This is a genomic window from Luteimonas sp. Soil_N_1 (assembly GCF_057656255.1).
Map to the genome: position 1 here is coordinate 2,604,971 of NZ_JBDGKS010000001.1, position 226,504 is coordinate 2,831,474.

The window sequence follows — 226,504 nt, forward strand, 5'->3', positions numbered from 1 at the left end:
CTCGCGTCGTTGCCGGTGATGGTCGACAGCGCGCGCAACCGCCTCGGCTATCCGCTGGCGGTGACCTCGCTGGTGCTGCCGATGGCGGTGTCGCTGTTCCGCATCGCCAGCCCCACGCAGTATCTGAGCGTCGTGGTGTTCATCGCCTGGATGTACGGCGCCGCCCTGGGGCCAGCGCAGCTGGCGGTCGCGGTCGGCCTGAGCATCGTCATCAGCATGGGCTCGGTCGGCCTGCCGGGCCAGGTGAGCTTCATGACCAACAACCTGCCGGTGACGCAGGCGATGGGCCTGCCGGTCGAGCCACTGGGTGTGCTGCTCGCCGTCGACACCCTGCCCGACGCCTTCGCCACCGTCGCCAATACCACCGCTGACGTCACCGCGACGGCCGTCGTCGCCCGCCACGGCAGCGCGTCGTCCCTTCCGAATCTTCCACCGACATGACCGACACCTGGACCCTGCTGCACAACCCGCGCTGCTCGAAGTCGCGCGCCGCGCTCGATCTGCTGCAGACACGCGGCATCGAGCCTGATGTCGTGCGCTATCTCGACACGCCGCTGGATGCCGATGCACTGCGCACGCTGCTGGGTCGGCTCGACATCGCGCCGCGCGCCCTGCTGCGCACCGGCGAAGACGCTTACCGCACGCTCGGCCTCGATGATGCGGCCACCGATGACGACGCAATCGTGGCCGCCATGGCCGCGCACCCGGCGCTGATCGAACGCCCGATCCTGATCCGCGGGGAACGCGCGGTCATCGGTCGTCCGACTGAGCGCCTGCTCGCGCTGCTCGACTGAGCCGCACGCGCCGCCGACGCGTCAGTGGGTCTGCTTGGCGACGTGCATCGCCGATGCGCGTGCAGGCGGCGCAAAGCTGTCGGCGCGCGCGCTCGGCCAGAAGGTCTTGAACACCGCGTGCTCGGGCACGCCGGTGAGCAGCTCGCCCGGCTCGAGGAAGCGGTACAGCGCCGCGAGCGAACGCACCTCCGTCGGCGAGACGCGGCGCAGGATGTGTTCGGGTCCGATCTGCATCGGATGTTCCAGCCCCGCCGCGCCGATCATGTCGCGCAGCGCCTTGAGCGTGTTCTGGTGGAAGTGGAACACGCGGTTGGCCTTGTCCGGCACGTCGAGCAGGCGCCAGCGCGCCGGATCCTGCGTGGCGACGCCGGTCGGGCAATGATCGGTGTGGCACGTGCGTGACTGGATGCAGCCCAACGAGAACATGAAGCCGCGGCCTGCATTGCACCAGTCCGCGCCCATCGCCAGCGTGCGCGCGATGTCGAAACCACTGGTGATCTTGCCGGCGGCACCCACGCGGATGCGGTCGCGCAGACCGATGCCCACCAGCGTGTTGTGCACCAGCATCAACGCTTCCTGCAGCGGCAGGCCGACGTGGTTGATGAACTCCGACGGCGCTGCGCCCGTGCCGCCTTCCGCGCCGTCGACGACGATAAAGTCGGGCAGGATGCCGCTGTCGAGCATGGCGCGCGCAATGCCGAACCATTCCCAGGGATGTCCGATCGCCAGCTTGAAGCCCGCCGGCTTTCCGCCCGACAGCGTACGCATGCGGTCGACGAATTCCAGCAGGCCGAGCGGCGTGGAGAACGTCGTGTGCGCGGCGGGTGACTCGCAATCCTGCCCGACCGGAATGCCGCGCGTGCGGGCGATCTCCGGGGTGACCTTGGCACCGGGCAGCATGCCGCCATGGCCGGGCTTGGCACCCTGCGAGAGCTTCAGTTCGACCATGCGCACCTGCGGCTCGGCCGCATGCCGCGCGAACAGGTCTTCGTCAAAGCGCCCCTTGGCATCCCGGCAGCCGAAGTAGCCAGAGCCGATCTCCCAGACCAGATCGCCACCATGCTCGCGGTGGTAATCCGAGATCGCGCCCTCACCGGTGTCATGGAAGAAATTGCCGCGCTTCGCGCCGAGGTTCAGCGCGCGCACCGCGTTGGCCGACAGTGAACCGAAACTCATTGCCGAAATGTTGAACACGCTGGCGGTGTACGGCTGCGCCCGCTCGTCGCCGATCGGGACACGGAAGTCGTGCGACGCGGCATGCGCAGGCACCAGCGAATGGTTGATCCACTCGTATTGCGTGCCGTACATCGGCAGCTCGCTGCCGAACGGCACCACATCGCTGACGTTCTTCGCACGCTGGTAGACCAGCGCACGCTGCTGCCGCGAGAACGGGACCTCGTCCTGGTCATCCTCGATGAAGTACTGGCGGATCTCGGGACGGAACGCTTCGAGCCCGTAGCGGAAGTGCGCGGTCAGCGGATAGCTGCGGCGCAGCGTCGCGCGCGTCTGGAACAGATCGACGGTCCCCAGCACCGACAGCGCCAGCAACGGCACCGCGGCGATCGCCCAGCCCATCGACTGGTGCAGCAAGGCCATGACGATCGAGAGCAGCGCCATGACGACGACGACTGCGAATGTGAGATAGCGGAGCATCGGGTTCCTTTGCGAGACCGCCCGCACTCGTGCCGGGCACGCCATCCTCCCCGGACGGCGGTGAAATCCAGCTGCAGACCGGTCGGGCCTGCGCTGTGCGTTGTACGCATGGTAGGTAGCGAACTGTCACGGGGCCACCCGAAACTGAATGTTCCGTTGCGCACCCGTCCGCTTCACGGGGGTTTGGCGGGGTGCTGCCTACTGTCGAACCGAACCCCACCCGTGCCCCGAACGTCCATGTCGCAACCTCCCTACAACCCGGTGGTCCTTGCCGAGATGACACGGGCCGTCCATGCCGACCAGCCGGACGCGGACTGGCATGAGCTCGAACCGGTGCTGCGCGCGCAGTGGGAACAGGTGCCACGTGCGATCGACTGGGACGTCGCGCGGACGACGGCCGCCTCGCACTTCCGGACGATGCGCGGCCAGCCCGATGCGGCGCCGGTCGTCGGGCCGGCGCCGGTCGACACGGGACCTGCAGCCTCATGATCTCGCCGCGGACGATCTGGCGTGCCCTCGTCGCGCCGACCTACATCCTGATCACGGGCGTCGTGTTCGCGCTCGCGCTGCGCAACACCGACGGCTCGATCCTGTCGCCACTCGCGGCACTGGCACCGTGGGTCGTGGGTGTCGCCGCCGCCTTGGCGATGCTGTCGATCGTCGGTGCCCTGCTGCGGTGGCGGCGCAGGCTGGTCGCCGTGCGCCGCGTCCGCGCGGCACGCACCCGCCCTTTGGCGCCAGGCTGGGACAGCGACGCCACCGGCGTTGCACAGCACGCCGGACCCGGCTGATCCGGACGCCTCAGAGCGGTTCGGCAATGTGGATCCGGTTGCCGCCCGCACGCTTGGCCTGATACAGCGACGCGTCTGCGCGTGCGAACCAGTCCTGCCAGTCGCTCTCGGCCGACAGCATCGCGCCGCCCACCGCCACCGTGATCGCGCCACCGGGACCGACCAGCCTGGACGCCACCACATCGCGAACGCGTTCGGCCGCACGCGCCAGCGCCTGCTCCGAGCGCACCTGCAGCAGCATGACGAACTCCTCGCCGCCGAAGCGATAGACGGCATCGCCCTGCCGCAGTTCCTCGCGCAGCAATGCCGCAAGATCGATCAGCACCGCATCGCCGGCCGCGTGGCCGAAGGTGTCGTTGACGGCCTTGAAGCGGTCGATGTCGAGCACCAGCAATCCCGCGCGCGCATCCTGGCCGGTCGCGATCGCATGGCGCAGATCGGCTTCGAGCATGCCGCGGTTGGGAATGCGCGTCAGCGGGTCGACACTCGCCAGCAGCTCCAGCGAGTCGCTGTGCGCGCGCAGGCGCCGTGCGAACACCAGCGAGAACCCGTACACCAGCGACCAGGTCACCAGGGTGCCGAGGTGATCCGGTCCGACATCCCGCCACAGCAGGGTTGCCGAGGCGGCCAACAGCAGGATCGCCCCGCTCCAGCCCGCCACGCGCAGTGGCGCGAGATAGAAGCTGGTCATCAGCGCGACGTAGACCCAACCGCTCGCAGCGGAACCGAGGGTCAGGCACGCGAGAATCGCGAAGCCGGAATTGAAGACCACCATCCACGCGCCTGCGCGTTCGGTGCGCCCCTCCCGCCATGCCAGCCGCACGATCGCGACCATCGTGACGACCACCGCCGCGTCCAGCGCCGCGACGCCCCAGTCGCCGCGTGCAAGTCGCCACGCCAGAAAACCGCCGAGCACGACCGCAGTCACCGACCCCAGCATGGTGATGATGGCCAGTTGGAAATTGTTCCGGAGTCTCGAAATCATCGTGCCGGCGCCCGCCTCTCCCACCGCCCAGCCTGTCGTCTACCGTGCGCGCACCCTGGACCGGCCACGCGCACACGCCCGTGAACACAAACACCGAGCCCTGGGGGAATGAAGAGAACTGCGACGTCGATCCGCGAACGCAGCGGCCGACGATGGTGCCCGGAGCCGGAATCGAACCGGCACGACCTTGCGGCCAACGGATTTTAAGTCCGGTGCGTCTACCAGTTTCGCCATCCGGGCAGGCGGTCGACAGCGTGCCCCAGCGCGCGGTCGATTGGAACCGTCGCGCGTCCTGCGTGACGCCAGATACGAAAAAGCCCCGCGTCTGCAGGGCTTTTCGAACTGGAGCGGGAAAAGGGGCTCGAACCCTCGACCTCAACCTTGGCAAGGTTGCGCTCTACCAACTGAGCTATTCCCGCTTGGAACCGTATTGTAACCCGCCTGCGACCCGAGTGGTGCGCCGGCTGGAGGCCTGGGTCGGAATCGAACCGGCGTACACGGATTTGCAATCCGCTGCATAACCACTCTGCCACCAGGCCGGTGACGCCGTGCAGGACTTTGGGTCCTGTCGACAAAACGAAACCCCGCGTACAACCCGGGGCCTCGTCTTCGAAACTGGAGCGGGAAAAGGGGCTCGAACCCTCGACCTCAACCTTGGCAAGGTTGCGCTCTACCAACTGAGCTATTCCCGCTTGGGAGGCGAAATTCTACCCATCGCCGCCGGGGTGTCAATACTTGTTCTTTTCCGCAGCACGCATGATCGGCCATGCGGCACGCAGATACAGCAGGCCCGACCACAACGTCAGGATCGCCGCGATCGCCAGCAGCCAGTCGCCGATGATGAAGATCTCGCGGCCCAGCCACGGCAGCGGACGCGGCGGCTGGTCGGGCGTCACCGAGTACAGCAGGCACAGCAGCGCGACCATCTGCGCGATCGTCTTGATCTTGCCGATCGCCGCGACGCGCACCGTCGCACGCTGACCGAGTTCGGCCATCCATTCGCGCAGCGCGGACACCGCGATCTCGCGACCCACGATCACCGCCGCCCAGAACGCCATCCACGGCGTCGGGTGGCCCTGCACGATCAGGAACAGCGCGACGGCGACCATCAGCTTGTCGGCCACCGGATCGAGGAATGCGCCGAATGCGGAGTACTGGTGGTACTTGCGCGCGATCCAGCCATCGAGCCAGTCGGTGATCGACGCGAACGCGAACACGATCGCGGTGGCGAAGTTGGTCCACTGGAACGGCAAATAGAACACCAGCACCAGCACCGGGATCAGCATGATCCGCATCAGCGTGATCCAGGTGGGAATCGTGAATTTCATCGGACGCCTGTGGGGGATTCAGTCGTGTCCGGCGCCTGGGCCGGGGTCGAGCCCGTGTAGGGTCGCATAGATGCGTTGCGCGAGCGCCGCGTTGACACCTTCGACCTGGGCGATCTGCTCGGCGCCGGCCGCCTTGAGCCCGCCCAGACCGCCGAAATGCTTCAGCAGGCTGGCGCGGCGGCGGGGGCCGATGCCGGGAATGTCCTCGAGCCGGCTGGTGGTGCGCGCCTTCTGGCGGCGTCCACGATGACCGGTGATCGCAAAACGATGCGCTTCGTCGCGCACCTGCTGGACAAGCTGCAGCCCGGGCGACGCCGCGCCGGGCTTCAGCGCGCGCCCGTCCGGCAGCAGCAGGGTCTCGTCGCCGGGCTTGCGCGCCTCGCCCTTGGCCACGCCGACCAGACAGATGCCGGTGATGCCGAGCGTGTCGAGCACCGCGCGCGCCTGCGCGACCTGGCCGGTGCCGCCGTCGATCAGCAGCACATCGGGCAGGATGCCGGCGCTCTCCGCCGCAGCCGGCACATCAGTGCCCGCCTCCACCGCAGCGACCTCGGCAGCCCGCGCATCGGCGGCCTTGCGGAAGCGTCGGGTCAGCGCCTGGTGCATCGCCGCGTAATCGTCGCCCGGCTCGATGCCGGCGATGTTGTAGCGCCGGTATTGACCACGCACCGGCCCGGCAGCGTCGAACACGACGCACGAGGCGACCGTCGCCTCACCCATGGTGTGGCTGATGTCGAAACACTCGATGCGCTGCGCGAGCGATGCGAGACCGAGCATCTCGCGCAGCGATTCGGCGCGCGCGTTCTGCGCAGCCTGGCTGCTCATTTCGGTCGCCAGCGAGATCTCGGCGTTGCGGCGCGCGAGATCCACGTAGCGCGCGCGATCACCGCGCACGCTGGTCTTGATCTGCACGCGGCGGCCAGTGGATTCGCTGAAGGCCTGCTCCAGAAGCGGCACGTCCTCGATCGCACGGTCGAGCACGATCTCGCGCGGCGGCGTCTGCTCGGCGTAATGCTGGGAGACGAACGCGGCCAGCACTTCGGCCGGATCGTCGCTGCCGTTGGTACGCGGATGGAACGCCCGCGTGCCCAGATTGCGGCCGTCGCGGAACGCCAGCAGCAGCACGCAGGCCTGGCTGCCCTGCATCGCGCAAGCGAGCACGTCGAGTTCGGCGACCTTGCCGTCGACGTACTGGCGCGCCTGCATGCTGCGCATGTTGCCGAGCAGATCGCGCAGGCGCGCAGCGTCTTCGAAGTCGAGCTTCTCGGCCGCCGCTTCCATGTCGCGCGTGACTTCCTGCGTGAGCTCGTCGCTACGTCCGTCGAGGAACAGCGACGCGCGGCGCACGGCATCGCCGTAGTCCTGCGCCGAGATCATGCCGACACAGGGCGCGGTGCAGCGGCCGATCTGGTGCTGCAGGCACGGCCGCGAGCGGTTGCGGAACACGCTGTCCTCGCAGTTGCGCAGCTTGAACAGCTTCTGCATCAGGTTCAGCGTCTCGCGCACCGCGGTCACGCCCGGATACGGACCGAAGTAACGGCCGGGCACGTTGCGTGGCCCGCGATGCACGGCGATGCGCGGCCAGTCGTCGCTGGTCACGAGCACATACGGATAACTCTTGTCGTCGCGCAGGGAGACGTTGTAGCGCGGCTTGAGCGATTTGATGAGCTGGTTTTCGAGCAGCAGCGCTTCGGCCTCGCTGCGCGTGACCGTGGTTTCCATGCGCGCGATCTGCGCGATCATCGCCATCGTCCGCGTGACCTTGGGCGAGGCGTTGAAGTAGCTCGCCACGCGCTTGCGCAGGTCCGCGGCCTTGCCCACGTACAGCACGGTGTCGTCCGCCGCATACATGCGGTAGACGCCCGGTGCGGTGCTGAGTCCAGCGACGAACGCCTTGCCGTCGAACACCACCCCGCCGCCGCTTCTGTTGCGCGGCCCGGTCATTCGCCTATCGGCACGTGGCGCAGGGCGCCGGTGACCGGATCCAGGCGCAACACCGCATGCGCGTCGGTGTCCGCGATCCAGACCGCATCGTTGCCCACCACCATGCCGCCCGGGCCATGCAGGCGCTGCGGCAGGTCGTAGGTCGTCAGTTCGCCACCACCCAGACGCAGCCGGCGCAGGCTGTCGTTGCCGGCATCGGCAATCCACAGCACGGGCGCGTCGGCCTCGAGTGCGATCGCCTGCGGATGCTGCAGACGTGCGTCGGTGCGCGGGCCGTCGACCCGACCGAACTGCCACGGGTCCTGGCCCACCAGCGTCGACACCGCACCGGTCCGTGTGTGCACGCTGCGGATGGCGGAACCTGCCGCGTCGCAGACGTAGAGCGTCTGCTGCACGCAGGCCAGCGACACCGGCTCGGCGAACGAGGCGATCGCCCCGTTGCCGTCCATCACGGCCAGCTTGCCGTTCCCCGCCAGCGGTTCGATCAGCGAGCGCCCCAGATCCAGACGCCACACGCGGTTGTCGCCCGCACAGGCGATGAACAGCTTGTCACCGGCCAGCACGACGTCGCGCGGCTGGTCGAGTGCGATGGCACGCGGATCGCCCAGCCCGCCCTCCACGGTGATCCCGGGGCGCCCGGCGCCGCAGAGCGTGGAGATGTCACCGCTGCGCAGTTCGACGCGGCGCACGGCATGGTTGCCGGTATCGGCGATGTACAGCACGTCGCGCTCGACGTGGATGCCCTGCGGGCGCGTCAGTGCGGCCAGTTCCATCGGCCCGTCGATGAAGCCGGGACTGCCGCTGCCGAACTGCCGCAGGATGCGACCGCTGGTATCGCATTCGAGCACGCGGTGGTGGCCGCTGTCGGCGACGTAGAGAAAGTTGCCCGACAACGCCAGGCCGACCGGAAACCGCAGCGGCAACGGCGGCTCGCCGCTCCGCCGCATGCGGATGGGGTCGCCATTGGTGGCCTGCGGCGTGAGTTCGCCTGCCAGTGCGCTGACCCGCGCATCCAGCTCGCGGATACCGCCCTCGCCGATGATGCGTTCGCGTACCCGGCCCTCGCCATCTATCAGCACCACCGTAGGCCAGGCCTCGATCCCGTAGTGCTGCCACAAGGTCCAGTCCGGATCGTGCGCCACCGGAAACTCGACGTGCTGACGGTGCATGCGACGCGTAGCGCGCCGCGCTTCGCGTTCGGCATCGAACCGCGGCACGTGCACGGCCACCACATTGAGCCGTTCGCGGTGGCGCGCACGCAGGTGGCCCAGATCGGCCAGCCGCTGCTGCGACCACGCGGACGCGAGATTGACGAACGCCAGCGCGCACACCTTGCCCCGCAACTGCGACATCCGCAGCGGGTCGGACAGGTTCAGCCACTCCAGGCTGTCCGGAAACTCGGGCGCGGTCACGGCGTCGGTCATGGCCGGATTATGCGCGAACGCCCGGCGCCCGGCGTCGTTGCCGCGCGACGATGGCCCGGGCAGCCCCGTCGACCAGTTGCCAGACCGGCTCGAAGCCGGCGGCGTCTCCGGTGTAGGGGTCCGGCACATCACCGTCGCCCTGCCCCGCCCAGTCGAGCAGCAGCACCACTTCGGCGCGGGCATCGTCCGGACGACGCCCGCGCACGATGCCCAGGGTGCTGGCATCGGCGCACAGCAGGACGTCGAAATCCCGGTAGTCGGCGGGTGCCAGCATGCGGGCGCGCAGTCCGGAGATGTCGACGCCATGATGCGCGGCGCTGCGGATCGCACGCGGGTCCGGCGGATCGCCGGCATGCCAGTCGCCTGTTCCGCAGGAGTCGACGTCGATGGCGTGGGCCAGACCGGCCTCGTCGATCCGGGCGCGGAGCGCGCCCTCGGCCATTGGCGAGCGGCAGATGTTGCCCAGGCAGACCACCAGCAGGCGGATCATGGAGACGCGGCCAGTCGCGCCTCGGCACGTGCCAGGTCTTCAGGTGTGTCGACTCCGGGTGGAAACGGATCCGGGGTGATGCCGACGGCGACCCGATGTCCCGCTTCCAGTACGCGCAACTGCTCGAGCATCTCGATCTGTTCCAGGCCGCCCGGCGGCATCGCCGCGAACCGCTTCAGGAATCCGACGCTGTAACCGTAGATCCCGATGTGCCGCCACCATGCGCCGTCCGGCATGACCTCGCGACTGCGCGCGAATGCGTCGCGCGGCCACGGCACCGGTGCGCGACTGAAGTACAGCGCATCGCCATCCGCGCCACGCACGACCTTGACCGCGTTGGGATCGAGCAGGGTTTCGACGTCATCGACCGGTGCGCAGAGCGTTGCGAGATCGACACCGCGACCCGCCGCAAGATCGGCGACCGCCCGGATGCCGGACACCGGCGCGAACGGTTCGTCGCCCTGCAGATTCACCACGATGCGCGCGTCGTTCCAGCCTGCGATCGTGGCGCATTCGGCAAGGCGGTCGGTACCGGACGGATGGTCCGGCGACGTCATCGCGACCTGCACCGGCGTGCCTGCGAGTGCGTCGCGGACCCGCGCGTCATCGGTCGCCACCCAGACCTCGTCCGCCCCGGCCGCCAGCGCGCGACGCGCGACGTGCAGCACCAGCGGCTCGCCGCCAAGTGGCTGCAGCGGCTTGCCCGGCAGACGGGTGGAGGCATAGCGGGCGGGAATGGCGACGACGAAACCGGAGGATGTGCGCATCCGGGAATTGTCACAGATCGGAGCGGATCAGGCCGTGCCCCGACCTTCCAGGCCCCCGGAACGGCGCTGCGCGCTTACTGCAGCTTCGCCAACCGGTCCAGCAATGCGATCCAGAACGCCTCCGGCAACTGCCCGGACACCGGCACGCTGTAATGCCGCTCTCCCGCGAAACGCATGCACTTCACCGCGTCCTTCTCGGTCATCAGCACCGGCAGATCGCTGCCGAAGCGCAGGTCCTCGGCGGTGTAACGGTGATGGTCGGCGAAGGCGTGCGGGACGATTGCGATGCCATGGCTACGCAACGTCGCGAAGAAACGTTCGGGATCGCCGATGCCGGCGACCGCATGCACGCGCTGGCCCGAGAAGCGCGACAGCGGCAGCGCACGACCGCCGACCAGGGGCAACGCCTGCCCGGTGTCCAGCCGCATCGGCCATTCACCGAATCCGGCTTCGACATCGGTCGCGCTGCCGGTATTGAGCACGCGGAAATCGACATCGGCGCTGCGCGTCGCCAGTTCCCGCATCGGACCGGCCGGAATCAGCAGGCCGTTGCCGTAGCGACGCAGCCCGTCGATCACTTCGATCTCGACATCGCGGCGCAACCGGTAATGCTGCAGGCCGTCGTCACAGACCACGATGTCGCAGCCGGCGGCGATCAAGGCCTTGGCAGCCGCGACGCGATCGGCGTCCACGCGCACCTTCGCGCCGGTGCGCGCGGCGATCAGTACGGGCTCGTCGCCGGCCAGCTTCGGATCGGTGACCTTCTCCACCCAGCGCGGCGTGCCGGCGTCGTCGCGGCCATACCCGCGGCTCGCCACGCCCGGCGTCCAGCCCGCGGCCTGCAGACGCGCGACGATCGCGATCGTCAGCGGGGTCTTGCCGCTGCCGCCGGCGATCAGGTTGCCGATCACCAGCACGGGCTTGGACACCTTGCGCGGCCGCACGAACTTCAGCCGCAGTTGCGACGCCGCGCCGTAGACCCGGGCGAGCGCGCGCGCATGCAGCGGCGGACGGCTGCCGTCGAACCAGTACCGCGGCGCTTTCATCCAGCGTCGCCCTCGCGGAACTGCATGCGATGCAGGCGCGCGTACAGACCGTCGCGTTCGAGCAGCTGCTGGTGCGTGCCGTGCTCGACGAGCCGGCCGTGGTCGAGCACCAGCACCTGGTCGGCGTGTTCGATCGTCGACAAACGATGCGCGATGACCAGCGTCGTGCGGTCCGGCATCAGATGTTCGAGTGCGTCCTGCACCAGACGTTCGGATTCGGTATCGAGTGCGGCAGTGGCTTCGTCGAGGATCAGGATCGGCGCGTCCTTGAGCATGGCGCGGGCGATCGCCAGACGCTGGCGCTGACCGCCCGACAGGCGACCACCGCGACTGCCGATGCCGCTTTCGAGTTGCTTGGGCAGCTTCTCGATGAACTCCATCGCATTCGCGCCGCGGATCGCCGCATCCAGCGCTTCGGGCGACACGCCGGCCATCTCGCCATAGGCGATGTTCGCGGCCACGGTGTCGTCGAACAGCATCACCTGCTGGCCGACCAGCGCGATCTGCCGGCGCACGTCGGACAGCTTGTAGTCGTCGATCGGATGGCCGTCGAGCAGGATTTCGCCTTCGGCCTGCGCGTAGAAACGCGGAATCAATTTGATCAGCGTCGATTTGCCGCTGCCCGAGCGACCGACGATCGCGGTCACCGTGCCCGGCTTCGCGGTGAAACTGACGCCCTCCAGCGCCGGCGCATTCTGGCCCGGATAGCGCGCGCCGACGTTGCGGAACTCGAGCTCGCCGCGCGCACGCGCCAGCGGTCGCGAACCGGTGTCGCGCTCGTCGTCGGCATCCAGAATCTCGAACAGGCGCTCGGCCGAGGCCACACCCCGCTGCAGCATGTTCTGCACGTTGGTCAGCTGCTTGAGCGCGGGAATGATCGCCATCATCGCGATCATCAACGCGACGAAACCGCCGGCGGTCAGACGTCCCTGCGAGGCTTCGTAACCGGCGATGACGATCAGCAGCGCCAGACCTACCGAGCCCATCAGCTGCACGACCGCCGAGGAGATCGCACGCGTGGCCTCGACCTTGAGGTTCAGGCGCATGTGCACATCGGCGACTGCGCGATAGCGCGCGTTCTCGGCCGCCTGCGCGCCGTAGATCTTCACTTCCTGCTGGTTGCTCAGCGACTGGTCGGCCGCCTGCAGCAGCAGCGCCGAACTGTCCTGGATGTTGTGGCTGACGCGGCGATAGCGCCGCGCGACCTTGCCCATGATCCACGACAGCGGCGGCGCGATGACCAGGATCGTCAGCGTCACCTGCCAGCTGGTCCACAGCATCACGATCAGCGAAGCGATGATCTGCAGCGATTGCTGGATCATCACCTTGGCCGCGTCGACCGCCGCCTGCGAGACCTGGTCGGAATCCGAGCCCAGACGCACCAGCATCGACGGCACCGGTTCGGCATCGAAACGCATGCCCGGCAGCCGCAGATACTTGCCCAGCACCAGCACGCGCAGATCGCGGGCGATGCCGCGGCCGGCCTTGGCCATGTTGTAGTCGGCCAGATAACCGGCGATGCCGCGCATCACGAACAGGCCGATGATCGCGGCCGGCAACCACAGGTTCACGCCGGAGTTTTCGCCGACGAAGGTCTCGTCGATGATCGGTTCCATCATCTTGGTGAAGGCACCGCCCGCGGCCGCCTCGATCAGCATGCCGATCAGCGCGACCGACAACAGGCCGCGATAGTCGGTGGCGAACTTCAGCAGCCTGCGGTAGACCGGCCACGCGCGATCGGCGCGCGCGGGTCCCGGCGTCGGCGCGTCATCCTGCGCCTGGTCCACAGCAGTACTCATGTCATTCCTCTTGCGTGGCGGCAGATGGCACTGCGGCCGTCTGCGGCGCGGTCGCATTCGCGATGCGCTTGAAACCGAGCTGGCCCAGCGCGTCGTAGGCGGTCACGACGGCCTGCCACGGGGTGCGCGCGTCGGCGCGCAGCAGCACGGTGCGTTCGCGGTCGTCGCCCGCGACTTCGGCGATCGTGCGTTTGAGCGATTCGACATCGGTGCGCAGCGCTTCGCGGTCGTCGACGAAATAACGGCCATCGGCGTTGATCAGCAGGCTCAACGTGCCGTCCTGCGCATCGTTGCGCTCGCCGGTCGCCTGCGGCAGTTCGAGTTTCAGCACCGAGCGCGCGTCGAAGGTGGTGGTGATCACGAAGAAGATGATCAGCACCAGGATCACGTCGATGAGCGGCACGAGGTTGAGTTCGGGATTGTCCTCGGCGCGGCGGTCGCGGATGCGCATGCGTCAGCCCTGCACCGGTGCCTGCACCTGCGCGCCGCGGCGGTTGCGCGGGTCGATGACATCCATCAGCGCGATCGCCTCGTGTTCCATCTGCACGATGTAGCCATCGATGCGCGCGCGGAAATGGCGATGGAACATCAGCGCCGGCACCGCGACGATCATGCCCGCCGCCGCACACACGAGCGCCTTGCCGATGCCGCCAGCGAGCTGGTTCACATCGCCCACGCCGTGGTCCATGACACCCATGAACATCTGGATCATGCCGACCACGGTGCCGAACAGGCCCAGCAGCGGACCGGCGGCGGCGATCGTGCCGAGCGCATTGAGGTAGCGCTCCATACGGAACGCAACGTGGCGGCCGACATCCTCGACCCGCTCACGGATTTCCTCGCGAGGCCGGTTGCGCACGTCCAGCGCGGCAGCCAGCAACGCGCCCAAAGGCGCGGTGCCGCGCAGCGATTCGATATGCGCGGGATCGAGCGTGCCGCGTGCAGCCCAGGCGCGGACTTCCTCGCCCAGACCCGGTGGCAGCACCGCCTTGCGGCGCAGCGCCCAGAACCGCTCGACGATGATCGCCAGCGCGAACGCCGACAGCAGCAGCAGCGGCAGCATCGGCCAGCCGCCAGCCTTCACCAGTTCGAGCACGCCAACCCCTTCGGCCAACCGGCCGCTTCAGTCCGGCGAATAGGATAGCCCAGCCCGCTCCGGCGCCCCGGACACGGGCGTTCGTGCCGACGCGTCCCACAGCCGCGGCCGGCGCGTGCGCATCTGGTGCACGGACAGGCCGCCTGCCTGCAGCTGGACGCGCATCGCCCCACCGCCCGCCGTCGTGCCGACCGCTGCGCCGCTCTGCGTCCAGCGCGCGACCACCTCAGGATGCGGGTGTCCGAACCGGCTGCCATGTGCGGCGGACATCACCGCCACCTCGGCCGCGACGGCCCGCACGAAGGCCGGATCGGACGAACTGCGGCTGCCGTGATGCGCGGCGAGCACCAGTCTGGCCTCCAGCGCGGCGGCATCGGCCCGCACCAGCAGGCGCTCGACGACCGCGTCGATATCGCCGGGCAGCAGCGCCGCGCCATGCGCGGTTTCGACCCGCAGGACACAGCTCGAAGGATTGCGGAACGCCGGGAAGTAGAGGTCCGGATGCAGGAACCGGAACGTCACCCCATCCATCCGCCACGCGCTGCCCTGCAGACACGGGGACGCCCCCGGCACCCGGTCCCACTGGGGCGCGAACACGACCGGCGCCGCGAAACGTCGCTGGACCGCGGCGAAGCCTCCCGCGTGATCCGCATCCCCATGACTGACGACGATCGCATCCAGCCGTCGCACGCCGAGCGCCTGCAGGGCCGGCACGACGACCCGCTCGCCCGCGTCGTAGCCGTCGGGCACGGCCGGCCCGGTGTCGTACAGCACGGCATGGCGCGCGGTCCGCACCAGCACCGACAGGCCCTGCCCCACGTCCAGCACGACCACCTCGGCCTCGCCCGGCCGTGGCAGGTGCCGGTCGGGCCACAACAGCGGCAGCCACAGCAGCGCGGCCAGCCCTTTCCCGGGCACGCCGCGAGGCAGCAACATCCAGAACGCGGCCAGCAAGGCGAACGGCAGCGCCAATGCATGCGGCTCGGGCAACCACCACAGGGAGACCGGGCTCGCGGCCAGCCAGTCGAACAGCGGCCAGCTCAGGTCGAACGCCCACGCCGCGCTGCGCCATGCCCAGTCGCCCGCTCCGCTGTGGATGGCCTCCAGGCCCGTGCCGATCAGGGCCAGGGGCACCACCACCAGACTCCACCATGGAATCGCCACGAGATTGGCGACCGGCCCGGCCAACGAGGCCTGCCCGAACAGGATCACCGTCAGCGGCAGCAGACCGATCGTCGCCACCCACTGCGAGGCCAGTAGGCCGCGCACTTTCGACCACTCGCGCGCGTCCGGCAGGCACCAGACCAGCCAGGCGACGCCCGCGAAGCTGAGCCAGAACCCCGCAGACACCACCGCCATGGGATCGACCAGTACGACCGCAATCGCCGCGTAGGCGAGTGCATCGACGATGCGCACGTGCCGCCGCGTCAACCGCGCCACCACCACCACGCCGATCATCAGCACGGTCCGCACCGTCGGCAGCTCCCAGCCCGCGACCGCGGCATACACAGTGCTGGCCAGCAGCGCCACGATGGCGGCTGCCTGCGGGCGCGGCAGCCAGCGACCCAGCCATGGCAGGCACCACCACACACCGGTGGCGACCAGCGCAAAGAATCCGCCGACCATGCCCACGTGGAAACCCGAAATCGCGACCAGATGGGTCAACCCGGTCGCACGCAACGCCTCCCAGTCCAGATCGCCGAGACCGCGCGTATCACCGATCGCCAGCGCCCGCACGTAACGGGCGCTGGGACTGGTGACCTGGTCGTCGATACGCGTCGCCACCCGTTCGCGCCAGTGATCGACACCGCGACCGGGCAGCTTCAGTTCGAGCGGCCCGGCCGTGCGTACGTAGCCCACCGCGGCCACACGCTGGGCCATCGCCCGCTTTTCTCCATCGAACCAGCCGGGATTGCGCAGGCCGCGCGGTGCCCGCAGACGCGCAGTGAACGTCCAGCTGCTGCCGGCCTGCAGCGTCATGCGTCGCAAATCTGTGCCGTCCCTGCGATCGTCGTACCAGGACATCCGCAACAGCCTGCCTCGCAACGCCTCCGGCACCGGCTCCGTCCCGGCGACACGGAACAGGAATGTGCTGCGTTGCGTCTCGTGGTCCGGCAATCCCACGACACGCCCGGACACTTCGAAATCACCCCGCTCCATCGACGCCGGCAGCTGGATCGACAGGGCATGCGCCGCATGCAGACCGCACAGCGCCGCGCCGAGGACACCCGCCGCTGCCAGTCGAGCCACGCCGGCCTGCGTGGCCCAGACGACCACCGCGATCGCGAATCCTCCGGCCATCCACCACCACGGTGGTAGTGCCGGCACCTGCAGGCAGAGCGTCGCGCCCAGCACCAGCATCGCGGCGACCCCGGCGCCGAGCCCGGGCACCGTTCGGCAGCTCATCCCAGGGACAACCGGTCCAGAGGGCTTCGCACGCCCAGACCGCCCCGGTTGAGCACGTGCGTATAGATCTGTGTCGTCGACACATCCTTGTGGCCCAGCAACGCCTGGATGGTGCGGATGTCCTGACCGGCTTCCAACAGATGCGTCGCAAACGAATGACGCAGCGTGTGACATCCCGCGGGCTTGAGCAGACCCGATCGCATACGGGCGCCGCGTACTGCGCGCTGCAGCACCGACTCATCAAGATGGTGGCGCCGCAACACGCCGCCACGTGGATCCCGCGACAGCCGCAGTGCGGGAAACACGTACTGCCAACCGGGCTCCCGGGCAGCATTGGGATACTTGCGCGAAAGCGCATCCGGCAACCACACCGCACCGTGACCCGCCGCGAGATCAGCGGCGTGCAGGTGCAAGGCGCGCGCGACCTCGTCACGCAGGCCTGCGATCACACGATCCGGCAGCGGCACGTGGCGATCCTTGCCACCTTTGCCTTCGCGCACCACGATCTGGCGTTGCGCGAAGTCGACGTCCTTGATCCGAAGGCGCATGGCCTCCATCAACCGCATCCCCGTGCCGTACAGCAGCGCCGCGAGCAGAGCCGGTCGCCCCTCCATTGCCAACAACAGGCGCTGGACCTCGTCGGCGCTCAACACCACCGGCACCCGCCGCGGCTGTTTCGCGCGGATTACCGCATCCATCCAGGGCAGTTCGATCCCGAGCACGTCCCGATAGAGAAACAGCAACGCCGCCAACGCCTGGTTTTGCGTTCCAGCTGCGACCTGATGCCGCGTTGCCAGCACCGTCAGAAACGCCGCGACTTCGGGCCCGCCCATCTCGCGGGGATGCCGCTTGCCATTGGCCAGAATGAAGCGCCGTATCCAGCCGATGTAGGCCTGCTCGGTCCGGATGCTCAGATGCCGCACCCGGCACCGCGCCCGCACCTGATCGAGCAAACGCGGCGCCGCTGCTGGATCTGTTACCACCCCACTATCGTCCGATAACACCGCTCGCCTCCATGCGTCGGATAACGCTTGCAGGCTAAGTCGAATGTGCACTCCAATGCTTGCGACAACGTGTTGATTCCACGTCGGAAATTCCCCCTTGGCGACCGCCGGAGTTCAGACGCATAATCGGCGCAACACCCCGCTTCCGGGGTCGAATACTAGTTAGGCCGCACATGACACACATCGGCAACTTGATCGATGCCTATACGGCAAGCGGCTTGGACTCGGCTACCGTCAAGGCTTGGCACGTAGAAAACTCACCGTCAGGAGAAGCGCTCTCAGCCTTGGCGGAGAGCATAGGTGAGGCGTTCCTAGCAGGCCGTATTGACTTCAACGCCGGCAGCGGCCTCCTCAATCAACTCATGGCCCTTGCTGGCTTTGAGTCCGCGCCCACTCGGTTCTGGCAGTACTACACTGCATTCGAGGACTCTGAGACCTCGGATGACCCAGCCACGCACGCCAAGGCGGCTGTCTCTGCCCTCGCAAGCGCAGGTGTGGCCTAACAATTCATTCAAGCCGACGCCGCTTCCCGGCGCGGCTTAATTCAGACGTTAGAGCGCACACATGGTGTTTCGCAAACGGATCCTATACATCCAAGTTTTCCCGGATCATTTCATGGGTCGCGTAGTCGGCCAGGACAAAAGATCGCGACGTGACTGCCACGCCCTCGACAATTCGCGCGGGGATCCGGACTTCACTCGGGTCCGCGAGACGTTGACAGGTTTGGTCAAAGAGCTGGCGCCGGGCTTCTCGCTCCGCAAGCCAGTCGCGCTAATGCATTTCATCCCAGAGTACTATCAGCCAACTCAGTATCAGCTTGAGCAGTTCAAGCGCATTGCGGAGCGTTCCGGAGTGTCATTCTGCTGGCTCTCCAAGTGGGAGACAGCTAACACTGACAGGGAGATTGCTAATGTGTTTCGTGCGCTCTAACAATTCATTCAAGCCGACCCCGCTTCGCGGGTCGGCTCAATTCAGGCGTTAGGCTCATGACAAGCAGAATCGCAAATTTCACAAGAACAGCACTCTATCTAGTTGCTGTTGTTCTTATGGTCCATTCCGCAGGCGTGATTATGGACAGCTACTCACAGCTGCATGAGCTGGCCTCGACCGGATCTTCGGCATATGGGAAATCCATTTCAGACCTACCAAGGTCGCTGAGCCCTTACGTTTGGTGCTTTGTAGGCGCCCTAGCCATCGGCGCTCTTGGTGAGTCGATTCATCGTCGGTATGGTGTGCCCAAGGGGCCTAGGCATGTGGCCTAACAATTCATTCAAGCCGACCCCGCTTCGCGGGTCCGCTTAATTGAGGCGTTAGGCGGCCATGAAACCCTTCCAGCTGCTCGTCTTTTCCCTAGTGCTGCTCCCGGGGGGATTGTCGGTTGCCCACGGATCCGGACAGCCCGACCTATCGGTTAAGCCTTGGGCGAAACACTGTCACACGAAGGGCATAGAGACGCGCAGCGCGACTGACGCAAGGTACGTGGCCAACTTGGCAAGACTCTGCGAAGCACTCGATGCCTGCATGCTGGCGTGCATTCGTAGCGGTTGCGCAGAGAGGGTCGGTGGGGGCTGTGCTCACATGTGCTCAGGTCCAAACGGCGACCTCAACCTGATGCGCGCCGCAGCGGAGTACGAGGCCGGCACTGCCTACCTATGCCGTAGGCCGCCTAACCATTCGTTCAAGCCGACGCCACGTCGTGGCGCGGATTAACTCAAGTGTTAGGCCCCATGGAAACTATCCGATTTCTTCAGCGGCAAAGAAAGCTAATTTTAACCTTAGAAATCATTTGCCTTGTCCTCTTTGCGGCGGAACTCTTGTATCTACGTCAGGTCGAAACATTTCAGCCAAACCCCGCAACCTGTCTCGCAATCCTAGTGCCGCCGCTAGGAGCCACGCTTTTTTTCTTCCCGCTCTTCTATCTTTCTTGGTTCCGCGCAGGGTCTAACACAATGCTTCATTGGCCAAAGCTAATATTCTTTTGGCTATCCGCACTTATCTTCGCTCTCATCTGGGGTAACCTCATCTGGGCTTCGCTGGGGCAAGCGCTCAGATGAGGCCTAACAATTCGTTCAAGCCGACGCCGCTTCGCGGCGCGGCTTACCTCAGGCGTTAGGCCGCACATGACACACATCGACAACCTGATCGATGCCTATACGGCAAGCGGCCTGGACTCGGCTACCGTCAAGGCTTGGCACGTAGAAAACTCACCGTCAGGAGAAACGCTCTCAGCCTTGGCGGAGAGCGTAGGTGAGGCGTTCCTAGCAGACCGTATTGACTTCAACGCCGGCAGCGGCCTCCTCAATCAGCTCATGCCCCTTGCTGGCTTTGAGTCCGCGCCCACACGGTTCTGGCAGTACTACACTGCATTCGAGGACTCTGAGACCTCGAATGACCCAGCCACACACGCCAAGGCGGCTGTCTCTGCCCTCGCAAGCGCAGGTGTGGCCTAACAATTCATTCAAGCCGACGCCGCTTCGCGGCGCGGCTTAATTCAGGCGTTGGGCCGCGGAATTGGCATTCTCTTTGTGCGGTTTCCCGCGACTGAGAGTTCACAGGCAATGCCCGCTCCACCAGCAAGTGCGCCGTCGCTTCACTCTGGTGCCATCGCTGGGCAAGCCGGCTACTCACCGAGGCATGGATGCACCGGATTTCCAGCACCGCTATCGGCACAGCCCCGCGCTTGGCGGCACTGTCGTACAGTCGGGTCAGCCGGCTTCGGGCTGACAGCCCGCGCCCCAACAAGTCATTCAAGCCGATGCCGCTTCGCGGCACGGCTTAATTCAAGCGTTAGGCCGCATGAAGCAGATCATCGACAAGTTGATCCAGCACTACGCCAGAGTCACCAACGGTGAGAGCGCCCTATTCCGGGAGACGCTTCTACAGGTCTCCGAGATCCACGAAATTAGCGTGTCGGAATTCTGCGATGGATTTGCGAGAAGCTTGGGCGCGGCTTTCGCTGCCGGTGAGATAGACGCAGCCGGCGCTGCCTTCGCAGCAGATGATCTCCATTTAGCGTCCGATTTCACGCTTGATGGCGTCGCCCTCGATGTGTTCCATGCATTGGAGTACAGGGAGAGCTCGCCCGAGGAGATTCGAGAGTTGCTCAAGACGGCCGCACCCTGGCATGCGGCCTAACAATTCATTCAAGCCGACGCCGCTTCGCGGCGCGGCTTAACTCAGACGTTAGGCCTACTTATTAAACATCTACTGCTCGCCTTCCTATCCCTGCTTCTCCCGGCAAGTGCTGCGGCTCAAGCGCATGCATGGGAGACAGATCCTGTTGAGTCAAACGTCGGAATTCATGTCATCCCAAACTTCGGAGACGACCCAACCAGCTACTCTCCGACAATCAGCGAGGATGCTGTGCGTTCAGCACTGCGAAGCGTTGACTGGGTCAGTGGCTTTCACCAAGTCGTAGTTGTTCTATCACCTGGAATCTCGATGGAGGTAGGAGGCAGCCTCAATCCGGACCATGGACTGTCTGCCGTGTATCGGAATCGCAATGAGCAAACTGAGGCTGTATCAAAGTACGTGCCTGAAACGGTGGATGATATGGAGGCTATTCTTATCGCCTTCCTCAAACCCAGAGATGATTCGACACGGGCTAAAGAGTTTGAGCTTTGGGATGGCCAGCGGTAGGCCTAACAATTCATTCAAGCCGACGCCGCTTCGCGGCGCGGCTTAGTTCAGGCGTTAGGCGACAAAAGGGGATCTTCGTGACTGGAACCGTGGTTAGTATCACTGCTATTGGCACGCGCGGTGACGCAGCTGGGAAGGCATTCATCGCAAAGCCGGACTCCTCTGGCCGCTACGTGCTCAATCGCAAGCGTCCTTCTACGTCTGACTCTCCAACCAACAAAGCAGTGAACAAGGTCTTTGCAACATCGCTTGACCAAGCCGCTGACCTACTGGCTACCAACGACTATCTGATCAATCTGGTATCAGCTGACGGCAAGCGTGCGCTTCGCCAGCACAGCAAGGTGCGGATCAAACGTGTTGGCCCCTAACAATTAGTTCAAGCCAAAGCCGCTTTTCGGCTCGGCTTAACTCTGGCGTTAGGGCGCGGAACCAGCACTCTCTTCTGAGTGGCTTACCGCGACCGAAACTTCGCTTGCAAAGCCCGCTCCACCAGCACGCGCCCCGCCACTTCAGTCTGGCGCCATTGCTGGGCAAGCCGGCCACTTACGGAGGCATGGATGCACCGGAATTCTGGCACCACCCTCGGCACAGCCCTTCGCTCGGGAGGACTGTCGTACAGGTCAAAGTCCGGGCTTCGGGCAGTTCATCGTCGCCCTAACAAATCATTCAAGCCGATGCCGCTTCGCGGCACGGCTTAATTCAAGCGTTAGAGCGTACGTGAAGCTATTCCGTCGACGTTTAATCTACATCCAAGTCTTCCCTGACCACTTCACGGGGCGGGTGCTCGGTGAAAAGCGTACGATCCGGCGAGACTGCCACTCTCTTGATAACCGTCGTAATGAACTCAAAGATTTCTCCCGCATCAGAGTGACTTTGAACGCTATGTTCAAGGAGCTTTCGCCCGGCTTCTCGTTGCGGAGGCCTGCTGCTCTTATGCACTTTGTGCCAGAGCATTACGTCCCGACTCAGACGGAGCTTGAGCTGTTCAAGAAGACTGCGGAGCGCGCGGGCGTGTCCTTCTGCTGGTTGTCAAAGTGGGAGACGCCACACACGGATCGAGAGCTGAGTTGGTCTGGAGTGCACTCTAACAATTCATTCAAGCCGATGCCGCTTCGCGGCGCGGCTTAACTCAGACGTTAGGCATTGCATGTTTAAGATCACGGTCTCTTGCCGGGGAATATCAGAGCAATCTGCATTAGCGGGCCTCTCAGACATTGCAGACGAGTTCGCCAGTCGTCCATGGCACGAGAACGTGTCTTGTCGCTGGGAAAGCGATTGCATCGTGCTTGAAGCTCAGAACGACTTTGACCCAGAGGGGAAAGCCCTCTTAGACGAGTTCTCGGACGCGATCTGCGCTTGCTTGCCCATTGAGTCAGCACCAATATTGTTTGGTGTAGAGTCAGTCCGTGAGGTTCCGGGCAGCAATGCCTAACAATTCATTCAAGCCGATGCCGCTTCGCGGCACGGCTTAACTCAGGCGTTAGGCGGCTATGGAGCAACTCGCTTACCACGCATCAATCCGCGAACACCTTGACGATCTCGCTAATCTCAATGAGGTCGTTGGGCCGGATGAACTCATCTGCGGGTGGTTCAATGACCTTTACTTCCCCGCGGAGAAGATCTGTCCGCCCAGATATCCGCAGGAGACATGGGATCGCGGGCAACGTGAGTGGCGAGAGTGCTTCTCCGCTGAAGAATTGGAAATTCTCGCTGAGTTCCACGGAGTGTTCGAGCAGCACCTTCCAGATTTGTCACAAGAATGGCCAGATTGGCGGCAAGATCCAGGGTGGCTGGTTGTAAGCGATGCGGCAAGAACAGCTGTCGAACGACTTGACTCAGTCGCCTAACAATTCATTCAAGCCGACGCCGCGCCGCGCGCGGCTTAATTCAGGCGTTAGGCGGCTAATGGAACAGCGTGGAGTCCGATGCAAGTTAGTAGCCGCAGTGAGTTGGTGGCGGATCACAATTACTGCGCTGGCGCTCATCGCACTGCTCGCTGTGTTTGGTGGGCTACAGCTGAGGGGGCACAGCGCACGTCCGGATCCGGCACCTGCATTCCAAGAACCTACTGCCCCGCCGGTCGCAGCTATGAGCTACTTGCCCACAGAAGTTCAGGCTTTCATCGTGTCGTTGTGCAACGACTGCTCCTTTGCAGACTCAGACGCAGCTTGGAATGCCACCGATGCGATCATGGACGACCGTTTGCCGAGACGGCGCCTTACGCGTACAGAGAGGCAAGGACTAGAATGGATCATCGAGTACGAGCACGGTGGCTTAGCAACGTTCGAGTACAGATTAGTCATTTCAGCTACGCCGCCACCTGAAGTTTTACAGGGCAGCTCATGCATTCCAGACCAAGCGCGCAACTGCAGTTGGTAGCGGTGCCACCCAACAATTCATTCAAGCCGGTGCCGCTTCGCGGCACGGCTTAATTCAAGCGTTAGGCGGTGCAAGCATGGTTTCTCGCGAGCAGGCTCAGGCCATAGTTACATCACATATCGCCGCACATGCAGGAGATTGCGGTCTTTTTGAGATCATGGAGGCACAGACACTCGAGCGTTCTTTCGGCTGGGTGTTCTTCTATCAATCTCACCGTTACTTGGAGACCCAGGATATAAGAGATGTGCTCGCCGGCAACGCCCCTCTAATAGTTGACCGCCTGACTGGTCAAGTCACTGAGGCTGGAACGGCTCATCCGCTGGAGTACTATCTGGCACGGTACGAGGCGACGCGCGGTGCGGGTGCCGCCTAACAATTCATTCAAACCGACGCCGCTTCGCGGCGCGGCTTAACTCAGGCGTCAGGCCGCTCGTGCACCCTTACACGATGCTCAAAGAATTGCTCAGGGAGGCTGGGCCTGAATTGACATCTGAGGACCTGCGTCCGGAAGTGTTCGGTAGCTACATCGCCACCTACTCCGATCGAGGCCATTCCATTCGCCTAGTCTGGGACGGAAAAGACGGCTAGGGTTTTGTGCAAACACACGTGCCGAGTAGCGGCTGGACTGATGCCACGGATTTCCTGACGGAGGGAGACCTAGAAGGCGTACCACAAAACCGTGCAAAGATTGAGGAATTCATAAAGGTCATCGCCACGCTTCTGCGGTGAGCGGCCTAACAATTCATTCAAGTCGATGCCGCTTCGCGGCACGGCTTAACTCAGGCGTTAGGCCCATGATCATTCCCCTTCAAGGTCCAACATTTTTTATCCCTGAGGATGAAGATCATTTTTTCGGGTGGCTCTACTCGCTACCTGAGTACAAGGATATTCGCGGCAGGCTTACCACTTTAGATTTGGAGCTTTCCTATCCAGTAAGCGCTGGCACTATTCGGCAACTATTGGTCATTTTCCGCCGCTGGTGCATTGACCCAGCCCCCCTGCTCTCCCTGCGATCGCCTGAGACGGATGACTTTGTACTTTGGGATACTTGCCTTCGAGAGGCCTCGCCCGGGGCCTAACAATCCATTCAAGCCGACGCCGCTTGACGGCGCGGATTAATCCAGGCTTTAGGCGCTTCAATGACCTTATCGGCAGCCCTTGCAGTCATCGTCCTAGCCAGCTCTTCGGCAAGCCCGGAGCTGTGCCGCGGCGTCGAGAACAGGATCGAGCCGGATATGCGCATTGTGGAAGCTGATCTGAGTCGGTCAGCTGCAATCGATTCTGCTGAGAAGCTCAAGGACATGGTTGCGCGCGGCGAGTTGACCGGTGACTTCCAGTTCGGAGCACTCAATCATTCGAAGGTCATCCACGGCCACATCCTGCTTCAGCACGCAATGGCCGACCGAGACGAGTTCGGCCCTGATTCGGCAGAGTCTAAAGATTCAGCAAGATCGCTATGCGCTTGGCTCAGCAGGGAGGGCTTCTGGTATGACTAGTGCGCAACCCGCGCCTAACAATTCATTCAAGCCGGTGCCGCCTTGCGGCGTGGCTTAATTCAGGCGTCAGGTAGCCGCGATGACTTCATCACGAATTTCCGTTCTTCTTCTCTCACTCGCAATCGTCGGATGTAGCCTCGGCCGCCCGCCGACCGATGCCAACTCTCCACAGGAAGCGCAGGGCGAGACGCGCGTTCGTTATGTTATTTGCGTTGAGGACGACCGCAATTGCTTTGTCGCCGCTCGCTTCATCGATACCAAGTCCTGCGAAATGCACCGAAAATTCTGGAGCATGGAATGCCAAGGCGTTGAGGGAGCGGACGGCTTCACATGCAGGCCGAGCCCTGGAACTGACGCGTCAGGTGCGTACTGCGTTCTGTGACACCGCCACCTGACAGTTTATTCAAGCCGACTTCGCCTCTCCGCGCGGCTTCACTCAGGCGTCGGGTCTCGTGAGGAGCACTGCTCGGGCTTTTATGGCTCTCACCGTCTACGTCGGCGGCTCCTCGTTTCCGTACGCCCTGTTGGACAAGTCCTGGTCTGTCCCCGAAAAGAACGAGTCCGCCCAGAGGCTCGTGGATGCGATGTCCCAAAGCGGCGTCGTGGTTCATTGATCGCAGGGACCTGCCTGGTCGGCGGCGTGCTTCTTTCTCTAGAGCGCACTGCCCGACTTGGCATCGCGATTCTTGCGCCCTTGGTCTCCAGAATATTCGTCTTCCACGCATTCCTCACGGGCGACTGGATCTGGGGCAGCATCCATTTCGGTCTGCTGGCCCTGCTGGCGTGGCTGCACCGCAGCGCGTCCAGTCCGCTGTGGTCTTACGACGCAGTGCGTGTCGCCTGACCGGGCGTTCGATCGGGCACAATTTCGAGGATCAGATCAGACGTGATGGAACACATGAAAGTCGCTGACACGCCGACGCTCCGATCATGAGCTGCAGGTCACCCTGGCAACACCCGATCCCGCCTCAGGAGTGGGATCGCCCGGTGCGCATCATCCCCACGGCCTATGCGCCATCCAGCCCGGTGCAGGCTTGCCGCACCGTGCAGCGAGCGCAACAGCTTCGATGACGGATCGCCGGGATCAGCTGGAAGGTCTTGCCGTCGATCTCGGCACGCTGATCGGGATCCTGCGGCTCGATCCCCGGTGCCCGTGGACGCGGCACTTCGCGTCGTGCCTCGCGATGACAGATGCGTTGCTTGCAGGACATGCGGGGCGGAAGGAGGTGGATGCCCTGTCGCGATTGGTCCGCCATGTCTTTGGCGGCATGGGCAGCTTCAACGACTACGCGCCTTGGCAGAACGGTCAGCTGATCGCCGGTATGGAGGCGCTCGATGAGGCTTCCAGCCGCGTGTATGCGTCGGCGCTCGCGCTGCGTACGATCCAGCCCGGAACATCCGCCGGGCCAACGTCTGACGGCACCCACTGATCGAGGCCCGACACCCGATGCACGTCTCCCGTGCCCCAGCATGGCCTTTCGTGATCGCGTCGGTGCTCGCAGCAGTGGCCGCTGCAGCTTTCCGGGTCGTATCGATCTCGACCGCCTCGCTTCGTTTCGTTTCGGCGACTGTGGTCCCGCGATCGCTGACGCGGCTCACGCGTACTGCCGTGTCGCTACCGGGTTGTTGCATCGTAGCGGCTGGTGCGTGCTGGCTTCCGCCGCTTCCGGACTCGTTGCAATGTTGATCAGGGTCAGCCATCACAGGCGTTTCAAAGCCTGACAGGCAACGAGGTCACGTTGCCTCGCGACACGACCCCAAGGACAGCCGCTCACATGACCGACCCCCTTGGAATCACCGCAGTTGAAGCATTCCATCTTGCGTATGACGTCTTCATCTTCACTGTAGAGACGCTGGCGCTTGCACCGGACGCGCAATGCGAAGCGATGGGCGACTACAACACCGCTTGGGAGCTTCGGGACGATGCGTTGGCAGGTCGGGCCCTGAGCGGCTCCGGTCTCCTGACGGCGTCACAGGCGTCGGCGGTTGTCGCATTCGTGGAGGCGGTCCGCTCTGTTCCCGTCGACGACATGCCCGCTGGCGCTGGACGTGCGCCGAATCTCGCGGCCATGCAGCACCCTGCGTGGAGTCCGATCCGCGAATCATCCAGGGCGCTTCTGGAAACACTGTCGCCTGTCACGAAGGCACATCGGGCGCGCACTGCGGCGCAAGCCAACGCTTGCTGAAGACGTCACCGGTTGTCGGCTCCAGCCCGTCCCCGGGATCAATGTGGCGCGAGGACAGCCGCCCAACCTCGCTACGCACCATGGAGGTCACGACGCGTTCTCCACGCCCCGCACCCCGGATCGCGCCCTGCCCTCGCCATCGCATGGGTCACGCCACTGCTTCCCGGGCTGCATCGAACGCCTCCGGCAGTGTCTGCACCTTCCCGCAATAGCTCGGGTCGTACCCGGGGAGCAGCCCCAGCGCATGGCGGAACCCGTCGCTGCGCAACAGGGTGAGCAGTGCCGCAAGGCGACCGGAGTCCAGCACGTCGTTGTGGCACAGGAAGAAATAGTGCTCGGTGATCAGCGGGTAGAAGTCCAGCCCGTACTTGCGCGCCGGCGGCTCCAGCGCGAATCCCACGTCGGCGAGGCCGCTGGCCACGTAGGCAGACACGGCGGCGTGCGTGAGCTCTTCGACGTCGCAGGCGCGGATGTGATCGAAGGCGATGCCATGCCGGGCAAGCATGGCTTCGAGCAGCAGCCGCGTGCCCGAGCCCGGCTGGCGATGGATCATGCGGATGTCGGGGCGTTCGAGATCCTGCAGCGTCTCGATCCGGCGCGGATTGCCCGGCGCAAGCACCAGGCCCTGACGGCGCATGGCCAGATGGATGACGCGGTCGGCATCGAGATCCAGGCGGTCGCGGTAGTGCGCGAACAACGAAGGTTCCAGATCGCCGATCGGCAGATGCAGGCCGGCGATGTCGCAGGCCCCGCTGCGCAGGGCCATCAGGGCGTCGTCCGGACTCCGGTACTTGAGGTCGAGCGGCTGGTCCGCTTCCGCCATCGCGCGCCGCAGGGTTTCCACGCCGAAGCCGTGCGAGGCGTGGATGCGCAGTGGCGTGGCGTGTGCGCTGACCGTGCGTTCGAGCTCGGCCTCCAGTTCGGTCGCCAGGCTGTCGAGCATCGGCGACAGCCGTGCGGCGATGCGATTGTCCGCCCACACCAGACGTTCGCCGATGGGCGTGAGCTTCGCGCCGCGCCCCCGGGTCATGCGCAGCAGGGGCTGTCCGAACACGTCGCGCGCATCCTGCAGCTGGCCCCAGGCATAGCGGTATGACAGGCCGACCTTGCGCGCCGCAGCCGCCAGCGAGCCGGTGCCGCGGACCGCGATCAGCAGTTCGATCAGGTGCGACGGCAGCGTGGCGCCCGCCGCGCTTTCGAGTTCCCAGCGCGGCTGGATACGGACCTTGTACATGTCTGATGCCCCCTGCGTGCTGCAGCGCAACGCCGGCGCGCCGCAGATTGAATATGCTCTGCAAAGCCGGATATTCGACCATCGGAACTGGCGATACAAGGGATGCGGGGGTACCGTTGCGGCGAATTGTCGCACCCAATATGTAATCAAGAACATAACTGGGCGGCAAAGATCCGATATCGGCACATCGTCCCGGGGAGGATTCCATGGCCACAGGTTCCGCAACGTCACCATCCACCAGCAGCGCCCGCGAAGGCAGCCTGCTCTCGAAAGAACGCATCGTCGCCAAGCCCGGCTTCAACCGCTGGCTGGTCCCGCCCGCCGCGCTGGCGATCCATCTGTGCATCGGCATGGCCTACGGCTTCAGCGTGTTCTGGCTGCCGCTGTCGAAGGCGGTCGGCATCGATGCCGCCATTGCCTGCGGCGCCGACATGGGCTTCTTCGCCCGCATCACCTCGGCCAGCTGCGACTGGCAGATCAGCGAACTGCAGTGGATGTACACGCTGTTCTTCGTGCTGCTGGGGTGCTCGGCCGCGATCTGGGGCGGCTGGCTGGAACGCGTCGGTCCGCGCAAGGCCGGCTTCGTCGCCGCGCTGTGCTGGTGCGGCGGCCTGCTGATCTCCGCGCTGGGCGTGCATCTGCACCAGATCTGGATGCTGTGGCTGGGGTCGGGCGTGATCGGCGGTATCGGTCTGGGCCTGGGCTACATCTCGCCGGTGTCGACGCTGATCAAGTGGTTCCCGGACCGCCGCGGCATGGCGACCGGCATGGCGATCATGGGCTTCGGCGGCGGCGCGCTGATCGGCAGCCCGCTGGCCGACATGCTGATGCGCCACTTCGCGACGCCGACCTCGGTGGGTGTGAAGGAAACCTTCCTGGTGATGGCCGCGGCCTATTTCGTCTTCATGATGGCCGGCGCATTCGGTTATCGCGTGCCGCCGACCGGCTGGAAGCCGAAGGGCTGGACGCCGCCGCCGGCGAAGGACAACGCGATGATCACCCAGGGCCACGTGCATGTGAAGCGCGTCTGGGGCATCCCGCAGTTCTGGCTGGTCTGGGGCGTGCTCTGCCTCAACGTGTCGGCGGGTATCGGCGTGCTGGGTCTGGCTTCGCCGATGCTGCAGGAGATGTTCGGGGGTCGTCTGATCGGGCTGGATGTCGGCTTCGGTGACCTGAGCACCGAACAGCTGTCGGCCATCGCCGCGATCGCCGCGGGCTTCGTCGGCATGCTGAGTCTGGCCAACATCATCGGCCGGTTCTTCTGGGCCTCGATGTCGGACAAGTTCGGCCGCAAGGTCACGTACTCGATCTTCTTCGTACTCGGCATCGCGCTGTACGCCTCGGCGCCGACGCTCGGCAACGCCGGTTCGATCGCGCTGTTCGTCGCGGCCTTCTGCGTGATCCTGTCGATGTACGGCGGCGGCTTCGCCACCGTGCCTGCATATCTCGCCGATCTGTTCGGCACCCAGCACGTGGGCGCGATCCACGGCCGCCTGCTGACGGCATGGGCGACTGCCGGCATCCTCGGCCCGCTGGTGATCGGCTACATGCGCGAGCATCAGCTGAGCCTCGGCATGCCGCCGTCGCAGGTCTACAACACCACGATGTACATCCTCGCCGGCATGCTGGTACTGGGCCTGATCTGCAACCTGCTGGTGCGCCCGGTCAATCCGAAGTACTTCATGTCGCCCGAAGAGCTGGCGCACGAGAAGCAGCTGGCGCACGAGAAGGTCGATTCCAGCGGCAAGTCGCTGATCTCGCAGGACGAGATGGACCGCATCGGCGCGGGTGGCAACCCGGCACTGGTCGCGTTCTGCTGGGCCGCGGTCGGTATTCCGCTCGCCTTCGGCATCTGGAAAACGCTGGAAAAAGCCCTGGTGCTGTTCGCCTGAGGCATGAGCCAGGACCGGCGGCCGCTCACGCGGTCGCCGGTACCCTCCCGACATGACACGTTCCCCCAACACAGATCTTCTTCAGAGCGACACGACGGCCGGCGCGGTGCGTCGTCCAGTCGAACGCTGGCGCGACGGCGTGGTGCGTCAGGTCGACGACCACGTGGCCGAGGAGGTGCCGGTGGCCTTCGTCTACAACGACGTGCCGTTCGCGGTGATGATGGCGACGCCGGCCGACCTCGAGGATTTCGCGCGGGGTTTCGCGATCAGCGAGGGCATCGTCGATGCACCGGGCGATGTGGCGATCGAAGGCGTCCAACATTTCATCGAAGGCATCGAGATCCGCCTGCGGATTCCCGAGGCGCGCGCAGAGGCTTTGGCCCTGCGTCGCCGCAGCATGAGCGGACGCAGTGGCTGCGGCGTCTGCGGCAGCGAGTTGCTCGAAGCCGCATTGCGGTATCCGGCGCCGGTCACGACCGATGTCCGCGTGTCACCCGAATCACTGTCACGCGCATTGCGCGCACTGCGCGATGCGCAATCCATCGCCGCGCTCACCGGCGCCACGCATGCGGCAGGCTGGGCGTCGCTCGACGGCACGCTGCAACTCGCACGCGAAGACGTCGGCCGCCACAACGCGCTCGACAAACTGATCGGCGCGATGCACGCCAATGATTTCGATCCCGCCGACGGTTTTCTCGTCGTCACCAGTCGCGCCAGCTACGAAATGGCGATGAAGGCCGCGAGCGTCGGCATCGCATTGATGGCGGCGATTTCCGCGCCGACCGCGCTGGCGATTTCGCTGGCGCAGCGCGCCCATCTCACCTTGATCGGTTTCGCCCGCGACGACGGGCATGCCGTGTACACCCACGCGCAGCGGCTGCTGCCCCCGCCGGCGACATCGCCGGTCGCCGCGCGCACAGGCAGGAGTTTTGCCCCATGAGCAACGACACGATCCGCAAGTACGACGGTCCCGCCGGCGGCTGGGGCGCGCTCAAGAGCGTGGCCAAGCATCTGACTGAACAGAAGATCGCGGTCAGCGGCGCGAAGACTCTGCTCAAGGCCAACCAGCCCGACGGCTTCGATTGCCCCGGCTGCGCGTGGCCCGATCGCGACCACACCTCGACTTTCGAGTTCTGCGAGAACGGGGCCAAGGCCGTCGCCGCCGAAGCGACCAAGTTCCGTGCCGGCCCCGAACTGTTCGCCAAATACACGGTGACGCAGCTCGCCGAGTACAGCGATTACTGGCTGGAACAGCAGGGCCGCCTGACCACGCCGATGCGCTACGACGCGGCGACGGATCATTACGTGCCGGTGACCTGGGACGAAGCGCTCGGTCTGGTCGCGACGCATCTCAACGCCTTGCCCTCGCCCGACAACGCGATCTTCTACACCTCGGGCCGCACCTCGAATGAGGCCGCGTTCCTGTACCAGCTGTTCGTGCGCGAGTACGGCACCAACAACTTCCCCGATTGCTCGAACATGTGTCACGAGTCGTCCGGCACGGCGCTCAAAAAACAGATCGGCGTCGGCAAAGGCACGGTGTCGCTGCACGATTTCGAACTCGCCGACGGCATCTTCATCTTCGGCCAGAATCCCGGCACCAACCATCCGCGCATGCTCGGCGAACTGCGCGAAGCGGCGAAGCGCGGCGCGAAGATCGTCTCGTTCAATCCGCTGCGCGAGCGCGGCCTGGAACGCTTCGCCGATCCGCAGGACAAGCTGGAGATGGCGACCTACAGTTCGACGAAGATCTCGTCGGACTATTTCCAGCTCAAGATCGGCGGCGACCTCGCGGCTGTGAAGGGCATGATCAAGCACGTGCTCGAACGCGACGTGGAAGAGACCGGGCTCGGTCGGCCGTCACTGCTCGATCATGCGTTCATCGCCGAGCACACGACCGGCTTCGATGACTTCGTCGTCGATGTGCTGGCCGAATCCTGGGACGTGATCATCGAGGAATCCGGACTCGACGAGGCGCAGCTCCGTCGCGCCGGCGAGCTGTATCTCTCGTGCGAACGCGTCATCGCGTGCTGGGGCATGGGCATCACCCAGCACAAGCATTCGGTCGCGACGATCAACGTGCTGATGAATCTGCTGCTGCTGCGCGGCAACCTCGGTCGACCCGGCGCCGGCGCGTGCCCCGTGCGCGGCCACAGCAACGTGCAGGGCGACCGCACGATGATGATCTACGAGAAGCCGCCGGTCGCGTTTCTCGATCGCATCCGCGACGTGTTCGGTTTCGAGCCGCCGCGCGAGGATGGTTTCGATACCGTCGGCGCGATCGAGGCGATGATCGACGGCCGCGGCCAGGTGTTCTTCGGCATGGGCGGCAACTTCGCCATCGCCACCCCGGATTCCGACGCGACCGCGCGGGGTCTGCGCAGCTGCGCGCTCACCGCGCACGTCACCACCAAGCTCAATCGCAGCCATCTGATCCACGGCAAGGACGCGTTGATCCTGCCGTGCCTGGGCCGCACCGAGATCGACATCCAGGCCGCCGGTCCGCAGGGCGTGACCGTCGAGGATTCGATGAGCATGGTGCACCTGTCTTCGGGCATCAATCCGCCGGCGTCGGACACGCTGCTGTCGGAGCCGGCGATCGTCGCGCGCCTCGCGCACGCCACGCTGGGCGCGCGTTCGAAGATCGACTGGCTGGGCGTGGTCGAGGATTACGACCGCATCCGCGACCTGATCGCGATGACCTTCGACGATTTCCACGACTTCAACACCCGCGTGCGCGTGCCCGGCGGTTTCCGCCTGTCGAACACGGCGCGCGACCGCAAGTGGGTGAATCCGGCCGGCAAGGCGGTGTTCTTCGCCTGCCCGGTGCCGACCGACAATCCGATCCATCGCGCGCGCCGCATGCACGGCACGCAGCCGGTGTTCACGCTCGCCACCACGCGCTCGCACGACCAGTACAACACCACGATCTACGGCCTCGACGACCGCTATCGCGGCGTGTTCGGGGAGCGTCGCGTGCTGTTCGCGAACGCGGATGACATTGCCGCGCTCGGCATGAAGGCCGGCGACTGGGTGGATCTGGAAAGCCTGTGCGACGACGGCGTGCGTCGTCAGGCCCTGCGCTTCCTGCTGGTCGAATACAACATCCCGCGCGGCTGCCTCGCGGCGTACTACCCGGAGACCAATCCGCTGGTGCCGCTGTCGAGCTTCGCCGACGAATCGCGCACGCCGACCTCGAAGTCGGTGCCGGTCATCGTGACGCCGCACGTCGCCGACGTCGGCGCGCACATGCCGCGCCAGCGCGACATCACGGCCACCATTGTCCGCTGACGAGGCCCTGCTTCAGGCGCTGCTGACCGAACTGGCGGCAGCGCCGGATGGCATGTCGCTGCCGCGACTGTGCAAGCGGCTCGGCATCCGCATGAGCGTGTTGATGCGCACCCTCGCCTACCTCGGCGAAGAACGCATCGGCGATGCGCAAGGACCGGGCTGGGTGCGCACCGTCGAGGATGGCGAGCGGACGCTCGCGCAACTCACCGACAGCGGCCGCGCAGTCGCGGCGTCGCTGATGCAGCCGGACGACAGCGCACCGGCTTGACCGGCGCTTCAGCGCCGCGCTTGACCGCACCGCGGCGACCACTCCGGCCCGCGTTGTCCACACGGGATGTGGATGGTCTGATGACAAAGGTGTGGATAAGCATCGCGAGGCCGCCTCGCAGGCGGCCCGGTTTCACGCGGTCAAATTTTCACCACCCTGCCGATACCGGTGGATCTTGCCGCTTGATCCGCGCATCGGGATGTGCAGCGCGCTGCTGCTGCGCTCAGGCGACCGGATCCGACCACACCGCGAACTCGTTGCCGCTCGGCTCGGCGAAGTGGAACCGGCGACCGCCCGGAAACTCGAAGACGGGTTTCAGGATCGTGCCGCCCGCGGCCTCGACCTTCGCCAGCGTCTCTTCGATGCGGGCGCTGTAGAACACCAGCAGCGCACTGCCCGCCTCACTGCGCGCCTGCAGATCCGCGCGATAGAAGCCGCCGTCGAGTCCTTCGTTCGAAAACGCGACGTAGTCGGGACCGTAGTCCTCGAAGGTCCAGCCGAATGCCTGCGCGAAGAACCGCTTCGTCGCATCGAGATCGCGGGCGGGAAGTTCGACGTAGTTGAGTTTTTCGTGGGCTGGCATGGCGGGGTTCCGGTGCGGTTTCGCGGATGATGCCCGATGACTCGCGTCGCAGTGTCGAGTCACGACCCAGCGCGCCTACAAAAAGGGTTGGGACAGCGCGTAAAAAGGCTAGACGGGTCGCGCGCGGGCCTTCATCGCGCACGCTCGCAATCGCAAGGCGAAATAGGAGGCAGCGACCAAGGGCCAGGCGGCGAGCCATTGCCCAGGCATGGTTATGAGGAGATAGAGGGAGGCCCCGACGCCTGCGCCCAGTCCGATCCAGTAATTCGTCTGACGCTCGCAAAATTGCGCCGCGCCTATCTTCCGGTAAAGGCGCCAGAGCGTCACAAGCCCGAACCATCCCGCAACAAGCGCCAGGCTCAAGCCGACGGATGCGCCGGCAGCGCCGTGATTGTCGAAGGCATCGAACAGGGCCGGGACGCCCAGCAGTGTCCAGAACATCGCCACAAGCGTCGTCGGCAGCAGAACGAACACGCCGATCGCCTTGTGGACGAGCCGGAGCGACATCAGAGAGATCTTCGACACCCCTGAGGGACTGGTCATCTAGATCCCGCTGGTGGGCACGAAACCGGAATCGCGCAAAGTCTGCAATGGCGCGAACAGGGGCTTTGGCAGCTGCTCCCAGTGAAACCATTGCCAGCCCAGGCATTTCGCGGGTTCAAGCACCATTGGCTCACCAGTCGTCTGCGTGGTGACGAACAGGGTGACGTAATGTCGGCCTTCGACGGCGAAGACATTGCTGGTGTACGGCGCGGGCGCGATATCGTGGATCGCGAGCCCGGTTTCTTCCAGCACCTCGCGCCGCGCGCAGTCCGCGACCGTTTCGCCGAATTCCAGATGGCCGCCAGGCAAGGCCCAGGTGCCGGCGCCATGCGAGCCGACACGTTCGCCGAGCAGCACCTTGCCGTCGCGGAGGATGATCACGCCGACACCCACCAGGACTGCGCCGGACTGCACTTGCGTTGTCATTCCCGTGTCCTGTCGTGTGTAGAAGCCAGTGATCCTGCGATGCGCCGATGCGAGTCCATCAGGCGCGTAGCGTGGCGCCGCCATCGACGTAGAGATCGCTCATCGCGATGTGGCCGGCCTGGTCGGACAGCAGGAACATCACGGCGTTCGCGATGTCCTCGGGTTCGGCGAGCTTGGCCAATGGAATGCCGCTCTTGAACGTCTCCAGTGTGCCGGCGATGGTGCGCGCCTCGCCGCCGGCGTCGGTCCACATGCCGGTCTGCATCGGCGTACGCGTCGAACCCGGCGCGACGATATTGCAGCGGATGCCGAGCGGCGCGAGCTCAAGGCCGAGGCAGCGCACGAACATCGTGGTCGCGGCCTTGGACGCCGCGTAGGCGGCCATGTTCTGGCGCGGAATGCCGGCGGCGTTGGAACTGACCGTCACCATCGCGCCGCGGCGACGTGGCGCCATGACGCGGGCAACGGCCTGGGAGACGTGGAAGACACCGTCGGTGTTGACCGCGAAGGTGCGGCGCCACTCGTCGGCAGTGAGGTCGAGAATCGAGGCGGTCGAGAGGATGCCGGCGACGTTGATGGCGAGATCGATGGGTCCGATGTCGGCTTCGATCTGTTTGATCAGGGTGTCGACGGCGGTCGCGTCGGTGACGTCGAGGGCGCGGGAATGGAGGGTCGCGAGACCTGCCCTCACCCCAACCCCTCTCCCGGAGGGAGAGGGGCTTAGAGCGCGCGAGCTTTCCGTTTCTATGAGCCCCTCTCCCTCCGGGAGAGGGGTTGGGGTGAGGGCCCCATCAGTCAAGGCAATGCCGTCGGAAGCCACCTCTACAACCGGCGCTGTCCGATCCGTCGCCACCACCGTCGCGCCACTCTCCCGCATCAACCGCACCACCGCAGCGCCGATACCGCCCGCCGCGCCGGTGACGAGGGCGATCTTTCCGTCGAAGCCTGTGAGTTGCATGTGGTCGATTCCGGGACTGTCGTGTGGTGCGGCGAGGAGATGATGGGTTTCGCTGCGCTCTACCCATCCTACGATCCGGCAAATGGATAGAGCCGCGCGGTTCTTCGCTAACGCGGGTCGAAAGCCGCAAGTCGCGCATCGAGCCACGGTGCGATGCGTGCGGTGGCGTCGCGGCCGGTCAGTTCGGCGTGCAGAAACGGCAACTCGATCGATTCGATATGCGCCGCATGCGCGACCCACAGCGAGGATTGCAGGTTCGGGCGGTCGGCGTGGTCGTTGCCGGCGCGCACGTACAGCAGCGTGCCATCGAAATGATGGTGGTGATGCAGGCGCACCAGGCGATTGGTGTCGGTCACCGCGCGCACGACGCCGTCGAGCACCGCGCCCGGCAGATTGCCCAGCGCGCTGTCGCCGCGACGCAGGAAGTCGACGATCGCGTCGCGCGTACGCAGCGCGGGATACGCATCCGGGTCGTAGCCGGCAATTGCCAGCAGCGCGCGCAGTGCGGCGATGGCATCGGGCTCGGGCTCGGCGCGCCAGACCTCGGCGGGATACGCGTCGAGCAGTGCCAGCACACCGACCTCGCGACCCAACGCGCGCAGGCGCACGGCCATCGCCTGGGCAAGGATGCCGCCGACCGACCAGCCGAGCAGATGCACGGGACCGTCCGGCTGCAAGGCGACCACGCGATCGGCGTACTCGGCCGCCAGCGCGTCAATGCTGCCGGGCAGCGCCTGCGCGAGGTCGAGCGCGGGCGACTGCAAGCCGTACACGCTGCGGGCGGGCGCAAGTGCGCGCGCGAGGTCGCGATAACACCAGGCGATGCCGCCGGCCGGGTGCACGACGAACAGTGGCGCACGAGCAGGTTCGCCCTGCGCGAGCGCGATCACCGGCGCCAGACCGTGGTCGGGATCATCGCCCTCGCCCGCGTCGAGTGCGGCGGCGAGTCCTTCGACTGTCGGCGTGGCGAACAAGGCACCGAGTCCCGGATCGCGGCCGAACGTCTGCTGGATCGCAAGCAGCAGATGCACCGCGAGCAGCGAGTCGCCACCGAGCACGAAGAAGTCGGCGTCCGCACCGACGCGCTCGACGCCGAGGGCGTCCGCGAACAACGCGGCGAGCGTGGATTCGGTCGGCGTGCGCGGCGCGACGAACGCGCCCGCCTCGAACGCGGGTGCCGGCAAGGCGTCGCGGTCGAGCTTGCCGTTCGCGGTGACCGGCCAGTCGGCGAGCGCGACGAAGGCAGACGGCACCATGTAATCCGGCAACTGCGCGGCGACGAACGAGCGCAGCGACGCAGCGTCGAATTCGGCCGTGGGTTGCAGATAGCCGACCAGACGCCGGTCGCCGGCGCGGTCCTCGCGCACGATGACGGCCGCCTGCGACGCGAGTCCGCTGGCAACGATGGCGGCTTCGATCTCGCCAAGCTCGATGCGCAGACCGCGCAACTTGACCTGGTGATCGCTGCGACCGAGGAATTCCACTGCGCCGTCGTCACGCCAGCGCGCGAGATCGCCGGTGCGGTAGATGCGTTCGCCCGGGAGATGCGGATCGGCGAGAAAGCGTTCGGCGGTCAGATCGTCGCGCCCCAGATAGCCGCGCGCGAGCTGCACGCCGCCGAGATACAGATCGCCGACGACGCCGGGCGGCAGCGCGCGCATGCGCGCATCGAGCACGTACAGCCGTGTGTTCCAGACCGGGAAGCCGATCGGCACCGGGCGCGACGTGTCGTCCGCGCTGGCCGGCCAGAAACTGACGTCGACCGCAGCTTCGGTCGGGCCGTAGAGGTTGTGCAGTTCCGCATCGACCGTCGCGTGGAAGCGGTCGCGCAGGTCGGCATCCAGCGCCTCGCCGCTGACGAAGACGCGACGCGTCGTCAGGCCGCGCGCTTCGGGTGCGGCCAGGAACGCGGCGAGCATCGACGGCACGAAATGCAGGGTGGTGATACCGGCCGCGCGGACCAGCCGCGCGATCGCGACCGGGTCACGATGCGCATCCGGGGGTGCGACCACCAGCGTGGCCCCGGCCAGCAGCGGCAGGAAGAATTCCCAGACCGACACGTCGAACGTGGCGGGCGTCTTCTGCAGGATGCGATCACTGGCATCGATGCCGTAATGCGTGCGCATCCATTCGAGGCGGTTGACGATTGCACGATGTTCGACGACGACGCCCTTGGGCTCACCGGTCGAGCCGGAGGTGTAGATGACGTAGGCCGCATGCTGCGGATCGACGGACGGCAGCACGCCGTCGTACGCGCTCTGCGGCCAGTCGTGCGGCGAGAAGCGCGGCGCATCATCCGGCCAGTCGATCCCGTCGTCTGCGTTCGCGAGCAGTGAGACCGACTGCGCCGACCGCAGGATGCGCGCGCGTCGCTCGATCGGATGCGCGAGGTCCATCGGCAGATAGGCCGCGCCGGCGCGCAACACGGCGACCAGTGCGACGACGAGTTCGATCGAGCGCGGCAATGCGACCGCGACGACCGTGTCGGCACCGGCGCCACGCGCGTGCAGCGCCTGCCCGAGTGCGCGGCTGCGTGTGTCTAGTGCGCGGTAGGTCAGCGTCTCGCCGTGGAACACCAGTGCCGGCGCGTCGGGCGTGGCCGCCATCGACGTTTCGATCAACGCGACCAGCGTGGTGTCCGGCACCAGATGCGCGGTGGCATTGAAATCGAACAGCGTGCGCGCCGCTTCGGCGGGTGTCGCCAGCGGCACGTCGCCGAGCCGCGTATCCGGCTGCGCCGCAATTTCGAACGCGGCAGCGAGGAAGGTGCGCAGACGCGTCGCGTGCGACGCGACGTCGGACGGCGCGTACAGATCGGGATTGGCCTCGATCTCGAGATCGAGCGCCTGCACGCCATCGCCGCGGAAGCCCAAGGTAATGTCGTCGACCGGTCCGGTGCCGAGGATTTCCATCGACGCGCGCGTGCCGGCGAGCAATGTCGGCCGGTAAAACGGCTGCACATTGATCAGCGGACCATGCAGGCGGCGCTGACCGCCGATCAGGCCGAGATCACGCCGCAGCTGCTCGCCGCGGTAGCGACCATACCGGCGGCCACGCAGCAGCGCACGGATCATCGTCTGCATGAAGTCCGCAACGCTCGCATCCGGCAGCGCGGGCACCCGCAGCGGCAACACGTTCATGACCATCGCCGGCACGCGCGCGGACGCACTGCCGAGCCGGCCCATGAAGGGCACACCGACGACCGCTTCGCCCTGCCCGCCGAAGCGCTGGCAGTAGGCGGCGGTGAGTGCGGTCAGCACGTCCGGCCAGGGCTGGCCGAGCGCAGTGGCCGCGCGGGCGAGGCCGTCGCGGAAGTCCGCGTCGAGCGCTTCGACGTGACGCAGGCAATCGGACGCGGCATGGGCAAATCCGCCGCCGAGCCCCGACACGGCCGGCATGCCGGCCAGCGTCTCGTGCCAGTACGCCGCATCGGTCGCGCGCTTCTGCGAAACGCGATAGCTCGCGTCCTCGGCCAGCACGCCATCGAGCGGTGCGAAGGTCGTACCGGCAGATGCATCGGCATACAGCGCACAGGCGCGCTCGGTCAGCAGCGCCATGCCGTAGCCGTCGGTCGCGAGGTGATGCACGCGCAGGTACCAGACATAGCGATCGCCGCCCAGCAGGTACAGCCGCTGCAGCGCGAGACGATCGCGCGCGGGATCGACCGGCGACAGCCGATCGCGCGCCATCGCCGCACGCGCGACGGCATCCGGCGCAGACTCGGCGGACAGGTCGACGACGTCCAGATGCGGCACGTGACCCGCGTCGATCCACTGGATCGGACCGTCGCCCGCCTCGCGCATACGCAAGGCCAGCGCCGGCGCCTCGTCGGCGGCCTGGTCCGCCGCGCGCACGAAGGCATCGACATCCAGCGGGCCGTCGATCCACAAGGCGTGCGCGGTGTTGAATGCCGGGTTGTCCGGCGCCAGCCTCTGCGCATACCAGAGGCCGGCCTGCGCTTCGGTCAGCGGCCAGCCCGTGCCTGACGCGGCGGCATCGGCTTCGACGCGGGACGCTGTCGCGGTCATCCGGCGGCGGGCGTGTCGCGCTGCAGGTCCTGCACGACCTGCCACCAGCCGGCGAGCGTGGTGTGCTCGGCGAGATGCGAGAACTCCAGCGCGATGCCGTGCTCGCCCCAGGCCATGACCAGGCCCAGCACGCGCATCGAATCGAGACCGAGGTCCATCAGGTTGTCGTCGTCGCGCACGTCCTCGGGCGCTTCACTGATCAGCTTGGCGACATCGGCGCGCATGCGCTCGAGGGTCAAGGGGCCGGTACGGTCCACAGTCACTGCAGCATCTCCAGAAGTCGGTCGGTGGTCAGCGGCACGCCGCAGGTGCGCGCGATCCAGTGCAGCGCGAGGTCGTGATCGGCGCGCGAGAAATCGGCGACCGCATCGGCGACGACGAAGGTCTCGATGTCGCGCTGGAAGGCGTCGGTCGCCGTCGACAGCACGCCGATGTGCGCGTAGACGCCGGTGATCAGCAGCTGGTCGCGTCCGCGCGCGCGCATCAGCGTGTCGAGGTTGCTGCGCTGGAAGGCGCTGTAGCGGTGCTTGACCAGCACATGGTCGCCGTCGACGGGCGCCAGCGCCGCGATGATGGTCTCGTGCTCGGCGCTCGCCTGCATGCCCGGGCCCCAGAGATCGGCCTGCAGGCCGCGATCGCGGCGGTCCTGGTGGCCGCGCTGCGCGGTGTAGAACACCGGGATGCCGGCGCTGCGGCAATGCGCGAGCAGGCGCGCGAGGTTCTGTACCGCAGGTGCCAGCGGCGCGTCGTCCTGCGCGAATGCGGCGAGGAAGTAGCGCTGCATGTCGTGGACGAGCAACGCGGCGCGCTGCGGTTCGGGCACCCACTGGCCGCGCGCGGCCGGGAGTTCGGCGGCGGTGGGCAGCGGATACGGTGCGATTTTCGGCAGGCCCATCAGCCGGCGTCCTTCTGGTCGTCGAGGAAACGCGCGCGCAGCTGCGCACGCAATTCGCGGCGGCTGATCTTGCCGACCGCCGTGGTCCCGAACGCATCCACGAACACGATCTGGTCCGGCACCTTGAACGCCGCGAGACCGCGACCGCGCACCCAAGCCTTGAGCTCGGCCGGGCGCGGCTTCTCGTCACCGGGAATCACGAACGCGCAGCTGCGTTCGCCGAGGAATTCGTCGGGAATCGACACCACCGCCGCATCGAACACCTGCGGATGCGCGAGCAGATGGTCTTCGATCTCCTCGGCCGAGATCTTCTCGCCGGCGCGGTTGATGTGGTCGGTCGCCCGGCCCTGCACGATCAGATGGCCGCTCGGCAGGCGCTGCACCATGTCACCGGTGCGGTAGAAACCGTCGTCGGTGAACGACCGCGCATTCGCCGCGTCGTCGTTGTGGTAACTGCGGATCGTGTACGGGCCACGCGTCAGCAGATGGCCCACTTCGCCCTCGGCAACCTGTGCACCGTGATCGTCGACCACCAGGACTTCATCGTCGGCGCTGATCGGTCGGCCCTGGGTGGTCAGCACGAGCTTGTCGGCATCGTCGAGACGCGTGTAGTTCACAAGGCCTTCGGCCATGCCGAATACCTGCTGCAGCGTGCAGCCCAGGCCCGCCACCACGCGGCGCGCGGCTTCCGGCACCAGCTTGGCGCCGCCGACCTGCAGCACCTGCAGGCTCGACAGATCAAACGCGGTCTTGCCCGCGGCATCGGCCCACAACAGCGCGAGCGGCGGCACGAGGCCGACGCAGGTCACGCGCTCGCGGGCGATCAGCGGGAACGCGGCATCGGGCCCCGGGCCGGAACTCAGCACCACGCGCGCGCCGGCGTACAGCGCGCCGAAGAAACCGGGCGAGCTCATCGGAAAATTGTGCGCGGCCGGCAGCGCGACCATGTAGACGCTATCCGCATCGATGCCGCACAGATCGTTGCTGGCGCGGAAGCTGTAGATGTAGTCGTCGTGCGTGCGCGGAATCAGCTTCGACAGGCCGGTACTGCCGCCGGAGATCTGCAGGAACGCGACGGACTGCGGATCTGGATCGCCCGGCAACGCGTCGCGCGCGCCGTCGAGTGATTCGATGGACACGAACTCGGCCGCGTCGCCGACGACGAAGACCTGCCGCACTGCCGGCACCTCGGCCTGCAGTTCGCGCGCGAGCGTGCGGTAATCGAAGGTCTCATAGCGTGCCGCGCAGACGTAGGCGCTGGCTTCCGACTTGCGCGCGAAGTGCGCGACCTCGGTCAGGCGATGCGCGGGCAACGCATACACCGGCACCAGCTGCGCGCGGAACAGTGCGCAGACCACGGCGATGAACTCGGGAATGTTGCCCAGCTGCACGACGACACGGTCGCCGGGTGCGAGGCCCTGCGCGAGAAGACCCGCGGCGATGCGTTCGGCCTCGGCCCACAGCTGCGCATAGGTCCAGCGCGTGTCGCCGCCGACGACCGCGATCGCATCGGCGAACCGCGTCGCGCGCTCGCGCAGGAAGCCGGGGAAGGTCTCACCGCGCCAGTGGCCGGCGGCGCGGTAGCGCGCGACGAACTCGTCGGGCCACGTCTGCCGCAGCGGCACGGTGTGTCGGGATGCATCGGTCATGCGGAACAGGGGTCCTGGTGTGTCTTCAGGCCGCGCGGGCGTCGTCGATGCCGAGCGCGTTTCGCAGGGCCATGAACTTCGCCGCGGTCTCGTCGACCTCGAGCGCGGGCTGCGAATCGGCCACGATACCGGCCCCGGCGAACAGATGCATCGCGTGGCCCTGCACGCGCGCGCAGCGGATCGCCACGTACCAGTCGCCGTCGCCCGACGCATCGGTCCAGCCGACCGCACCGGCGTAGAAGCCGCGGTCGAAGGGTTCGAGATCGCGGATCGCCTGCAGCGCCGGCAGACGCGGCGTGCCGCAGACCGCGGGCGTGGGATGCAGCACGCCGGCGAGCGTCGCCGACGAGATGTCGTCGGTCTTCAGCGTGCCGGTGATGCGCGTCGCCAGATGCCACATCGTCGCGGTCGCATGCAGCGACGGTCGCGGCGGCGCCTGCAACTGGCTGCACAACGGCGCGAGGCCATCGAGGATCGCTTCGACGACGAAGCGGTGCTCGTGCAGATCCTTGCCCGAGGCCAGCAGCGCATCGGTGCGGCGGCGGTCTTCGGCCTCGTTGCCGACGCGACGCGCCGAACCGGCCAGCGGATGCGAGACGACCGCGCGGCCACGACGCGAGACCAGCAGCTCCGGCGTCGCGCCGACCAGCCACGCAGGCGCTTCGCCTGGGGCAACCGGCAGCGGCACGACATAGGTGGTTACGCTGGCATCGCTGCCGAGCTTGACCGCGAGCACGTGCGGATCGATCGGCGCAGCACCTTCCACGCGCAGTCCGCGCGCGAGCACGACCTTGCGCAGCGCGTCGTCGCCCGCGGGCGCATCACGCAGCACAGCGACACAACGCGCGACCGCGTCGGCGTAATCGGCCGCAGGCGGCAGTTCCGCCGCAGCGAACAGCGGGCCCAGCGTGGACGGCAGATTGCCGGTGCCGGGCGTGGAGAAGCGCTCGGGCTGATACAGCGCGTCGTCCTGGTGCGGATCGAACGGCAGCGCGCCGACCAGAAGAGCCGGTCCACTGCGCGGCGTGGCGAAAAATGTGGCGACGCGTTCGCCGAGCGTCGCTGCGGGGCCAGCCGGCAGACGGCTGCGGATGCCGTCGGTCGCCAGACGCCGGTCCGGCGCGTGCAGGCGGAACAGGCTGGCGACATCGCCGGTCAGATCGCGCGCTTCAAGGGCGCGGGTCGCGCTCATGCGGGGCGCCTCGCGTGCAGCGTGGCGACCAGCGACAGCACCGCGAGCACCACGCCGACGAACAGATACGGCGCCGACGGCGACCAGCGATACAACAGCGTGCCGAGCAGCGGGCCGGCGACCATGCCCATGCCCTGCACCGCCGCGACCGTGCCCGCCGCCGCGCCCTGCTCGTGCGACTCGACCGAATCGGCCGCCAGCGCCTGGAACGACGGAAACACGAAGCCCATGCCGAACGCGGCGAATCCATAGGCCGCCAGCAGCTGCCATTGCACGGCCACCAGCGCCGAAGACGCGAAACCGATGCCCGAGACGAGCGCGCCGAACGCGATCCAGCGCGCCGGCGGCACCGACTTGAAACGCATCACCAGCGACTGGGCGAAGATCAGACCGATGCCGACCGCGGTCAGCGCGAGACCGGCGACGCGCGCGCCATCGGCCGGCGACAGCTGCAGTCGGTCGATCGCGAAAAAGCCGACGACGACCTGGGCGATCGTCACCGAGACCATCGCCGCGAACACGGTGAACACCGGCAGGCGCAGACGTGGATCGGCCAGCGCCATGCCCGTCTTCGGCTTCTGGTGCAGGCTGTCGGAAGGCGGCGTGTCGGGCAATCGCCACCACAGCACGACCAGCGCCAGCAGCGGCAGCGCCGCGGCGATGTACAGCGCCAGTGCGATGCCGTGGAAGGCAATCCAGCCGGCCGCAGCCGGGCCCAGCACCATGCCCAGCGCATTCGCGGTGCCGAGCTTGGCCATCGCACTGCCGCGCAGACCGGGCGCCACCTCATCGGCAACCAGCGCGCCGGCGGTCGGCGGAATCGCCGCATAGAACAGGCCGATCAGCGCGCGCGTGCCCACCAGCATCGCCACCGACACCAGTACCGCCGGCGGCGACCGCAGCGCCACATCCACGAACACCGCCATCGCGATGTAGACCACGGCGTAGCCGGTCAGACCGATCAGCAGCACGCGTCGACGACCGATGCGATCGCTCAACCGGCCCCAGCGTCGCGCCGACAGCATCCACAGCACACCCGCGGCGGTGACCGACAGACCGGCATGCCACTCGGCCAGACCCAGCAGGCGCACGACCGGGCCGACCACCGCGACGAAGGCCATCATCGCCATCGTGCCCACGAGGGCAGTGAACACCAGCGCCGGCAGGGCGGACGCGGTGGGGCGCGCAGGGGTCGCTACAGACATCAGGGTCTCGATTTTCCAGAGCCGCCGGGCCCGGCCGGCGACCGGCGCGTCGGCAAGCGATGCGACGGGCCATCAGCAGGCGCATCTAATGCGCTGGCGGTGCACGAATGATAACAGGTCGCATTTGGAGGCGGCGCGGAAGGCCTGCCGGAACGAACCGTTCCGGCAATGTCTTCTATTTGAGAATAATTCTTATTACAATCCCGCCGCCGTCGACGCCTGCCGTCCGACGCGCCCCGTCCCAGCCGTCGCCAGAGGACTTTCCCCACATCTCTGGATTCCGACATGCACGCCCGTTCCCTGCCCCGCCCGCGCGGCCCCGTCCTGCTGCCGCTCACCCTCGCTCTCGGTCTGGTCCTGTCGTCCACGGCGAATGCCGACGACGCCGACGCAGCGCCGCGCAGCCTCGATACCGTCGTGGTCACGGCCACGGGCGTGCAGCAGTGGATCAAGGACGCGCCGGCCAGCATCAGCGTGATCACGCGCGAGGAAATCGAGCGCAAGCCGGTCAGCAGCATCGGCCAGTTGCTGAGCACCATCCCGGGCGTCACCGGTGGCTACGCGCTCTCCGGGGCACAGGCGAAGATCCGCCTGCGCGGGCTGCCCGAGCAGTACACGCTGATCCTCATCGACGGTCGCCGCCAGGGCAATTCGTCCGGCGTGAACTACCGCGACAACCTCGGTTCGCAGGATCTCGACTGGCTGTCGCCGGACATGATCGAACGCATCGAGGTCGTGCGCGGCCCGATGTCGTCGCTGTACGGCTCGGATGCGATGGGCGGTGTGATCAACATCATCACCCGCAAGATCGCCTCCGAATGGGGCGGCAACGTGACCCTCAATCACAGCACGCCCGATTCCAGCACGCGTGGCGACACCACCCAGCTCGGCGCGCAGTTCAGCGGCCCGCTGACCGACCGCCTCGGTCTGCGCGTCGGCGCCAACCTGACCGATCGCGAATCCGACACCGGGCGTGGCCAGACCCCGGGTAACCGCGCGGAAACCGCGAACGCCCTGCTCGCCTGGCGCATCAACGACGATCACTCGGTCGCGGTCGAGGCGTCGCGCGGCGTGCAGCGCAATACAGGTGCCGGCCTGGTCTCCGCATTCGGCCTGTCCAGGCTGGTCCACACCGGCTACGTGCTCAGCCACGACGGCCGCTACGGCAACGCGTCGACCTCCAAGACCACCCTGGTCACCAACGAATACGAAGACAGGGGCAGCGCGGTCGGCAACCAGTCCAAGGAAACCGTGTTCGATGCGGTGTTCAACACCGGCTTCGATTGGGGCTTCGCGCATGCGCTCAATGTGGGCGGCCAGTGGAAGCGCGAGGAACTGCAGAACGTCGACACCATCGGCACGGTGCCGGTGACCTGGACCGGCAGCGGCCGGATCAGCCCGAAGAACGCGGCCGATGCCTGGGCGCTGTTCGCCGAAGATCACGTCTCGCTGCGCGAGAACCTGATCCTCACCCTCGGCCTGCGCTGGGACAACACCGAGAACTACGACGACAACCTGAGCCCGCGCATCTATGGCGTCTGGCATCCGTCCGAGGCGTGGACCGTCCGCGGCGGCGTCTCCCGCGGCTTCCGCGCACCCAACCTCAAGCAGGGCACGGCCGGCGCGGCGACCCAGTCCGGCGGCAACGGCTGCGGCAGCCTGACCGCCGAAGGCTGGTCCAACAACACCAGCGCGCCGGGCTACCGCCCCAATGCCGACGGCACGCGCGGCTGCTACATGGCAGGCAACCCGAACCTCGAACCGGAGACCAGCACCAACTACGAGATCGGCGCCGGTTTCGACCGCGACGGCTGGTCGCTGGCGGCCACCTACTTCCATACCGACTTCGAAGACAAGATCGAGCAGGTCCCGCTGCGCGACCTGCCGGGCTTCGATTCGAGCTACGTCAACGGGTTCTGGTGGACGGTCGCGCAGAACATCCAGGAAGCGCGCACCCGCGGTGTCGAGGCCAGCGTCCGTGTACCGCTGCATGCGCGTCTGGGCTGGAGCGTCAACGCCACCCGGATGCTGGAGTCCAGCAACCGCACCACCGGTGCGAACCTGCTGGTCGTGCCGAAGATCACCGCCAACACCTCGCTGGACTGGCAGGTCACCGATGCCTGGTCGCTGTATCTGACCGGCCAGCACGTGGGCGAACAGCTGGTCGCCACCAGCACCGCCACGTTCGCCAAGGCCTACACCACGTGGGACGTGGGCACCGGCTTCCAGGTCAACCGACACCTCACCCTGCGCGCCGGTGTCCGCAACCTGACCGACGCCTCGACGCTGGAAGAGGGCCTCAACTATGACGGCGGTGCACGCACCTTCTTTGCCGGCGTGACCGCGCGCTTCTGATTGCGTCACCCGTGGGCGCGGCGCCGCAGGTCGGCGTCGCGCCCGACGGTGAGTCAGAAGTGCCCGGCGCGACCACCTGGAAGGCGCCGGTGCACGCCCGACGGCTGAACACAGATCTGTAATTAAGAATTATTCGTATTACAATTCTTCACGCCTGCTGAACGTCTCCGCGCCCCGCCGCCCCGTGCGACACGCGCCGTGACGCCTGCTCGCAGGCATTCCCATGTCCAATCGCGGTCCCCCATGCGCACGTCCTCCCTCCCGTTCCGCCCCCACCGTTCGATGCTCGCCTGCGCGATCGCAGTGCTGCTCGCCCAGCCTGTCTGGGCGCAGGACGACGATGCCCGCACGCTGGACACGGTGCGCGTGACGGCCGAACAGATCGCGCGCCAGGCACTGGGCGCATCGACGATCCTGGCCGACGACATCGAACGGCAGCCGCCGCGCAACGACATCTCCGAGTTCCTGCGCACCCTGCCCGGCGTGAACCTCACCGGCAATTCCACCAGTGGCCAGCGCGGCAACAACCGCCAGATCGACATCCGCGGCATGGGCCCGGAGAACACGCTGATCCTGGTCGATGGCATCCCGGTCTCGAGCCGCAACTCGGTGCGCTACGGCTGGCGCGGCGAGCGTGACTCGCGCGGCGACACCAGCTGGGTGGCGCCCGAGCAGATCGAACGCATCGAGGTACTGCGCGGCCCGGCCGCGGCGCGCTACGGCAACGGCGCCGCCGGCGGTGTGGTCAACATCGTCACCCGTGCGCCCTCCGACGCCTTCGGTGGCTCACTCAACCTCTACGGCTCGGTGCCGACGCACGGCGTCGACGGCGGCAGCCAGCGCGCGGGCCTGCAGATGAGTGGTCCGCTGTCGGACCGCCTGTCGTTCCGCCTCTCGGGCAGCGACGGCAAGGCGGACTCGGACGATTTCGACATCAACCGCGGCCACGCGTCCAGGCGCACAGGCAGCAACGCCGGCACATTCCCGGCCGGTCGTGAAGGCGTGCGCAACCGCAACGTGTCGGCCAAGCTGCTGTGGGACATCGCCCCCGACCACCGCATCGACTTCGGCGCAGGCTTCAGCCGCCAGGGCAACCTCTACACCGGTGACACCCAGAACACCAACCGCAACCCGGAAGTGCTCAAGTGGCTCGGCGCGGAGACAAACCGCGTCTACCGCCAGACCTTCGATCTCAGCCATCGCGGTGCCTACGGCGACGCCACGCGCTCGCTGGTCTACGCGGCGCTCGAGCAGACCCGCAACACGCGTCTGCTCGAAGGCCTGGCCGGTGGCACCGAAGGCATCTTCATCGTCGACGGCGGTTTCGGCGACATCGACCTGCGCACGGCCACCCTGCACGGCGAGATCAACCACACCATCGACGGCGCGACCGTCGACCACGTGCTGACCTTCGGCGCCGAATGGGTCGACAGCCGGCTCGAGGACACCGCGTCCGGTCTCAAGAACCGCAACCCGCAGCCGAACGTGCCGGTGCCGCCGACCACGTGGGACGGCCGCACCGATGCGCGCATCGCCTCGGTGTTCGTCGAGGACAACCTCTACATCGGCGACCGCCTGACGGTGACGCCGACCCTGCGCTACGACCATCACGACCGCCACGGCGGCAACCTCAGCCCGGCGCTCAACACCGCGTTCGAGTTCCTGCCCGACTGGACCCTGCGGGCCGGCATCGCCCGCGCCTACAAGGCGCCCAACCTCTACCAGAGCAACGCCGGCTATTCGCTCTACAGCAACGGCATCGGCTGCTGGGGCGGCGGCGGTGCCTGCTTCCTGGTCGGCAACGATGCGCTGGACGTCGAGACCAGCATCAACAAGGAACTGGGGGTGCAGTTCGCCGACGGTCGCATCCAGGCCGGGCTGACCTGGTTCCACAACGACTATCGCGACAAGGTCGAAGCCGGCCACGTGATCGTCGACCGCGTCGGCACCGTCAACGTGTTCCGCTGGGACAACATCCCCAAGGCCGTGATCGAAGGCCTGGAGGGCAGCCTGGAGCTGCCGCTGGGCGATGCCCTGCGCTGGAACACCAACGTGACCTGGATGCTCGAGTCGGAGAACCGCAGCACCGGCGACGCGCTGTCGACGATTCCCGAATACACGGTCAACACCGCGCTCGACTGGCAGGCCACGGCGCGTCTGGCGCTGCTGGCCCGCGCCACGTTCTACGGCGAACAGACCCCGCAGCGTCTCGACTACCAGGGCCGACCGGTCACCGGCAGCGCCGCCGACCGCATGCCGCCCTACAGCCTGGTCGGCCTCAGCGGCCGCTACCGCATCACCGACCGCGTCAGTGTCGTGCTGGGCGTCGACAATCTGCTCGACAAGCGCATCTTCCGGCGCGGCAACGCCTCGGGCGTCAACCTCGGCACGCCGAACGAGATCCAGGGCGCGGGCGCGTGGACCTACAACGAAGCTGGACGGGCATGGTTCGTCAGCACGAACATCGGGTTCTGATGCCCACGATGTCCCGTATGCGCACCCATCGCCCGAAGTCCCACCGCCTGTCACGCGTCGCCACGCTGGCCGCGGCCGCTGGCCTGCTGCTCGCGCTGCAGGCCGTGCCGTCCACCGCGCAGGCCCAGCAGCGTGATCCGACCCGCTCGATCGGCGACACCGTCGCCAGTCATGCGTCGCAGCACTACGCGTTCGAACGCTTCGACATCCGCAGTGCCGACGGCCAGCGCACCTGGCGTGTGCATGTCGCGGTGCCGAAGACGGCGCAGGCACCCGCCGAGGGCTGGCCGGCGTTCTGGATGCTCGACGGCAACGCGGCGCTGATCGAATTCGACGACGCGCTGCTGGCCGAACTGGCGGCGCAGCCTGTGCCGCATGCCCTGGTGTTCGTCGGCTATGCCAACGACCTGCGCATCGATTCCGAGGCCCGGACCCGCGACTACACGCCGTTCACCGGCGAACGGCCGGTGCGCGACGGCACCACGATCACCGGTGGCGGCGGCGCCGACGCTCTGCTCGAAGTCATCGAACGCGCGATCCGCCCCGAGGTGGAACGCCGCGTCACCACCGATCCCGCGCGCCAGACCCTGTGGGGCCATTCGCTTGCCGGACTGTTCACGCTGCACACGCTGTACACGCGCACCGGCGCCTTCGACACCTATGCCGCGGGCAGTCCTTCGCTGTGGTGGGGCGATGGCGCCCTGCTCGGCGCACCGGAGCAGCGCTTCGTCGCCAACAACGCGGGGCGTCCGGCACGCGTGCTGATCGGCCTTGGCGAAGGCGAGCGCACCCGCCAGATCGCGCACCGCGATCTCGACGACCCGCGCGTGCAGGTGCATCTGCGCCGCATCGAAGCCGCACCGCCGGACTCGGCCGAGAAGCTCGCCGCGCGCCTGTCGGACGTCGATGGCCTGCAGGTCGAATACCGCGAGTTCCCTGCCCTCACCCACGGCCCGATGTTCCGCGCCTCGCTGATGTGGGCGCTGCACGCGATCACCGGTGTCGCCGACCACAGCGACACGCCCAGCCACGCCGACGGGGTGGACCCGAACCGCTGACCGCAGCACCGGATCCGCCATCGCGTCGCATCCGTCCGTCTGCGTTCCGGGCCACGCCGGCCCGTGTCACCCGATTCAACTGCACGTCCCGCTTTCACCTCCGGCGATACGGAATGCCGGTCCAACCAACGCTCCAGGAGTTCGTCATGCAAACGCTGTTCCCGCGTCGCCTGCGGCTTGCCGCCCTGTCCCTCGCCCTTTGCGCCGCCGTCGGCGCCGCGGGTGCCCAGAGCTTCGGCCAGCCCGATACCAACTTCACGGGTGCGGTCCGCGCCGGCAGCCCGGTGGTCAAGGCCGGCGATACGGTCGAACTCAATGGCACCGGCTTCAAGCCGGGCCAGTCGGTCACGCTGCTGCGCGGCGAAACCGTGCTCAACGCCCAGCCCTGGACCGCCGATGCCGAAGGCCGCTTCAAGGGCAATGTGCAGATCCCGGCCGACGCCGTGACCGGCCGTCATCCGGTCGTCGTGCGCGCCGCCAATCCGGATGCCGCCACCGTGTTCGACCTGAAGATCTCGAAGGAACTGCCGCTGTCGGGCGCCGACCGCTTCGACGTCGCCAGCAACAAGCTGGTACAGGGCCTGTACCAGTCGGCCTACAGCGCGAAGAGCGATGCGCTGTTCGTCACCGCCGCCGTCGGCCGTCCGCCGGTCACCCAGTCCGAGCTGGTCAAGGTCGACCCACAGACGCTCGAGATCGTCGCGCGCGTCACCCCGGCCAAGGTCGAAGGCCAGACCAACGATCGCGTCTACGCGGTCTATGGCGTGGGCGTCGACGACGTCAACGGCCACGTCTGGGTCACCAATACCCGTGACAACACCGTCGCCGTCTACAACCAGTCCGACCTGTCGCTGGTGAAGCAGTTCGAGTCGGGCCTGGTGCCGCATGCGCGCGACATCATCGTCGACACCAGGGACGGTCGCGTCTACGCCTCGGCGGCGTTCGAGCCGACGCTGGCCGTGTTCGATGCGAAGACCCTCGAGCCGCTGGCGCCGGTCGAGATCCAGTCCTCGATCCGCGGCGAGAAGTTCGGCCCGATGAGCCTGGCGGTCGACGAGACCACCGGCCGCGTCTACACCGTCAGCATGACAGGCGAAGCGGCCGTCATCGACGGTTCCAACGGCACTGTCGAGAAGGTGTTCGCGCTGCCCAACGCCAACGGCGCATCGGGCGTGGCCTTCGATGCGGCGAACAAGCGTCTGTACGTCGCCTCGCAGGGCAGCGACAACGTGCTGATCGTCGATGCCGAAGCCGGCACCGTGCTGCACGATGTCTACGTCGGCGCAGGCGCGCTGAACGTCGCCTTCGACGCGCAGTCGGGTCTGGCTTTCGTGCCGAACCGCGGCGCCGGCACCGTGACCGTGGTCAGCGGCGACGGCCAGGTCGTGGGCAATCTGGAGGGCGGCACGTTCCCGAACCACATCGCCACCGACGGTCGCGGCCATGTGTTCTCGATCAACAAGTCGCGCGGCGCCGAAGACCCGGCCGGCGACCACGTCCGCCGGATCACGCCGAAAACCAACTAAAATCGGTGTATCGCAGCGGCCAGACCCGGTCCGGCCGCTGTTTTTTTTTGCTGCGATGGAAACCCAGATGTCCGAACGCCGCCTGCGCGCCCCGTTGATCCTCGCCCTCGCCTGCGCACTGGCCGCCTGTGCGCCGTCGTCCACACCGCCCGGCGCCACGTCGGCAACCGACGCACGGGCCACGCCGGACGCCCTGTCCGATGGCTGGCTGCGGATCGCCGGCACCGACATCCCGCGCGTCGCACGCTCGCAGCAGGACCTGCCGGTCACGGTGCGGTCCGATGACGGCGTCGACGTCACCATCGCCGATACCAGCCGCACGATCGTCGGCAACGACGACATCGTGATGGTCATGGATTCACTCGGCCTGTCCGACCAGGTGTTCGCCGCACCGACCAATGCCGTCACCGAGACCGGCCGCGATGCGCAGCACCACTTCCTGTTCAACCGCACCACGGGCGTCGAAGGCATCCTGAGCCTCGACGGCACCCTGTTCGTCGGCAACAGCCTGCGCCGCCATGGCAAGCTCGCCCAGCCGCTGCGCGATGCCGGCCAGGCGCTGGTGATCGTCGACGAACTGCAGCCGATTCCCGACAAGGTGCGCAAGCTCGCCACCGTGTTCGGCCACGCCGACGAAGGCGAACAGCTCGCCACGCAGGTGCAGCAGCAGCTCGACGAAGCCGCGCGCATCGCCGCAACCCACACGCGCAAGCCGCGCGTGATCCACATTTCCGCCACCGGGGGCGGCGGTTCGCCGACCGTCGGCGGCGCCGATACCGCAGCCGCGGTGCTGATCCGCCTCGCCGGCGGCATCAATGTCGGCGACGAAGCCAAGGTCGCCAACTATTCGCAGCTCAGCAACGAAGGCATCGTCGCGGTCGAACCGGAGGTGATCCTCGTCAGCGAGGACGACCTGCGCGTATTCGGCGGCGAAGCCGGTCTGTGGAAGGCGTATCCGACGCTGCAGCAGACGCCGGCCGGACTCGCCAACCGCGTCTGGGTGATGCCCGACACGCAGCTCAAGGTCAGCAGCATCGCCGGCGGCACCGGCGCCATCGCACTGGCGGAGGCGCTGACCACGCTGGCCGCCGGACTCGACGCCCCGCCCGGCGCATGACCGGGGCGGCACGACGCACGGGACTGGTCCGGCGACCGCCTGGCGGGCTGCTGTTCGTCGGCATGCTGGCGTTGCTGGTGGTCGTGATCGTGCTGTCGTTCGGCATTGGTCCGCTGCGCATTCCACCCGGCGACGTGGTGCACGTGATCGCGCACAAGCTGGGTCTCGTCGATGCAGGTGCACTCACGCAACGCGACATTTCGGTGGTCTGGAATCTGCGCGTGCCGCGTGCGCTGCTGGCGGTGATCGTCGGCGCGTCGCTGGCGATGGCCGGCGCGGGGCTGCAGGGCCTGTTCGGCAATCCGCTGGCCGATCCCGGCATCGTCGGCGTGACCCATGGCGCCGCGCTCGGCGCAGTGTCGGCGATCGTGCTCGGGCTGACCGCATTCGGCGCGTGGACGATTCCGGTGGCGGCCTTCCTCGGCGGCGCGGCGACGACGACGCTGATCTACGTGCTGGCACGTCCCGATCGCGGCACCGGCACCGCGACGCTGCTGCTGGTTGGCATCGCGATCGCGGCGGCGTGTTCCGCGGCGATCGGGTTCTTCACCTACATCGCCGATGCCGACGAACTGCAGTCGCTGGTGTTCTGGCAGATGGGCTCGCTGGCGATGGCGAACTGGAATTCGATGCTGGCCGCCCTGCCGGCATTCGCGCTCGGCGCGGTCGCATTGCGCGCGCTGGCGACGCCGCTGGACATGCTGGCGCTCGGCGAACGTCAGGCGCAGCACATCGGTCTGGACGTCAAGCGCGCGCGGCTGATGCTGATCGCGGTTTGCGCGTTGCTGGTCGGCTCGGCGGTCGCGTTCGCCGGCGTGGTCGGTTTCGTCGGCCTGGTGGTGCCGCATTTCGTACGTCTGCTCGCCGGCCCCGGCCATCGCTGGCTGGTGCCGCTGTCGGCGGTCGCCGGCGGCCTGCTGATCGTCGTCGCCGACACCGCCGCGCGCAGCCTCGATCCGCCGTCGGAGATTCCGCTCGGCCTGTTCTCGGCCGCGCTCGGCGCGCCGTTCTTCCTGTGGCTGGTCCTGCGCCGCAAGGGCGCCGCATGAGTCACGACGTACCCGACGCCGCGCACGACGTGCTCGCGCTCGACGGCGTGACCGTGCGCATCGACGGCCGCGCGATTCTCGACGCGATCGACCTGCGCTTCGCGCGCGGCACGCTCACCGCACTGGTCGGCCCCAACGGCGCCGGCAAGTCGACCCTGCTCGCGGTCGCCAGTGGTGATCTCGTGCCGGCCGCCGGCCGCGTGCGCTTGTCGGGCGCCGAACTGCGCGATTGGAAGGCCCGCCCGCTCGCCCGCGAGCGCAGCGTGCTGCCGCAGGATCACGCGGTGCGCTTCGGCTTCAGCGTGCGCGAAGTCGTCGCGATGGGCCGCCTGCCGCATGCGCCGGATCCCGAAACCGACGGCCGCATTGTCGATGCCGCGCTGGCCTCCGCCGACGTCCTGCACTTTGAAGGCCGCGACGTACAGACGCTCTCCGGCGGCGAGGCCTCGCGCACCGCGTTCGCCCGCGTGCTGGCGCAAACCACACCGGTCGTGTTCCTCGACGAACCCACCGCCGCGCTCGACCTGCAGCACCAGGAAGCCGTGCTGCGCATCGCCCGCGGCCTCGCCGACGATGGCGCCTGCGTGATCGTCGTCCTGCACGACCTCAACCTCGCCGCCGGCTACGCCGACCGCATCGCGATGCTGCACCAGGGCCGCATCGCCGCCGACGGCACCCCGCGCGAAGTGCTGACGCAGGCGACGATCGAACGCGTCTACGCGCAGCCGGTCCTCGTGCTGGAGCACCCGACCCGCGGCGTGCCGCTGGTCGTCAGCGACGACCCGCGCAGCGACGGCTGAGCCCCGCGCGGGCGATGCCCGCATCGTGTGCAGACCGGCCGGTGCGGCGCATTGATCCTGATCAATGCCGGGCGGTCAGCGGCGGCGCAGCATTGCGCGCATGACCCGTTCCGGCCCCCTCCCATGATCGACATGACCGTCGTCGAACTGTCGCGCCTGCAGTTCGCCCTGACCGCGATGTACCACTTCCTGTTCGTCCCGCTGACGCTCGGGCTCTCCTTCCTGATGGCGATCATGGAGAGCGTCTACGTGATGACCGGCCGCGACATCTGGCGCCGGATGACCCTGTTCTGGGGCGTGCTGTTCGGCATCAACTTCGCGATGGGCGTGGCGACCGGCATCGTCATGGAGTTCCAGTTCGGCATGAACTGGGCCTACTACAGCCACTACGTCGGCGACATCTTCGGCGCGCCGCTGGCGATCGAAGGCCTGATGGCGTTCTTCCTGGAAGCCACCTTCATCGGCCTGTTCTTCTTCGGCTGGAACCGCCTGTCGAAGGTGCAGCACCTGGTGGTGACCTGGCTCGTCGCGCTGGGCGCGAACTTCTCCGCGCTGTGGATTCTGGTCGCCAACGGCTGGATGCAGAACCCGGTCGGCGCGGTGTTCAACCCCGACACGATGCGCATGGAGATCACGGACTTCATGGCGGTGATCTTCAACCCGGTCGCGCAGGCGAAGTTCGTGCACACGGTCTCGGCCGGCTACGTGACCGGCGCGATCTTCGTGATGTCGGTCAGCGCGTTCTATCTGTTGCGCGGCAAGCACAAGGACATCGCGCGCCGCTCGATCGCGGTGGCCGCGAGTTTCGGCCTGGCCTCGGCACTGAGCGTCGTGGTGCTCGGGGACGAGAGCGGCTACGCGGCGACCGAACACCAGAAGATGAAGCTCGCCGCGATCGAGGCGATGTGGCACACCGAGCCCGCACCGGCCGGCTTTACCGTGATCGGCCTGCCCAGCCAGGCCGACCAGCACAACCGCTTCGAGATCAAGATTCCCTACCTCATGGGCCTGATGGCGACGCGCTCGCTGGACGGCGAGATCCCCGGCATCCTGGAACTGGTCGAACGCGCCGAGGTACGCATCCGCGGCGGCCAGCTCGCCTATGCGGCGCTGGAGGCCCTGCGCGAGGACCGGACCGACGCCGCAGCGCGCGCCGCGTTCGACCGGCACTGGTCGGACCTGGGGCACGGCCTGCTGCTCAAGCGCTATCGCGACGACATTCTCGATGCGACCGAGCAGGACATCTCGCAGGCCGCGATGGACACCGTGCCGCGCGTGGCACCGCTGTTCTGGACGTTCCGCATCATGGCCGGCATCGGGTTCTACCTGATCGCCTTCTTCGCCTTCGCGTTCTGGCTGGTGACGCGCAACCGCATCGAGGACAGCCGGCGCTTCCTGTGGATCGCACTGTGGAGCCTGCCACTGCCGTGGATCGCGATCGAATGCGGCTGGTTCGTCGCCGAGTACGGCCGCCAGCCCTGGGCGGTGGAAGGCGTGCTGCCGACGTTCTACGCCGCGTCCGGCATCGCCCTCAAGGACATCCTGATCTCGCTGGCCGGCTTCGTGATCATCTACACGGGACTGGCGATCGTCGCGGCGAAGCTGATGCTCCGCGCCATCGGCAAGGGCCCGGACATCCTCGCGCCGCCCATCGGCGACGGCGCGCCCGCCGCGGTCGACGACGTCGCCCCGGATATCGACCGGCTGGCGCTCGACGCGCTCGACCCGCCGCCTGCCACGCGCGCCTGACGCGCTCCACGAGGATTTCCCATGGACTTCATCCCCCTCGATTACGCCACGCTGCGCCTGATCTGGTGGCTGCTGCTGGGCGTGCTGCTGATCGGCTTCGCGGTCATGGACGGCTTCGACCTCGGTGTCGGCGCGTTGCTGCCGTTCGTCGCGAAGACCGATGCCGAACGACGCATCGTCGTCAACACCATCGGTCCGGTCTGGGAGGGCAACCAGGTCTGGTTGATCCTCGGCGGCGGTGCGATCTTCGCCGCGTTTCCGCCGCTGTACGCGGTGAGTTTCTCGGGCTTCTACCTGGCGATGTTCCTGATCCTGTTCGCGCTCATCCTGCGGCCGGTCGGCTTCAAGTTCCGCGGCAAGGTGGAAGACCCGCGCTGGCGCGAGACCTGGGACTGGGCGCTGTTCGTCGGCGGCGCGGTGCCGGCGCTGATCTTCGGTGTGGCGGTGGGCAACGTGCTGCTGGGTGTGCCGTTCCATTTCACCCCCGAGCTGCGCGCGGTCTACACCGGCGGCTTCTTCGACCTGCTCACCCCGTTCGCGCTGCTGGCGGGCCTGGTCAGCGTGAGCCTGCTGGTCGCGCACGGCGCGGCGATGCTGGTGATCAAGACCGATGGCCCCATCGCCAACCGGGCATCGCGCTACGGCAGCATCGCCGCACTGGTCGCGGCCGCATTGTTCGTCGCCGCAGGGGTGTGGATCGCCACCGGCATCACCGGGTTCCGCATCGACTCGGCGATCGATGGCGCGATGGCGTCCAACCCGCTGCACAAGAGCGTGCGCACCGCGTCGGGCCTGTGGATGGAGAACTACCGCACGCTGCCGTGGACGATGCTCGCACCGTTGCTGGGCGTGGCGGGTGCGCTGGCCTCCGCCGCGCTGCTGCGCGCGCGCCGCGGCGGTCTGGCCTTCATCGCGTCAGGCCTGTCGATCGCCAGCGTGATCCTCACTGTGGGCTTTGCGCTGTTTCCGTTCCTGCTGCCCTCCTCGACCATGCCCGACGCCGGACTGACCCTGTGGGATGCATCCAGCAGCCGTCTGACGCTGTGGATCATGCTGCTGGCGACCGTCGTGTTCCTGCCGCTGATCCTGGTCTACACGAGCTGGGTCTACCGCGTGCTGCGCGGCAAGGTCACCGACGCCAGCGTTGCCGACACCCCGAACGCCTACTGACACTCGAAGGAGCTCCGCCATGTGGTATTTCGCCTGGATCCTCGGCATCGGCCTCGCCGCCACGTTCGCGATCCTCAACGGGATGTGGTTCGAGGTACGCGAGCAACGCCGTGAGGCACGCGACGACGCGTGATGCCGCTCGACGCACGTCATGGAAGGCCCGCGCAGCAGTGCGCGGGCCTTTCCGTATGCCGGCGCACGTGGAGGCCGTCATCCCCGCGTCGCAGGGGCAATCCGGAAATGCATCGGGCACAAAAAAACCCGCGATTGCGGGTTTGATGTTCACGGCTGGTAAGGCTGTGATGACCTTGGTGCCCGGGAGAGGACTCGAACCTCCACGGAGTTGCCCCCGCTAGCACCTGAAGCTAGTGCGTCTACCAATTCCGCCACCCGGGCAGGTCAGGCCGACAATTCTGGGGGGCGGCCCGTCGGCTGTCAATGCAATGCATGCCGATATCGATGTAGTGTCGCGCGCATCGCGGAACGCAGCCGCGATGCCGGCGCCGCACAGACCGGTCAGGCACACGGCAGCCGCCATGATGCCGCGCATCCTGCGTGAGAGATCCTCCGTGCAGCGCACCGGACAGCTGGACCGGTCGCGGCGGCTGGTGACGGACGGAACGCGCAAGGTGCGTGCCCGCGCTGACTGCATCCTCAGCAGAATCTGCGTAAAACGCAGGCACAAAAAAACCCGCGATTGCGGGTTTGATGTTCACGGCTGGTAAGGCCGTGATGACCTTGGTGCCCGGGAGAGGACTCGAACCTCCACGGAGTTGCCCCCGCTAGCACCTGAAGCTAGTGCGTCTACCAATTCCGCCACCCGGGCAGGTCAGGGCGCGTATGTTGTCGATGCCTCCCCCGCTTGTCAACGGAATTCTTGCGCGCTGTGCTGGCATCGCCGGCGACGCATCGACGCCAGCCTCGCGGGCGAGCCTGTACCATCGCGGCAATGGCTAAACCTCCAAGCAAGCGCGGCAGCAGCCGCGGTACGCCCGGACCCGCATCGCAGGGGGCCGGCAAGCGCGGCACCTCCGGTCCGGCCCGCCCGAAAACACACAGCGACCGCAAGGACGCACTGCCGCCCTGGATGCCCGATCCCGGCCTGCAGCGCGCGTTGCGTTCCGGTGCGCCGAAGTCGGCGCCGCAGGACCGCCCGCCCCCGCCTCCGTCGCGCGGCGGCCGCTTCGAAGACCCGCATGCCAACCGCGAAGCGGCGCGCTACGCGAATCCGATCGCGAGCCGCGAGGCGATCCTGCAGGTGCTCGTCGATGCCGACGGTCCGATGACGCTCGACGAGCTCGCGGTCAAGCTCGCGCTCACCGAACCCGATCGCGCCGACGCACTCGGCAAGCGTGTCGGCGCGATGCTGCGCGAAGGCCAGTTGCTGCAGAACCGCCGCGGCGGTCTGGTGCCGGCCAAGCGCATGGACCTGATCCCCGGCACGGTGATCGCCAATCCGGAAGGCTTCGGCTTCCTGCGGCCGGATTCCGGCGCGGGCGAAGACCTCTTCCTGCCGCCGACCGAGATGCGCAAGGTCATGCACGGCGATCGCGTGCTGGCCAGCCTGACCAATGTCGATGCACGCGGCCGCCGCGCCGGTGTCGTCGTCGAAGTGCTCGAACGCCGCACGACGCGCCTCATGGGCCGCTTCTCGGTCGAACATGGCATCAGCTATGTCGTGCCCGACGATCGCCGCATCCAGCGCAACATCCAGATTCCGGTGGATGCCCGCCAGGACGCGCAGCACGGCCAACTGGTCGTCTGCGAGATCACCGCGCCGGGCGATTCGCACCGTCCGCCGATCGGCCGCGTGCTGACCGTGCTCGGCGATGTGCTCAAGCCGTCGCTGGTGGTCGAGGCCGCGATCCACGGCCACAACCTGCCGCACGAGTTCTCGCAGGACGTGCTCGACGAAGCCGCCGCGGTGCCGGTGGACGTGGAAGAACGCATGGTCGGCGGCCGCGTCGATCTGCGCACGCTCCCCCTTGTGACGATCGACGGCGAGGACGCCAAGGATTTCGACGACGCCGTCTTCTGCGAACCCAACCGCGACGGCTTCCGTCTCGTGGTCGCGATCGCCGACGTGTCGAACTACGTGCGTCCCGGCACGCCGCTCGACGACGAAGCCCAGCTGCGCGCGACCAGCGTGTACTTCCCGGGCTTCGTCGTGCCGATGCTGCCCGAGACGCTGTCCAACGGCATCTGCTCGCTGAAGCCGAAGGTCGACCGCATGTGCTTCGTCTGCGACATGCAGGTGCTGCGCGACGGCACGGTGTCGGAATCGAAGTTCTACGAAGCGGTGATGCATTCGCACGCACGCCTGACCTACACCCAGGTGTGGAAGGCGGTCGGCGAACTCGACGAAGACACGCGCGCCGCGATCAAGCCGGTACTGCCGCAGGTCGAACGTCTGCACCAGCTGTATGCAGTGCTGTCGAAGGCACGTGCCAAGCGAGGCGCGATCGAGTTCGAATCGTCCGAAGTGCGGTTCGTGCTCGACAACACCGGCGAAGTCACCCAGGCCGGCATGCTCCAGCGCAACGATGCGCACAAGCTGATCGAGGAATGCATGATCGCGGCGAACGTGGAGGCCGCGCGCTTCCTGCTCGAGGCCGCCATCCCCGCGCCGTACCGCGTGCACGACAAGCCGCCGGAAGCGAAGTACGCCGACCTGCTGGAATTCCTCAAGGAATTCTCGCTGCGTCTGCCGCCGTGGCCGAAGGTGCAGCCGAAGGATTTCACCGTCCTGCTGAAGAAGATCCGGGAGCGTCCCGACGCGACTCTGCTCGAGTCGGTGCTGCTGCGCAGCCAGAGCCAGGCGGTCTACACGCCCGAGAACATCGGTCACTTCGGTCTGGCGCTGGCGGCGTACGCGCATTTCACCTCGCCGATCCGGCGCTACCCCGATCTGCTGGTGCACCGGGCGATCAAGCACGTGCTGTCGGGCCAGCCGCTGGCGAAGTTCATGTACACGCCGCGCCTGATGGAAAGCCTGTCGCTGCAGTGTTCGGAGCGTTCGCGACGCGCCGACGAAGCCGAGCGCGAAGTCGACGAGCGCTACCGCGCCGCGTGGATGGAGCAGCATGTCGGCGGCCAGTTCGACGGTGTGATCAGTGGCGTGACCAGCTTCGGCCTGTTCGTCGAACTGGACCAGTCGAAGGTCAACGGCCTGGTCCACGTGACCCAGTTGCCGAACGACTTCTACAGCTTCGATCCGATCCGCCGGATGCTCAACGGCCAGCGTGCCGGGCGCCAGTACCGTCTGGGCGACCGTGTGCGGATCATCGTGCTCAAGGCCAGCCTGGAAGACCGCAAGATCGACTTCCGTCTCGTCGACCCGGACTCGACCGTCCAGGGTGGCCCGAAGCCGCCGCCGCCGCGCGGCAAGCCGGCCAAGCGCGAGAAGAAGCCTTACTGATCAGGCCGTTTCGCTAGAATGGCCCTCGTTCGCGGGGCCGGCGCGCAGGTGCCGGCCCCGTCGATGTTTCAAGACACCCGCATTCCTTTCTTCGAATTCCCAGCACCATGACCAACAAGCAGAACCAGTGGATCGTCGGCATCAACGCCGTGGCCGCGGCCGTCGAACACGACGCCGAGAACGTGCGCGAGGTGCTGCTGGAAGCGGGCGCGAAGAATCCGCGCATCGTCGAGATCGAATCGTCCGCGCGCCGCCGCGACATCGACGTGCGCCGGGTCAACCAGCAGGCGCTCGACGGCGTCGCCGGTGGCCTGCGGCATCAGGGTGCGGTCGCGCGCTACGCCGCGGCGAAGACCTGGGACGAGAACGAACTCGAAGGTCTGGTCGAGGCCGCAGAGGGCAAGGCGCTGCTGCTGGTGCTCGACGGCGTGCAGGATCCGCACAACCTCGGCGCCTGCCTGCGCAGCGCTGCGGCTGCGGGCGTTACCGCGGTCGTCATTCCCAAGGACAAGGCCGTGCAGGTCAACGCGACCGTGCGCAAGACGTCGGCTGGCGCGGCGGACAGCATTCCGGTGGTGCGCGTCACCAACCTGTCGCGCACGCTGCGCGATCTGCAGAAGCTGGGCGTGTGGATCTACGGCCTGGCCGGCGAAGCCACCGCGTCGCTGTACGCGACCGACCTGCGCGGCAATGTCGCGCTGGTGCTGGGCGGTGAGGCCGACGGCCTGCGCCGCCTGACCCGCGAGCACTGCGACGGTCTGGTGACGATTCCGATGCCGGGCGGCGATGCACTGGGCGGTGTCGAGAGCCTCAACGTCTCGGTCGCCGCCGGCGTGACGCTGTTCGAGGCCGTGCGCCAGCGACAGGTGTAAGTCCGGCAGTTGCCGTCAGCGGCGCCGCGGCGGAAGATGCGGCGATCCCCGCTTCCCGGACTCGATCATGGATCTGCAATGGCACCAGTGGTGCGGCATCGTCGGCGCGATGCTGGTCGTCCTCGCCTACCTGCTGCTGCAGGTCACGCGCCTCTCCGGCGCGGGCCTGCCCTATCTGCTGCTGAACCTGATCGGCGCGATCGGCATGGCCGTGTCGTTGTACGGCACCTTCAGCATGCCGGTGCTGATCATGCAGCTTGCGTGGATCGCGATCAGCCTGTTCGGCATCGTGCGCGCACTCGGCGCGCGCCAGCGGATGGGCACACCCGGCGTCTGAAGGCGACGGGCGTCGGCGAGGACGCCGCGCCGCCGTTCGACATCCGGCTCAGCCTTCGCGCAGGTGAGTCACCACCGGCGACACCTGCGCCTGCAGGCCGAGGGCCTCGCCGAGCGCCGCGAGGCGTTCGGCCAGCGCTTCCGATTCGTCGGCGCGCAGGGTCGCGTGACCGACCTTGCGCCCGTCGCGTGCCTGCTTGCCGTAGTCGTGCCAGTGCGCGCCGGGTGTCGACAGCACCGGGGCCGCATCGGGCAGCGTACCGATCCAGTTGAGCATGCAGGCCAGACCGCGTACGGCGGTATCGCCGAGCGGCAGGCCCAGTACGGCGCGCAGGTGGTTCTGGAATTGCGAGGTCTCGGCGCCTTCGATCGTCCAGTGCCCGGAGTTGTGCACGCGGGGCGCCAGCTCGTTGGCGAGGAGCTCCCCGTCGCGGCAGAACAGTTCCAGCGCGAACACGCCAACGTAGCCGAGGCGTTCGGCGATCGCACGTGCATGCGAGAGCGCGGTCGCGTACAGCGACGCGTCGACGCGGGCTGGCGCGAGACTGGCCGACAGGACGCCGTCGACGTGCCAGTTCTCGGTCAGCGGCCAGGCGCGGAACTCGCCATCGCGGCCGCGCACGGCGACCACGCTGAGTTCGCGCTGGAACGCGACGAAACCTTCGAGGATCAACCCGACGCTCGAAGCCTGCGCGCCGAGCGCATCCCATGCCGCATCGACGTCGGCCGGCGACTTGATCCGGAACTGGCCCTTGCCGTCGTACCCCAGCCGCCGCGTCTTGAGAATGCACGGCGTGCCGATGCGGGCAACCGCATCGTCGAGCTGCGCGCGGGTCGCGACGTCGGCGAAATCAGGTACCGGAATGTCGAGCTCGCGGAACAGTGTCTTCTCGGCCAGCCGGTCCTGGGTCAGCGCGAGCGCACCGGGATTCGGGAACACGGGGACACGCTCGGCCAGCCACTGCGCACTCTCGGCCGGCACGTTCTCGAAATCGAACGTCGCCACGTCCACCTTGCGGGCGAACTCGGCCAGCGCAGCTTCGTCGCGATAGTCGCCGACCAGCAGCGGTGCGAACTGGCCGGCGCAGGCGTCATCGGACGCGTCCATCACGAGGAAGCGCAGGCCGAGCGGCGCGCCCGACAGCGCCAGCATGCGCGCGAGCTGGCCACCGCCGAGGATGCCGACCGTCGTCGCGCTCATCGACGCGGATCGTCGTTGCCGGCGACGTCGTCGGTCTGCCGCTGGCGGAACTCGGCGAGTGCAGCCGCGACCGCTGCATCGTCGGACGCCAGCATCGCCGCGGCGAACAGCGCCGCATTGGCGGCGCCTGCATTGCCGATCGCGAACGTCGCCACCGGAATGCCGGCCGGCATCTGCACGATCGACAGCAGCGAATCCATGCCGTTGAGCGCCTTGGACTGCACCGGCACGCCGAGCACGGGCACCGCGGTCTTGGAGGCCAGCATGCCCGGCAGGTGGGCAGCGCCACCGGCGCCGGCGATGATCGCGCGCAGGCCGCGCGACTGCGCACTGGACGCGTATTCGAACAGCACGTCGGGCGTGCGGTGCGCGGACACCACGCGGACTTCATGCGGAACGCCGAGCTGCTCGAGCTTCTGCGCGGCGTGCTGCATCGTGTCCCAGTCGGATCGCGATCCCATCACGATGCCGACCTTCGGCGGAACGGAACTGGCGGTCATTGGGGGTCCCCCGGCCACAAAGACGCATTTTATCCGGCCCGGCGTCATCGTGCTTGCATGCCACGGCCGCGCATCGCCGAATGCTAACCTTCCGGTCCGCTCCCGTTGCCCGCACAAGACCGCCCATGGACCGCAAGCTGCTCGATATTCTCGTCTGCCCCGCCAGCCGCCAGCCGCTCGCGCTGCTCGATGCAGCGGGCCTCGACGCGCTCAACGCGGCGATTGCCGCGGGCTCGGCGCGACGCGAAGACGGCGCCGCGCAGGCCGGTCCGGTGCGCGAAGCGCTGATCACCCACGATCGCAAGCGCGTCTACCGCGTCGACGACGGCATTCCGGTGCTGCTGGTCGAGGAAGCCATCGCAACCGCACAGATCCCCGACTTCCCGAAGGCATGAGCGGAACCGACCGCTTCGACATCCCGCACGCGGCGGTCGCGGCCAACGTCGCCGCTGCGCTTGCCGAAGACATCGGCAGCGGCGACGTCACCGCGGCGCTGCTGCCCGATCACGACGACGTCGCCTACCTGCTGTGCAAGGAAGACGCCGTGGTCTGCGGACGCCCCTGGTTCGACGCCTGCCATCGCGCGCTCGATCCCGATGTGCGCATCGACTGGCGCGTGGCCGAGGGCGACCGCGTCACCGCCGGCACCGTGCTCGCGACGCTGCAGGGACGCGCCCGCACGCTGGTCAGCGCGGAACGTACCTCGCTCAATTTCATGCAGACGCTGAGCGCGACGGCGACCGTCACCGCGCGCCACGTTGCCGCGGTGGCCGGCACCGGCACGCGCATCCTCGATACCCGCAAGACCCTGCCTGGCCTGCGGCTGGCGCAGAAATACGCGGTACGCGTCGGCGGTGGCCACAACCACCGCATCGGGCTCTACGACACGGTGATGCTCAAGGAAAACCACGTGCGCGCAGCGGGCGGCATCGCCGCGGCAGTGGGCACCGCGCGTGCGCAATCGCCCGGTCTGCCGCTGGTGATCGAAGTGGAAACGCTCGACGAACTGCGCGCTGCGCTCGATGCCGACTGCACGCGCGTGCTGATCGACGACTTCGATGCACAGACGCGTCGCGAAGCCGTGCGCATCGCACGCGGGGCGCCGTATGACGGACGCATCCCGCTGGAAGTCTCGGGCAGCGTCGACCTCGATGGCCTGCGCGCGATCGCCGAGGACGGCGTGGACTGCGTGTCGATCGGGGGTCTGACCAAGCATGTCCGCGCGATCGACCTGTCGCTCAAGCTCGGCCCGCCGCCGCGCTGATCCCGTCGCGCGTCGCAGCCCGCTCTAACGATTTCGCTTGTACTGACGCCCTCACGTCACTGACGTTCTCACGCGCAAGCGAAACATCGATCCGCAAGCCGCAACACGGCATTGCCACATCCACACTTGTATCCGGCATCCGCCGCCGCCACAGTTCGCGCATGCCCGACTTTCCGACGATGATCTTCGTGATGCTGGCCGCGTTCGCCGCATTCCTGTGGTGGAGCGGCGCGCGTGCAGCTGCCGAGCGCGCCGGTCAGCTCGGGCGCGATGCCTGCGAGCGTGCCGGGGTGCAATGGCTCGACCAGGCCGTACATGCGCACTCGATGCGCCTGCGCCGCGGCGACGACGGACGTCTGCGTGTCGAACGCAGCTTTCGTTTCGAGTATTCGGAGGATGGCGTGCAGCGCCACATCGGGCACCTGGTATTGCGGGGCGAGCAGCTCGTCGCCTTCAGCGGCCCGACCCGCCCGCAACCGGTACCGATCCACTGGACCAACTGAGATCCAGCAGCGCGCGTCGTCGTTCTGACGCTCTCACCCTGACGCTTTCACGTCCTGACGCACTCGGTGCGTAGCGGCTTCCGCCGCCTACTTCACGACCCGCAGATGCCCGCGGCGCGGTTCCGGCGGCGTATCGCCATCCGGCGGATCATCGGAGCCTCCACCACTGTCGTTGCTGTTGCCGTTGCCGTCATCCTCGACCGCATGCAGCGACGGCGCGCTGTCCTCGGCCTCGTCACGCGGCTCGCCGGACCCGTCGATGTCGTCCGGCAGCGCCATGCCCTGCCCGGTCTCACGCGCGTAGACCGCAAGCACGGCGGCGATCGGCACCAGGACCGACTGGCTGACGCCGCCGAAGCGTGCCGAGAACCGGACGCTGTCGTTGTCCATCTCCAGCCGCCCGACCGCACGATCGGCGATGTTGAGCACGATGCGGCCGTCTTTCACCGCGTGCGCGGGCACACGCACGCCCTGCAGCCGCGCGTCGACGAGGATGTGCGGTGTCATGCCGTTGTCGGCAATCCATTCGTAGAGCGCCCGCAGCAGATACGGGCGATGGCTGGTCATGGGAGGCATGCTGTCGGTCATGCGCGACAGTCTAACGGGTCGGTCCGGGTCCCCGGAATGGAGACCTGAACACCGGACGCCCGATCACTCCGGGAGTGCGCGCAGCTGTCGCTCCTGCGGCGTCAGGCTGCGGACGAAACCGGGACTGCGGAAGATGCGGTTGCCGTAGTCCTCGATCGCCTTGGCGCCGTCCTTGGGCAACGGAATGTCGAATGCCTGCAGTCGCCAGACGATCGGCGCGACCGTGCAGTCCGCCAGGCTCATCTCGGGATTCAGGAAGAACTTGCTCGCCTTGAACAGCGGTACTGCGGCGGTGATCAGTTCCTTCAACCGCTTGCGTCCCGCCTCGGCCTGGGTCTTGTTGCCCATCTGGATGGCCTGCACCTGCGGCACCCAGTCGTGTTCGATGCGCAGCATCGCCAGACGCAGCCGCGCGCGCGACAGCGGATCGACGGGCATCAGCGGCGGATGCGGGTAGCGCTCGTCGAGGTACTCGCTGACGACGCTTGCCCCGTAGAGCACCAGTTCGCGCTCGACCAGGGTCGGGACCGAATGGTAGGGATTGAGGTCGATCAGATCTTCGGGCGGATTCTGCGCATCCACCGGCACCATGTCGTAGTTCACGCCCTTGGCGGCCAGCACAAGACGCGCGCGATGACACAGCACGTCGTCGACAGAAGAGAACAGCGTCAGCACGTTTCGCATGGATGCACCCACGGCCGTCACCCGGCCTGTCCGGAGGCTGGAATCCGCCAGCCCGGTGACGCCGAATGCCTCTCGCAGACGGTCGTCGCGGTGTCCCGAGTCTCGCATTTCACCGCGCCGGACGGCAATGGGCCGACCGGCGTTGCAACCCTGCGCCTGCTCAGTGCACGTCGCGCCAGTATTCCTGCTTCAGCAGCCACGCCAGGAAGGTCAGCAGGATCAGGAACAGCAGCACCCACACGCCGAGCTGCTGGCGCTTGAGCGCGGCCGGCTCGCCGGCGTACTCCAGGAAGGCGGTGATGTCGCGGACGGTCTGCTCGAACTGGCGGGCGTCCTGGCTGCCGGGCGTGCCGAGCTCCAGATGCGCCACGACCGGCTCGCCCGTCTCGTCGACCTCACCGTGCACCGGCCGCTGCAGACCCTGCATCTCCCACAGCGGGTTGGGCATCGAGGCGTTCGGGAACAGCGTGTTGTTCCAGCCCAGCGGGCGGGTCTCGTCGAGATAGAACGACTTGAGGTAGGTGTAGACCCAGTCGCTGCCGCGCACGCGGGTGATCAGGGTCAGGTCCGGTGGTGCCTGTCCGAACCACTGCGCGCCCTGCTCGGCCGGCATCGACGAAATGATGTGCTCGCCGTAGGCCGCGCCCGTGAGGTTGAGGTTGTTCATCACCTCGTCCTCGGTCAGGCCCAGATCCTCGGCCATCCGCGAGTAGCGCAGGAACTTCAGCGAATGGCAGCCCGCGCAGTAGTTCATGTACAGCTGCGCGCCACGCTGCAGGGAGGCCCGGTCGCCGATGTCGGTGCCGGCCTGCTCGACCGGCCCGCCGGCGGCGGCGAACGCGCCGAACGACAGCAGCAGGCCCGCGACGGCAGTGGCGATGCGCGCAAAGAGTCGGTCAGTCATGCATCGTCACCCGGTCCGGGACTGCCTTGGTCCGGTCGAGCTTGGTCCAGACCGGCATCGTGATGAAGAACGCGAAGTAGAGGAACGTCAGCACGCGGCCGATGATCGTCTCCACCGGGTCGGTACCCGGGCCGGCGCCGATCTTGCCCAGCCACACGAAGCACACCACCAGCAGCGCGAGCATGACCTTGGTGATCGGACCGCGATAGCGGTGCGAGCGCACCTTGCAGCGGTCCAGCCACGGCACCAGGAACAGGATCGCAATCGCGCCGAACATCACCAGCACACCGCTGAGCTTGTGCGGCACCACGCGCAACATCGCGTAGTACGGCGTGTAGTACCAGACCGGCTTGATGTGCTCGGGCGTCACCAGGCGGTTGGCCTCGGTGAAGTTGTCGTGCTCGAGGAACCAGCCGCCGAACGCGGGCGCGAAGAAGATGATGAAGGCCGCGATGATCAGGAAGAAGCAGACGTAGAAGCCGTCCTTCACCGAGTAGTACGGATGGAACGGGATGCCGTCGGAAGGCGCGGTCGGCGACCAGCGATTGCCCTTCGGGCCGTACTTGATCTCGACGCCGTCGGGATTGTTCGAGCCCACTTCATGCAGCGCGCCCAGATGCAGCACGACCAGCAGCAGCAGCACCAGCGGCAGCGCGATCACGTGCAGGGCGAAGAAGCGGTTGAGCGTGGCGTCGCTGGGCAGGTAGTCGCCCATGATCCATTCGGTCAGGCCGTTGCCGATCACCGGAATCGCGCCGAACAGCGAGATGATGACCTTCGCGCCCCAGAACGACATCTGGCCCCACGGCAGCACGTAGCCGAGGAAGGCTTCGGCCATCAGCACCAGATAGATCAGCATGCCGAGAATCCACACCAGCTCGCGCGGCTTCTTGTAACTGCCGTACATCAGGCCGCGGAACATGTGGATGTAGACCACGATGAAGAACAGCGACGCACCCGTAGAGTGCATGTAGCGGATCAGCCAGCCCCACTCCACGTCGCGCATGATGTATTCGACCGAGGCGAAGGCTTCCGTCGCGCTCGGCTTGTAGTGCATCGTCAGGAAGATGCCGGTCAGGATCTGGTTGACCAGCACCACCAGTGACAGCACGCCGAAGATGTACCAGATGTTGAAGTTCTTCGGCGCGTAGTACTCGGTCATGTGCTTGCGGTACATCGGCATCAAAGCCGGTGCCCGCTCGGTGACCCAGTTGAAGACGCCGTTGGCGCCGCGGACGAGGACGTTGGCCATCAGGCGGCTCCTTCCGGATCGACACCAATGACGAGCGTGTTGTCGTCGGCGTAGTAATGCGGCGGCACGAGCAGGTTCGTCGGGGCGGGCACGCCGTCATAGACGCGGCCGGCCATGTCGAACTTCGACTTGTGGCAGGGGCAGAAGTAGCCGCCCTTCCAGTTGGCGTCGAACGGCGCCGGCCGGATCTCGGCGACCATCTCCGGCGAGCAGCCCAGATGCGTGCACAGACCGACCAGCACCGAGATGTCGGCCTTGATCGAGCGCAGCTCGGGATTCGCCGCCAGCACGTACGCCGGCTGCTGGTCGGGATTCCCGGATTCGGGATCCTTGAGCATGCCGTCGAGCGTCGGCAGCGCCTCGAGGATCGCCTTGGAGCGCTTGACGATCCAGATCGGCTGCCCGCGCCACTCGGCGACCAGGCGTTGGCCTTCCTGGAGCGCACTGATGTCCACGGTCACCGGTGCACCGGCGAGCTTGGCCCGGGCGCTGGGATTCCATGACTTGATGAACGGAATCGCGGTCACACCCGCGCCCACCGCTCCCACGACGAGGGTACTGGCGGTCAGGAACCGACGCCGCCCCTCATTGACTGGACCATCCCCACCAGGTCCGCTCACCGCTTCATCGACCATCCGGTACCCCGCCCTCTTTCGGTAGCTGTTGCGTACTGGCTGCCGCGGACCGTTTCGCCCACGTAGGACGGATGGCCGCATATAGAGAGGCCCGAGTGTAGCGGAAGCCTGAATCGACCGACAATCGATTTGCAGATGCCGGATGCAGATACCGGCTCAGCGGCTGGCGAGCTGGCCGCGATAGCGGTCGGCCAGCGTGCCGACGCGGACCACGTAGCGCTGGGTTTCGGCATACGGCGGCACCCCGCCGTGGCGCTGCACCGCGCCTTCGCCGGCGTTGTAGCCGGCCGCGGCCAGGGTCAGGTCGCCGTTGAAGCGCTTCAGCAGCCACGCGAGGTACTCGACGCCGCCGCGGATGTTCTGCTCCGGGTCGAAGGCGTTGACCACGCCGAAACGCGCGGCGGTGGCCGGCATCAGCTGCATCAGGCCCTGGGCGCCGGCGCGCGAGAGCGCATTGGGATTGAACGCGGACTCGGCATGCATGATCGCGCGGACGATCGCCACGTCGACGCCGAAATCACTGGCCGCCCGGGCCACCTCGTCGCGATAGGCATCGTTGTTGAGCCTGACGTTGCCGAAATTGACCCCCGGTGCCGCGCCGCAGGCGTAGCAGGTCTCGAAGAAGCTGTAGTTGATGGTCCGCACGGCGGCCACGTCCGCGCCACCGGCCGGTCGGCGGCTGCTGTAGTGGCGGACGCCATCCTTGACGTAGGAATAGACCTGCCCCTGCTGCAGGCGACGCTGTCCGCTTGCCGGCTGCGTGCGTGAGGCGGCGGCAGGCGGGGCTGCAGCGGTCGCTGCGGTCGCCGCCGCTGCCGGCGTGGCGGCAGTGGACGCCGGTACCGGCGCGCCGCCCATGAAGGTCGCCGGCGCGCCGCTGTCGACGTTCGCAGGCGCGGTGCCGGGCGTCGCGGCTGGACGTGCGGCCGGCGTGACGCTGCTGCGCCGCGGCGCAGGCGGCGCGTTGCCCACCGCGCGGCACGTCGCACCGCTCACACGCTTGCTCACGTACTGGGGCACGCCGTCGCCGGAAACGCAGCGATACAGCGTGCTGCCGACCGCCGGAAAGGCCGTCAGCAGCGCAAGTGTCGCGATGAGTCCCCATCCCCGTTTCACCGGCGAAGTGTCCGATGTTCGGGAGGCGTTGCCAAGTGCTTGATTGTGAACGCCGGTGACTCCGGGGATGTGGCTGCCGGCGCGCGTCTGCCGCCGTTGCCGGTAGACTTTCGCCCCCATCCAGCCATCCGGCCCGGACTCAGCGCCGCGCCCCGGACACGCCATGACCCAGACCGCTTCCACGGCGCCGAGTGCGCCCGCTTCCGATCCGTCCTCCGCGCCCGTGCCTGCTCCCGGCGACCGTCCGCGCGTGCGCGGCAAGCTCTTCATCCAGACCCACGGGTGCCAGATGAACGAGTACGACTCGGCCAAGATGGCCGACGTGCTCGCCGCCAGCGACGGGCTGGAGCTGACCGACAACGTCGAGGAAGCGGACGTCGTGCTGGTCAACACCTGCTCGATCCGCGAGAAGGCGCAGGAGAAGGTCTTCAGCCAGCTCGGCCGCTGGAAGGCGCTCAAGAAGGACGGCAGGCCGGTGCTGATCGGCGTCGGCGGCTGCGTCGCGTCGCAGGAAGGCGACGCGATCATCAAGCGTGCGCCCTATGTTGACCTGGTGTTCGGCCCGCAGACATTGCACCGCCTGCCCGAACTGATCCGCGCCAAGCGCGAGACCGGCGTGCCGCAGGTCGACATCAGCTTTCCCGAGATCGAGAAGTTCGACCGCCTGCCCGAGCCGCGCGCCGAGGGGCCGACTGCGTTCGTGTCGATCATGGAAGGCTGCTCGAAGTACTGCTCGTTCTGCGTCGTGCCCTACACGCGCGGCACCGAGATCAGCCGCCCGTTCGAGGACGTGCTGATCGAGGTGGTGCGCCTGGCCGGCCAGGGCGTGCGCGAGATCAACCTGCTCGGCCAGAACGTCAACGCCTACCGCGGCGACATGGGCGACGGCACCATCGCCGACCTCGGCCTGCTGATCCGCACGATCGCCGAGATCGACGGCGTCGACCGCATCCGCTTTACCACCTCGCATCCGCTGGAGTTCTCGGACTCGCTGGTCGAGGCCTACCGCGACGTGCCGCAGCTGGCGAACTACCTGCATCTGCCGGTGCAGGCCGGCAGCGACCGCATCCTGTCGGCGATGAAGCGCGGCTACACCGCGCTCGAGTTCAAGCAGAAGATCCGCAAACTGCGTGCGGTGCGGCCGGACATCTCCATCAGCTCGGATTTCATCGTCGGTTTCCCCGGCGAGACCGATGCGGATTTCGAGAAGACGATGAAGCTGATCGAGGACGTCGGCTTCGACCAGTCGTTCTCCTTCATCTATTCGCGCCGTCCCGGCACGCCGGCCTCGGATCTCGAGGATTCGGTGACGCAGGAGGAGAAGCACGCGCGGCTGTCGCGCCTGCAGGCGCACATCAATGCGTACGCGGCCGGCATTTCCGAACGCATGGTCGGCAGCGTGCAGACGGTGCTGGTCGAAGGCCCGTCGCGCAAGGATCCGGCCGAGCTCACCGGCAAGACCGAGAACATGCGCTCGGTGAACTTCCCGGCCCCGGCGCGGCTGATCGGCCAGTTCGTCGATGTCGAGATCACCGCGGCGCTGAGCAATTCGCTGCGTGGTCGCCTGGTGCTGCGCGACACAGACTGATCCGCGCCGCGGGGCGGATTTACACGTCCGCCTGTCGCGACCCTCGCTAGAATCCGCGCCATGACCAACGCCCTTCCCGAACGCACCTTCCTGCTCGAGCCCTCGGACTCCGAGCGCCTGTCCAATCTCGCCGGCCCCTTCGACGGCCATCTGCGCCAGATCGAGCTGCGACTGGGCGTGGAGATCGCCAACCGCGGCAACATCTTCCGCGTCACTGGGCGCGATGAGACGATGCTCGACCGCACCGAGAAGCTGCTCAAGGCCCTCTACGCCGAAAGTGAAGGCGAGGTGCTCGACAGCCACGCGATCAACCTGCGCCTGAGCCCGGCGAACGTCGAAGAGGACTACACACCGCAGGAAGTCTCGGTGCGCGTCAAGCGCGGCACGATCCGCGGGCGCGGCGCGAACCAGGCCAAATACCTGCACAAGATCACCGGCCACGACATCAACTTCGGCGTCGGCCCGGCCGGTACCGGCAAGACCTTCCTCGCGGTCGCGATGGCGGTCGAAGCGCTCAACGAGGCCAAGGTCCAGCGCCTGATCCTGGTGCGGCCCGCGGTCGAGGCCGGCGAGAAGCTCGGCTTCCTGCCCGGCGATCTGACCCAGAAGGTCGATCCCTATCTGCGCCCGCTCTACGACGCGCTGTACGAAATGCTCGGCGTGGAAAAGGTGGCCAAGCTGCTGGAACGCAACGTCATCGAGATCGCGCCGCTGGCCTACATGCGCGGCCGCACGCTCAACGATGCGTTCGTGATCCTCGACGAAGCGCAGAACACCACGATCGAACAGATGAAGATGTTCCTGACCCGTCTCGGCTTCGGCTCGACCGCGGTCGTGACCGGAGACCTCACCCAGATCGATCTGCCCAAGCACGTGAAGTCCGGCCTGCGCGATGCGATCGAGGTGCTGCACGAGGTCGAGGGCGTCAGCTTCACGTTCTTCGAAGCGCGTGACGTGGTGCGCCATCCGCTGGTCGCGCGCATCGTCACCGCCTACGAGCGCCGCGATGCCAGTGACGCGGCCACCGGCCCGGCGGCGCAGGGATGACGCAAGGCCCCACCCGACTCGATGTCGCGATCGGCTATGCGCTGCCGCGCAAGGGCCTGCCGGCCGCGGCGAGTTTCCGGAAGTGGTCGGCCGCCGCGCTGGCCGGACGCATCCGCGAGGCGGATCTGGCGATCCGGATCGTCGACGAAGACGAAGGCCGCGCGCTCAACCGCCATTACCGCGGCAAGGACTACGCGACCAACGTGCTGAGCTTCCCGGCCGAGCTGCCGGAAGGTCTGCCCGAGGGCGTGCATCTGCCGCTGCTCGGTGACCTCGTCATCTGCGCGCCTGTGGTCGCGCGCGAGGCGGCCGAGCAGGCCAAGTCCTTGAATGCGCACTACGCGCACCTCACGGTGCACGGCGTGCTGCACCTGCTCGGCTGGGACCATGAGGACGACAAGGACGCCGAGGCGATGGAGCAGCTGGAGCGCGAGGTCCTCGCCGGCCTCGGCATCGACGATCCCTACGCCGGCGAGCTGCGCTGACGGGCGCCTCCACGGCGGCCTGATAGACTGCTACCAAGGCCCATCCGGGCGATTCGCGAACACGCACCACGCCATGTCCGAGGACGACAGTCGACCTTCCCCCGCCTCCGAACCCCAGGAGCGCCGCCGCGGCTGGCTCGAGCGCCTGAGCTCGGCCATTTCCGGCGAGCCGAGCAACCGCGAGGACCTCGTGGAACTGCTCCGCGATACCCACGCAGACGGTCTGATCGATGCCGATACGCTGCGCATGTTCGAAGGCGCACTGGGCATTTCCAGCAAGACGGTCGGTGACGTGATGGTGCCGCGCGCGCAGATGGTCGCCCTCCCCGCCGAGGCGCCGTTCCTTGAGCTGATGCGGCAGGTCGTCGAGTCCGGCCACTCGCGCTTCCCGGTGCATGGCGACGACAAGGACGAGATCCTCGGCATCCTGCTGGCGAAGGATCTGCTGCGCGGCGTGGTGGCCGACAACGGTCCCGGTTCGATCCACGAGCTGCTGCGTCCGGCGGTGCTGATTCCCGAATCCAAGAAGCTCAACGTGCTGCTGCGCGAGTTCCGCCTGTCACGCAACCACATGGCGATCGTCATCGACGAGTACGGCGGCGTCGCCGGCCTGGTGACGATCGAGGACGTGCTCGAGGAAATCGTCGGCGAGATCGACGACGAACACGACGATGCCGAGGATCCGAACGCCCTGATCGCGGCCCAGGCTGACGGCCAGTTCGCAGTCAGCGCGCTGACGCCGATCTCCGACTTCAACGAGCGCTTCGGTTCCGATTTCGACGACGCCGAGTACGACACCATCGGTGGCGTGATCACCGGCGCGATCGGGCACCTGCCAGAGGTCGGCGAGGAACTCACCCTCGGCCGTTTCGCGTTCCGGGTGACCGATGCCGACTCGCGACGCCTGCACGCGCTGCACGTCAGCGTGCATGCCGAAGCCTGATCTGTCACGCGGGCCGATGCGCTTGCTCGTGCGCACGTTGGTCCTGTTGCTGTGCCTGGCACTGTGGCCGCTGCTCGCGGTCGCACAGGACGCGGGCGTGCCGCGCATCGGCGTGGCCACGATGCAGCCCGGCGATGTGTTCTTCGAACGTTTCGGCCACAACGCGCTGGTCGTCGACGATCCGGCGCAGCCGGAACCGCTGTCGTACAACTTCGGCTTCTTCGATCCGAACGAGCCCGACTTCGTGCCGCGCTTCATCCGCGGCGACATGCGCTACATGCTGGCGGCATTGCCGCTCGCCGACGATCTCGCCTACTACCGCGATGTCGGCCGTGGCGTGTCGATCCAGTGGCTGGATCTCGATCCGGCGCAGGCGCGCGAGCTCGCCGGCGCGCTGGCCGAGAACGCGAAGCCCGAGAACGCGCACTACCGCTACGACTACTTCACCGACAACTGCTCCACGCGCGTGCGCGACGCGATCGACACCGCGCTCGGCGGCGCGCTGCGTGGTCAGTTGCAGGGCCGCTCGCGCGGCAACACCTACCGCGGCGACGCGGTGCGCCTGGCCTCGCCGGCGCTGTGGATGTGGCTGGGCTTCGACATCGGCCTGGGGCCGTCCGCGGATCGACCCAACGCCTTGTGGGAAGACGCCTTCGTGCCGATGCGACTGGCAGATGCGCTGCGCAGCGCGCGCAACGTCGATGGCCGTCCGCTGGTGTCGGGCGAACAAATCATCGTGCCGCACACGCAAGCGCCGGAGCCCGCCGAGCGCGCACGTCTGCTGTGGCCGTGGCTGGTGGCCGGCCTCGCGCTGGGCGCGGCGATCCTGGTCGCGGGCCGGTCCGCACCGCGCACGCTGGCCGCGATCGCTTTGCCGTTCTGGGCACTGAGCGCCCTGCTTGGCGGCCTGATGCTGTTCCTGTGGCTGGGCAGCGAACACGTGTTCGCCTGGCGCAATCACAACCTGCTGCTGTTCAACCCGCTGTGCCTGCTGCTGCTGCCCGGCGGCTGGCGCATCGCACGTGGACGCGCACCCGGTGCACTGTTCGGATGGGTGCTTCCCACGGTGCTCGTATGCGGCATCGTCGCGCTGTTCCTGCACTGGCTGCCGGTGCTGCCGCAGCGCAATGCGGCGTGGCTGGCGCTGCTGATGCCGGTGCACGTGGCGCTGTTCTGGATGTTGCGGCGGCAGGCCGCGACGCTGACACGCCGTCGCGCCTGATCGTCATCCCGGCGGAGAGCCGGAGTGACGACACGATCGGACCGCTGCCTCGCAAGCAGATCCGGCCATCAGGCCGGCAGCAGGGGTAGTCCGGATGGATGCGGCATCGCACGCCGGGAACGCCGCGCAACTGCTTCAGACCGCACGCGCATCCGTCCCGACCGTTTCCGCGCTTGTCGCGCCCGCGCAGGTGGCGGACGATGGCGCGATGCAGACCCCATCCGAACCACTCCCCGCCGCGGCGCCTGCGGCCGCCAATCCTGCCTGCGTCGTCAATTGCGCGGTGTACGGATCGGATGGCCGCAAGCAGAACATCCTGCTCGACGACATCAGTGACGTGCTGGCGATCGACGACGGCAGCTTCGTGTGGATCGGTCTGTACGAACCGGGCGCCGACGTGCTGGCGCAACTGCAGCAGGAATTCTGTCTGCACGATCTCGCGATCGAGGACGCAGGCAAGGCGCACCAGCGACCGAAGATCGAGGCCTACGGCGATTCGCTGTTCATCGTCGCCAACACCGCGCAGGCCATCGACGAGCGCATCGCCTATGGCGAGACGCACATCTTCCTCGGCGCGCGCTATCTGGTGACCGTGCGCCACGGCGCATCGCTGTCGTATGCACCAGCGCGGCAGCGCATCGAACGCGAACCAGAACTGATGGCGATGGGCGCGCCGGCCGCGCTGTACGCGGTGCTCGATGCGATCGTCGACAACTACCTGCCGATCGTCGATGACTTCAAGACGACGCTCAACGCACTCGAGCAGGACATCATCAGCGAGCAGTTCCATCGCGGCATCGTGATCCGGCTCTACCAGCTCAAGCGCGAGCTGACCTACATGCGCGTCGCGGTGACGCCGCTGCAGGACGTGCTCTCGCAGCTGGTGCGCAGCAGCAGCCCGCTGATTCCCAGCGAAGCCAAGCTCTACATCCGCGACGTGCTCGACCACTCGGTGCGCATCAACGAGACCATCGACGCGATCCGCGACATCCTCGGTACCGCGTTGGGCGTCAACCAGGCGCTGGTGACGCTGACCCAGGGCGAGATCGTCAAGAAGCTCGGTGCCTGGGCCGCCCTGCTCGCCGCGCCGACGCTGATCACCAGCTGGTACGGCATGAACTTCCACGACATGCCCGAGCTCGACGAACGCTACGCGTATCCTCTGCTGATCGGCGGCGTGGGCGTGGTGATGGTCGTGCTCTACCGGATGTTCAAGAAGGCGCGCTGGCTGTAACCGCGCGGCCGCGCACTCACGCGGGCCAGAAGCGTACGAACAGTTCGCGGATCGCCAGGCCGCCGCCGATCAGGATCGCGAAGTAGACCATCGTCAGCACGTTGGCGACGTGGCCAAGCAACACCATCAGGCCGTCGCGCTGCAGCAGGCCGATCGCCAGGCACATCAGGGCGACGCCGGGAATCGTGTTGCTGAAGGGAATGAAGCCGAACGGCGCCATCAGCAGCACCGCGCCGAGGACCAGCGCGCTGTCGTTGACCAGCCCCATCGCGCGACCATCGGTCAGACGCGACAGGCGCCCGGGCCTGGTGATGCGCTCCAGACGACGGACCCACGTCAGCCCGGTATCGAGCGCGCCGCGCAGCCGGCCCGCGGGCACCGTGCGCCGACGCACCGCATCGGGAAGCCACAGCGCACGATTGGCCATGCGGGCGACGCCGATCAGCACGATCACCGCGCCGAACACGGTGCTGACGCCGGGGATCGACACCGGAATCAGGAACACGAGGGTCAGCAGGATGACCAGCAGCAACATGCCCTGCGTACCGAGCTCGTCGACCAGCGGACCGACCTGCACATCGCCATCCGGCAGCCGCGCGATCAACGACTGCAGTTGACCGCGCAGGGTCAGGGTGTCGTCTGCGTCAGTCATCGTGTCGCGTGCTCGATCGAGTTGGAAACCAGGGCGGACCTGCGGTGCAGGCCGTTCGCGACAGCCTGCATGGGCGCTCGACACGGGATCCGGAAGCGCGATGCTAGCAGGCGGTTCGCGGCTCTACGACGAAAGTCTTAAGACCCTGACGCCGCATTCGACCGATTGCGCATTGACCGCACGCGTTCCCGGGGTGACCCTGTGCGCGTCTTCCCCTGGATTAACCGAAAATGAAGGGTGCCATCAATCACGTAGTCTGGGGCGCGGTCGCGCTGCTGGGCGCGTCCTGTATGGGCGTCGTGGCCCTGCGACAAGGCGAACAGATCAGCGCGCTCTGGATCGTCGTGGCCGCAGTCTCGATCTATCTGGTCGCATACCGCTACTACAGCCTGTACATCGCCGATAAGGTGTTGGGGCTCAATTCGCGTCGGGCAACCCCCGCGCACGTCAACAACGACGGTCTCGATTACGTCCCGACCAACAAGCACGTGCTGTTCGGTCACCACTTCGCCGCAATCGCCGGCGCCGGTCCGCTGGTCGGCCCCGTGCTCGCTGCGCAGATGGGTTATCTGCCCGGCATGCTGTGGCTGATCGTCGGTGTGGTGCTCGCGGGCGCCGTGCAGGACTTCATGGTCCTCTTCATTTCCACCCGCCGGAACGGCCGTTCGCTCGGTGATCTGGTGCGCGAGGAGATGGGCCAGGTCGCCGGCACCATCGCGCTGTTCGGCGCCTTCATGATCATGATCATCATCCTCGCGGTGCTGGCGATGATCGTCGTCAAGGCACTGGCCGAGAGCCCGTGGGGCATGTTCACGGTGATCGCGACGATGCCCATCGCGATCTTCATGGGCATCTACATGCGCTACATCCGCCCGGGCAAGATCGGCGAGATCTCGATCTTCGGCATCATCGCCCTGCTCGCGGCGATCTGGTTCGGCGGCAAGGTCGGCGCGGATCCCTACTGGGGCCCGGCCTTCACCTTCACCGGCACCCAGATCACCTGGATGCTGATCGGGTACGGCTTCGTCGCCGCGACCCTGCCGGTGTGGCTGCTGCTCGCCCCGCGCGACTACCTCTCCACGTTCCTCAAGATCGGCGTGATCGTCGCGCTGGCCATCGGTATCGTCATCGCCAGCCCGGAAGTCACCACGCTGAAGATGCCGGCGCTGACCGAGTTCGCCTCCACCGGCGACGGTCCGGTCTGGAAGGGCGGTCTGTTCCCGTTCCTCTTCATCACGATCGCGTGCGGCGCCGTCTCCGGCTTCCATGCGCTGATTTCCTCGGGCACCACGCCCAAGCTGCTCGCCAACGAAACCCACGCCCGCTACATCGGCTACGGCGGCATGCTGATGGAATCGTTCGTGGCGATCATGGCGCTGGTCGCGGCCTCGATCCTCGATCCGGGCATCTACTTCGCGATGAACAGCCCGGCCGCGGTACTCGGCACGGATGTGCAGAGCGCAGCGGCCGCGGTCAGCCAGATGGGCTTCGTCATCACGCCCGAGGCGCTGGAACTCAAGGCCCAGCAGATCGGCGAAAGCACGATCATCTCGCGCGCCGGTGGCGCACCGACGCTCGCTGTCGGCATCGCGGTGATCCTGCACGACGCCCTGCCCGGCACCGGCGACGGCGCCATGGCGTTCTGGTACCACTTCGCGATCCTGTTCGAGGCGCTCTTCATCCTGACCGCCGTCGACGCAGGTACCCGCGCCGGTCGCTTCATGCTGCAGGACCTGCTGGGCAACTTCGTGCCGGTGCTGCGCAAGACCGACAACTGGGGTGCGAACGCACTCGGCACCGCGGGCTGCGTCGCGCTGTGGGGGTACTTCCTCTATCAGGGCGTCGTGGATCCGCTGGGTGGCATCAACACCCTGTGGCCGCTGTTCGGTATCGCCAACCAGATGCTCGCGGGCATCGCACTGATGCTGTGCACGGTGGTGCTCTTCAAGATGAAGAAGGACCGCTACGCATGGGTCACCGTCCTGCCGGCGGCATGGCTGCTGATCTGCACCACGTCCGCAGGCCTGATCAAGCTGTTCGACCCGAAGCCGGCCATGGGCTTCCTCGCCCAGGCCCGCCACTACCAGGCGGCGCTGGCCAACGGCGAACTGCTGGGCGCGGCCAAGACCGCAGGCCAGATGCGTCAGGTCATCGTCAACGGCTACGTCAATGCCGGCTTGACGGCACTGTTCCTGTTCGTGGTCTTCAGCGTGCTGTTCTTCGCCGTCCGCGCCATCCTCAAGGCCCGCCGCGCACCCGCGCCGACGGCCAAGGAATCGGCGTTCGTCGAACTGACGCCCGAACAGCAGCAGGCCTGGCTGTGACGGCGCGGCTCGTGACCGGAGTGCCGAACTGATGGCCGGCGCGCTGGTTCCCGTCGAGTACTTCGCCACGCACAAGCGTGTGTGGCGAAGGGTCGTCCAGACGGCGCGGCTGTGCTGCGGCGTCCCCGACTACGACAACTACGTGCGCCACATCCTCGAGAAGCATCCCGACCTCGAGCCGATGGACTACAAGACGTTCTTCCGCGAACGGCAGGAAGCCCGCTTCGGCGGACGCAACGGATTCCGTTGCTGCTGATCCAGGACGACACGTGACACGACGACGGGCGGAACCTCAGGATTCCGCCCGTTTTCGTTTTGGCGATGCCGTTGTGTCACGACAGATGACTTGGTTCGCTGCTGCGAGGGGAACCTGCGCAAGCGCCGGCTCTTGGCAGGGCAACGCTGATCAAGTCGAGCTGTGCTCGTCATTCCCGCGAAGGCGGGAATCCAGCGCCCTTCCGTCCGGTGGTCCGAGATCAATGGAATGCCGCTTTACCAGACATGCGTCTGTTGAAAGCCGCGGTCATGACGGATTCTTCAACGTTGTCCAGTTCGCTGTCGTCGCTTCGGCTTCGGCTTTGGCTTCGGCTTTGGCTTTGGCTTTGGCTTTGGCTTCGGCTTTGGCTTTGGCTTCGGCTTTGGCTTTTGCTTTGGCTTTGGCTTTGGCTTTGGCTTTGGCTTTGGTTTCCAGCCTTTGACTTGATCGAGCCGTAAAGAGAGCCGAGCACCGGAGCCTGGCGTGGCCGAAGAGCAGCCCATGTCTGAGCGCAGCGAGTTTGGGCTGCGTGCCGCGTCAGGCGAGGAGCACAGGGCACCGATGCGGCTGTATCGCATCGGCTCGCGTCCGGCGAAGACGGTTTTGCTTACTTTTGCCAAGACAAAAGTAAGCCGCGCGACAGTGCGGAAGCCCTGTACTTGATCTTCGCTTTGCAAGCACTTCGTCTGGGGCCCATCAAAATACGAAGCCAAGGCTGAGAAGCGAACAGCAAGTGCAGAGCTTTCGCCCGCTACGCGTGCGAGTTCCTTTTTGACGGGCCAAAAAGGGAACCAAAAACCCCCTTCGCCGGACGCGATCCGACCCGGCTGCGCCGTGCCGGTCCCCTGCGCTTCTCGGACGTCGGGGCACGCAGCCCAAACTCGCTGCGCTCAGACATGGGCTGCTCTTCGACCCCGCCGCCCTGCGATGCTCGGCTCGCTCTACGGCTCGATTCAGATCAAAGGCATAAAGCCAAAGCAGAGCAAAACAGGAGCCGAGCAAAAGCAAAAACAAAAGCAACACTCAAAGTCAGATCACTGCCCCGCCATCGCCCGCAAGCCGATGCCAACCAGATACGCCAGCACCGTCCCGGTCGCATAGCCCAACGCGCCGAGCAACGCGCCAACCGGCGCGAGCGACGGATGGAATACCGAGGCGACGACCGGCGCCGACGCAGGCCCGCCGATGTTGCTCTGCGAGCCCATCGCGAAATAGAAGAACGGCACGCGCAACGCCTTGCCGAGTGCCCACAACAACGCGATGTGGATACTGATCCAGATCAGGCCGAGCAGGAACAGCCACGGCCGATCGGCGAGCGCGAAGATGTCCATCTGCATGCCGATGCAGGCGATCAGGATGTACAGCAGCAACGTGCCGATCTTCGATGCGCCGGCGCCATCGAGCGTGCGCACGCGGGTGAAGCTCAGGCCCAGGCCGATCAACGTCGACAGCACGACGACCCAGACGAAGGGCTCGTGCAGGCTCACCTGTCGCGCCCAGCCCACGTTCGCGCCGAACCATGCCGACGCAGGACCGGCGATCGCATGCGAGAGGCCGACCGCGCCGAAGGCGATACCGACGATCAGCATCAGATCCGTCAGTGTGGTCACCCGCTCGTGCTCGGCCTGGTAACTGGCAAGGCGCGTCTTCAGTTCCTCGATCGCGCGCGTGTCGGCGCCGCTGCGCGCATCGATCTTCGCGGCACGACCGGCAAGGAAGATCAACACAGCCATCCACACGTACCCGACGCCGACATCGACGACGACGAACTGGCCGAACGTGGTTTCGTCGACGGCAAAGACTTCCTTCATCGCCACCATGTTCGCGCCGCCGCCGATCCAGCTGCCGGCCAGCGTCGCCATGCCCGCCCAGGTGTCACCAGCGACGGTCTCGGGATGGAGCAGCTCCATGATCCAGAACGCCGCGAAGGCGCCGATCATCACCGTGATCGATGCGCCGATGTACATCAGCAGCAGCTTGGGGCCCAGCCGCAGCACGCCGCGCAGATCGATGGTCAGCGTCAGAAGTACCAACGCGGCCGGCAGCAGCACGCGGCTGGCGACCGGGTTGTAGAGCGCGCTCGCACTGCCATCGATCAGGCCGACCGTGTTGTAGATGCCGGGAATGAAGTAGCACAGCAGCAGCGCCGGCACGTAGGTGTAGAAGCGCTTCCACGGACCGGACGGTCGGGATGCGGTCCAGAACACGGCGGCGAGTGTCGCGGCGATCAGGCCGAACAGTACGATGTCGTTGGTAATCAGCGCCGTGGACGGCGTGGCGGGGTCTGCGGCCATGAAAGGCGTCTTCTGTCGCCCGCCCGCTGCGCGCAGGCCGCGACGGCGGTGGCCGCGGCTGGGGCGCCGTCTTCGGCGACGGCGTGGCGGCATCGTGCCACAGCGGTTGCCGCGCGCAAGCCCCGCTCACGTCGTCCCGGAACGCGTGTCCCGCCAACCCACCGAAGGCACGCTGGCGGGTCCCGGCGAAGGCCGGTTCGGCGAGGCGAACCGCTGTTACTGCCCCGCCATCACCCGCAGGATCTGCCCGACCAGATACGCGATCAATGTGCCCGTCGCGTAGCCCACCGTACCGAGCAACACGCCGACCGGCGCCAGCGTCGGATGGAACGCGGCCGCCACGACCGGTGCCGAGGCCGCGGCACCGACGTTGCCCATTGAGCCGACGCCGATATAGAACATCGGCGCCTTGACCAGCCGCGCCGCGCCCCAGATCACCAGCACATGCACCAGCATCCAGATCGCGCCGATGGCGATCAGTTCCAGGCGGTCGAACAACCGCATGAAATCCATCTGCATACCGATGCACGCGATCAGGAAGTACAGGAACACGGTGCCGATCCGCGATGCGCCGGCGTCTTCGAGCCTGCGGGCCCGGGTGAAGCTCAACACCAGACCGGCCAGCGTGGAAATCAGCACGACCCAGACGAATGAGGAGTCCAGGCTGAAGCGCGACGCCCACTCGAACCGGCCGAACCATGCCGACAGCGGATTGGCGATCGCGTGCGCCAGTCCGACGAAACCGAATGCCACCGCGACGATGATCATCAGATCGTTCAACGTCGGAATCCGCGCGTTCGCGGCTTCGTGCGCGGCGATGCGCGACTTCATCTCGTCGATCGCCGCGGTATCGGCGCCACTGCGCGCATCGATCTGCGCCGAGCGGTTGGCGAGGAACAGCAGCGTCGCCATCAGCAGGCTGGCCATCGCCACATCGACGACCGCGAACTGCCCGAACAGCGTGGCATCGACCTCGTAGACCTCGCGCATGGCGACCATGTTCGCGCCGCCGCCGATCCAGCTGCCGGCCAGTGCCGCCATGCCCTTCCAGGTGTCGCCCGCGACCGCCGGCGGATGTACCCATTCCATGATCTGGAAGGACACGATCGCGCCGAGCACGATGCCGACGGTACCCGCGACGAACACGAACAGCAGCTTCGGTCCGAGTCTGAGGATGCCCTTGAGATCGATCGACAGCGTCAGCAGCACCAGCGCAGCGGGCAGCAGCACGCGACTGGCGATCGGGTTGTAGAGACTGTTCTGCTCGCCATCGATCAGGCCGACAGTGTTGTAGAACGCCGGCACGAAGTAGCACAGCAACAGCGCCGGTACCCAGGCGAAGAACTTCTTCCAGAACGGCGTGGGCCCGCTGGCGAGCCAGAAGATGAGACCGAGCGTGGCGGCGATCAGGCCGAAGAGCACGATGTCGCTGGTGATCAGCGCGGTGGACGGTGTGACGGTTTCTATCGCCATCTTGGCGGAACTCCCATTCCTGGCATTTCAGTAACGCACGCATGCGAACGGCCGGCTCGCGCCGGCCGCCTGCTCGGAACCGCTTACTCGCCGATGTGCTGCTTCAGCCAGGCGTTGACCGTGTCGTGCCAGAGCACGCTGTTGTGCGGCTGCAGGACCCAGTGGTTCTCGTCCGGGAAGTACAGCAGCTTCGATTCGATGCCCTTGCGCTGCAGCGCGGTGAACGTCGACAGGCCCTGGTCCACCGGCACGCGGTAGTCCTTCTCGCCCTGGACGACCAGCATCGGCACCTTCCAGTTGGCGACGTGATTCACCGGGTTCCAGCGCTCGTAGTTCTTCGGCTGGTCGAACGGCGTGCCCTTGTTCTCCCACTCGGTGAACCAGAGTTCTTCGGTCACGTAACCCATCGAGCGCGTGTCGAAGACACCGTCATGGTTGACCAGGCACTTGAACGGCGCGTTGCCGCGACGGTCGAACCAGTTGCCGGCGATCCAGTTGATCATGTAGCCGCCGTAGCTCGCGCCGAGCGCGCAGGCGCGGTCGCCGTCGAGGAATGCGTACTGCTGCTGCGCCGCGGCCCAGCCCTTCTGCAGGTCCTCGAGCGGTTTGCCGCCCCAGTCGCCGCTGATCGCATCGGTGAATGCCTGGCCATACCCGGTCGAGCCGTGAAAATCGATCATCACCACCGCGTAGCCCTGCCCCGCATACGTCTGCGGATTCCAGCGGTAGCTCCAGCCGTTGCCGAAGCTGCCCTGTGGGCCGCCGTGGATCAGGAACGCGACCGGATAGGTCTGGCCTTCCTGGTAGTTCCACGGCTTGACCACGTAGCCGTACACGGTCTCGTTGCCGGCACCCTTGAACGAGAACTGCTCGTAGTCACCGAACGCGACATCGGGCAGACGCTCGGCCGCGGTCGGCGTGATCTGGCGCAGCTGCGTATCGGCGCCCAGCGACTGCAGCGAACCGGTATAGAGCGTGTCGCCGCTCTGGATCGAGTTCCGAGTCAGCGCGACGGTGTCGCCGGCGATCGCGAACGACGAGATGGAGCCGTCGGCAATGAGCTTCGTGACTTCGCCGCTGGCGACATCGACGCGGAACAGCGGGTACTCGCCCGTGTCCTGCGCGGCGACGTAGAGCGCGCTGCCGTCGGCGGACGGGGTCACGCTGCTCGGCGAACGGTCCCACTGCGGCGCGATCTCGCGCGCCTGGCCGCTGGCGACATCCAGTGCCATCAGCGCATAGCGGTCAGCCTCGAACCCCGGGCGCTGCATCGCGCGGTAGAACAACGTGGCGCCGTCTTCGCTGAAGACCGGACCGGTATCCCAGGCGGGATTGGCGCTGGTGAGATTCACCGGCGCCGCCTCGCCCACCGCATCGATGCGGTAGAGATCGAAGTTGGTCGACCACGGCGCTTCGCGTCCGGCCACCTTGACGCTGGCGACGACCGAGCGGCCATCCGGCGCCCAGGTGTAGTCCTCGGCGCCGCCGAAGGGCTTGGACGGAATGTCGCCGTCGAGCGCATGGCCCAGCGCGCGCACCGTCGTGACCGCGCGGGCACGGGCGGCCGGCAGGTCGGCAACGAACAGGCGGCTCATCGTGCCGTCCTTCCAGGTGTCCCAGTGGCGCACGAACAGCTGGTCGTAGACCACGCCGCTGGCCTTGGCGTCCTTGGTTTCGGCAAGCTTCTGCTTCGTGCACGCGAGATCCGCGGCGCACTCGCCGAAGGTGTCGGCGCTGAACGCCACGCGCGCGCCGTCGGGCGAGAGCTGGTAGCTGCCGATGTCGACCGCGACGTCGGTCAGCTGGCGTGGCGTGCCGCCGGCCAGCGGCATCGAGAACAGCTGCGAGCTGCCGTTCTTGCTGCTGAGGAAGTAGACGGTCTGACCGTCGGCCGACAGCGATGGCGAGTTCACATTCCAACCCGCCGGGGTCAGCCGCTTCGGCGGCGCCATGTCGCGCGTCAGCAGGTTGCGCGTGTACAACGCGGTTTCCGCTTTGCCCGAATCGAAGTCCAGCGTGCGCTGGGCGAACACCAGCTGGCGACCGTCGGCGGTCAGCAGCGGCGCGGACACGCGGTCCAGCTGGACCAGATCACGAACGTCGAGCCCGCGCGCGGCCTCACGTTCCTGGGCAACGGCCGGCAACGCGGCGAGCAGGCACAACGGCAACAGCGCGAGGCGCAAGGACATGGCAGGGCTCCGTACAAAGAGCCCGAATGGTAGGCCGGCGCCGCGATGCTGGCAAAGCGGCGCCGGCAGAGGTCACTGGGCGGCGCGCTGTCCGCCCAGATGCGTGGCGAAGAAGTCGAGCAGCTTCGTGTAGTAGGTCCGACGGTTGTCGGGCGTATAGAAGCCGTGCCCCTCACTGGCGACATACAACGTTTCAACAGGGACATTCGCGCTCTTGAGCGCCCGCTCCATGCGCCGCGTGTGCTCGACGGGTGCGACTTCGTCTCGACCGCCTGCTGCGAGGAACACAGGTACCTGGATGCTCTCAGCAAGCCGGGTCGGCGATGCCTGGGCCAGTTGCTGGGAATCGCTGCCCACCCATCGGTCCATCCAGGTCCCGACCCATCGTCCCGAATGGTTGTTGGCAACACGCATCAACGGCAGATCGTAGACACCGACATATCCCACAGCGCATTGATAGAGCGTCGGCTCACGCGCCACTCCCATCAACGCCGCGTACGCCCCGTAACTGCCTCCATAGATACAGATGCGACCTGCATCCGCATGCCCCTGCTCGATCGCCCAGCGCGTCGCGTCGGTCAGGTCATCCTGCATCGCCAGTCCCCACTGGCGTGCGCCGGCCTCCTGGAACGCGCTTCCATAGTGACCCGAGCCACGGAAATTGATCTGCAGCACCGCGTAACCGGCAGCAGCGAGGAGCTGGACCTCGGGATCAAAGACCCAGTCGTCGTGGATCCCGAAAGGCCCGCCATGGGGCAGGACGATCATGGGGAGCGGCGTGCCGCTTACAGCCGTACGCGGGCGGGTCAGGAATCCGTGCAGAGCCAGGCCATCGCGCGCCTGCAACGACACGGGAAACATCGGTGCCATCTCCCGCGGGTCGATCCGTTCCTGTCTGGCGAACGTAAAGTCAGCATTCTTGGTCGCCGCGTCGAACGTGTAGAAGCTACCCGGGTCGACGTCGCTGGAAAGCTGCACCATCTTCGTGGTCGCATCCCAGGTCGAGGATGCGATCCGCAACGTCTGTCCCGGGAATGCCGCTTCGAGCATCCGGAACGCACGTGCGTCGGCAGACGATTCATCGAAGAACGCCAGTCTCGGCCTGGCACCCGTAAATCGGGCCCCGATCGGTATCGAGGTTCCAGGTCTGTAGACCACTTCCGGGTCGACGGTTTCATCGCGCAGCAGATCCCGTCGCTCGCCCGTGCCGACGTCGTAGGCGACGATCACATCCGGCCCCCGGCTCCGGCCCGTCAGCAGATAAGCCGTGGCGCCGTCGTCCGAAAAACCGATGGGGTACTCCGCACGACCCGACTCGGCCTCGTGATTGATGCGCGTCCACTCGCTGCCGCGCGCCTCGCGGTAGAACAGCTGACTGAGGTTGTCGGTACCGGCACCCACCGCCATGCGCACTTCACCCTGCGAATCGGTCCGGAAGCGCGCGCGCCGGACCGGCACCATCGCGATCGTGGAGCGGCGTCCCGAGTACACATCCATCCGGTCGACGCGGGTCATGGGGTCACCGGTGAACGGCGAGACCGCCACCAGCATAGATCTGGGATCAGCGCGCAACAGGTCCACCACGCTCGCATATACGAATTCTTCCTTGGCGCCGGACCCCAGACGCGAGCCGGTCCGCGCGCCGCGTACGCGGTAGCCCACCAGCAACTGTTGCCGGCTGCCGTCCAGATTCATGCCGTAGATCTCGCCGGTCAGCGAGGGCGTATCACGGGAGCCGAAGCGCTCGGCGATCGAGAACACCAGACGTTCCTCGTTGACCCACCAGAAGTCCGCGATGTGATTGTCGCGCGGCAAGCGCATGCTGCCGATGACAGTTTTGTCCTCCCGCCGCATCACCACCATTGCAGACGCATCGCCATAAGGAATCACCGCAGCGAAGTGCGTTCCCGTCGGCGAAATCTTGATATTGCGGATGGCATCTTCTTCGACGAACGGATCCAGCACGACCTGCGCATGCGCACCTGTCGTAAAACACCACAGCCCCAGCAGCCACACACACAGCAGTCCCTTGCGAAACATCGACTTTCCTCCTGATGGTTCCTGTACGAGCGCCGGACCGACAATCCGACGCGGGGCATGCTAGCCCGGCTTTCCAATCGGGGCCAAACGCAGGCCTATACTCCGCGCTTCGCACCACCGGACTGCCGCCTTGGGCGCCACCACCGTTTCTCCTGCTGTCCCGCATGCGGATTTCCTCGGCCACCCCAAAGGCGTCTTCGTCTGCTTCTTCACCGAGATGTGGGAGCGTTTCTCGTTCTACGGGATGAAGGCGCTGCTGCTGCTCTACATCCTCAAGTACCACCTGTTCGGCGACGACGCCGGCTTCGATCTGCTCGGCGCCTACGGCGGCCTGGTCTACGCGGTGCCGGTGATCGGCGGGTTGCTGGCCGACCGGTACTTGGGCATGCGCAAGGCAGTCGTGCTCGGCGGCGTGCTGCTGGTGCTCGGGCATCTGGGCATGGCCTACGAGGGTGAGCAGGCGCGCATCGTCGATGGCGTCGTCGTTCGCGACGAGGCTGCGCTGCAGGTGTTCTACCTGTCGCTGGCGCTGATCATCATGGGCGTCGGTTTCCTGAAGCCGAACATCTCGACGATCGTCGGCAAGCTCTACGCGCCCGAGGATCCGCGGCGCGATTCCGGGTTCACGCTGTTCTATGCGGGCATCAACGTCGGCGCGCTGTTCGCGAGTCTGGTCTGCGCATTCCTGGGCGAGACCTACGGCTGGAAGTACGGTTTCGGCGCGGCCGGCATCGGCATGATCGCCGGGCTGATCGTCTTCATCTGGGGCCAGAAGTATCTCTACGGCCTCGCTGAACCCAACGACCCGGCGAAGCTGCGCGAACGCGTCGGCCCGTTGTCGCGCGAGTGGTGGATCTATGCGGGCAGCGTCGCCGGCGCGCTGCTGGTCTGGCAGCTGATCCAGCGCACCTGGACCGTGCACGGGGCGATGCACCTGATCGCCGTCGCGCTCGCGGCGTGGTTCGTCTGGTTCCTCGTGCGCCACTGCACGAAAGTCGAGCGCCAGCAGATGCTGGCGCTGGTGCTGCTGATCATCGGCGTGCTGATCTTCTTTACGCTCTATGAGCAGACCTACGGCTCTTGGGTCACGTTCACCGACCGCATGTTAACCAAGGACCTGTTCGGCCTGACGCCCGGCGATTACCAGCCGGGCATTCCGTGGGCGATCTTCGCGCTCGCCAGCAGCCCGGTCCTGATGGTCACCGCGCTGCGCGCCAGTGATCGCGGCAACGGCGGGCTGGCTAAAACGGCGGTCATCGCGATGGTCGCCGCGCTGGCGATCGCGCTGGTCCACGACGTCGTGCTGGTGCCGCAGACCGCGGGCTCGCTGACCTTCCTCGGCGCGTTCTTCATCGTCGTACTGGCGCCGATCTTTTCGTGGTTGTGGCCGTGGCTGGACCGCCGCGGGCTCAACCCGAGCAAGCCGGCGAAAATGGCGATCGGCCTGGTGTTCGCCGGCCTCGCCTTCGTGCCGCTGATGCTGGCGGCGCAGTCCGCCGGCAGCGGTGTGCTCGCCAGCGTGTGGTGGCTGGTGCTGGCGTACTTCCTGCTGGAACTGGGCGAAATGTGCCTGTCGCCGATCGGCCTGTCGGCGGTGACCCAGCTGTCGGTCGCACGCGTGGTCGGCCTGATGATGGGTGCATTCTGGCTCGCGACCGCGTATTCGGAAGTGCTGGCCGCGCAGTTCGGCAAGCTGACCTCGATGGAGATGCTCGAAGGCGAGACCTTCGACATGGCGGTCGCGGCCACGCGCTATGGCGATCTGTTCCAGCTGATGCTGTGGATCGGCGTCGGCTCCGGGATCGCCTATTTCGTGCTGGCGCCGCTGGTGCGGCGCTGGATGCACGGCGTGCGCTGAGGCGGAACGCAGATCCCTGAAACGCAGAACCCCCGATCGCTCGGGGGTTCGTGCAGTACAACGGGTGACGCGATATCCGATCAGAACGGGATGTCGTCGTCCGAGAAGTCATCCATCGGTGCCGGACGCTGCTGCTGCGGGGCCGACTGGCGCGAAGGCGCGGGGCCGCGCTGCTGCGGGGCATCGCCGCCACCGCCGCCGGCCGGACGCTGCGGACGATTGCCGCGCTCGTAATTGCCACCGCCTCCACCACCGCCGCCGCCGTCACCACGACCGCCGAGCATCTGCATCTCGTTGGCGACGATGTCGGTCGTGTACTTCTCCACGCCGTCCTGGCCGGTGTACTTGTCGTAGCGGATCTCGCCTTCGACATAGCACTGGCTGCCCTTGCGCAGGTATTCGCCGGCGATCTCGCCGAGCTTGCCGAAGAACACCACGCGGTGCCATTCGGTGCGCTCCTGCTTGTTGCCGTCCTTGTCGTTGCGCACGCTGGTCGTGGCCAGGCTGATGCGGGTCACGGCCATGCCGCCCTGGGTGTACTTGGTGTCGGGGTCGTTGCCGAGATTGCCGACCAGGATGACTTTGTTGACGCCGCGGGCCATGGGAATTCCTTGGATTGCACCGGCTTCGAGACCGGCGTGATGGACCTCCACAGTATAGCCGCCAGCCGGTCGGCGTCCGACCCCCGCCCTCGTCCGCACGCCACTGTCGGGCGTCTCCTATAATTCCGGGCCTGCCTGTCCCGGATCCTGCATGAACAACGTCGCCCAACCGGCCGCCCGCCTCGACCTGCCGGCGATCCAGGCCCTCGCCGCCAGCGACATGGCCGCCATCGACGCGCTGATCCGCGACCGGCTGGCTTCCGACGTGGTGCTGATCAACCAGGTCGCCGAACACATCGTCTCGGCCGGCGGCAAGCGCCTGCGGCCGATGCTGGTGATGCTGGCCGGCCGCGCGACCGGCACTGTCGGCGCCGAGCACCACCAGCTGGCGGCGATCGTCGAGTTCATCCACACCTCGACCCTGCTGCACGACGACGTGGTCGATGAATCCGACCTGCGCCGCGGCCGCAGCACCGCCAACGCGATCTGGGGTAACGCCGCCAGCGTGCTGGTCGGCGACTTCCTGTATTCGCGCAGCTTCCAGCTGATGGTCGAACTCGACCGCATGCCGGTGATGCGCATCCTCGCCGACACCACCAACCGCATCGCCGAGGGCGAAGTGCTGCAGCTGCTGCACGTGCGCAACCCGGACACCGACGAGGCCGCCTACCTCAACGTCATCGAGCGCAAGACCGCGGTGCTGTTCGCCGCCGGCACGAAGCTCGGCGCGCTGGCCTCCGGCGCGGATGAAGCGACCCAGCAGGCGCTGTACGACTACGGCATGCAGCTGGGCTACGCATTCCAGATCGCCGACGACGTGCTCGATTACTCGGGCGACGCCGACGCACTGGGCAAGAACCTCGGCGACGACCTCGCCGAAGGCAAGGCCACGCTGCCGCTGATCCACGCGATGGCGCAGGCCACGCCCGAGCTGCGCGCGCGTCTGCGGACCATCGTCGAAACCGGTGATACCGATGCGCTGCCCGAAGTGCTGGCTGCGATCGAAGCCGCCGGCAGCCTCGACTACAGCCGCGCCCGCGCACTCGAATACGCCGAGGCGGCCGAACGTGCACTCGCCGGGCTCGGCGACAACGATGCCGTCGCCGCGCTGCGCGGCCTGGCGCGTTACGCGGTCGAACGCGGTCACTAGTCTTCTGGCGTCTCCGCCTCGCGACTCGACGCGGCGTCTGCCGCGCTCGCGGCGGCGGGCGGCGATCCGTTGATCAGGCGATGCCGATCCCCGGAATCGCCGTGATCGCATCGGGATCGAAGCCGCCCAGCGCGGCGAAATGGCGCCCGCGCGCGGTGTAGTCGCGGTAGGCGCCGAAGCTCGGCGCGCCGGGCGACAGCAACAGCACGCCCTCGCCGTCCAATGCCGCGCGTGCCTGCGCGATGGCCGATTCAAGATCGCCGGCTGCCAAGAGGTCGAACCCGGCGCCGCGCGCGAGCGGTGCCAGCAGATCGAAGATGCGCGGGCCGTTCTGGCCCATGGTCACGATCGCGTGCGGCGCGCCCGAGCGCATCGCGTCGGCGAACGCCTGCCAGTCGAGGCCACGGTCGTGGCCGCCGACCAGCAAGGCGACGCGCCGGTCGCGGTAGACATCGAGCGCTGCAAGACTCGCGTGCGGCGTCGTGCTGATCGAATCGTTGACCCACAACACGCCACCGCGCGTGCCCAGCGGCTGCAAACGGTGCGGCAGCGGCACGAAATCCGCGGCGGCCGCGGCCAGCGGCGCGGCATCGATGCCCAGCGCTTCGATCGCGGTCAGCACGGCGCAGAGATTGCCGCGGTTGTGCCGGCCCGGCAGTGGCAGGCCCACGGTGTCCATCACCGCGATGTCGCGGCGATACAGGACATCGCCGCGCAGATGCCAGCCCTCGGGCGTGCCGAACCAGTGGATTTCGCTGTCCGGCAACACCAGCGCAGCGAGCCGCGGATCATTGGCATTGAGCACGGCAATGCGCGGCCGCGCGCGGGTCAGCAACGCGAGCTTGTCCTCGACGTACTGCGCCTCGCTGCCGTGCCAGTCGAGATGCTCGGGAAAGATGTTCGTGACGACCGCGATATCAGGCCGCACGCCGCCGGTGGCGACATCGCCGGTCTGGTAGCTCGACAGTTCGATCGCCCAGGCATCGGCGTCGGCATCGAGCAGTTCCAGCAGCGGCAGGCCGATGTTGCCGGCCAGCGCGGTGCGCAGACCGTGCGCGCGCAGCAGATGCGCGAGCAGCGCGGTGGTCGTGCTCTTGCCCTTGGTGCCGGTGACGCAGACCGTGCCGGCCGCGACCTCGCCCGGCGCAGCGCGCGTGGCGAACCACAGCGCGGTGCCGCCGACGAATTGCGTGCCCTGCGCGGAAGCGGCCATTGCATCGCGCGAGTACGGGCTGATGCCCGGTGACTTCACGATTATCGCGCACGCCGACAGCCGCGCGGCGTCGATGCCGGTGTCGCAGGTCAACAGCGGATCGCCGAGCGTCGCCGCATCGGCGGCTTCGTCGGCGTTGCAGAGCAGCGTCAGCGGCAGTGTCGGCGCGCGACCGCGGATCGCGCGCCAGGCCGCGCGGCCTTCGCGGCCCCAGCCCCACAGCGCGATGCGGCCGCCGTTGGCGGCGATCGCCTCAAGCTGCGAGATGCGCACGCAGGCGGTCCCACAGCACGTCGGGAATGCGGTGTGCGTCGCCTTCGACCGCCAGCAGGCCGGCGACATCCAGCTCGCCCGCGTCGAGCTGCGGCGCGATCTCGCGGGCGAAGCGCGCGACGATCGCGTCCTCGCGCCACTCCGGGCGCTTCGCCAGCGCCGCCATTGCTGCGCGCGATTCGCGGCCTTCGCCGACACATTCGAAAGGCTTGTGGTCCTGGTACTCGAGCAGGGCGTCGTAGCCCGGCACCTGAGACGCATCGTCGAGCAGGTTGCGGCCGAAGATCGACACCAGACGCGGTTTGGGCATGAACGGCGCGAGTGCCAGGAACACGAAATGGCACTTCGGGCAGATACCGCACCAGCGGTTCACCGGCCGCTCGCCGAGCAGATGGAAGTTGCGGTTGCAGCTGGAGAAATGCGCGTCGTAGCGATCGGTCTTCGCGAACTGGCGCGCGACAGCGAGTTCCGACAGCGGGCGCAGCAACGAGTAGTAATGCAGGTCCGCGGCCACGCGCGCCTGCACGTGATCGCCGAACGCGCGCTCGAACGCCCAGCCCTTCGACCACTGGTGGTTCACTTCGCGCGTTTCGCCACCCGACGCGTCCTTGATCAGGCTGCCGTAGCTGGCCGAACGTTCGTTGGAGAACACCACCTGGTCAACGCCGTGCAGCACCGCGGCCAGCACGAGGATCGCCGAGTTGATCGCGGTGACCGGGATGTGCCCGTTCCACGCGCCCTGGCGGTTGTACTCGAACAGTTCCGGCGCGATCTGGCGACCGATGTTGAGCGTGGGCAGGCCGGTACGCTCGGCGCAGACGCGGATCAGCTGCGAGCCGCCGATCCAGCTGACGGTCTGTTCGATGCCCAGCGCGCGCAGCGCCTCGATCGACACCAGCGAATCCTTGCCCCCCCCGATCGCGACCAGCGCATGCGTGCGCAGGCCAAGTGCAGGTGCTCCGGCGGTCGCAGTTGCGTCGTGCGGAAAGCGGATCTTCCCGTGCAGGTCCAGGCCGTTGCGATACGCGAACTCGCCGAGCCCGTGCACGTACACCTCCTCGAGCAGCACCGCGGTTTCCGCATCGATCGCGTAGCCCTCGATGCGGATGTCCGTCGGCACCGCGGCCTTGTAGTAACTGACACCGGCGATCAGGTGCAGCAGGCGCAGTGCCTGCGTCGCGGCCTGCGCACGCGCCGCGTCCAGCGCGAACGGGGCGCCCGGCACGGTCACGGTTTCGATCAGCTCGGGGCCGTCGTCGAAGGCGTAGCGCAGGCGCGCGACACCGGTCGCGGCGTCGAGGTCGCAATCGATGAAGCGGAAACTGCGGACCGCATTGCGGTCGAAGACAACACTCATTCCAGAACATCCTGCTGCGGCAGCTGCCGCAGGTTGTAGGTATTGGCCATGACGAAGCCGTAGGCACCGGCGTCGGCGATCAGCACCGTGTCGCCTTCGCGGGTCGCGGCGGGCAGGCGGCGGCGGGTGCCGAACACATCGCTGGATTCGCAGATCGGGCCGACGATCTCGACCGTGGCTTCGACCGCGTCATCGAGCCGCGTCAGGTTGTGGATGCCGTGCCAGGCGTCGTACAGCGCGGGCCGCATCAGGCTGTGCATGCCGGCATCGACACCGACGCGGCGCGTGCCCAGCTTGTCCACGACCTGGGTCACGGTCGTCAGCAGCACGCCGGCCTCGGCGACGAGGTAGCGGCCCGGTTCGATCGCCAGGCGATAGTGCGGGTACTCGGCCTTGATGGCCGCCAGGCCTGCAGCCCAGGCCGGGATGTCGAACGGCACGTCATCGGGGCGATACGGAATCGGCAGACCGCCGCCGATGTCGATCGTGTCGACGGTGCCGACCGCATCGGCGAAGCCGGCCAGCTCGGCATAGACCTCGCGCCAGTGCGCGACGGTCTCGATGCCGCTCCCCAGATGCGCGTGGATGCCGGTGATGCGCGCGTCGACTTCTTTGGCTGCGATCAGGAACGCATCGAACGCGCCCAATGGCAGGCCGAACTTCGACGCTGCGCCGCCGGTGACGACCTTGGCGTGGTGGCCGTCGCCGCGTCCCAGATCGAGACGCAACCACAGGTCGCGGCCGCGGAAGACCTCGGGCCAGTTGCGCAACGCTTCGACGTTGTCGACCGTCACCGTGACGCCGCGTGCGTAGGCGTCCGCGTACTCGGCGCGCGGCGCGAAACTCGGCGTGAACAGCACACGCGCCGGATCGAGATCCGGCAGCACCTCGAACACGTGTTCGAGTTCACCCTGCGACACGCACTCCAGCCCGAAGCCGGCATCGACCAGCGTGCGCAGGATCGCCGGATGCGGATTGGCCTTGATCGCGAAGAAGCGACGGTCGATCACATCGGCGCTCGACAGCGCGGCAGCGCGTTCGCGCACGGTCGGCAGGTGATAGACGTAATGCGGCCGGCCGGGTTCGGCCAGCGCCAGCAGCGAGTCGCGCGCGCTCTGCCACCACTGCGGCGCGCGTTCGCGGCGACCATGCGCGATCTCGCGCCAGCTGGGGCCGAACACGGTCTCGTCGTGCACCGGCATCGCGCCGCTGTCGATCAGCTCGGCATGCAGCACCGGCAGCAGACCGTCGGCGTCGGCCTCGTCGATGACGAAGGTCAGGTTGAGATCGTTCGACGACTGCGAGATCAGGTGCACGCGTTCCTTGCCGAACCTGGCCCAGACATCCGACAGCTTGTGCAGCAGCGAGCGCATGCCGCGACCCACGAGCGTGATCGCCGCGCAGGGCGCGATGACCTTGACCCGGCACACCTCGGCCAGATCGTCGCTCAGCCGCGCCAGCACATCGGTGCTGACGAGGTTCTCGCTGGGATCCAGCGACACGGTGACGTTGGTCTCCGACGAGCCGATCAGGTCGACCGACAGGCCGTGGCGCTTGAAGCGTTCGAACACGTCGGCGAGGAAGCCGACCTGCTGCCACATGCCGATGCCTTCCATCGACACCAGCACGATGCCGTTGCGGCGGCTGATCGCCTTGACCCCCGGCACCGGCTCGGCGCTCGCATCGATCGCGGTGCCCGGCAGATCGGGGCGTTCGGTATCGAGGATCGCCATCGGCACGCCGCCATCGCGGCAGGGCTTGATCGAACGCGGATGCAGCACCTTGGCGCCGGTGGTCGCGATTTCCTGCGCTTCGGCGTAATCCAGCCGCGCGAGCAGGCGCGCGTCGGGCACGTCACGCGGATTGGCGCTGAACATGCCCGGCACGTCGGTCCAGATTTCGACGCGGCGTGCGCCGAGCAGCGCACCGAAGTACGCCGCCGAGGTGTCCGAGCCACCCCGGCCGAGGATCGCGGTACCGCCGTCGCCATGACGGGCGATGAAACCCTGGGTCAGCAGCATCCGCGGCGCCTGCGCGGCGAACCGCGCCCGCCAGTCGCCATCGGGTTCGCGCTTGCAGTTCACCGACAGCCGCAGCGCCCAGTCGCTCTGGTTCGGCAGCGCCACCGCGTCCAGCCAGTCGCGCGCATCGCACCAGCCGAAATCTAGACCCTGCGCCGCGAGGTAGGCCGCGCCGATCGTCGACGACAGCAGCTCGCCCTGCCCCAGCACCTCGGCCTGCCAGTCGAGCGTGCGCGTCGTGGCGCGTGCATCGGTGACCAGCGCCTGCAAGGCGGCGAGACGCGTTCCGAGCACCGCATCGACATTGAGCTCCAGTTCGGTGACGAATGCGCGGTGCCGCTCGACCAGCGCAGCGACGCGCGCAGAAGAATCCGCCGCGCCATCGGCGATCGCCGTGAGTTCGTTGGTGACGCCCGACAGCGCCGACACCACCACCAGCACGCGCGCGTCCTGCTCCAGCGCCCGGCGTTTCGCCAGTCGGCCGATGGTGTCCCAGCGGTGGCGACGCGACACCGAAGTGCCGCCGAACTTGAGCACGATCCAGCGATCGACAGGGGGTGAGGACATCGAGGTGGGGTCTCGGATGGGGGCGAAAAACAGCGCGAAGACCGGCATGCGGTGACAACGCGCGCGATGACAGGCGATTCTAAAGCAACCCCCCGCCCCACGAGAGACCCCGATGGATCGCCGTTACCTGCAGTTGGATGTGTTCGCCGACCGGCCCGGCGCGGGCAATCCGCTCGGCGTGGTGGTCGATGCCGACGGGCTCGATACCGCGGCGATGCAGGCCATCGCGAACTGGACGAATCTGTCGGAAACCATCTTCCTGCTGCCGCCCGACGCCGACGCGGACTATCGCGTGCGCATCTTCACTCCGCGCCAGGAACTGCCCTTCGCCGGCCATCCCAGCGTCGGCGCGGCCTGGGCGGCGCTGGATCAGGGCTTGGCAACGCCACGCGCCGGTGCGCTGGTGCAGCAGTGCGCGGCCGGTCTGTTGCCGGTGCGCATCGACGTGCGCGACGGCCACACGCTGCCCAGCGTGCGCGCCCCACGCGCCGTGCATCGCGCCTCCCCTGCCGGCATCGAGTCCCAGCTCGACGCCGTGCTGCAGGCGCTCGGGGCGATCGATGCGCCGCATGCGCTGCTCGACAACGGCCCGCGCTGGTGGTGCGTGGATCTCAGTACGTCCGCCGCCGTGCGCGCGCTCGCGCCGCCGCTGGCGGAGATCTCCGCGCTGTGTCTGGCCAGCGACGCCGTGGGTGTCGCGGTCTGCGGGCGCAGCGAGGCGGCCGACCACGCGCTCGTGGTACGTGCGTTCTGCCCTGCCGACGGCGTGCCGGAAGATCCGGTGACCGGAAGCGCGAATGCCGCGATCGCCGCGTGGCTGCACATGGACCGGGCCGAGGACGGCCGCGTGGTCCGCTACGTCGCCAGCCAGGGCCGCGAACTGGGGCGCGATGGACGTGTCGAGGTCGAAATCGACCCGGCCGGCGAAGTCTGGATCGGCGGCCCGGTGCAGGCGGTGATCCGCGGAACATTCGACTGGTGAGCGGACCGCTACACTGTCGCGCCGCGTGACGCCCCCGCCATGACTTCCCGCCGTTTCGTCCAGGTGGACGTATTCGCCGACCGGCCCGGTGCCGGCAATCCGCTCGCCGTGGTGCTCGATGCCGAAGGCCTCGACGACACCACGATGCAGGCCATCGCCCGCTGGACGCGCCTGCCCGAGACCACGTTCGTGTTCCCGGCCACATCCGACGATGCCAGTTACGGCATCCGCATGTTCTCGCCGCGCCGCGAAGTGCCGTTCGCCGGTCATCCGAGCGTCGGCACCGCGCACGTGGTGCTCGAAGCCGGGCTCGCCACGCCACGCGATGGTCTGCTGGTGCAGGACGGCATCGCCGGCAAGCTGCCGCTGGAAGTCGTCGGCGACGGCGCCACGCGCACGATCGCCGTGCGCACGCCGCGCGCCTCGGTCATCGAGACCGCATCGGCGGATGATCCGCGTCTGCGCGACGTGCTCGCCGCGATGCCGCTCGGCGCACTGCCGCCGGTGCTGATGGATGGCGGTCGCCGCTGGTGGCTGGCCGAGCTCGCGAGCGAGGCCGACCTGCGCGCGGCGACGCCGGACTGGACTTCGATCGGCGCACTCGCCGAGGCCACCGGCAGCATGGGTCTGTGCGCATTCGCGCGCTCCAGTGACCCGGTGCATCACCTCGCGGTGCGCGCTTTCGTCGGTTCGACCGGCCATTTCGAAGACGCCGCTTCGGGCGCCGCGAACGCGACGCTGGCCGCGTGGCTGGCCGATCGCGACGCCCTGCCCGGCAGCGATGGCCGCTACCGCATCAGCCAGGGCCGCGAAGTCGGCCACGACGCGATCATCGAACTGCACGTCGACGGCAACGGCGATGTCTGGTCCGGCGGTCGCGTGCAGACCGTCGTGCGCGGGACGATCGACTGGCGCTGAGCATCACGCGTTGCTGTGCAACGTCACGCCGGCAGTACACCGCAGACACGAAAACGCCGCGCCGGTTGCCCGACGCGGCGTTTTGCGTTCATCACTCAGCTTTCGAGTTCGGCGTCCAGCGACAGCGGCACTGCCGACAGTGCCTTCGACACCGGGCAGTTCTGCTTGGCGTCATCGGCGAGTTCGCGGAACTTCGCCGCGTCGATGCCCGGCACCTTCGCGCGGGTCTTCAGGCGGATCGAACTGATCTGCGGACCACCGTCCATCGACAGGTCGACGTCGGCGCGCGTGTCCAGCGATTCCGGCGGAAAGCCCGCTTCGGTGAGCTTGGCCGACAGCGCCATCGTGAAACAGCCTGCGTGCGCGGCGGCGATCAGCTCCTCGGGATTGGTGCCTTTCTCGTCGCCGAAACGGGTGCCGAACGCGTAGCGCGTATCCGACAGCAGGCCGCTCTGCGGCGTCGACAGCGTGCCCTTGCCGGACTTCAGATCACCGGTCCAGTGGGCGGTGGCGTGACGGGCGATACCCATATGCGTGCTCCTCGAGAGTTGGACCGTGCATGTTGGACCTCCGTCCGTTACGCGCGCGTCCCTGTGATGCGACGCAGCACCCGCGCGTCGACGGCGGATGCACGATGATCCGGCCATGACACTCTCACCATCCCTCGCCGCCGTCCTCGCCGACGCCGTACTCGCAGTCCATGTCGGCATCGCGGTATTCGTCGTCGGCATGACACTCGCGCTGCTGATCGGCGGCCCGCTCGGCTGGCGCTGGGTGCGCCGAAAGTGGCTGCGCTGGCTGCACGTCGCGCTGGTCGTGGTGATCGCAGTGCAGGCCTGGCTCGGGCGTCTGTGCCCGCTGACGATCTGGGAACAGTGGTTGCGCACGCGCGCCGGACAGCAGACCTACGACGAATCCTTCGTCGCCTATTGGTTGTCGAAAGTGCTGTTTTTCGAGGCGCCCTGGTGGACATTCGTCGCCGCCTACAGCGTGCTCGTACTGGTGGTCGCCGGCGCCTGGATCCTGTGGCCGCCGCGTCGTCACGCTTCACGCCAGGACCGCTAAACGCAAAAGCCCTGTTTTTTTGCGGTTTCCTATTGGCGCACGTGCCACGATGCCCTACATTCCGCTTGCCGGCTCGCTCGGCCCGGACAACTCAATCATTATTCGACGAGGGAACCACACGCTCATGGCAACGAAGAAGGCCCCCACCAAGAAAGCCCCGGCCAAGAAGGCTGCTGCGCCGAAGAAGGCCGCCGCCGCAAAGCCGGCAGCACCGAAGCCGATCAAGGAAGCCCTGAGCAAGTCGGGCCTGGTCGCACACATCGCCGAATCCACCGGCGTCGTGGCGAAGGACGTGCGTGCAGTGTTCGCAGCGCTCGAAGGCGCCGTGCACGGCTCGATCAGCAAGAAGGGCGCGGGTTCGTTCACCCTCCCCGGCCTGCTGAAGATCACGTCGGTCAGCGTGCCGGCCAAGCCGAAGCGCAAGGGCATCAACCCCTTCACCAAGGAAGAGCAGTGGTTCGCCGCCAAGCCCGCCTCGGTCAAGGTCAAGGTGCGCCCGCTCAAGAAGCTCAAGGACGCCGCCGCCTGATTCCAGGCGCCACGTGTCTTTCGATCGGGACGGCCTTGGCCGTCCCGATTTCGTTTGGGGGTTCCCTCGACGGCTTGGCCGTCCCGATTTCGTTTCAAGGTTTCCTCAACGGTTGGGCCGTCCCGATTTCGCTTGGGGACGTGCGCGATGCGACGTCTTCGCCCGTCTGCTTCGAACGCGATCACCCGGTTCTGAACGATTTGGACGGCGACGCGAACCGTGCACATCCGGTGAACGTTTGCCGCCGCATGCTCGGCGCCGCTTTCTCCCTACCGATGGATATCGAACGATGAGCTTCCAGGGCTTCCTCAATCATCTGCTCACCTCGCAGGCCGGCGGCAAGCCCGGCAGCAGCCTGCTCAATGCGGATTTCGGCAAGGGCGCGGCCACTGGCGGCGCGCTGGGCCTGCTGCTCGGCAAGAACAAGAAGACCCGCAAGGTTGCGACCTACGGCGGTCTCGCCGCGATCGGGGTCATGGCCTACAAGGCCTATGGCGATTACCAGAAGCAGCAGGCCGGTACGGCCACCGTTGCGCCGCAGACCGTCGATCGTCTGCCCGCGCCGCAGGTCGACATCCACAGCCAGGCAATCCTCAAGGCGCTGGTCGCTGCCGCGAAAGCCGACGGCCATATCGATGCGCGCGAGCGCGAGGTCATCGAAGGCGAATTCAAGCGCATCGATGAAGGCGCCGATGTGCAGCGCTGGCTGCAAGCGGAGCTGGAAAAGCCGCTGGATCCAGCCGAAGTCGCCAGCGCCGCGACCACGCCCGAAATCGCGTCGGAAATGTATTTGGCGAGCGTGCTCGTCGCCGACGAGACCAGCTTCATGGAGCGCAGCTATCTCGACGAACTCGCGCGCCAGCTCAAGCTCGCGCCCGAGCTCAAGACCCGCCTGGAACAGGAAGTGAAAGCGAACAGCGAAGCCCGCTGATCCCGCAGCGCGTGACCCGGACGGCCTGCCTTGCGCAGGCCGTTCTGCATCCGGCAGATGCCGGCACTGACCCGGGCTTCGCACGCGGCCTGCGACGCTGTGGTCATGCACGATTCCGATCCGATCCCCGATCCCGCACCCTCGAAGCCCCCCGCGCCGACCCGAAAACCGCGTCGCGACTACACGCCGCAACTGCGTGCCACGTTGCGTTTCGTCTTCGTGGCCGCGCTGTTGTCAGCCGGCGGCTACTGGGCCTGGCACCAGCCCTTCATGGCGAAACCGCGTGCGATCGCCACACTGTCCGCTGCGCCTGCGCCGGAGAGTCTTGCGATGCCCGTTGACGGCGTCAGCGCCGCCCGCGTGGCCGACACCTTTGGCGCCCCGCGCGGCCGGGACCGCCAGCATGAAGGCGTCGACATCTTTGCGCCGCGGGGCACGACTGTCCGCAGCAGCACCGAAGGCCTGGTCGTCGGCATCCGCGAAAGCGGCCTGGGCGGCAAGCAGGTCTGGGTAATGGGTCCGGGGCGACAGCGGCACTACTACGCGCATCTGGACGGCTTTGCCGAACTGCTCGAAACCGGGGACCTGGTCCGGCCCGGCGATGCGCTCGGCATCGTGGGCGACACGGGCAACGCCCGCGGCACGCCACCGCACCTGCACTACGGCGTCTACGGCCCTGCCGGCGCGTTCGATCCGCTGCCGTTGCTGCGCGCCCACTCGGAGGCTCGCCCGGGCGACCAGGACGACGCTGCCGGCGCGTCCGACTGAGTGCGCGGCATGAGCGTGCCGCGTCCGGCACTGGCCGTACCGCGCCGTGCAGGTGCGCGCGTCCGCGGCATCGCTCTGTCACTGCAGCGGCGCTACCCTGTGGAGATGCAACCCACATGGACATCGGCCATGGACAAACGCTTCTGGATCTGCGGCTTCACCATTTCAGCCACCGCGCTGGCACTGGGCTTCTTCGTGCACGGCCTGCTGCTGCGCGACGACTATCTCGCTCTCGCCCATCTGTTCCGTCCGCAGGCGGACGCGAATGCGCAGGTCGGCTGGATCCTGCTGGCGTATGTGTCGCTGGGGCTGGCGATGACCTGGCTCTATCGCTGGCTGCCGCCGCCGCATCGCAGCAAGCGCTGGCACGGTGCGCGTTTCGGTCTGGCGATCGCACTGGTGTCGTTCGTCCCCTGGCATCTGCTCGCGCATGCAGGCCAGCCGTTTCCGCTGGCGCTGTCGCTGAAGCAGATCGTCTTCGATGTCATCGCGATGCTGCTGCTCGGCCTGCTGCTCGCGTGGCTGCAGCCGCACCGCCGGCCGCTGGCGCCCGCGCCCCAGTAGGGCACCGCTAATCCCGCATTCACGGCACCTGCGTAGGGTGCCTTCATCGTCGATCCGGAGCGCACCATGCGCCGTCCCCTGCAGTTGTCTGCCGCAGCCTTGCTGCTGCTCGTCGTCACCGCCTGCACCTCGCTCGGCGTGGTCTCGGCTTGGCTCAACGACCAGGTCGCGTTCACCACCCCGCAGCTGCAGCGACAGCTCGATACGCGCTTCCCGCGCACGTTCGACAAGCTCGGTGGACTGGTGTCGATCACCCTCGACGAACCGCGACTGACGATTCCGGCAGGCGATCGACGCCTGCGTCTGGACTTCGATGTCGGTGTCGGCGGTATTGCCGCCGACAGCCGCCCGGGCCATCTCGCGCTGGTCAGTGGCCTGCGCTACGACCCGGCCACCCGCGGGCTGCATCTGGAGAATCCGGAACTGCTGCAACTGGACCTGCCCGGAACCAATGCCCTGCTCAAGGGCGGCGCACGCAGCGTCGTGAACAGCCTGCTGGCCGACTACGCGCGCAGCGAGCCGGTGTACCGCCTCGACGATGACCTGCTGTCGAAGCTCCCGTCTGGCAAGCACGTCGGCAACGTCGAGGTGACCGATGGCCGTGTGGTGGTGCACCTTGCGCGTTGAGCGCAGCCCACGGAGCCGGCGCACTGCCCTGGTCTGCGTGCTCGGGCTTGTCTGGATGCTCGGCGCCTGTGGCCGCGACACGGCCGACGCCGAGGGTGGCGTCGCGGGCCAGGCGGACACCGGTCCCTTGCCGCAACCGCAGCAACCTGCAGGCAGCATCACCGGACTGACCGGCCAGCCGGGCCCCGGCAATGTGCCGCTCGGCGGTGCGCAGCCCCAGCCCGAGCCTGTCGAGGGGACGCCCGCGTTGCTGCCGCTCGAGGACAATCCCGAAACCGGACTTGCCGATGTGCCGGCAGACCCCGCGCAGGTCCGTCCCGAGCCTTCGCCGGAAGAAGCGCTTGCGGTGATCCGGACCTACTACGCCGCCATCAACGCGGTGGACTACCGCCGCGCCTACGCCCTGTGGTCGGACGGCGGACGCGCCAGCGGACAGACGCCCGAACAGTTCGCTGCAGGCTTTGGCGAGACATCGGTGGTGATGGTCGACATCGGTGCGCCCGGCGCGGTGGAGGCAGCGGCTGGCACGCGCTTCATCCGGATCCCGGTATCGCTGCGCGCGCAGCAGAGTGACGGCAGCAGCCGCCGCTTCGAAGGCACCTATGTGTTGCGGCGCGCGGTCGTCGACGGGGCCAGCGACGCGCAGCGCACCTGGCGGATCGCATCGGCCGATCTGCGCGAAGTCTCCGCGCCCTGAGAATGCTGTCAGCAAGCGCGCCGCGCCGGCGCGTTCCGGACCCGAGTTACCGCTTCGGCTGCAGCATCGTTCCGGTGCAGTCCTTCGACCCGCACCGGCACCCCCACAGCTTCTTCAGCGCCGGCGTATGCCGTTCGGCGAGCGTGATCCCGTAGTTGTAGGTCAGCTCCTCACCGGCCGCGATGTTGCGGATCGCCTCGATGTACACCCTGTCCTTGTGGCGCCGGTCCTTCGCATCCTCCTGGACCACCGCTTCGCAGTTCGGCGCGCAGCTGTGGTTGATCCAGCGGGCGACATTGCCTTCGACATTCGCATCGATCACATAGTCGTCGTTGAGGGTGAACAGGAAGGTGTGGCCGTCCTCGTCGATCTCGCCGTACGCCTCGTCCACATCCGCATGGCTGCGCAGAAAACCCTTGTAACGGATGATCCGCTCGCCCTTGGCGATGGCCTCGGTCGCGAACACACCGTTGCCGTGGATGCTCGACAGACGCGCCTCGATCTTCTTCGGCGTCTTGGGCTTCTTCGGCGTCTTGGGCATTGCGGATTCCACGGCAGAGTGAGCCCGCATTGTGTCCAACAACCTGTCGAGCCGCCAGCACACCTGCGTCCGGAGGCGGCGTTCCGATGAACGTCAGGCGCCTGTCACATTGAGCTGGCGGGGGCAAAAGCGTACAATTTTGGTCCGCTTTCATACGACGCCCCCCGGTCGCCCCCACCCCGATGCTCCGTGTCACCAAGCTCACCGATTACGCCACCGTTGTGCTGACCGTGCTTGCTGCACGGCCGGAGACGGTCATGAGTGCGGTCGATCTTGCGGACCAGGCGGGACTCGAGTCGCCGACGGTCAGCAAGCTGCTCAAGCCGCTGGCACAGGCAGGCCTGGTCGAGGGTTTCCGCGGGGCCAACGGCGGGTACCGGCTGGCACGTCCGGCCGCGGCGATCAGCCTGGTGGAGATCATCGAAGCCATGGAAGGTCCCCTGGCGATGACCGAATGCAGCCTGCATGACGGCCAGTGCGGCATTTCCGCCAAATGCGGTGTCCGCACCAACTGGTTGCGCATCAACGACGTCGTCGCCAACGCGCTGCGCAGCGTGACGCTGGCGCAGATGCTCGGCGATGCACGCGCCGTCCCCCTTTCCACCGAAGCCGACGCGAAGCGCATCGACGCCCGCCTCGCTTCCGCATAGACAGTAGGCAGCCCCCATGGCCACCGACATCGCAGAACCGATTGCGAACGCAGAAATCCACGAGCAGCTGGGACGTCGCTACGACGCCGGCTTCATCACCGATATCGAGTCCGACAGCTTTCCGCCGGGCCTCGACGAGGACGTCGTCCGCGCGTTGTCGGCGAAGAAGGAAGAGCCGCAGTGGATGACCGACTGGCGCCTCGCCGCCTATCGCCACTGGCTGACCATGCCGGTGCCGCACTGGGCGAAGCTGTCGATCGCACCGATCGATTTCCAGTCGGTCAGCTACTACTCGGCGCCCAAGGCCAAGTACGCCTCGCTCGACGACGTGCCCAAGGAACTGCTCGACACCTACGACAAGCTCGGCGTGCCGCTGCATGAGCGCGCGCGTCTGGCCGGCGTCGCGGTGGACGCGGTGTTCGATTCGGTCTCGGTCGGCACGACATTCAAGAAGGAACTCGCCGAGAAGGGCGTGATCTTCTGCTCGATGTCCGAAGCGATCCAGGACCATCCCGAGCTGGTGAAGCAGTACCTCGGCAGCGTGGTGCCGGTCGGCGACAACTACTTCGCCGCGCTGAACTCGGCCGTGTTCTCCGATGGCAGCTTCGTGTTCATTCCCAAGGGCGTGCGTTGCCCGATGGAACTGAGCACCTATTTCCGCATCAACGCCGGCCATACCGGCCAGTTCGAGCGCACGCTGATCATCTGCGAGGACAAGGCCTACGTGTCCTACCTCGAAGGCTGCACCGCGCCGATGCGCGACGAGAACCAGCTGCATGCAGCGGTCGTCGAGCTGGTCGCGCTGGAAGACGCCGAGATCAAGTATTCGACGGTGCAGAACTGGTACCCGGGCGACGAGAACGGCAAGGGCGGCATCTACAACTTCGTGACCAAGCGTGCGGAATGCCGCGGCGATCGCAGCCGCGTGGTCTGGGCGCAGGTCGAAACCGGTTCGGCGATCACCTGGAAGTACCCGTCCTGTGTGCTGCTCGGCGACGATTCGTCCGGCGAGTTCCACTCGGTCGCGCTGACGCACCACCGCCAGCAGGCCGACACCGGCACCAAGATGATCCACGTCGGCAAGCGCACCAAGTCGAAGATCGTCAGCAAGGGCATCAGCGCCGGTCGCGGGCAGAACACCTATCGCGGCCTGGTCAAGATCGGCGCGGGCGCCGAGGGTGCGCGCAACTACACCCAGTGCGATTCGCTGCTGATCGGCAAGCAGTGCGGCGCGCACACCTTCCCGTACATCGAGGTCAAGCACCCCGGTGCGACCGTCGAGCACGAAGCCACCACCTCCAAGATCAGCGACGACCAGCTGTTCTACTGCCGCACGCGCGGCATCAGCGAAGAAGACGCGGTCAGCCTGATCGTCGACGGCTTCTGCAAGCAGGTGTTCCGCGAACTGCCGATGGAGTTCGCCGTCGAGGCCAAGAAGCTGCTCGACGTGTCGCTGGAAGGTTCGGTCGGCTGACACCGCGGCCGGCCCACGGGGCCGGCGACGCACCCGTTCTTCGACGCAGCGTCATCGCGCCGGTTCTCTTTCTTTTTTTCGAATACCGACACCATGCTCAATATCGACAACCTGCACGCCTCCATCAACGAGCGCGAAATCCTCAAGGGCCTTTCGCTGCACGTGAAGCCGGGCGAAGTTCACGCGATCATGGGGCCCAACGGCGCCGGCAAGTCGACGCTGGGCAACCTGCTCGCCGGTCGCGACGGTTACGAGGTCACCGACGGCACCGTCGCGTTCCAGGGCCAGGATCTGCTGGCGCTCGAACCCGAAGAGCGCGCCGCGGCTGGCGTGTTCCTCGCGTTCCAGTATCCGGTCGAGATTCCGGGCGTGAACAACACCTACTTCCTGCGCAGCGCACTCAACGCGCAGCGCAAGGCGCGCGGTGAGGAAGAACTCGATTCGATGCAGTTCCTCAAGCTGGTGCGCGAGAGGCTGGCCGTGCTGCACCTCGACGACCGCCTGCTGCATCGCGGCGTCAACGAAGGCTTCTCGGGCGGTGAGAAGAAGCGCAACGAGATCTTCCAGCTGGCCGTACTCGAGCCGAAGCTGGCGATCCTCGACGAGACCGACTCGGGCCTCGACATCGACGCGCTGAAGAACGTCGCCGACGGCGTCAACGCGCTGCGGTCGCCCGACCGCGCCTTCATCGTGATCACGCACTACCAGCGCCTGCTCGACTACATCAAGCCCGACGTCGTGCACGTGCTGGCTGACGGCCGCATCGTGCAGACCGGTGGTCCGGAACTCGCGCTGCAGCTCGAAGAGAAGGGCTACGCCTGGATCAAGGACCGCGTCGCGCCGGAGACCGCTGCCTGATGAGTGCCCTGCTCGACTCTCTCGCTGCCGGATTCGATGGCGACGCCACCCGTCGCGCGGCCCTCGACGCGACGCTCGCGACCGGCCTGCCCGGCCCACGCAGCGAAGCCTGGAAGTACACATCGCTGCGCGCGCTGGAACGTCGCAGCTTCGTCGCGCCGCAGGACGATGCCGCTGTCGATGCGGATCTGCTGGCCGCGATTCCCGCGCCGCGTCTGGTCTTCGTCAACGGCCGCCTGTCCGCAGCCCTGTCCGATACGGGCGCCGCCGTCGCCGGCCTGTCGATCGGCACGCTCGCCGATGCCGGCACGCTGCCTGACATCGACAATCGCGACGACGCCGTGTTCGCCCGCCTCAACGGCGCACTCGCCCATGACGGCGCTTCGGTCTCCGTCGAGGCCGGCGCCCGCATCGAAACGCCCGTGCATCTGGTGTTCGTCGGCGCGCCTGCCGAAGGCGATCTCGCCTGGCATCTGCGCCACCACGTCGTGCTCGGCGAGGGTGCGGCGCTGACGCTGGTCGAGCATCATCTCGACACCGGCGCGCACCGCCATCTCGACAACACCATCATCTCGCTGCGCATCGCCGACCGCGCCGAACTGCACCACGTGCGTCTGCAGCACCGCGGCATCGGCGCGACCAGCTTCCTGCGCACCGACGCCGAGCTGCAGGCCGCCTCGGTCTACACCCGCGTCGATGTCGAGGCCGGCGGCGCGCTGTCGCGCCACGAACTGGACGTGCGCCTGCTCGGAGACGATGCGCGCCTGACCGCGAACGGCGTTCTGCTGGCCGGTGGTCGTGCGCATGTCGACACGCGCCTGGGCATCCGCCACATCGCGAAAAACACAGCCTGCGAACTCAAGTGGCGCGGCATCGGTGACCAGCGCGGCCGCGTCGTGTTCCATGGCGGCATCACCATCGATGCCGGCGCCGATGGCACCGACGCGCGCCTGTCGAACAAGAACCTGCTGCTGTCGCCCACCGCCGAGATCGACACCCAGCCGGTGCTGGTGATCCACGCCGATGAGGTGCAGGCCGCGCATGGCGCGACGGTCGGCCAGCTCGACCCGGGCGCGCTGTTCTATCTGCGTTCGCGCGGTTTGCCTGCATCGGATGCCCAGCGTCTGCTGACCGCCGCGTTCGTGCGCGAGCCGCTGTCGACGATCACCGATCCCGCCCTGCGTGCGCACGCCGAAGCCGGTCTGGATCGCGTGCTGTCCGGACTCGCTCTCGTATGAGCACCACGCTGCCGCCGCTGACGCCGCCGTTCGACGCGCCCAGTGCGCCGGTCGCGCATGACGGCAGCGTCGACTGGGCCGCGGTGCGCGCGGATTTTCCGCTGCTGCTGCGCGAAGTTCACGGCAAGCCGCTGATCTACTTCGACAACGCGAATACCGGCCAGAAGCCGGCGTCGGTGATCGACGCGGTAGACGGCTTCTACCGGCGGCAGAACGCCAACGTCAGCCGCGCGGTGCACCAGCTCGGCACCGAGGCGACCGACGCCTACGAGGGCACGCGCACCAAGCTCGCGCGGTTCCTAAACGTGCGCAGCGACGAACTGGTGTTGTGCAGCGGCACGACGTTCGCGATCAATCTGGTGGCCTGGTCGTGGGCGCTGCCGCGGCTGAAGGCCGGCGACACGATCCTCGTCTCGCGCATGGAGCACCACGCCAACATCGTGCCGTGGCAGCTCGTCGCCGAGCGCACCGGTGCGACGGTCCGCGTGGCCGAGATTCTCGAAAACGGCACGCTCGATCTCGACGCACTGCGCCGCGCGATGACGTCCGACGTCAAGCTGCTCGCGCTGACCCACGTCTCCAACGTGCTCGGCACGGTGAACCCCGTCCGCGAGATCTGCCGCGAGGCGCGCAAGCGCGGCATCGTCACCGTCATCGACGGCTCGCAGGCGGTGCCGCACCGCCGCGTCGACGTCGCCGCGCTCGGCTGCGACTTCTATGCGTTCACCGGCCACAAGATGTGCGGGCCGACCGGCACCGGCGCGCTGTGGGCGCGCCGCGAACATCTGCAGGCCATGCCGCCGTTCCTCGGCGGTGGCGAGATGATCAAGGAAGTCAGCTTCGAGAAGACGGTCTACAACGACCCGCCGCACCGCTTCGAAGCCGGCACACCGAACATCGCCGGCTTCGTCGGTCTCGGCGCCGCGGTCGACTATCTCGACCGGCTCGGCATGGATCACGTCGAACGCCGCGAGACCGAATTGCTCGCGCATCTGACCGAATCGCTGCAGGAGATCGACGGCCTGCGCATCTTCGGCACCGCGCCGGACAAGGCCGCGGTCGTGGCGTTCCTGATCGAAGGCGCGCACGCGCACGATCTCGCCACGTTGCTGGATCTCGAAGGCGTCGCGATCCGCTCCGGCCAGCACTGCGCGCACCCGCTGCTGCAGTTCTACGGCGTCGCCGCCACGTGCCGCGCATCGCCCGCGTTCTACAACACGCACGAAGAGGTCGACGCCTTTGTCGCCGCCCTGCGCAAGGTGCGCACTCTTCTCGTTTGAGTTTGCGCCTGCATCACCGTGCAACCACGCGCGCAAGCGCGCAGCCATCGCGGGATAATGGCAGCGTCACGACTTCAGCCGCCGCCATGTCCGCTCCCGTGTTCCGCACCGCCACGCCCGTCGACGTGCCTGCCCTCGTCACCCTGGTGACGTCCGCCTATCGCGGCGAATCCAGCCGCAGCGGCTGGACCACCGAGGCCGACCTGCTCGATGGCGCGCGCATCGATCCCGACGTGCTGGCGCACGACATCGTCCGCGCCGACAGCCGCGTCGTCATGATCGATGGCGACAACGGACGCCCGCTCGCCTGCGCGCATGTTGCGATCGAGGACGGCGTCGGCTACTTCGGCATGTTCGCGGTCGATCCCACGCTGCAGGGCCGCGGCACCGGCGACGCGCTGTTGCGCGAGTGCGAACGCATCGCCCGCGACGAATGGCGCCTGCCCGCCCTGCGCATGACCGTCATCGACGTGCGCGATGCGCTGATCGCGTTCTACGTGCGCCGCGGCTATCGCCGCACCGGCGTACACAAGCCGTTCCCCTACGGCGACACCCGCTTCGGAAGCCCGCGCCGCGACGATCTGCGCTTCGAAGTGCTGGAGAAGACCTTCGGAGTCACCCCATGAGCGAAACCTGGACCTTCGTCTGCGCCACCGGCGAGCTGCTGCCTGGCGAGATGCGCACCACCTTCGACGAGATCACCAGCGTGCCGATCATCGTCTTCAATCTCGACGGCGATCTGTACGCGCTCGAAGACCAGTGCAGCCACGAGGATTTCGGCCTGTCGAGCGGTGGCGAGTTCGATGCGGCCCTGGGCACGATCGAATGCGTGCTGCATGGCGCGAAGTTCGATGTGCGCGATGGTCGCGCCCTGTGCGCGCCTGCGTACGAGCCGGTGGCGAAGTTTCCGACCAGGGTCGAACATGGCGGCGTGTGGACCCGCGACGACCGCGATTGAGGCGTCTCCCGGGCACCGCGATCGCAAACGGAATCGTTTTCCTTTGATGTCGAGAATCATTCTCGGTTAATATTCCGTCGCCAGGCATTCAGCCTGCCGGGGGAATCCACGTGCCGCAGGGCATCCGACCATCGATGCAACAGCCTGGCCTGCACATGCGTGCAGCCGACGCGCTGTGCGTCTGTGCGACGGCGCTGCTGTTCCTGATCGTCTGGGCGGCCACCCTCGGCCCAACGGCCATGGCGACCACGTTCTCCGACGGACTGCTGCCGACGACGCCGATGTTCGACCACGGCGGCGAAGTGCCCGCGTCTCCCGACACCGTGACGATTGCGGCCAGCACACGCACCGCACAGCGGGCTGTCCCAGCTGGAGACGCGCCGCAAGCCGCCAGCGCGCTGCCTGCGCCGGCCTGTTCCTCAGGTCGGCCGCGTCGCCACGCGCGTCGCCGGACCGGCACAACGCCGCGCCCGCAGGGTCCGCCCCGCAGCCAGCATCGCGGCCGCGCACCTCCCCGCTGAAAGCCGATCCGCCGGCCACGCCGGCGTGCCGTTCGAACCCGCTCCACAGGAGTGCGGCGTCGTGCGGCCTGTCGCATGTCCATGCGCCTTTTCATCCCGGCCAGCCGACGCCACGCCGCGTTCCGACACCGTCCAACGAGACCCCCATGACCCGTTCTCCGATCCGTCGCCCGCTCGCCCTCGCCCTGCTGGGCCTGCTGTCCGCGCCCGCCTTCGCCGATTCCGCGCCGGCCAATGCTGCCACCGACTTCGACACCATCGTCGTCACCGCCGCCGGCTTCGAGCAGAAGCTCACCGATGCGCCGGCGAGCATCAGCGTCATCACCCAGGAAGACCTGACCAAGCGTCCGTACATGACGCTGCTGGACGCGGTGCGCGACATCGAAGGCATCGACGTCGGCGAGACGCGCGACAAGACCGGTCAGGGCTCGATCTCGATGCGCGGCATGGGCTCGGATTACACGCTGATCCTCGTCGACGGCAAGCGCCAGAACAATCACGGCGACATCTACCCGAACAACTTCGGCGGCAACCAGTTCAACCACATCCCGCCGCTGGATGCGATCGAACGCATCGAGGTCATCCGCGGCCCGGTGTCGACGCTCTACGGCGCCGATGCTATGGGCGGCGTCATCAACATCATCACCAAGAAGGTGCTCGATGCGTGGCACGGCTCGGCAACGGTGAGCCGTTCGTTCGAGGACAGCGAGTTCGGCGACGACACCACGGTCGATGCCTTCGTCACCGGCCCGCTGGTTCCCGGCGTGCTGAACCTCAGCGCGCGCGCCAGCTGGTACGACCGCGACGCGTCCAACCCCGTCTATGCACCGATCGTCGATCCGGATGGCGTCGAGCGCACGCGCGGCCTCGGCTTCGGCGGCGGCGGCAAGACCGTCGACAACACCAACAAGTCCGGCGGCATCACACTGGCCTGGATGCCGACCGAGAACCAGAGCCTGACGCTGGACTACGACACCTCGCGCCAGGAGTACGACAACGCGATCAAGATCAACGACCAGGGCGTCGAGGAATACCCGGTCGGCACGGTCGACAACATCAACAGCATCTTCACCGCCGGCAACTTCTGTCTGGGCGCCGCAGGCGCGAATGCGAACGCCTGCCGCACCAATGGCGGCACCTGGGCACGCCGCGCCAATCCACGCGTCGGTTACGGCCCGGTGCAGGAATTCACCCGCGATGCGTGGTCGCTGACCCACGAAGGCCGCTGGGGCTTCGGCAACAGCTTCGTCTCGCTGTCGCACGTGGCGACCAACAATGACGGCCGCACGATGCCGTTCACCGTCGACGAGCGCGCCGAGCTGCTGCGGATGATCGACGGCACCGGGCCCTACGCGGGGCTGTCGCTGGCCGAGCGCCGCGACCTCGCCGAATCGACCTTCCTGCCGCGCCCCAAGCGCACGCTCGAAAGCGCCCAGTACACGCTCGACGCCAAGCTCGACATCCCATTCCAGCTGGCCGGCGAACACACAGCCGTGCTCGGCGCACAGGTGATCCGTGGCGAGCTGACCGACGGCATCTTCGGCATCGAGAGCGGCACGCCGGGCCTGAAGCAGGAACACAACATGTACTCGCTGTTCGCCGAGGACACCTGGTACATCACCGAGCCCTTCGCGCTGACCGCCGGTCTGCGCTGGGACGACCACCAGGTCTTCGGCAACCACCTGAGCCCGCGTCTGTACGGCGTCTACACCGTGAGCCCGCAGTGGACGGTCAAGGGCGGCGTCAGCACGGGCTTCAAGACGCCCAAGACCACCCAGCTCTATGACGGCGTGACCGGCTTCGGCGCGCAGGGCACTTCGCCGATGTTCGGCAACCCGGACCTGCAGCCCGAGACCAGCACCAGCACCGAGCTGGCGGTCTACTGGCAGAGCCCGGACGGCCACAACTTCAACCTGACCCTCTTCCACAACGAGTTCGAGGACAAGATCGCATCCCAGCCCTGCGGTCCCGGCACGACGCTCACCTGTACGGCCGCGGGCGAATACGCCGACATCGGTTACGCATCCAGCAGCAAGACGGTCAACATCGACAAGGTGGTGATCCAGGGCGCCGAAGTTGCCGGTCGCTGGCAGATCAGCGAGGCGTTCGGCTTCCGCGCGAACTACACCTTCACCGACAGCGAGCAGAAGAGCGGCAGCGCTGCGGGCCTCCCGCTCGGCAACAGCGCGCGCCACATGGCCAATGCCACGCTCGACTGGCAGGCAAGCGAACGCTTCAACCTGTTCATGACCGCGGAAGCGCGTTCCAAGCGCTACCGCGACCTGCACGTGATCACGCGCGAACCGCTGTACTACAAGGATTACGAAGTGCTGCACCTCGGCGCCTCGTTCAAGCTCAACGAGTCGGTCACGTTCAACGGGCGCATCAACAATTTGCTCGATCGCGACTTCACGACCTACGACACCGAGTTCCGCGACCTCGACGGCAGCCCGGGTTTCGACGGCACCAACGAGATCCTGTACTTCGACCACTACAACAACAAGGACAAGGCACGCGGCCTCTGGCTGAGCGTCAACGTCCGCTTCTGAGTGTGCCCGGCCACGGCGCCCCGCACCCGGGCGCCGGCGTCAGGACTGGATATGAAACGCCCGCTCCGTCGATCCGGAGCGGGCGTTCCTGTTCTGACGAGGGTGTCTCGCGCCGCTCAGCCTACGACTGCGATGGGCTGGAACCGGGTCAGCAGCACTTCCCCACCGCCGTCCAGTCCGTACCGGCATCGGCCGTCCGGCGCCCGCAACAGCAATGTGTCGCCACGTTCGAGCAGGCGCTCCGTTGCGGGGAGTCGCACATGACCGGCCAGCACATGGACAAGCCAGCATTCGCCGGGGTCCACGAACACGACCATCGTGCCGACGATGGGCCGGTGCCAGCTCGACGCGTCCACCCGATCCGGACGCCACATCAGGTTGAGCGCCTGCACGCCGACGCCGGCAGGTAGGCCTTCGAGGCCCCTGTCGCCTGAGAAACGGAGCCGCGTGTGTGGCGGTTGCAGATCCGACACCTGGCCGTCATCGAAGCGCAGCGTCAGCCCGTCACCCGCCAACAGCATCAGTTCCCGCTCGACACCTTCGAACCGGGAAAACACGGCCGGCTGTTCGATCTCCGCGATCGACAGCCGCCAGACCCACGCGTCTCCATCGGCATCGGGCTCGGCATGGATTTCCCGCGTCCAGCCCAGATCGTTGCGCCAGCGGATGCGCCGCGCGTCATGCGCATCGATGCGCTGGAGCGATGCAGGTTGTCCGGAAGAGTGGGCAGTCATGCCGACCAGTCTAGAGCGCTGGACCCGACAACTTCATTGGGCCGGGCCGATCCGGCTGGGGCGCTCGAGCGCGCAGACCGACAGGCCGATCGACGGACCTGGCTTGCGGACTCCGGATGCCAGAGCGCAAGCGGGAGCAGAGGTCTGTTACGAGGCATCACATATCGCCGCCGGGCGTCCCGACCCGCGCACGGCGGGCCTCCACGCGCGCTCCGGAAAACGATCGCCCAAAAAAGGGTCGCCCGCTTCGCATCCAATGCGAGGCGGGCGACGGTTACATCCCTGTAGCGGCATCCTGCCGGTCCCGTGGAGCGTCCTGCTCCTCGCCTGACGCCGGCACTCCCTGTGCCAACGTCAGCGATGGGTCAAAGTCAGCGCAGTTGCGCTGCCCCCTTGTTCCCGGCTGCGGCGGGCGGGCTCGATGCCCGCGTCACGCCTGTCTGCGTCCCGGCAGCACCCACCTCGATGCGATCGACGTTGTGCTCCACGGTACGCAGGCCGATGCCACTCACCTGCGCCAACTGCTCAGCGCTGCGAAACGGCCCGTTCTCATCCCTGTAGGCAACGATCGCCTCCGCCTTGGCCTGCCCTACGTTGTGCAGCACACGTGCCAGCGTGGCTGCATCGGCGGTGTTGATGTTGACCTTCTCCACGCCCTCGTTGGCGAACGCGGTGCCTGCCAGCAGCAGTGAAAGGCACAGCGACGCAAGTACGACTCGGATCGACTTCATGTCCTGACTCCTTGGTGTTGGGTGGAATCCATTCCCGACTGGCGATTCGTTCGTCCTTGCCGGTAGTGCCAGTCTTCCCAACGCCACATGCGCAGGATATCCGCCCCCCTGCTGCACAGGAGCCGGTCGAAATCCCGACCGCTTGTAGGAAAAATCCTACTGCGCCGCCGCGGTAGAATCGGGTTTCCTCCTTCGTGGTACACCTGCATGGATTCCCGGCAGACAGACCGGTTCATCGGCGCCAAATGGGACGACGAGATCGTTCCCCAGCTCATCGAGTACATCCGGATCCCCAACAAGTCGCCGATGTTCGACGCCGACTGGGTCGCCAACGGCCACATGGAACGCGCAGTGACGCTCATGTCGGACTGGGCGCAGGCGCAGGCGATCCCCGGCATGGTGCTGGACGTCGTGCGCCTCGAAGGTCGCACGCCCCTGATCTTCATCGAGATCCCGGCCGCGAACGGCGGCAGCGACGATGACTGCGTGCTGCTCTACGGACATCTCGACAAGCAGCCGGAAATGACCGGCTGGGACGACGATCTCGGCCCCTGGAAGCCGGTACTGCGTGACGGCAAGCTCTACGGCCGCGGTGGCGCGGATGACGGCTACGCGATCTACGGCTCGCTGACCGCGATCCTGGCGCTGCACGAGCAGGGCCTGCCGCACGCCCGCTGCGTGGTCCTGATCGAAGCCTGCGAGGAATCGGGCAGCTACGACCTGCCTGCCTACGTCGACCACCTCGCCGACCGCATCGGCAAGCCCTCGCTGGTGGTGTGTCTGGACTCCGGCTGCGGCAACTACGACCAGCTGTGGTGCACGACATCGCTGCGCGGCCTTGCAGGCGGCAATCTGACGGTGAAGGTGCTCGACGAAGGCGTGCATTCGGGTGATGCGTCCGGTGTGGTGCCGTCGAGCTTCCGCCTGCTGCGCCAGCTGCTGTCGCGCATCGAGGACGAGACCAGTGGCCGCATCCTGATCGATGGCCTGCATGCCGAGATTCCGTCGGAGCGCCTCGAGCAGGCACGGCGCGCTGCAGAAGTGCTCGACACGGCGATCTACGACAAGTTCCCGTTGACCGGCGATCTGCGCCCGATGTTTCCCAAGGACGCCGATGGCACGGAATCGGAGGATCTCTCCGAACTGGTCCTCAACCGCACCTGGCGCCCCGCGCTGTCGGTAACCGGTGTCGACGGCATTCCCTCGCTGCAGTCGGCCGGCAACGTGCTTCGCCCGCACACGGCAGTGAAGCTGTCGCTGCGCTTGCCGCCCACCATCGATGGCAAGCGTGCCGGCGAGCTGTTGCAGCAGGCGCTGCTGGCCGATCCGCCGAACGGCGCGACCGTGACCCTGGTGCTGGAGAAGGCCGCGACCGGCTGGAACGCACCGGCGATGTCGCCGTGGCTCACGAAGGCGATCGATGACGCCAGCCAGGCGTTCTTCGACAAGCCGGCGATGTACATGGGCGAAGGCGGCTCGATTCCCTTCATGGGCATGCTCGGCGAGAAATTCCCCGGCGCGCAGTTCATGATCACCGGCGTGCTCGGCCCGCATTCCAACGCGCATGGTCCCAACGAGTTCCTGCACATCGAGATGGGCAAGCGCGTGACCAGCTGCGTGGCGCGCGTGATCACAGAACATCACCATGCCGGCACCCGGGGTGAGACCACTGGCGCCGCGGTTGTCGCCGACAGCGGCACGCGTCACGGCGACCACGGCTGCTGCTGATGTCTGCAACAGAGCCGGCGCACGCCGGCCCTGCTTCACCAGCGTGCGTTGCTCACTCGATGCCTGTCAGATAATCGATGACCTGCGTTGCGAGTGACGTGGTGTCGTGGATCATCGTATCCAGCACGATTTCGGCTGCGTCAGGCAGTTCGTAGGGTGCATCGATGCCCGTGAAGTTCGGGAGCTCACCGCGCCGCGCTTTCGCGTAGAGCCCTTTGGGATCGCGCCGCTCCGCTTCCGCGAGCGGCGTGTCGACGAACACCTCGATGAAATCTCCCGAATCGAACAGCGCGCGTGCTGCAGCGCGTTCCGCGCGATAGGGCGAGATGAAGCTCACAAGCACGACCAGCCCGGCGTCGGCCATCAATCTTGCAACCTCGGCCACCCGCCGCAGATTCTCGACACGATCGGCCTCGGTGAATCCGAGGTCGCGATTGAGTCCCTGGCGGACATTGTCGCCATCGAGAAGATAGGTATGAACGCCGCGGGCATGCAGCGCGCGTTCGACCTCGTTGGCGATGGTCGATTTGCCGGCGCCCGAGAGACCGGTGAACCAGATACAGCGCGGGCGCTGTCCTTTCATCGTCGCGCGCGCCGCACGATCGATATCGAGTGTCTGCCAGTGCAGGTTGTCCGCGCGACGGAGGCCGTGGCGGATCATGCCGGCACCCAGCGTGGCGTGGCTGACAGGATCCACCAGCACCAGCGCGCCCAGCACCCGTGTATCGACGTACGGTGCGAAGGCGATCGGCGCATCCAGCGCGAGGGTGACCCGGCCGATCTCGTTTGCCGCGAGCTGCTTGTCCGCGAGCGGCTGCAGCGAAACCGGATCGAGCCGGTGCTTGATTTCGCCGACGCGCGCGCCAGTCACGCGACCCGAAGTTCTGCACAGATAACGCCGACCAGGCACCAGCGGCGCTGCACCGAACCAGAGCACATCGGCAACGAACTGGTCACCGTGCGAGACGGCCGAAGCCTCGGGCACCAGAACAGCACCGCGTGCTGCATCGATCTCGTCTTCAAACCGCACCGCGACGGCATCGCCATGACTGGCGGAGCCGGCGACCTCACCTGCTACACGAAAAGCTGACACCGTTCCAGGTGCGCCGTCAGGCGCAACCCGCAGACGCGCACCGGTCCGCAGCGACCTGCCCCGCCAGGTTCCGGCATACCAGCGCGTGCCGTCGCCCTCGCGCAGCAGCATCTGGACCGGCAGACAGTCGAGGGTCGCGCGGCCTGGCATCGCCAGCAACGCTTCGAGCGCCTCCAGTACCGTGGGTCCCGCATACCAGCCCAGGCGCGGCGAGCGCGAAGCGACGCCATCACCATCGACTGCTGCGAGCGGGACGGCCTGCACCGAATGGATGCCCAGGACCGACGCGTGCGCGCGGTACTCGGATTCGATCATTTCGAACGGCGCGTGCGCGAACGCCACCCGGTCCATCTTGTTGATCGCCAGCACGACATGACGCACGCCGAGCATCGCCGCAATCGCCGTATGTCGAAGCGTCTGCGGCGACAGACCCTTTTCCACGTCGACGAGCAAGACCATCGCATCCGCAGTCGAGGCGCCGGTCGCCATGTTGCGGGTGTACTCGACATGCCCGGGACAATCGGCAATCAGGAAGCGCCCGCGTGGCGTCCGCAGGTGCCGCCAGGCGACATCGATGGTGATGCCCTGTTCGCGTTCCGCGGCGAGACCGTCCAGCAGCAGCGCGTAGTCGGGGGCACCGCCCCGGGTGCCTTGCGTGCGACTCGCGTCAGCGAGTGCGGCCAGTTCGTCGTCTGGCACATTGCCCGCTGCGAGCAGCAACCGACCGATCAGCGTGCTCTTGCCATCATCGACGCTGCCACAGGCGACGATACGCAGGATGCGGTCGTCCATCAGAAGTATCCCTCGCGCTTCTTCGCTTCCATCGAGGTGCCTTCGGTGCGGTCGATCGCGCGTCCGGCGCGTTCGGATTGGCGCTGGTCTTCCATCTCGGCGAGGATCGCATCGACGTCCGTCGCCGAAGACTCGACCGCCCCGGTCAGCGGATAGCAGCCAAGCGTGCGGAAACGAACAGAACGTAGCCGCGCCTGCTCACCCGACCGCAGGACGAACCGGTCGTCGTCCACGACGAGCAGCATTCCGTCCCGCTCGACGACAGTACGCTCGGCGGCGAAGTACAGAGGCACGACTGGAATCCGCTCGCGGCGGATGTAGCGCCAGACGTCGCGTTCGGTCCAGTTCGACAGCGGAAAGACACGGACACTCTCACCTTCGCTCACCTTCGGGTTGTAGAGATCCCAGAGCTCGGGCCGCTGACGTCGCGGATCCCAGCGATGTGCATCGTCGCGGAACGAAAACACCCGCTCCTTCGCCCGCGACTTTTCCTCGTCGCGCCGTGCACCACCGATGGCAGCGTCGTACCCACCGGCGGAAAGCGCCTGTTTCAGCGCCTGGGTCTTCATGACGTCCGTGTGGGTGGCCGCGCCGTGGCTGAAAGGCCCTACCCCGTCCCGGACGCCATCGGGATTCACGTGTACCCGCAATTCAAGACCCGTTTCGGCAATCCGGTGATCGCGGAATGCGATCATTTCGTGGAACTTCCAGCGTGTATCCACATGCAGCAGCGGAATCGGTGCACGCGCAGGCGCAAACGCCTTCAGCAGCAGATGCAGCAGTACGGAACTGTCCTTGCCGACCGAGTAGAGCAGCACCGGCCGCCGGCACTCGGCAGCGACCTCCCGCAGGATGTGGATGCTCTCGGCCTCCAGGCACGCAAGATCACCGTCCACCGTCCGCATATGCCAGTCCCGTGAGCCCCAATCGGTCGATTGTGGCGAGGCGCATCCGATGCGGCAACGTCGGTTGCGGCCTGTGTTTCGAGTGACGGTCCGGCGGATGCACCGCGAGAGTCCTTCAGACCCCGGCACCGGTCATCGGACTTCCAGGTCGAAGAACGTTGGACGAAAGGCGTTCAAGGCGTCCAACTATCGACGTCCATGCGATGCCTTCATGGCACCAGGACAAGACGTACCGGCTTACAGCGCCCTTCGGCAGGAGGCGTCCGTTGATGCGACCGGTCACTGCAGGGCGCAAGTTCCGTTGCCTCTGCACACGTCCGGAAGACGTTAGACGCAACAGGCATCGCCTGAAGGCCAAGGACGCAAAAAACCCCGCATCGCTGCAGGGCTTCTTGACGTGTTTCGGGTGACGCCCGAATCCGCGAATGGTGGCCGGGGAGGGAATCGAACCCCCGACACGGGGATTTTCAATTACCTTTAAAATCAATAACTTATTGATTGTTTAGCGAAGTCCAACGTAGCCACTGGAAGCCAAAAGTATTTGCAAATCAGTAGCTTATAGTAGCTTAGAGAAGTGCGCGAAAGCGGCGCACTGTACCTGTGGTGTACCTCAGGAATCGCGCGACCCCACACAGGCTGATCGCCGTAGAACGACACAGTTACGGCGGGGTGCGCCTCTGTCGCAGCCGTCGCCGCCAGCACGCTTTGCGCATGTGAGTGGCCGGGACCCGTGAAGTATCCTCTGGAGGCATAGGGGAGCCGTCATGCCGTTGAGCTGGAATGAAATCAAAGCGCGAGCCATCGCGTTCGCTAAAGAATGGGAAGACGAGGACAGCGAGGACGCTGAGGCCAAATCGTTCTGGGATGCCTTCTTCAATGTCTTCGGTGTTCACCGGCGCCGCATTGCCAGCTTCGAGGTGCCGATCAAGCGTGAGGACGGATCTGGCGGGTTCATCGACCTGCTGTGGAAAGGCATCCTTATGGTCGAGCACAAGTCCCGCGGCAAGGACCTCGACCGTGCCTACGGACAGGCCCGGGATTACTTTACGGGGCTGAAGGACCGCGACCTGCCCCGCTATGTGCTGGTATCGGACTTCCAGCACTTCCGGCTCCACGACCTGGAAACCGGCGAAAAACACAGCTTCGCGCTCAAAGAGCTCCATCGGCACATCCGCCTGTTCGGTTTCATCGCCGGCTATCAGAGCCATGCTTTCAAGGACCAGGACCCCGTCAACATCAAGGCGGCTGAGCGCATGGGCAAGCTCCATGATGCCCTGCAGGAGGATGGCTACACAGGGCACAAGCTCGAAGTCCTTCTTGTGCGGATCTTGTTCTGCCTGTTCGCCGAAGACACCGGGATCTTCGAGCCGCGACGGCGGTTTCAGGACTACGTCGAGCAACGTACCAGTGACGATGGCAGCGACTTAGGTGGGCACTTAGCCTCCTTGTTCGATGTTCTCGACACACCCCACAACGAGAGGCAGAAGGGGCTCGACGCCCAACTGGCGGGCTTCCCCTATGTCAACGGGAAGCTGTTCAACGAGCGTCTGTCGCCGGCGGCGTTCACCGGCACGATGCGGGAGCGGCTGCTTGATGCCTGCGGGTTGCACTGGGGCGAAATCAGCCCCGCCATCTTCGGCGCGCTATTCCAATCGATCATGGATGCCAAAGCCCGCCGCAACCTGGGCGCGCATTACACCAGCGAAAAAAACATCCTTAAGCTCATTGGCCCACTGTTCCTCGATGGCCTGAGGACCGAATTCGAGAAGGTGAAGAACAGCCGTCCGAAGTTACACGAGTTCCACGAGAAGATTGCCGAGCTGAAATTTCTCGATCCGGCCTGCGGATGCGGCAACTTCTTGGTTATCGCCTACCGTGAGCTGCGACTGCTCGAACTCGAGGTCATCGATGCGTTGTACCAGAAGGATTTGGAGACGGGCCAAGTCGTGGACCCCAGGCTCCTGATCAAATGCAACGTTCACCAGTTCTACGGCATCGAGATCGAGGAGTTCCCTGCCCAGATCGCACAATTGGCGCTATGGCTTGTCGATCACCAGGTCAACCTGCGCGTGAGCGAGATGTTCGGCAACCCGTTCGAGCGCCTGCCGCTGACGGCCTCGGCCACGATCGTCCACAAGAACGCGCTTCAGATCGAGTGGGACGACGTCGTCCCCGCCAAGGAGCTGCACTACATCTTGGGCAATCCGCCCTTTGTGGGCTCCAAGCTAATGAGTGCAGAGCAGCGGGCCGACCTTCTCGATGTTGCGGGCAAACTCAAAGGTGCCGGGACGCTGGATTTCGTAGCAGCCTGGTATCTGAAAGCTGCTGTCTACGTGCGCCAGAAGCCCGCGATCCGATGCGCATTCGTCTCGACGAATTCCATTACGCAGGGCGAACAGGTCGGTGTGCTCTGGGGGGAGATGCTCGCCCGAGGCATCCGCATCCATTTCGCCCATCGTACTTTTCTTTGGAATAACGAAGCGCGAGGAGTGGCGGCCGTCCATTGCGTAATCATCGGATTTGGCCTCGAAAAAAACACCCCAATGCGTTTGTTCGATTACTCCGGTCTGCGCGCGGAACCGCACGAGATCATTGCAGGGAACATCAATCCGTATCTAGTCGACGCCGCGGATCTTGTCCTGAAAAAGCGTACCAAGCCCGTTTGCCCGGTTCCGGAGATCGGAATTGGCAACAAGCCCATTGATGGCGGGTATCTGCTGCTAAACCCCGACGAGAAAACGGAGCTATTGGTAGCAGAGCCTGCGGCCGCTCGTTTCCTTCGGCGCTGGTACGGGGCCACCGAATACATCAATGACGAAGAGCGATGGTGCCTGTGGCTTGCCAAGGCCTCACCCGCAGAGCTTCGGACTATGCCGGTCGTACGTGGTCTTATGGACAAAGTGCGCCGCTTTCGGCTAGGTGAGATTGATGCCAAGAGCGGGCGCAAGGCGAAGGCAGGCGATAGCTCACTTGCGCTTGCCCATACACCTACACGCTTCCATGTCGAACGGATACCGGTCGCCGACTACCTGCTCATACCACGCCACTCTTCGGAGCAAAGGCCGTTCATCCCGATGGGGTTCATGGACCCAGAGTCACTCTCCGGCGATGCAAACCTGATCAGCGTGGACGCGACGTCGTATCACTTCGGCGTCATGCAATCGACCATGCACATGGCTTGGGTGCGAGCGGTCTGTGGACGCATCAAGAGCGACTTCCGCTACTCGGCGAGCATCGTCTACAACAACTTCCCTTGGCCAGATGCCAGCGACAAGCAACGCGAAGCCATCGAAACCGCTGCCCAGGAGGTTCTCTATGCGCGTGCTGAATTTCCCGACAGCACGCTGGCAGACCTGTACGACCCCACCGTAATGCCTCCTGCCTTATTGAAGGCCCACCAAGCGTTGGATCGTGCGGTGGACTCGGCCTACGGCAAGCGCAAGTTCACCTCCGATGCGGAGCGTGTCGCTTTTCTCTTCGAACGCTACGAGCAGATCACTTCGCTGCTGGACGTAGACAAGCCGAAGAAGAGCCGTACGAAAGGAGCCTCCGCGCGGCAACCCAAGCCGTAGTCATATCGCACAGGGGTGCGTGTCCGTTGCGACTCCTCCTGTAATCGAGTAGCAGCCAGCTTTGAATGGATTTTGGAAAGGGACGAGGAGACAAGAATGTCGATACTTCAGCAGGTACTGGCTTGGACCCAAGGGCTGCCCGCGTGGCAAAGCGATGCCGTCGCCCGACTGCTGGCAAAGCAGACCCTCACTGCAGACGACCAGGACGACCTGTTCGCACTCCTCAAGCTGACACATGGGATCCCTGACCCAAAGGGCCGCACCGCCAAGCCGCTCACCGCAGACGATATTCCGGCGCCAGTCAGGCGGACCACTCAAATCGAACTACTGGCGATAAAAGACATGCGCCATGTCAACGCGATCGCCGAGAACCAACGCTTACCTTTTAGTGCCGCCGGAATGACCGTGATCTACGGCGACAACGGCTCGGGTAAATCAGGATACTCGCGCGTCCTCAAGCGAGCCTGCCGTGCCCGGGACCAAGCCGAGGCAATCCACCCCAACGCACATCTTCCTACTGACAAGGCTGGAACTGCGGAAGCCACGTTCGAGATCACCGTAAATGGCACCGCCAAAGACGTGCAATGGACACATGGAGCGGCAGCACCTCCCGAGTTGTCGTCATTCGCAATTTTCGACTCACGCTGCGCCCGCGCCTACCTCGACAGCGAGGATGATTTTTCTTATGTCCCCTACGGGCTAGATGTGTTCGAAGCACTGGCGAAGGTCTGCAAGCAGCTGAAGACCGCGATCGAAACAGAAAATTCGCAGCACGCCGTCGATCTCATTGTATTTGCACCTTTGCAGGGCGACACGGCGGTAGGCAAGCTGATCGCGTCGCTATCAGGCAAGACGACACAAGCCCAGATCGACGCGCTGGCAGCCCTGAAGCCAGAGGAAGTGACGCAACACGCGGAACTAAACAAGAGCCTTAAAGAGAACAATCCGAAGGAGAAGGCAGGCCAGCTACGCCTGCAGGCCCGGCGCATCGCGTCTATCGCGACGAACGCCGCCAACAAAGGCGCGCTTGTGGATCAAGCGGTAGTCGCCAAGTTGCGCGGACTCGCGGACAGTTTCCGCACTGCGCAGGCGGCGGCCGTGCTTGCGGCCAAGGAATTCAAGGAAAGCGAAAACCTACTGCCCGGCACGGGTGGCGATGTCTGGCGCGAGCTGTTCGATGCCGCACGCAAGTTCGCCACCGAATCCCACCCGGACAAGGTTTTCCCCAAGCTGGGCATTGATGCGCCGTGTCCGTTGTGCCAGCAGCCGCTCGCCGAAGGCGCCGCGCGCCTGCAGCGATTCGAGGCATTCATTCAGCAGGACGCTGAGAAGAACGCACAGGCACGTCGCACTGCCCTAGCGGCCGAGTACAAGCCGCTTGCCGCGCATAACCTTACGCTGAATCTCGACGACGCGACGCACGACGAAATCAAAGCCCTGGATCTCCAGCTGGCCGCCGATGTCAAAGCGTTCGAGACGCAGCTTTCGGTACGTCGGGAAGCCATCAAGGCGGCCGTTATCTCGCATCAATGGGACGGTACCGCCGAGGCTTTGGCAAGCCCGGGAACGCAGCTACAGTCGCTGGCTGACAAGCTCAATGCCGAAGCTGAGACGTTGGAAAAGGCATCCGATGAGAAGGCTCGTACTGCGCTACAGAAGCAGCTCACGGAACTCGACGCGCGAATCAGGCTGAGCCAAGTGAGGGATGTTGTAGTCGCGGCCGTCGAAAAGCTCAGCCACCAAGCCAAACTCACCAAATGCCTCTCCGCAGTGAAAACTACTGCCATCTCGTTGAAAGCATCGGAAATAGCCGAACAAGTCGTTTCCAAGGAACTGGCCCAAGCGCTGAATTTCGAGTTCAAGGCGCTAGGCGTCGGTACGTTGAGCGTTTCGTTGCAAAGTCGGGCCGACCGCGGCAAAGCCTTGCACAAGCTCAAGCTGGAACTGCCGCAGAGCCGCAAACCTGGCGAAATCCTCAGCGAAGGCGAGCAGCGCGCCGTGGCGATCGGCTCGTTCCTGGCTGAAATCGGATTGAGCGGCAGCAAGGGCGGCATCGTGTTCGACGACCCAGTATCTTCGCTCGACCATCGTCGGCGCGAGCGCGTCGCCAAGCGACTCGCCAGCGAAGCCGCGAATCGCCAGGTCATCGTGTTCACCCACGACATCTACTTTCTGTGCCTGCTGGTGGAGGAAGCGAAACTGGCTGGCGTGACGACTTCCACCCAAAGCCTGGTCCGTCGCGCCGAGGGCTTCGGCATCGCCGATCCCGAACTGCCGTTTGAAGGAAGGAACGCGAGCAAGCGGATTGGCGCGCTGAAGGCGCAGCACCAATCCATCGCCAAGCTGCACAAGGACGGCGAGGAACAGAAACACCGCAAAGAGACCGTGGAAGCATACTTCCAGCTGCGCATGGCTTGGGAACGCGCAGTCGAGGAAGTCTTGCTACGCCAAGTCATCCTCCGCTTCCGCAAGGGCGTGGAGACCCAGCGGCTCGCCGAGGTCGTGGTCGATGATGATGACTATGCCAAGGTCAACGCCGGGATGTCGCGGTGCTCGAACTTCGCCCACGACAAGGCGCTAGAGGGCGGCATAGCGATTCCTGATCCAGATGAGCTCCTTGCCGACATCAACGCACTGGAAACTTGGCGCTTGCAGGTCGAAAAGCGCAGTTCGGAAACAGGCAAAAAACGTAAGGCGGCACCTGCCGTCACCAGCGCAACCGTGGCGACTGCTACTCCCTAATGTTCGCTTCTATCAGCAAGTAGGCGATTCTTTTTCTTGAGAAAGAATCGCATGACAGACGTCGGCTAATCTACGGGGGGATTACCAATCCATCGAAGATCGGAGAACTCCGTGACGCACAAGCTAGACCCCCTCCGAATCCAGCTTGTTCGCCATGGCGAAAGCATGGCGAACGCCGGCCAAGCCACCACGGATCCAAGTGGAATCGCGCTTACCAATCGGGGTGAACGCCAAGCGAGTGATTTCAGCAAGGGACTGACATACGCACCCGCAGCGCTCATCAGCTCAGCCTTCCTACGTGCCCGGCAAACCGCGGCGCCAGCAGCTCAGAGGTTCAGAATGCGACTGGCGACGTGGCCGATCCACGAATTCACATACCTCTCCCCGTCACGCTGCGCTGGCACCACAGTCGCGCAGCGACGTGCTTGGGTTGATACGTACTGGCGTGACGCGCAGCCAGACACCGTCGATGGTCCTGGCGCTGAATCCTTCAGACAACTCTGGGACCGGGTCGGACAGGCCCTGACCCGCCTCGAATCCTACGGGCCAGGCTTGCGTTTTCTCATGGTGGGTCACGGCCAATTCATGCAGGCGCTGCGCTTGCGAGTTGAACGTCAGCCCATCGAGCTGACGCAGCAAGTCATGCACGACTTCAGGAATCTCGACCACAGCACCCCAATCGAGAACTGCAGCGGGTTCGACCTGGAGTTCGCTGACGGGAAGTGGTCTGTCATCTGAGGGAGCGTTGTCCCCCTGGTAACGGATATTGCCCAGCACCAGTTAGGGCGAGATCACAGCCGGCGCCCCGACCGGACTCCCCGACGCCTCCCCATTGCAGAGCGCACCTTGCGCCAAGCCATGTGACAAATGCCGGGCATTTGGCTCTCGCTCTCTACTCACCGTGTGACACATCCCGGCGACAGCCTATCCTGCCCTAGTCTTCGCACATTCGATTTTCTTCGTCATGACTAAATTTCCTTGGTCATGACCAAGGAATTCGCGGCGCCCCTCGTCGCATACGGCGTTTGATCTGATGCTGGCTGGACAGTCCACACATCGTGAGCCCTGATCAGCGCTCTCTGCTCCTCGCTTCTTGTGTGCGAGCGAGCGAAGGAGTTTGTCGGGCTCTTTGAGGCTGACGCTCAGCAATAGCGGCTTGGGTACCAGACATCCGACTGGCAACACGCAGTACATCCAAGGCGAGCTGAGCCCCCTCCTCGCCGGCGCGCGATAGCTGGTTCGCAAGCACGGCATAGCTTCGCAACTGGGAGTCCTCACTTGCGTAGGCCCCTGTACTCAAGCTTTGAATCGAGCCGGCAGTCTTCTGGTGGTAGGCGGCTTGGGTACGGGTGCGAGTTCTGACACCGCGCGCGCTCCTCGGCGTAGCGCTCGCGTCAACTCCACTCTCCCTCAGGAGGTCCGCGAAGCTCTCGCGCCATATCTGCAGGTCTGCTTTGCGCGGATTGAGGCGCGTTCCGTCACGGCCCATGACCTTCACGCACAAGTGAACGTGCGGGTGCTCCTCATCGTGGTGAGCCACCAAGGAGTAAGGATGATTGCCCGCGAACTGCCTCTTCGCGAAACCTGACGCAGCAGCGCGAAGCGAGTCGGGATCAGTTCCCGGCGGCATGGACAGCACAACGTTTAGGCTCTCTCTTCGCCTCCCCTCATCGGACATACCGAACAGTCCGTACTTCCATTCGTCGGCCAGATCCCGCACAGCCGCCCGCCCCTCGACCAAATGCCCTTCCTCGGTCTCCAAAGGAAGACTTCCGTTACGGGAGATGTAGTTCAGATGCGCATGCAACTGCTTCGCGCCCTTTCCCGAACCCGATATCTTCACCATCACCTCAGGCGCCCTCCGGGCCGCAGCCCTGAGGGCAGCCTTCATCACGCGGGGGCATCTAACGGTCGCCACCACTGAAGAATTCTTGGCACTCCTGCTGCCGTTGACCGAAACACAGTTGCCGCTCTTTCCTGGCAAGCGATAGAAGAGTCGATCGCCCCACTCACGCAGCACACCGTCAACAGTCAGAGCCATGTGACCTTCCAGCGCTCAAGATTTGATTGCACAACTGCATGGACCTGACTGGTGTGCTGATCTATGGTCACCTTCAGCTCTCGCACAGAAGAAAGAACATCTCGAGAATTCCCTCCGCGATTTATCGCGAGCGCGATCTGATTGAGATTGCGGCCGATTGCGCGCAACTGGTTGTTCGACTCACCTACAGCCTGGAGCTCGAACAGCCCGAATTGGGGCTCCCGCGTGACGTATGCGCGAACAAGATCTGCAATCCACCTGTTGGGCGAGTATCCCGCGTCCTTCGCAATACGTAGGACTGCTTCGCGCTCGGATGGCGAAAGACGCACCTCCATCCTGGTCTTCAGGTGATCGGGGCAGTCGCTGATCACTTCCGTGGCGGATCCACTGGTCGACTTGGACAGCAAGCGGCGAATTACTGCGCGGACCACTTCACTCGAAGAATTGCCTCCAGCTCTGCAGTAGATCTGCCAATCCTTCTTGAGATCCGACGGGATCCGTACGCTCAGAACCTCATGCTTATCCACAGGGATCAACCTCTTTAAGACGCATTGCCTCCACAAATGCCGCGACACTTTGCTGGGATGAAATCTTTTCTTTCGGCGGCAACCCGATCCGATCGCGCAAAGACGACTTAGGCTTGCGCTCAGCCTCAAGGCTTCGACCTGCTGAAAATACGAATCGTCCTTCGAGAGCTCTCAAAATCAGTGCGTGAAAGTAATTGGACCAGAGGCCTTTGATTCGCTTCCCACGGATCGCCGCATCCAACTCATCAAGCAGCTGCTGGGCGATGGTCGGGTCGCTGATGGACTTCAGGACCATCTCCTTCGCCAACTCAGCGTCGTCGTGAACCAATGAACGCGGGCTAGCAAGATTTGTAGTAGTAGTGGTTCTAGATGATGAGACTAGTAGTGGGTAGTGGCCTGACATAGCTATGTCAGGGGCCGCATGACATAGCTGTGACCGGGGGGCGGGTGTCAGCCCTGACACCCCCTCCCTGCCAACAGTGTCAGGGGGTGACAAATTGTCAGGGGGGTCAGATCCCCAGCGTTCCGCTCCCTTTTCATGAAGTAGCAGCGTGTACTTGTTCGACGACTGCCCTCCGTTCTGTCGAGTCCTCGCTGAGACAACGACCAGCCCACTATCGCCACATTCTTTAAGCACGCGCCTGACTGTCCTATCGGAGACGCAAGCCTTCTTCGCAATCCGCTTTATCGACGGCCAGCAATTCCCCAGATCGTCAGATTCATCTGCTAACGCCATCAAGATCAACTTTGGCGTTGGCGGCATTACAAGACCCCAAGCCCAGTTGGTGGCTTTTATGCTCATGGATAAAATCCTAGATCGCACTTACCGAGTCGAGTGCCTTTCCAACCAGCGCCGTCCTAAAATAAATGCGCCGGCCCACTTTTATCTTGGCCGGCCTCAGCAGCATGGAGGTCTCGCCCTCAGAGTAAAGCCCCACCCTGACGCCTGCGGGAGACCTGCCCAGCAGTTCGGCCACCTGTCGCAGCCCCATCAGAGGACCGTACTTACTCAAGAGCAGTTGCGACATGGACTCACTGTCAGCAACTTGCGATTCGTTACGCTTCCCATCTCTATACATGTCGGCCCACCCATTGATTACCGACACCTATATAGGATCACTGAACTCCGTTAGACAAATAGCACACGAGAATTATTAGTCTTTTTGGCTTCTCCATTTCAAAACGTTTTGTCGCGCCACCCTTGAACGAGAAATAAAAACCTATTTCTATTCAAGCCGTTACTGACCGAATTTCGGATATGAATAGAATGTAAATTCGATCCTTTCAGGTCTAGCGAACTGACTGCATCCACTTGACCGCTTGCAAAAACGCGCAACACGTCGGCGCACCTCTTGCTCCAATAGCATCAGGTTGAGACGACTCCGGTTACACGCTGACCCAAGGACGTCATAGCTCCGGGATCTCAACGCCTCTCTCAGCAGGCGCCCCCCCCCCTACTCTTCCAGTGCGGAGACCTTCGACAGTCTGTCCAGTTTGCTGACGAGATCCTCGGTTCTGAGATGCGTGTATCGCTTGAGCATCTGCATCGACTTGTGACCGCTGATCGCGGATACCTCCTGATCACTGAAACCCGCTTCCACAAGTCGGCTGACCGCCTCGTGTCGAAGATCGTGGAAACGCAGATCCTGAATACCAAGCTCGATCTTGATGTCGTGCCAAGCCTTGTTGAACGCATATGGCTTGCGCTCACCATCACGGCCCGGCTCGCCAAAGAACACCAGCTTGCAACCGTCAGGCCGCGTTGGATTGGCAACGGCCTCGACAAACACATTCGTTGCAACCTGCGTGAGCGGAACGGTTCGCGCACTGTCGTTCTTGGTCATTGCCAGCCGTACTACGCGCTTCTTGAGATCCACCTGCAGCAAACGCAGGCTGGCGATCTCGCTCGAGCGCATACCGGTTTCGATCGCGATGGTGAAGATCCAGCCCAGCATGGGATTGGAGTGCGCCTTGATCCTGACGCGCAATGCGCGCTCCTCCTCTTCGGACAGCCGGCGGTTCCTGCCGTCCCCTGGCGACGGCTTGCGGACGTTCGCCACCGGATTGCGGACGAGACCCAACTGCCACTCACGGATGGCCGTGGTGTACAGATGACTCAGCAACGCGAGCTCAAGGCGAACAGTATTGGCACTGAGGGATCCGGCATCTGGCTTCGCGACCCGCCTCTTGCCCTCCCTGACTGTGCGAGGCGTCGAGAGGCGCTGGTCACGGTAGTTCGCAATGAGGTCCGGACTGATCGCCGCCAGCGAGTAGTCACCGAAGAACTCCCTGAGAGCCTCCGCCTTCTTCTTCTCCGCCGTTTGCGTGCTCGGCCTCTTGGTCGGCGTCACCTCGGAGAGGTAGCGGTCCAGTGCCTTGCCAAAAGTCAACCGCTCGGCGCTCGTCCGGTCGATGTATACGCCGCGCACCATCTCGTCTTCGGCGCGGCGCGACCAGTCCTCAGCATCACGCTTGGTGCGAAAGGTCTTGGATGCGGTTGGCCAGCCCTGCTTGCGGATGACCGCTTTCCAAGTGCCAGAGGGCGTCTTGACGATGGTGGCCATGGGGCTTCCGTTCCGGAGGTGTACCGGAACTGTACCCACGAAAAACCCGCGACGTGCGCGGGCTTCGTAACCGCTTGATTTACATGGTGGCCGGGGAGGGAATCGAACCCCCGACACGGGGATTTTCAATCCCCTGCTCTACCAACTGAGCTACCCGGCCACTGCGGGAGGCGCATGATACGAGGCGCGTGCGCGAACGGCAACCGTTTTTCGAAATCTCGTGGTTTCGCCCGTGCGGACGAGCCACCGAACGCAGGGCGACGCCCGGCGACGCGTTAACATCTGGCCCCACCTGCAACCGGAGTGTCTCGCATGAAGCCGTGGAAGCTGCTGACGATTCTGCTGATGGCCGGCGTGCTCGTCGCCTGCGTGACCGGGCAACGCCGCGTTTCCGAGCCGGCCGCGAGCATCCAGCAGGTGACCGTCGGCGTCGACGGCAACTGGTCGGTCGACGTACGGCTGCAGAACTACAGCAGCATCCCGATGCGATTCGAATCGATCAACCTGACGCTCGCGGTAGGCGGGGAGCCTGCCGGCACGCTGCAGGCACCGACGACACTCACGATCGGTCCGGAGTCGGCCGACATCCTGACCTTGGCGCTCGCGCCTTCCGCTGAAGGTCGCCTGCAGGCCGCCGACGCGCTCGCTGCGGGACGCTCGCTGTCCTACCGCATCGACGGCGTGATCCGCGCTGCGCCCGATGACCGCGGCAGCGCACGCGACTACACCGTGCGTCGCGACAGCACGCTGGGCCCCGTCCCGGGCCTGCTTGGCGTGATGCGCTGACGCATCCGCCGCGACCCGCTCCCCTCGACCGTCATACCCATTTGAAGAACAAGAGCCAGGACGCATGAGCACCTACCACGCCCCGCTGACCGATATCCGCTTCGCGCTGCACGACGTGCTGCAGGTCGAATCCCTGTTTTCCGAGCTCGGGTTCGAGGACGCCAACCGGGAGACCGTCGACGCCGTGCTCGACGAATGCGCGCGACTGAGCGAAACCGTGCTCGCGCCGTTGAACCGCATCGGTGACGAACAGGGCGTGCGCTTCGACAAGGCCACCGGTGCGGTCACCACGCCCGACGGGTTCAAGGCCGCCTATGTGCAGTTCGCCGAAGGCGGCTGGACCGGCATGAGTGCACCGGCAGAATTCGGTGGCATGAATCTGCCGCATGCGATCGGCATCTGCCTGGAAGAGATGATCGACGCGGCCAATCTCGCGTGGAGCAATTTCCCGCTGCTCTCGCACGGTGCGGTCAATGCCCTGCACCATCATGGCGAGGCGTGGCAGAAGGAAGTCTTCCTCAAGCCGCTGATCGCGGGCACCTGGACGGGCACCATGTGCCTCACAGAGCCGCACTGCGGTACCGACCTCGGCCTGCTGAAGACCCGCGCCGAACCCACCGGCGACGACACGTACGCGATCACCGGCACCAAGATCTTCATCACCGCCGGCGAGCACGACCTCACCGACAACATCATCCACCTCGTGCTCGCGCGCCTGCCCGATGCGCCCGAAGGCAGCCGTGGCATCTCGTTGTTCATCGTGCCGAAGGTGCAGGTGGCGCGCGACGGCACGCTCGGCGAGCGCAACGCGGTGCGCTGCGGCGCGGTCGAACACAAGATGGGCATCCACGGCTCCGCCACCTGTGTGATGAACTTCGACGGCGCGCAGGGGTATCTCATCGGCCAGCCCCACAAGGGCCTGCTGGCGATGTTTACGATGATGAACACCGCGCGGCTCGGCGTCGGTGTGCAGGGTCTGGGTCTCGCCACGCGCGCCTACGAGAACGCGCTGCGGTACGCGCGTGAGCGTCTCCAGTCGCGCGCCCTGTCGGGGCCGAAGCTGCCCTCCCAGCCGGCCGATCCCATCCTCGTGCAGCCCGATGTGCGGCGCATGCTGCTGACCTGCAAGTCGCTCACCGAAGGCGGCCGCCTGCTGGCGTACCACGCAGGCTCCCTCGTCGACAGCGCGGAACTCGCCAGCGATGCCGCCGCGCGCAAGGAAGCCGACGATCTGCTCGGTTTCCTGACGCCGATCGTCAAGGGTTGCCTGACCGAGTGGGGCAACGAGTGCACCTATCACGCGCTGCAGTGCTTCGGCGGCCACGGCTACATCGCCGAGCACGGCATCGAGCAGCTGGCGCGCGACGCGCGCATCACCACGCTCTACGAGGGCACCACCGGCATCCAGGCGCTGGACCTGATGGGCCGCAAGACCCTGCAGCTGCAGGGCGCAGGCCTGCGCGTGTTCCTCGGCATGATCGAGCGCTTCTGCGTCGAGCACGCGCACGATGCGGCGCTGGCCGAGTTCATCGAGCCGCTGCGGACGAAGGCCGGTGAGTGGCAGGCGCTGACGCGTTCGATCGCAGAGCGCGCGGCGGCCGATCCCGAGGAAATCGGCGCGGCCGCCTATGACTACCTGTTCTTCTCCGGCTATGTGGCGCTGGCCTACTGGTGGGCGCGCAGCGTCGCGGTCGCCGATGCTTCGTCCCGTCCGGAGACCTTCAAGGCCGGCAAGCGCGAGACCGCCCGCTTCTATTTCACCCGCATCCTGCCACGCACGCTGACCCACGCAGCAGCGATCGCGAGCGGCCCGGCCGCGCTGCTGTCGATTGCCGACGAGGCACTCGACAGCTGAGGCCCGGCGCGCACGTTGCGACTGCCGCCCGGCGTCGCGACGTGCGCGTGCTCCGTTGCACAAAGTGTCATCGATCGGGTATATGCTCGGTCGCAATGGAGGCATACAGCGCGATTACACGCCTGATCCCCACCGGCGCTGCAGCAGCGCCGGATTCCGGAGTCTCCCCCGCACTTTCTGCAGCCGCCCCGCGTCGCGACGCGGTCCGCCTGCTCGCGCTCGACGCGCACGGGCGCGCACTCAACTGGATCAGCTGGCAGGACGCCGCCTGTCTCTACGCGCGTGGCGCGGTTGCGTGGACGCTGGGCGATCCCTGCATGACGCTGCATGGCGGGCTGTGCCGCGCGACGGGCGCGCAGAGCCGCATGGACCTGCACCCGATCATCGCCGGCCGCAGCCATGTGCGACCGAGCGCGACAGACCCGACGCCCGCGCTGAGCAATACCGCCCTGTTCGCACGCGACCACCAGCTCTGTCTCTATTGCGGTCGTCGGGCCGGCCGCCAGGTCCTGACCCGCGACCATGTCGAACCGCTGTCACGTGGCGGCCTGGACATCTGGGAGAACGTTGTCACCGCCTGCTTCCAGTGCAATTCCCGCAAGGGCGCGCGCACGCCACAGGAAGCGGCCATGCCGCTGCTGGCCGTTCCGTTCCGGCCGAGCTGGATCGAACACCTGATCCTCAGCAACCGCAATATCCTGGCGGACCAGATGGCGTTCCTGAGTACCCACCTGCCACGCCGCGAGCGTCGCTGACGCCGCGCGTCCCGTGCACCGCCCCGCCGTGCGCTGCACAGCGCCCACCCCACTGGCTACACTTCGGGCATCACGACGCCCGTCGCGTCAGGCCGCCCGGTATTTCCCATGCCCCTGACCATCGCCCTGAGCGGAATGGACAACGCCACTGAAACGGCGTTGCGCGCGGCGTTTGCCGGTGCCAATGCGCAGCTGGGCGAGCGGTTTGCGATGGTTGCGGAGCCCGAAGCCGAACACGTGGTGGTCGACATGGACAGCATGTATGGCCCGATGAGCTGGCTGCGCCTGCATGCCGCGGGCAAGCAGATTGTCGGCCTGACATCGGCGCCACGTGTCCAGACCCACTTCCGGCTCGGACGTCCCTTCGACGACGGCGCGATGGCGGCACTGTTGCGCGAGATCGCCACGACGCAGGACATCGCGCTCGATTCGCGCACACCGGAACCTGTCTTGGAGGCAGGCAGCGCCGTCGACATGTCGGACACCGCACCGGCACCGGTCACGACAGATGCGGTCCGGACATCGCCGGAGCCCGACAACCCGCCACGACTGTCCGCGGTCGAAGCACCGATGCACACGGGCTTCGTCCAGCACGCCGCGGAGGATCCGGATGTCGCGACGCACGGTCCGGATGCGCCGCCCGCGGCGGTCGCGACACCCGCCCCGGAGCACGCGCGATCCTTCGCGGCCTGGCTCGATGCCGGTGTGCTCCACGGCCGTCGTCGCTATCGCAGCGAGACCGGACCCACGCTGTGGCTCGACTTCGACGCGCAGCAGTACTTCGGACCATCGACACTCAAGCCGTTGACGCAGTACTTCGATCTGCCGATCGAACCCGAGGCCCTCGAGACGGTCGATGACACCACCTGGAGTCGGGAGGTCGCCAGTGCAGGGACGCCACAGCCCCTGTCGCGTCTGGTCTGGCTGGGCGGTCTGCTTGCCGGAGACGGCACGGGCATTCCGGACCACGATCCCGACGCCCGCTTCCAGCTGAACAAATGGCCGCAGACCGAGCGCGAGTATCCCCGCCATTTCCGGATTGCGACGGCCATGATGAAGGGGCCTTCGACCCTGGAGGCGATCATCGCCGCCAGCGGCTTGCCTGCCGAAGATGTGGTGCGTTTCGTGAACGCGAATCTCGCGACCGGCTACGCCACGCCCTTTGTCGAGCCTCCCGTGGCGGTCGAACCGAACGAGCGCACCGGCGGTTTCTTCGCCCGTCTGCGGGGCCGCTGAGACGCCTGCCCGCCCTCCGCCGATGACGCCAGCCGCAGGGCTGCGGCGTACAATTGGCGGATGATCGACTCCACGCGCTATCCGCGCCTCGCGCGCATCGACGCGCCGTCCGACCTGCGCCAGTTCGACGAAGCCGAACTGCCCGCGATCGCCGACGAACTGCGCGCCTATCTCATCGAATCCGTCGGCAAGAGCGGCGGCCATTTCGGCGCCGGCCTCGGTGTGATCGAGCTGACGACGGTTCTGCACTATCTGTACGACACACCCGACGACCGCATCGTCTGGGACGTCGGCCATCAGACCTATCCGCACAAGATCCTGACCGGCCGCCGCGACCGCATCCACACGGTCAAGCAGAAGGACGGCGTGGCGCCGTTCCCCAAGCGCGAGGAGTCCGAGTACGACACCTTCGGCGTCGGCCACTCGTCCACGTCGATCTCCGCCGCGCTGGGTATGGCGATCGCCAACGCGCAGGCCGGCAACGACCGCCGCGTGGTCGCGGTGATCGGCGACGGCGCGATGACCGCGGGCATGGTCTACGAGGCGCTCAACCACGCCGGGGGCATGGAACCCGAGCCCGACCTGCTGGTGGTGCTCAACGACAACCGCATGTCGATCAGCGAAGCCGTCGGCGGGCTGACCAAGATGCTGGGGCGCGCGACCGGCAACCGCACGCTCAATGCGCTGCGCGAAGGCGGCAAGAAGCTGCTCGGCGACAAGAACAATCCGACCGCGAAGTTCGTGCGGCGCTGGGAGGAACACTGGAAGGGCATGTTCGTGCCGTCCACGCTGTTCGAGGAAATGGGCTTCCACTACACCGGCCCGATCGACGGTCACGACGTCAAGGCGCTGGTCGAGACGCTCAAGACGCTCAAGGGCCTCAAGGGTCCGCAGCTGCTGCATGTCATCACGACGAAGGGCAAGGGCTACGAACTCGCCGAAGGCGACCAGATCGGCTATCACGCCGTGTCCCCGTTCGATCCGGACAAGGGCCTGGTCGCCAAGAGCGGTGCCAGGAAGCCGACCTACACCGACGTGTTCGGCGACTGGATCTGCGACATGGCCGCCGCCGATCCGCTGCTGCTCGGCATCACGCCGGCGATGCGTGAAGGTTCTGGCCTCGTACGTTTCAGCAAGGCATACCCGGCGCGCTACTTCGACACCGCCATCGCCGAACAGCATGCGGTGACGCTGGCCGCTGGCATGGCATGCGAAGGCGCCAAGCCGGTCGTCGCGATCTATTCGACCTTCCTGCAGCGCGCCTACGACCAGCTGGTCCACGACGTCGCGGTGCAGAAGCTCGACGTGCTGTTCGCGATCGACCGCGGCGGCGTCGTCGGTCCGGACGGCGCCACCCATGCCGGCAACCTCGACCTGAGCTTCCTGCGCTGCGTGCCGCACATGGTGATCATGGCGCCGGCCGACGAGAACGAATGCCGCGCGATGCTGACGACCGGCTTCCGCCATGAGGGCCCGGCCGCGGTGCGTTATCCGCGCGGCAGCGGCCCCGGCGTCGCGATCGACACGACGCTCGACACCCTGCCGATCGGCAAGGCCGATCTGCGCCGCCGCGGTTCGCGCATCGCCCTGCTGGCGTTCGGTGCGATCGTGCCGGCCGCCGAACAGGTCGGCGAGGCGCTCGGTGTGACCGTGGTGAACATGCGCTTCGTGCGTCCGCTCGACCGCGCACTGCTGCTGGAACTGGCGAAGACCCACGACGGCTTCGTGACGCTCGAAGACAATGTCGTCGCCGGCGGCGCCGGCTCGGGCGTCGCCGAGCTGCTCAACGCGGAAGGCGTGGTGATGCCCGTGCTGCATCTCGGCCTGCCGGACGCGTTCCAGCATCACGCCAGCCGTGAGGATCTGCTCGCCGAAGCCGGGCTCGATGCCGCAGGGATCCGTCGCGCGGTGCTCGCCCGCTGGCCGGCCCTGGACGCGCCCGTCGCGGAGCGCGCGTCGGCGTGAGTCGACGCGTCGGGGCACGGGCCTTGATGCGCGGAGACATTCCGTATGGGTGACTGGTTCACCGGGCTGGCGGCGTGGGAGGTTGCGATCTTCGGCGTCGCCTGGTTTGCGCTGCTCTACTTCGGCAGCGCACTGGTGACCCTGTGGCTCACGCGACACCTGCTGCCGGCGATGGGTGTCGGCCGGGTGCTCGATACGCGCCCGCTCCTGCCTGGCCAGACGGCACGCGAGATCCGCGAGGCCTGCATCTCGATCCTGGTGTTCGGCATCGGCCTGATCGTGCCCTGGGGGCTGCTGCGACTGGGCTGGGCCAGCGTCGAGCCGGATCCTTCGGTGTGGCGCATCGCGCTGGAGATCGGCGTGCTGTTCCTGTGGAACGAACTGCACTTCTACGCCAGTCACCGGCTGCTGCACACCCGGCCGCTGCGACGGTTCCACGTCGATCACCATCGCTCGCACGTCCCGACCCCGTTCTCCACCTACGCCTTCCATCCGGTCGAGGCGCTGATGCTCGGCAGCGTCCCGCTGGTTCCGATGCTGCTGCACGATTTCAGCTTCCAGGCGCTGGCCGTGCTGCCGGTCATGAGCATCGCGCTCAACAGCCTGGGACACGCCAATTACGAATTCAGCCGTCATGCCCCCGCGCGCGGCCCGCTCGGGGCCAGTCGCCGCCACCAGCAGCACCATGCCCGCTATCACGGCAATTACGGATTCCTGCTGCCGTGGTTCGACCAGTGGCTGCGCACCGAGCTGCCGGCCGAGGCGGTGTCCGCGCCCGCATCACGCACGCGCCCCGGAGCGCGTGCGTGACACCCCGGCGCTGGCTGCGTCACCGACGTGACCTGCAGTCGCTCGCCTACCTTGCCGCGCAGCCGTTGCTGATCGCCTGGCAGTGGCAGCACGGCTTCGAACCGGTGCTCTACGCGTTGAGCCTGTTCCTGGCCGTGGGCATCAGCGTGATCCACCACAACCATGCGCACCTGCCGATGTGGCACATGCGTCCGGCCAACCGCGCGACCGATTTTGCGGTGACGCTGCTGCAGGGGCACCCCACCTGCATCTTCCGGCCCACCCACAACGCCAACCATCACCGCCACCGGCAGGGCGCGCGCGACGTGATGCGCACCTGGCGGTTCGGCGATCACAACCATCTGCCCGGCTGGGCGCTGCATCCGGTGCAGGCGGCGTGGGTGGTGTATCCGCTGGCCTGGCGCTGGCTGTGCCGCCTGTCGCGGCACTCGCCGCATGCCTTCGCGCTGTGCATGCTGCAGTACGCGGTGTGGCTGGGCAGCTGGTCGCTGTTGCTGTGGCTCGATGCGGGGAAGGCCTTCGCGTTCGTGATCGTGCCGCAGCTGTTCGGCCTGCACTGGCTGCTGGGGGCCAACTACCTGCAGCATGCGCACGCCGACGAGCACCACCGCTACGGATACGCCCGCAACTTCGAGGGCTGGCTCAATCCGCTGCTGTTCAACATCGGCCTGCACACCGCGCACCACGAACACGGCCACGCCCACTGGTCGACGCTTCCTGCCCTGCATCGGCAGTACCGCGACCGCATTCCGTCGCCATTGCTCGAACGCGGGCTCGCTGCCTATGTTGTCCGCGTGTTCCTGCTGGCACCCTTCTTCCGGTCGCTGCGTTCCCGCTCGTTGCGCGAGACGCACCCACCGTCGCCTCCACCCGTCGCGGGATATTGAATGCCTGTTTCCCTGAAACGCACCTGGATCCAGGGCACCGGCCGGCACCTGCCCGGCCCTGCCATCGACAACGACGCCATGGACGCCTACATCGCGCCCCTGTCGCGCGTATCGGCACGCATCAAGCGCCGGATTCTCGACGAGAACGGCATCCTCAACCGCCATTACGCCATCGACGACAGCGGCGCCACCCGCACCAGTTGCGCGGGCATGGCGATCGAGGCGATCCAGACCTGTCTGCGCGATGGTGGACGCAGCCTCGACGAGATCGGCCTGCTGGCCTGCGGCACCGCCGGCGGCGACGCCCTGATGCCCGGTTTCGCCAGCATGGTGCTGGGAGAACTCTCGGGACCGCCGATGCAGACCTTCTCCAGCCACGGCATCTGCGCCTCGGGCATGGGTGCGCTGGAGGCGGCCGCGGCATCGGTGGAACTGGGCAGCCATACCAACGCGCTGGTCGCCGCGGCGGAGATGCCGTCGCGGCTGTTCAAGCGTTCCCGCTATGCCGCACGTGGCTACGACGCGGACTTCGATGCGCACTTCCTGCGCTGGATGCTCTCCGACGGCGCCGGTGCGCTGCTGCTCACCTCCGCGCCGGATGCGGACCGAGGACTGCGCCTGCGTCTGCGCTGGATCCACCAGCGCTCGTTCTCCGGCGACTATCCGGTGTGCATGCAACTCGGACTCACGGCGGACCGCAGCCGCTCGCACCTCGACTACGCCGCGTGGTCGGATGCAGAGGCCGACGGCGCGCTGTTCCTGCGCCAGGACATCCGTCTGTTGCCGCACCTGTTCGATGTCGGCATCCACGAATACGCCCGGCTCGCGCACGCGGGCTGGTTCGCGCCCGAAGACGTCGACCACTTCCTGTGCCACTACTCGTCCGAGAAATTCGCTCCGGTGGTCGACGAGCTGATGGCCAAGGCCGGTCTCTCGATTCCGCGCGAGCGCTGGTACAGCAACCTCGTCCAGCGCGGCAACACGGGCTCGGCGTCGATCTTCGTGATGCTCGACGAATTCGTGCGCACGCATACGCTGCAGCCCGGCCAGAAGATCCTGTGCTTCGTGCCCGAATCGGGACGCTTCACCGTGTCGTTCGCACTGATCGAAGTGGAGGCCGCGGACGCACCGCAGGCACCGGCCACCACACCGCGTCAGACGCCCATGCCGGTCGCTGCCGACGATGGCATCGGCCCGGTCGCCCCGCCGCACGACCCGGCGGATGCGCCCGAAGCGTTGCGCCATCTGCTGGGCGAACTGGCCGGCATCTGGCACGACTACCGCTCGCGCGCCTGGCGGACGCCCCCGATCCGCGCGTTGCGGGAACGCCGCTTCCGCCGCGCCGACTACATCGCCTGGATGCGGAGCTGGATCCCGCAGGTGCGAGAGGGCAGCAAGTGGATGCGCGAAGGTGCCGCCTCGGTACGCGCGCCGTACGAGGCACTCTCGGACCTGATCGAACTGCATGCCAGCGACGAACAGGACGATTTCATGATCCTCTTCGAGGATTACCGCAGGGCGGGCGGCACGGTGTCCGACATCGACCAGTTGCGCCGCAACCCCGGCGGCGAAGCGCTCAACAGCTATCTGCACGCGCTGGCAGCGTGTCCCAATCCGATCGGTCTGCTGGGCGCGATCTACATCATCGAAGGCACAGGCCAACGCATCATTCCGGCGCTGCTGCCGCTGATGAAAGCGGCGCTGACCGGTGACCACGCCGATGCGGTACCGCGTGATGCGTTCCGCTTCCTCGACTACCACGGCGAGAACGACGCGCATCACCTGCTGCGCTGGCTGCGCGCAGTGGAAATCGTGCTCGGGCACGATGCGGATGGCGCAGGCGCGCGTGCGATCGTCGACACCGCACGCCGCACTGCCGAGCTCTACCTGATGCAGTTCGACCACATCCCCGCCGACCAGACCCCGGAGTAAGGAATGGACCTGCACGGCGATTTCCTCGACCAGCCCTACGATCCGCGCGACCCCAATCCCTGGCTGGCGATGTACCTCGACGGCAGCACGCCGATCGACGAGTCGGTCAAGCGCGCCTGGCTGGCCGACTCGAGCTCGCGCTCACGGCAGTTCCTGCTGCCGTTCGTGCGGCCGCTGGCGCGCACGCTGATCATCCTGTTCCAGGTGATCAAGACCTTTACGCCACGCAAGCTGGCGTTCTCGCGCCTGCTGCACCGCCTGCTGGCGTGGGGGATGGCACGCTTCATCCGGCCCGAGGCGAACTGGCTGATCCTCCGCCACTTCCACCTCGGCTCGCAGGTGCTGGAATTCATCGCGCGCAACTCCGGCACCGATACACCGGTCAACCCGCTGCGTCCCGAGCGGATCTCCGATGTGCGAGAGGACATGTTCCTGGTCCACGACCTGAACCTCTACAACTTCATCATCCGGCTCAACCGCAACCTCCGGGACGCCGGGCAAACGCTCGTCCCGGTGCCGAATCCCGACCTGTCGATGATCCAGCAGCCGGCGCTGGCGCTGTCGGACATGCCGCGCCGGTGGAGCAACTTCCTCGACCTGCAGAGCTCGATCGAACTGTTCACGCCGATCTACCAGCTGCTGCTGACCGACAGCGACTTCTGGCGCGCCACCAACTCGCTGCAGCTCGACGAGACCATCGGCCTGTACGCCGCCACCATTCTCGACGCGCACGCGCACCTCGTGCTGGTCAACAACAAGCATCCTCTCGTGCCGATGTCGACCCTGCGCGCAGGCTATCGGCTGACCCTGCACGGCCTGTCGACCGAGATGCTGCACGCGTTCCTGCTCAAGCGTCGCGCGCAGGCGGAAGCGCAGGCCGCCTGAAACGTGCCGCTCGCCGGGTCACGGGCTGCCGGGTGACGCGACCTCCGGCGTGACCTCGTCCGCATCGTCGCTTTCGTCGGGCGCCAGCACGGTGTAGCCGCGGGCGCGCAACGCTGCGAGCTGTCCATCGGCGCGCAGCAGCGAATCCAGGGCCACGGTCGCGAACACCACCTCATGCCCGGCCATCGCGGCGTCCACTTTCGACAGCCAGGCCGCACTGACCTTCGACTGGACATCCGCCATGCCCAGCTCGCGCGCGGTCTCGCTCGCGGTCCATGCAGACAGACAGGCCATGAGCTGGGCGCGCGCGTCCGGCATGGCGCGCAATGCGTCGAGGTCGCCGACCGCCCAGGCATTCGCGCGCGCCGCGATGCGCGGCAGATCGTTCTCGATGATGTCCAGGGTGCTGCGCACGCAGGCGAGGTCTTCGGGTTTGAGCACCTCGCGACGGAAGGTCGCCAGCGCACCGCGCGGATCGTCGATCTTCAGCGCCAGCATCGTCGGTGTGATCTCCATACCCCGCGCCTTCAACACTTCGTCGATCACCGGCCCGATAACGCCGCCCTCGCGCAGACCGTTGCGCTCCAGCGCCGCACGGTACAGCTGGTAGACCGCGATGAAAGGCCGCTTGCGCTCGATGCCGCGATCGCGCCCGATGTAGCGCGCCTTCAGTGCGGCCCAGCGTGCGTAGAGGTCGGGCGGCAGCAGTTCGTCGAGCGTCGCGCCGTCCGGATTGCGCATCGCCCGGAACGCCGACGGCGCGAGCGTCAACTTGCCGAAGAATCCGATGTCGGCGTCCCACTGCGCACCCGGCGGCCCGAGGACCGCGCCGGCTTCCGCCAGCACCTCGCGCACCTCATCCGCGCGCCAGGTCATGTCTGCCGGCAGCGGCGACTGGGTACCGAGGATGTAGAGCGTGTGGCCATCGCCACGCCGCACCCGCCACAGGCCCGGACCGGGCTGTACACCGGTGACGACGACGGTCTCCATGTCGCGGACGTCGGAGGTGACGGTCTGCGCGGCAGGCGCAGGCAACGTCGCCGCAACGTCCTGCGCGTGCACTGTCGCGACCACCGATACCGAAGCCAGTGCGAATGCGCGCACTGCGATGCCGAACCGCTTGTCCATCAGCCAGATCCGTTCAAGAAGATGAAGGCTGAGCATACGAAGCTGCCTTTGCGAACGCGCATGGCATCCGGCACATCTCCGGCTTTCCGTTCAGCGTTGCAGCATGTGCAGCCGGTTGGTGGGTCGGTCATCAAAGCGCGCACGTCTCGCCGACACCGGCATCGTTAACGTGCGAACTCCCCATACCGGAAGACCGCCATGACGATCGACAGCGACCAGCGCCGCATCCTGCGCGACATCGATGCGACAACGCCCATCAGCGAATCGGAGACCGACTGGGCCGTCAATGCGGGCTACGCCGTGCTTGCCGAGGACGGCGACATCGATCTCACGAAAGAAGGTCGCGCGCTGCTCGATCCGGCCTGAAGTAATGATCGATACGTCCACAAACAGAACGGCCCGCGCTTGCGCACGGGCCGTTCGGATGTCGCATGTTTTGGTCGGGGTAGCCGGATTTGAACCGACGACCACTTGTCCCCCAGACAAGTGCGCTACCAGGCTGCGCTATACCCCGGAATCTGGAAATTATACCGTCTGGCGGGCGTTTCGCCCATCCATGTGACGCGGCGTGCTCAGCGCTTCAGCAACTGCAGCACGTCCTCGAGCTCCATGCGCACCTGGCGCACGATCTGGCTGCTCAGCGCGGACTCCTGCTTGGCGCCCTCGCCCTCCAGACGCAGGCGCGCGCCGCCGATCGTATAGCCCTGTTCGTACAGCAGGCCGCGGATCTGGCGCACCATCAGCACGTCGTGCCGCTGGTAGTACCGGCGGTTGCCGCGGCGCTTGACCGGGCTCAGGCTCGGAAATTCCGTCTCCCAGTAACGCAGCACGTGCGGCTTGACGTCGCACAGCTCGCTGACCTCACCGATGGTGAAGTAGCGCTTCGCCGGGATCGGCGGCAGTTCGCGGTTGCTGCCCGGATCAAGCATGCGCGGCGCCCACCGAGCCGGTATAGGCCTCGACGCGTTCCTTGAGCTTCTGGCCCGGACGGAAGGTCACCACGGTGCGCGCGGAGATCGGAATCTCCTCACCGGTCTTGGGGTTGCGGCCCGGGCGCTCGTTCTTGCGGCGCAGGTCGAAATTGCCGAAGCCCGACAGCTTGACCTGACGGCCCTGCTGCAGCGCATCGCGCAGCACGTCGAAGAAGGCGTCGACGAATTCCTTCGCCTCGCGCTTGTTCAAGCCGACTTCCTCGTAAAGCTTCTCGGCCATGTCCGCCTTCGTCAGTGCCACGCAGCCATCCCCCTGTGAGGCCTCAGCCCCGGATCTTCGCGTCGTGTTCGCGCGCGAGCGCGGCCACCACGTCCGCAACGACAGCATCGACATCGCGATCGGTCAGAGTGCGTGAACTTTCCTGCAGAATCAAGCCCATGGCGAGACTCCTGAACCCCGTTTCGACCCCCTGCCCGGCATAACGGTCGAACAGGCGCACGTCGGCCAGCAGCGGTCCAGCGGATGCGCGCACGGTATTTTCCAGCGCTGACCAGTCGACCGATTCCGGCGCCACGATCGCCAGGTCGCGACGCACGGACGGGAACTTCGACAGCCCGGTCACGCGTGGCAGCGGACGTGCCTGCAGCGCGGACGCGTCGAGTTCGAACGCCACCACCGGCACGTCGATGTCTAGCGCGCGCAGCAGGCGCGGGTGCAATTCGCCGATCCAGCCCACGCGCGCGCCGTCGCGCAACACATCGGCCGAGCGACCGGGATGGCCGTGCGGCGTGGTTGAACGCGTGAACGTCAGCGTCGCACCGGCGACAGCTGCCAGCGCTTCGAGATCGCCCTTGAGATCGAAGTAATCGACCGCGCGCGTCGCATCGCCCCACTGCTCGACACCGGCATCGCCGGCGACCGCGGCAGCCACTCGCAAGGTCTCGACGGGTGCGGCGCCAGTGGCATCCGCCTGCGCGAAGACCTTGCCGATTTCGAACAGGCGCACGCGCTCCTGCTGGCGCGCGAGGTTGCGCGCGAGCGTGGACACCAGGCCCGGCAGCAATGCGGTGCGCATGACGCCGAGTTCGGCGCTCAGCGGATTGGCCAGCGGCACGCTGCCGGCATCCGCCTGCCAGGTCGCGAGCAGCGACGCATCGACGAAGGCGAAGTTGACCGTTTCCAGGCAGTCGCGGGCGACCATCTGACGACGCAGCTCGGCCTCGGCCACGTGGGTCTCGCTGGGCGCAGCGATGCGCGTCGCACCGCCGGGCAGCGTGGTCGGCACGCGATCGTAGCCGTGGATGCGCACGACCTCTTCGATCAGGTCTTCCTCGATCGCCAGATCGAAGCGACGCGTCGGCGCGGTGACCTGCCAGCCTTCGACATCGGCGACGACGGTGAGCCCCAGCGCGCGCAGGATGCGTTCGATCTCCGCATCGTCGACCGTCAGGCCGAGCACGCGCGTCAGGCGCGCGCGACGCAGCGGGATCGTGCGCGGCTGCGCGAGATGCGCCTCGAGTTCGGCGGCGGTCACCGGACCGGCGCTACCGCCGGCGACATCGAGAATCAGGCGCGTCGCGTATTCGATCGCGGTCCGCGGCAGCTCGGGATCCACGCCGCGCTCGAAACGGTGCGCTGCATCGGTGTGCAGGCCCAGACGGCGGCTGCGGCCGATGATCGCGTCCGGCGCGAAGTGCGCGGATTCGAGGAACACGTTGCGGGTGCCGTCGGTCACCCGCGTGTCGAAACCGCCCATGACACCGGCCAGCGCGACGACGCGGTCGGCGTCGGTGACCGCGAGGAACTGTTCGTCCAGCGTCACGTCGCGACCGTCGAGCAGCTTGAGCGTTTCGCCCTTGCGCGCGCGGCGCACGCCGACCGGGCCTTTGAGCAGGTCGCGGTCGAAAGCATGCATCGGCTGGCCGAGTTCGAGCATCACATACTGGGTGACGTCGACGAGGAAGCTGACCGGACGCACGCCACTGCGACGCAGGCGCTCGGCCATCCACGACGGCGTCGGGCGCATCGCGTCGATGCCTTCGATCACCCGGCCGAGATAGCGCGGCGCATCGGCGCCCGCGTCGAGCACGACCTGCAGCGATGCATCCGAGGCAACCGGCACAGCCGGTGCGTCGAGCGGCGCGACTTCGCTGCCGCAGGCGGCGGCCACGTCGAACGCGATGCCGCGGATGCCGAAGCAGTCGGCGCGGTTCGGCGTGAGCTTGAGCTCGATGCTCGCGTCGGGCAGTCCGAGATACTCGGCCAGCGGCGCGCCGATCGGCGCATCGTCAGGCAGTTCGAGCAGACCGGATGCGTCGGCGTCGATGCCGAGCTCCTTGGCCGAGCACAGCATGCCGTTGGAATCGACGCCGCGTAGCTGCGCAGCTTTGATCGTCAACGTGCCGACGGTCGTGCCGATCAGTGCCAGCGGCGCGACCAGGCCCGGACGCGCGTTCGGCGCACCGCAGACGATCTGCAGCGTCTGGCCACCGGCATCGACCTGACAGACCTGCAGACGGTCGGCTTCGGGATGCTTCTCGGCCGAGACGATGCGCGCGACGACGACGCCATCGAGCGCCTCGCCCAGCGGCGTGATCTCTTCGACTTCCAGGCCGATCGCGGTCAGCGTCGCCGCCAGCTGGTCACGGGTGGCATCGGTCTTGACGTGCTGGCGCAGCCAGTTCTCGGAAAATTTCATGGCGATCTCTTGGAATCGTCGTCCCGGCACTGCGGGACCTGTTCGCTACGGATGACGCGGAGAAGATGCAGGCGCGACGCGCCTGGGCTTACGCGAACTGGCGCAGGAAGCGCACATCGTTGTCGAAGAACGCACGCAGATCGTCGACCCCATAGCGCAGCATCGCGAAGCGCTCGACGCCGAGGCCGAAGGCGAAGCCGGTGTAGCGCTCGGGATCGATGCCGACGGCTTTCAGTACGTTCGGATGGACCATGCCGCAGCCCAGCACTTCGAGCCAGCGCGTGCTGCCATCAGCCTGCTGCCAGGCGATGTCGACTTCGGCGCCGGGTTCGACGAACGGGAAATAGCTAGGGCGAAAACGCATCTCGAAGTCGCGCTCGAAGAACGCGCGGACGAATTCGCTCAGCGTGCCCTTGAGGTCGGCGAACGTCGCGTGTTCGTCGACCAGCAGGCCTTCGACCTGGTGGAACATCGGCGAATGCGTCTGGTCGCTGTCGGAGCGGTAGACCTTGCCGGCCGCGATCATGCGCAGCGGCGGCGCGTGCTCGCCCATGTAGCGCACCTGCACGCCCGAGGTGTGCGTGCGCAACAGGCGGCCGTCGCCGAAATAGAACGTGTCGTGCATCGCGCGCGCGGGATGGTGCGGCGGGAAGTTCAAGGCCTCGAAGTTGTGCCAGTCGTCCTCGATCTCGGGACCGTCGGCGAGCTCGTAGCCCAGACGCCCGAAGATGTCGGCGATGCGCTCGAGCGTGCGGCTGATCGGATGCACGCCGCCGCGCGCACCGTCGCGACCCGGCAGGGTCACATCGATGGTCTGCGAGGACAGCTTCGCGTCGAGGGCGATGTCGTCGAGCGCGATCTTGCGCGTCGACAGCGCGGTGCCGATCACGTCGCGCGCACGGTTGATCGCCTCGCCCGCCGCTTTGCGCTGGTCGCCGGGCAATGCGCCGAGCGCCTTGAGCTGCGACGTGATGCTGCCGCTCTTGCCGAGCAGTCCGACACGCAGCGCTTCGAGCGCCTCGGGCGTGTCGGCCGCCTCGATATCGGCAAGCGCCTGGTTCGAAAGGGAGTCGATTTCGCTCATCGCACTGCTGGCCCGTCGCTGATGGGGGATGTCACGCCCGGAAAATCCGGCGCCACAAACAACAATGGGGAAGGACTTGCGCCCTTCCCCACGTGACCGCCGGACGGATCCGGCGGCAGTACCGCTTTACGGTGGAGACGACGGCCTCAGGCCGCCAGCGCGCCCTTCGCCTTCTCGGCGAGCGCGGCAAAGCCGGTTGCATCGTTGACCGCGAGATCAGCCAGGATCTTGCGATCCAGGGTGATGCCAGCCTTGAGCAGACCGTTCATGAAGCGGCTGTAGCTGATGCCGTTCAGACGTGCGGCCGCGTTGATACGCGTGATCCACAGCGAACGGAAATCGCGCTTCTTGAGCTTGCGACCGATGTACGCGTACTGGCCAGCCTTGATGACGGCCTGCTTGGCGACGCGGAAGACCTTGCGACGGGCGTTGTAATAGCCCTTCGCGCGGCCGAGGACCTTCTTGTGACGACGGCGTGCCTGGACGCCCCGCTTGACTCGAGCCATGGTTCAGTCCTCCTCAGAGATACGGCAGCATGCGGGCGACACGACCGCTATCACACGCCGGAATGATGTTCGTCTGACGAAGACCGCGCTTCCGCTTGGTCGTCTTCTTCGTGAGGATGTGGCTACGGTTTGCGTGGCCGGCCTTGAACTTGCCGGACGCCGTCTTCCGGAACCGCTTGGCGGCGCCCCGGTGCGTCTTGATCTTGGGCATTGCGAGAGTCCTTGTGGGATACGAGTACTGACTGGGCGGTGGCTGTTGCCACGCTTTCCGTCCTGCCCATGCCGGTTTTAAGCCTTTGATCCCATGAAGGAATCCAGGCGGGTCCTGGATGAATCTGCCACCCCGGCGGACCGGGGAGCCGCGCATTATGCCGTGCGCGGATTCGGCTTGCAAATCATCGGGTTGGCGGAAGGCGCCGGTGCTGCCGGTTGCCCGGCGGCGATCGCGCCCCTCGCGTGATCCAGAGACCGAAGCGCCGAACCCTCTACCGCCCAACCTGGAACGGAAAGAGGCGCCTCGCGGCGCCTCCTCCACCTTCAGCCGACTTCAAGGAAGCGGCCAAGGGAATCCGCACGAAGCGCGGATTACTTCTTCTTTGGCGCGATCATCATCACCATCTGCCGGCCTTCGAGGCGCGGACGCGATTCAATGACGATGTCCTCGCCCAGATCGGTCTCGATGCGCGACGCCATCTCGCGACCCAGTTCCTGGTGGCTCATCTCGCGGCCACGGAAGCGGATGTTGACCTTGATCTTGTCGCCGTCCTCGAGGAACCCGCGCATCTTGCGCAGCTTGATCTGGTAGTCGCCTTCATCGGTGACCGGCCGGAACTTGAGTTCCTTGATTTCCTGCTGCTTGGTCTTCTTCTTGGCCTCGTTCGCCTTCTTCTGGAGGTCGAACTTGAACTTGCCGAAGTCCATGATCTTGCAGACCGGCGGATCCGCGTTCGGCTGGATCTCGACGAGGTCGAGACCTTCCTCCTCGGCAGCCTTCAGCGCTTCTTCGCGCGTGAGGACGCCGATCATCTCGCCGTCGGAACCAATGACACGCACCCGCGGTACGCGGATGTCCTGGTTGCGCCGATTCTGCTTGTTGTCAGGGGTGCTAATACTGCGATCTCCGAAATGGAACATACCGCCGGCTCGTCAACCAACGGGGCGACCGGCGCGTCCATGTTGGACCGGCGCCGGTGAAGGACTCATGCTGGAACGGGCGCCGCGCGAAGGCGGGCAACGAAGTCGTCGATCGGCATCGAGCCCAGATCTTCACCGGAACGCGTCCGAACGGCGATGGTACCGGTTTCCTTCTCGCGATCCCCGATCACGAGCAGATACGGTACCCGTTGCAGCGTGTGCTCGCGAATCTTATAGCCGATCTTTTCGTTCCGCAAATCGGCCTCGATGCGGACCCCTTGATTTGCAAGGGATTTCCGAACCGACTCCACGAAATCGGCCTGGGCGTCGGTGATGTTCATCACCACCGCCTGCACCGGCGACAGCCAGGCCGGGAATGCGCCGGCGTGGTGTTCGATCAGGATGCCGATGAAACGCTCCATCGAACCCACGATCGCACGGTGCAGCATCACCGGCACCTGCTTCTGGCTGTGCTCGTCGACGTACTCGGCGCCGAGGCGGCCGGGCATCATGAAATCGACCTGCATCGTGCCGAGCTGCCAGGTGCGGCCGATCGCATCCTTGAGGTGGTACTCGATCTTCGGGCCGTAGAACGCGCCCTCGCCCGGCAGTTCTTCCCACGTCACGCCGCAAGCCGACAGCGCATTGCGCAGCGCGGCTTCGGCCTTGTCCCACGTAGCGTCATCGCCGAGGCGCGATTCGGGACGCAGCGCGATCTTGATCTGGATGTCGTCGAAACCGAAGTGCGTGTAGACCGCCAGCGCCTGCTGGTGGAACGCGGTGACTTCGGATTCGATCTGCGATTCGGTGCAGAACACGTGGCCGTCGTCCTGGGTGAAGCCGCGCACGCGCAGGATGCCGTGCAGCGCGCCCGAGGGCTCGTTGCGATGGCAGCTGCCGAACTCGCCGTAGCGGATCGGCAGGTCGCGGTAGCTGTGCAGGCCCTGGTTGAAGATCTGCACGTGGCCCGGGCAGTTCATCGGCTTCACCGCGTACGTGCGCTTCTCCGACTCGGTGAAGAACATGTTGTCCTTGTAGTTGTCCCAGTGGCCGGACTTCTGCCACAGCGACACGTCTAGGATCTGCGGGCAACGCACTTCGCCGTAGCCGCTGTCGCGGTAGACGCCGCGCATGTGCTGCTCGACGACCTGCCACAGCGCCCAGCCCTTCGGATGCCAGAACACCAGACCCGGGGCTTCTTCCTGCAGATGGAAGAGTTCCTGCTGCTTGCCGATGCGGCGGTGGTCGCGCTTCTCGGCTTCCTCGATGCGCTGGATGTAGGCCTTGAGCTGCTTGGAATCCGCCCACGCGGTGCCGTAGATGCGCTGCAGCTGTTCGTTCTTGGAATCGCCGCGCCAGTACGCGCCGGAGATGCGCGTGAGCTTGAACGCCTTGAGGAAACGCGTGTTCGGCACGTGCGGGCCGCGGCACATGTCGACGTATTCCTGATGGTGGTAGAGCCCCATCTGCGTGATGTCGGCGGACATGTCGTCGATCAGGCGCAGCTTGTAGTCCTCGCCGCGGGCCTTGAACGTTTCGATGACCTCGGCGCGCGGCGTCATCTTCTTGATGACGTCGTACTCTGTGTCGATCAACTCGACCATCCGCTTTTCGATCGCAGCCATATCTTCAGGCGTGAACGGGCGTTCGCTGTAGATGTCGTAGTAGAAGCCGTCGTCGATCACCGGGCCGATGACCATCTTGGCGTCCGGATACAGCTGCTTGACCGCATGGCCGACGAGATGCGCGCAGGAGTGGCGGATGATCTCGACGCCCTCGGCATCCTTCGGGGTCAGGATCTGCAGCGTCGCGTCGTGATCGATGACATCGGACGCGTCGACCTGGCGGCCATCGACCTTGCCGGCGACGGTGGCTTTGGCCAGGCCCGGGCCGATCGACTGGGCGACCTCGAGGACGGAAACGGGCTGTTCGAATTCGCGGCGGCTGCCGTCGGGGAGCGTGATCGTGATCATGGGAACCGGGATCTGGAAGTGTCGGGAGCGGGCCGGTGTCGGTCCGCGGGCCGCGTGGCGGCCACAAAAAAAGCGCCGGAGGGCGCCTTGTGCAGGAGGCCTCGGGGCGGTCAGCGCTGGGCGGTGGTAGTGCGCATGTCGCACGCTCGGCCGGCGTTGCCGCGGGCCACCTGTATGCGGGAGAACGGACGCCGATGGTAACGCAGAACGCGGCCGTGGCGCGCTCCGGCCGGGATTGCGCGGCGGACTGGACAGGCACAGAATGACAATGATTCCCATGAGCAATCGCGAATGGTTCGCGCCAGATCACGGCCGGACCGCGATGCCCGTAGTGCCCGCACTCCCTGTTCCCGCCCCGCTCTTTCGAGACCTTCAACCCGATGCTCGCCAAGTCACGCGCCATTCCGGCCACCCGTCGCCCAGTCTGTGTCGCCATCCGCGCCGCGCTCGCCGTGGGTCTGATGCCCGCAGCCGGGCTCGCCTTCGCGCAGAGCGCCAGCGATGCCACCACCCTCGACGCGGTGCAGGTCACCGCGCCGATCGCGCGCGACAGCGGCACGGCGACCAAGACCGACACGCCGATCCTCGAAGTGCCGCAGTCGATCTCGGTCATCACCGACCGACAGATGCGCGATCGCGGCATCCACGGCATCGAGGAAGCGGTGTGGTTCACCGCCGGCGCGCAGGGCGGCGGCTACGGCCCGGACACGCGCAGCGACTGGCTGCTCGTCCGCGGGTTCACGCCCGCCCGCTACATGGACGGCCTGGCGCTGCCGCTGGGTTCGGGCACCGGCATCACCCGCATCGAGCCTTACGGTCTGGAACGCGTCGAAGTGCTGAAGGGACCGGCGTCGGTCAACTACGGCGCGATGCCGCCGGGCGGCCTGTTGAATTACGTCAGCAAGCGCCCGACCGATGAACCCCTGCGCGAAATCGAAATGCAGCTCGGCAGCCACGACCTGCGTCAGCTCGCGGCCGATTTCGGTGGCCCGCTCGGCGACAGCGACACGCTCAGCTACCGCCTCACCGGTCTGGCGCGCAACAGTGACAGCGAGGTCGATTTCATCCACGACGACCGTTACTACTTCGCGCCCGCGCTGACCTGGAAGCCGGACGCCGCGAACGAACTGACCGTGCTCGCGCGTTTCCAGAAGGCCGATACCAAGGCCGGCGCCGGCTTCCTGCCGGTCGAGGGCACGTTGTTGCCCAACCCGAACGGCAAGATCCGCGCGAGCCTGTACACCGGCGAGCCGAACGCCAACGATTACGTCAAGACGATGGCGTCGATCGGCTACGAGTTCCGCCATGATTTCGGCGGCGGTACCGCGTTCGCGCAGAACCTGCGCTGGGGCGAGAGCGAGATCGATCCGGCGATCACCGTCGGCACCTTCGGCTTGCTGGCCGACCAGCGCACGCTGTCGCGCTATCTGTGGTCGACGCGCGAGAAGGAGCGCACGCTGTCGCTCGACAACAACCTGAGCTGGCATTTCGGCGGCGAGCGCGTGTCGCACACCGTGCTGGCCGGCCTCGACTATCGTCGTTACCACAATGATTACGCGTCGAACTTCGCGTTCACCGCGACCGGTCTCGATGCGTTCGCGCCGGTCTACGGCTCGATGCCGAACCTTGCGCCCGACTTCGGCCCCGGCACCTTCTTCACCGACCAGACCCAGGACCAGGTCGGCCTGTACGTGCAGGACCAGATCCGCGTCGACAAGTTCGTCATCACGCTGGGCGGCCGTCAGGATTGGGTGGGCACCGACACCAACGGCGGTCACCAGAGCGACGAGCGCTTCTCCGGACGCGTGGGCATCAACTACGTATTCGACAACGGCTTCGCGCCGTACGTGGGCTGGTCGCAGTCGTTCCAGCCGACCGTCGGCACCGATTTCTTCGGCAATGCCTTCGTGCCGACCACCGGTCGCCAGGTCGAAGCCGGCCTGAAGTTCCAGCCCGAAGGTGGCCGTGTGCTGGCGACGCTCGCCGCGTACGAAATCATCCAGACCAATACGCTGACCGTCGATCCCGACCACACGCTGTTCTCCGTGCAGCAGGGTGAAACCCGCGTGCGCGGTGCGGAACTCGAAGGCCGCTGGAACGTGGGCCAGGGCCTGAGCGTGTATGGCGCCTACGCCTACGTCGATTCCGAAGTCACGCAGAGCAACGATGCGACGACGCTGGGCAAGGCGATCGCGCTACAGCCGCGGCACGTCGCTTCGCTCGGCAGCGACTACACGATTACCGGCGGCGCGCTCGCCGGCCTCGGCTTCGGCGCGGGCGTGCGCTTCACCGGCGAGCACTTCGGGGATGCGCGTAACGAATGGGAGACGCCGTCGTACACGCTGTTCGACGCATCGGCGCACTACGACATCTCGAACTGGCGCTTCCAGCTCAACGCACAGAATCTGGCAGACCGCGAATACGTGTCGGTCTGCAACTCCGCGGCGTGGTGCTACTACGGCTACGGCCGCACGGTTACCGCGACCGCGCGTTACACCTGGTAGGCGCAAAGAGGCGGACGCCCGCATGCAGGACGCGATCGCCGTGACCGAATCGCGTTCCGCGACACGGACGTCGCGTGCCGGCGTGGCGACCGTGCTGTTCCTCGGTCTCGCCGCCGGCGTGCAGATGAGCGACCGCGGCCTGCAGTCGATCCTGTCGCCGGCGATCCGCGAGACCTTCGGCGTCGGCGATGCCGTGATGGGCGCCCTGCACGGCATCGCCGGCATCCTGATCGCCAGCGCGCTGGCGATTCCGCTGGCGCGACTGGCCGACCGCCATTCGCGCAAACGCATCCTGCTCGCGCTGATCGCCGCCTGGACGGTGTTGACGCTGCTCGGCGCGCTGGCACCGAACTTTCCGCTGTTCTTCCTGGGACGTGCGGCCGCCGGCATCACCGAGTTCGCGATGATCCCGATCGTCTACTCGCTGATTCCCGATCTCGTCGGAGAGCGTCTGCGCGTCGGTGCAAATCTCACGTTCGCCGCACTGATGGCGGTCGGTGCGAGCGCGGGCTTCTACCTGGGCGGCGATCTGCTGCAATTCATGGCGCAGGTCGACGGACCTGGCATCCTCGCCGGTCTCGCACCCTGGCGACGGACGATGGCGCTGCTCGCGCTGGCCGGACTGCCACTGTTGCTGCTCGGCACGCTGACGCTCGATCCGCCCCGGCACGCGGCGGCCGGAAACGGAGCGACCGCGCCGGCCTCGCTGGCAGAATTCCTGCGCAGCCATCTGCGCCAGGTGCTGCTGTTCGTCGGCGCGGCAGGCGGCGTGGCGATCGCGGTGCAGGCGGTCGTGCCCATGATCGCGATGGCGCTGGAGCGCCGCTTCGTCGCCGACCTCGGCACGATCGGCCACACGCTGGGCATGCTGACCCTGGCCGGCACGATGATCAGTCTGCCGATCGCCTGGCTGGTCGATCGCACACTGCGCGGACGCCTGGGTGTGCGTGCCCGTCCCGCGTTGATGGGCACGGCGACCGCGATCGCGGTGCCCTGCGCCGCCCTGCTCGCATTCGCGCCGTCGACGTCGGCCGCGCTCGCGTTGACCGGCGCCTTCCTGCTGACGACCTGCGTCGCCAACGCGCTGTTGCCGACGATGCTGCAGGACCTCGCACCGGTCGCCCTGCGCGCCCGCGCCTTCGCCGGTTACAGCTTCCTGATCGCGGCCTTCTGCGCATTGGGGCCGGTGCTGGCCGGTGGCATCTCGCAGTTCCTGCTCGGGGACGATCTGCTGTCGGCGATCTCGCTGGCGGCTGTGCCTCCGATGGCGCTGACCCTCGTCTGCACGACCTTGTGGTGCCTGCGTCCGGGACGCACTGCCCCGCACTGACGCCTATCGGACGCTTGGTCTGCCGGCCTGATCATCCGTCGACAGCACAAACGCATGTGTCGAACGCGGATCAGACGGATGTCGAACGCGCCTGCGGCCATGCCCGCAGAATCGCCGGTGCGACGCCGACCCGCCGGCACGCACGCGCGCCTGCGCCATCCGGCAACGCGATATGGAACAGGGGCGCGAGACCACGCAATGCGCGGGCGCAGGCGCGATGCCGTGCACGCTGCAGCGTGGTGATACCCAGCATCCGCTCGGCCCAGGGCGGCAGCAGCGCAGCACCCGCGCCGAGGAACAGTCCGCGCGACATCGCGGATCCGGGCACCGGCAGGCGGATGCGTGACAGCACCGCCAGCACCTCGCGTGCGCGATCGTCGTAGCGCAGGGTCGGACGCACCGCCTCGAAGTACGCCGCCATCGCCACGCGGCTCGCGGGAACGTCGATCGCGCCCAGCGCGGCGGCCACGCGATGCCCCTCGGCGTAGTAGCGATCCTGCGCCCATACGGGCATCCCGACGCCGGAATAGGTGCGGAAGCCCTGCAGGAACGCGTAGGCCTCGCTGGCATGCACCCACGACAGCAGCGCAGGATCATCGGCTGCATAGGGCATTCCGTCTGCGGTAGTGCCGCGCACGTGCACATGGATCGCACGGACCCGCGCGATCAGGCGCTCGGCCTCTGCAGTCCCGGCGAACGATGTGCCGGCGACGAATCCGGTGGTGCGGCGCAGGCGGCCGACGAGATCATCGCGGAAATCGGAATGGTCCCAGACACCTGCAAGCACCTGCGGATGCAGCGCCTGCAGCATCAGCGCACACAGGCCGCCCGCCAGCATGCCCGGGAAATCGGCATGCACGCGCCAGGTCGCACTGTCCGGGCCGAACAGGCCGGGATCCCCCGACGGCGCGTCGTAATCGATGCCGCTCTGCCCGCGCGGAAACACACCCAGCACCCAGTGGCGCAGTGCAGCGGCAAGCGGTGCAGTGATGGGGGACAGCATGCCTGGATGCTAGCGGAGGTGATGCGACGGGCCGGTGGTCGTGGCGGCGCGATCCACCTGCATGCGCGTACCCCGACCACCCGCGGCATGCATGCCAGCGAGCGCAGCGGAAGGTCCTGGCACCACTGATTCTTCGGGCGCAGGCGCGGTGTCGACAGGGTCACCCTGCGTCCCGCGCCTGGAACACGGGACGGCAGACGCGCCCCGTCCTGGCCTCACCGACGGCCGTGCCGCACGCAGCCTGCAGCGGCGAGCATCGCTTCGAGCCGCGACTGCACCACGGCCCGCTCGCCGTCATCCCGCGCCCGCGCCAGGATTTTTGCCGACAGCGCATCGAACTGCGGCCAGAACGCATGCGGATCGCGCAGCTTCTCGCGCCAGACCGGGATCATGCCGGCCAGGGCATCGAGTGCGCTCTCGAGTTCGATGCGCAGTCCCATCAGTCCACGCCGCCGGCCTGTCGACGCGGCCAGTGCAGGACGACCGCATGCACCGCATCGTCGGTGTGCAGCGCGATCTGCAGATCGGCCTGCGCCTGACCGTCGAGCGTGAGCCGCGGCGCGTCCGCATCCGTGCGCGTGACTTCGATGCGATACACCGCCGCGCCGTGGCGCAACTGCATCCGGTAGCCGGGCCACTCGTCGGGAATGCAGGGCTCGATCCGCAACGTGTCACCGCGACGCTGCAGACCCAGCAGCGATTCACTGAGCAGGCGATACATCCAGCCCGCCGAACCGGTGTACCAGGTCCAGCCGCCACGCCCGACGTGCGGCGCGACGCCGTAGACATCGGCCGCCATGACGTAGGGCTCGACCTTGTAGACCGCCGTGCCGGCAGCGTCCTCGGCGTGGTGCACCGGATTGATCATGCGCGCGAGTTCCCAGGCGCGCTCGCGATCATCGAGCGCGGCGAAGGCCATCGCCGTCCACACCGCTGCGTGCGTGTACTGGCCGCCGTTCTCGCGCACACCGGGCACGTAGCCGCGGATGTAGCCTGGATCGTGCGCGGTCTTGTCGAACGGCGGATCGAGCAGCTGGATCAGCCCGGCCTCGCGCTTGACCAGATGCGTATCGAGCGCGGTCATCGCCTGACGCGCACGCGCCGGTTCGGCAGCGCCAGACAGCACCGACCAGCTCTGCGAGATCGAATCGATCCGGCACTCGTCGCTGGACTGCGAGCCGATCGGCGTGCCGTCGTCGAACCACGCGCGCCGGTACCAGCCGCCGTCCCAGGCCTCGGCTTCGAGATTGGCCTGCAGGCGTTCCGCAGCCGCGACGCAGGTAGCCGCGAACGTGGCGTCGCCGCGCGCGGTCGCGACCGGAATGAAGCGCTGCAGCACGTCATAGAGGAAGAAACCCAGCCACACGCTTTCACCGCGGCCGCCCTCGCCCACCCGGTTCATGCCGTCGTTCCAGTCGCCGGTGCCGATCAGCGGCAGGCCGCGCTCGCCGACCAGCGCCATGCCGCGTTCCAGCGCGAGCACGCAGTGGTCGTAGAACGACTGCACGCGTCCCGACGTCACCGGCAGGTCGTAGTACGACTCCTCGTCGGCGTTGACCAGGCGGCCTTCGATGAAGCCGACGCGCTCGTCGAGCACGCTGTCGTCGCCGGTGACTTCCAGATAGCGGCAGGCCGCGAGCGGCAGCCACAGGTAGTCATCGGAGCAGCGCGTGCGCACGCCGCGATCGGCCGGCGGATGCCACCAGTGCAGCACGTCACCCTGCGGGAACTGGTGCTCGGCGCTGAGCAGCAGATGCGCGCGGGTCAGCGCCGGCATCGCGTGCACGGTCGCCATCGTGTCCTGCAACTGGTCGCGGAACCCGAACGCGCCGCCGGACTGGTAGTAACCACTGCGCGCGACATACCGGCAGGCCAGCGTCTGGTACAGCAGCCAGCCGTTGACCAGCAGATCGGTTGCCGGCTCGGGCGTTTCCACCCGCACCGCACCGAGCGTCTGCAGCCAGTGCAGGCGCACGCCGTCGAGCGCATCGTGCGCCGGCATCGAACCGCGCAGGGCGGTCGCCAGCTGCAGCGCGGCATGCATATCGTCGCCGATACCGAGCCGGAACACGGTTTCGGTGGCCTGCTCGGGTGCGAGGTCGACCTGCACCTGGATCGCGGTGCACGGGTCGAGTCCCGCGCCGAGCCGGCCCGACAGACGCTCGCGACGTAGGGCATCCGGATCACGCAGGCTGCCGTTGCGTCCGAGAAACTCGGTGCGGTCCGCGGTGAACGTGCGGCGATCGCCATCGACGTCGAAGAACGCGACGCGCCCGCCGAACTCGGTGTTGTAGGGATTGCGTGCGGTCAGCACGCCGCTCGCCGCGTCCTGCTCGGTGACGACGTGCATCTGCGACTTCACCCGGATGTCGCCGAGCACCCACTCGACGTAGCCGGTCGCTGACAGCCGTCGCGCGCGCCCGGACAGATTGCGCAGCTTCAGTACCGAGAACTTCACCGCATCGCGCAGGCCGACATAGATCCACAGCTCGCTGGCGATGCCGTCCTCGACGTGCTCGTAGACGCTGTAGCCGAACCCGTGACGCGTGCGGTACGCACCACGGCCGCGCATCGGCAGTGGCATCGGCGACCACACGTGACCGCTCTCCTCGTCGCGCAGATAGAACGCTTCGCCGCCGGTGTCGGACACCGGATCGTTGTGCCACGGCGTCAGCCGGAACTCGTGCGCGTTCTCGAACCAGGTGTAGCCCGGCCCACTCTCGCTGACCACGCTGCCGAGCTTCGGATTGGCCATGACGTTCGACCAGGGCGCCGGCGTCGTCGCGTCATCGTCGAGCACGATCACGTACTCGCGGCCATCGGCGGCGAACGCGCCCAACCCGTTGTCGTACAGCACCGCGTCGGCGACCGCTTCGAACGGCCACGGATCCTCGTCGTGCGCATCCGGGTCACGCGCCGGCGGCAGGCCATAGAGGCCCGCAACCACGTTCGCCACGGCCGCGTCGTCGTCATCGAGCGACGGGCGTGCAGCCGGATCGCTCGCCACCAGCAGCGGCGCGCTGCGCGCCGGTGTCACATGACGCGCGACCTGCGCCGCCAGCGTGCCGTACTGGTCGCTGACGATCACCCGCGCCACCGACTGGATCAGGATCCGGTCTTCCTGCGAGATCTGTTGCGCCGGCCGCACGAAGATGCCGCCGGGACGATCGAGCACATTGCCTTCCGGCCCCGCCGAAACGAGACCGAGAATCTGCTCCTGGAGTTCCTGTCGGTAGCCGACCTGGTCCTCGTTCCAGATCACGAGATCGACCTGCAGGCCCTTGAGGCGCCAGTACGCATGCGCCTGCACCATCTGCCGCACGAGTTCGATGTTCTCCGCGACCGCGATCTGCACCAGCACGATCGGCAGATCGCCGGAGATCGAGTGCCCCCACAGTCCCGACTGCCCGCGCCGGTTCTGCAGCAGCACCGCGCTGTCTGCGCGCAGGAACGGGTGCGCGAACGTCAACAGTCCAGCAATGCGCTCGTACAGTTGCGCATCGCCTTGTGTCGCATTGATCTGGCGGCGCACGACCTGGCTGTGGGTCCATGCAAGATCGAACACGCGGTCCGCCAGACGCCGGTCGCGATACTTGTCAAGCAGCGCGGCGCACGCGTCACGATCGCCACCGACACCGGTAACCAGATCGAGGATCGCAGTCTGTTCCGGTGCGAGCGTCACGCGGACGCGGATTGCGACCACCGGATCGAGCACCGAGCCGGCGGTATCCGACAGCGGGCCCGTGCTGCGCATCGCCAGTGGATCGCGCGGTGTCAGCCCGCGGCCGATGAAGCGCGCGCGATCGGTCTCGTAGGAAATGTCGACGATGTCGGTGTCGTGCGCGGCGACGAGATGGAACATCCACGGCGGGATTTCGTCGTGCGCACGCGGTCGCCGCGTGCACAGCAGCGCCTGCTTGTCGCGGACGATTTCGGTCTGCACGAACAGGTTGCTGAAGGCCGGATGCAGCTCGTCGGAGATTGCAGGCGCGAGCACCACTTCGGCATACGTCGTGATCTCGATCGTGCGCGGGCGGCGTGAGCGGTTGCTCAGGCGCAGGCGACGCAGCTCGATGTCGTCCTCGGCCGAGATCGCGATTTCCAGATGCGTCTCGATGCCGCGCCTGCGACCGCGGAACTCGGCCTTGGCGTCGGAGAAGATCGCCTCGTAATGCTCCACCGGCACGCAGGTCGGCTGGTGCGCGGCCGACCACACATCATTGTTCTCGACATCCTGCAGATAGCAGAAGCTGCCCCAGTGATCGCGCGTGCCGTCCTCGCGCCAGCGCACCACGGCCATGTCGTGCTGGCGCAGGTAGCCGCCACCGGCGCTGGTGAGCAAGGCATGCATGCGGCCGTTCGACAGCATCTGCACGGCGGGCCGTGTGGTGTCGGGCGTGCGGAACACGCGCAGCTGTGTTTCGTCGCCGCCGCTGCTGGTGCGCACGCCGACCGATTCGACCTCGTGCGGTCGGAACACACCGGTACGCGGCACGCGTTCCTGCAGCAGCAGCAACGTGGCCTGGAATTCGGCATCGGCGACGAAGCGCTTCTGCATCGGCTGCTCGCGCAACAGATGATCGAGCGCGAGGAAGCCCATGCCCTGGTGATGCGCCATGAAGGAGCGGACCACCGCATGCGTCTGTCCGCGCGGCAGGCGCGAGGGCGTGTAGTCGATCGCCTCGAACAGGCCGAAACGCCCGGAAAAACCGGCCGCATCGAGCCGCTGCAGATTCTGCGTCGCCGCTTCCGGCGCGACCATCAGCGCCATCATCGTCGCGTACGGCGCGATCACCAGATCCTCGCCGAGTCCGCGCTTGAGCCCGAGCCCCGGCACGCCGAACGCGCGGTACTGGTAGTTCATCCGCGTATCGACGGTGTTGTAGCCGGACTCCGAAATGCCCCAGGGCACGTCGTGCTGGCGGCCATACGCGATCTGCGCCTGCACCGCGTGGCGCGCGGTCTGGTCGAGCAGCGTGTCCGGGTAGCTCGGCATCACCAGCTGCGGCATCAGGTATTCGAACATCGAACCGCTCCACGACAGCAGCGTCGCGTCGCCGTCGACCTCGGTCAGCAGACGACCCAGCGCGAACCATGTGTCCTGCGGCAACTGGCCCTGAGCGACCGCGACGAAGCTGCACAGACGCGCTTCCGAGGCGAGCAGATCGTAATGGCCCTGATCGAGGCGGCGGTTGTCGACGTCGTAACCGATCGACAACAGATGCCGCGCGCGGTCGTAAAGGAATCCGTACTCCATCAGCGAGAACTGGCCGGCGACATGTGCCAGGCGTTCCAGCTCGTGGACCTGCGCGCAGGCAGAGGCACGGACGTCCGGTGCGATACCCGGCGCGCACAGCGCCCGCAGGGACGGCACGCCGTCCTCGGCGGTCAGACTGCCGGCCGTGGCGGCCGATGCGGGCAGGCACGCACCCAGCGCCTGGCGAGCGTGCTCGCAGGCGTCGATCAGACGCGCCGACCAGTGCGCAGGCGCGTCTTCCTGCGGATCGTAGGTATCGACCGGCGGCGACAGCGCTGCGAGCGGCAAGGCGAGCGCGGCCAGAGCCTCCACAGTCGCCAGCGCATCGCGCAGCGTGTCAGGCGGCGTGACGAGCGCGATCGCGAGACGCGACTCGAAGGCATCGATCGCGACGTTCCACGCCGGATCCGCGTTTTCCTGCACCGCGTGCAGTTCGCGCAGCACGCCCAGCGTGTGCGAGAGACCCGCGAAGGTCTGCGGGGCGAGCACCGGCGCGTCGATCAGACCGAGCAGACCCTGACGCAACGTCAACAGATGTCCCGCGAGATTGCCGCTGTCGACGGTGGAGATGTAACGCGGCGGCAACGGCGCCAGCGTTTCGGTGTCGTACCAGTTGTAGAAGTGCCCGCGGTGACGCTCCATGCGATCGAGCGTGGCGAACACGCGCTGCGTGCGCTGCACCACGGCAGCGGTCTGCAGGTAACCGAAATCCCAGGCACCGAGATTCGCCAGCAACGACAGGCCGATGTTGGTCGGCGAGGTGCGGCGCGCGACGACCAGCGACGGATGCTCCTGGATGTTGTCCGGCGGCAGCCAGTGGTCTTCTTCGCGGATGTTGACCTCGAAGAACGCCCAGGTGCGACGCGCCAGGCGGCCGAGAAAATCCAGCTGGACCGTCGACAGCTGCGCGCTGCGCTGCGGCGGTGCGCGTCCCAGCCACGCCATCAGCAGCGGCGAGACCGCCCACAGCAGCAGCACCGGTCCGGCGACCCACAGCCCCGCGGGATTCGTGCGCATCACCAGCAGCCCGATCAGCACCGCCAGCACCGGCGCGCCCCACATGCTGCGCAGTTCCGCGGCCATGCCGCTCCCGAGCGAACGCTCGACCTCGCTCGACGGATTCCACTGCAGCAGATGGCGGCGACTCACCAGCGTGCGCCACAGCGTCAACGCGATCGCCGACAGACTGAACATCGCCTCGTAAGGCAGGCAGGCGAAGTTGACCGCGGCGCGCACGAGGCCGCGACCGGTCGCATCGCCAACCTGCAGCAGATGCGTGTCGAGGCGCATGTCCGCCGGCTTCGACAGCAGATCGCGCAGCGCCGGGATCAGCACCGGCGCGAAGAACACCGTCAGCAGCCAGAACGTCCACGCCAGCGGTGCGGCGAGCGTGGCCCAGCCGAACACCAGCAGCACCAGCGCCGCGGCGGGCACCAGACTGCGGCGCAGGTTGTCGAGCAGCTTGCCGCGCGACAGCCACGACAGCGGATTGCGCACGCTGCCATCCTTGGCGGTCGGCACCCACGGCATCACCCAGGGCAGCAGCTGCCAGTCGCCACGGATCCAGCGATGGCGACGCTTGACGTCGGCGGCGTAGCGCGCCGGATAGTCCTCGTACAGACGCACATCGCTGACCAGACCGGCGCGCGCATGGCAGCCTTCGAGCAGGTCGTGGCTGAGGATGCGGTTGTCGGGGAAGCGGCCATGCAGTGCCTGCTCGAACGCATCGACATCGTAGATGCCCTTGCCCACGAACGAGCCTTCGCCGAACAGATCCTGGTACACGTCCGAGACCGTGCGCGTGTACGGATCGATGCCCGGCTCGCTGCCGTACATGCGCGCATAGCGGCTGATGCGGCGGCCGCTGAAACTGCTGCCGACGCTCGGCTGCAGGATGCCGTAGCCCCGGGTCACCCGATTGCGTTTCGGATCGAACACGGCCCGATTGAGCGGATGCGCCAGCGTGCCGACGAAGGCGCACGCGGCATCGCGCGGCAGCCGCGTGTCGGTGTCGAGCGTGATCACATAACGCACATTGGCCAGCACTTCGGTGCGGCCGACGATCTGCTGGAACGCACCCGTGCCCGCGCCGCGCAGGAAGCCATTCAAGGCGGCGAGCTTGCCGCGCTTGCGCTCCTCGCCGATCCAGCGCCCTTCGCCCGCATTCCAGGTGCGCGGCCGATGGAACAGGAAGAAACGGTCGCCACCCGGCGCCGGACTGTCGGCGAGATAGCGCTGGTTGAGGCCCGCGATCAGCGCGGCCGCATGCGCCAGCACCGCGGCATCGCCGGGCAATGTCTGTTGATCTGCGTCGAGATCGTCGCTGAGCAGCGCGAAATGCAGATGCGGGTCGCGATTGGCGAGGAACCGCACCTCGAGCCCTTCGACCAGCGTGTCGACGCTGGCGATGTCACCGAACATGCACGGCACGACGACCAGCGTGCGTTCGCTCGCGGGCAGGCCGAGCGAGAAATCCAGCCGGGGCAGCGGCTTCGGCGCGACGATGACCGTGGCCAGCCAGTTGGTCAGCGCGATGCCGAGTTCGCTGAAGACCAGCAGGCCCAGCAGAACGAGCACCCACGCCGGCGCCCACAGCACGTGGTGCGCACCGGATTGTCCGAGCAGGCCGGTGGTCGCCAGCGTGACCAGGACGGCGATCATCAACAGATAGACCGGCAGCGGCACGGTGCGCGGCGCCATGAGGGCCTTGCGGCGACCATGCGCCGCGGCGAGCGTCGCCAGGGTGCGGTCGATCCCGTCGTCGACGAGGTAGTAGCCCACGTGCGCTTCGATGCTGTCGGCAGGATGCGCCTGCGCCAGTTGCACGGTCGCCTGCGCAACCTGCACTTCGCTGGCGCCCGAACGCCTGGCGATCATCTCGACCGCGTGGCGGTAGTGATCGCGGGTGGCGAAGTCCATCAATCCGTAGGTCGAACCGGGGTCGTCGCGCAGGGTCGCGTCGACGAGACTCATGGTTTCGACGTATTCCTGCCAGTCCATGTTCGCCAGGAAACGCAGGCTGCCGATGCTGTTACCGATCGACACCTGGTCAGCCGCCTGCTGCTGGCTTTCGGCATGGACCAACGCCTCGATGCGCAGGCCGCTGTCGGTCAGCCACTGCTCGATCCACGTCAGCGGCATCGACAGCAGCGCGCCGCGACCATGCAGGCCGCGCGTCAGCTCGGCCACGAACGCACCGGTCGCCGGCGGCTGGCTGCGCGCCATGTCGGCGACGACCAGCACGACATCCTTGGGTGACTCGGCCGCGGTGGCATTGAGGCGCTCGGCCCACCGGCGTGCACGGCGATGGTCGCGACCATCGCGGATCACGCCCGTGGCCATGCGCCGCAGGTTCTCCAGCACCGCGAGCCGCAGCATGATCGGGATCGCCCACAGCTCGCCCAGCGTCAACGGCGTCACCGTCTGGTAGGCCGCGACGAAGCGGCTCAGGGTGACCGCATCCACCTGCCCGTCGCCGTGCGCAACCGCCTCCATCGCCAGGTCGTAGACCCGCGGCAGGCCCGCCGACGCGCCCTGCGATAGCGCGGGCAACTCGCGGCTGTAACCCTTGGGCAGATGCCGCCGCGCCAGCCGCACCTGCTCTTCGATCAGGTGGTAGTTGTCGAGCAGCCATTCGCCGGCCGGCGTGATGCGGATGTCGTCGCGGACCATCAGCGACAGGAACGTGCGTGCATCCTCGAGCAGCGCCGCGTTGTCGCTGAGTCGTGCGAGCAGGCGGTCCGGCACCCGGTCGGCATGGATGCGATGGGTCAGCGCAAGCGCCCTGCCGTGCAGTTCCATCTGTTCGGCGCTGAACAACTGCGCGCGGAGCGGCGCCTCGAGCTCGAGGTCGGCAGATACAGCGGGGTGCGACAACCGGCCGAACCGGCGGCGCAAGCGCAGCCAGCGGCGGGACATCCTCGAAGCAGCGTGCATGGAGGATCCTGTCAAGCCGACGGCCTGCTTGCCGCTAGGTTGCGCTTCGTCTGCACGCGCCGGTGTGACGACGACACCCGCTGCGTGCGCAGACCCGATCGCCGGACACGCGGAAGCGACCGGCGAGCAGTCGTCAGGAATGCGAAGCGGAATCGGAATGACTGAGCGGCGTGGTGGCCCTGCGTCACATCGGCGCGGGGATCATCTCCACCCGCGCCGGATCTTCGTTACCACCCGGCCCTGCTGCATCAAGGGACTGGGGTGGTGGGCGGTACAGGGTTCGAACCTGTGACCCCTACCATGTCAAGGTAGTGCTCTACCGCTGAGCTAACCGCCCGAAGGGTGCGAATCATACACCGGATTCGCGCGTTGTCGAATACCCCACGCGCAAATTTTTATCGGACCAGGCTCGCGTCCTTGATCTGGCGGATCCGGTCGCGGATGCGGCCCGCCTCTTCGAACTCCAGATCGCGCGCATGCTGGTACATCTGCTGCTCCAGCGCCTTGAGACGCGAGGCCAGTTTTTCCGGCGGCAGCGCTGCGTAGTCCTCGGCCGGCTCGGCGACCTTGCGGCTCTTGCCGCGTCCCTTCTTGTCCGGCTCGGGCTCGGCACGCGCGCCTTCCATGATGTCGACGATCGCGCGCGCCACCGATTTCGGCGTGATGCCATGTTCGGCGTTGTACTCGACCTGCTTGGCCCGGCGACGATCGGTCTCGTCGAGCGCCATCTGCATCGAGTTGGTGACGCGGTCGGCATACAGGATCGCCTTGCCGCGCAGGTTGCGCGCCGCGCGGCCGATCGTCTGGATCAGTGAGCCGCCCGAGCGCAGGAAGCCTTCCTTGTCCGCATCGAGGATCGCCACCAGCGACACCTCGGGCATGTCGAGACCTTCGCGCAGCAGGTTGATGCCGACCAGCACGTCGAACTTGCCCAGCCGCAGGTCACGGATGATCTCCACGCGCTCGACGGTGTCGATGTCCGAATGCAGGTAGCGCACCTTGACGTCGTGCTCGCCCAGGTACTCGGTGAGGTTCTCGGACATGCGCTTGGTCAGCGTGGTGATCAGCACGCGGTCGCCCATCGCGACGCGTTCGCGGATCTCGCCGAGCACATCGTCCACCTGCGTCGCCACCGGGCGGATCTCGACCACCGGGTCGATCAGACCGGTCGGGCGCACGACCAGCTCCGTCACCTGCCCTTCGGATTTTTCCAGCTCGTACTTGCCGGGCGTCGCCGACACGAAGACCGTGCGCGGCGCGCGGCCTTCCCACTCTTCGAACTTCAGCGGCCGGTTGTCCATCGCCGACGGCAGCCGGAAGCCGAAGTTCACCAGCGTCTCCTTGCGCGAGCGGTCGCCCTTGTACATCGCGCCGATCTGCGGAACGGTCACGTGCGACTCGTCGACGACCAGCAGCGCGTCCGGCGGCAGATAGTCGAACAGGCACGGCGGCGCCTCGCCCGGCATGCGCCCGGTCAGGTGTCGCGAGTAGTTCTCCACACCGTTGCAGTAACCGACCTCGGCCATCATCTCGAGGTCGAACTGGGTGCGCTGCTGCAGCCGCTGCGCCTCGACCAGCTTGTTCTCGGCGTAGAACTGCTCCAGCCGCGGCGGCAGCTCGGTCTTGATCGCCTCGATGGCCTCCAGCGTCGTGCGGCGCGTGGTGACGTAATGCGACTTGGGATAGATGGTGTAGCGCGGCAACGTGCGCTTGGTCTCGCCGGTCAGCGGATCGAACTGGGTGATGCGCTCGATCTCGCCATCGAACAGCTCGATGCGCAGCGCGTCGGATTCCGACTCGGCCGGATGCACGTCGATAGTCTCGCCACGCACGCGATAGGTACCGCGGCGCAGCTCGGTGTCGTTGCGCGAGTACTGCATCTCGGTCAGCCGCCGGATGAGCTCGCGCTGGTCGATGGACTCGCCGCGCACCATGTGCAGCACCATCCGGAAGTACTCGTTCGGATCACCGAGACCGTAGATCGCCGACACCGTGCAGACGATGATCGCGTCCCGCCGCTCCAGCAGCGCCTTGGTCGCGGAGAGGCGCATCTGCTCGATGTGCTCGTTCACCGAGCTGTCCTTCTCGATGTACGTGTCCGACGACGGCACGTAGGCCTCGGGCTGGTAGTAGTCGTAGTAGCTGACGAAGTACTCGACCGCGTTGTGCGGGAAAAACGACTTGAACTCCCCGTACAGCTGCGCGGCCAGCGTCTTGTTCGGCGCCATCACCAGCGTGGGCTTCTGCACCCGCTGGATCACGTTCGCCATCGTGTAGGTCTTGCCCGACCCGGTCACACCCAGCAGCGTCTGGTGCGCCAGACCCGACTCGAAACCTTCGACCAGCTTTTCGATCGCCTGCGGCTGATCGCCCGCGGGCTGATAGGGCGAGACCAGCTGGAACGTGGCGGGGTGGATGGCGTCGGTCATGTTCGGCAAGTCCAGGGGCGCAAGAAAGAATGGGGTCAACCCGGCCGCAGGCAACCCTGCAGGTCACCGCACACCCGGAGGCGGCAAAATCGCATACGGGACGTGGACAACGTCGCAATTCCCTGAGCCCGCGCTTCCGCCAACATGGATGAGGGCCGGAGCGGAGGGGACTGACATGCGCAAGGAAGCAGGCTTTACGCTGGTAGAAACCTTCATTGCCCTTGCCGTCCTGACGCTCCTGCTCGCTATCGGACTGCCTCCATTACAGGATCTGGTCCAACAGCGTCGCGCCGATGCGGCGATCAGCGAGCTGCAGGCGGACGTCGCCCTTGCCCGGACGATCGCGATCATGAACGGCCACGCAGTCATCGTATGCCCCCGCACGGCCTCCAACGATTGCGCTCCCGAACTCGTCTGGCAACACGGCTGGGTGGTGCGAGCCACCAACGACGCAGAGGACGATACAGACCGTGTCATACGGATCAGTACCCTGCCTGCGCAGCTGTCCCTGCGATCGAACCGGGCCATGCTCCGCTATCGCCCGGACGGCACGACCGGGGGCAGCAACCAGACCATACGCGCCTGCGTCAACGGTCGGGAGCGCGCCACTTTGGTGATCAACAACACTGGACGCCCGAGGAGTCAGCGCACCGCGCCGCACGCCCCCTGCTGACCGAGGCACCCGCAGATCATCAGGATGCTTGACGTGCACCCTTCAGCCATTAGAATGGCGCCCTTGCCCGAATAGCTCAGCCGGTTAGAGCACTTGACTGTTAATCAGGGGGTCGTTGGTTCGAGTCCAACTTCGGGCGCCAGATACATCAAAGGCTTGCAGAAATGCAGGCCTTTTTTCTTTGTAGCCCCACGCAACGTGGGGCCACTGTGGGGCCAGCGGAACGATTGGCTTACGCAGCAAGCGCGATGTTTTGCGATGTGTTCGCACGCGCTCGCGCGGCTGCCCATGCATCAAGATCAGCGAGGCTGTAGCGCACCATGCGCTCGCCCCACTTCAAGAACGCAGGACCGCCACCGATGCATCGCCACTTGGCGAGCGTGTTGTGCGAGAGGGAAAGATAGGCGGCAGCTTCTCGGGGAGTCATGTACTTCATCTGTGTTTCCTTCAGGCACGCCAAAGGCCCCCGGCAGGTCTACTGCCGGAGGTCCGCTTGTGTGCTGTGGTGTGGGTGAAGAGGGGGGGTGGGTTGCCTGCGAGACGAGGCCCCCGCGGGGGGTGACTGAGGACAGAACCTCAGTTAGATGGGGTCACGAAAATTTGCGACAAAAATTCCAGTCGCCGACTGTCCCCCTATAAGGTTCAACTTGAACGCTTCGGAATCAGAAGTCGCTGTCGGGGTCTTCCATGATCGCCAGGAACTCGTTGGCATCCTCGATGGCCTCCGCGTCGATGCCTTCGGCTTGCAGATGCGCAACCGCACAGCGGAAGACCTCCGGACCGAATCGCTGGATCGCCTCTGCGATCTTTACGGCGAGCTTGTTGCCCTCCTTTTCGATTCGTTCTCCGGGAGACGTGGGCGTCCATTCGTTGCCGTAATGCGGGTTGCGGGCGAACCGCCAGCGTAGCCAACGGGTTCCGGGATCAACATGCGATTCCTTGAAGCGCGACGGATCGAGCCGACCGGAACTCAGTACGCCCATCATGTTGCTGACGTTGCCGACGCTGATATCAAATCTCGCAGCGACCTTTCGTTGGCTCGCGCCCTCCGGAAGCGGCTGCGTTCCGCGTGCGGTTGCCGAACTAAGCCATTGCCACGCGGCGTCCCGCCTTTGCTCTGGATGCATCGTCATCTTCTCGGCGCCGAAGTTCACGAACTTGGAAGCCAAGACGGCCTGATCCATCGGCAGGTCAATGACCCGTGCTGGCACATCGGCTCGCTCTGCTGCTCTGCACGCATGGAACCGATGGTGTCCGTCGACGATGCACAGACTCTCAGAGGTTCGGGCGACGAGGATCGGTTCAACATCCACAGCGGGCGCCTTCAGTCGGTTCGCGATGACGCGAATATGGTCTTCCATTCGTTTCCGCTCGGACTTGACGTTGCCGAGGGCGACCGATTCCAAAGACCTTGGCTGTAGCGCGTCATCGGTCGCCAGCTCGTTCAAGGCGACACGGACTGGCGCTACTGCGGCCCATCGCTTGAGGATTTCTTCCATCTGCTTCATCTGCTTCCTCTTTACCGCGCGGGGCGCGGCGGTCGCTGCGAGAGGATCAGGCGGTCCAGAAGGTCACCGTTGGTGTACCGGCATCCCTCCGTTGCCTCCCAGTGCCGCTGCCAGTCCTTGAGGCAGTCGAATGCTTCCACGGACAGGGCAACTTGGCGGTACACGACCGCGGGTCTCAGTTGCGACTTGGGGATCGGTTGTTTGTCGTTTTTGATCTTCATCTATGACTCGTTGGTGTGGGCAAAGCTGACCTGCCGAGACCTTTCGGTCCAGCACTAGCTGTGTCTGGTTACGTGAGTGAGGCGCCGCCGCGGGGCGGTCATCTCAAAAGTGATCACTTAGCTTGTAGTGGGGGTTTCGGTACTGGATTTCGCGACTGCGGACGCTGTGCCGGCCGGGAAAATTGTTTCCCCTAGACCGCCTCTTAAATCCACTTCGATCCAGAGGCGTTTGCGGCAGGCACGGCCGCTCTCGGAGGCAAGGCCATGCGCGCGAGACCGCGGAGCGGGTAGGCCGCTACGGCGTTTCTAGGTGGCCCAGCGTTGAACCTCCCCGGCGTCACCTGCGGAGGCTGCGTATACCAGTTCCTTTAAGCCCGGCCGGTGGGATGCCCGCCCGCCCAGTCGGCTCGGCGTTCCTCCTTAGACTCCGACTTTTATTCGGGGCACCTGCCGCGCACACGACATCGCCGGGACTGAACTCAGTGAAGTCCTGCTCGGCCTCGTGCTGGAGGTCGAGTAGCCGCGACCGTATCGCGTCGGGCAGCCGCTCGCGATGGCGCTCAGCTCCCCACGGTTTGGTCCGCTGGGCCGCGACCCACCTACCGACATGACGCTTCGCCTGCTCAATGCTCGCGGCGCGTGCCCGGTGGGTGTACCCGTTCCAGCGAATGAGAATCGCCGCGTCCCTCTTGCGGACATGGATCGGTGTCCCGCCGGGAGGGCACCAGAGGCACCACACCCGCGGAGTCTCCAGCCATTTGAAGTTGCTCGGCAGCATGGAGGGAAGGATGGTCCGCCCCGGTCTCTCCAGCGGAGACAGTCGACTCAGGGCTTTCTGACAGGCCCGAGTGTCGCCCTTTGATATCGAGCGGGTCTCCTCAGGCGCACCCTCGGTATCACTGAGGGAAGGCGTCCGGCCACTTCGGGTTGCCAGGACGGCGACTGTTCGACCGCAGGACGCAAGCGCCGACGCCCTCCCTCAGCGAGCTTCTGGTTCAGTTCGGGACTTGAATTGGCGATGCGCTATAGGGCGCTGCAGTGTCAGGGCGTCGGAGGCTCTTTCATGCTCGGCGCACCCCAAACCCTGTTCTGCAGCGCACGCTAAGACCGAACTATCGGACCGTCGAGTGCAGCATAATGGTCGGAGCCTCCTGCAAGGGGGTTCGGTCAACTTAAGCGGGCCGTCCACGGGGAGTGGCGGCGCCGCGTAAAGGATTACAAGTGCCCATGCTCAAGAGCTTCGTCGCTGGCTGTGTTTTTTCCGGCCTGCTCCTATCTGCCCCTTCGCCCGTTTCCGCAAGCCTGACCACAGGCAACGATCTTCTCGCCTCGTGTGGGAGTGTCATTAGCACGCTCGATGGTGGTCGATTTCAGGGCAGCGCATTCGAGGGCGGAAGTTGCATCGGTTTTTTGCAGGGGATGACCAACACAATCGTGATCTACCAGATGATCCACAACGTCAAGCGCGACGTATGCCTGCCCGAGGGAGGAATCGAGAATGGTCAGGCGGTCCGCATCGTCGTCAGCTATCTGCGGGCCAATCCGCAGTCGCTACACCAATCCGGCACTACGCTCGCATATCTCGCTTTCTCTGACGCGTTTCCTTGTCCCTAGCTCGGCAGAGACGGGATGGAAGCTGCTTTACGGGGCCTACTGGGTACGATTACTGGCGCAGCGGCAAACTGGGCATCTGCAGCCGTAACTTACTAGAGGTATCAGAATGAACCTCCCGTCTGTTCCCACGGACAACCTCTACAAATTCATGGCACTCTCAGGCCTGATCGCTGCGGGGGTTGCTTTTTACTTCCCCGCAAATCGGTTGTATGAGGTCAGACTTCTTATCGTTGACGCCACTTTGCAGGCGGAGCTGTTGGAGATCGAGCACGACCAGATCGGCCGCGACCTGACGGTTCTCGAGGAGGACGTGAAGCGGCTTGACGCAGACAGGCCATGCGGCTCGGCGGACGCGGATCGGGCTACGATTTCGAAGTGTGGGAAATTGCGCGAGGATGTTACGAAGCTCAAGGAACGCAGTCACGCGTTTGAAATCAAGAGTGCGCAGATCCAATCCGAGAGGAGCAAGATCGATGTGTTGCTCGAACAGGTTGCGTGGATGGGGCGGCTCTCGTTCTTCGGTTTGTTTGGAGGAAGCGTTACCAGCCTCGTCGGATTTCTTTGCTGGTACTTACGCGTACAGCGGCCAGCAGACGAGCGTGCACTCGGACTTCACGGGCGTCCCTCTGAAGGGGAAGCTTGAGGTAGTCGAGGAACAAAGTACGCGGCCCACGGGCTGACTCGGAGACCTGGCGCGAAGGAATTACGATCACGTTGCCGTCAAACAGATCAGGCGCACCGTTTATACCCTTCCGCGCCTGCCTCAAGCAGCTTGGCGGTGTTCCTCGCACGGCCTCAACGCGTCGATGCGGTCTCTCGCCGTTCCTCAGCCGCGGTCGCCAACTGCCCGCTGAAAATCGGCTATGGATTGCGCCACTGCACGGGCTCCCGGCAGCGCCATCCAAGGGAAAACACTGTTGACCTTGGACGCGGCAACGAGAGCTTGACCATCGGCCACTAGAGCTGAGACTTCTTCAAACAGAGTACGCGGGAGAGACAGCCCCGCGTCTCCGATAGGTACGAGCACGAAGTCTCCAGATGTATTGAAGCTTCCGGTGCCGGCCCTGCTCAAATGGCGGCTCGCCTTCTCATCGCGGATCACCTCTGACAGCTCGTCCAGAAGCGCCCTGAATCGCTCTAAGTGCTCCGGATCGAGAGATACCGACTGGGAAGCGCGAAAGGCATCGGACTCGTGCACGGACAGATACACCCTGTCGTTATGCGGTGTGTAACTGATCGAGACGGCCCCCGAGTCAATGCGCAGAGGCTCTAGATGGACTGTGGTGGTCGTTCCCAAGCTGCTGCCCCTCGCCGATAAGTCTGTCCGAGTATAGGAGGCGGAGTCGCGGTGGTCCGGTTCTACCCGTATTGCGTAGAGAACAGCTGCACGCCCTTGAGCGGCATGCGGTAGGCGCACCCATAGTTGCACTGGGGGAGTCAGGCCCCAGGGGCCAGGCCTGCGACTGATCGACCGGAGGTCGACACCCTTTCTCAGCCATCCTCCTTCAATGGGGGGACTTGGCGATCGGTGCGGGGTACTGTCGGGGTGCTGTCGTGTCCCGCTGGGACGGCGACTTCCAGACTGGAGGCACCAAAAAGCCCACTGAGGGGACGCCATGAACACCGCTGAGATTGCCGCCGACATCCGACTCCTGAGCGCTGAAGAGCTGGCGCATTGCATCCGCTCGTTCCGTAGTGGAAAGAAGTGGTCTCAGGAGCAACTGGCCGAAATTTCCAGCCTCAGCGTCCGGACGGTCCAGCGCGTGGAGAGGGGGGAGGATGCGAGCTTTGACACTCGCCGCTCTCTTGCACTTGCGTTCGGCTTCGACGACATCGACGCCTTTAACAAGCCACTTGCGATTCCAACCCCTGAGGGGCTGAAGGAAGCTCAGGAAAGGTTTGAGAACGACAACTTAGTCCTGCCGGTGCGGCCGCTCACGACCGGTCGCCGCTTAGCGGAGCTGGCTGAGGAATGCGAGCTGGATTTGATCCAGCCGATGGTCGAGCTGGCCCGGGAGGCGGCTGTCGAGCTTGCTGCTTTGACCGACTACTTCAGGGAATTTCGCGACTGCGCGGACCTCTATACGGAAGTCCAGAAGCTCGATGTCCACGACGATCTACAGGCGCATATCGAGACCCTGAGTTCGCTTGGGGTTTCCTTGCGGTATGCGACCCGTGCCGTCGCGCTCAACTGGGGCGAATCGGCGGAAGACTCAACCTCGACGAAGGCGACCACTCTGTATCTGGTCGCGTATCTCGTCGGCTCAGAGCGGGACAAGATCGCCGTGCCGCGCAGGACAGGCGTCCGCTTCTAGTTATTCATTACGGGGACTTAGGATGCCCGGCGGGTCAGGCCGGGCCGTTGCTGCCAGTTTGAGCGTATGGGGTCGAAAAAAAATAAACACCCTACGCCGCGGCCGTCACCCGGTTACAAACCTTCGTCCAGCGTCAGCGGAAACTCGTGCGCGGGTAGCTGCACGTCGCCGTAGAGAAGCGTCACCAGCTCGTCGATTCGTGCTCCCATGCGTTCGATCTGGAAGCCGCAAGTGTCGTGCATGTCCACAAACACCGGCCGACCGAATCTATAGCCATCGATCCGGAACGCCATGCTCGCGCTGACCGTGCCGCCAAAAGAGACACCCGGCGGCACGAGGGTTATAGATCGCACGGTGCTGTCGCTGTGGGCGACAAGCTGGTTTCGTGTGTCGATCAGCTTTTTATGTGCCACCCGCAGGCGCTGATCAGCAAACTCGCTCCAGTGACGGGAGAGAGTTCCAGTTCCCTTATTGCCGCTGAAGGGACGCCCGTAGGCGACCACGGCGGCATTGAACAGTGGGGCGTACAACTCGTGGCCTAGGCCAGTGACCCGTTCCAGAATCAGGCCGCACGCTCGTTGGGCACTCGCGATGTCGGACCGAGCTACAACGAGCTTGTGCATCTCCAGTTTCAGGACAGCCCTAGTGTCTTTTCGCTTTGTCATGGACACAGCCGAAGTGGTCGCGCCGCTTCGCAAAAAGACAGATAGGCGCGGATGGATGGAAAGAATTCTCAGCCCGCCTTGCGCAGCGGCATCGGCACCACGTTGTCTCCCGCTGCCGCCGCAAGCGCCGCCGCCTCCGCTTCCAACTGGCGCAATTGCTCCTGCGCTTCCCTGATACCGTCGCCGACTAGGTTGCCGATCTGACGCATCGGATTGTGTTCAGCGTGCGCGTAGCGATTCGTTGTGGAGGCCTGCGTATGGCCAAGCGCCTTGCCGACGACTGCAAGGCTGCCACCCTGCGAGATCGCCTGCGTGGCGAAGCTATGCCGCAGGACATGCGGAGAGACGCGAAGCTCCCTCGGCGCGTCATCATCGAGAAGGCCGGCATCCTCAAAAATTGCAGTGATGCTCCGCTTCGGGCTGGCAATGGGGCTTCCCGGTTTCTGCCCCGGAAACAGCCACTCGGATGTGGCACCGCCCTCGTTTTGGGCCTTCATTTCCTTCAGCAGAGCTACCGCCTGAGGCATCAAAGTAATCACATGCAGCCGATTCTGTTTGGTTTCGTGGCTGGGCTTGCTCCAGACCGCGCCGACTAGATCGAACTGATCCCATCTCGCACGCATCGTTTCGCCCTTGCGAGCACCCGTGAACACCAAGAGGCGCAGCAGGTTGGCCGACAGCTGGTGCGGGGACCGATCACAAGCAGCGAGGAGACGCGCGGTTTCGAGGGGCGTTAGGAAACGCTCCTTCTTCTTCTCGGGGTTGCGCTTCACCGACGAGCAGGGGTTATCCGTACGGATGCCTTGGGCGATGGCCTCCGCGAACAATGTTGAGGCTGTTGCCAGGACGCGGTTCGCGGTGGTGGCACCCGTATTCTTGGTCGTGCCGTCCGTGTTGAGGCTCCGCGCCGCTCGCTCCGCGCCTCGAAACATGTTCACGATGTCTGTATGCGAGACCTTCGCAGCTTCCTTGGTTCCCAGCGCCGGCAAGATGGTGTCCCTCAAGTAGCGCTCGTAGCCTTCTCGCGTCGCGGACTTGCGCTTCGGCAGGACCTCTTGGCGGTAGTGCTCGACAAGCCGCCGCACCGACCACGCCCTCCTCGCCTCAGCCTTGGCCGTGGACGGGTCTGCTCCCATCGTGACCTCCGCCAGCTTCTGCTGGGCGAGTTTGCGGGCTAGATCGGCGGTCAGGACGCCGTAGTCACCGAGGGTGAGGCGTGCTCTCCGTCCGGGCACCCGATATCGGATGACGAATTGCTTCTTGCCGCTGGCTAGGACACGAAGCTGGAATCCACGCAGCTCCGAATCGCTGTACTCGCCGGGCGGCAGCACGCCGTCCACTGCGGGCGCCTGCTTGGCGTCGCAGAAGTTCTTGGTCAACTTGTATTGGGGCATTGCTCGTCTCTCTGGATGGAGCCGAGAGACCGCGTGGGGCCACTGTGGGGCCAGCGTGGGGACTACTTGGTCCATCTCCGGTAAACATAGTCTGGAGCATGGGGCCAATAAAACGCAATTGGATCAGTCTCTTGCCGCCATCAGATCAGGTGGTCCATCTTCGTACAACACATGAGACCGTGACTGTTAATCAGGGGGTCGTTGGTTCGAGTCCAACTTCGGGCGCCAGATTCAAAAAAGCCGCGACTCAGTCGCGGCTTTTTTTTGGCAAAACCAATTGCTTTTCGTTCACCAGCACCCGGCAGTCGACGGCGTCCTGGCGCCCTGCTGGTTGACCGTCAAGGTGCCACATGTCGCGTCCGGCTGCCGGTTCGTCGGCGCGGCCTGAACCGCGAACTGCCGCGCGACGGGGGTTGCCACGAAACTGACGGTGTAGAAATCAGCCAGAGCCGGGTCACAAGTCGGAGCCGGTGCCCCCACGTATGTCATGCGCGTCGTGTAGTAACGCTCCATGAGCTGCGCATGTTCCTGCAGACACGATGTGACAGCCGTCCGACGCGACTTGACCAGGTACTGCATGTACGCCGGATAGGCGATCGCAGCCAGGATGCCGATGATGGCGACGACGATCATCAGCTCGACCAAGGTGAATCCACCCGGCTTGTGGACGCGGAAGCTGGGCTTTCTGGAACAGGGCTTCTGCATGTCATCAGTTCCTGATCAGCTCGCGCCAGGACACTCGCCTGAGGTCGTCTCCTGAAGCATTGGTCTGGACGACCGCACTGGTGCCGTCATCCAGGCTTGTGTACATGATGTCGCCGAGGAAGATCGGATTGCTCGGGCTGCTGTCGTAGCCGATTCCGGACACCGGAACGCCATTCAACATGTCCTTTGCGTCCACCTTTCCATCACCCGTGACATCGAAGAAATTCCCCGACAGTCGCCCTCCTGTAAAAGGATCGATTGCCATCGTGAAGCCCTTGCCACTGGGGCTGCAGACGTCGTTTGCGTCCGGAATCCGGGTAGTGCCGATGAGGGTGAGGCCCTGGAAGAAGTTCGGGACAACCATGCGCTCACCCCGAGCTACGCCGTCTGGAGGAACAAGGTCCATCACCCACCCGTTCGTACCAGGACTGCCGACCTCGTCGATGACGCGTACATCACGCCCAGCGACTACGCCTTCAGCCTGAATTCCGACGCTGCGCAAGCCGCTGGTGATCGTGGCACCTTTGTCGATTAGGCCGTACCAACTCTGGACGTCCTTGTTCGAGACGTCTGCGGAATTCAGATAGCGGCCAGTGCCTAGAAATACCCAGGTCTGCAACGTGCGCGGGTTCCGCGCAACCAGAGGCGTTGCGGTAATCGGCTTCGACTCACCCGCAGCAAAGAGCAAGCTGGAAGTGCCAGCAGCCAGATCGAACTTCCAAAGGTTGCCCTTCAGGTCACCCGCGTAAGCGGCATCAAAGATGCCATTGCCCTCTGTAGACCATGCGTTGATACCCGACAGGCCATTGCCGCCACCTGCCCCAGTGGAGACCGAGGCAACCGCGCCTGTACCGATATCGATTGAAATGAGCCTCGCAACGCCGTCTGAACTGTTGGGACCATTTCCAAGCAAAACCCGCCACTCTCCGCTCGATACCTGGGCGACGATCGGCTGGCCGAGATTGTTGCCCAGCGCTGCGGCGTCCACTTCCCATAGCAGCGAAGGTGACGCAGGATCGGTAACGTCTAGCGCGAAAGCACTCTTCCCACCTCGCCCCATCGTCCCGACGACCACTGTTCGCCACCCGGTACCGTTGTACCAGTCTGCAGCAGTCAACGATCCGTCGACCGTATATGCATGCTCATAATCGGGGTCGGTATATCCGCCTTCACCGTGAAGCTTAGCTGCGCCTTCCGTGGGAACAAACGCAAATAGCTCCCTGCCAGTCGTCGCATTGAATGCATGCAACATGCCGTCGTTGGCGCCTACATAGATGACGGGGGTGCGCGACCCGTGTGCTGCAGCGAACGCGGCATACTGAGCCGCACCCGGAAAATTCTGCCCGGCAAACAAACGACTGTTTGGAACGCCTACGAACGTAGGCTGCGAATTGACGATATCTCCGAGCACCCCGGCGCGATTCCGGAACACCCCACCACGGCTTTCTTCACCCGAGCGATCGCCACGCAGATACTCCACCTCGGCGCGGCTCATACCAAGGACCGCTCCTTCGAACGGCTCTAGCTCGCCACCACCATTGAAGAATATCTTCCGAGCATCTGGTGCGCTATTGGTTGGGCCCCATACCGGAAAGTTGCTGGAGGCAGACCACGCCAGTGTCAACGCCCCCGTAGATAGGCTTACGTCATATGCGTTGAGTTCACCACTCCACTCGTTGTTCTGCCCCGTTCTGAACTGTGCCTGATAGCTCTTTGCACCAGCCTCCAGTCGGGTCGTATTGCTCGCAAACGAACTTGCTGACCCCTGCATTTCATCGAGAATATTCTGGAATGCCAGCCTCAGACTGGCAATCATACGTGTCGCATCTGCCGCAGCGTAGAAATTCTTCGGACGTTTGAACCTAGGAGTGACATCACCCGGTGTCGTCCACCAAGCGTCCTCCAAGGGTTGGGCTCGAGTGTCAGGGTTGTAACCCTCCGGAACGGTGAAGCCGCCATATTTGGTAGCCAGATAGTACTGATTGGTCTCTGGAGTCTTGTAATTTTCGTCGGTACGACCTTCGATGACATCCACCCAGTGCGTGGAAATTGTCTGCATCCCGCTGAAGCCATTCGGTCTTGTCTGCGGACGAATATCTCGAGTGTGCGAGTCGTAGGCCAGCGCGGCAATGAACGCAGAGTTCTTGTGACCATCATTATTGAAATGATCCCGAAGCGCGCGCTGACGCGCCACGGCCTCCGTCCACCCCATTTCCATCCGGAAGATTTTCGTCATCATCTCGACAACGTCGACCGTTTTATCTTCGCGGACTTCAACCGGTTTTGTCGGCTCTCTTGCCGACGACGTCTGGGACGCGCTCGGCAGATTTTTGTCATCCCACGTGTTTGTATCGCCGATGCCGAGAATGACATTCGTCTGGCACTGATAGCGGATAGGATCGCGAACCCTGACGCCGTCCACCTCATGATCCCAGTCGGTAATTATGGGAAACCCATCTGCACGCTGGTAACGCTCATTCGCATTTCCTTGCAGAGCAGAGTAAGCCTCGACATCCACGAGATTCTTGAAATACCGCACCGCGGCGTAATACAGCTCACTCACGTTATCCTGGCTCTTCACCGCCTTCCCGGTGTTCATCTGCCCGAACTTGTTAATGTAATTTATGACGCCACTATTCCGAATAGTGCAACCACCAGGAAGCGTACATCCTCCTCCCTGAGACACACGCAGAGCGGTTGCAGCAGCATCAGCATAATCAGGGTTGTCGTACTGCTGCCCAGTCACAGGATCCCATTCACGTGCTGGGTTGCTCCGTTGACCTTCTTCCGGATAATACGTCAGCGGACCAACAAACTTCTGGTTGGCGCGCAGAACGCCTCCATCCAGCCGATCTCCGTTCACATTTTGATAGCTGAAGGCACTGTAGGTAATCTTATCCGAATATTCCTGGATCAGGCCTTCAGGCTTGTAATATCCACTCGGGTAAGAAACGCAGTTCGGCTCCAAGCCGACACCTGCATCACACACTTTCACGCGCACACTAACTTGATAGATGTTTCCAATCACCCGGTAGGTCGGAAGCTCAAAATTATTTTCGTTGTTATTTGGGTAGCAGCGAAGCTGATTGTCTCGATCGAGCAATCTAGGCCGCCCCCCCAAACACCTCGGCACGCAATTTACTTCTCCGGCGGAGCAAGCTCGACTACCGTAGGTGACCGGAGAAAGTGTCAAGGAATAAGGCGCTGGCTGAATAACGATTCCTCTAGCAAAAACTCCTGGAACCAAATCCGAAGCGAACCACATCTTGTTTCCGAGGTGCAAAATGCGCATGTAAATGCTTGACCAAGGAACCGGCGTAGCGCCACCAACCTGCCCTACATTGGTGACCGATCTATGCTCGAAGTTGCTAGTACTGCCCTGCCCGGCATCCGCAAATGCCTTTTCCAGCCATGTTTCCCCTTCTGTGTCCCTGACGCGGTAACCGCCGGTTAACGCAGATCGAAAAGGATCGATCGTTTGTGTCGCTGCCCAATTCAGGAAGTTGCCACTCCAATAGGGGCCGCTACACACCTTGTTAACAGCCCGACCGACCGGATAAAAATGATGTTCCGGCTCACTCCCTTTAAAGGCATATTCATAGCACTTAGCGGGGTCGAAATATCCCACTGCGTTTATTGCAGACGTATAATTCGTCTGTAGGTTAGCAGCACTGATTACCGTGGGAAATTCTACCGATGGCACCAGCGCCAGATTACCAGGCACATCGCTGCCCAGATACAGCGGTCGCTGTTCGATTTCTACAGAAACTGCAGACACTGAACTCAGCGCGGCAAGTACACCCACTGTGAAAGCCGCTGCACGCCCCCTGAAAGAGACCCGACGAGTATTTTCGTTGAATTTAGCTGCGTTCATGGCGTTTTCCGGAATACTCTGACTGCGCTACTTGATAGCAATATTGGAGTGGAGTACAACCACCGAACGATCAGCTGTGCCTGCTGGATCATGACTACGCGCTATGACGCGGTAAAAAGACTCCAGCGGCACTCCACCGCCCCCGCCATACTGGTTGGCACCTGCACTGAACCCAAGGTTCAGCTCATCGGTGCTGTCACGCTGCCCGAGGAACTGGATGTAGTACTGCGATCTTCCGGCTGCGAGCGATGGCGGCGCAGTTGTCGTAGTGACCCACTCCGAGCCGCCACCGGTGTAGGTATTGGACGGTGGAATCGGACAAGATGCACCGGCGGCGCTGCAGTCGATTCCAATCGGCGTTCCCGTGAGCACAGCCTGCCGCACCGCTGCCTCCGCTTCGCGCAGCGCTGATTCCGCAGACTGGAACGCGAGACTTCGGTCATACATGTTGGAGCTCATGCGCTCACGCAGGACGGTGCCGCGGATGGCCGCCAATCCCACCAGGGTCATGACCACCAGCACGATCAGTACGACAACCAGACTGATGCCGCTTTGCTTCTGCGGTCCGGGCGTGAATCGCGTCTGCTGGTTCATGGCGTACGGTTCCTCACATTCACAACGTGCTCGAAGTTACGGACGATCCGGCTGTTGTCGGTGCTGCCCACATTGGCTTCGCTTCGTGTTGACAGGGAAATGCGCATTGAAGTCACCGCCTGCCAGTTCGTGATGCCGCCCGCATCGACATATCCTCCCGAGTCAGCACCCTGCAGATACTGGATCCGCATATCCTGGACACCTTCCACCATTTCCTCTCGCGCCCCGCCATTGAGTACACGGAACAGGGAACGCCCGTCGCCCCTGCCGTTCTCTGCAACGAACCACCGCACACCGCTCAATCTACTGATGACAGAGTTCGCGCCATACAGATAAGTCGGTGCATCGGAATCACAGGGTGCCGGAAGGACATTCAGGCTGTTACTGCAGTTGCCGGTGTGTGCGTGATCGATCGTGTTGCTCGCCGGCACGATGATCGCCCGGAAGACAGCCAGTTGCCGCATGTCGCAGACCATCAATACATCGTTGTTCTGGAACAGACCTGCGTTGTCGACGGTGAATACGGTGCCCGTTTGGGACGTCACATTGGCAAGTGCATCTCCCATCGAAAGAATCTGGACCGCATTGCTTTCCGCCACTCCTCCCACCTCGGTGGCGTCAGCAATTCCACGCAAGGGTTGCGTCCAGTTCGTCCACCAGTTGGCACCGGTCGAATCCGCGACGTTTGCAAGTGGCAGGTTGACATCGCACGGATTCCCGCCCGCTTCACGCAAGTCGCGGGCCATGAGTTCAAATCCGAACTGCACGCTTTCCTGGGCCCGCCCCAGCCCCTCGGTCGCGCGGTAGGCTTGTTGGCTGGACAGGAAGATGCCTGTCACTGCGCCCAGGACAACCAGACCTATCACCATCGCGACCATCAGTTCGATCAGCGACATGCCCCGCATCACTGCACGGGAGGCGAAAGGAGAACGGAAGGCACTCATAGTGTGGTTACCGTCTGAACCTGCCGCTGCGCACCACCCTCGACACGCTCGGCGCCAGTGGCCGACGCATTGGTGGCGCGTCCTCTCGTGTCATCCCACTGGACGGTGACCGTACAGACGCCAGCGGCACACGCCACCTGCGCACAAGTGGTTGTGTCGCTAGCGGGGTCAACGTCCGCCCCTACCATGGCTCGCTTCAGTGACGTGATCCAGCGGGCCAGATCCGTCTGCGCCAGGCTCGTGCCGGTGGGAATGCTGCACTCCATGGCGGCCAGGTTGTACTCGCCATTGAGCGCTGCAGCACGGTTGGCGCGCATCGAGTCGAGAATGGAGTAGGAAAACGCCACGACCTGACTCCGTTCGAGCGAGCTCTGACCATTGCGCAACGCCGTTGCCTGCATCGCCCCGATGCCGAGCAGTGCCACCGCCAGTACCAGCACGGACACCATCACTTCGATCAGGCTGACACCACTCTGTTGCCTCGTCAGACGCCCCTGACTGGAGTGTTTCCACACGGTTCGCATCGTCCGGATTCCTGTCACGGGCAGGCACCCCCGCCATTGGCTCTTTCGATGGAGATGCGCGATGCCGAGGCGAGGCTCACATTGCGCTGGTTCTCGGGCGGGCTCGCTGTCGGAATGCAGACGGTCATCGCACTGTTGACGGCAGTGACCACCAACCCATCCGGCGCATACGTCACGCGCTCCACGCCCGAGGTCACCCGTACCGGCGGTACAACTGCGTGCGCACGCAGAACGGAATTGTTCGCATCCAGAACTGTGAGCCAGTGATTCCACGTGCCGCCACATGTCGCCCCATCTTGACTGCCGCACACCGATACACGTGCATTGCGGGCAATCGCCTCGCTACGTGCCAGCTGCAGTGATGCGGCCAGATCCTCGGCATGTGTGTTCAATCGGCCGGCATTGATGATCGAAGTAAACGCGGGGTAGGCGATCGCCGCGAGAATGCCAACGACGGCAACCGCCACGGCCAGTTCGATCAGCGAGAACCCCCTCTGCGCCGACCGACCGCTCACCGTGAAACACCGGTACAAATCAGACCGCATAGCCCCCTCCCCTTGGCAGACATTCACCTTAGAGGCCTGGCGAGACGTGCTCCAGCTGTTTCGGGACAAACGGTAGGATCTGCCGCATGGATGGCGTTGTGCCTCCCGCCCGCGCCCGACGCCATCGCATCAGGTCACGAGTCTGCTTATGCCCATGCCCTCCAGCCGCCCTTCCATCCATCCGCTCGACACGCTCTGGCAGGCCAAGAGCCTCATCCGCACCGTGATGGTGGGGCTTGCGCTGGCTGGCATCCTTGCCATCGCGCCTGGTGTATCGGGGGACCGCTTGATCTACTTTGCCGTCGCCGCTTTCGCTACGCAGTGGATCATCCTCATCTCGTTCGGCGTCCTGTACCTGTGCCGGAGCTGGCTCTCACGACTCTCGCCGCCCCGCATCGCCCAGCTCGGTCTTGCGGCGCTGCTACTGAGTACGTGGCTGGTGTGCTGGCTGGGCTGGCTGGCGCTGGGGGACCTGTGGCCGGTGCCGGACCGCCGCTGGCTGAGCTTGACCTGGCAGCTGACCGGTATCGCCCTGACCGTTGGATTGATCGCACTGGTGGCGTTCCACGCCCAGTGGAATACGCACCAGCTCACACTCCGCGCCAAGCAGGCGGATCTGGAAGCCTTGCAGGCCCGGATCCGCCCCCACTTCCTGTTCAACACGATCAATACCGGCATTGCGCTGGTCCACGACCGCCCCGACGCCGCCGAACAACTCCTCCTCGCGTTATCCGATCTGTTCCGCGCAGCCATCTCGGACGCCGATACAGTCGTGCTCGAAGAAGAGCTCGCCCTCACCAGGCGATATCTTGAGATCGAGCAGCTTCGATTCGGCCACCGACTGGAGGTCCGCTGGAACATCCCGGGCGACATCGAAGGCCTCCCGGTCGAGCTGCCCCCGCTCTCCATCCAACCGCTGGTCGAAAACGCGGTGAAACATGGCATCGAGCCGCAGATGCAGGGTGGTCACATCTCCATCAGCGCCCGCCGGACCGACGACGCTGTGATGATCGTTGTCCGCAACAGGGCGTGTGGGTCAGCCGCGTCCGCAGGACATGGAATCGGCCTGGAGGCGGTCTCCGGCCGGATAGAGGCCTTTACGGGTGGAGAAGGGAGCCTTGCCACGCGCGTGGAGCACGACGAATACGTCGCCGAGCTTTCGGTTCCCTTTGCGCAGCCACGACAGATCCGAGCAGGCGTCCCGGCCCCGTAGCCGGTGCGCCTGGTCGGTCTGCTTCGCTCAGGCCACCACCTCGTAACAAGGCCTGTAATCACCGGCGATCTTCATGCGCCGTTGGTCGACGAACGCGCGCAGCAATGCGTCGAGCGACTGCATGATGTCGCGGTCGCCATTGATGCGGAACGGGCCGAATTCCTCTACCCGTCGCATGCCGTCTTCCTTGACGTTGCCCGCGACGATGCCCGAGAACGCGCGACGCAGATCGGCGGCGAGTGCGTGTGCATCGCGGCCGTGATGCAGATCGAGTGAGGCCATGGCCTCGTGGGTGGGCACGAAGGGTTGCTGGAGGTCGAGCGGGATCGACAGCGACCAGTTGAAATAGAACGAGTCCTTGTGGCCGACCCGGTATTCCTTGACCTTGCGGATGCCGGCCGCCATACGACGCGCGACCTGTTCGGGATCGGCGACGATGATCTCGTAGCGGGAGGCGGCTTCTTCGCCCAGGGTCAGGCGGATGAACTGGTCGATCTGCTCGAAGTACGGCGCCGACGCGGTCGGACCGGTGAGGATGAAAGGGAACGGGATCTCGCGGTTCTCTTCCTGCAGCAGCAGGCCGAGCAGATACAGAATCTCCTCCGCCGTGCCCACACCACCGGGGAACACGATGATGCCGTGACCGAGGCGCACGAACGATTCGAGACGCTTCTCGATGTCCGGCATGATCACCAGCTGGTTGACGATCGGGTTCGGCGATTCGGCGGCGATGATGCCCGGCTCGGTGATGCCGATGTAGCGCGCCGGATACTGGCGCTGCTTGGCGTGGGCGACATTGGCGCCCTTCATCGGGCCCTTCATCGCACCCGGGCCGCAGCCGGTGCAGATGTCCATGCCACGCAGGCCGAGCTCGTAGCCGACCAGCTTGGTGTAGTCGTACTCGACGCGGTTGATCGAGTGACCGCCCCAGCAGACCACCATGTTCGGGTCGCCCGGCTGCAGCAGGCGCGCATTGCGCAACAGACCGAACACCGCGTTGGTGATCCCGGACGAAGTCTCGAGATCGGTCGCGTACTCCGGCCCAAGTTCGATGGCGGTGTAGGCCAGGTCGCGCACGACCGCGAACAGCAGCTCGGCGACGCCGCGGATGATCTGGCCATCGACGAAGGCCATCGCCGGCGCATTGGTCAGCTCGATCCGGATGCCGCGATCCTGCTGCAGCACCTGGATCTCGAAGTCGGGGTACAGCTCCTGGGCCGCACGCGGGTCGTCGGAGGCGCTGCCGCTGGTCAGCACGGCCAACGCACAGCGGCGCAGCAGATCGTGCATGCCGCCGGTAGACGCGTCCTTCAGGCGGGCGACTTCGTCGCGGGACAGCACGTCCAGGCCACCGCGGGGATACACATAGGCATTCACCGTGGGCAGCGCCGTCGCCGCCCTGTTCTCGTTACTCATTCTTCTTCGCTTTTCATAGGGGTGCGGCACTGTAGCGCAGGACCCTGCACATAAGAAAACGGCCGGGTTTCCCCGGCCGTTTCGTGTCACGCGTTCGATCCGGGGATCAGAACTTGTAGCGGAAGCTCAACATCGCCGACCAGCGGCTGACCGCGGTATTGCCCTTGTCGTTGTTGTTTTCCTGGATGCTGGCGCTGTCTGGACGTCGGTTGCCTGCATTGCTGAAGTTGTAGACGTACTTGCCGGTGGTCGGATCGATACCAGCATAGTTGGCGATGCGCTGGGTCGAGTTGAAGCCATAATCCTCGATCAACCCCCAATCTTTGTTGATCAGGTTGCCGATATTGAAGATATCGAGCGCGATCTCGCTGCGGTGGCCCTGGAAGAAACCCGGGAGTTCCTGGCTGATGCGCACATCGAAGCTGTTGACCCACTTCGCGCGGAACGCGTTGGCCGGCGCGACGCCGCCCTGGTAGCTCTTGTACTCCGGGTTCTGGTCGAGCCACTCGAAGAACGCCCGCTCCATCGCCGCACCACCGGTCCACAGCACATCGCCAGGGCCGGCCGGCACGTAGAACAGGTCGTTGGTGGCAGCGCCGTCGCCGTTGATGTCGTTGAAGTACACCAGGCTGTACGGGCGGCCCGAACGGCCTTCATAGAACGTCGAGACCTTGGTCTTGTAGTCGCCGAAGAAGGCGTGCTGCCACGAGACGATCGCGCTGAAACGATCCTTGATGGCATAGCGCGAGCCATAACTGACCGGATCGTTCGCGTCCAAGGCCAACGTACCGTTCCAGTTCGAGGTGTTCTGCGAGCTGCTAAGCGGGCTGACTTCGTTGGCCTCGGTGTAAGTGTAGGCCAGCGACCAGTTCCAGTCGCCATCATTGAACGGCTTCTGCAGCGAGAAAGTCGCCTGCGAGCTGTAGCCGCTGCTGGTGTTGCGACCGATCAGTACGTCACCGATATCGGATGGACGAGTGGCACGATTGAGCGCACCGTTCGATCCGTCCTGAATGCCCGTCGACCCAGCCAGCAGCGGGTTGCGTCCTGCCGCATTCCAGTAGATCTCACGGCCATCTTGCTGCGAAACGAACGTCGGCGAACCGACGTCAAGACGCTCGAAGTACACCGCATCCTTGACCTTGGTATAGAGGTACTCGGCTGACGCCACCACGCCGTACCACGGCAGTTCGTGATCGAACGCCAGGTTTGCCTTCCAAGAAGAAGGCTGACGGAAGCCAGGCTCCAAGACATCCACATTCAAACGGCCGGCGCCGCTTGTAGGAATGTAGGGATTATCGGGATCGACACCCGGGTTCAGAATCCGACTCGTCGCGTTCCTTTGGGTGTACTCGAGATAGTTGGCGCCGTTGTTGGAGTAGACGCCCGAGAGCCACACGTTGGGTGCGGCGCCCTGGAACAGACCGAAGCCACCACGCAGCTGCGTCGGACGCTCACTGTCGAAGGTGTAATTGAAGCCCACGCGTGGCTGCAGCAGGCTCTGGCCGGCGGTAACGGTGTTGTCGACGCCATACAGCTGCATGATGCGCGGCTGGTACACCTGTTGCGCGCTCCAGCTCGGGCGGTCCCACCGCAGGCCGTAGGTCAAGGTGAGGTTGTAATTGACGGCCCAGGTGTCTTGGACAAACAGACCGAGATTCTGGGTCTTGTACTGGGCAGGAACGCTGCCGGGACCAGTCGGAACACGAACAACGTACTCGCGCGGCCTGCCATTCTCGAAATCGTCGAGGCTGCCGAAATCGTACGCACCAAAAAGATTGCGGCCGTAGAAGTTGTAAACGTCGTTGTATTCGTAGTCGGCACCGAACTTCAGGGTGTGATCGCCCGCATAGAAATAGCCGGCAAGCGACGAACTCCACTGGCTCGTTTCCAAGACATTGGTGTGCGTGTTCTGCTCGGTACCGAAGTAAATCGAGTCGTTGCCCACCCGAACTCGGATCTGCGGTGCGCGCGTATAGGGATTGCGCACCGAGGTGTAATCGCGCTTGGAGACGCGGAACTCGGTGGTGAACGAGTCGGTCCAGTCGCTGAACAGTTCGCCGGCCCAGCTCTTGAAGGTCTTCTCCTGGTCATACCAGAAGCTGCTGAGCGACACTGCGGAGTTGGTGATCTGCGGGAAGCGCGGCTGGGCTTGGTCGAAGTTCGAGTAGCGCAGCATCGCGCGGTGGTTCTCGTTGATGTTCCAGTCGAGCTTGAGCGCGTACTCTTCAAGTTCGGTGCGGCTGGCGACCTGGTCGAATGCACCCGCCTGCAGACCGTAGCCGGTGGCGATCTGCTGCGCGCGCGCAATGTTGGCGTCGGTGATGCGGCCAGCGGCCAGCGGGGTGCCGCCGATGCTGACGCCCGGTGCACTGCGGGTGTTCTTCTCGTAGTTGGCGAAGAAGAACAGGCGATCCTTGATCAGCGGGCCACCGAAAGCGGCGCCGTAGGTCTTCTCGCTGTCGAAGCCGTTGAACTCGATGTCGCGCAGGTTCTCGCGCACCCAGTCGCCGTCGCGGTAGCTGCCATAGACTTCGCCGGAGAACTCGTTGGTGCCCGACTTGGTCACCACGTTCACGACCGCACCGGTGCCGCCGGTGATCGTAGTGTCGTAGTTGGCCAGGTCGATGTTGATCTCTTGGATCGCTGCCATGGAGACCGGCTGACGCTCGGTCGGCAGGTTGTTGGCTTCCAGACCGAACGGATCGCTGACCGACAGACCGTCGATGCGGATCACGTTGTAGCGGGTGTTCTGGCCACCGGCGGAGATCGCACCGTCCGCCTTGGACACCTGCGAAATGCGCGGATCGAGGCGGATGTAATCCTGGATGTTGTGGTTGGCCGACGGCAGCGATTCGATCACCTCGCGGGTCACGTTGCTGCCAGTGCCGATCTTGGTCGAGCTGAACACCTCGGAACCACCACCGATCGCGGTCGCGGTCACGCGCTCGAGCGTGGTGAGGTCGCCAGTGAGCGAGGAATTGACGGTGTTGACCTGATTGAGGTTCAGATAAACGTTGTCTTCAGTACGCGTGCCTTCACCCGGCTTGGTGACGGTGATGGTGTACGGACCACCCACACGCAGGCCACGGGCGTTGTAGCGGCCGCTCGCATCGGTCGTGGCACGGCTGACGGTGCCCGACTCGGTGTGCACGATGGTCACATCCGCGCCGGTCACGGGTGCGCCACCGGCGCCAGTCACCTGGCCGGCAACACCGGCGGACGTGCTCTGCGCGAACGCAGGAGCGGCTGCAAGGGCGACGATCAGGCCGAGCGACAGCTTGGAGAGTCGGGCGCGATGCGTGTGGTTCATGGGTCTATAGCCTCGATGCGTGGATGTCGGCGCAAGCCGGATGGCGAGCGACGGTCAGGTCTTCGAACAAGAATGGGGGCCCCGCCACAGCGCGCGGGCGAAGCGCCGTGGTTAACAACAGGTTAACACGGTAACCAACGGAAGTGACAGTGCCATGACAGCCGCGGACAGGCGCAAACCACTGACCCCGTTGGGTTTTATGCCCAGCAGTAACAAAGACGCGTAAGTCCTTGTCGCACTGTGGTCACGCCGTGCTCACATGGGTGCAAGACCGGCCCTGAGGTAGCTGACCAGACCATCGAGCAGCATCTGGACGGAGATCGCGACGAGCAGCATGCCCATCAGCCGCTCGATCGCGGTCAGGGCACGCGCACCGAGCAGTTTGTAGAGGTAAGTGGCCGAAAACAGGATCGCGGCCGTGGCGCCCCAGGCGATCAGCAGCGCCAGACTCCACTCGCCGAGCCGGTCGGGTTCGTTGCTGCCCATCAGCATCACCGCCGCCATGCCGGACGGTCCGGCGACCAGCGGGATCGCCATCGGCACGATGAAGGGCTCGCCGTCGGGGATCTCGCCCATCAGGCCTTCCGGCGGCGGGAAGATCATGCGGATGCCGATCAGGAACAGCACGATGCCGCCGGCGATCGCGACCGATTCCTGGCGCAGGTGCATGACCTCGAGCGCGTACTTGCCGGCCCAGAGAAACAGCATCAGCACGACCAGCGCGATCAGCAGCTCGCGGGCCAGCACGATGCGCTGGCGCTGCGGGGTGAGCCGCCGCAGCATGCTCAGGAACACCGGAATGTTGCCCAGCGGATCGAGGATCAGGAACAGCAGCAGCGCAGCCGAGGCGATGGTCATGCGCGCAGCGCTCCGTCGGCCGCGCGGAGTTGGCCGCGATGTAGCGCACCGGCCGGCGACAGCAGTTCGACACAGTGGGCAGCCACGTCGACCGGTGACCGCGCGACACGATCTTCGGCCTCGACATGCGCCTTGGCCCGTAGCGGTGTCCGCATCGGCGGCGGCAGCAGGCCGGTCACGCGGACAGGCCCGTCGCCCAGTTCGGCCTGCAGCATGCCGACCAGGCTCCCGAGCGCCGCCTGGGCCAGCCCGTAGCCGCCCCAGTAGGCGGCGCCGGTGCGTGCGGGATCATCGATCGCGAATACCACGGCCGCATCCGCAGAGCGCCGCAGCAGTGGCAGGCAGGCCTGGGTGAGCCACCAGCGCGCAGTGAGATTGACGTGCAGCGCGCGGGCAAACGTGTCCGGCGCGGTCAGTTCGAGCGGCGTCAGGCCGTCGAACGCGGCAGCGACATGCAGGATGCCGTCGAGGCGTCCGAAGCCGGTTTCGAGCCGGGATGCGAGCTCGGCATAGTCGTCCGGCGTCGCGCCTTCCAGATCCAGCGGATACAGGGCGGGCGCGGTGGCCGCCGCCTCGATCCGGTCGTGCAGACGGTTGAGACGGGGCACGCGCCGGCCCAGCAGCACCAGACGGGCACCGGCGGCGGCGCAGGCCAGCGATGCGGCCTCGCCCAGCCCACCCGTGGCGCCCACGACCAGCACGACGCGCCCGGCCAGCAGACCGTCGCCCTCCCCCGACACGCCGTCGCTCACGCCTCCAGCACCTCGGCCACCATGCGCGAGAGCTCGCCCGACTCGTGCAGTTCGAGCGTGATGTCGCAACCGCCGATCAGTTCGCCGTGGATGAACAGCTGCGGGAACGTGGGCCAGTTCGAGAAGCGCGGCAGGTTCGCGCGGATCTCCGGCTCCTCGAGCACATTGATGGTGCGATATCCCCGCGCGCCCGCATCCTGCAGCGCAGCGACCGTGCGGCTGGAGAAGCCACACATCGGAAACCGGGGCGTACCCTTCATGAACAGCACGATGGCATGACCGTCGATTTCGGCCTGGATGCGTTCGAGGATGGACACACGGTGCTCCTGCGTGATCCCGCCACCGGACATCGCCTGCGGGGATCGGGTTTCGGAATTGGTGCATTCTATCGCGTCGTCGCCACCGCCACCGGACCGCCGGCCAATGCCTCTCGAACTTGCCGCACTGCCCTACGACCGCACCGCGCTGGAGCCGCATCTGTCCGGCGACACGCTCGACCAGCACCACGGCCATCTGCAACGCGGGCACATCGAGCGCGTCAACGCGCTGCTCGCCGGCACCGAGCTCGCCGACGAAGCGCTGGAGGTCATCGTGCGCAAGGCACAGGGCGCGGCGTTCGACCACGCCGCCCAGGCCTGGAACAACAGCTTCTACTGGCATTCGCTCAAGCCCGCGGCGGCAGGGGGCGGCGGCGAGCCGAAGGGCCGGCTTGCAGAGACGATCGTGCGGCAATTCGGTGACGTCACGACGTTCCGCACGCGTTTCGACGCGCTGGCCCTGTCGATGTTCGGCGCAGGCTGGGTCTGGCTGCTGCAGCGTCCCGATGGGCGGCTGGCTCTGGCGGCCACCGCCAATGCCGCCACACCGATCACCGGACAGGATACACCGCTGCTCGCCATCTCGCTCTGGGAGCACGCCTGGTATCTCGACTATCGCGACAACCGCAGGCGGTATCTCGATGCGTTCTGGCACCTGGTGAACTGGGACGCGGTCGCGGCGCGGCTGCGCTGAGCCCCTGCCCTGCGATGTCCGACAGGATTGCCGACCTGTTCAACCTGCGCCGTGGCGAAACGGCGCCAGTCCTCGTCGCGGGGCTGTTCTTCTTCTGCATCCTGACCGCGCTGATGCTGCTGCGGCCGGCGCGCGATGCGCTGGGCATGGAGCGCGGCCTCGACAGCGTGCGCTGGCTGTTCGTCGGTACCGCCATCGTCACGCTGCTGGTCAATCCGGTGTTCGGCTGGCTGGTCGCGCGCTTGCGGCGGCTGCACTTCATCTCGGCGACGTATGCCTTTTTCGCGTTGAGCCTGATCGGCTTCTGGGCCCTGCTGGTGTTCGCGCCCGGCGCGATCGGTGCGCGCAGCGGGCAGGTGTTCTACGTCTGGTTCAGCGTCTTCAACCTGTTCGTGACGATGGTGTTCTGGGCCTTGCTCGCCGATCGCTTCAGCAGCGACCAGAGCAAGCGCCTGTTCGCGCTGATCGCGGTCGGCGGCACCCTGGGCGCGATCTTCGGCCCGTGGCTTGCCGCGCGTCTGGCCGAGCCGCTGGGCACCCCCGCCCTGCTGCTGATCGCCGCGGCGTTTCTCGGGGTGTCGATCGGCCTGGCCTGGCTGCTGGTGCGATTGGGCACAGATGGATCACGCGAAGCGCATGCGGCGCCCCGGGACGACGAGGCCGTCCGGATCGGCGGCAGCGCCTGGGCCGGCATCCGCGCGGTGTTCGCGTCGCGCTATCTGATGGGCGTCGCCGGCTACGTGGTGATCATGACCATCGTCGCGACCTTCATCTATTTCACCCGACTGCAGATGGTGGCCGCGGCGGAAACCGATCTCGACGCGCGCACCGGCCTGCTCGGCAGCATCGACATGTGGACGCAGGTCGCGGTGCTGGTGCTGCAGGTCACCCTGACCGGCCACATCATCCGCCGGCTCGGGCTGGCCTTCGCGCTGGCGCTGCTGCCGATCGCGATGGCGGTCGGTTTCATCGGCCTGGCGATCTACGGCTCGTTCCTGGTGCTGATCCTGCTCGAGGCGACCAACCGCGCGATCCAGCGCGGCCTGACCCGCCCCGCACGGGAAACGCTGTTCACCGTCGTCGGCCGCGAGGACAAGTACAAGGCCAAGGCCTTCATCGACACCTTCGTCTACCGCGTCGGCGATGTGGTCGGCGCACAGACCGAAGGCGTGCTCGGACGGCTGGGCCTGGCACTCGGCGGGCTGGTCAGTGTGGTCGTGCCGCTGGCGCTGGTCTGGGCGGCGCTGGGCATCTGGCTGGGGCGTGCCCAGCAGCGGCATGCGGATGCGAACCTGTTGCCGCCAGCTACCGACGGATCTCGAGCACCGCACTGACCGGCGCCCGCCCCGCGCAGGCACCGGCGATGGATAATGCGCGCCCTTGCCGGCGTCCTCCGATGCAGCCCACGACGAAAGCCCACTGGCAGATCCACTTCTGCGTCCTGCTCTGGGGCTTCACCGCCATCCTCGGCAAGGTGATCACCCTGCCCGCGCTGCCGCTGGTGTGGTGGCGCATGTTGCTGGTCGCCGGCACGCTGATGCTGCTGCCGCGGGTCTGGCGCGGCATCCGCGCGTTGCCGCCGCGCCTGCTGCTGGCCTATGCCGGCGTCGGCGCGCTGGTCGCGCTGCACTGGCTCACGTTCTATGGCGCGGTGAAGCTCGCCAACGCATCCGTCGCGGCAACCTGCATGGCGCTGGCGACGGTGTTCATCGCGCTGATCGAACCGCTGGTCGCGCGCAGCCGCTTTTCATGGCGGGAACTGGCGCTGGGCATCGCCGTGCTGCCGGGCGTGGCGCTGGTGGTCGGCGGCATTCCGGACGGCATGCGTGTCGGTGTGGCGGTCGGCGCGCTGTCTGCGTTGTTCGTCGCCTGCTTCGGCTCCTTGAACAAGCGTCTGGTCGAACGCGCCGACCCACTGACGGTCACCGCACTCGAACTCGGCGCCGGCACGCTGACCCTGACCCTGCTCGCACCGCTGATGCCGCTGCTGTTCCCCGCGTTCGCCGGCAGTCTGCTGACGCTGCCGAGCCTGCACGACGGCGCCTACCTGCTGCTGCTCGCGTTCGCCTGCACGCTGCTGCCGTTCGCGCTGTCACTGGTCGCGTTGCGACACATGAGCGCGTTCGCCGCGCAGCTCGCGGTCAATCTGGAACCGGTCTATGCGATCGCACTCGCCATCGTGCTGCTCGGCGAACAACACGAGCTGACGCCGCGCTTCTATGCGGGCGTCGCGATCATCCTGGCGGCGGTGCTGGTCTACCCGCTGCTGTCGCGCCCGCGGCGCATCGTGCATCCCGAGAATCTTGCAGCCGGCGAGGCCAAACAGATCGCCGACTGAAGACGGCGCGCGCGCCGCTCACGGATGGGACAGGGGTAAAGCGCTGCACCGCACGCAGCGGCGCGCTTGCGAGGATCGGGATTACAACGCGCAGACGCGGTCACGGCCCTCGTGCTTGGCCCTGTACAGCGCCTGGTCCGCACGCGCGAGCAGCGAAGAGGCGTCCTCGCCGGGCTGCAGCATCGCCACGCCGATGCTGATCGTGACCGGCAGCCCGGTCGGCATCGCCGCGACTGCCTCGCGCAGGTACTCCGATTCCCGCGCGGCATCGTCCAGGGCCCGATCCGGCAGCAGCCGCACGAACTCCTCACCGCCGAAGCGCGCCACGCGCCCGCGCGCCGCCTCGGTCGAAAGCAGCATTGCGCCCAGTGATTGCAACACGCGGTCGCCCTCGGCGTGGCCGTGAAGATCGTTGATCGACTTGAAATGGTCGATGTCGATGATCGCCACCGACAGCGGCGTGCCGAGCGCATGGGCCCGGGTGATCGCCTGGTCCAGCGTGCGCGCGAAGGCGCGACGGTTGGCCAGTCCGGTCAGCGGATCGGTCGACGACTGCTCGGCGAGGTCCGCATTCTGGTGCTCCAGCTCCTGCTGGTAGTGCAACAGCTGCTGTTCGTACCAGCCGCGCTCCTCGAGCTGCAGGCGCAGGTCCTGGCTGATGCGATGCAGTTCCATCAGGCGCGAGGCCTGCCGCGACAGGGCCTCCAGCGCGCGGCGCCGGTCGGGTTCGAGTTCGCGCGGCCTGTCGTCGATGACGCAGAACGTGCCCATCGGCTGACCATCGGCGGCGCGCATCGGTGCACCCGCGTAGAACCGGATGTGCGGCCCGCCGGTGACCATCGGATTGCCGCTGAAGCGCGGGTCCAGGCGTGCGTCGGTGACGACCATGGTCTCGCCCGGATCGAGAATCGCGTGCGCGCAGAACGAGATGTCGCGCGAGGTGCCGTCGCCGTCGACGCCATGCGCCGACTTGAACCATTGCCGCTCGTGGTCGATCAGGGTGATGACCGCCATCGGCACTTCGCAGATGGACGCGGCGATCGCGACGAGATCGTCATAGGCGGCCTCGCGCGGTGTGTCGAGGATGCGGTACGCGTCCAGCGTGGCCTGTCGTGCGGCTTCGTCTGCCGGCATTGGCGGACGCATCATGGACGGAGGGCGCCTGCCCGGCGCGATCGATGGACAACCATTGCGATGATCAGGAATGGACTGCGTCCACGGTAGCGCAGAGCACCTGTTTGCGCCCAGTGGTTCACCGTCCGTGCGGCACCGATCGCGATCCAGCGCGCGCGGCGCACGCGGCGCAATCGCCGATACTGTGCCTCCGCACCCTGAGACCGGATGATGCCCGCGCCAATCGAATTTCCGCTGGAACGCGACCACGTCGAACTCAACCAGCTGCTCAAGCTTGCAGGCCTGTGCGACAGCGGCGGGGCCGGCAAGGCGATCGTCGCCAGTGGCGCGGTGTTCGTCGACGGTGTCGTCGAGCTGCGCAAGACCTGCAAGATCCGCGCGGACCAGACCGTCGAACTCGACGGCCAGGTGATCCGCGTCGTCGCGGCGCACTGAGCCGCAGACGCACGAACGGCGCCCGCAGGCGCCGTCCGGCAGATCGGAAGTCGCTGGGCTCAGCGGACGCTGTAGCCCGACACGCGCCAGGTGCGGTCCTCGTCGAGACGGAACGACACCAGTTCGCGCACCGCCTGCGGCTGGCTGGCGAACGTGGTCGGCGAAGCGACGTTGATGTAGATGCCCTCGGGCACTTCTTCGCCGGCGGCGAACTGCGAGCGGCTGACCACCGGCTGCGCGCGCTGGCTGGCCGCGCCCAGACGGGTACGGTCGGCGTTGATCTGGGTCACGAACTCTTCGCGCGTCACGGCGCTCTTCATCGCGGCCGATGCGCCGTCCCACACTTCGCCAGCGCGGTTGCCGTCGATCATCTGCATGACCTGCAGGGCGGCGGCGCCCATCTCGGCATCCTGGCGCGCGACCTGCGCCTGCTGCTCGGGCGTGAGCGCCTGCTGGGCGGCGGCGGCAGGCTGGGCGGCCGGCTGTGCAGCGGGCTGCTGGGCGTTGGCGGCGGACGCGAGGGCGACCAGCAGGGCGGCCGACAACGACAGACGTAGGGTGTTCATGTGTGACGTTCCTCGCAGGAATGCAGTGAAGTGGACCGAGTGTACGCATTGCATCGGGGCCGGCAAGCACCCGCCCCGGGCGGATGGCCCGGCCACCGTCACCGGGTATGCTCGGGCGCCTGAACCGCCATGCAGACGGCCATGAATCGAGCTCCGGACAGCGCAGGGCCCCATCGATGACGGCAACGGTCGCCGCCGCGCTCGTGGTCGCGGTCCTGCTCGTCTGGGGCATCGTCGTGTTCAACCGGCTGGTGGGCCTGCGCAACCAGGTCCGGACCGCCTGGGCCGACATCGATGTGCAACTGGTGCGGCGCCACGACCTGGTGCCCGGCCTCGTCGCAGCCGTCCGCGCCGGCGCCGGCCACGAACGCGCCACGCTGGAAGCGGTGACCGCGCTGCGCGCACAGGCGATGGGCCTGTCCGACGCCGCCGCCCTGTCGGGTGTCGAACGCGCGCTCAGTGACGGCATCGCGCGGTTGCTCGCCCTGCAGGAAGCGTATCCGGCACTCACTGCAGGCGCGGGCTTCGTACAGTTGCAGACCGACCTCGTCGAAGTCGAGACGCACCTGCAGTACGCACGCCGCTTCTACAACGGCGCGGTCCGCGACCTCAACGATGCCGTGCAGCGTGTGCCCGACCTGGTGGTGGCGCGGCTGGCGGGCATCGGGCCCGCCGCGTTCTTCCAGGCGGACGCCGAGGGCCGCCAGGCGGTTGCCGTGGACGGGCTGCGTTGAAACGCATCGCGCTTGTGCTGTGCCTCTGCGTGGCCTGGCCGACGGCGGCCCAGGAGCGGGTCCTGTCCCACGATGTCGAGGCGCGCGTGCTGGCCGACGGCCATGTCGATGTGACCGAGCGGATCCAGGTCCGCGCAGAGGGCAAGGTGTTCCGGCAGGGCATCGTCCGCACGCTGCCGACCCATGACCGCGACCTGCGTGGCGGGCTGGTACGCGCCGACATCCAGCCCCGCGATGTGATGCGCGACGGACGCGCCGAGCCGTGGCGCGCACGGCACACCGCGGACGCCCTGCACCTGCGGACCGGCGACAGCGGCTACCTCCCCGTGCCCTCGCAGCCCGTCTATCTGCTGCGCTATCGCACGACACGGCAAGTGTTGTTCGGCGACGACCACGATGCGCTGTCCTTCGATGCGATCGGTCGCACGCATGACGTGCCGGTCGAGCGCGCCACCGTCACCGTCATCCTGCCCGGCGCCCTCACGCTGGATGCATTGCAGGCCGAGGGTGAGACGGGCGCGCGCGGGTCCGGCGAGCGGGCGTTCCATGTGGCGTCGTCGGCGGGCGGCAGCGTCCGCTGGACGACGACCCGCCCGCTGCAACCGCATGAAGGGCTGCAGGTCCGACTGGCATTTCCGAAAGGACTGGTCACCCCGCCCGACCTGCGCCAGCGCATCACCTGGTGGACGCGGGACCATGCCGGCCTGCTGGTCGCGCTCGCCGGGCTGCTGGTGCTGCTGACCTACTGCGTGCTGCGCTGGTGGCGTACGCGGCGGTTGCAGGTGCCGGGTTCGGTCCCGGCGCATTTCGAGCCGCCCCGGGGCTTCTCCCCCGCCGGGCTGCGCTACATGCGCCGCATGCGCCACGACGCACGTGGCTTTGCGGCCGACCTGCTCGCGGGCGCCGTCGACGAACACCTGTGCATCCAGCGCGTCGCACAGGGGACGCGCACCGGCTGGCGGATCGAGCGCACGCGCGAAGGCGCCCACGCCCTGCCGACGATGGAGCAGCGCGCGCAACTGTCCGCGCTGCTGCCCGCGCCGCGCGATGCGGTGGACCTGCGCAGCCGGAACGCCGCGCGCATCGCGCAGGCCTGCAAGGCGCACGGACTGGCGCTGCGCAGGCGCTTCGTGCCGACACTGTTCCGCGCGCACGCTGGCGGCATCGCCGGTGGGCTCTGCATCGCCATCGCTGCCGCGGTGCCGGCGCTGATGCTGGCCAGGCACACGCCGGTCTGGTGGCCGACGACGCTGGTGCTCGTCTCGATGCTGCCGGTGCTGGTCGCCTTCACTCTGCTGGTGCGCGTGCCGACCCTGGAAGGTCGACGTCTGCTGGCGCATGCGGAAGGCCTGCGGCGTCATCTCGCAGGCGCAGCGAAGCCAGCGCGTCACCACGACGACACCGCCCCGACGCTCGACGCCACGCGCTATGCCCGCCTGCTGCCGTACGCGGTCGCGCTGGAGGTCGAGGAGGCCTGGACGAAGGCCTTCGCCGCCTCGGTCGGCGCACCGGCGGCGGTCGCAGCGGTCGCCGGCTTCTCCTGGTATCGCGGTCTCGTCGTGACCGACCTGAGCCGTTTCAGCCGGTCGATCGGCGACAGCCTCACCGCACGCATCAGCGCATCGGCACGACCGAAGCGCGCCATCCCGGAAACGCCGTCCAGCGCGCCCTGATCGCAACGGTCCGGATCAACGCTCCAGATAGCGTGCGCCGGGACCGCGCGCACCGGCGACATCGTCCGGATTGCGCAACGGGCATGCCTTCAGCGACAGGCAGCCGCAACCGATGCAGCCGTCGAGCTGGTCGCGCAGGCGGGTCAACTGGTCGATCCGCGCGTCCAGCTCGGCGCGCCACCGCCGTGACAGCCGCGACCAGTCCAAGGTCGTCGGCGTGCGCCCGTCGGGGAGCGTGTCCAGCGCCTCGCGGATCGAGGCCAGCGGAATGCCGGCGCGCTGCGCGACCTTGATGATCGCGACCCGCCGCAGGACTTCGCGGCCGTAGCGGCGCTGGTTGCCCGCATTGCGGCCGCCGTGGATCAATCCCTGCCGCTCGTAGAAGTGCAGCGCCGAGATCGCCACACCGCTGCGTGCAGCCAGTTCACCGACCGACAGCACCTCGTCCGCGCGGCGCGCACGTGTCGCCATGACTTGACCTCAACAATGGTTGAGGTCTTAGCCTGCACCCCCATCCCCCTGTTGTCCACGGCCGACCGATGACGCTCGACATTTCCACGCCACAGCCCGCAGACGCCACCGGTGCCGACTGCGACACCGGTGCCGCAGTCGCCGGCGAGACCATGCTCGCCCTCGCCTTTTCCCGCTTCGGCGGCGCCGAGGTGGTGTCGCTGGTCGAACGTCCGATTCCCCTGCCGGGCCCCGGCCAGGCGCTCGTGCGGGTGCTGTCGGCAGGATTCGGGCCGTGGGACGTGCTGGAGCGCGACGGCGCGCTGGCCGCGTTCGCGGATGCGCCGCCGGTCTTCCCGTACGTGCCGGGCAGCGAGGGCGCGGGCACCGTCGTGGAAGTGGGCACAGGCGTGCAGCGTCTGCGCGAAGGCGACCGGGTCTGCGGGCTGCTGCCGCTGCGCAGCCCGAAACAGGGCTTCCATGCGCAGTTCGTGGTGGTCGACGCCGACCGGCTCTGGCCGGTGCCGCCGCGCCTGACCCTGCCCCAGGCGGCAGCGCTCCCGGTCGACGGCGGGCTGGCGATGCATGCGGTCGCAGTCGCGCTGGCGCTCGGCCCGGGCGATACCGCGCTGGTGTTCGGCGCGAGCGGTGGTATCGGCCACATGGCCCTGCAGTTCGCGCGCCAGCGCGGCGCGCGCGTGCTGGCGGTCGCGTCGGGCGCAGACGGTGTGGCACTGGCCGAACGGCTCGGCGCGGACATGGCCATCGACGGCCGACGCCACGCGCTGGCACCTGCCTTGCGGATCTTCGCGCCGGACGGGCTCGACGCCGCGCTGCTGACGGCGCACACACAGGACGCCGGCACGATCGTCGATGCGCTCCGTCCCGGCGGGCGTCTCGCCTGGCCGCATGGCGTCAGCGCACCCCCGGCACGGGACGACATCGCCGCGTCGGCCTTCGGCGCCGGTGCAGGCGCGCGCCAGGTGCACGCCGCCTGCCGGGCCGCGGCACACGGACCGTTCCACCTGCACATCGACGCGCGCTTCCCGCTGGCCGACACGGCCGCAGCCGCGCGCGCAATCGGCCGTCACCATCTCGGCCGCATCGTGCTCGACGTGCCCTGACCACACGCAGCGTCCGCTCCGTGTCGCGCCATCGGTGACCGCCATCGCCGACAATGGACGGCCCATCCCGCACGCCTGCCGTGCCGCCCCTGGATTCCACATGCTCCGCTGGTTCGAAAACCGTATCGATCCCTTTCCGCCGTCGATTCCGACGCAGCCGCCGACCACGCTGTTCGCGTTCTGCATGCACTACGTGCGCGGCAGCGGCCGCTGGCTGCTGCTGATGGCGGCGTTCACCGCGTTGATCGCGGTGGCCGAGGTCACGCTCTACGCCTACGTGGGATCGCTGGTCGACCGCCTCGCCTCGCATACGCCGGCCACCTTCATGAGCGCCGAAGGCGGTCGCCTGGCGCTGATGGCGGTGCTGGTGCTGATCGGCCTGCCGCTGCTGACCTGGTTCAACGCGATGATCATCCACCAGACCCTGCTCGGGAACTTCCCGATGCGGATCCGCTGGAACGTGCACCGCTATCTGCTGCGGCAGTCGATGAGCTACTTCCAGGAGGAGTTCGCCGGGCGCATCGCGACCAAGCTGATGCAGACATCGCTCGCCGTCCGCGAGACGGTGATCAAGCTGCTCGACGTCGGCAACTACGTCATCGTCTATTTCACCGGCGCGATCATCGTGGCCGCTGCGGCCGACTGGCGGATGATGCTGCCCTTCCTGGGCTGGATCCTGCTCTACGGTGCACTCATGTGGCGCTTCGTGCCACGCCTGAGCCGCATTTCCGAGCGCCAGGCCGATGCCCGCTCGGCCATGACAGGCCGCATCGTCGACAGCTACACCAACATCGCCACGGTCAAACTGTTCTCGCACTCGCAGCGCGAGCAGGCCTACGCGCGCGAGGCGATGGACGGCTTCCTCGACACCGTGCACGGGCAGATGCGCCTGGTGACGATCGTCAATGCCTGCAACTACGCGCTCAACATGCTGCTGGTGGCCGGCGTGGCGGGTCTGGGTCTTTGGCTGTGGCATGCCGGGGCGATCAGCACCGGTGCGATCGCCGTCGCCGTGGCGCTGGCGCTGCGCATGCTCGGCATGTCGCAGTGGATCATGTGGGAGATGTCGGCGCTGTTCGAGAACATCGGCACCGTGCGCGACGGCATCAACTCGATCTCGCTGGCGCCGACGGTCGAGGACGCGCCCGACGCGCCGCCCCTGCCGCCGATCGCGGGCGACATCCGCTTCGAGCATGTCGATTTCCATTACGGCCAGAACGACCGCATCGTCATCGAAGACCTGGACCTGCATGTGCGTCCGGGCGAGAAGATCGGCCTGGTCGGCCGGTCGGGTGCCGGCAAGTCGACACTGGTCAATCTGCTGTTGCGCTTCTACGACCGCGAGGCCGGCACGATCCGCATCGACGGCACCGACATCGCGACGATCGAACAGGATTCGCTGCGTGCGCAGATCGGCATGGTCACCCAGGACACCTCGCTGCTGCACCGCTCGGTGCGCGAGAACATCCTCTACGGCCGCCCGGACGCGAGCGAGGCGGACATGATCGAGGCGGCGACGCGTGCCGAGGCGCACGACTTCATCCAGACGCTGAGCGATGCCAAGGGGCGCACCGGCTACGACGCCCATGTCGGCGAGCGTGGCGTGAAGCTGTCCGGCGGCCAGCGCCAGCGCATCGCGATCGCCCGCGTCCTGCTGAAGAACGCCCCGATCCTGGTGCTCGACGAGGCGACCTCGGCACTGGACTCGGAAGCCGAAGCGGCGATCCAGGAGAACCTCTACCGCCTGATGGAAGGCAAGACGGTGATCGCGATCGCGCACCGGCTCTCGACGATCGCGGCGATGGACCGGCTCATCGTGATGGACCGCGGCCGCATCGTCGAGCAGGGCACGCACGAGGCTCTGGTCGCCGGGGACGGCGTCTACGCCCAGCTGTGGAAACGCCAGTCGGGCGGGTTCCTGGCCGAAGGCTGAGGCGCGCAGCCGACGCGCCACGGGACCGGCTGACACGCCGTCCCGTGGCAGACGCCGTCGACAGGTGCCTGGTCACCGCATGTGGGTGCACGCGACCGGCGTGCGATGCACGGACCCGCGTCAGTCGCGGACCGGCGTCTCGGCCTGCCCGTCGCTGACGGCATCGCCTTCGTCGCCGGGCGCATCGTCGGCAGCGGACTCCGCCGACAACGCTGCAGGCGCCGGTGCCGGGCGTGTCGTCGCAGCGGGACGCGCCGCCGGCCGCGGCTCGCCGACCGGCACGCCGAGGATGCGCAGGCGGCTGGCGTTGCCGGCCGCGGCAGTCAGCGCGCCGACCAGATCGAACTCCGACAGCGGGCTTTCCGCGGGGCATTGCGCGTCCGGGAAACCGAACTTGCCGCGCAGTTCCAGGCCGCACCCCGCCATCTGCTCGACATCGCGATCGGGCGCATTGCAGGTGCTGTCGAATGCACGCGCGTAGGCATCGCGTCGGGCCACGAAGTCCTGGCCGCACTTGCGCATCAGGCGCAGGCGGTCGAGATCGTCCTGGGCCGGGTTCACCCCGTCGAGGCCGTAGAGCTTGAGTTCGTCCGGGGTGAGGATGCGCAGGCTGCGGTTGGGCACGGCCATCATCAGGTCGGCGACCGCGACCGCGGCGCCGTTACGCTCCAGGTAATCGCGCACGCGGCCATAGACCGCGCGCAGTTCGCGGTTGAGTTCGGCACGCGTGGAGGCCGTCGAACTCATGCGGATGATGCGGTGGATGCCGACGCGCCCACCGATCAGACGGGTGTCGCCACCCGCCAGCAGGAACACACATGAGCTGTGGCAGACCGCGCCTTCGCGCACCCAGATCGTCCAGCGGGTCTCGGCGATCACGTCGCCGGCGCGGATGGCCTCTTCGACCATGCCGCCGCTGGAGTCGATGTCGAGCACGCGCTTGTCGATCGACAGTTCGTCGGCGACCGTCGCCAGTCGGTGCATCAACCGCGTGAAGTCCTCGGTCACCCGGCCCTTGAAGCGCAGCCGGAACACGCCGCGTTCGGCGCAGTCGGCCATCGCCTCACGCAGCGCGTCGTGATCGAACGCGATCAGCGCCGTGCCGTCACCGGCGTTGGCGTAGTCGAGTTCGCAGCTGATCGATGCCGCGCCCGTGGGCAGCGTCATCGGCGACCAGTCGACGCCACCCGTGTCGGGCTCGGCGACCGGCACTGCAGGCACGGCCTCGACATCGACCGGTGCGCTGCTGACCGCGCCACCCTCTTCAGGGCTCGCGACCTCGACCGTCTCGACCGGCGGCGCCGTGTCTTCCGCAGTGCGCTGGCACGCCGCCAGGGCGATGCAGGCGGTCAACAACAGCGGCAGTGGCAGGCGCCGGATCGACATCGGAAAACAGGTCCTGTGGGCGGCCACGCGCGGCGCGCGACGTTGCCGGACAGTCTAGGGGCTGCGCCCTGCGCCGGACGAATGCGGAATGAATGTCGGGCCAGCGGCGGTGCATGTCGCGTCAGGCATCGCCGCCGGTCGCGACCCCGTCAGCGGGGCGTCAACCCGCGCAGCAGCGCGGCATGGAACTCGTCCGGCGATTCGACCTGCGGCGAATGGCCCAGCGCGGGAAACTCGACCAGCGTGGCGTCCGGAATCGCTTCGGTGGCCTTGCGGCCCAGTACCGGGTAATCGCCCAGTCGTGCGGCGACCGACTCCGGCGCGCGGTTCGCGCCGGGCGCGGTGCGGTCCTTGCCGCCGATCATCAGCAGCGTCGGCACGCGCAGCTTCGGGAACTCGTGGACCACCGGCTGGGTGAACACCATCTCCGAGGTCTGCGCCTGGTTCCAGGCGACGATCTCGCGATCGGGCCCGGCATACATGCCTGCCAGCATGTCGACCCAGCGGTCGTAGCGCGGCGCCCACTGGCCGTCGTAATAGAACTTCAGCTGGTAGGCCTTGATGCTGTCGAAGGTGGTCTTGCGCTCGCCCTCGGCCATCGTGTCGATGCTCGCGTACGGCACGCCCTCGGCCTGCCAGTCCTCGAGCCCGATCGGATTGACCAGCACCAGCTGCTCGAGCGTATCGGGATACTGCAGCGCATAGCGCGTCGCCAGCATGCCGCCCATCGAATGCCCGACCAGCACCGCGCGTTCGACGCCCAGTGTGTCGAGCAGGTCATGCGTGTTCGCCGCCAGCTGCGCGAACGAGAACTGGTAGCCGCGCGGCTTGGTCGACCCGCAGAAGCCGATCTGGTCCGGCGCGATCACCCGCCAGCCGGCATCGACCAGCACCGTGATCGTGTCGTCCCAGGTCGGCCCGCAGAAGTTCTTGCCGTGCAGCAGCACCGCCGTGCGGCCGTTGCCTGCGCCCTCGGGCCGCACGTCCATGTAGGCCATCGACAGCGACTGCCCCTGCGAGGTGAGCGCATGCGCCTGGCGCGGATGCGGATAGTCGAAGCCCTGCAGCTCGCCACCATAGGAGGACGCGAATGCAGGCGTGGCCGACAGCGCGGCAAGCGACAGGACGAGCGGGACGATACGGGCCATGGCCGGAAGTTCTCTTGCGGGGGGAGAATGCAATCACGCCGCCGGCACATGACCGGCGGCGCGTGTCGTGCTCAGCGCTCGGGCACGGTCCACAGGTAGATGCGTGTGCCGTCGACTTCCTGGGTCTGCTCGGGCTTCCACTGGTCGGCCATGTCGAAGGCGTGGCTGACGATGCGCGTGCCCGGCTTGAGTTCGGCCAGCAGCTTCGGACGCAGCTTCACGTTGAGGCTCTGCAGCAGATACAGCGTCACGACGCTGGCGTCGCTGATGTCTTCCTCGAACAGATCGGCTTCCTTGAAGGTCACCAGGTCGGTGACACCGGCAGTCTCGGCGTTCGCATTGGCTTCGCGCACCCGCACCGGGTTGATGTCGATGCCGACGCCACGCACGCCGAAACGCTGCGCCGCGGCGATCGGGATACGGCCATCGCCCGAGCCCAGGTCGTAGAGCACGTCGCCTTCCTTGACCCCGGCAAGGTTGAGCATCGCGTCGACCACCGGCTCGGGCGTCGGCACGTAGATCACGTCGGGCTCGCGCGAGGGACGCGGCGCGCCTTCGGCATACGGCGAGTCCGGACCGATCTCGGCGGTGACGGTGTGCGTGGTGTTCATCGCATCGTCTTCCGCTGCTGCGCTGCCGTCGACCGGTTCGTAGGCATTGACCGCCTGGTCGGCGCACGCAAGCAGGAAGGGCACGCAGACAGCCAGCGCGATCAGGGTCTTCTTCGACTTCATGACGGGGTCTCCTCGGGAATCGATTTCGGTTTGAACAACAGCAGCAGCAGGCCACCTACCGACAGCACGGCCACGCCGACGAGTGCGCCGCGACCCGTATAGGCCAGGCTGGAGTACAGCAGATAGGCACTGGTCGCGCAGAACAGCAGCGGCAGCACCGGGTACAGCGGCACCTTGAACGGGCGCGGCAGATCGGGATCGCGCCGGCGCAACACGAACAGCGAGATGCCGACCAGCAGGAAGAACAGCCAGAACACCGGCGCGGTGTATTCCACCGCAACCTCGAAGCCGTCGCGCGCAAACGCGCCGAGCCCGACCAGCGCGAGTGCGAGCACACCCTGGGTCACGATCGCGGCGCGCGGTGTGCCGCTGCGTGCATCCCAGCGGCCGATGAAGCCCAGCGCTGGGAAATCGCGACCGACCGCGTAGACACTGCGCGCGCCGGTGATCAGCGTCGCGTTCGCCGAGGTCAGCGCCGCCGCCACGACGATCACGCTCATCAGCACCGCACCGGTCGGCCCGAACACCCGGCCCATGACTTCGGCCGCGACGGCGTTGTGCTCGGCCATGCCACCCAGGCCCAGCACCTTCAGGTAGGCGAGGTTCACCAGCACGTAGAGCGCGGCAATCGCGATCAGGCTGAGGATCAGCACGCGCGGCATCCACTTCTTCGCATCGCGCACTTCGGACGTCACGTAGACGGCCTCGTTCCAGCCACCATAGGTCAGCAGCACGAACACGAGGATCAGACCGATCGCACTGTCGCCGCCGCTGCCGGGAACCGGTGCGATGTCGGTGGGCGCGAACATCAGGCCGGCGACGACGATGACCAGCACGCCGATGATCTCGGCGATCGTCAGCCAGGTCTGCACCGCAGCGCCCTGGCGCGTGCCGATCCAGTTGACGATGGTCAGCAGGACCACTGCGCCCGCGGCGTAGAGCGCGGACGACCACGGCCCGAGATCGAACAGCTGGCCCATGTAGTCGCCGACGATGAAGCACAGCAGCGCGATCGAGCCGGTCTGGATCACCGACACGCGCGCCCAGGCGAACAGGAAGGCGGGGCGTGGCCCGTAGGCGCGGCGCAGATAGTTGTAGTCGCCGCCGGCCTGCGGATAGGTGGTCGCGAGTTCGGCGTAGCAGAGCGCACCGACGATCGAGAGGATGCCGCCGACGACCCAGGCCGCGAGCATCACGAATTCGCTGCCGGAGGCACCGGCAATCAACGACGGGGTCCGGAAGATGCCGGCACCGACGACGATGCCGATGGTGATCGCGAACGCATCGCGCGCACGGAGTGTGGCGCGCGGTGGCACAGGGTCGGCCGTCACTGGCCGGCGTTCGCGTAGTTCCATGAGGCTCCAGAGTGGCGCGGACTGATCGCCAGTGGATGGCGATTCGGGACTGCTGGGCCCATCGATTCAAGCACTGTCGCGATTCAGGTGACGTGAACGCGCGGCGACGCGCCGGAGCGTGCGCGTGCGTTGCGGTGTCGCTTCGCCGACACGCGCCATCCGGCTCATTCGAAGTCGGTATCCGCCATTGCAGAGTCCACATCGTCGGGCACGACCACCGTATCGACGACGGCCTCGTCGCGCATCGCCTCCAGCACGCCGAACAGGCTGCGCAGATCCTGCGCGTTGTGCAGGCCGACGCGCCGCAGCTTGTCCGCGCTGCCGCCGCGCAGGTAATCCAGCCACGCCGCAGGGGCTTCGCTGCCCGGCAAATCGTCCTCGCGCAGCACGCCGAGCAGTTCGCGCTCGACCGTCGCCAGCTTGCAGTTCGCCCACACGCCGCGATAGCGACGCCGCACCGGATGCAGCAGATCGACATGGCGCAGCTCGATCAGCGGATCGCGCAGGCGTGCGAGGCGATAGCGCGTGGTCAGCAGCGGGCGGTCGTAGCTGCGGCCGTTGTAGCTGACGAGCACCGTCGAAGGCCGCAGCCATCTGGAGAACGTCTTCAGCATCTCGCGCTCGGCGCCCAGCGTGGTGATGCACAGCTGACGGATACGCATGCGTCCATCGATGAAGTCGGCGGCACCGATCATGAAGGCGCGCGTGCCGGTGCCCCCGGCAAGACCGGTGGTTTCGGTGTCGAAGGCCAGCAGATCCAAACGCTGTGCCGGTTCGTGGCGGATGTCGTAGAGCGCGAGTTCGGCGTCGTCGTGCGGCCACGGCGCGGTCTGTTCGAGATAGCGCAGGCCGGGGGCGATCTCCTCGCCAGGCAGCGCGCGATCGATCGGACCGGTCGGGCGCGCTGCCGGCGCCGGCACGCGCAGCTTCATCAGCTTGCGCAGCTGCGCGACGACCTGCTCCGGCGAGCGCGCACCGTCTGCGCGCGGCCACTGCGCGCGCGGCGCGGTGGCCGGCATCGGCGGTGTCGGGGTCACCGACGGCAAGGCGGTGCCGGCCTGGCTGCGCAGCAGGCCGAGGCGTTTGGCGAGTGCGCTCATGCGGGCAGCTGTCGCGCTTGGACGAGCAGTTCGATCACGCGCGCAGCCAGCTGGCGCGGCGTGCGTTCGGCATCTTCTTCCGATGCGAGGATCGGCCCGACGCAGGCCGGGCAGCCTGCGCGGCAGCTGCAGGAGGCGACCAGCGCCGCAGCCTGTGCCAGCAGTTCGTCGCGGCGCTCGTATAGCGGCGACGACAGACCCACGCCGCCGGGGTAGTTGTCGTAGAGATACAGCGTCGGCGTGAACCGGCCGACGCCTTCGAAGTCCAGCGCTGCGCCATCGCCATCGCGCAGCTGGCCACGGCCGCGCTGGTCGGCGGTCGCGAACCAGGTGCCATCGCCGCTACCCACCGCCTTCTGCAGATCGCGACTCTCGGCCATCACCGCCACCTGCGCGACCAGATGCAGCGCATATGACGCACCGAGGAAGCCATCGAGCGCCTCGTGACGCGCGTCGAACGCACGGTCCAGTGCCTGCTGCGGCAGCTGCCACCACACCGCGCTCGTATGCAGTTCCTGGTCCGGCAGGTTCACCGGTCCGTAGCCGATGTTCTCGTGGGTGTGGAAACGGATCTTCTTGTAGCCCGACACGCGCCGCACGACGTGCACCTCGCCCAGATGCGCACTGCCCTGCCCGGCATCGGCCTGCTCTTCATCGTCGAGCACTTTCAGCTTGGTGTAGTCGATCGCGTCGGTGTAGTAGTCGACGTGCGTGCGCTGCACATAGGCCTTGCGACCTTCCCAGTCGAGGCGTTCGACCTGGAACGGCTCCGACTGGACCATGTGGATCGCGCCTTCGTACAGCGTGAGCGCGGCAGCCGAGTAATCGACCTCGGCGATGATCGTCTGCCGGCCGTCGGTGCGGTCGACGACGACGAAGTTGCCATCGGCCACCGAGCGCAGATTCACCGCCTGCGCCGGATAGCTGTCGGCGATCCATTCCCAGCGATCACCCTCGTGGTGCAGCACCCCGGATTCGGCCAGCACTTCGAGCCACGGCAGCGGCGCGACCGGACCGAACATGTCGCCGTCGACGAAGGGCAACTCGAACGCGGCGCAGCGGATGTGGTCGAGCAGGATGAGCGGCTGGTCGGGTTCGATGCGCGCGTGCTCGGGATTGGCGTCGGCGAAGAACTCCGGGTGCCGCACCACGTACTGGTCCATCGGTTCGGAACTCGCGACCAGTACGCCGACCGACGGCTGCTGCCGGCGACCGGCGCGGCCGAAGCGCTGCCACGTCGCCGAGATGCTGCCCGGATAGCCGTTGAGCACCACGACATCGAGACTGCCGATGTCGACGCCGAGTTCCAGCGCCGACGTGCTGACGATGCCGTCGATATGGCCCGCGCGCATCTCGCGCTCGGCCGCGCGGCGCTCGGTCGGCAGATAGCCGCCGCGGTAGGCGCGGATGCGCTTGGGCTTGCGCGGGTCATGGTCGAAGACTTCCTTGAGGTACTTGGTCAGCACCTCGACCATCAACCGCGTCTGGCAGAACACCAGCGTCTTGAGCCCGGCGCGGATCGCCATGCGCGCGATGCGGTTGGATTGCGAACGCGCCGAAGCGCGCAGACCGAGATCGGGATTGATCACCGGCGGATTCCACAGCAGCACATGTTTGTCGCCGCGCGGTGCACCGGATTCGAGGATCGATTCCAGCGCCGCATCGTCCACCTCCACCAGCGCGCGGCCGTGCTCGCGCGCATTGCCGATCGTCGCCGAGCACAGGATGAACTGCGGGGTCACGCCATAGAACGCGCAGACGCGCTTGAGCCGGCGGATGACGTTGGCGACGTGCGAGCCGAACACACCGCGGTAGGTGTGGATCTCGTCGATCACCACATAGCGCAGGTTCTCGAAGAACTGCGCCCACTTGGTGTGATGCGGCAGGATCGCCTGGTGCAGCATGTCCGGGTTGCTGACTACGATGTCGCCGTTGATGCGGATCGCCTGGCGTGCGTCGCCGGGCGTGTCGCCGTCGAAGGTCGCTGCGCGCAGGCCGAGTGCGCCGGCGGCGTTGAGCTCCAGCAGTTCCGCCACCTGGTCCTGCGCCAGCGCCTTGGTCGGGAACAGGTACAGCGCCTTGCTGCGCGCGGTGATCGCCGCCGACAACACCGGCAGCGTGTAGCACAGCGATTTTCCCGAGGCGGTCGGCGTCGCCACGACGAGATGGCGGCCAGCTTGCGTGGCCTTCCAGGCTTCTGCCTGATGTCGGTAGAGCCGGTCGATACCGCGGCTGCGCAGCGCGCGCGCCAGGGCTTCGGGCACATCGTCGGGCAAGGGCGCGTAGTCGCCGGACTGCCCGGGCAGCAGCAAGGTACCGGTCACGCGACCGGGATATTTCGCCGCCAGCTTCGTGGCCAGCGCGCTGCCGGAGACGGCATCGCCCGTGGTCGCCAGTGCCTGGCCGGTCCTGAGAATCGCGTTCAAGGGCCTGCTCCGGCGCTTTCGATATCGGGGCGCAAGCGTGGCCGGGGCGCGTCTCACCCGGCGAGACTGCAGGCTCACACGCGGCAAACGCGCGCTTCACGGCGGGGGTACCCGGCCTCGCCCAGCATCGTCGCTCCATTCCCCCTGAGACACCCCGATGCAGAATCTCGACGGCAAGAAGATCGCCATCCTCGCCACCGACGGCTTCGAACAGTCTGAACTCGAGCAGCCGCTCAAGGCGCTGAAAGACGCCGGCGCGCAGGTCGATGTCATCTCGCCTGGCGATGCCGGTTCGATCAAGGGCTGGGACAAGAAGGACTGGGGTCGCAGTGTCGACGTCGACGTAGCGCTGTCCAAGGCCGACCCCGGCAGCTACGACGCCCTGGTGCTGCCCGGCGGCCAGATGAATCCGGACGTGTTACGCGCCGACAAGGACGCGGTGGCGTTCGTGCGCGCATTCGGCGATGCCGGCAAGCCGGTCGCGGCGATCTGCCACGGCCCGTGGCTGCTGGTCGAGAGCGGCCTGGCGAAGGGCCGCAAGGTCACGTCGTGGCCGTCGGTGAAGACCGATCTCGTCAATGCGGGCGCACACTGGGAAGATTCCGAGGTCGTCGTCGACGGCAACCTCATCACCAGCCGCAAGCCGGACGACATCCCGGCGTTCAACGAGGCGATCGCCAAGGCGGTCGCCGGCTGACACCACGCAAGGAGCCCGCACGATGACGATTGAACTGCAGATGCTCGGCTGGGCGATCGTCCTCGGCCTCGTCCATATCGGCGTGGCCGCCGCGTTCGCCACTGCGCAACGCGGCGTGCGCTGGAACGCCAGCAATCGTGATGGCGCGGACATCCCGCCATTGACTGGCGCCGCGGTGCGTACTGCGGCTGCCAGTCGCAATTTCCTCGAAACATTTCCGCTGTTCGCCGCCGCGGTACTGGCGGTCGTCGTCGCAGGCCGCGCCGACGCCGGCACCGCACTCAGCGCGCAAGTCTATGTCTGGGCGCGCGTCGCCTATCTGCCGATCTATGCCATCGGCATTCCCTATCTACGCAGCGCGGTCTGGGTGGTCTCGCTGTGGGGCACGATCCAGATCATCAAGCCGCTGTTCTGAGTTGCATTGCAGCAAAACCGTTGGATGACTGCCTACGCCGGACGCGCCTCCCGCACCGGCGTTTCCGCACATTCCGCGACGCATCGCGCCTGTCGCTGAACGCTCCTGCGTTGTCATCGAAATCGACTGTGCGATTCACGGGAACGAGACGAACCGGACCGTAGCCTGCGCGCTCCCAACCGGCAGTATCCCCCGCATGAAGCACGACTCCGACCGCACCCTCGTGATCTCGCTCGGCCGTAACGGCCGCACGTCCTATCCCGAACGGCCGTGGGAGGACATCGAGCCGGTGTTGCGCACGATGTGGGAGTTCGACAGTCGCCTGCGCGCGTGGCGCGATGTGCGCGCCGAGGTGCAGGCCGCCTGGCGTGCCAGCGACGATCTCGTGCCGCTGCGCGAGCGTCGCGCCGTAGAACGCAGCCGCGCCGCCTGAGGATTCCTAGCGCTTCTGCGCGTCCAGCAACGCGCGCAGCTCGGCTGCCGGCATCGGCCGGCCGAACAGCCAGCCCTGCGCATACAGCGGATAGTCCACGGTACGCAGCCAGTCGCGCTGCGCCTCCGTCTCGACGCCTTCGATGACGACCTGCAATCCCAGGGTGCGCGCCAGATCGATGATCTGTGGCACCAGACTCACCTTGACCGCGTCGGTACCGATTGTCCGGGTGAAGGAACGGTCGATCTTCAGCGCATGCACATCGAGTTCGGCGAGATAGGCAAGGCTGGAGTAGCCGGTCCCGAAATCGTCGATGTAGACGTGGTGGCCGAGCTCGCGCAGCCGTCTGGTGCCCGATATGGCGATCTCCCGCGCGGTGGTGGAGTGCTCGGTCAGTTCGATGCCGATGCGTTCGCGGGCGATGCCGGCGGCGTCCAGCGTCTTCGCCATGCCGGTGTGGAAGCGGTTGTTGTCGAGATCCGCAGCCGAGATATTGACGTTGATGCGGAACCTGCCCGGCGCGGCCAGCAGGTCGCCGAAATCGGCGGCGACGCGACGCAGGACCAGCTGGGTGATGCGGCCGATGCTGCCGTTCTCTTCGGCGATCGGGATGAAGCGTGCAGGCGGCACCATGCGTCCATCGTGGTCGCGCCAGCGCACCAGCGCCTCGGCCCCGACCAGCGCACCGTCGGAGATCCGCACGACCGGCTGGTATTCGACGTCGAGTGCGTCCTGTGCGATCGCACGCAGCAACCGGCCTTCCACCGAACGCCGGCGCAGATGCGCCAGCAGCAACGCCAGTCCCACTGCCGCACCTGCGCCGGCGCCGAGCACCGTGCACACCAGCAGCAGCGGCCACTGGCTGTCGGCCAGCGCAGCCTTGGACAGCGTGCTCGCGACGCAGACCGCGCGCTCCGGTGCGCACATCGGATAGATCAGCACGCCATCGCGATCGAGCGCCCGCGCCGACCGCAGTGTGGTCGCGTCGAGCTGCGTCACGTTGCCGTACAACGCAAGAAAGTGGTTGCCTGCATCCACGTAGCCCGTGGTGAACCCGATGTCGGGCGCGGGCCGGTGGCGGAACGCGAGCGGATCCAGGATCACCCGCGTATCGCCCATCGCCAGCACCGGAGCGCGACTGCCGCTGGCAAGCAGCTGCAGCTCCATCGGCGTGACCTGCAGACCGTCGCGCGTCACCAGTTGCGGCGGCTCGACAGCAGGGGGCGCCGGCAGACGTGACAGCCCGGCCGTACAGCGCAACTGCCCCTTCTCGACCCGTCCGATGTCCTTGACGTAGTAGGTGCGGAAGACCGCCTCGCGCATCTGCTCGAACTCGTGGTCCGTGCAACGCGCCTGCGGTTGCCGGTTGAAGCTGTCGAGGGTCTGTCGCGCCTCGTCATCGAGTTCCTGCGCGCGCTCCAGCAGCATGGTCGCGTAGCCGCCGAGCCGTTGTTCGGCGATGTGCACCACCACCTGCCAGGACACGAAAGCCGCGAGGAGGGAGCCGGCGAGCGCAAAGCCCGCGATCGTCGCCGTGCGGAGAATCCGCTGTCCCTTCACCTGCGCGTCGTCCACCTCGCCTCCCCCGGCATGGGCCGCATCCGGCGGCCGTCCGCAAAACTATAGCGGTGCACCGGCGACACCGGCCACCGGCGAGGGTTTACATCCGCTTGCCGGCGGCGTGACATCCGCACGCGCAGGCTGCAGCTCCATCCGAGGAAACCGCACATGAGCACATCCAACCCGACGCGTCCGGCTGCACCCGCGGACGAGAAGACACTGCGCGATCACGAGGATCTGCCGGACACCGACGGCCCGGCGTTGCGTGATCCGCGTTCGCAGTCGGCGATCGACAACAACGGCGTCGATGACCAGGCCGATCTGCTCGACCCGGAACTCGATGACCAGCTGGGAGATCGCGATGCGACGGGCCGTTCGTTCGCGGACGATGTCCGCAGCGATACCGGCGTCGAGAACGGCGAGCCGAAGTAGGGCCCGCAGGGTCACACAGGCAGACACGGGCCGGCAGTGCCGGCCCATCCTGTCTCAGCGGCGGTACACCGCGGCGTTGATGCACGCGAAGATGCTGACCACGAACCAGCCGAACGGCAGCAGCGACACCGTGAGCAGCCAGGTGATCGCGAACGCGATGCACGCGGCGGCGAACCAGAGGATGGCCGACAGGATGCGGCCCTGCACCAGTTGGCCGAGGCCGGGGACGAAGAAACTGCAGATCGCGGCGATGACGTTGCCAGCCGAGCCCTGTGCGCTCATGGGAATGCTCCGGAAAATGCTTGAAGGCGGCGATCCTCCCGCATCAATCTGAATGGGGACGTGAAGAATTCCGCGCACGTGCCGCAACCCCACTCGCAGCGCAGACCCGTTGACGACACCACTGCCCAAGGATGTCGCCATGTCCCGTCTCCGTTCCGGCCTCCGCGCCCTGCTCTGCCTGACCGTCCTGCTGCCGGCGCTGGCGCTCGCCCAGCGCACACCCGACCTCGTCGCTCCGCCCCTGGTGGTCGCCGACGCCGGCGAGTCGCCGGTGCGGCTCGAATCCGCGTCGATGCGCGTGGAGACCGGCGCCGGTGTCGCGCGGACGACGATCGACCTCACGCTTCGCAATCCCACGCGTCGCGTACTCGAAGGCAACCTGCAGTTCCCGCTTGCACCGGGCCAGCAGATCATCGGCTTCGCGCTGGATATCGATGGCGTGATGCGCGATGCGGTCCCCGTCCCGAAAGACCGGGGCCGCGAAGTGTTCGAAACCATCGTCCGCGAGGGTGTGGACCCGGGCCTGCTCGAACAGACCGCGGGCGATGCGTTCCGGTTGCGCGTCTATCCGTTCGCACCCGGCGGCACCCGGCAGGTGCGGCTGGTGCTGATGGCGCCGCTGCAGCGCGACGGACGCACGGACACGGTGGCGCTGCCACTGGCGTTCGCGCGTGGACTCGATCGCATCGAGCTGACGCTGGTGTCGCGAGGCCGACCGACGCTGTCCGGCCTCATGGGCGCGCGGACGCTCACGCGCGCCGGCGACGGGTATCGCGTCACGCTGCGCCCCGGCGATGTCGCAGATACCGGGATCGCGACCCTGCGTGTGCCGTTCGAACGGCGGCCGGCGGTACAGCTGCAGCGTCGCGACGGCGCGACCTGGTTCGTGGCCGACGTGCCGGTCGATGCGGTCGAGACACCGCGCATCCTGCCGCGCCGCGTCGGCCTGCTCTGGGACAGCTCGATGTCCGGCCGCGGGCGTGCCCATGCACTGGAGCTCGCGTTGCTGGATGCGTACTTCCGCGCGGCCGGCACCATCGAGGTCGAACTGCTGCGATTGCGCGATGTCGTGGATGCGCCGCAGCGGTTCCAGGTGCACGGTGGCGACTGGCGGGCGCTGCGGCGCGCGCTGGAGTCGACGGTCTACGACGGGGCGACTGCGGCCGGCGGCTGGACGCCCGCGGCGGACACGCCCGAATTCCTGCTGTTCGGCGACGGCCTGTTCAATCACGGCGCCGATGCGTTCCCTGCGTTCGCCGACGGCCAGCGTCTGTACGCCGTGCAGTCCGCGAACGGCGACACGGCGCGACTGGCTGCGCTGGCACAGGCGCGCAGCGGACGCGTGATCGCACTGCGCGATGCCGCGGCATTGCCTGTCGCGGCGCGTGCCCTGCTGCGGGAAGCACCAGCACTCGACGCGATCGAAGGCAGCGGTGCACGCGAACTCGTCGCCGAGTCCAACGTGGCCACGCACGGCATGTTGCGTATCGCCGGCCGACTCGATGCGCAGCGCGCGGATCTGACGCTGGTGGTGCGCACCGGCAGCCGGACGCAGCGCATTCCGTTGTCGATCGATGCCACACGCACACCGCAGGGTGAACTCGCTGCGCTGCAGTGGGCGCGCTTCCAGCTGGCCGCCCTGCAGGCCGACCCCGAGCGCAACCGCCAGCGCATCGCCGCGCTGGGGCAGCGCTTCGGACTGGTGACGCCGGGCACGTCGCTGCTGGTGCTCGAACGCCTCGAGGATTACGTGCGTTTCGACATCGAAGCGCCCGCTTCGATCGCCGGGGCAGTGACGGCCGCGCGCGCGCAGATCCATGCCTCGCGGGCACGCGACCGGCAGACGCGACGCGATGCCGTTGCACGCGGTTGGGCCGAGCGGATCGCGTGGTGGGAACGCGTCTTCCCGAAGGATGCTCCGCCGCCGCAGATCGCCGCAGCGGAAGATGCGCAGGCGTCGATGCGCGCGATGCCCCCGCCACCAGCTGCACCCGCGCCTGTCGCCGGTCCGGTGATGGCCGAGACGGCTGCTGTCCCGATGGCCCTGCGGCCGGCTCCGGCAACGATGGCGCGTGCCGCTGCCGCCGACGGGATGGCGGATGCGTCCGCGGCGGCAGCGCCACCCGCGGCCACGATCCGCCTGCAACCTTGGCAGTCCGACGCCCCGCTCGCCCGACGCCTGCGCGAGGCGCCCGATGGCGAGGTCTATGCGCGCTATCTCGATGCACGCGATGCCGAGGTACAGGGCACCGCGTTCTATCTGGATGCAGCCGACGTGCTGCAGCGTCGCGGCGAGACCGCGCTCGCTCTGCGCGTGCTGTCGAACCTCGCCGAACTGGATCTCGACAACCCGCATGTGCTGCGCGTGCTGGCCTACCGCCTGCGCGAAATGAAGCGCGACGACCTCGCCGTGCCGGTGCTCGAGCGCGTGCTCGCGATGCGGCCGGAAGAACCGCAGAGCCTGCGCGATCTCGCACTCGCGCATGCGGCGACCGGTGACCGCCAGCGCGCGATCGATCTGCTGGCCGAAGTCGTCGACGGCGAGTGGAACGGCCGCTTCGCCGAGATCGAACTGACCGCGCTGGCCGAACTCAATGCACTCGTTGCGACCGCGCCGACACCGCTCGATACATCGGCCCTCGATCCGCGCCTGCTGCGCAACCTGCCACTGGACCTGCGCGCGGTGCTGAGCTGGGACAGCGACGACAGCGACATGGATCTGTGGGTCACCGACCCGGACGGCGAGAAGGCCTATTACGGCAACCGGCTGACCCGTCAGGGCGCGCGCATGTCACCGGACTTCACCCGCGGCTACGGTCCGGAGGAATTCGCGCTGCGCGATGCCAAGCCCGGCATCTATCGCGTGGAAGCGAACTTCTTCGGCCAGCACCAGCAGCTGGTCACCGGCGCCACGACGCTGCAGCTGTGGTTGAGCACCGGCTTCGGCACCGCGGCGCAGACCGACCAGCGCATCACGCTGCGGTTGTCGGATGCACGCGAGACGGTGTTCGTCGGCGAGTTCGAAGTCGAATGACGCAGCGCGTCTGCACGCGGCTTACATCGCCGCGTGCAGGCCCGGCCACAGCAGCGGCGCGAGCAGCATCCAGACCGCCATCGCGACCATCATCAGGTTCTCGGTCAGCGACACGAAACCCAGCGGCACATTGCTGCCGCCACCGACGCAGGCGCATTTGAGCGTGCGCTTCTCGATGTAGACCGCCTTGAACACCGAGACCGCACCGATGCCGCCGATCAACAGTGCCAGCGGCGCGGAGAACCAGGTCAGCGCGCCGGCCACCATCAGCACGCCGGCGAGCCCCTCGGCGAAGGGATACAGCGTCGCGTACGGCACCCAGCGTTTCGCCAGCAGGTCGTAGTTGAGGAACATGCTGGAAAAGGTCTGCACGTCCTGCAGTTTCAGCAGCGCGAGCACACACATGCTCAAACCCACGAACCATTCGGCCGCGCGCACCGTCAGCACGCTGCCGTAGACCGCATAGGACAGCGCGAGCGCCATCAGCGCGGTCATCGCGAACAGCGCGGCGACCGGCCGGTACGTCGTCGTCTTCGGATCGCGCACCTTCAAGCCCAGGAAGCGACGCAGATCGTCGTGTCCGCCGATGCGTACGCCGTCGATGAAGACCTGCGGTGTGGTCTTGACGTCGTGCGTCGCCTTGAACGCATCAGTGGCCTCGCGCGTTTCCAGCCAGCGGTCTTCGACGTCGTAGCCGTGGCTGCGCAGCAGATGCCGCGCCTTCAGGCCGAAGGGGCAAACGTGGCCGGGCATGACCATGCGGTGGAGCACCGCGCGCGGGCGGGAGGTTGACGTCGTCATCGGAATTCCTCGGAGCCGCGCCTTGCCGGCGTTGGATACCACCCTGTATACATTCCGTACCGAGGTACGGAGTCAAGCGTGGACGCGATGACGATTTCCGCGTTGGCGGATGCAGGCGGTGTCGGGGTCGAGACGATCCGCTTCTACCAGCGCCGCGGTTTGCTGGACACACCATCGCGCGGCGCGGGCATCCGGCGCTACGGCGACGCGGACCTGCGGCGGCTGCGTTTCATCCGCAGTGCGCAAGCGGCCGGTTTCACCCTCGACGGCATCGCCGAGCTGCTGGCGCTCGATGCGACGCGCGACCGCAGCCGTGTGCGCAGCCTGGCCACCGAGCGCATCGCCGCGCTCGATACCCGTATCGCCGAACTCCAGCAGGCCCGCGACGCGCTGGCCACGCTGGCGCAGCGCTGCGGCCGCGGCGGTCGTGGCCCCTGCCCGATCCTGGGCGCGTTCGACCAGGGACCGGCATCCGGCTGAGCGCGTCTGGCGGGGGCATCTGCTGAATGCGCTGCAGCGGAATGTCGAAAAGCGGGACGCGGCTGCGTCGTCCTGATGAGACCTGCAGCAGACTGCCGCAGTGCACCCGCGCATCCGCGCCCAGACAGGAGTTCCGCCATGTCCTACATCGATGGTTTCGTCCTCGCCGTGCCCACCGCCAACCGGCAGAAGTTCGTCGATCACGCCAACAGCGGCGATGCGTTCTTCATGGAACTGGGCGCGACGCGCGTGCTCGAATGCTGGGCCGACGACGTGCCCGACGGCAAGCTCACCGATTTCCGCAAGGCCGTGCAGGCCAGGGACGACGAGACGGTCGTGTTCTCCTGGATCGAATGGCCCGACAAGGCCACGCGCGATGCGGCGTTCGCGAGGATGATGGACGGCAGCGATCCGCGCATGGATCCGGAGAAGAATCCGATGCCCTTCGATGGCAAGCGGATGATCTACGGCGGCTTCACGCCAGTCGTGGAGCTCGGGGGCACAGCCGGCAGCATGCGCGCCTGACGCAGCGACGCTCGTTCCGGGGACGATGGATCCGCGGAATGCTTGCTACTCGATCGCTCGCGGCGGCAGGAAAAGCAGACGTCACGGAACCCTGTCACAAACGGAAAAGGCGCGCCTCGCGGCGCGCCCTTCCGTGTCCTGGAAACGCGGTTTAAGACTCAGCCGACGCGGAACCGGTCCGTGTCGTCACGACCGCTGTTGTCACGGATGTAGCTGCCACCGGTGTAACGGTCATGCGAGACGTAGGCGTCCTGCACCGCAGCCTTCGCGCGATCCCAGTCCAGCGGCGAATCGCCGCGACGGTTCGTCCAGTCGCTTTCCAGCTCGGCAGCCAGGCTGTCGTCCCATGCACGGTCCGCATGACGGGTCCGGGCATAGGCGCCGTAGCGATAGGCGGGCTGATAGTGGCTGTAGTCGGCATCGGCTTCATGATACGGCGCCTTCTCGAACGCATCGGCGTAGTACGCGTCGCTGCGCTCGTACAGATCGTAGGTGCGATCGGTGCGGTCCCAGGCATCACGGACCGCCGGGCGCGCGTCGTCCCACGCCAGACGCGACTCACCGCGCGCCGATTCCCATTCCTTCTGCAACGCCGCTTCCGACTCGCCCCAGTCGCGTGTGCGTTCGGCTTCGCGCGCCTGCAGGCCGAAGCCGTAGGCCGGTGCGTAGTCGCGGTCGTAATCGTGATCGGCCTTCACGTAGTCGCGTTCGCGGTGCGCGTCGCGCCAGTACTCGGTCTCGCCGGTCGGGTCGATGCGCTCGGCGACGCCCTTGCCGACCGCGGCACCGGCCACGACACCGATTGCTGCACCGATCAGGGTACCGACCGGTCCGAACACCGTGCCCGCAGCAGCGCCTGCCGCTGCGCCACCGGCCGCGCCACCAACGCCGACACCGATCGGATGCGCGCCGGGCGCCTTGCTGATGGGATCGCGATTGAGGTCGCGACCGCCGTCCTGGATTTCGTCTTTCCTGCTCATCGTTGAATCTCCACGTGCGTTCGATTCGAGTCCCCACCGTGCGGGGGACGGGATGAAACCGCCGTCGCGATATCCCGAATGCGCAGGGGAACCGTTCAGTCCCACCGACCACCGCAAGTCATTCGTCGGGACGCATGTCACGCGGCGACTGCGGATTCGAACGCTGCAGCTTCGGCAACGCACTGACGACCAGCAAGGCCATGACCGTCGTCGCCAGGGCCACCATCTCCTGCCCCATACCGGCAGCCATACCGATCGCGGCCGTCATCCACACGCCCGCCGCCGTGGTCAGGCCTTCGATGCGCTCGCCCTTGTCGAGCTTGAGGATCGCGCCAGCGCCGAGGAAGCCGATGCCGGAGACGATCCCCTGCATCACCCGCGTCACATCGCCACCTTCGATGCCGCTCAGCAACGGCGCCAGGACGAACAGTGCCGAACCGATCGACACCAGGATGTGGGTCTTCAGCCCGGCCGCGCGGCCCTTGTGCTCGCGCTCCCAGCCCACCATGCCGCCGAGGATCGCGGCAACGAGCACGCGCACGACGATCGTCGTCGAGGTGTCCACATCCGGCAGCGCAAGTTCGCGCGCGACTGCAGCGCCGATCTGGTCGAGCACGCTCACTGCGGCGTCGCCGGGCAGCGGGTGACGGAGGCACGGACAGTCGGTTGCGGCATCGGGCACGGCTCGGCATCAGGTGTCCGGACGCTAGCGCCTGCCCGGTTGGCCCGTGGTGATGACAGCCGGATGACGGAATCGCGCACATCCGCAACGGACCATCCCGCCCCGCTCGCCGTCGCGACGCTTGAAAAGCAGCGTCATGCCCAGCAGTTCGGGCATTCACCGCCAGGAACCTCCCCCCGATGCCCACCCTGTTCGATCCCCTGACCGCGGGCGCACTGTCGCTCGCCAACCGCGTCGTCATGGCGCCGCTGACCCGCAACCGTTCGCCGGACGCGATCCCGCCGCCGCGCACCGCGCTCTATTACGCGCAGCGTGCGACCGCCGGCCTGCTGGTCACCGAGGCCACCGCCATCACCCATCAGGGTCAGGGCTACGCCGATGTGCCGGGTCTATACGCGCCGGCGCAGCTCGAGGGCTGGCGCCGCGTCACCGATGCGGTGCACGCCGAAGGCGGTCGCATCGTCGTGCAGCTGTGGCATGTCGGGCGCATCTCGCATACCTCGTTGCAGCCCGATGGCCAGGCGCCTGTGGCGCCGTCAGCGATCGCGGCCAGGAGCAAGACCTTCATCCATGACGCCGACGGCAATGGCGCCTTCGTCGACACCTCCACGCCGCGTGCGCTCGAACTCGACGAGCTGCCCGGTATCGTCGAGGATTACCGCCGCGCGGCCCGTGCCGCGATCGACGCCGGTTTCGACGGTGTCGAGGTGCACGCCGCGAACGGCTATCTGATCGACCAGTTCCTGCGCAGCGGCAGCAATGCGCGCACCGATGCCTATGGCGGCAGCATCGACAACCGCGCGCGGTTCCTGCGCGAAGTCATGCGCGCCGTGGTCGAGGAGATCGGTGGCGATCGCACCGGTATCCGCATCTCACCGGTCACGCCGGCCAACGATGCGCACGATCCGGATCCGCAGCCGCTGTTCGCGCATGTCGTCGAGGTGCTGGCGCCGCTCGGTCTGGCGTTCGTACACATCATCGAAGGTGCGACCGGTGGCGAGCGCGATTACACGCAGGGCGATGCGCCGTTCGACTACGCCGCGCTGAAGGCGACATACGCAAAGGCCGGTGGCACGGGCGCGTGGATCGTCAACAACGATTACGACAAGGCCGATGCGGAACAGGCAATCGGGTCCGGCCATGCCGACGCGGTGGCTTTCGGACGCCCCTTCATCGCGAATCCGGATCTGGTGCGACGGCTGCGCGAGGATGCACCGCTCAACATGCCGGATCAGGCGACCTTCTATGGCGGCGGCGACGCCGGCTATACGGACTATCCGACGCTCGACTGAGGTCGGCAGGCGCGCCGCCGGTCATCGGCGGCGCGCTGACAGGTCGACCGGACGGGTCAGAGTGGACGCGGCGGTGGCGTGATCTGGAACTCCCGACCGGTCACCGGGTCGCGTGCGCGACCGGGCATCGTTTCCTGCGCACCCGGCACGATGCGACCCTGCGCATCGCGGACCTGCGTCGGCATCGTGCGCGGCGCGAACAGCTCCTGGGCAGGTGCGGCAGGCTCGGGCCGCATCTGCGGGGCCGGGCCCGTCGAGGGAATCGTCCCCGGCGGCAGACCACGCTGCGAAGGCGTCGCCGGCACGGCAGGCGTGACCGGCACCGCTGCCGGTTGCGTCGCCGGACGCGCGGGCGTCACCGGTTGCTGGAGCTGCTGGGCGAAAACGGGCGCCGATGCGAGCGCGAGCAGCATCGGCACACCAAGCTTGAAGATGGGACGGATCATGACGCCTCCAGGGGCGCGGGTGAACGTCGACCCTATGCCCCGCCCTATGCAGGCCCCATGAAGTTGCCGCGGTCATCGCCGGGCATCACGCCGGGCACCGCGTGGCGTTCAGTCGACGCAGATCGTCGACGCGACGCCAGCGCGCACACGCTGCTGGCAGCCGAACGGGTTGGTGTCGACACTGCAGCTGCCGCCGACCGACGTGCCGTCGACGCTGCCCTCGGCTGCGAGGCACTGGCCTTCGCACTGCTCCGAATCGGTGCAGGCCTTGCCGGCGTCGGTGGTCTGGCGCAGGCACTGCTTGACCGGCGCACGGCCGAGCTGGGTCCACTGCCCTCCCACACGCTGGCAGTCGGCTTCATTGGTGACGGTCGCCTTGTCGGGCCCGCCGACAGGCGTGACCGCATCGGTGCTGCGCTCGGCGGGCGCACTGCAGGCCGCCAGCAGGGCGACGATAAAGATGGAAGCGATGCGCTGGATCATCGGAGACATCCGGAACGTGTGAGTGGCGGCGAGTCTATCGACGCGCATGTGAATCCGGATGCATCACTGCCGGCAGCAGCCCCGTCATCGACTGTCCCGGCCGCACCTCGATCACGCATCGACGACCGGGCGATCTCCTGCATGCACACGCTCCGCGGCAAGACAGATCCACAACGGCGAGACGGGTGCATCGATCGCATACCTGCCGCGGAAAAAAACCGCAGGCAACAAAAAAGCCAGCGATCGCTCGCTGGCCTCTTCGTTGTTCTGGTGCGCCCGGAAGGATTCGAACCTCCGACCCCCAAGTTCGTAGCCTGGTGCTCTATCCAACTGAGCTACGGGCGCCTTGAACAGAAGCGGAATTTTCTAGCAAAACGTTTGCTTCGTCAACCACTATCAGGAATTTTTTTCTTCGATTTCCGGGGAAATCAGATCGAATTCAAGCAGTGGCGGAGAGTGAGGGATTCGAACCCTCGATGGAGTTTTAAGCCCCATACTCCCTTAGCAGGGGAGCCCCTTCAGCCACTCGGGCAACTCTCCGAAGCAAGACGTTCGACGCGAAGCGCCGAACGCGGTGCGAAGGATAACGATTCAGCGCGTCTGCGGCAAATCTTCTTGCACATCCATCGCATCACCGCCTTCGCGGTGGATGCGCTGGTAGATCTCTTCGCGGTGTACCGCGACATCCTTGGGCGCGGTGATACCGATCCGCACCTGGTTCCCCTTGACGCCGAGCACGGTCACCGAGACCGAATCACCAATCATCAACGTCTCGCCGACGCGGCGGGTCAGAATCAACATAGAAATCTCCTGGGCTCGCCGCGTCATCGACGCGACGGCGGGGGCTGCATTCGGACCGTTCTCGACGTTGGAAACCGATTACAGACCAATCTAGGGCGTGAAGCATGTCCTCTGCTGCGCGGTCGGTCAA

The 226,504-nt window shown here is 66.3% G+C and carries 199 protein-coding genes, 12 tRNA genes and 2 pseudogenes (1 of these 213 only partly in view); 102 read left to right on the plus strand and 111 right to left on the minus strand.

The window, feature by feature from the left end; all coding sequences use genetic code 11:
* On the plus strand, positions 1–441 hold the final stretch of the coding sequence (locus AC3A4E_RS12110; RefSeq protein ID WP_487631697.1) for a dicarboxylate/amino acid:cation symporter. 846 nt of this gene lie to the left of the window's left edge; 441 of the gene's 1,287 nt are visible here — the last part of the coding sequence; its start codon lies off the left edge, out of view; the stop codon is at positions 439–441.
* Positions 438–794: an arsenate reductase (glutaredoxin) gene (arsC, locus tag AC3A4E_RS12115; protein WP_487631698.1), complete on the plus strand. Its 357-nt coding sequence runs from the start codon at positions 438–440 to the stop codon at positions 792–794. The genes AC3A4E_RS12110 and arsC overlap by 4 nt, the downstream gene beginning before the upstream one ends.
* Before the next feature lie 21 nt (positions 795–815).
* Here the strand turns inward: arsC and AC3A4E_RS12120 are convergent, their stop codons facing one another.
* Complete coding sequence (locus AC3A4E_RS12120) at positions 816–2,390, minus strand: FMN-binding glutamate synthase family protein (protein ID WP_487632069.1); 1,575 nt, start codon at positions 2,388–2,390, stop codon at positions 816–818.
* 294 nt (positions 2,391–2,684) lie between these two features.
* Between AC3A4E_RS12120 and AC3A4E_RS12125 the strand changes: the two genes are divergently transcribed.
* Together AC3A4E_RS12125 and AC3A4E_RS12130 are read left to right on the plus strand one after the other, a co-directional pair.
* Positions 2,685–2,936, plus strand: a complete 252-nt coding sequence (locus AC3A4E_RS12125) for a hypothetical protein (protein WP_487631699.1) — start codon at positions 2,685–2,687, stop codon at positions 2,934–2,936.
* The gene (locus AC3A4E_RS12130) at positions 2,933–3,238 is read left to right on the plus strand and encodes a hypothetical protein (protein ID WP_487631700.1); all 306 of its coding nucleotides are present in this window, start codon (positions 2,933–2,935) and stop codon (positions 3,236–3,238) included. Before AC3A4E_RS12125 ends, AC3A4E_RS12130 begins: the two co-directional genes overlap by 4 nt.
* A 10-nt stretch (positions 3,239–3,248) precedes the next feature.
* On the opposite strand, the gene AC3A4E_RS12135 is transcribed toward AC3A4E_RS12130, so the two are convergent.
* The 16 genes and pseudogenes from AC3A4E_RS12135 to AC3A4E_RS12210 form a co-directional block, all read right to left on the minus strand.
* Positions 3,249–4,223: a GGDEF domain-containing protein gene (locus tag AC3A4E_RS12135; RefSeq protein WP_487631701.1), complete on the minus strand. Its 975-nt coding sequence runs from the start codon at positions 4,221–4,223 to the stop codon at positions 3,249–3,251.
* Positions 4,224–4,376: 153 nt separating this feature from the next.
* Positions 4,377–4,463 (minus strand) — tRNA-Leu (locus tag AC3A4E_RS12140).
* Positions 4,464–4,566: 103 nt separating this feature from the next.
* Positions 4,567–4,642 (minus strand) — tRNA-Gly (locus tag AC3A4E_RS12145).
* Between the two features lie 46 nt (positions 4,643–4,688).
* A tRNA-Cys gene (locus tag AC3A4E_RS12150) sits at positions 4,689–4,762 on the minus strand.
* 77 nt (positions 4,763–4,839) lie between these two features.
* Positions 4,840–4,915: transfer RNA gene (locus AC3A4E_RS12155), tRNA-Gly, on the minus strand.
* Between the two features lie 36 nt (positions 4,916–4,951).
* Positions 4,952–5,551 carry a CDP-diacylglycerol--glycerol-3-phosphate 3-phosphatidyltransferase gene (gene pgsA, locus AC3A4E_RS12160; protein WP_232136035.1) on the minus strand — a complete coding sequence of 200 codons (600 nt, stop codon included), beginning with the start codon at positions 5,549–5,551 and terminating at the stop codon, positions 4,952–4,954.
* An 18-nt stretch (positions 5,552–5,569) separates the two neighbouring features.
* Entirely contained in the window at positions 5,570–7,495 is a 1,926-nt protein-coding gene (uvrC, locus tag AC3A4E_RS12165; protein WP_487631702.1) for an excinuclease ABC subunit UvrC, read from the minus strand.
* Positions 7,492–8,919: a thioredoxin-like domain-containing protein gene (locus tag AC3A4E_RS12170; protein WP_487631703.1), complete on the minus strand. Its 1,428-nt coding sequence runs from the start codon at positions 8,917–8,919 to the stop codon at positions 7,492–7,494. Before AC3A4E_RS12170 ends, uvrC begins: the two co-directional genes overlap by 4 nt.
* Before the next feature lie 7 nt (positions 8,920–8,926).
* Positions 8,927–9,406 carry a low molecular weight protein-tyrosine-phosphatase gene (locus AC3A4E_RS12175; RefSeq protein WP_487632070.1) on the minus strand — a complete coding sequence of 160 codons (480 nt, stop codon included), beginning with the start codon at positions 9,404–9,406 and terminating at the stop codon, positions 8,927–8,929.
* A complete protein-coding gene (gene kdsB / locus AC3A4E_RS12180; RefSeq protein WP_487631704.1) occupies positions 9,406–10,176 on the minus strand; it encodes a 3-deoxy-manno-octulosonate cytidylyltransferase in 771 nt (256 codons plus the stop codon). Before kdsB ends, AC3A4E_RS12175 begins: the two co-directional genes overlap by 1 nt.
* Before the next feature lie 74 nt (positions 10,177–10,250).
* Positions 10,251–11,222, minus strand: coding sequence for a tetraacyldisaccharide 4'-kinase (gene lpxK / locus AC3A4E_RS12185; protein WP_487631705.1), 972 nt, complete (start codon positions 11,220–11,222; stop codon positions 10,251–10,253).
* The gene (gene msbA / locus AC3A4E_RS12190) at positions 11,219–13,021 is read right to left on the minus strand and encodes a lipid A export permease/ATP-binding protein MsbA (RefSeq protein WP_487631706.1); all 1,803 of its coding nucleotides are present in this window, start codon (positions 13,019–13,021) and stop codon (positions 11,219–11,221) included. Before msbA ends, lpxK begins: the two co-directional genes overlap by 4 nt.
* A gap of 1 nt (position 13,022) precedes the next feature.
* Positions 13,023–13,472, minus strand: a complete 450-nt coding sequence (locus AC3A4E_RS12195; protein ID WP_487631707.1) for an ExbD/TolR family protein — start codon at positions 13,470–13,472, stop codon at positions 13,023–13,025.
* Positions 13,473–13,475: 3 nt separating this feature from the next.
* Positions 13,476–14,117: a MotA/TolQ/ExbB proton channel family protein gene (locus AC3A4E_RS12200; RefSeq protein ID WP_232136182.1), complete on the minus strand. Its 642-nt coding sequence runs from the start codon at positions 14,115–14,117 to the stop codon at positions 13,476–13,478.
* Positions 14,011–16,523 (minus strand): annotated as a pseudogene (locus AC3A4E_RS12205) (DNA internalization-related competence protein ComEC/Rec2); the annotation flags it as partial. The pseudogene AC3A4E_RS12205 and the gene AC3A4E_RS12200, both read right to left, overlap by 107 nt.
* Positions 16,520–17,476, minus strand: coding sequence for an integron integrase (locus AC3A4E_RS12210; RefSeq protein WP_487631708.1), 957 nt, complete (start codon positions 17,474–17,476; stop codon positions 16,520–16,522). The gene AC3A4E_RS12210 and the pseudogene AC3A4E_RS12205, both read right to left, overlap by 4 nt.
* 224 nt (positions 17,477–17,700) lie before the next feature.
* On the opposite strand from AC3A4E_RS12210, the gene AC3A4E_RS12215 reads away from it, so the two are divergent.
* The 10 genes from AC3A4E_RS12215 (at position 17,701) to AC3A4E_RS12260 (ending at position 27,227) form a co-directional block, all read left to right on the plus strand.
* The gene (locus tag AC3A4E_RS12215; RefSeq protein WP_487631709.1) at positions 17,701–18,030 is read left to right on the plus strand and encodes a hypothetical protein; all 330 of its coding nucleotides are present in this window, start codon (positions 17,701–17,703) and stop codon (positions 18,028–18,030) included.
* Positions 18,031–19,647: 1,617 nt separating this feature from the next.
* Positions 19,648–19,977, plus strand: a complete 330-nt coding sequence (locus tag AC3A4E_RS12220) for a hypothetical protein (protein WP_487631710.1) — start codon at positions 19,648–19,650, stop codon at positions 19,975–19,977.
* Positions 19,978–20,323: 346 nt separating this feature from the next.
* A complete protein-coding gene (locus tag AC3A4E_RS12225) occupies positions 20,324–20,662 on the plus strand; it encodes a hypothetical protein (RefSeq protein WP_487631711.1) in 339 nt (112 codons plus the stop codon).
* Between the two features lie 581 nt (positions 20,663–21,243).
* Positions 21,244–21,534, plus strand: a complete 291-nt coding sequence (locus AC3A4E_RS12230) for a hypothetical protein (RefSeq protein WP_487631712.1) — start codon at positions 21,244–21,246, stop codon at positions 21,532–21,534.
* 1,122 nt (positions 21,535–22,656) lie between these two features.
* Entirely contained in the window at positions 22,657–23,013 is a 357-nt protein-coding gene (locus tag AC3A4E_RS12235; RefSeq protein ID WP_487631713.1) for a hypothetical protein, read from the plus strand.
* 608 nt (positions 23,014–23,621) lie between these two features.
* Entirely contained in the window at positions 23,622–23,918 is a 297-nt protein-coding gene (locus AC3A4E_RS12240) for a YrhB domain-containing protein (RefSeq protein WP_487631714.1), read from the plus strand.
* A gap of 766 nt (positions 23,919–24,684) precedes the next feature.
* The gene (locus AC3A4E_RS12245) at positions 24,685–25,041 is read left to right on the plus strand and encodes a hypothetical protein (RefSeq protein ID WP_487631715.1); all 357 of its coding nucleotides are present in this window, start codon (positions 24,685–24,687) and stop codon (positions 25,039–25,041) included.
* Positions 25,042–25,735: 694 nt separating this feature from the next.
* The gene (locus AC3A4E_RS12250) at positions 25,736–25,885 is read left to right on the plus strand and encodes a hypothetical protein (RefSeq protein ID WP_487631716.1); all 150 of its coding nucleotides are present in this window, start codon (positions 25,736–25,738) and stop codon (positions 25,883–25,885) included.
* A gap of 223 nt (positions 25,886–26,108) precedes the next feature.
* Positions 26,109–26,471: a DUF6966 domain-containing protein gene (locus tag AC3A4E_RS12255; protein ID WP_487631717.1), complete on the plus strand. Its 363-nt coding sequence runs from the start codon at positions 26,109–26,111 to the stop codon at positions 26,469–26,471.
* Between the two features lie 345 nt (positions 26,472–26,816).
* Positions 26,817–27,227, plus strand: a complete 411-nt coding sequence (locus AC3A4E_RS12260) for a hypothetical protein (protein ID WP_487631718.1) — start codon at positions 26,817–26,819, stop codon at positions 27,225–27,227.
* Between the two features lie 148 nt (positions 27,228–27,375).
* Here the strand turns inward: AC3A4E_RS12260 and AC3A4E_RS12265 are convergent, their stop codons facing one another.
* Positions 27,376–28,461 carry a substrate-binding domain-containing protein gene (locus tag AC3A4E_RS12265; RefSeq protein WP_487631719.1) on the minus strand — a complete coding sequence of 362 codons (1,086 nt, stop codon included), beginning with the start codon at positions 28,459–28,461 and terminating at the stop codon, positions 27,376–27,378.
* A gap of 206 nt (positions 28,462–28,667) precedes the next feature.
* Between AC3A4E_RS12265 and AC3A4E_RS12270 the strand changes: the two genes are divergently transcribed.
* From AC3A4E_RS12270 to AC3A4E_RS12285, 4 genes are read left to right on the plus strand one after another with little or no spacing between them, the layout of a single operon-like run.
* Entirely contained in the window at positions 28,668–30,353 is a 1,686-nt protein-coding gene (locus AC3A4E_RS12270; protein WP_487631720.1) for an OFA family MFS transporter, read from the plus strand.
* Between the two features lie 52 nt (positions 30,354–30,405).
* On the plus strand, positions 30,406–31,293 hold the full coding sequence (gene fdhD / locus AC3A4E_RS12275) for a formate dehydrogenase accessory sulfurtransferase FdhD (RefSeq protein ID WP_487631721.1): 888 nt from the start codon (positions 30,406–30,408) through the stop codon (positions 31,291–31,293).
* Complete coding sequence (locus tag AC3A4E_RS12280; RefSeq protein WP_487631722.1) at positions 31,290–33,644, plus strand: FdhF/YdeP family oxidoreductase; 2,355 nt, start codon at positions 31,290–31,292, stop codon at positions 33,642–33,644. The genes fdhD and AC3A4E_RS12280 overlap by 4 nt, the downstream gene beginning before the upstream one ends.
* Complete coding sequence (locus tag AC3A4E_RS12285) at positions 33,634–33,912, plus strand: hypothetical protein (RefSeq protein ID WP_487631723.1); 279 nt, start codon at positions 33,634–33,636, stop codon at positions 33,910–33,912. The genes AC3A4E_RS12280 and AC3A4E_RS12285 overlap by 11 nt, the downstream gene beginning before the upstream one ends.
* A gap of 223 nt (positions 33,913–34,135) precedes the next feature.
* On the opposite strand, the gene AC3A4E_RS12290 is transcribed toward AC3A4E_RS12285, so the two are convergent.
* The 10 genes from AC3A4E_RS12290 to AC3A4E_RS12335 form a co-directional block, all read right to left on the minus strand.
* Entirely contained in the window at positions 34,136–34,495 is a 360-nt protein-coding gene (locus tag AC3A4E_RS12290) for a VOC family protein (protein WP_487631724.1), read from the minus strand.
* A gap of 108 nt (positions 34,496–34,603) precedes the next feature.
* Positions 34,604–35,002 carry a hypothetical protein gene (locus AC3A4E_RS12295; RefSeq protein ID WP_487631725.1) on the minus strand — a complete coding sequence of 133 codons (399 nt, stop codon included), beginning with the start codon at positions 35,000–35,002 and terminating at the stop codon, positions 34,604–34,606.
* A gap of 36 nt (positions 35,003–35,038) precedes the next feature.
* Positions 35,039–35,464: a nucleotide triphosphate diphosphatase NUDT15 gene (locus AC3A4E_RS12300; RefSeq protein WP_487631726.1), complete on the minus strand. Its 426-nt coding sequence runs from the start codon at positions 35,462–35,464 to the stop codon at positions 35,039–35,041.
* A gap of 58 nt (positions 35,465–35,522) precedes the next feature.
* Positions 35,523–36,422, minus strand: a complete 900-nt coding sequence (locus AC3A4E_RS12305) for a 2,3-dihydro-2,3-dihydroxybenzoate dehydrogenase (protein WP_487631727.1) — start codon at positions 36,420–36,422, stop codon at positions 35,523–35,525.
* Between the two features lie 107 nt (positions 36,423–36,529).
* Complete coding sequence (locus tag AC3A4E_RS12310) at positions 36,530–40,450, minus strand: amino acid adenylation domain-containing protein (RefSeq protein ID WP_487631728.1); 3,921 nt, start codon at positions 40,448–40,450, stop codon at positions 36,530–36,532.
* Positions 40,447–40,674: a phosphopantetheine-binding protein gene (locus AC3A4E_RS12315; protein ID WP_487632071.1), complete on the minus strand. Its 228-nt coding sequence runs from the start codon at positions 40,672–40,674 to the stop codon at positions 40,447–40,449. The genes AC3A4E_RS12310 and AC3A4E_RS12315 overlap by 4 nt, the downstream gene beginning before the upstream one ends.
* 35 nt (positions 40,675–40,709) lie before the next feature.
* Entirely contained in the window at positions 40,710–41,345 is a 636-nt protein-coding gene (locus AC3A4E_RS12320) for an isochorismatase family protein (protein ID WP_487631729.1), read from the minus strand.
* Positions 41,345–42,994, minus strand: a complete 1,650-nt coding sequence (locus AC3A4E_RS12325; protein ID WP_487631730.1) for a (2,3-dihydroxybenzoyl)adenylate synthase — start codon at positions 42,992–42,994, stop codon at positions 41,345–41,347. Before AC3A4E_RS12325 ends, AC3A4E_RS12320 begins: the two co-directional genes overlap by 1 nt.
* Positions 42,995–43,019: 25 nt before the next feature.
* Positions 43,020–44,186: an isochorismate synthase gene (locus AC3A4E_RS12330; protein ID WP_487631731.1), complete on the minus strand. Its 1,167-nt coding sequence runs from the start codon at positions 44,184–44,186 to the stop codon at positions 43,020–43,022.
* Positions 44,183–45,391 carry an MFS transporter gene (locus AC3A4E_RS12335; protein WP_487631732.1) on the minus strand — a complete coding sequence of 403 codons (1,209 nt, stop codon included), beginning with the start codon at positions 45,389–45,391 and terminating at the stop codon, positions 44,183–44,185. Before AC3A4E_RS12335 ends, AC3A4E_RS12330 begins: the two co-directional genes overlap by 4 nt.
* 285 nt (positions 45,392–45,676) lie before the next feature.
* Here AC3A4E_RS12335 and AC3A4E_RS12340 point away from each other — a divergent pair, with 285 nt between their 5' ends.
* The 10 genes from AC3A4E_RS12340 to cydX all read left to right on the plus strand — a co-directional run bounded on the left by AC3A4E_RS12340 (position 45,677) and on the right by cydX (position 58,823).
* Positions 45,677–47,746, plus strand: a complete 2,070-nt coding sequence (locus AC3A4E_RS12340) for a TonB-dependent receptor domain-containing protein (RefSeq protein ID WP_487631733.1) — start codon at positions 45,677–45,679, stop codon at positions 47,744–47,746.
* A gap of 243 nt (positions 47,747–47,989) precedes the next feature.
* Entirely contained in the window at positions 47,990–50,221 is a 2,232-nt protein-coding gene (locus AC3A4E_RS12345) for a FepA family TonB-dependent siderophore receptor (protein WP_487631734.1), read from the plus strand.
* 8 nt (positions 50,222–50,229) lie between these two features.
* Positions 50,230–51,279: an alpha/beta hydrolase gene (locus AC3A4E_RS12350; protein ID WP_487631735.1), complete on the plus strand. Its 1,050-nt coding sequence runs from the start codon at positions 50,230–50,232 to the stop codon at positions 51,277–51,279.
* Positions 51,280–51,425: 146 nt separating this feature from the next.
* Entirely contained in the window at positions 51,426–52,805 is a 1,380-nt protein-coding gene (locus AC3A4E_RS12355; protein ID WP_487631736.1) for a YncE family protein, read from the plus strand.
* 67 nt (positions 52,806–52,872) lie between these two features.
* The gene (locus AC3A4E_RS12360) at positions 52,873–53,922 is read left to right on the plus strand and encodes a heme/hemin ABC transporter substrate-binding protein (protein WP_487631737.1); all 1,050 of its coding nucleotides are present in this window, start codon (positions 52,873–52,875) and stop codon (positions 53,920–53,922) included.
* Positions 53,919–54,971, plus strand: a complete 1,053-nt coding sequence (locus AC3A4E_RS12365) for a FecCD family ABC transporter permease (protein WP_332076615.1) — start codon at positions 53,919–53,921, stop codon at positions 54,969–54,971. Before AC3A4E_RS12360 ends, AC3A4E_RS12365 begins: the two co-directional genes overlap by 4 nt.
* The gene (locus AC3A4E_RS12370; protein WP_487631738.1) at positions 54,968–55,771 is read left to right on the plus strand and encodes a heme ABC transporter ATP-binding protein; all 804 of its coding nucleotides are present in this window, start codon (positions 54,968–54,970) and stop codon (positions 55,769–55,771) included. The genes AC3A4E_RS12365 and AC3A4E_RS12370 overlap by 4 nt, the downstream gene beginning before the upstream one ends.
* Before the next feature lie 123 nt (positions 55,772–55,894).
* Entirely contained in the window at positions 55,895–57,520 is a 1,626-nt protein-coding gene (locus AC3A4E_RS12375; RefSeq protein WP_487631739.1) for a cytochrome ubiquinol oxidase subunit I, read from the plus strand.
* A 21-nt stretch (positions 57,521–57,541) separates the two neighbouring features.
* Positions 57,542–58,690, plus strand: a complete 1,149-nt coding sequence (cydB, locus tag AC3A4E_RS12380) for a cytochrome d ubiquinol oxidase subunit II (RefSeq protein WP_487631740.1) — start codon at positions 57,542–57,544, stop codon at positions 58,688–58,690.
* A 19-nt stretch (positions 58,691–58,709) separates the two neighbouring features.
* The gene (gene cydX, locus AC3A4E_RS12385; protein ID WP_487631741.1) at positions 58,710–58,823 is read left to right on the plus strand and encodes a cytochrome bd-I oxidase subunit CydX; all 114 of its coding nucleotides are present in this window, start codon (positions 58,710–58,712) and stop codon (positions 58,821–58,823) included.
* Between the two features lie 176 nt (positions 58,824–58,999).
* Here the strand turns inward: cydX and AC3A4E_RS12390 are convergent.
* Positions 59,000–59,086: transfer RNA gene (locus AC3A4E_RS12390), tRNA-Leu, on the minus strand.
* 343 nt (positions 59,087–59,429) lie between these two features.
* Positions 59,430–59,516, minus strand: a tRNA-Leu gene (locus AC3A4E_RS12395).
* A gap of 123 nt (positions 59,517–59,639) precedes the next feature.
* On the opposite strand from AC3A4E_RS12395, the gene rnr reads away from it, so the two are divergent.
* The 3 genes from rnr to AC3A4E_RS12410 all read left to right on the plus strand — a co-directional run bounded on the left by rnr (position 59,640) and on the right by AC3A4E_RS12410 (position 63,317).
* Positions 59,640–62,108 (plus strand): ribonuclease R, encoded by a 2,469-nt coding sequence (gene rnr / locus AC3A4E_RS12400; protein WP_487631742.1) that lies wholly within the window; start codon positions 59,640–59,642, stop codon positions 62,106–62,108.
* 107 nt (positions 62,109–62,215) lie between these two features.
* Positions 62,216–62,980 carry a 23S rRNA (guanosine(2251)-2'-O)-methyltransferase RlmB gene (gene rlmB, locus AC3A4E_RS12405; RefSeq protein ID WP_487631743.1) on the plus strand — a complete coding sequence of 255 codons (765 nt, stop codon included), beginning with the start codon at positions 62,216–62,218 and terminating at the stop codon, positions 62,978–62,980.
* 67 nt (positions 62,981–63,047) lie between these two features.
* Entirely contained in the window at positions 63,048–63,317 is a 270-nt protein-coding gene (locus tag AC3A4E_RS12410; protein WP_487631744.1) for a CBU_0592 family membrane protein, read from the plus strand.
* A gap of 48 nt (positions 63,318–63,365) precedes the next feature.
* On the opposite strand, the gene AC3A4E_RS12415 is transcribed toward AC3A4E_RS12410, so the two are convergent.
* Together AC3A4E_RS12415 and purE are read right to left on the minus strand one after the other, a co-directional pair.
* Positions 63,366–64,517: a 5-(carboxyamino)imidazole ribonucleotide synthase gene (locus AC3A4E_RS12415; protein WP_487631745.1), complete on the minus strand. Its 1,152-nt coding sequence runs from the start codon at positions 64,515–64,517 to the stop codon at positions 63,366–63,368.
* Positions 64,514–65,017, minus strand: a complete 504-nt coding sequence (purE, locus tag AC3A4E_RS12420) for a 5-(carboxyamino)imidazole ribonucleotide mutase (RefSeq protein WP_487631746.1) — start codon at positions 65,015–65,017, stop codon at positions 64,514–64,516. Before purE ends, AC3A4E_RS12415 begins: the two co-directional genes overlap by 4 nt.
* 125 nt (positions 65,018–65,142) lie before the next feature.
* Between purE and AC3A4E_RS12425 the strand changes: the two genes are divergently transcribed.
* The 3 genes from AC3A4E_RS12425 (at position 65,143) to AC3A4E_RS12435 (ending at position 66,784) form a co-directional block, all read left to right on the plus strand.
* Entirely contained in the window at positions 65,143–65,412 is a 270-nt protein-coding gene (locus AC3A4E_RS12425) for a Trm112 family protein (RefSeq protein WP_487631747.1), read from the plus strand.
* On the plus strand, positions 65,409–66,281 hold the full coding sequence (gene nadC / locus AC3A4E_RS12430; protein ID WP_487631748.1) for a carboxylating nicotinate-nucleotide diphosphorylase: 873 nt from the start codon (positions 65,409–65,411) through the stop codon (positions 66,279–66,281). The genes AC3A4E_RS12425 and nadC overlap by 4 nt, the downstream gene beginning before the upstream one ends.
* 161 nt (positions 66,282–66,442) lie before the next feature.
* On the plus strand, positions 66,443–66,784 hold the full coding sequence (locus AC3A4E_RS12435) for a DUF3301 domain-containing protein (protein WP_487631749.1): 342 nt from the start codon (positions 66,443–66,445) through the stop codon (positions 66,782–66,784).
* Positions 66,785–66,871: 87 nt separating this feature from the next.
* Here the strand turns inward: AC3A4E_RS12435 and AC3A4E_RS12440 are convergent, their stop codons facing one another.
* The 6 genes from AC3A4E_RS12440 to AC3A4E_RS12465 all read right to left on the minus strand — a co-directional run bounded on the left by AC3A4E_RS12440 (position 66,872) and on the right by AC3A4E_RS12465 (position 71,963).
* Positions 66,872–67,372: a ClpXP protease specificity-enhancing factor gene (locus AC3A4E_RS12440; RefSeq protein ID WP_487631750.1), complete on the minus strand. Its 501-nt coding sequence runs from the start codon at positions 67,370–67,372 to the stop codon at positions 66,872–66,874.
* Between the two features lie 63 nt (positions 67,373–67,435).
* On the minus strand, positions 67,436–68,056 hold the full coding sequence (locus AC3A4E_RS12445; RefSeq protein ID WP_487631751.1) for a glutathione S-transferase N-terminal domain-containing protein: 621 nt from the start codon (positions 68,054–68,056) through the stop codon (positions 67,436–67,438).
* Between the two features lie 160 nt (positions 68,057–68,216).
* Positions 68,217–68,960: a cytochrome c1 gene (locus AC3A4E_RS12450; RefSeq protein WP_487631752.1), complete on the minus strand. Its 744-nt coding sequence runs from the start codon at positions 68,958–68,960 to the stop codon at positions 68,217–68,219.
* Positions 68,953–70,212 carry a cytochrome b gene (locus AC3A4E_RS12455; protein ID WP_232137844.1) on the minus strand — a complete coding sequence of 420 codons (1,260 nt, stop codon included), beginning with the start codon at positions 70,210–70,212 and terminating at the stop codon, positions 68,953–68,955. The genes AC3A4E_RS12450 and AC3A4E_RS12455 overlap by 8 nt, the downstream gene beginning before the upstream one ends.
* Positions 70,212–70,847, minus strand: coding sequence for a ubiquinol-cytochrome c reductase iron-sulfur subunit (gene petA, locus AC3A4E_RS12460; protein WP_268738816.1), 636 nt, complete (start codon positions 70,845–70,847; stop codon positions 70,212–70,214). Before petA ends, AC3A4E_RS12455 begins: the two co-directional genes overlap by 1 nt.
* A 156-nt stretch (positions 70,848–71,003) precedes the next feature.
* Positions 71,004–71,963: a lytic transglycosylase domain-containing protein gene (locus tag AC3A4E_RS12465; RefSeq protein ID WP_487631753.1), complete on the minus strand. Its 960-nt coding sequence runs from the start codon at positions 71,961–71,963 to the stop codon at positions 71,004–71,006.
* 163 nt (positions 71,964–72,126) lie between these two features.
* Between AC3A4E_RS12465 and miaB the strand changes: the two genes are divergently transcribed.
* The 6 genes from miaB to AC3A4E_RS12495 all read left to right on the plus strand — a co-directional run bounded on the left by miaB (position 72,127) and on the right by AC3A4E_RS12495 (position 78,482).
* Positions 72,127–73,551, plus strand: a complete 1,425-nt coding sequence (miaB, locus tag AC3A4E_RS12470; protein ID WP_487631754.1) for a tRNA (N6-isopentenyl adenosine(37)-C2)-methylthiotransferase MiaB — start codon at positions 72,127–72,129, stop codon at positions 73,549–73,551.
* Between the two features lie 60 nt (positions 73,552–73,611).
* Positions 73,612–74,598, plus strand: coding sequence for a PhoH family protein (locus tag AC3A4E_RS12475; RefSeq protein ID WP_487631755.1), 987 nt, complete (start codon positions 73,612–73,614; stop codon positions 74,596–74,598).
* Positions 74,595–75,083, plus strand: coding sequence for an rRNA maturation RNase YbeY (ybeY, locus tag AC3A4E_RS12480; RefSeq protein WP_487631756.1), 489 nt, complete (start codon positions 74,595–74,597; stop codon positions 75,081–75,083). Before AC3A4E_RS12475 ends, ybeY begins: the two co-directional genes overlap by 4 nt.
* A 73-nt stretch (positions 75,084–75,156) precedes the next feature.
* A complete protein-coding gene (locus AC3A4E_RS12485) occupies positions 75,157–76,026 on the plus strand; it encodes a CorC family transporter (protein WP_232137848.1) in 870 nt (289 codons plus the stop codon).
* Between the two features lies 1 nt (position 76,027).
* On the plus strand, positions 76,028–77,248 hold the full coding sequence (locus AC3A4E_RS12490; RefSeq protein ID WP_487632072.1) for a lipoprotein N-acyltransferase Lnb domain-containing protein: 1,221 nt from the start codon (positions 76,028–76,030) through the stop codon (positions 77,246–77,248).
* Between the two features lie 208 nt (positions 77,249–77,456).
* On the plus strand, positions 77,457–78,482 hold the full coding sequence (locus AC3A4E_RS12495) for a magnesium and cobalt transport protein CorA (RefSeq protein ID WP_487631757.1): 1,026 nt from the start codon (positions 77,457–77,459) through the stop codon (positions 78,480–78,482).
* 16 nt (positions 78,483–78,498) lie between these two features.
* Here the strand turns inward: AC3A4E_RS12495 and AC3A4E_RS12500 are convergent, their stop codons facing one another.
* Positions 78,499–79,134: an exopolysaccharide biosynthesis protein gene (locus AC3A4E_RS12500; protein ID WP_487631758.1), complete on the minus strand. Its 636-nt coding sequence runs from the start codon at positions 79,132–79,134 to the stop codon at positions 78,499–78,501.
* 230 nt (positions 79,135–79,364) lie between these two features.
* Between AC3A4E_RS12500 and AC3A4E_RS12505 the strand changes: the two genes are divergently transcribed.
* The 3 genes from AC3A4E_RS12505 (at position 79,365) to AC3A4E_RS12515 (ending at position 82,156) form a co-directional block, all read left to right on the plus strand.
* Positions 79,365–81,458 (plus strand): carbon starvation CstA family protein, encoded by a 2,094-nt coding sequence (locus AC3A4E_RS12505; protein WP_487631759.1) that lies wholly within the window; start codon positions 79,365–79,367, stop codon positions 81,456–81,458.
* 31 nt (positions 81,459–81,489) lie between these two features.
* Positions 81,490–81,714, plus strand: a complete 225-nt coding sequence (locus AC3A4E_RS12510; RefSeq protein WP_487631760.1) for a YbdD/YjiX family protein — start codon at positions 81,490–81,492, stop codon at positions 81,712–81,714.
* 223 nt (positions 81,715–81,937) lie between these two features.
* Positions 81,938–82,156 (plus strand): hypothetical protein, encoded by a 219-nt coding sequence (locus tag AC3A4E_RS12515; RefSeq protein ID WP_487631761.1) that lies wholly within the window; start codon positions 81,938–81,940, stop codon positions 82,154–82,156.
* A gap of 592 nt (positions 82,157–82,748) precedes the next feature.
* Here the strand turns inward: AC3A4E_RS12515 and AC3A4E_RS12520 are convergent.
* The 4 genes from AC3A4E_RS12520 to AC3A4E_RS12535 form a co-directional block, all read right to left on the minus strand.
* The gene (locus AC3A4E_RS12520; RefSeq protein ID WP_487631762.1) at positions 82,749–84,008 is read right to left on the minus strand and encodes a DUF819 family protein; all 1,260 of its coding nucleotides are present in this window, start codon (positions 84,006–84,008) and stop codon (positions 82,749–82,751) included.
* 216 nt (positions 84,009–84,224) lie between these two features.
* Entirely contained in the window at positions 84,225–85,481 is a 1,257-nt protein-coding gene (locus AC3A4E_RS12525) for a DUF819 family protein (protein ID WP_487631763.1), read from the minus strand.
* An 83-nt stretch (positions 85,482–85,564) separates the two neighbouring features.
* Positions 85,565–87,670 (minus strand): S9 family peptidase, encoded by a 2,106-nt coding sequence (locus AC3A4E_RS12530; RefSeq protein WP_487631764.1) that lies wholly within the window; start codon positions 87,668–87,670, stop codon positions 85,565–85,567.
* A gap of 72 nt (positions 87,671–87,742) precedes the next feature.
* Entirely contained in the window at positions 87,743–89,710 is a 1,968-nt protein-coding gene (locus tag AC3A4E_RS12535; RefSeq protein WP_487631765.1) for an alpha/beta hydrolase family protein, read from the minus strand.
* 130 nt (positions 89,711–89,840) lie between these two features.
* On the opposite strand from AC3A4E_RS12535, the gene AC3A4E_RS12540 reads away from it, so the two are divergent.
* Positions 89,841–91,568, plus strand: coding sequence for a peptide MFS transporter (locus AC3A4E_RS12540; RefSeq protein ID WP_487631766.1), 1,728 nt, complete (start codon positions 89,841–89,843; stop codon positions 91,566–91,568).
* A gap of 80 nt (positions 91,569–91,648) precedes the next feature.
* Here AC3A4E_RS12540 and AC3A4E_RS12545 read toward each other — a convergent pair whose 3' ends face one another.
* Positions 91,649–92,170, minus strand: coding sequence for a single-stranded DNA-binding protein (locus AC3A4E_RS12545; protein ID WP_487631767.1), 522 nt, complete (start codon positions 92,168–92,170; stop codon positions 91,649–91,651).
* A gap of 151 nt (positions 92,171–92,321) precedes the next feature.
* On the opposite strand from AC3A4E_RS12545, the gene AC3A4E_RS12550 reads away from it, so the two are divergent.
* The gene (locus AC3A4E_RS12550) at positions 92,322–93,320 is read left to right on the plus strand and encodes a polyprenyl synthetase family protein (protein ID WP_487631768.1); all 999 of its coding nucleotides are present in this window, start codon (positions 92,322–92,324) and stop codon (positions 93,318–93,320) included.
* A gap of 73 nt (positions 93,321–93,393) precedes the next feature.
* Here AC3A4E_RS12550 and murD read toward each other — a convergent pair whose 3' ends face one another.
* From murD to AC3A4E_RS12565, 3 genes are read right to left on the minus strand one after another with little or no spacing between them, the layout of a single operon-like run.
* Positions 93,394–94,806: a UDP-N-acetylmuramoyl-L-alanine--D-glutamate ligase gene (gene murD, locus AC3A4E_RS12555; RefSeq protein ID WP_487631769.1), complete on the minus strand. Its 1,413-nt coding sequence runs from the start codon at positions 94,804–94,806 to the stop codon at positions 93,394–93,396.
* Positions 94,787–96,163 (minus strand): UDP-N-acetyl-alpha-D-muramoyl-L-alanyl-L-glutamate epimerase, encoded by a 1,377-nt coding sequence (murL, locus tag AC3A4E_RS12560; protein WP_487631770.1) that lies wholly within the window; start codon positions 96,161–96,163, stop codon positions 94,787–94,789. The genes murD and murL overlap by 20 nt, the downstream gene beginning before the upstream one ends.
* Positions 96,160–98,751, minus strand: a complete 2,592-nt coding sequence (locus AC3A4E_RS12565) for a bifunctional aspartate kinase/diaminopimelate decarboxylase (RefSeq protein WP_487631771.1) — start codon at positions 98,749–98,751, stop codon at positions 96,160–96,162. The genes murL and AC3A4E_RS12565 overlap by 4 nt, the downstream gene beginning before the upstream one ends.
* 112 nt (positions 98,752–98,863) lie before the next feature.
* Between AC3A4E_RS12565 and AC3A4E_RS12570 the strand changes: the two genes are divergently transcribed.
* Both AC3A4E_RS12570 and AC3A4E_RS12575 read left to right on the plus strand, forming a co-directional pair.
* Positions 98,864–99,733 (plus strand): PhzF family phenazine biosynthesis protein, encoded by an 870-nt coding sequence (locus tag AC3A4E_RS12570; protein WP_487631772.1) that lies wholly within the window; start codon positions 98,864–98,866, stop codon positions 99,731–99,733.
* Between the two features lie 39 nt (positions 99,734–99,772).
* Positions 99,773–100,651 carry a PhzF family phenazine biosynthesis protein gene (locus AC3A4E_RS12575; RefSeq protein WP_487631773.1) on the plus strand — a complete coding sequence of 293 codons (879 nt, stop codon included), beginning with the start codon at positions 99,773–99,775 and terminating at the stop codon, positions 100,649–100,651.
* A 95-nt stretch (positions 100,652–100,746) separates the two neighbouring features.
* Here the strand turns inward: AC3A4E_RS12575 and AC3A4E_RS12580 are convergent, their stop codons facing one another.
* Complete coding sequence (locus AC3A4E_RS12580; protein WP_232134715.1) at positions 100,747–101,181, minus strand: OsmC family protein; 435 nt, start codon at positions 101,179–101,181, stop codon at positions 100,747–100,749.
* A 115-nt stretch (positions 101,182–101,296) separates the two neighbouring features.
* Here AC3A4E_RS12580 and AC3A4E_RS12585 point away from each other — a divergent pair, with 115 nt between their 5' ends.
* The 8 genes from AC3A4E_RS12585 to AC3A4E_RS12620 all read left to right on the plus strand — a co-directional run bounded on the left by AC3A4E_RS12585 (position 101,297) and on the right by AC3A4E_RS12620 (position 105,832).
* Positions 101,297–101,716 (plus strand): DUF2784 domain-containing protein, encoded by a 420-nt coding sequence (locus AC3A4E_RS12585; RefSeq protein WP_487631774.1) that lies wholly within the window; start codon positions 101,297–101,299, stop codon positions 101,714–101,716.
* A 124-nt stretch (positions 101,717–101,840) separates the two neighbouring features.
* Positions 101,841–102,245: an HU family DNA-binding protein gene (locus AC3A4E_RS12590; protein ID WP_159678313.1), complete on the plus strand. Its 405-nt coding sequence runs from the start codon at positions 101,841–101,843 to the stop codon at positions 102,243–102,245.
* A 35-nt stretch (positions 102,246–102,280) separates the two neighbouring features.
* On the plus strand, positions 102,281–102,538 hold the full coding sequence (locus tag AC3A4E_RS12595; RefSeq protein WP_487631775.1) for a hypothetical protein: 258 nt from the start codon (positions 102,281–102,283) through the stop codon (positions 102,536–102,538).
* Complete coding sequence (locus tag AC3A4E_RS12600; RefSeq protein WP_487631776.1) at positions 102,535–103,176, plus strand: tellurite resistance TerB family protein; 642 nt, start codon at positions 102,535–102,537, stop codon at positions 103,174–103,176. Before AC3A4E_RS12595 ends, AC3A4E_RS12600 begins: the two co-directional genes overlap by 4 nt.
* A gap of 105 nt (positions 103,177–103,281) precedes the next feature.
* Positions 103,282–103,944 (plus strand): M23 family metallopeptidase, encoded by a 663-nt coding sequence (locus AC3A4E_RS12605; protein ID WP_487631777.1) that lies wholly within the window; start codon positions 103,282–103,284, stop codon positions 103,942–103,944.
* A gap of 129 nt (positions 103,945–104,073) precedes the next feature.
* Positions 104,074–104,508, plus strand: a complete 435-nt coding sequence (locus AC3A4E_RS12610; RefSeq protein ID WP_487631778.1) for a hypothetical protein — start codon at positions 104,074–104,076, stop codon at positions 104,506–104,508.
* Positions 104,509–104,574: 66 nt separating this feature from the next.
* On the plus strand, positions 104,575–105,135 hold the full coding sequence (locus tag AC3A4E_RS12615) for a DUF1439 domain-containing protein (protein ID WP_487631779.1): 561 nt from the start codon (positions 104,575–104,577) through the stop codon (positions 105,133–105,135).
* Positions 105,104–105,832, plus strand: a complete 729-nt coding sequence (locus tag AC3A4E_RS12620) for a hypothetical protein (RefSeq protein ID WP_487631780.1) — start codon at positions 105,104–105,106, stop codon at positions 105,830–105,832. The genes AC3A4E_RS12615 and AC3A4E_RS12620 overlap by 32 nt, the downstream gene beginning before the upstream one ends.
* A gap of 46 nt (positions 105,833–105,878) precedes the next feature.
* Here AC3A4E_RS12620 and AC3A4E_RS12625 read toward each other — a convergent pair whose 3' ends face one another.
* Entirely contained in the window at positions 105,879–106,373 is a 495-nt protein-coding gene (locus tag AC3A4E_RS12625; protein WP_487631781.1) for an SET domain-containing protein, read from the minus strand.
* Between the two features lie 182 nt (positions 106,374–106,555).
* Here AC3A4E_RS12625 and AC3A4E_RS12630 point away from each other — a divergent pair, with 182 nt between their 5' ends.
* The 9 genes from AC3A4E_RS12630 to AC3A4E_RS12670 all read left to right on the plus strand — a co-directional run bounded on the left by AC3A4E_RS12630 (position 106,556) and on the right by AC3A4E_RS12670 (position 115,901).
* Positions 106,556–107,023 carry an SUF system Fe-S cluster assembly regulator gene (locus AC3A4E_RS12630; RefSeq protein ID WP_487631782.1) on the plus strand — a complete coding sequence of 156 codons (468 nt, stop codon included), beginning with the start codon at positions 106,556–106,558 and terminating at the stop codon, positions 107,021–107,023.
* Positions 107,024–107,039: 16 nt separating this feature from the next.
* A complete protein-coding gene (gene sufB, locus AC3A4E_RS12635; protein WP_487631783.1) occupies positions 107,040–108,497 on the plus strand; it encodes a Fe-S cluster assembly protein SufB in 1,458 nt (485 codons plus the stop codon).
* Between the two features lie 93 nt (positions 108,498–108,590).
* The gene (gene sufC / locus AC3A4E_RS12640; RefSeq protein ID WP_487631784.1) at positions 108,591–109,355 is read left to right on the plus strand and encodes a Fe-S cluster assembly ATPase SufC; all 765 of its coding nucleotides are present in this window, start codon (positions 108,591–108,593) and stop codon (positions 109,353–109,355) included.
* The gene (gene sufD, locus AC3A4E_RS12645; RefSeq protein WP_487631785.1) at positions 109,355–110,593 is read left to right on the plus strand and encodes a Fe-S cluster assembly protein SufD; all 1,239 of its coding nucleotides are present in this window, start codon (positions 109,355–109,357) and stop codon (positions 110,591–110,593) included. The genes sufC and sufD overlap by 1 nt, the downstream gene beginning before the upstream one ends.
* Positions 110,590–111,873 (plus strand): cysteine desulfurase, encoded by a 1,284-nt coding sequence (locus AC3A4E_RS12650; protein WP_487631786.1) that lies wholly within the window; start codon positions 110,590–110,592, stop codon positions 111,871–111,873. Before sufD ends, AC3A4E_RS12650 begins: the two co-directional genes overlap by 4 nt.
* 86 nt (positions 111,874–111,959) lie before the next feature.
* A complete protein-coding gene (locus AC3A4E_RS12655) occupies positions 111,960–112,499 on the plus strand; it encodes a GNAT family N-acetyltransferase (RefSeq protein ID WP_487631787.1) in 540 nt (179 codons plus the stop codon).
* Entirely contained in the window at positions 112,496–112,831 is a 336-nt protein-coding gene (locus AC3A4E_RS12660) for a non-heme iron oxygenase ferredoxin subunit (RefSeq protein WP_487631788.1), read from the plus strand. The genes AC3A4E_RS12655 and AC3A4E_RS12660 overlap by 4 nt, the downstream gene beginning before the upstream one ends.
* A gap of 155 nt (positions 112,832–112,986) precedes the next feature.
* Entirely contained in the window at positions 112,987–113,352 is a 366-nt protein-coding gene (locus tag AC3A4E_RS12665; protein ID WP_487631789.1) for a hypothetical protein, read from the plus strand.
* A 146-nt stretch (positions 113,353–113,498) separates the two neighbouring features.
* Positions 113,499–115,901, plus strand: coding sequence for a TonB-dependent receptor domain-containing protein (locus AC3A4E_RS12670; RefSeq protein WP_487631790.1), 2,403 nt, complete (start codon positions 113,499–113,501; stop codon positions 115,899–115,901).
* 116 nt (positions 115,902–116,017) lie between these two features.
* On the opposite strand, the gene AC3A4E_RS12675 is transcribed toward AC3A4E_RS12670, so the two are convergent.
* Positions 116,018–116,635 carry a HutD/Ves family protein gene (locus AC3A4E_RS12675; protein ID WP_487631791.1) on the minus strand — a complete coding sequence of 206 codons (618 nt, stop codon included), beginning with the start codon at positions 116,633–116,635 and terminating at the stop codon, positions 116,018–116,020.
* 371 nt (positions 116,636–117,006) lie between these two features.
* Positions 117,007–117,366 (minus strand): ComEA family DNA-binding protein, encoded by a 360-nt coding sequence (locus tag AC3A4E_RS12680; RefSeq protein ID WP_487631792.1) that lies wholly within the window; start codon positions 117,364–117,366, stop codon positions 117,007–117,009.
* A 207-nt stretch (positions 117,367–117,573) separates the two neighbouring features.
* On the opposite strand from AC3A4E_RS12680, the gene AC3A4E_RS12685 reads away from it, so the two are divergent.
* Positions 117,574–119,094, plus strand: a complete 1,521-nt coding sequence (locus AC3A4E_RS12685; RefSeq protein WP_487631793.1) for a M20 family metallopeptidase — start codon at positions 117,574–117,576, stop codon at positions 119,092–119,094.
* A 52-nt stretch (positions 119,095–119,146) separates the two neighbouring features.
* Here the strand turns inward: AC3A4E_RS12685 and cysC are convergent, their stop codons facing one another.
* Positions 119,147–120,979 (minus strand): adenylyl-sulfate kinase, encoded by a 1,833-nt coding sequence (cysC, locus tag AC3A4E_RS12690; RefSeq protein ID WP_487631794.1) that lies wholly within the window; start codon positions 120,977–120,979, stop codon positions 119,147–119,149.
* Positions 120,979–121,884, minus strand: a complete 906-nt coding sequence (gene cysD / locus AC3A4E_RS12695; protein ID WP_487632073.1) for a sulfate adenylyltransferase subunit CysD — start codon at positions 121,882–121,884, stop codon at positions 120,979–120,981. Before cysD ends, cysC begins: the two co-directional genes overlap by 1 nt.
* A 764-nt stretch (positions 121,885–122,648) precedes the next feature.
* Here cysD and AC3A4E_RS12700 point away from each other — a divergent pair.
* The 3 genes from AC3A4E_RS12700 to AC3A4E_RS12710 all read left to right on the plus strand — a co-directional run bounded on the left by AC3A4E_RS12700 (position 122,649) and on the right by AC3A4E_RS12710 (position 128,936).
* The gene (locus tag AC3A4E_RS12700; RefSeq protein ID WP_487631795.1) at positions 122,649–125,456 is read left to right on the plus strand and encodes a class I SAM-dependent DNA methyltransferase; all 2,808 of its coding nucleotides are present in this window, start codon (positions 122,649–122,651) and stop codon (positions 125,454–125,456) included.
* Between the two features lie 96 nt (positions 125,457–125,552).
* Entirely contained in the window at positions 125,553–128,198 is a 2,646-nt protein-coding gene (locus tag AC3A4E_RS12705; protein WP_487631796.1) for an AAA family ATPase, read from the plus strand.
* Positions 128,199–128,363: 165 nt separating this feature from the next.
* A complete protein-coding gene (locus AC3A4E_RS12710) occupies positions 128,364–128,936 on the plus strand; it encodes a histidine phosphatase family protein (protein ID WP_487632074.1) in 573 nt (190 codons plus the stop codon).
* Between the two features lie 331 nt (positions 128,937–129,267).
* Here AC3A4E_RS12710 and AC3A4E_RS12715 read toward each other — a convergent pair whose 3' ends face one another.
* From AC3A4E_RS12715 to AC3A4E_RS12745, 7 genes and pseudogenes are all read right to left on the minus strand, one after another.
* Complete coding sequence (locus AC3A4E_RS12715; protein ID WP_487631797.1) at positions 129,268–130,239, minus strand: relaxase/mobilization nuclease domain-containing protein; 972 nt, start codon at positions 130,237–130,239, stop codon at positions 129,268–129,270.
* A complete protein-coding gene (locus AC3A4E_RS12720; RefSeq protein WP_487631798.1) occupies positions 130,230–130,646 on the minus strand; it encodes a MobC domain-containing protein in 417 nt (138 codons plus the stop codon). The genes AC3A4E_RS12715 and AC3A4E_RS12720 overlap by 10 nt, the downstream gene beginning before the upstream one ends.
* A gap of 112 nt (positions 130,647–130,758) precedes the next feature.
* Positions 130,759–131,061 (minus strand): hypothetical protein, encoded by a 303-nt coding sequence (locus AC3A4E_RS12725; protein ID WP_487632084.1) that lies wholly within the window; start codon positions 131,059–131,061, stop codon positions 130,759–130,761.
* 324 nt (positions 131,062–131,385) lie between these two features.
* A pseudogene (locus AC3A4E_RS12730) lies at positions 131,386–131,568 on the minus strand (helix-turn-helix domain-containing protein); the annotation flags it as partial.
* Positions 131,569–131,578: 10 nt separating this feature from the next.
* The gene (locus AC3A4E_RS12735; protein WP_487631799.1) at positions 131,579–131,794 is read right to left on the minus strand and encodes a plasmid-related protein; all 216 of its coding nucleotides are present in this window, start codon (positions 131,792–131,794) and stop codon (positions 131,579–131,581) included.
* 426 nt (positions 131,795–132,220) lie between these two features.
* Positions 132,221–133,330, minus strand: a complete 1,110-nt coding sequence (locus tag AC3A4E_RS12740; RefSeq protein ID WP_487631800.1) for a tyrosine-type recombinase/integrase — start codon at positions 133,328–133,330, stop codon at positions 132,221–132,223.
* Between the two features lie 84 nt (positions 133,331–133,414).
* Positions 133,415–133,490, minus strand: a tRNA-Phe gene (locus AC3A4E_RS12745).
* Positions 133,491–133,642: 152 nt separating this feature from the next.
* Between AC3A4E_RS12745 and AC3A4E_RS12750 the strand changes: the two genes are divergently transcribed.
* The 9 genes from AC3A4E_RS12750 to AC3A4E_RS12790 all read left to right on the plus strand — a co-directional run bounded on the left by AC3A4E_RS12750 (position 133,643) and on the right by AC3A4E_RS12790 (position 144,441).
* Complete coding sequence (locus AC3A4E_RS12750) at positions 133,643–134,116, plus strand: LEA type 2 family protein (RefSeq protein ID WP_487631801.1); 474 nt, start codon at positions 133,643–133,645, stop codon at positions 134,114–134,116.
* 64 nt (positions 134,117–134,180) lie between these two features.
* Positions 134,181–135,971 (plus strand): acyl-CoA dehydrogenase C-terminal domain-containing protein, encoded by a 1,791-nt coding sequence (locus AC3A4E_RS12755; protein WP_487631802.1) that lies wholly within the window; start codon positions 134,181–134,183, stop codon positions 135,969–135,971.
* A 95-nt stretch (positions 135,972–136,066) separates the two neighbouring features.
* Positions 136,067–136,726: an HNH endonuclease gene (locus tag AC3A4E_RS12760; RefSeq protein ID WP_487631803.1), complete on the plus strand. Its 660-nt coding sequence runs from the start codon at positions 136,067–136,069 to the stop codon at positions 136,724–136,726.
* A 108-nt stretch (positions 136,727–136,834) separates the two neighbouring features.
* Positions 136,835–137,962 (plus strand): hypothetical protein, encoded by a 1,128-nt coding sequence (locus AC3A4E_RS12765; RefSeq protein ID WP_487631804.1) that lies wholly within the window; start codon positions 136,835–136,837, stop codon positions 137,960–137,962.
* A 60-nt stretch (positions 137,963–138,022) separates the two neighbouring features.
* Positions 138,023–139,927 (plus strand): 1-deoxy-D-xylulose-5-phosphate synthase, encoded by a 1,905-nt coding sequence (gene dxs, locus AC3A4E_RS12770; protein WP_487631805.1) that lies wholly within the window; start codon positions 138,023–138,025, stop codon positions 139,925–139,927.
* Positions 139,928–139,972: 45 nt separating this feature from the next.
* Positions 139,973–140,737, plus strand: a complete 765-nt coding sequence (locus tag AC3A4E_RS12775) for a sterol desaturase family protein (protein ID WP_487631806.1) — start codon at positions 139,973–139,975, stop codon at positions 140,735–140,737.
* Entirely contained in the window at positions 140,734–141,624 is an 891-nt protein-coding gene (locus AC3A4E_RS12780) for a fatty acid desaturase (protein ID WP_487631807.1), read from the plus strand. The genes AC3A4E_RS12775 and AC3A4E_RS12780 overlap by 4 nt, the downstream gene beginning before the upstream one ends.
* Positions 141,625–143,556, plus strand: coding sequence for a 3-oxoacyl-[acyl-carrier-protein] synthase III C-terminal domain-containing protein (locus AC3A4E_RS12785; RefSeq protein ID WP_487631808.1), 1,932 nt, complete (start codon positions 141,625–141,627; stop codon positions 143,554–143,556).
* A 3-nt stretch (positions 143,557–143,559) separates the two neighbouring features.
* Positions 143,560–144,441: a DUF6999 family protein gene (locus tag AC3A4E_RS12790; RefSeq protein ID WP_487631809.1), complete on the plus strand. Its 882-nt coding sequence runs from the start codon at positions 143,560–143,562 to the stop codon at positions 144,439–144,441.
* An 18-nt stretch (positions 144,442–144,459) separates the two neighbouring features.
* Here the strand turns inward: AC3A4E_RS12790 and AC3A4E_RS12795 are convergent, their stop codons facing one another.
* Complete coding sequence (locus AC3A4E_RS12795) at positions 144,460–145,569, minus strand: TraB/GumN family protein (RefSeq protein WP_487631810.1); 1,110 nt, start codon at positions 145,567–145,569, stop codon at positions 144,460–144,462.
* A gap of 198 nt (positions 145,570–145,767) precedes the next feature.
* Between AC3A4E_RS12795 and AC3A4E_RS12800 the strand changes: the two genes are divergently transcribed.
* Positions 145,768–145,935 (plus strand): hypothetical protein, encoded by a 168-nt coding sequence (locus tag AC3A4E_RS12800; RefSeq protein WP_487631811.1) that lies wholly within the window; start codon positions 145,768–145,770, stop codon positions 145,933–145,935.
* Between the two features lie 71 nt (positions 145,936–146,006).
* On the opposite strand, the gene AC3A4E_RS12805 is transcribed toward AC3A4E_RS12800, so the two are convergent.
* The 9 genes from AC3A4E_RS12805 to thrS form a co-directional block, all read right to left on the minus strand.
* Positions 146,007–146,083: transfer RNA gene (locus tag AC3A4E_RS12805), tRNA-Pro, on the minus strand.
* A 58-nt stretch (positions 146,084–146,141) separates the two neighbouring features.
* A complete protein-coding gene (locus AC3A4E_RS12810) occupies positions 146,142–146,498 on the minus strand; it encodes a MerR family transcriptional regulator (RefSeq protein WP_047136502.1) in 357 nt (118 codons plus the stop codon).
* Entirely contained in the window at positions 146,491–146,802 is a 312-nt protein-coding gene (locus AC3A4E_RS12815) for an integration host factor subunit alpha (RefSeq protein WP_232114670.1), read from the minus strand. The genes AC3A4E_RS12810 and AC3A4E_RS12815 overlap by 8 nt, the downstream gene beginning before the upstream one ends.
* A gap of 22 nt (positions 146,803–146,824) precedes the next feature.
* Positions 146,825–149,200 carry a phenylalanine--tRNA ligase subunit beta gene (pheT, locus tag AC3A4E_RS12820; protein WP_487631812.1) on the minus strand — a complete coding sequence of 792 codons (2,376 nt, stop codon included), beginning with the start codon at positions 149,198–149,200 and terminating at the stop codon, positions 146,825–146,827.
* A gap of 88 nt (positions 149,201–149,288) precedes the next feature.
* Positions 149,289–150,284, minus strand: coding sequence for a phenylalanine--tRNA ligase subunit alpha (gene pheS, locus AC3A4E_RS12825; RefSeq protein WP_487631813.1), 996 nt, complete (start codon positions 150,282–150,284; stop codon positions 149,289–149,291).
* A gap of 146 nt (positions 150,285–150,430) precedes the next feature.
* Positions 150,431–150,790: a 50S ribosomal protein L20 gene (rplT, locus tag AC3A4E_RS12830; protein ID WP_159678264.1), complete on the minus strand. Its 360-nt coding sequence runs from the start codon at positions 150,788–150,790 to the stop codon at positions 150,431–150,433.
* Positions 150,791–150,803: 13 nt separating this feature from the next.
* Positions 150,804–151,001, minus strand: a complete 198-nt coding sequence (gene rpmI / locus AC3A4E_RS12835; protein ID WP_159678262.1) for a 50S ribosomal protein L35 — start codon at positions 150,999–151,001, stop codon at positions 150,804–150,806.
* Positions 151,002–151,375: 374 nt separating this feature from the next.
* Complete coding sequence (gene infC / locus AC3A4E_RS12840) at positions 151,376–151,924, minus strand: translation initiation factor IF-3 (protein WP_232134607.1); 549 nt, start codon at positions 151,922–151,924, stop codon at positions 151,376–151,378.
* Positions 151,925–151,989: 65 nt separating this feature from the next.
* Positions 151,990–153,897, minus strand: a complete 1,908-nt coding sequence (thrS, locus tag AC3A4E_RS12845; RefSeq protein ID WP_487631814.1) for a threonine--tRNA ligase — start codon at positions 153,895–153,897, stop codon at positions 151,990–151,992.
* Positions 153,898–154,277: 380 nt separating this feature from the next.
* Between thrS and AC3A4E_RS12850 the strand changes: the two genes are divergently transcribed.
* On the plus strand, positions 154,278–156,401 hold the full coding sequence (locus AC3A4E_RS12850; protein ID WP_487631815.1) for a TonB-dependent siderophore receptor: 2,124 nt from the start codon (positions 154,278–154,280) through the stop codon (positions 156,399–156,401).
* 22 nt (positions 156,402–156,423) lie between these two features.
* Positions 156,424–157,731: an MFS transporter gene (locus tag AC3A4E_RS12855; RefSeq protein WP_487631816.1), complete on the plus strand. Its 1,308-nt coding sequence runs from the start codon at positions 156,424–156,426 to the stop codon at positions 157,729–157,731.
* 70 nt (positions 157,732–157,801) lie between these two features.
* Here the strand turns inward: AC3A4E_RS12855 and AC3A4E_RS12860 are convergent, their stop codons facing one another.
* The 5 genes from AC3A4E_RS12860 to uvrB form a co-directional block, all read right to left on the minus strand.
* A complete protein-coding gene (locus tag AC3A4E_RS12860; protein WP_487631817.1) occupies positions 157,802–158,734 on the minus strand; it encodes an oxygenase MpaB family protein in 933 nt (310 codons plus the stop codon).
* A gap of 215 nt (positions 158,735–158,949) precedes the next feature.
* Positions 158,950–159,174, minus strand: a complete 225-nt coding sequence (locus AC3A4E_RS12865) for a hypothetical protein (protein ID WP_487631818.1) — start codon at positions 159,172–159,174, stop codon at positions 158,950–158,952.
* Positions 159,174–167,909 carry a glycoside hydrolase family 94 protein gene (locus tag AC3A4E_RS12870; RefSeq protein WP_487631819.1) on the minus strand — a complete coding sequence of 2,912 codons (8,736 nt, stop codon included), beginning with the start codon at positions 167,907–167,909 and terminating at the stop codon, positions 159,174–159,176. The genes AC3A4E_RS12865 and AC3A4E_RS12870 overlap by 1 nt, the downstream gene beginning before the upstream one ends.
* Positions 167,910–168,189: 280 nt before the next feature.
* Positions 168,190–168,264, minus strand: a tRNA-Val gene (locus AC3A4E_RS12875).
* 58 nt (positions 168,265–168,322) lie between these two features.
* Positions 168,323–170,356 (minus strand): excinuclease ABC subunit UvrB, encoded by a 2,034-nt coding sequence (uvrB, locus tag AC3A4E_RS12880; protein ID WP_487631820.1) that lies wholly within the window; start codon positions 170,354–170,356, stop codon positions 168,323–168,325.
* A gap of 175 nt (positions 170,357–170,531) precedes the next feature.
* On the opposite strand from uvrB, the gene AC3A4E_RS12885 reads away from it, so the two are divergent.
* Entirely contained in the window at positions 170,532–171,029 is a 498-nt protein-coding gene (locus AC3A4E_RS12885) for a GspH/FimT family pseudopilin (protein WP_487631821.1), read from the plus strand.
* 65 nt (positions 171,030–171,094) lie between these two features.
* Positions 171,095–171,171: transfer RNA gene (locus AC3A4E_RS12890), tRNA-Asn, on the plus strand.
* 90 nt (positions 171,172–171,261) lie between these two features.
* Here AC3A4E_RS12890 and AC3A4E_RS12895 read toward each other — a convergent pair.
* From AC3A4E_RS12895 to AC3A4E_RS12905, 3 genes are all read right to left on the minus strand, one after another.
* Complete coding sequence (locus AC3A4E_RS12895; RefSeq protein ID WP_487631822.1) at positions 171,262–171,465, minus strand: helix-turn-helix transcriptional regulator; 204 nt, start codon at positions 171,463–171,465, stop codon at positions 171,262–171,264.
* 226 nt (positions 171,466–171,691) lie between these two features.
* The gene (locus AC3A4E_RS12900) at positions 171,692–172,537 is read right to left on the minus strand and encodes a hypothetical protein (RefSeq protein ID WP_487631823.1); all 846 of its coding nucleotides are present in this window, start codon (positions 172,535–172,537) and stop codon (positions 171,692–171,694) included.
* A gap of 11 nt (positions 172,538–172,548) precedes the next feature.
* Positions 172,549–172,758 (minus strand): hypothetical protein, encoded by a 210-nt coding sequence (locus AC3A4E_RS12905; RefSeq protein WP_487631824.1) that lies wholly within the window; start codon positions 172,756–172,758, stop codon positions 172,549–172,551.
* Positions 172,759–173,985: 1,227 nt separating this feature from the next.
* Between AC3A4E_RS12905 and AC3A4E_RS12910 the strand changes: the two genes are divergently transcribed.
* Positions 173,986–174,372: a Rap1a/Tai family immunity protein gene (locus AC3A4E_RS12910; protein WP_487631825.1), complete on the plus strand. Its 387-nt coding sequence runs from the start codon at positions 173,986–173,988 to the stop codon at positions 174,370–174,372.
* A 106-nt stretch (positions 174,373–174,478) separates the two neighbouring features.
* On the plus strand, positions 174,479–175,015 hold the full coding sequence (locus AC3A4E_RS12915) for a hypothetical protein (protein ID WP_487631826.1): 537 nt from the start codon (positions 174,479–174,481) through the stop codon (positions 175,013–175,015).
* Between the two features lie 183 nt (positions 175,016–175,198).
* On the opposite strand, the gene AC3A4E_RS12920 is transcribed toward AC3A4E_RS12915, so the two are convergent.
* On the minus strand, positions 175,199–175,570 hold the full coding sequence (locus tag AC3A4E_RS12920; RefSeq protein WP_487631827.1) for a hypothetical protein: 372 nt from the start codon (positions 175,568–175,570) through the stop codon (positions 175,199–175,201).
* 418 nt (positions 175,571–175,988) lie between these two features.
* Here AC3A4E_RS12920 and AC3A4E_RS12925 point away from each other — a divergent pair, with 418 nt between their 5' ends.
* Positions 175,989–176,687 carry a helix-turn-helix transcriptional regulator gene (locus AC3A4E_RS12925; RefSeq protein WP_487631828.1) on the plus strand — a complete coding sequence of 233 codons (699 nt, stop codon included), beginning with the start codon at positions 175,989–175,991 and terminating at the stop codon, positions 176,685–176,687.
* A gap of 113 nt (positions 176,688–176,800) precedes the next feature.
* On the opposite strand, the gene AC3A4E_RS12930 is transcribed toward AC3A4E_RS12925, so the two are convergent.
* The 8 genes from AC3A4E_RS12930 to AC3A4E_RS12965 all read right to left on the minus strand — a co-directional run bounded on the left by AC3A4E_RS12930 (position 176,801) and on the right by AC3A4E_RS12965 (position 185,932).
* Positions 176,801–177,310, minus strand: coding sequence for a hypothetical protein (locus tag AC3A4E_RS12930; protein WP_487631829.1), 510 nt, complete (start codon positions 177,308–177,310; stop codon positions 176,801–176,803).
* A 110-nt stretch (positions 177,311–177,420) separates the two neighbouring features.
* Positions 177,421–178,746 (minus strand): tyrosine-type recombinase/integrase, encoded by a 1,326-nt coding sequence (locus AC3A4E_RS12935; protein WP_487631830.1) that lies wholly within the window; start codon positions 178,744–178,746, stop codon positions 177,421–177,423.
* 288 nt (positions 178,747–179,034) lie between these two features.
* Positions 179,035–179,451 (minus strand): type IV pilin protein, encoded by a 417-nt coding sequence (locus AC3A4E_RS12940; RefSeq protein WP_487631831.1) that lies wholly within the window; start codon positions 179,449–179,451, stop codon positions 179,035–179,037.
* Positions 179,452–179,455: 4 nt separating this feature from the next.
* Entirely contained in the window at positions 179,456–183,325 is a 3,870-nt protein-coding gene (locus AC3A4E_RS12945; RefSeq protein WP_487631832.1) for a pilus assembly protein, read from the minus strand.
* A 27-nt stretch (positions 183,326–183,352) separates the two neighbouring features.
* Positions 183,353–183,919: a pilus assembly PilX family protein gene (locus AC3A4E_RS12950; protein WP_487631833.1), complete on the minus strand. Its 567-nt coding sequence runs from the start codon at positions 183,917–183,919 to the stop codon at positions 183,353–183,355.
* Positions 183,916–184,863 carry a prepilin-type N-terminal cleavage/methylation domain-containing protein gene (locus AC3A4E_RS12955; protein ID WP_487631834.1) on the minus strand — a complete coding sequence of 316 codons (948 nt, stop codon included), beginning with the start codon at positions 184,861–184,863 and terminating at the stop codon, positions 183,916–183,918. The genes AC3A4E_RS12950 and AC3A4E_RS12955 overlap by 4 nt, the downstream gene beginning before the upstream one ends.
* Positions 184,860–185,387, minus strand: coding sequence for a type IV pilus modification protein PilV (pilV, locus tag AC3A4E_RS12960; protein ID WP_487631835.1), 528 nt, complete (start codon positions 185,385–185,387; stop codon positions 184,860–184,862). The genes AC3A4E_RS12955 and pilV overlap by 4 nt, the downstream gene beginning before the upstream one ends.
* A gap of 14 nt (positions 185,388–185,401) precedes the next feature.
* Positions 185,402–185,932 (minus strand): GspH/FimT family pseudopilin, encoded by a 531-nt coding sequence (locus AC3A4E_RS12965; protein WP_487631836.1) that lies wholly within the window; start codon positions 185,930–185,932, stop codon positions 185,402–185,404.
* A 148-nt stretch (positions 185,933–186,080) separates the two neighbouring features.
* On the opposite strand from AC3A4E_RS12965, the gene AC3A4E_RS12970 reads away from it, so the two are divergent.
* Positions 186,081–187,145, plus strand: coding sequence for a sensor histidine kinase (locus tag AC3A4E_RS12970; RefSeq protein WP_487631837.1), 1,065 nt, complete (start codon positions 186,081–186,083; stop codon positions 187,143–187,145).
* Positions 187,146–187,172: 27 nt separating this feature from the next.
* Here AC3A4E_RS12970 and ppnN read toward each other — a convergent pair whose 3' ends face one another.
* The 5 genes from ppnN to grxD all read right to left on the minus strand — a co-directional run bounded on the left by ppnN (position 187,173) and on the right by grxD (position 193,801).
* A complete protein-coding gene (gene ppnN / locus AC3A4E_RS12975; protein WP_487631838.1) occupies positions 187,173–188,561 on the minus strand; it encodes a nucleotide 5'-monophosphate nucleosidase PpnN in 1,389 nt (462 codons plus the stop codon).
* 106 nt (positions 188,562–188,667) lie between these two features.
* On the minus strand, positions 188,668–191,874 hold the full coding sequence (locus AC3A4E_RS12980; RefSeq protein WP_487631839.1) for a TonB-dependent receptor: 3,207 nt from the start codon (positions 191,872–191,874) through the stop codon (positions 188,668–188,670).
* A 255-nt stretch (positions 191,875–192,129) separates the two neighbouring features.
* Entirely contained in the window at positions 192,130–192,732 is a 603-nt protein-coding gene (locus AC3A4E_RS12985; RefSeq protein ID WP_232114615.1) for a YhgN family NAAT transporter, read from the minus strand.
* On the minus strand, positions 192,729–193,484 hold the full coding sequence (locus tag AC3A4E_RS12990; protein WP_487631840.1) for an SDR family NAD(P)-dependent oxidoreductase: 756 nt from the start codon (positions 193,482–193,484) through the stop codon (positions 192,729–192,731). Before AC3A4E_RS12990 ends, AC3A4E_RS12985 begins: the two co-directional genes overlap by 4 nt.
* A complete protein-coding gene (gene grxD, locus AC3A4E_RS12995) occupies positions 193,481–193,801 on the minus strand; it encodes a Grx4 family monothiol glutaredoxin (RefSeq protein ID WP_487631841.1) in 321 nt (106 codons plus the stop codon). The genes AC3A4E_RS12990 and grxD overlap by 4 nt, the downstream gene beginning before the upstream one ends.
* Positions 193,802–193,907: 106 nt before the next feature.
* Between grxD and AC3A4E_RS13000 the strand changes: the two genes are divergently transcribed.
* The 3 genes from AC3A4E_RS13000 (at position 193,908) to AC3A4E_RS13010 (ending at position 196,833) form a co-directional block, all read left to right on the plus strand.
* On the plus strand, positions 193,908–194,495 hold the full coding sequence (locus tag AC3A4E_RS13000; RefSeq protein ID WP_487631842.1) for a superoxide dismutase: 588 nt from the start codon (positions 193,908–193,910) through the stop codon (positions 194,493–194,495).
* A 14-nt stretch (positions 194,496–194,509) separates the two neighbouring features.
* Positions 194,510–195,829, plus strand: a complete 1,320-nt coding sequence (locus tag AC3A4E_RS13005) for an NTP/NDP exchange transporter (protein ID WP_487631843.1) — start codon at positions 194,510–194,512, stop codon at positions 195,827–195,829.
* Between the two features lie 62 nt (positions 195,830–195,891).
* Positions 195,892–196,833 carry a DMT family transporter gene (locus AC3A4E_RS13010; RefSeq protein WP_487631844.1) on the plus strand — a complete coding sequence of 314 codons (942 nt, stop codon included), beginning with the start codon at positions 195,892–195,894 and terminating at the stop codon, positions 196,831–196,833.
* 81 nt (positions 196,834–196,914) lie between these two features.
* On the opposite strand, the gene AC3A4E_RS13015 is transcribed toward AC3A4E_RS13010, so the two are convergent.
* Positions 196,915–197,982, minus strand: a complete 1,068-nt coding sequence (locus AC3A4E_RS13015) for a sensor domain-containing diguanylate cyclase (protein ID WP_487631845.1) — start codon at positions 197,980–197,982, stop codon at positions 196,915–196,917.
* Positions 197,983–198,177: 195 nt separating this feature from the next.
* Here AC3A4E_RS13015 and AC3A4E_RS13020 point away from each other — a divergent pair, with 195 nt between their 5' ends.
* A complete protein-coding gene (locus AC3A4E_RS13020; RefSeq protein ID WP_332076496.1) occupies positions 198,178–198,402 on the plus strand; it encodes an RNA-binding S4 domain-containing protein in 225 nt (74 codons plus the stop codon).
* A 59-nt stretch (positions 198,403–198,461) separates the two neighbouring features.
* Here AC3A4E_RS13020 and AC3A4E_RS13025 read toward each other — a convergent pair whose 3' ends face one another.
* Positions 198,462–198,968: a DUF4019 domain-containing protein gene (locus AC3A4E_RS13025; RefSeq protein WP_487631846.1), complete on the minus strand. Its 507-nt coding sequence runs from the start codon at positions 198,966–198,968 to the stop codon at positions 198,462–198,464.
* A 176-nt stretch (positions 198,969–199,144) separates the two neighbouring features.
* Here AC3A4E_RS13025 and AC3A4E_RS13030 point away from each other — a divergent pair, with 176 nt between their 5' ends.
* Both AC3A4E_RS13030 and AC3A4E_RS13035 read left to right on the plus strand, forming a co-directional pair.
* Positions 199,145–199,702 carry a LemA family protein gene (locus tag AC3A4E_RS13030; protein WP_487631847.1) on the plus strand — a complete coding sequence of 186 codons (558 nt, stop codon included), beginning with the start codon at positions 199,145–199,147 and terminating at the stop codon, positions 199,700–199,702.
* Positions 199,699–201,375 (plus strand): DUF2207 domain-containing protein, encoded by a 1,677-nt coding sequence (locus tag AC3A4E_RS13035; RefSeq protein ID WP_487631848.1) that lies wholly within the window; start codon positions 199,699–199,701, stop codon positions 201,373–201,375. The genes AC3A4E_RS13030 and AC3A4E_RS13035 overlap by 4 nt, the downstream gene beginning before the upstream one ends.
* Positions 201,376–201,390: 15 nt before the next feature.
* Here the strand turns inward: AC3A4E_RS13035 and soxR are convergent, their stop codons facing one another.
* Complete coding sequence (soxR, locus tag AC3A4E_RS13040; RefSeq protein ID WP_487631849.1) at positions 201,391–201,846, minus strand: redox-sensitive transcriptional activator SoxR; 456 nt, start codon at positions 201,844–201,846, stop codon at positions 201,391–201,393.
* 68 nt (positions 201,847–201,914) lie between these two features.
* Here soxR and AC3A4E_RS13045 point away from each other — a divergent pair, with 68 nt between their 5' ends.
* Positions 201,915–202,949 (plus strand): quinone oxidoreductase family protein, encoded by a 1,035-nt coding sequence (locus AC3A4E_RS13045; protein WP_487631850.1) that lies wholly within the window; start codon positions 201,915–201,917, stop codon positions 202,947–202,949.
* 100 nt (positions 202,950–203,049) lie between these two features.
* Positions 203,050–204,882, plus strand: coding sequence for an ABC transporter ATP-binding protein (locus AC3A4E_RS13050; RefSeq protein ID WP_487631851.1), 1,833 nt, complete (start codon positions 203,050–203,052; stop codon positions 204,880–204,882).
* A gap of 120 nt (positions 204,883–205,002) precedes the next feature.
* Here the strand turns inward: AC3A4E_RS13050 and AC3A4E_RS13055 are convergent, their stop codons facing one another.
* From AC3A4E_RS13055 to AC3A4E_RS13080, 6 genes are all read right to left on the minus strand, one after another.
* Positions 205,003–206,268 carry a COG3904 family protein gene (locus tag AC3A4E_RS13055; RefSeq protein ID WP_487631852.1) on the minus strand — a complete coding sequence of 422 codons (1,266 nt, stop codon included), beginning with the start codon at positions 206,266–206,268 and terminating at the stop codon, positions 205,003–205,005.
* 149 nt (positions 206,269–206,417) lie between these two features.
* On the minus strand, positions 206,418–207,416 hold the full coding sequence (locus tag AC3A4E_RS13060) for an alpha/beta fold hydrolase (RefSeq protein ID WP_487631853.1): 999 nt from the start codon (positions 207,414–207,416) through the stop codon (positions 206,418–206,420).
* 71 nt (positions 207,417–207,487) lie between these two features.
* Positions 207,488–208,150, minus strand: a complete 663-nt coding sequence (locus tag AC3A4E_RS13065) for an SAM-dependent methyltransferase (protein ID WP_487631854.1) — start codon at positions 208,148–208,150, stop codon at positions 207,488–207,490.
* Complete coding sequence (locus AC3A4E_RS13070; protein ID WP_487631855.1) at positions 208,147–209,481, minus strand: APC family permease; 1,335 nt, start codon at positions 209,479–209,481, stop codon at positions 208,147–208,149. Before AC3A4E_RS13070 ends, AC3A4E_RS13065 begins: the two co-directional genes overlap by 4 nt.
* A gap of 188 nt (positions 209,482–209,669) precedes the next feature.
* Positions 209,670–210,605, minus strand: a complete 936-nt coding sequence (locus tag AC3A4E_RS13075; protein ID WP_487631856.1) for a ribonuclease H-like domain-containing protein — start codon at positions 210,603–210,605, stop codon at positions 209,670–209,672.
* Positions 210,602–213,031 (minus strand): DEAD/DEAH box helicase, encoded by a 2,430-nt coding sequence (locus AC3A4E_RS13080; protein ID WP_487631857.1) that lies wholly within the window; start codon positions 213,029–213,031, stop codon positions 210,602–210,604. The genes AC3A4E_RS13075 and AC3A4E_RS13080 overlap by 4 nt, the downstream gene beginning before the upstream one ends.
* 157 nt (positions 213,032–213,188) lie before the next feature.
* Here AC3A4E_RS13080 and AC3A4E_RS13085 point away from each other — a divergent pair, with 157 nt between their 5' ends.
* From AC3A4E_RS13085 to AC3A4E_RS13095, 3 genes are all read left to right on the plus strand, one after another.
* The gene (locus AC3A4E_RS13085) at positions 213,189–213,728 is read left to right on the plus strand and encodes a type 1 glutamine amidotransferase domain-containing protein (RefSeq protein WP_487631858.1); all 540 of its coding nucleotides are present in this window, start codon (positions 213,189–213,191) and stop codon (positions 213,726–213,728) included.
* Between the two features lie 22 nt (positions 213,729–213,750).
* Entirely contained in the window at positions 213,751–214,143 is a 393-nt protein-coding gene (locus AC3A4E_RS13090) for an MAPEG family protein (protein ID WP_487631859.1), read from the plus strand.
* Positions 214,144–214,339: 196 nt separating this feature from the next.
* Positions 214,340–214,576, plus strand: coding sequence for a hypothetical protein (locus tag AC3A4E_RS13095; protein WP_487631860.1), 237 nt, complete (start codon positions 214,340–214,342; stop codon positions 214,574–214,576).
* Between the two features lie 6 nt (positions 214,577–214,582).
* On the opposite strand, the gene AC3A4E_RS13100 is transcribed toward AC3A4E_RS13095, so the two are convergent.
* The gene (locus AC3A4E_RS13100; protein WP_487631861.1) at positions 214,583–216,151 is read right to left on the minus strand and encodes an EAL domain-containing protein; all 1,569 of its coding nucleotides are present in this window, start codon (positions 216,149–216,151) and stop codon (positions 214,583–214,585) included.
* 153 nt (positions 216,152–216,304) lie between these two features.
* Between AC3A4E_RS13100 and AC3A4E_RS13105 the strand changes: the two genes are divergently transcribed.
* The gene (locus AC3A4E_RS13105; RefSeq protein WP_487631862.1) at positions 216,305–216,568 is read left to right on the plus strand and encodes a hypothetical protein; all 264 of its coding nucleotides are present in this window, start codon (positions 216,305–216,307) and stop codon (positions 216,566–216,568) included.
* A 54-nt stretch (positions 216,569–216,622) separates the two neighbouring features.
* Here the strand turns inward: AC3A4E_RS13105 and AC3A4E_RS13110 are convergent, their stop codons facing one another.
* Complete coding sequence (locus AC3A4E_RS13110; protein ID WP_159678185.1) at positions 216,623–216,850, minus strand: hypothetical protein; 228 nt, start codon at positions 216,848–216,850, stop codon at positions 216,623–216,625.
* Positions 216,851–216,989: 139 nt separating this feature from the next.
* Between AC3A4E_RS13110 and AC3A4E_RS13115 the strand changes: the two genes are divergently transcribed.
* Positions 216,990–219,884 carry a DUF2135 domain-containing protein gene (locus tag AC3A4E_RS13115; protein WP_487631863.1) on the plus strand — a complete coding sequence of 965 codons (2,895 nt, stop codon included), beginning with the start codon at positions 216,990–216,992 and terminating at the stop codon, positions 219,882–219,884.
* 21 nt (positions 219,885–219,905) lie between these two features.
* On the opposite strand, the gene AC3A4E_RS13120 is transcribed toward AC3A4E_RS13115, so the two are convergent.
* Entirely contained in the window at positions 219,906–220,685 is a 780-nt protein-coding gene (locus AC3A4E_RS13120; RefSeq protein ID WP_487631864.1) for a MauE/DoxX family redox-associated membrane protein, read from the minus strand.
* An 87-nt stretch (positions 220,686–220,772) separates the two neighbouring features.
* Between AC3A4E_RS13120 and AC3A4E_RS13125 the strand changes: the two genes are divergently transcribed.
* Both AC3A4E_RS13125 and AC3A4E_RS13130 read left to right on the plus strand, forming a co-directional pair.
* Positions 220,773–221,165, plus strand: coding sequence for a MerR family transcriptional regulator (locus AC3A4E_RS13125; RefSeq protein ID WP_487632075.1), 393 nt, complete (start codon positions 220,773–220,775; stop codon positions 221,163–221,165).
* A gap of 138 nt (positions 221,166–221,303) precedes the next feature.
* The gene (locus tag AC3A4E_RS13130; protein ID WP_487631865.1) at positions 221,304–221,690 is read left to right on the plus strand and encodes a DUF1428 domain-containing protein; all 387 of its coding nucleotides are present in this window, start codon (positions 221,304–221,306) and stop codon (positions 221,688–221,690) included.
* Between the two features lie 158 nt (positions 221,691–221,848).
* On the opposite strand, the gene AC3A4E_RS13135 is transcribed toward AC3A4E_RS13130, so the two are convergent.
* Positions 221,849–222,670 (minus strand): hypothetical protein, encoded by an 822-nt coding sequence (locus tag AC3A4E_RS13135; RefSeq protein WP_487631866.1) that lies wholly within the window; start codon positions 222,668–222,670, stop codon positions 221,849–221,851.
* 118 nt (positions 222,671–222,788) lie between these two features.
* On the minus strand, positions 222,789–223,292 hold the full coding sequence (locus tag AC3A4E_RS13140; RefSeq protein WP_487631867.1) for an MgtC/SapB family protein: 504 nt from the start codon (positions 223,290–223,292) through the stop codon (positions 222,789–222,791).
* Between the two features lie 239 nt (positions 223,293–223,531).
* Here AC3A4E_RS13140 and AC3A4E_RS13145 point away from each other — a divergent pair, with 239 nt between their 5' ends.
* Entirely contained in the window at positions 223,532–224,644 is a 1,113-nt protein-coding gene (locus tag AC3A4E_RS13145) for an alkene reductase (RefSeq protein WP_487631868.1), read from the plus strand.
* A 56-nt stretch (positions 224,645–224,700) separates the two neighbouring features.
* On the opposite strand, the gene AC3A4E_RS13150 is transcribed toward AC3A4E_RS13145, so the two are convergent.
* The 5 genes from AC3A4E_RS13150 to csrA form a co-directional block, all read right to left on the minus strand.
* Positions 224,701–225,090, minus strand: a complete 390-nt coding sequence (locus AC3A4E_RS13150; RefSeq protein WP_487631869.1) for a hypothetical protein — start codon at positions 225,088–225,090, stop codon at positions 224,701–224,703.
* A 108-nt stretch (positions 225,091–225,198) separates the two neighbouring features.
* Positions 225,199–225,573: a hypothetical protein gene (locus tag AC3A4E_RS13155; RefSeq protein ID WP_487631870.1), complete on the minus strand. Its 375-nt coding sequence runs from the start codon at positions 225,571–225,573 to the stop codon at positions 225,199–225,201.
* A 268-nt stretch (positions 225,574–225,841) separates the two neighbouring features.
* Positions 225,842–225,918 (minus strand) — tRNA-Arg (locus AC3A4E_RS13160).
* Between the two features lie 102 nt (positions 225,919–226,020).
* A tRNA-Ser gene (locus AC3A4E_RS13165) sits at positions 226,021–226,113 on the minus strand.
* Between the two features lie 51 nt (positions 226,114–226,164).
* Positions 226,165–226,374, minus strand: coding sequence for a carbon storage regulator CsrA (gene csrA / locus AC3A4E_RS13170; protein WP_487631871.1), 210 nt, complete (start codon positions 226,372–226,374; stop codon positions 226,165–226,167).
* Between the last annotated feature and the right edge of the window lie 130 nt (positions 226,375–226,504).

Excerpts from the sequence above, each read along its gene's own strand:
- arsC (WP_487631698.1), top strand. The coding sequence starts at position 438 with ATGACCGACACCTGGACCCTGCTGCACAACCCGCGCTGCTCGAAGTCG.
- AC3A4E_RS12120 (WP_487632069.1), bottom strand. The coding sequence starts at position 2,390 with ATGGCCTTGCTGCACCAGTCGATGGGCTGGGCGATCGCCGCGGTGCCG.
- AC3A4E_RS12125 (WP_487631699.1), top strand. The coding sequence starts at position 2,685 with ATGTCGCAACCTCCCTACAACCCGGTGGTCCTTGCCGAGATGACACGG.
- AC3A4E_RS12130 (WP_487631700.1), top strand. The coding sequence starts at position 2,933 with ATGATCTCGCCGCGGACGATCTGGCGTGCCCTCGTCGCGCCGACCTAC.
- AC3A4E_RS12135 (WP_487631701.1), bottom strand. The coding sequence starts at position 4,223 with ATGATTTCGAGACTCCGGAACAATTTCCAACTGGCCATCATCACCATG.
- pgsA (WP_232136035.1), bottom strand. The coding sequence starts at position 5,551 with ATGAAATTCACGATTCCCACCTGGATCACGCTGATGCGGATCATGCTG.
- uvrC (WP_487631702.1), bottom strand. The coding sequence starts at position 7,495 with ATGACCGGGCCGCGCAACAGAAGCGGCGGCGGGGTGGTGTTCGACGGC.
- AC3A4E_RS12170 (WP_487631703.1), bottom strand. The coding sequence starts at position 8,919 with ATGACCGACGCCGTGACCGCGCCCGAGTTTCCGGACAGCCTGGAGTGG.
- kdsB (WP_487631704.1), bottom strand. The coding sequence starts at position 10,176 with ATGCGCACATCCTCCGGTTTCGTCGTCGCCATTCCCGCCCGCTATGCC.
- lpxK (WP_487631705.1), bottom strand. The coding sequence starts at position 11,222 with ATGAAAGCGCCGCGGTACTGGTTCGACGGCAGCCGTCCGCCGCTGCAT.
- msbA (WP_487631706.1), bottom strand. The coding sequence starts at position 13,021 with ATGAGTACTGCTGTGGACCAGGCGCAGGATGACGCGCCGACGCCGGGA.
- AC3A4E_RS12195 (WP_487631707.1), bottom strand. The coding sequence starts at position 13,472 with ATGCGCATCCGCGACCGCCGCGCCGAGGACAATCCCGAACTCAACCTC.
- AC3A4E_RS12215 (WP_487631709.1), top strand. The coding sequence starts at position 17,701 with ATGACACACATCGGCAACTTGATCGATGCCTATACGGCAAGCGGCTTG.
- AC3A4E_RS12220 (WP_487631710.1), top strand. The coding sequence starts at position 19,648 with ATGACACACATCGACAACCTGATCGATGCCTATACGGCAAGCGGCCTG.
- AC3A4E_RS12225 (WP_487631711.1), top strand. The coding sequence starts at position 20,324 with ATGAAGCAGATCATCGACAAGTTGATCCAGCACTACGCCAGAGTCACC.
- AC3A4E_RS12235 (WP_487631713.1), top strand. The coding sequence starts at position 22,657 with ATGGAGCAACTCGCTTACCACGCATCAATCCGCGAACACCTTGACGAT.
- AC3A4E_RS12240 (WP_487631714.1), top strand. The coding sequence starts at position 23,622 with ATGGTTTCTCGCGAGCAGGCTCAGGCCATAGTTACATCACATATCGCC.
- AC3A4E_RS12245 (WP_487631715.1), top strand. The coding sequence starts at position 24,685 with ATGACCTTATCGGCAGCCCTTGCAGTCATCGTCCTAGCCAGCTCTTCG.
- AC3A4E_RS12255 (WP_487631717.1), top strand. The coding sequence starts at position 26,109 with ATGACGGATCGCCGGGATCAGCTGGAAGGTCTTGCCGTCGATCTCGGC.
- AC3A4E_RS12260 (WP_487631718.1), top strand. The coding sequence starts at position 26,817 with ATGACCGACCCCCTTGGAATCACCGCAGTTGAAGCATTCCATCTTGCG.
- AC3A4E_RS12265 (WP_487631719.1), bottom strand. The coding sequence starts at position 28,461 with ATGTACAAGGTCCGTATCCAGCCGCGCTGGGAACTCGAAAGCGCGGCG.
- AC3A4E_RS12270 (WP_487631720.1), top strand. The coding sequence starts at position 28,668 with ATGGCCACAGGTTCCGCAACGTCACCATCCACCAGCAGCGCCCGCGAA.
- fdhD (WP_487631721.1), top strand. The coding sequence starts at position 30,406 with ATGACACGTTCCCCCAACACAGATCTTCTTCAGAGCGACACGACGGCC.
- AC3A4E_RS12280 (WP_487631722.1), top strand. The coding sequence starts at position 31,290 with ATGAGCAACGACACGATCCGCAAGTACGACGGTCCCGCCGGCGGCTGG.
- AC3A4E_RS12290 (WP_487631724.1), bottom strand. The coding sequence starts at position 34,495 with ATGCCAGCCCACGAAAAACTCAACTACGTCGAACTTCCCGCCCGCGAT.
- AC3A4E_RS12295 (WP_487631725.1), bottom strand. The coding sequence starts at position 35,002 with ATGTCGCTCCGGCTCGTCCACAAGGCGATCGGCGTGTTCGTTCTGCTG.
- AC3A4E_RS12300 (WP_487631726.1), bottom strand. The coding sequence starts at position 35,464 with ATGACAACGCAAGTGCAGTCCGGCGCAGTCCTGGTGGGTGTCGGCGTG.
- AC3A4E_RS12305 (WP_487631727.1), bottom strand. The coding sequence starts at position 36,422 with ATGCAACTCACAGGCTTCGACGGAAAGATCGCCCTCGTCACCGGCGCG.
- AC3A4E_RS12310 (WP_487631728.1), bottom strand. The coding sequence starts at position 40,450 with ATGACCGCGACAGCGTCCCGCGTCGAAGCCGATGCCGCCGCGTCAGGC.
- AC3A4E_RS12315 (WP_487632071.1), bottom strand. The coding sequence starts at position 40,674 with ATGCGCGCCGATGTCGCCAAGCTGATCAGTGAAGCGCCCGAGGACGTG.
- AC3A4E_RS12320 (WP_487631729.1), bottom strand. The coding sequence starts at position 41,345 with ATGGGCCTGCCGAAAATCGCACCGTATCCGCTGCCCACCGCCGCCGAA.
- AC3A4E_RS12325 (WP_487631730.1), bottom strand. The coding sequence starts at position 42,994 with ATGACCGATGCATCCCGACACACCGTGCCGCTGCGGCAGACGTGGCCC.
- AC3A4E_RS12330 (WP_487631731.1), bottom strand. The coding sequence starts at position 44,186 with ATGAGCGCGACCCGCGCCCTTGAAGCGCGCGATCTGACCGGCGATGTC.
- AC3A4E_RS12335 (WP_487631732.1), bottom strand. The coding sequence starts at position 45,391 with ATGTCTGTAGCGACCCCTGCGCGCCCCACCGCGTCCGCCCTGCCGGCG.
- AC3A4E_RS12340 (WP_487631733.1), top strand. The coding sequence starts at position 45,677 with ATGCACGCCCGTTCCCTGCCCCGCCCGCGCGGCCCCGTCCTGCTGCCG.
- AC3A4E_RS12345 (WP_487631734.1), top strand. The coding sequence starts at position 47,990 with ATGCGCACGTCCTCCCTCCCGTTCCGCCCCCACCGTTCGATGCTCGCC.
- AC3A4E_RS12350 (WP_487631735.1), top strand. The coding sequence starts at position 50,230 with ATGTCCCGTATGCGCACCCATCGCCCGAAGTCCCACCGCCTGTCACGC.
- AC3A4E_RS12355 (WP_487631736.1), top strand. The coding sequence starts at position 51,426 with ATGCAAACGCTGTTCCCGCGTCGCCTGCGGCTTGCCGCCCTGTCCCTC.
- AC3A4E_RS12360 (WP_487631737.1), top strand. The coding sequence starts at position 52,873 with ATGTCCGAACGCCGCCTGCGCGCCCCGTTGATCCTCGCCCTCGCCTGC.
- AC3A4E_RS12365 (WP_332076615.1), top strand. The coding sequence starts at position 53,919 with ATGACCGGGGCGGCACGACGCACGGGACTGGTCCGGCGACCGCCTGGC.
- AC3A4E_RS12370 (WP_487631738.1), top strand. The coding sequence starts at position 54,968 with ATGAGTCACGACGTACCCGACGCCGCGCACGACGTGCTCGCGCTCGAC.
- AC3A4E_RS12375 (WP_487631739.1), top strand. The coding sequence starts at position 55,895 with ATGATCGACATGACCGTCGTCGAACTGTCGCGCCTGCAGTTCGCCCTG.
- cydB (WP_487631740.1), top strand. The coding sequence starts at position 57,542 with ATGGACTTCATCCCCCTCGATTACGCCACGCTGCGCCTGATCTGGTGG.
- cydX (WP_487631741.1), top strand. The coding sequence starts at position 58,710 with ATGTGGTATTTCGCCTGGATCCTCGGCATCGGCCTCGCCGCCACGTTC.
- rnr (WP_487631742.1), top strand. The coding sequence starts at position 59,640 with ATGGCTAAACCTCCAAGCAAGCGCGGCAGCAGCCGCGGTACGCCCGGA.
- rlmB (WP_487631743.1), top strand. The coding sequence starts at position 62,216 with ATGACCAACAAGCAGAACCAGTGGATCGTCGGCATCAACGCCGTGGCC.
- AC3A4E_RS12410 (WP_487631744.1), top strand. The coding sequence starts at position 63,048 with ATGGATCTGCAATGGCACCAGTGGTGCGGCATCGTCGGCGCGATGCTG.
- AC3A4E_RS12415 (WP_487631745.1), bottom strand. The coding sequence starts at position 64,517 with ATGAGCGCGACGACGGTCGGCATCCTCGGCGGTGGCCAGCTCGCGCGC.
- purE (WP_487631746.1), bottom strand. The coding sequence starts at position 65,017 with ATGACCGCCAGTTCCGTTCCGCCGAAGGTCGGCATCGTGATGGGATCG.
- AC3A4E_RS12425 (WP_487631747.1), top strand. The coding sequence starts at position 65,143 with ATGGACCGCAAGCTGCTCGATATTCTCGTCTGCCCCGCCAGCCGCCAG.
- nadC (WP_487631748.1), top strand. The coding sequence starts at position 65,409 with ATGAGCGGAACCGACCGCTTCGACATCCCGCACGCGGCGGTCGCGGCC.
- AC3A4E_RS12435 (WP_487631749.1), top strand. The coding sequence starts at position 66,443 with ATGCCCGACTTTCCGACGATGATCTTCGTGATGCTGGCCGCGTTCGCC.
- AC3A4E_RS12440 (WP_487631750.1), bottom strand. The coding sequence starts at position 67,372 with ATGACCGACAGCATGCCTCCCATGACCAGCCATCGCCCGTATCTGCTG.
- AC3A4E_RS12445 (WP_487631751.1), bottom strand. The coding sequence starts at position 68,056 with ATGCGAAACGTGCTGACGCTGTTCTCTTCTGTCGACGACGTGCTGTGT.
- AC3A4E_RS12450 (WP_487631752.1), bottom strand. The coding sequence starts at position 68,960 with ATGACTGACCGACTCTTTGCGCGCATCGCCACTGCCGTCGCGGGCCTG.
- AC3A4E_RS12455 (WP_232137844.1), bottom strand. The coding sequence starts at position 70,212 with ATGGCCAACGTCCTCGTCCGCGGCGCCAACGGCGTCTTCAACTGGGTC.
- petA (WP_268738816.1), bottom strand. The coding sequence starts at position 70,847 with ATGGTCGATGAAGCGGTGAGCGGACCTGGTGGGGATGGTCCAGTCAAT.
- miaB (WP_487631754.1), top strand. The coding sequence starts at position 72,127 with ATGACCCAGACCGCTTCCACGGCGCCGAGTGCGCCCGCTTCCGATCCG.
- AC3A4E_RS12475 (WP_487631755.1), top strand. The coding sequence starts at position 73,612 with ATGACCAACGCCCTTCCCGAACGCACCTTCCTGCTCGAGCCCTCGGAC.
- ybeY (WP_487631756.1), top strand. The coding sequence starts at position 74,595 with ATGACGCAAGGCCCCACCCGACTCGATGTCGCGATCGGCTATGCGCTG.
- AC3A4E_RS12485 (WP_232137848.1), top strand. The coding sequence starts at position 75,157 with ATGTCCGAGGACGACAGTCGACCTTCCCCCGCCTCCGAACCCCAGGAG.
- AC3A4E_RS12495 (WP_487631757.1), top strand. The coding sequence starts at position 77,457 with ATGCAGACCCCATCCGAACCACTCCCCGCCGCGGCGCCTGCGGCCGCC.
- AC3A4E_RS12500 (WP_487631758.1), bottom strand. The coding sequence starts at position 79,134 with ATGACTGACGCAGACGACACCCTGACCCTGCGCGGTCAACTGCAGTCG.
- AC3A4E_RS12505 (WP_487631759.1), top strand. The coding sequence starts at position 79,365 with ATGAAGGGTGCCATCAATCACGTAGTCTGGGGCGCGGTCGCGCTGCTG.
- AC3A4E_RS12510 (WP_487631760.1), top strand. The coding sequence starts at position 81,490 with ATGGCCGGCGCGCTGGTTCCCGTCGAGTACTTCGCCACGCACAAGCGT.
- AC3A4E_RS12515 (WP_487631761.1), top strand. The coding sequence starts at position 81,938 with ATGGAATGCCGCTTTACCAGACATGCGTCTGTTGAAAGCCGCGGTCAT.
- AC3A4E_RS12520 (WP_487631762.1), bottom strand. The coding sequence starts at position 84,008 with ATGGCCGCAGACCCCGCCACGCCGTCCACGGCGCTGATTACCAACGAC.
- AC3A4E_RS12525 (WP_487631763.1), bottom strand. The coding sequence starts at position 85,481 with ATGGCGATAGAAACCGTCACACCGTCCACCGCGCTGATCACCAGCGAC.
- AC3A4E_RS12530 (WP_487631764.1), bottom strand. The coding sequence starts at position 87,670 with ATGTCCTTGCGCCTCGCGCTGTTGCCGTTGTGCCTGCTCGCCGCGTTG.
- AC3A4E_RS12535 (WP_487631765.1), bottom strand. The coding sequence starts at position 89,710 with ATGTTTCGCAAGGGACTGCTGTGTGTGTGGCTGCTGGGGCTGTGGTGT.
- AC3A4E_RS12545 (WP_487631767.1), bottom strand. The coding sequence starts at position 92,170 with ATGGCCCGCGGCGTCAACAAAGTCATCCTGGTCGGCAATCTCGGCAAC.
- AC3A4E_RS12550 (WP_487631768.1), top strand. The coding sequence starts at position 92,322 with ATGAACAACGTCGCCCAACCGGCCGCCCGCCTCGACCTGCCGGCGATC.
- murL (WP_487631770.1), bottom strand. The coding sequence starts at position 96,163 with ATGAGTGTTGTCTTCGACCGCAATGCGGTCCGCAGTTTCCGCTTCATC.
- AC3A4E_RS12565 (WP_487631771.1), bottom strand. The coding sequence starts at position 98,751 with ATGTCCTCACCCCCTGTCGATCGCTGGATCGTGCTCAAGTTCGGCGGC.
- AC3A4E_RS12570 (WP_487631772.1), top strand. The coding sequence starts at position 98,864 with ATGGATCGCCGTTACCTGCAGTTGGATGTGTTCGCCGACCGGCCCGGC.
- AC3A4E_RS12575 (WP_487631773.1), top strand. The coding sequence starts at position 99,773 with ATGACTTCCCGCCGTTTCGTCCAGGTGGACGTATTCGCCGACCGGCCC.
- AC3A4E_RS12580 (WP_232134715.1), bottom strand. The coding sequence starts at position 101,181 with ATGGGTATCGCCCGTCACGCCACCGCCCACTGGACCGGTGATCTGAAG.
- AC3A4E_RS12585 (WP_487631774.1), top strand. The coding sequence starts at position 101,297 with ATGACACTCTCACCATCCCTCGCCGCCGTCCTCGCCGACGCCGTACTC.
- AC3A4E_RS12590 (WP_159678313.1), top strand. The coding sequence starts at position 101,841 with ATGGCAACGAAGAAGGCCCCCACCAAGAAAGCCCCGGCCAAGAAGGCT.
- AC3A4E_RS12600 (WP_487631776.1), top strand. The coding sequence starts at position 102,535 with ATGAGCTTCCAGGGCTTCCTCAATCATCTGCTCACCTCGCAGGCCGGC.
- AC3A4E_RS12605 (WP_487631777.1), top strand. The coding sequence starts at position 103,282 with ATGCACGATTCCGATCCGATCCCCGATCCCGCACCCTCGAAGCCCCCC.
- AC3A4E_RS12610 (WP_487631778.1), top strand. The coding sequence starts at position 104,074 with ATGGACAAACGCTTCTGGATCTGCGGCTTCACCATTTCAGCCACCGCG.
- AC3A4E_RS12615 (WP_487631779.1), top strand. The coding sequence starts at position 104,575 with ATGCGCCGTCCCCTGCAGTTGTCTGCCGCAGCCTTGCTGCTGCTCGTC.
- AC3A4E_RS12620 (WP_487631780.1), top strand. The coding sequence starts at position 105,104 with ATGGCCGTGTGGTGGTGCACCTTGCGCGTTGAGCGCAGCCCACGGAGC.
- AC3A4E_RS12625 (WP_487631781.1), bottom strand. The coding sequence starts at position 106,373 with ATGCCCAAGACGCCGAAGAAGCCCAAGACGCCGAAGAAGATCGAGGCG.
- AC3A4E_RS12630 (WP_487631782.1), top strand. The coding sequence starts at position 106,556 with ATGCTCCGTGTCACCAAGCTCACCGATTACGCCACCGTTGTGCTGACC.
- sufB (WP_487631783.1), top strand. The coding sequence starts at position 107,040 with ATGGCCACCGACATCGCAGAACCGATTGCGAACGCAGAAATCCACGAG.
- sufC (WP_487631784.1), top strand. The coding sequence starts at position 108,591 with ATGCTCAATATCGACAACCTGCACGCCTCCATCAACGAGCGCGAAATC.
- sufD (WP_487631785.1), top strand. The coding sequence starts at position 109,355 with ATGAGTGCCCTGCTCGACTCTCTCGCTGCCGGATTCGATGGCGACGCC.
- AC3A4E_RS12650 (WP_487631786.1), top strand. The coding sequence starts at position 110,590 with ATGAGCACCACGCTGCCGCCGCTGACGCCGCCGTTCGACGCGCCCAGT.
- AC3A4E_RS12655 (WP_487631787.1), top strand. The coding sequence starts at position 111,960 with ATGTCCGCTCCCGTGTTCCGCACCGCCACGCCCGTCGACGTGCCTGCC.
- AC3A4E_RS12660 (WP_487631788.1), top strand. The coding sequence starts at position 112,496 with ATGAGCGAAACCTGGACCTTCGTCTGCGCCACCGGCGAGCTGCTGCCT.
- AC3A4E_RS12665 (WP_487631789.1), top strand. The coding sequence starts at position 112,987 with ATGCGTGCAGCCGACGCGCTGTGCGTCTGTGCGACGGCGCTGCTGTTC.
- AC3A4E_RS12670 (WP_487631790.1), top strand. The coding sequence starts at position 113,499 with ATGACCCGTTCTCCGATCCGTCGCCCGCTCGCCCTCGCCCTGCTGGGC.
- AC3A4E_RS12675 (WP_487631791.1), bottom strand. The coding sequence starts at position 116,635 with ATGACTGCCCACTCTTCCGGACAACCTGCATCGCTCCAGCGCATCGAT.
- AC3A4E_RS12680 (WP_487631792.1), bottom strand. The coding sequence starts at position 117,366 with ATGAAGTCGATCCGAGTCGTACTTGCGTCGCTGTGCCTTTCACTGCTG.
- AC3A4E_RS12685 (WP_487631793.1), top strand. The coding sequence starts at position 117,574 with ATGGATTCCCGGCAGACAGACCGGTTCATCGGCGCCAAATGGGACGAC.
- cysC (WP_487631794.1), bottom strand. The coding sequence starts at position 120,979 with ATGGACGACCGCATCCTGCGTATCGTCGCCTGTGGCAGCGTCGATGAT.
- cysD (WP_487632073.1), bottom strand. The coding sequence starts at position 121,884 with ATGCGGACGGTGGACGGTGATCTTGCGTGCCTGGAGGCCGAGAGCATC.
- AC3A4E_RS12700 (WP_487631795.1), top strand. The coding sequence starts at position 122,649 with ATGCCGTTGAGCTGGAATGAAATCAAAGCGCGAGCCATCGCGTTCGCT.
- AC3A4E_RS12705 (WP_487631796.1), top strand. The coding sequence starts at position 125,553 with ATGTCGATACTTCAGCAGGTACTGGCTTGGACCCAAGGGCTGCCCGCG.
- AC3A4E_RS12710 (WP_487632074.1), top strand. The coding sequence starts at position 128,364 with ATGGCGAACGCCGGCCAAGCCACCACGGATCCAAGTGGAATCGCGCTT.
- AC3A4E_RS12715 (WP_487631797.1), bottom strand. The coding sequence starts at position 130,239 with ATGGCTCTGACTGTTGACGGTGTGCTGCGTGAGTGGGGCGATCGACTC.
- AC3A4E_RS12725 (WP_487632084.1), bottom strand. The coding sequence starts at position 131,061 with ATGGTCCTGAAGTCCATCAGCGACCCGACCATCGCCCAGCAGCTGCTT.
- AC3A4E_RS12735 (WP_487631799.1), bottom strand. The coding sequence starts at position 131,794 with ATGTCGCAACTGCTCTTGAGTAAGTACGGTCCTCTGATGGGGCTGCGA.
- AC3A4E_RS12740 (WP_487631800.1), bottom strand. The coding sequence starts at position 133,330 with ATGGCCACCATCGTCAAGACGCCCTCTGGCACTTGGAAAGCGGTCATC.
- AC3A4E_RS12750 (WP_487631801.1), top strand. The coding sequence starts at position 133,643 with ATGAAGCCGTGGAAGCTGCTGACGATTCTGCTGATGGCCGGCGTGCTC.
- AC3A4E_RS12755 (WP_487631802.1), top strand. The coding sequence starts at position 134,181 with ATGAGCACCTACCACGCCCCGCTGACCGATATCCGCTTCGCGCTGCAC.
- AC3A4E_RS12760 (WP_487631803.1), top strand. The coding sequence starts at position 136,067 with ATGGAGGCATACAGCGCGATTACACGCCTGATCCCCACCGGCGCTGCA.
- AC3A4E_RS12765 (WP_487631804.1), top strand. The coding sequence starts at position 136,835 with ATGCCCCTGACCATCGCCCTGAGCGGAATGGACAACGCCACTGAAACG.
- dxs (WP_487631805.1), top strand. The coding sequence starts at position 138,023 with ATGATCGACTCCACGCGCTATCCGCGCCTCGCGCGCATCGACGCGCCG.
- AC3A4E_RS12775 (WP_487631806.1), top strand. The coding sequence starts at position 139,973 with ATGGGTGACTGGTTCACCGGGCTGGCGGCGTGGGAGGTTGCGATCTTC.
- AC3A4E_RS12785 (WP_487631808.1), top strand. The coding sequence starts at position 141,625 with ATGCCTGTTTCCCTGAAACGCACCTGGATCCAGGGCACCGGCCGGCAC.
- AC3A4E_RS12790 (WP_487631809.1), top strand. The coding sequence starts at position 143,560 with ATGGACCTGCACGGCGATTTCCTCGACCAGCCCTACGATCCGCGCGAC.
- AC3A4E_RS12795 (WP_487631810.1), bottom strand. The coding sequence starts at position 145,569 with ATGGACAAGCGGTTCGGCATCGCAGTGCGCGCATTCGCACTGGCTTCG.
- AC3A4E_RS12800 (WP_487631811.1), top strand. The coding sequence starts at position 145,768 with ATGACGATCGACAGCGACCAGCGCCGCATCCTGCGCGACATCGATGCG.
- AC3A4E_RS12810 (WP_047136502.1), bottom strand. The coding sequence starts at position 146,498 with ATGCTTGATCCGGGCAGCAACCGCGAACTGCCGCCGATCCCGGCGAAG.
- pheT (WP_487631812.1), bottom strand. The coding sequence starts at position 149,200 with ATGAAATTTTCCGAGAACTGGCTGCGCCAGCACGTCAAGACCGATGCC.
- pheS (WP_487631813.1), bottom strand. The coding sequence starts at position 150,284 with ATGAGCGAAATCGACTCCCTTTCGAACCAGGCGCTTGCCGATATCGAG.
- rplT (WP_159678264.1), bottom strand. The coding sequence starts at position 150,790 with ATGGCTCGAGTCAAGCGGGGCGTCCAGGCACGCCGTCGTCACAAGAAG.
- rpmI (WP_159678262.1), bottom strand. The coding sequence starts at position 151,001 with ATGCCCAAGATCAAGACGCACCGGGGCGCCGCCAAGCGGTTCCGGAAG.
- infC (WP_232134607.1), bottom strand. The coding sequence starts at position 151,924 with ATGTTCCATTTCGGAGATCGCAGTATTAGCACCCCTGACAACAAGCAG.
- thrS (WP_487631814.1), bottom strand. The coding sequence starts at position 153,897 with ATGATCACGATCACGCTCCCCGACGGCAGCCGCCGCGAATTCGAACAG.
- AC3A4E_RS12850 (WP_487631815.1), top strand. The coding sequence starts at position 154,278 with ATGCTCGCCAAGTCACGCGCCATTCCGGCCACCCGTCGCCCAGTCTGT.
- AC3A4E_RS12855 (WP_487631816.1), top strand. The coding sequence starts at position 156,424 with ATGCAGGACGCGATCGCCGTGACCGAATCGCGTTCCGCGACACGGACG.
- AC3A4E_RS12860 (WP_487631817.1), bottom strand. The coding sequence starts at position 158,734 with ATGCTGTCCCCCATCACTGCACCGCTTGCCGCTGCACTGCGCCACTGG.
- AC3A4E_RS12865 (WP_487631818.1), bottom strand. The coding sequence starts at position 159,174 with ATGGGACTGCGCATCGAACTCGAGAGCGCACTCGATGCCCTGGCCGGC.
- AC3A4E_RS12870 (WP_487631819.1), bottom strand. The coding sequence starts at position 167,909 with ATGTCCCGCCGCTGGCTGCGCTTGCGCCGCCGGTTCGGCCGGTTGTCG.
- uvrB (WP_487631820.1), bottom strand. The coding sequence starts at position 170,356 with ATGACCGACGCCATCCACCCCGCCACGTTCCAGCTGGTCTCGCCCTAT.
- AC3A4E_RS12885 (WP_487631821.1), top strand. The coding sequence starts at position 170,532 with ATGCGCAAGGAAGCAGGCTTTACGCTGGTAGAAACCTTCATTGCCCTT.
- AC3A4E_RS12895 (WP_487631822.1), bottom strand. The coding sequence starts at position 171,465 with ATGAAGTACATGACTCCCCGAGAAGCTGCCGCCTATCTTTCCCTCTCG.
- AC3A4E_RS12900 (WP_487631823.1), bottom strand. The coding sequence starts at position 172,537 with ATGAAGCAGATGGAAGAAATCCTCAAGCGATGGGCCGCAGTAGCGCCA.
- AC3A4E_RS12905 (WP_487631824.1), bottom strand. The coding sequence starts at position 172,758 with ATGAAGATCAAAAACGACAAACAACCGATCCCCAAGTCGCAACTGAGA.
- AC3A4E_RS12910 (WP_487631825.1), top strand. The coding sequence starts at position 173,986 with ATGCTCAAGAGCTTCGTCGCTGGCTGTGTTTTTTCCGGCCTGCTCCTA.
- AC3A4E_RS12915 (WP_487631826.1), top strand. The coding sequence starts at position 174,479 with ATGAACCTCCCGTCTGTTCCCACGGACAACCTCTACAAATTCATGGCA.
- AC3A4E_RS12925 (WP_487631828.1), top strand. The coding sequence starts at position 175,989 with ATGAACACCGCTGAGATTGCCGCCGACATCCGACTCCTGAGCGCTGAA.
- AC3A4E_RS12930 (WP_487631829.1), bottom strand. The coding sequence starts at position 177,310 with ATGCACAAGCTCGTTGTAGCTCGGTCCGACATCGCGAGTGCCCAACGA.
- AC3A4E_RS12935 (WP_487631830.1), bottom strand. The coding sequence starts at position 178,746 with ATGCCCCAATACAAGTTGACCAAGAACTTCTGCGACGCCAAGCAGGCG.
- AC3A4E_RS12940 (WP_487631831.1), bottom strand. The coding sequence starts at position 179,451 with ATGCAGAAGCCCTGTTCCAGAAAGCCCAGCTTCCGCGTCCACAAGCCG.
- AC3A4E_RS12945 (WP_487631832.1), bottom strand. The coding sequence starts at position 183,325 with ATGAACGCAGCTAAATTCAACGAAAATACTCGTCGGGTCTCTTTCAGG.
- AC3A4E_RS12950 (WP_487631833.1), bottom strand. The coding sequence starts at position 183,919 with ATGAACCAGCAGACGCGATTCACGCCCGGACCGCAGAAGCAAAGCGGC.
- AC3A4E_RS12955 (WP_487631834.1), bottom strand. The coding sequence starts at position 184,863 with ATGAGTGCCTTCCGTTCTCCTTTCGCCTCCCGTGCAGTGATGCGGGGC.
- pilV (WP_487631835.1), bottom strand. The coding sequence starts at position 185,387 with ATGCGAACCGTGTGGAAACACTCCAGTCAGGGGCGTCTGACGAGGCAA.
- AC3A4E_RS12965 (WP_487631836.1), bottom strand. The coding sequence starts at position 185,932 with ATGCGGTCTGATTTGTACCGGTGTTTCACGGTGAGCGGTCGGTCGGCG.
- AC3A4E_RS12970 (WP_487631837.1), top strand. The coding sequence starts at position 186,081 with ATGCCCATGCCCTCCAGCCGCCCTTCCATCCATCCGCTCGACACGCTC.
- ppnN (WP_487631838.1), bottom strand. The coding sequence starts at position 188,561 with ATGAGTAACGAGAACAGGGCGGCGACGGCGCTGCCCACGGTGAATGCC.
- AC3A4E_RS12980 (WP_487631839.1), bottom strand. The coding sequence starts at position 191,874 with ATGAACCACACGCATCGCGCCCGACTCTCCAAGCTGTCGCTCGGCCTG.
- AC3A4E_RS12985 (WP_232114615.1), bottom strand. The coding sequence starts at position 192,732 with ATGACCATCGCCTCGGCTGCGCTGCTGCTGTTCCTGATCCTCGATCCG.
- AC3A4E_RS13000 (WP_487631842.1), top strand. The coding sequence starts at position 193,908 with ATGCCTCTCGAACTTGCCGCACTGCCCTACGACCGCACCGCGCTGGAG.
- AC3A4E_RS13005 (WP_487631843.1), top strand. The coding sequence starts at position 194,510 with ATGTCCGACAGGATTGCCGACCTGTTCAACCTGCGCCGTGGCGAAACG.
- AC3A4E_RS13010 (WP_487631844.1), top strand. The coding sequence starts at position 195,892 with ATGCAGCCCACGACGAAAGCCCACTGGCAGATCCACTTCTGCGTCCTG.
- AC3A4E_RS13015 (WP_487631845.1), bottom strand. The coding sequence starts at position 197,982 with ATGATGCGTCCGCCAATGCCGGCAGACGAAGCCGCACGACAGGCCACG.
- AC3A4E_RS13020 (WP_332076496.1), top strand. The coding sequence starts at position 198,178 with ATGCCCGCGCCAATCGAATTTCCGCTGGAACGCGACCACGTCGAACTC.
- AC3A4E_RS13025 (WP_487631846.1), bottom strand. The coding sequence starts at position 198,968 with ATGAACACCCTACGTCTGTCGTTGTCGGCCGCCCTGCTGGTCGCCCTC.
- AC3A4E_RS13030 (WP_487631847.1), top strand. The coding sequence starts at position 199,145 with ATGACGGCAACGGTCGCCGCCGCGCTCGTGGTCGCGGTCCTGCTCGTC.
- soxR (WP_487631849.1), bottom strand. The coding sequence starts at position 201,846 with ATGGCGACACGTGCGCGCCGCGCGGACGAGGTGCTGTCGGTCGGTGAA.
- AC3A4E_RS13045 (WP_487631850.1), top strand. The coding sequence starts at position 201,915 with ATGACGCTCGACATTTCCACGCCACAGCCCGCAGACGCCACCGGTGCC.
- AC3A4E_RS13050 (WP_487631851.1), top strand. The coding sequence starts at position 203,050 with ATGCTCCGCTGGTTCGAAAACCGTATCGATCCCTTTCCGCCGTCGATT.
- AC3A4E_RS13055 (WP_487631852.1), bottom strand. The coding sequence starts at position 206,268 with ATGTCGATCCGGCGCCTGCCACTGCCGCTGTTGTTGACCGCCTGCATC.
- AC3A4E_RS13060 (WP_487631853.1), bottom strand. The coding sequence starts at position 207,416 with ATGGCCCGTATCGTCCCGCTCGTCCTGTCGCTTGCCGCGCTGTCGGCC.
- AC3A4E_RS13065 (WP_487631854.1), bottom strand. The coding sequence starts at position 208,150 with ATGAAGTCGAAGAAGACCCTGATCGCGCTGGCTGTCTGCGTGCCCTTC.
- AC3A4E_RS13075 (WP_487631856.1), bottom strand. The coding sequence starts at position 210,605 with ATGAGCGCACTCGCCAAACGCCTCGGCCTGCTGCGCAGCCAGGCCGGC.
- AC3A4E_RS13085 (WP_487631858.1), top strand. The coding sequence starts at position 213,189 with ATGCAGAATCTCGACGGCAAGAAGATCGCCATCCTCGCCACCGACGGC.
- AC3A4E_RS13090 (WP_487631859.1), top strand. The coding sequence starts at position 213,751 with ATGACGATTGAACTGCAGATGCTCGGCTGGGCGATCGTCCTCGGCCTC.
- AC3A4E_RS13095 (WP_487631860.1), top strand. The coding sequence starts at position 214,340 with ATGAAGCACGACTCCGACCGCACCCTCGTGATCTCGCTCGGCCGTAAC.
- AC3A4E_RS13105 (WP_487631862.1), top strand. The coding sequence starts at position 216,305 with ATGAGCACATCCAACCCGACGCGTCCGGCTGCACCCGCGGACGAGAAG.
- AC3A4E_RS13110 (WP_159678185.1), bottom strand. The coding sequence starts at position 216,850 with ATGAGCGCACAGGGCTCGGCTGGCAACGTCATCGCCGCGATCTGCAGT.
- AC3A4E_RS13115 (WP_487631863.1), top strand. The coding sequence starts at position 216,990 with ATGTCCCGTCTCCGTTCCGGCCTCCGCGCCCTGCTCTGCCTGACCGTC.
- AC3A4E_RS13120 (WP_487631864.1), bottom strand. The coding sequence starts at position 220,685 with ATGACGACGTCAACCTCCCGCCCGCGCGCGGTGCTCCACCGCATGGTC.
- AC3A4E_RS13125 (WP_487632075.1), top strand. The coding sequence starts at position 220,773 with ATGACGATTTCCGCGTTGGCGGATGCAGGCGGTGTCGGGGTCGAGACG.
- AC3A4E_RS13130 (WP_487631865.1), top strand. The coding sequence starts at position 221,304 with ATGTCCTACATCGATGGTTTCGTCCTCGCCGTGCCCACCGCCAACCGG.
- AC3A4E_RS13135 (WP_487631866.1), bottom strand. The coding sequence starts at position 222,670 with ATGAGCAGGAAAGACGAAATCCAGGACGGCGGTCGCGACCTCAATCGC.
- AC3A4E_RS13145 (WP_487631868.1), top strand. The coding sequence starts at position 223,532 with ATGCCCACCCTGTTCGATCCCCTGACCGCGGGCGCACTGTCGCTCGCC.
- AC3A4E_RS13150 (WP_487631869.1), bottom strand. The coding sequence starts at position 225,090 with ATGATCCGTCCCATCTTCAAGCTTGGTGTGCCGATGCTGCTCGCGCTC.
- AC3A4E_RS13155 (WP_487631870.1), bottom strand. The coding sequence starts at position 225,573 with ATGATCCAGCGCATCGCTTCCATCTTTATCGTCGCCCTGCTGGCGGCC.
- csrA (WP_487631871.1), bottom strand. The coding sequence starts at position 226,374 with ATGTTGATTCTGACCCGCCGCGTCGGCGAGACGTTGATGATTGGTGAT.